Origin of the sequence: Gordonibacter faecis (assembly GCF_030077735.1) — a bacterium.
Lineage (GTDB): Bacteria > Actinomycetota > Coriobacteriia > Coriobacteriales > Eggerthellaceae > Gordonibacter > Gordonibacter faecis.
Map to the genome: position 1 here is coordinate 1 of NZ_JASJEU010000007.1, position 195,068 is coordinate 195,068.

Sequence of the window (195,068 nt, forward strand, 5' to 3'; positions counted from 1 at the left end):
CTCCGCCCGCGCCGCGCAGGGGGCCTCCCCCCGGGCCGCCGCGCCCGCGGCGCGCGCCGCGGGGAAGGGGGCCGCGAAGGCGATCGCCGCGTCGGCGTCGGCGGCTGCCGGGCCCCTGGCGGGGATCCTCGCGGCGGTCCTCTGCTTCGTGCTCTCCGCGCTCGCCGCAGCGCAGGTCGCGAGCGCCCTTTTCGGGTTCTGGGACGACGCCTCCTCGAGGGAGGGGGTCGCGGGCCTGCCGCCCTACGTCACGGTCGAGATGGTGGAGACGGCGCTGGAGTGCCAGGAGGAGTACGGGCATCCCGCCGGCTGCACGATCGCCCAGATCATCTTCGAGGGCGGGGACGGCGACCGGCTCTCCGCGCTCGCCGAGAGGGGCAAGAACCTCTTCGGCATCAAGTGGTCGCCCTCCTACCTCGGGTGCCCCGAGATCGCCGGGAAGGGGTCGTGGGCGACGAGCGAGGAGGTCGACGGGGGCCTCGTCGGCGTCATGGCCGACTTCGCGTCGTTCAAGAGCCACCGCGACTGCATCGTCTTCCGCAGCCGCGTGCTCCTTTCGAACCACCCCTACTCCGACAACCCCCTCGTCGCCGCGGCGATCGAGGCGTGCGACTCGGACCTGATGGCGGAGGGGCTCAAAGACGCGGGGTACGCGACGTCGTCGGGGTACGTCGAGTCGCTCAAGGCGGTCATGGACCAGTACGGCCTGCGGCGGTTCGACGGGATGACCCTCGAGGAGTTCCGCTCGGGCGGGGCGGTCGCGGCCGCCGTCGTCGCGGCGGCGGAGAGCCAGCTCGGCGTGCCCTACGTCTGGGGCGGCTCGACCCCGGGCGTCGGCCTCGACTGCTCGGGGCTCACGCAGTACTGCTACGCGCAGGCGGGGATCGCGATCCCCCGCTACTCGGAGGACCAGGCGAGCGCGGGGACGCGCGTGCCCCTCTCCCAGGCGCAGCCCGGGGACATCCTCTGGAGGCCGGGGCACGTCGCCATCTACGTCGGCGGGGACGAGTACATCCACGAGCCCCAGGCAGGGGACGTGTGCCGCAGGGCGACGGGGATCGCGTACTTCACCTGCGCGGTCCGGTACAGATGAGGAAGGAGAGGGAGCCATGCAGGGAAAGAACAAGCTGATGGTCGCCGCCGCGATCGGGATGGTGGCGGTGGTCGTCGCCGCGACGGCGGTGCGGTGCTCGGCCGAGCGCGCCGCCGAGGAGGCGGTCCCGCCCGAGCCCGCCCGGGCGGAGCAGGCCACGGCCCCCGAGGAGGGGGCGGAGCAGCCCTCCGAGGGGGGCGCCGCGGAAGCCGCCGCCTCGGAGACCCTCTCCATCCTGAGGGGGACGGCGTGGACGGCGCCCGACGGGTCCGGCGGCACGATCGCCTTCCGGGACGGGTCCTTCGTCGAGTCCGACGGGGAGTCCGCGAGCGTCGCCGCGTTCGAGGTCGTGGGCGCGGGCGGCTCCGAAGGCCAGCGCTACCTCGACGTCGAGATCGTCCGAGACGGCTCCGGCGGGGCGCTGTCGACGACGATCGTCGTCGACGAGGCCGAAGGGGGCGCGACCGTGACGAGCGACGGGTTCGCCCTGTCGGGCAGCTACGTCGAGGGCGCCGCCCCCGAATCGGCCCTGCGCGTCGTCGGCGTCGCCGACCCCTACCCGGCGCTCGTGGACGGCAGGACGGGCGAGCTCGAGGAGGCGATAGCCGAATGGGCGCGGCGCTGCGCCCCGACGGCGACGGAGGCGAGCTTCGACGGCGAGGTCTTCATCGACGTCGAAGGGGGCCGCGTGAGCGCGACGTTTCATCTCGACGACGCCGCCTCGACGATCGTCACGGCGATCTACCAGGGCGGATCGTTCTCCGTCGTCGGATAGGGGCGGGCCATGGAAGCCGTAAGAAGGGCCGCGGGCAGCGACGGGTTCGCGATCGCGTTCGCCGCGACCGCGATCATCCTGTCCGCCGCGCTCGCGCTCCCGCAGCCCGCCTTCGGGGGCATCGCCGAGGACATCAACGCGTGGCTGTGCGGGATCCTGCGCGACACGTGCAACTGGATATTCGCCGGCCAGACGAGCATGCTCGCGTCCATCGGGGCCGACGGCGTCCTGTCCGCCGACTTCGACCAGATGCTCGGCGGCGCGGGCGACGTCACGATGCACGACGTCGTCAGGGGGGTCTGGGACGCGGCCATCCTGCCCATCGGGTGCGGGATGCTCTCGTTCGTGTTCACCGTCCAGCTCATCAAGGTCTCCCAGCGCATGGACGGCAACGCGAGCATGCCCGGCGTCAAGGAGGTCGTGCTCATGCTCGTGTTCTTCGCGGTGTTCCTGTTCCTCATCCAGAACAGCTTCGACCTCATGCAGGCGGTCTACGAGGTCGCGAGGCTCGCGATAGACAGGGTCGTCGGCCTGTTCGGCGAGGGCGGGGAGATCGACCTGGCCGAGGTCTCGATCGCGACGACGGAAGACGACGTCGCCGCCCTGCTCGCCATGCTCGTCGTCGCGCTCGTGAGCTGGCTCGTGGTGATCGTCGCCTACGTGGTCGCGCTCGTGGTGAGCTGGGCGCGCGCCATCCAGATCTACGTCATGGCGGCGTTCAGCCCCATCCCGCTGGCGCTCGTCTCCCTCGACGAGACGCGCCAGATGGGCGTCGGGTACCTGAGGAACTTCGCGGCGGTGTGCCTCGCGGGCGTCATCATCCTCGTGCTCCTGGTCTCGTTCCCGATCGTGCTCGGCGGCCTGAACGCCGCGAGCGCGGGGGCGCCCGTGGTCGACACCGTCGTCGGGGGCCTGTCCTACGCGCTGCAGTACCTCGCGATGTGCGTGCTGCTGATCCTGTCCCTCGTGAAGAGCGGGTCGTGGGCCCGCGACATCCTGGGCGGGTGAGGGCGGTGAGGGGGACCGCGCGGGGCCCCTGAGCCCCCCCGCGGGCGGCGCGCCCGCCGCAGCGGCAGAGGATACGAACCGTGAGAAGGAGGAAGAGAATGAACGCTACAAAGGGATCGGCGACAGCCGCCCTCGGGGCGGCCCCGCCCGCTGCGGGCGCAGGGGGAAGGCTCCTCAGGGCGCTCCTCGCGCTGCTCCTCGCGGCGGGGGTCGCTCCGGCGGCAGCCCTGCCGGGGACGGCGTACGCCGCGCCGCCCCCCATCGAGCGCGTGGACGAGGACGACTTCGCCCCCGAGGGGTACGAGGAGTCGGTGGAGTGGACCGGCGTCGAGGTCGAGCGGGGCTTCGTCGAGGTCCCCGCGGACTTCGGCCCCGACGGCGAGGGCATCGCGACCTACATGTTCCACAACACCGAGGAGGAGCCCGACGCGACGACCGTGACCGAGCTCGCGAAGGGCGCGGGCTTCGCCGCGTTCATCGACGGCAACAGCGGCTACGGCGGGTTCGCGCTGCGATTCACGGGCGGGAGCTACGACGGCGTGCCCGTCGACATGGTCGTGACCCTCACCGACTGGAACTACCTCGAGCCCGAGGGAGGCTGGGAGTCCCATTGGGAGTACGACCGCTTCCCGATCTTCAGACCCGGCGTGTACGTGTCGGAAGCCTACGACGCCTACGCGGGGTCGGGGCTCGACGTCGGCAAGGAGGGCTACCACAACAACGTGAACTTCTACACGCTCGGCATCACCGACCTCGAAGTCGAGGTGCAGTGGGTCCGCCCCGGCACGAACGACCCCTACCCGGTCAAGGGCCATATGACCTGCATGGACCTCGACATGTTCCAGACCTTCTCCTACGACGGCAGCGTGTGGCGCGCCGAGGTCTCCAACGAGAACGACTTCCTCTCGACGGGAGGGCACGTCGCCGCCTCGCCCGGGGTCGGGCTCAACGAGAACGGCACGGACTTCCCCGAAGAGTACCGGGACGGCCTCGTCGGCGCCTACTACGACACCACGGAGGACAAGGGCACGCCGCTCGCCCCGGCAGTGATCAGGTTCGGCACGTCGTGGATGGGGACGGGCACGGCCCAGTCCTTCTTCGCGCTCTCCAACGAGTTCATCACCACGCCGCCGCCCCCGCCCACCGGCGGGGAGGGATGGCCGGACATCTCCAAGTCCGCCGACAGGGACGAGGGCGTCTCGGTCGGCGACCAGGTGGAGTTCACGGTCGACTTCCAGGCGCTCACCTGGGGCGAGAACGCCCGCGTCGGCTGGCGCTACACGACGTGGGACGTGCTCGACTACCTGCCCTGGGAGATGCGCTACGTCGACGGCAGCGGCTACCTCGTCGACGAGGGGGGCGACCGCGTCGAGGGCGCCGGCGAGGTCGTCTACGAGGGACGCAACGAGGAGACGCGCGAGAACATCGTCCGCTTCGAGTTCTACCGGGACTTCCTCGCATCGCTCGACCTCAGAGGCCAGCACTACCGGCTCGTCTTCCGCGCCGAGCTGACGGAGTACCCCGCCGACGGCGCCCTCGAGGTGTGGAACGAATGCTCGCAGGTGTGGAACTCCGACGGCCGCGTCGATGGGACGCCCGTGCGGGTGGGGCTCCTCGAGCCGAGCTTCGAGGTCGACAAGCAGGCAGACTCCTACGAATACGAGGTCGGGGACGTCATCTCCTACATCGCGACCTACCGCCAGACCGTCGAGAACGCGCAGTCCCGCGAGACGGTCGTATCGGACAACCTGCCCGAAGGCCTCGAGCTCATCCCCGAATCCGTGCAGGCGACCGGCATCGCCGACCTTCCCGCACCCGAGATCAACGAGAACACGTGGTCGTACTCCTTCGACAAGTTCGGCTACGGCGACACCCTCGTCGTGACCTACCAGGGCCGCGCGACGAGCTCCGGCAACGGCTACGAGATCGTGAACAACGCGAGCATCCACGGCAACAACACGATGGACTACGACGATCCGGCCGAGGTGTGGGTCAACACCGCCGACGTTTCGGTCGAGAAGTCCGCAGACCGCGGCGAGGCGCACGTCGGCCCGTCCGATGCGGACCCCGGGTTCGTCGAATACACCGTGACGCTCGCGAACGACAAGGCCGGCACGATCGCCCACGACGTCGTCGTGGGCGACGACAGTCTGCCGCAGGGCATGAAGGTCGGCCGCAACAACGACGGCAGCCTCATGATCGAGGGCCTGACCGAGAACGGCGCCGCCGTTCCGATGACGTGGATCGGCGACCGCGCCGAGGGGACGCTCGCGACCATCCAGTACCCGGTCGGCAGCGAGGACGACGTCCACAACCAGACCGAGCCCGTCACTCCGGCGTGGCGCATCGACCCTGCCGGGACCGGCTGGCGGATGACGATCGACCACCTGGCATACGGGCAGACGATCACACTGATATACCGAGCATATCCCGAGTCCGCTGTCGCGGGCTGGGAGATCGAGAACGAGGCGGAGATCGAGGCCGCGAACGACCCCGACGGCGATAGCGCCCAGGAGCTCGTATGGGTGAACCAGCCCTCCTTCGCGGTAGACAAGAAGGCGTCGAACGACGCGTTCTCCGTGAACGACGTCGTGACCTACGAGATCAAGGCGGTGAACGCCCGGCCCGGCACCCTCGCTCGCAACGTCGTCATCAGCGACCTCGCGCGAACCGAGGGCGTCGAGCTGCTTCGCGACTCGATCCAGGTCTACGACAGCCGCGGCGAGGAGATCACCGACGACTGCACGATCACCTACAAGCACTCGCCCCAGGGCGCGGAAACCTTCATTATCGAAACGCATCGCGACCTCGTCGCGGCCTCCACTGCCGATCTGGCGGATCTTTACGACGAGCTTTTGCAAACCGCGACGGAAGAAGACTTCAATGCGGTCATGGCGAAGATCGACAAGGCGATCGAGGAAGGTGCCGGCGCCGACCACGAAAGCGCGGCCGAGCTCATCGAGAACCGCCCCGTCTGGAAAGACGGCGCGATCGAATGGTCGGAAGGCTCGAACCCCCTCGGCTTCGACCCCGGCAACCCGCGCCCGGACTCGCTTTCCTGCGAAACCGAGCTGACCGTGTGCTACCGCGTCCAGATCCAGGATGCAGAGCTGGCGGGTCAGACGGTGGACAACACCGCGCTGGTGGTATCCGACGAGCCCAACACGGCGACGACCGACGACGAGGTCGTCGACGTCAAGGGAGCCAAGCTCGTCACGACCAAGGCCGCCGACAAAGACGTGTACCAGGTCGGCGAGACGGCCCACTACACCGTGACGACCACGCAGGCCCGCGAGGACGTCATGGCGGACAACGTCGTCGTGGGCGACGCGCTGCAGGATCCCGAATCGATGTCGATCGTCGAGGGCACGCTGCAGGTGACCGGCCCCGACGGAAAGGTTGTGCAGGTCGAGCCCGTCTACGAGCGCGACGAAGCGGGCAACATCGTCGGCTACACGATCGAGACCGGCCTGTCCCTTGCCGACGAGCAGTCGGTGGTCGTGGCCTACGACGCGACGGCCAAGTCGGTCGACGACTCGGTGCGCAACGCCGCTTCGAGCTCTGCCGACAACGCGGTCGGATCTTCGGCTGTCGAAGAGGTGGAGATCGTGGCGCCGCGCGCAGCCGCCGCGCTCGACAAGGCGGCGGACGTCCACGAGGCGCGCGTCGGCGACATCGTGACCTACGCGCTCACCGCGACCGTCGCCGACAACCCTGCAGAAAACGTCGTGATAAGCGACAACAGCCTGCCGGAAGGCATGCCGATCGACCTGCGCAACATCGAGCTCGAGATCAACGGCGTCGACGTGCCGTCCTTCCAGCTCGACGTCGACGGGAACGGCTTCGCCGCGCATCTGGGCGACCTGGCAGCAGGCGACGTCGCCAGGATCACCTACACCGCCACCGTCCGCGATGCCGCCCTTGCGGGCACGTCCGTCGTGAACACGGCCTACCTCGACTCCGACACGATCGACGAGCCGCTTCGCGACGACGAGCACGTGACGGTGCGCGGCGACGAGCCGGCGATCGACCTTGTGAAGTCCGCCGACAAGGACACCGCGCATGTCGGCGACACCGTGACCTACACGATCACCGCCGTCGCGAACGCCGACGCGGAGAACGTGCGCATCGGCGACACCTCGATGCCCGCCGGCATGCCGATCGACCTCGATGCGATCAGCGTGACGTTCAACGGGCGCGCGCAGGAGGACGTCGGCGCGACGATCATCGGCAACGGCTTCGAGATCCCCTTCGGCGACCTGCTCGAAGGCGACGAGATCGTCATCGGCTACACCGCCGATGTCGAGGACGCGTCCCTTGCCGGGACGACGGTCGACAACGTCGCCGTCCTCGATTCCGACGACCTCGACGAACCGCTCGAGGCCGTTGAGAGCGTCGACGTCGTCGGCGACGTCGACGCGCCGCCCGAGCCGGAGAGCCCGCCCATCGAGAAAACCGTCGACAACCCGACGCCCGCTCCGGGCGATACGGTCGCCTACGCCGTCGCGGTCAACGCGCTCGACGGCGATCTTGTCGACGCGGTCGTGACCGACACGCCCGACGAGGGCATAGCCATCGACCTCGAAAGCGTCGCGGTGCAGATCGGCGGCGAACCTCACGACGCCTTCACCGCCGAGCTCGACGCCGACGGCAACCTCGTCGTCAGGATCGGGGACGTCGCCGAAGGCGAGCGCGCGATCGTCACCTACGACGCCGTGATCGACGCCGAGGGCTCGCGCGTCGGCGAGGAGCTCGCCAACGAGGCGACGCTCACGGCGGACGGGCTCGACCCCGCATCGTCCGAGGCGTCCGTCGTCCCGACGGAGCCCGAGGGCGCGCCCGGCAACCCGCTCAAAGGGCTCGACCAGACGGGCGACGCACTTGCGGGCTGGCTTGCGGACAACTGGGCGGGCCTCGCCGTGGCGGCCGCCCTCGCGGCGGTCGGGCTGGCGGTCGCCTTCCGCCCCGGCCACCGCGTCGACGGCGACGACGCGCCTGGCGCCGACCGCCGGGAATGATGGAGAGGGGGAGAGCATGGGAACGAGGCGCGCCCCTCGCGTGGCGGCGGTTCTCGCGGGGGCGGCGCTGTGCGTTCCCCTGGCGCTCGAGCTCGCCCCGCTCGCAGCCGAGGTCGCGCCCCGCGCCGAGGCGGCCGCAAGGGCGGACGCGGCGGTCGGGGAGTTCGCGCCCGCGGCGTCCGCGGAAGGCGGGGCGGAACCCCTTGCCGACGGGGTCGACTGGGAGGGGCTCCTCGCGGAGAACCCCGACGCAGTCGCCTGGGTGAGGGCTCCCGGAACGAGGGTGGACTACGCGGTCGTGCAGGCGCCCGCCTCGGATCCGCAGCGCTACCTCGCCGTCGACCTGTACGGGGAGCCGAGCTACCGCGGATGCCCGTACGTCGGCGCCGACTGCGCGGCAGAAGGAGGCCTGCGGTCCGCGTTCGCGATCGTGTACGGCCACCACCTCGTCGACGGGTCGATGTTCTCGGACTTCGCGAAGTACTCGGACCGCGCGTACGCGGAGGCGCATCGCGAGGTCTGGCTGCTCACCCCGGAGGGGGCAGAGCGGCTCCGGGTCGTCGCCGCCAACGTCGTCGACGCCCGGTCGGAAGATCTCGGCGTCGGCCTCGAGGGCGCGGAGCTCGACGCGTACATGAGGCGCAAGCTCGCGGAGAGCGAGGTGGTGCTCGAGGAGCCCGAGCGCTTCGAGAGGGTGGTGTGCTTCGCCACCTGCTCGTACCAGACCGACCATTCGAGAACGCTCGTCTACGCGGTAGGCGAGGACGGGCGATAGGAGCATCCGCGCGCCGCGAGGCGGCGCGCGGGGAGAGGAGGAGCCCATGACGGAGCAGACGGAGAGGAAGAACGTGTACATATCCCTGCACGAGGCGTTCGTGCGCGAGGGGATCGAGTACACGGACAGGAGGACCGGCGAGGCGAGGGCGTTCAACGTCGCGCGCCTGCCCTCGGGAACGGTGATAGACGGCAGGGACGTGAGCGGCTACGAGTTCAGCCCCCTCTACGTGAACCCCTCGCGCTTCAGAGGGGAGCACTGGCGCGACATCCCCCTGCTCGCCGACCGAGAGGTGAGGCTGAGCAGGTCGGTGCTGGACGCTGAGGGGCGCCCCGTCCTCGGCGAGGACGGGAGGTGGGCGAAAGAGACGCTCACCGTTTCCCCCTCGCAGATCAAGGAGGCCCTCACCGAAGCGCGCAGGCGCTACTCGGAGGAGCATTCGAGGGACGGCCGCGGCCTGTCGGAGCGGGCGGAGACCGCCCGCGGCGCGTCGAAGGCGATGGAGAGGGAGGGGGCACCCCGCCCTTTAGAGCGTGACTGCCGGTGATCGGGAAGGGGGTGGGCATGCCATGGCGGTCGCGCTGCACGTCCTCGGAGCGCTCATGGGGTTCTGCACGCTCGCGGCGTACGCCTGCCTGAGGGCGGGGGCGGAAAGCGAGCGCGCCATGGAGGACGCGTTCGCCGAGGCGAGCGGGGAAGGGAGGTGAAGACGGGGGAAGCCGCCTGCGGGCGGCTTCCCCCGTTCATGCGCTCGGAAAGGGCGTTTTTGTCGGGGGCCTCAGGCGCCCCTTCGTCTCGGAAGCGACCTCTCCGCCACCTCCCTGACCATGCCTCTGCTGACAAAGGAGCGAGGGTCGATGCGAAGGGCGACGCAGAGGGCGAGGAACTCGTCGGCTCTCATTACGCGCTCGCCGTTGAGGACGCGCCAAAGCCTTTTGCGGTCGACGCCGACGCGGCGGGCGAGCTCCGCCACGCCGATGCCGCGTTCCCAGCGCGCCTGCTCCATCCTCGCAGCTATGAGGCCGATGTGCTTCATGTCTCTTCCGGGCGCTCCGACGCGGCGCGGCTTCCGGGCCGTCGCCCGCCGCTGCCGAGGCGGTCGGCGAGCTTCCTGAACGACTCCTCCGACAGGCAGTGCTCCATGCGGCAGGCCTCGGCCGAGGCGGTCTCGGCGTCCACGCCGGACTCGGCGAGCAGCCGCTCGAAGAAGCGGTGCTTGGCGAGGGTGGCCTCGGCGAGGCGCCCGCCCTCCTCGGTCAGCCGCACGTCGCGGCCGACCACCTCGGCGAGGCCCCTGCGCGCCAGGTTGCCGAGCGCCTTGGTGACGCTCGGCTTGGCGACGCCCATGCGCTCGGCGATGTCCACGTTGCGGCACGACCCGCGCAGGCGGCGGATCACGAGGATGGCCTCGAGGTAGTCCTCCGAGGATTCGGTTGGCACTCTGCTCCGTGCGCCGCAGCCAGCGTTGGCGTCATCCCTCATTTCAATCATCCTCTCGTTCGCCAAGCCCCTGCAGGCGACATGGATAGCATCACGGGCAATCTGCGACATGAGCCGACTTTGCATCGGCAAAGATGACGAGATCGACCTATTAGTGATGTTGTCCCCCTTATCGAAGAAAAACCTGGGTCTGCTCCATGTGACACGCCCCTTCTGCCATTCGAAAAGAGCCATGGAGTCGACTCCCACTGCGTTAAGTGAAAGCAACTAGCGAACGCGCCCCATAAACCTAAGGACGCTTTCGCTGGACCCGTGCGCTCGCAGATCGACTTTCTCGCAGCCGCTCCGCCCCACCATCAGAGCCGAAGTGCAGACCTTGAACAAAAACTCAAGGTCATGGGTGATGACAGCCACGGGACGGCCTTTGGCAAGCTCCTCGATGAGCCCGGCGATCCTCGCCATGTGCATGAAGTCGAGGCCCGATGTCGGCTCATCCAGAACGACGATCTTCTTGCTGCTCAAAAAGGCGCAAGCCAGCGCCAAACGCTGCTTCTGGCCCCCCGATAGATTCTGCGGATGCTCGGTCCTCTTGTCCCATAGGTCGATGGCCTTGACGATACGCGCTACCTCGTTGAGACGGTTGTCGTCGATGTTTTTCTGGTCGGTCAGGATCTCGTTTTCCACCGTGTCGAAGAACAACTGGTAATCGACGTCTTGCATCATGTAGTACGATCGGCGAAGCCTCTGCCGCGGTCCAACCCCCCACGAGAAGGCCTGTCGACCGCCCGCAAGGCCGCACATCGCCCGGGCGAGCGTGCTCTTTCCGACTCCGTTTGCCCCAAGGACGCCCATAACCTCGCCCTCTCGCAAAGAGAGCGTCAAGGGCCCAATCAGGGCTCGCCCGCCTGCGGAGACCGAAACGCCCTTCATTGAGGCAGTCTCTGCCCCAAGCTGACGGTGGTTTTCCGGATTCAAGCCGTGCAAATCAAGTGCACGAAGCCCATAGCGCGCGCAATCCTCAGCACGAAGCCGACCCGCTGCGAACGAATCGATGATTTGACCGCCTGCCATGACGTAGAGCCTGTCGTAGAGATCCGCCAGAAAGTAAAGCCTGTGCTCGGCGATGACGACGGTCTTGCCGAGGGCCTTCAAATCGGCGAGGATTCGGCGAAAGTCCTCTATCCCTTCGTGGTCGAGGCTGGCGGACGGCTCGTCGAAGAAAATCACCTGGGTGTCGTAGACGAGCGTCGAGGCTATGGCGACGCGCTGCTTCTCTCCTCCCGAGAGGCCTATGAGGTCCTTGCCCGCCAGATGCGCGATTTTCATGCTCTCGAAAGCCGACTCGACCCTTTCGATCAGCTCCTCGCGAGGCATGCCCAGATTCTCGCCGACGAGGGCCACCTCGTCGGCCGCCTTGCGGGTGAAGAACTGGTCGGTCGGATTCTGGAACACGTTGCCGATCGCACGGGCAAGCTCGCCGGAGGAAAATTCTCCCAGGCTTTTCCCGAGAAGCTCGATTCTCCCATCGAGCTCACCTTCGTACTGATCGGGAATCAGGCCGTTCATAACCCGCATGAGAGTGGTCTTCCCGCATCCGGAGTTGCCAGTGAGCACGACGAGCTCGCCGCGCTCCACCGAAAACCGCACGTTCTTCAACGCCGCGAGATCTTCTCCCTTGTACGAGAAAGACCGAATGCCGACGTCAATCACACCCATACCGCGACCCCCAAAAGAGCGACTCCGGCGCCCAAGGCGGCGCCGTCAAGCAGACCGAAGGAGAGACTTCGGTAGCTCGTCTTTTCGCAATCCGCTTCGATTCCTTTCGAAATCACGGAGGAGACGAGCGTCTCGCTCACGTGCAGGCACTTGTACACAAGGGGAACGAAGTAGAGCTCGAAGGCGCGCACCGGGCGGAGCGGGCTCGGGCGCAGCCCGCGAACCCGCATCCCGCGCTTTATCTCCTTCACGCGGCCGCCCATCTCGTCGAGGAAGCGCAACCCTATGACTGCGCCGACTGCGGCTCTGTTCGGAACGTGCAGCTTGCGCATGCTCGCCAGAAGCTTCGAGGAGCTCGTCATCATGAGGGCGCAACCGACGTTGACGACAGGGAAGACCCTCACCACCAAAACCGCCACGCCCAGGAAGATGCTCGTGACATAGCCGATGTCGACATGCAGGATCAGCTGCACGACCCCGCATGCCACCGCAAAGAGCGCGAGCTGCCTCAAGAAGGACGCCGGCGAGACGTCCAAAAGGACGAGAAACGACAGCGCCAGCACGAGGGCATATACCAGCTGATTGGCGAGAAACGCTTGGATAAGCGCCAGAAGCGTCAGCGCGAAGAGCGTCAGCGGGTGCAGATGCCCCTCGCGCCCGCCGTCGAGCAAACCCGTTCGCCCCATCAACCCAGCCTGCTTTCCTTCGCGCCCTTTTCGAAGAACTTGTCGTTAATGAACATTCCGAAACGCCCGGCCAGAAGCTCGGTCACAATATTGATCAGCACGCAGATGGCCATCATATCGACCGTGTACATCGCCACCATCTGCTGCGCCTGCTCAAGCGAGATGCTCTCGACGAAAGTCGCCAGTCCATCGGATCCCAGAACGAGCACGAACACTATCATGTGCATCGAGTAGATGAACATCGATGCCGAAAACGACAGCCACACCCTCTTCTTGTTTCCGTAGTCGCCGGCGATGACCTCAGCGACGATGCCCGCGATCAGGCACAGGGGCGTCGCGACGGCGAAGCCCATGATCGCGTAGAGCACGCCGTAGATCAACCAGAAGCAGAAGGCCGTCCCCCGTTTTTGCACCTTGCGCGCCATGATGACGTAGACAGGACCGACGAAGAAGGCCGCGAATCCCGCCGAGACGTACATGGAAAGCGCGCCGAACATGCCTGTTATCATGCCGACGCCCATCCCGAGGGCGAATCCGATCACTCCCAGTACCGCTATTGTCGCGATGTCCTTCAGTTTCATGTGAGCCTCCTTTTGCTCGGTTTGCTATGCCAATTGCCACTGGGAGCCCGCGGTGCGCTTGTCCCAGAAGTCTTTGTATTCTCCTTCGAGGTCGATCAGCTCGTCGTGCGTTCCCATCTCCGCAACCTTGCCCGAGCTGTCCATGACCACGATCTTGTCCGCCATGCGCACGGTTTCGAGCTTGTGCGCGACCACGATGAGCGTGGAGCCCCGTTTGAGCGTCTCTATTGAACGAACGACGTTCTTCTCGTTTTCCGCATCGAGAGCCGACGTCGCCTCGTCCAGAAGCACGATGGGAGCCTGCTTGAGAAGTGCTCGAGCGATGGAAACACGCTGCCGCTCGCCGCCGGAAAGCGAGCGACCTCCTTCGCCGCACAGCGTCTCCCAGCCCTCAGGAAGGCGCTCGACGACCTCCGTCACCCCGGCAAGGTCGGCGACCGCGCGAAGCTGTTCCTCCGAAGCGTCCGGGTTCGCCATAAGCACGTTGTTTCGCAGTGTGTCGTTAAAGAGGTAGACGTCCTGGAAAACGAAGGACACCCGAGAGAAAAGGTCTTCCGTCGTCATATCGCGGACGTCTACGCCGCCGATCCTGACCGTTCCGTCGTCGATGTCGTAAAAACGCGCGATCAGCTTGAGCAAGGTCGTCTTGCCGCAGCCGGACGGACCCACGATGGCGACCATGCTGCCTTCCGGAACGTCGAGGTCGATCCCTCGAAGGACTGGCTTTTCCTTCATGTAAGAGAAGCGAACCCCTCCCATTCGGACGCTTGCGTCGGTCGGACAAGCCCTCGACTCGCCCACGACCGGCAACTCGGCCGCTTCGACGACCTCGTCCATGCCGTCAAGCATTGCCCGGCGGTCCTCCATGCCGAATAGGGCTGAGGCGACCTCGTTGAGTAGGGTGGTGAACCTCAATGCGACGCCGATCATGACCACCGTCTCAAGCGCCCCGATGCTTCCGTTTGCACCCAAGCAACTCACCGCGATGATCATGCCCACGACGAGCGCCTGCACGCTCGCCCCGGAAAGAATTTCGCCGAGGGCACTCCACCACAGGCCGCGGATCGACCGCTTTCTACCTTCTACGAAACTGCCCTCAAGCTCCGCATAGTCGGCGCCCGCACCGCAGGCGCGCAGCGCTCCTTGGCACCGTGCGAACTCGACTATTCTCGCGGCGATGTCCCGCTCGGCGGAATCCTCCAGCCCGTTTCCTTTTCCGACGCATGCTTGCGAAACACGCAGAAGAAGGAAAAGAATCGGGATGGAAAGCGTCAGCATGATTCCAATTTGCCAGCTCCAAAGCCACACGGCAACGCAGAACACGACTGCTGCGGCGGCGTTTTTGATGAGCTGGCCGACATAAAGCGCGGCGGCTTGTCCGGTCGAGATCATTTCCTGCGTGACCATGCGCGAAAGCCTTCCGGCGCTGTCCGCCTTGAACCAGCCGAGCGGTAAACGCGACACCTTGTTCCCGATGACCACCTGCATATTGCGCATGAAGCCTAACCCCGCTGCATAGCTGAGCTTGGTGCCGAAGAACGAGGCTGTCGAACCGACGACTGTCACCGCTGCAAGTACGACCGCCCAGCTCCAGAATGTCAAACCCCATTGGGGGTCGCCGGACTGGAGAGCCATGGTCGCCGGCATCATGATGGCAAGGCCGATGCCGCACATCACGCCGGAAAGGGCGTAGAGCAGAGTTCCCAGACGGTGCTGGCGCCTATCGCTCTCGTCCATATAACGACGAAGCCTCGGTAAGAAGCGTTTGGAATTACTCATCTGCATCGCCCTCTTCTTCACTGCCGCAGAGGCCTCCCTGCTTGAGAAGCGCCTGGTAATGCTCGTTGTCTTGAATCTCCGTATGCGTTCCAAGGGCGACGATGCTGCCTTCTTCCAACACGGCTATTTGATCGGCACCTAGAACGGCGTTGGGCCGGTGGGCGATGGCCAGAACGGTTCGGCCCTCGACCAAGGCGTTTAGCGCTTTCTGGATTTCGAGCTCTGAATCCGGGTCAGCAAAAGCGGTGGCCTCATCCATGATGAGGATCGGCGCGTCGGCCAAAAGGGCGCGCGCTATGCTCACGCGCTGGCTCTCGCCGCCTGAGAGCGAGCAGTCCGTTCCTAAAACGCTGTCGTACCCCTTGGGCAGCGACATGATGAAATCGTCGATCTGTGCTGTGCGGGCAGCCTCCCGAATCTCTTCCAGGGAAGCCTCCGGCTTAGCTAAAGAAATGTTCCTCCCGATGGAGGCGTTAATCAGCATGGGATCCTGGAGCACGAACGAGATCGAGCTGTAGAGGTCGCGGGAGGAGATGTCTCGCAGGTCGACGCCGCCGAGGCGGATGGAGCCGCTTTCCGGATCGTCGAAACGCGCGATGAGCGTGGCTAGCGTCGTTTTTCCCGAGCCTGACGGGCCGATGAGCGCCGTCATGGTGCCGGGATTGAGGACAAGGCTGACGCCGCGCAAGGCCTGGGTATCGCCGTAGGAATACGACACGCCGCTCACCTCAATGACGACCCCGTCGGGCTTCATCGGGGTTTCCGACTCGGAAATCGACGGCGTGTCCAGGATCCCGCACAGCCTGACAGCGGCGGCACCGGCCATCTGGTACGACCATGTGCTGTTGGCGACAGCGCTGATGGCGGTCGGAAGCACGATGGCTATCAGCGCGCACGCGAGAACCTGGGGGAGAGTGGCCAGCCCCGCCCCCATGACGATCGCGCTGCCGCAGAGGTTGATCAGCAGAAGCAAGGGAGAGGAGATGAGCTCGCCGGCAATCGAGCAAAGCCCAATGAGCGGGGCGCACCAGTCCCAGTACGACTTTGAGAATGCCGATGCGGCGTCCGCGTAATTACGATGCGCCTCTCCCGTCTTCCCGAACGCTTTGACCACCTTGATGCCGGACACGAGCTCGACCATCGTCGAAGACACTTGTGCAAGGTGCCCGTTCATCTCGGCGGTTTTCGGTCCCATATCCTTCATGGAGAGCGTCTGCAGCAGAAAAAAGAGGGGGATTGTGGCGATGCCGATCAACGCCAGACGCCAATTGACCCAGAGCATGAAAGCCAGAAGGACCATCGGCTGCAAAACGCCGTTGAGACGATCGACCGGCCCGTGCGCGATGACGGTGTGGACCGTCTTCGTGTCATCCTGCACAGCGCTTCTGACCTTGCCGGATTCCGTAGCGCTGAACCAAGCAAGAGGCGCGTGGCTCAGCCGCTCGACGATACCCTTGCGGATGACGTAGCGCAGCTTCATGTCGGCAAAATGCGTGATAATGAGCGCGAGAGCGCGGAAGAACAGCTGCGAGAGGAACGTCATAACGAGAAGGAGCGCGATTTCGTGCACCTTGGACGCATCGGCCTGCGCGAGCGGGCCTTCCCCCGCTAGGAACAGGTCCCCCAGCCACACCAAAGCCAAATACGGCGCAAAGGACAGAAGCGCCGAAAGCACGGTGAACGCCTGCGCCAGCATGACGCGCCCCCTGACGGAACCAGACAGGCGCCTGATAGCCTCTCGCCCCGCTTCGTCCCGTTGCCGGTCTTGCTCGCTTGTCTCTGCCATGGGCATCACCTCAAGTATAGTCTCGGTTAATAATGACTTAGTTATCTTTGACGGCAAAAAAAGAAAGAGCCGTTAAAGCGTGCGATATTTCTCCCAGCCCGCATTGAAGAACGTTGAAATGACCTCGGTTGTCGCGTTGAGTTCCTCGATGCTCTTCGCGTGGATGATATTCTCGGAAAGAGCGCTGAAGAACGCGTGGTTGACGATGTGGAGAGACTCTTTCGAGATGACGGTTCGAGCCTTCTCTGCGCCGTGGATCAGCTCGAGAACGCGGAGGGTGGTCCTGTCCTCCTCGTCGACGAGCCAGTCCAGGAAGTGCTCGTAGGGGGTGCCGTAGGAGCGGAACACAAGGAGCTCGTAGATGTCGCGATGGGAGTACAGCATCGCCGTGGTCGCGAGCGTCCCCGCCGCCTTGGCCTCGAGCGCGGCGCGCACCTGCTCCGGGGTCACGGGCTTCCCTTCGTCGTACCCGGCGAAACCTCGCTTCTCGCCTTGGGCGTAAGCTTTGCGAATCATGCTCGCCAGCGGCTCGACCAGCTCCGAGAAGAGCGCCTCCTTGTCTTTGAAATGCTTGTAGAACGCCCCGGTGGTCACGCCGGCAGCCTTGCAGATCCTGCGCAGGTTCGCCTTCTCGAACCCCTCTTCCAGAAACGCCGCAAGACCGCTCTTCAAGATGCGCTCGTGCGTCTCCTGGTAGTTGCCGTTGCTCACTGCGGTCACCTCCCTTCAAAAGTAACTTAGATATCTTTCGTTCTGGGGAATTTTGCCACCAAAGTTAGTCACCGTCAACTCTTATGCTCATGGCATCTCGGCAGAAGCAACCTTGGCTTGGTAGGCGGAGGAGCATCAGGAAACCGCCTAGTTAATCTAGGCGGGAACTATCCCTGCTCGAATCAAAACGGGGCACCCCGAAGGAATCTGTCTGGCTGCAATCACGTCGCATACGGCTCGCTCCACTCGAGGAACTCGCCTATGAACGCGAAGCGGCCCCTTCTTCCTATCCATCATCCTCCGCGGCGGTAGGGAGGTCGTTCCAAGGAGGCTCCATCGCAGACCGTGCTCCTGCTCGCGCGCGGGAGTATCGCCATCTCCGCCACCTAGCACGTTTTCTGGATTGGCGCGGGACCTCGACGTGAGGGCATTTTGCTGGCTTAACCGCCATGCGCCAGCTCACTTATCAGGTAAGGTTTGCTCTTTGCGGGTATAGCGTGTTTTTTGTTTTCCCCAGCCCGTTTAGACGAGGATTCTCTGCTTGGATCAAAAAAGAAAGTCCCGGCGAACCAGTGGCGACAAGAGAAGAATCGGCCCAGTTACTGCTTTTTATGAAGGGCTGGCAATCTGCACCCATCGCAAGAGTGCGGTTTTGTCCGTCGCAGTCCTTGCCGCAATGAAACTGCGCTTATCAGAACCGCGGCCCGCTTGAGGCCTCGGAGAGTTGGCCCGCCATCATCGCCTCGAAGCATTCGGCGGGAACCCCCATGGCATCGAGCACGACCGCCTCCTGGGCCCCGGTGCTTCCGAGGAGGAATCGGTACGCCACGGCTGCCTTCGCCGCCAGCTCTTCGGCGCACTCCCACGCCCAGGAGAGGGCCGCTGCGTCGACCAGCTCGCCGGCAACCCGCGCGAGCACGGTCTCGCCGTCCATGGTCAGCCGATTGAGCCGCTCCAAGTCGTCGGCGTCGGCGATGAGAAAGCTCCATCCGTCGCGCCTGCGGGCGACGGGAAGCCCCGTCGGCCCCGTCTCGTCCCGGTACGCGTCGACCGCCTCGTGGTAGTAGGAGCGGAGCCAGAGGCTGTCGTCCGCCACGTCGGACAGGTCGAGCGTGTAGTTGGTGAGCAGGTTGCCTGGCTGGGGCACCCCGTCGACGAGGTGGTCGGTGTCGAAGACGTCGATGCGCCCTCCGGAATAGTACGCCTTGATGATCACCTCTGGCGGCCCTCCCTCTCCCTTCCGTCCCTGCGGGATCCGCCCGGCGCGTCGTCGAGCGAGGGCCGCCCGCGGCGGGCGGCCTGCCGAAGCGCCCGCCCTTGCGGCGCCCTTGGCGGGGCGGGGCGCTCCTCGGGGAGGATGCCCGACCTTCGGGCGAAGTCGACGAGGCGCGCCGGCGCGCCCCTCGCCGCGAGCTCGTTGAGATCCGCGGCGCACGTCGCCCGCGACGACTCGATGAGGGCGACCGCGTCGGACAGGGTCTTGAGCTCCTCGAGGTCGCCCACCTCGACCGCGCGGCGGGCGATTGCGGCCACCGCCCTTTCGCCCATGTCCGAGATCCTTCTCGCCCCGCCCGCGCGGAGCAGGGGCTCGAGCCGCCCCCGCCCGTACGACAGGCCGAGCCTCTCCCCGCTCACCCTCCGGGTCGGCGCGTCGGCGAGGGAGTAGACCCAGTCCCTCCGGGCCGCCCTGGGCGAGTTGTCGGAAACCGCCACGCCCATGGCGGAGAGGAGGCTTCTGAACTCGTCGACGCTGCGGGAGACCGAGCGCGCGACCTTCACGCGCGCTCGGATGTCTGCCACCCAGGAGTACTCCCCGCGGCCCGCGAGCTCCCTCTCCGCCCGGCGGACGTGCTCCTCGCGAAGCGTCCTCGGCGCGGGCCGCCCGTGCCGGCGCTCGGCGCGCGCGGCGACGCCGGAGGGGGCGGGCGGCTGAAGCGGGGACAAGCCGAGGCCTCCCGCGATCCTTTGGAGCGACCTCGCGAGCGCCTTCGGGTCGGGGTCCTGGAGCCTGCGGCCGGTCTCGAGGTCGGTATTGTTGACCACCACGTGGGCGTGCGGGATGCCGTTCGTGTTGTCGTCGTGGTAGACGATCGCGACCTCGTGGTTCGGGAAGCTCTCGCGTGCCCACTCGGTCGCGAGCGCGCGCAGACCCTCCAGGGGGACGCGGTCCTTGGGATCGGGCGAGACGACGTAGTGCTTGTAGGTGCGGGCGCGCCTGCCGCGCCACGCGGAGTCGTTGCCGTACAGGCGGCGGGTCTCGTCCATCGCCGCCGCCCAGTCGAGCGCCGCGCCCGGCGCGGGCGGGTCGAGGTTGACGTAGTCCTCCGCGAGCGCGCGGTTCTTCTTGGTGAGGTATCGGCGGATCCCCTTGACGGAGGTGTGGCCGGAGATGGTCTTGAGCATGGGCATCGGGGCTCACCTTGCCAAGGCGGCTATGGCGCCCTCGCCCAGGGCGGCGGCCTCCCGACGGAGGGACTCGATCCCGGGCTGCATCTCCTGCAGAGTGCGCTCCGCCCGCGCGAGCTCCTCCATGACCTCGGCGGCGTCCATGTCGTTCGCCCTCAGGTAGTAGGCGATGGCGTTGAGCGCGTGCACCGCCTGGTTGTAGTGGTGCCCCCAGCGCGTCATCTCGCGGGATATCCTCGCCGCGGTCGTTCGGTCGACGACGACGAGCGCGCCGCCTTCGCGGACGGCCTCGGCGGGGAGCTGCAGGAGCGCCCGGAAAAGATCCGAGACCGTCATCCCCAGCTCTTGGGCGAGGCGCTTCGCCGAGGCGATCTCCCTCTCTGACATCCTCACGTGGATCTGCTTGGGGTGCCTCTCCATCTTCGGCGGCTCGCCTCCTCTGACCGTGTCGGCGGGGGCGGGCCGCCGCCCCAGGGGCGCGGGGGATCCCCCGCAGAAAGCGTAGCGGAGCCGAGGGCGTTGCGCGCGCATCCGCCCCGAAAGGGGGAGCGCCCGCCCCCTTTCGGCACCGCCGCGCGAGAGCTTCGGGGCGCGCCGCGTCCCGTCCCGCCGCCGGCATTGCCGTGCGCGGGCGACGGCCAAGAGCTGCTCCGTGTACACGGAGCAGGCCTCTTGCTTTGGGTGGGGGGTTCACTTCCTCGGAGGACGCTCTGGAGGTCGTCGCGCCGTTCGGGCTTTCGGGATGAACGACTTGATCCCCACCCCGAAGAAGGCGCACAGCTTGACGAACTCGTCGACCCGCATGGCGCGCTGGCCGTTGAGGACGCGCCAGAGCCGCTTGCGGTCGACGCCTATGCGACGCGCGAGCTCGGCCACGCTGATGCCGCGATGGACGCGCGCCTGCTCCAGCCGCATCACGATGCGGCCTTCGTAGTCGACCATTCCCTGCTTTCCGGGCGCCGTACGATCGCATTGCTGCTGACGGCTTGATGGCGATGCGCTCATTTGATGACGGCGGGGTGCGGCGGTGGGCCTTAGCGCCCGCGGTGCTTCCGCTTGCGCTTCTCCGTCTTTTTCGCGAACCTCTCGCGACGCTGGTCTTCGCGGCGGGCGCGCGAGCGGGCCTCGCTCGCCTCCTTCGCCGCCTCGCGCTGCTCGGCGAGGGTCTGCTGCGCTTTCGTCCCCCGGCGGGCGCTCGACTGGATCTCCTTTTCGATCATCCTGCGGAGCCTTTTCGGGTTGATCCGCTTCGCCTGCTCGGTTTGGATCTGGATGCTGTCGGTGAAGCGAAGCTCCCGCCACCTGTCGCATACGAAGCGCAGGACCTCAGGGGTCGTGGGCTCCGCGCCGAAGACGTGGCGGGCGACGCGATAGTCCCCTCCGTCCTCGACTTCGATGATGCCGACCCAGAACGGGTCCTCGAACCGGACCGTGAGTTTGCTCATGCCCATGTATCCTCCTTCACGTCGCATGTGAGCATGCTCACGCGCACGTGGCAGCCACGTGCGCTTACGTGAAGGAGGGACAACCCAAGTGGCAGGTTACTGACGGGCGTGCCGCGACGGGCTGCCCGCATCCCGACTACCCAACGGGATCGTGTTTTTACCTTCGCTGTCAGGATACCACCAACCCGCCATGCGAGGAGGATCGCGCCATGCGCTGCGGGAAAAGGTGGGGAGGAGCCGGGGCGCCGGCCGGGCGCTTTAGGGGAAGGGGTCCCGGCCGGCGCTTTTGACCTGTCTCGCTTGCGCGAACGCTCCGATCCCCACCCCGAAGAAGGCGCACAGCTTGACGAACTCGTCGACCCGCATGGCGCGCTGGCCGTTGAGGACGCGCCAGAGCCGCTTGCGGTCGACGCCTATGCGACGCGCGAGCTCGGCCACGCTGATGCCGCGGATCTGCCGGGCCCGCTCAAGCATCGCGACCATGCGGTCGGCGTCGTCCATCGGAACGCGCTGCAACTCTTCCCCTCCCGCTTGGCCCCCGCCGTCAGCGACGGCGGTCGGAAACGCGCCTCCGCGCCCAACGGAGGGCGTACAGCGCGCCGACGGCGGACGGGAGCACAGGGGAAGCCGCCTGAGCGGCGAAGACTCCGACGTAGCCGAATCCCGCCGCGCCCAGCAGGACGGCGAGACCTACCCTGCCGACGAAGGCGTCCGCGAGCGAGTTCGCGAGCACCACCTTCGGCGCCCCCACGGCGAGCGCGAAGGAGTCGAAGACGTACATCGCCGCGTAGAAGAGTCCGTTCACGCTGCAGGTGATCCGCAGGTAGAGGACCGCCGTTTCCAAGACGCCGTACGTCTGCGCGCCGAGCGCGGCGACGAGTTGCGGGGCGAAGATCTGGATGAGGGTCTGCATGGAGAGCGTCACGGCGACGGCGAGGGCGAGCCCGACACGCAGCGATGCGGCGGCGCGTCCCAGCTTGCCGGCGCCTGCGCATTGAGCTGCTGCGGTGGTGACCGCCTGCCCGACCGCCCAGCAGGGAAGGCCCGCGAGGGTGCTCGCCTTGAGGCCCACGCCCGCCGCCGCGGCGACGTCTGCCCCGTACGAGTTCAGAATGGCGGTCACGACCACGTAGGAGACGTTGATGACCGCCTGCTGCACGGCGCCCGGCATGCCCAGGCGCAGCACCTCGAAGGCCTCCGTCCGCGCGCTGCGCAGGGACAGGGCGAGAGAGCAGGCACCGGAGAAGCGCGTGCGGGCGACGGCGAGGGCTGCCGCGCCGGCGGCCCCCTGCGAGGCGACCGTCGCCCACGCCGCGCCCGGAACGCCCATGCCGAGCCCCGCGACGAGCAGGAGGTCGAGCGCGACGTTGCCCACCGCGGAGAGCGCCATCGCAAGCATCGGCGTGCGCGCGTCGCCCTGCGACTTCAGGAACGCGCAGGCGGCGTTCATGAGGAACGAGCAGCAGGACGCCCCGCCGACGACGCGGACGTAGGAGGCGGCGTCCGCCGCCGCCTCCGCCGGTACGCCCATGGCGCAGAACAGCGGGGCGGCTCCGAAGACGCTCGCGGCGGCGATTGCTGCCGAGAGCGCTGCGCAGACAGCGAGGAGGGCGGCGAAGGCCCTGCGCTGCCCGGGGACGTCGGCGGCGCCGGCGCGCCGCGCGACGACCGCCCCGCCCCCTGCCGTGAGGCCGATCACGACGGAGCTGATGACGAAGGCGACCGACGAGGCGTTGCTCACCGAGACGAGCGCCGTCTCGCCCAGGACGTGGCCGACTATGGCCATATCGACGAACTGGTAGAGGTACTGGAGAAGGTTGGCGACCACGAGAGGCACCGAGAAGGATGCCATGCGCCGGGGCAGAGAGCCCTCGGCGAAATAGGGTGCTTCAGAGGACATGGGGAAAGCCTTTCGATCCGGACGGAGGCGGCGCGCCATGCGGCCGCCCTTCCTGCCGCGTCCCGGATCCCCGGAACGCGGAGACGCCGCGGACGAGGGCCCGCGGCGTCTTCCGGATCGAGCACGGCGCGACCGGCGGGAACCCGAATGGGCCTCGCCTCACGCCGACGGTTCTTTCCCTACTTCGCCCTGCGCGCTGCCTCGTCGGCGGCCGTGCCCAGGGCTTCTCCAATGCAAAGCGGCCTCATCGCGCGCCTTCCGTCTCGGATTCGCTGTCGGCGGCAACGGTACCGCTTCGGGCATGGCGTGTCAACGGGTTCGGCGAGCTGAACGCGCGCGGAAGAGGCCCCCGACCCGGCGGGTCGGGGGCCGGCGCCCCTGCGGAGGGGCCAGGAGGTCTTAGGCGACCCCCGCGAGGGCTCGTTCGGACTCGGGCTCGGCTACCTCGCCGAGCGAGTTCCGCTGGTGGCGGATGAAAGCGCGGTCGGGCGCGAACGCCACGACGCTCACGTCGTCGAACCTGACGGGGCCGTCGTCGGGGCGGGCCGACGCCAGGTAGGCGATCGCCGCCGCCTCGCGCTCGGCGCGCTGGGCCTCGTCGTTGAGGCTCGGGGGGAACCCCGCCTCGGCAGCCTCGCGAACCTCGACCGCGGCGAACACGAGGGTCTCCCCTTCGCGCGCCACGATGTCGATCGAGCGGCCGCCGAACCGCCAGTCGACGTCCAGGACGTCGAACCCCCGGCGCTCGAGGTACCTCGCCGCCGCCAGCCTCGCGCGCCTCTGCAGATCCTTCATGATGACCTCCTCGTTCTCTCGGCCGGGCCCTTCGCCCCGCCTCGTGGCCCGATCCCCGCCGGGGTTCGGGCGGCCCCGCAAGGGAGGAAGCGAAACCCGGAGGGCTCGAGCTTCCGCGCGCCGTGGACGCGCCCCTCCCCGCGCGGAAGGTTTTCGCGGCCCTTGCGGGGGCGCCCGTTTCCCGGCGAGGATGGAGGGACCGAGGCGGCGGGGGGTCCGGCGGGATCGGGGAGGTTCGAGGGGGAGCCGGCATGCGCGAGGGGGGCGCCCGCCGTGCCGCGCCGACGGGCGCCCCGAGCGCTAGCCCTCCTGGGCGCGGGGCCTGATCATCGCGGTGTCGCCGTGGACGTAGTTGTTCGCGTTCCGCGAGAAGCCGCCGTCGCGGCCGTAGCGGGCGACGTAGGGCCGGTCGGGGTACGCGATCCTCGCCGTGCCGCCGGGGGCCTCGACCCGGACGGGGATCCTGTTGCACTCCGGCTGCCCGAACCCGACGACGGGGTAAGACCCCCAGGAGCCGTCGACGCCGCGCAGCCACACCTCGTCGCCGACCCGCAGCTCGCCGACCGGGACCTCGACCGCGTCCAGGAACTCGCCGAGCCGCAGCCGCTCGGGCATGGCCTCGTCGAAGGCGCGCAGCATCTCGTCGAAGCCGCGGCCGCGACGCCGCTCCCGCTCCTCCGCGAAGCGCACGACGCGCGGCGGCCCGTCACCGCGCCGCTCGGCACGCAGCCGCTCGACGATCCGCCACCCCTCGATGACGTAGATGCCGTTGTCGCCGGGGTCCATGCGGGCGTCGGTCGTGTAGGCGCCGATCCCGACCGACGTGCTCCCGCCGAAGAAGTTGCCGACGACCTGGGCGAGCCGTGCCCACCCGTAGTCGTCGTCGCTCGGCGGGCGGTAGCCCTGCAGCTCGCAGTAGCGCAGCAGCGGCTCCACGGTGTCGCGGCCGCCGTTCCAGTGAAGGTAGAGCCCGACCTTCCTCTCGCGCGTGGTGATGACGGCTCTGTTTCCCATCGTCCGACCTCCTGGTCCGTCGTGGGGCCCGCCCTGCGCGGCGCCCCGTCGGCGCGCCCGGGCCGCGCGCCGCGTCGGGCGCGCAAGGGGGGAAGCGGAAACCGCAGGCCCGAGCTTCCGCCGAGCCCCCGGCTTCCCGGCGGAAGGTTTTCCGCGGCCCTTGCGCCCCCGGCGCGCCCGCGGCTGCATGGCGACGTCGGGGGCTGCGCGGGGCGGTTCCCTCGGAGCGGGGAGGGATTCGGGAGGGGGCGCCGCCCCGGGAGGAGAAGGCCCGCCCCGCCGGGGCGGGCTGCCGGGCGCGCGGCGCGCGCTGCGCGCCCGCGGCGTCGGCGGAGGGGCGGGCGGTGGACCTTGGAAGCGCCGCCGAGGCGCCCGAGGCCGCGGCCTCGGGCGCCTCGGGCGCGGGTCAGGCGGACATCGCCTCCGCCGCTTCGGCGGCCTGCGCCTCGTCCGCGCAGTAGGGCAGGTACTCCGCGCATTCCTCGAGCAGCGGGCAGAGCGCGCACGCGGGGAACAGCCCGAGCTGGGCGAAGTCGGCGGGGGCGGGATCGAAGCCCATGAAGGCGTCGAAGAGGCGCCCCTGCGAGCCTTCGCCCCATCGCGGCTCCCTCCTCGGCGCGGCGAGGTGGTTGAGGTTGGAGTAGAGCACCCCGTCCTCGGCGAACCACCGCCCGAACACGGCCACATCGCCCGCGCCGTCCATGAGCAGGAACCGCGAACCCTGGGTCGATGCGGCGAGGAGCCGCGCGGCGCGCCCGTCGGACACGAGGTCGGAGCACATCGCGCGCAGCGGCGAGAGGACGCCCGCCGCGAACGCCATGCTGTCGGAGACTCCCGCGCGCGTCTCCAGCCCCGCGAGCGTCCCGTTGTGCATGAAGCTGACCTCGCAGCTCCCCTCGGCCTCGCGCATGCGCCCGTAGTCCTTGCACACGGGGAAGGGGTGGCAGCAGCCGGGCTTGACCCCTCCGTGGGTGGCGATGCGGAAGTGCAGCGCGACGGGAAGCTCGCGGGAGTCCCTCAGCTCGGCGACGGGGCGCAGCGCCCGCTCGAACGCCTCCCACTCCATGCACCCCTTCTTCCAGCGGACGCGCCCGCCCGCGGGGAACATCAGCCCCGCGCCGTCGGGGTTGCGCTCCCAGCACGCGCGCAGGGTCTCGAGGGCCGGCATGGCGACCCCCTTGGGCTTGTAGACGATCACGCACATAGCTCCGCGCTCCTTTCCTCGGTGATAAGCTCCCGCTCGAGCAGGTACGCCTCGAGCTCGTCGGTCTCCGTCGGGCAGGCTCCGATCACCGCGTCCGCCAGCTCGTACCAGTTGACGCGCTGGAGCCTGCCCGGCGTGCTCTCCTTCGCGGCGCAGCACAGCCCCGCGACGAACTGGAAGGTGGCGAGCAGCGTCTCGACCTTGAGCGTCCCTCTGAACAGCCTGAACTCGATGGTGTGCTCGTTGGTCGTGTTCACTGCGCGGTAGCGGTCGCAGCGCGCGGCGCGGGAGGCGCCCCTGGCGCTCGCGAGCCATCCGTCGCGGGAGGCGGGCAGGAGCGTGCGCCCCGCCCACTGGTCGAGCCTGTCCCGCCTGCGGCGGCTGAACACCGCCAGAGGCTCGAAGAAGCGGTCGGCCACGGTGAGCAGCTTGTACTCCGCGAGCGCCCGCGCGGCCTCCCCCCTGCCGAAGAAGTCGCGGTTGACGTGCACGTGGAGGCCGCAGGTCGCGGTGTCGTGGCTGCGCATGCCCTCCGCGAGCGCGGCGGCGCGCACGTCCGCCCACAGCGCCCGCCCCTCGTCGGACATGAGCACGGCGGGGCTTATGGGGTGCGTCACCAGCTCCACGCCGCGGTCGAGCGAGCTGTCGCTCTTGAAGTAGAGCCATTCCTCGCCCCATTTCTCGGCGATGCGCGCGACCGCCGCCGCCCTGTCGCCGCCGTCCATCTCGAGTTCCACGCCCAGCACGAGGGAGTCATCGGACTCGCCCTCGGCGCGGTGGAAGCGCGGGCGCGGCTTGTAGCCGTAGGAGCAGATGCCGCCCTCGAGCCTGCGCGCCGAGCAGTGCCAGCACAGGGGCGCGCCGTCGCGCATGACCATGTCGCTCTCGGGGAACAGCTCCCCGCACGCGCCGCACGCCCCGTAGCTCTCGGCGCACTCGGGGCACAGCGCCCGCCCCCGCGCGTCGCGCGCGGAACCCTCCGCCCCGCGGGGGAATCGCCGCCCGCAGTCGCCGCAGACCTCCGTCAGCTCCGCCGCGCACGCGGGGCACAGGCGCCTCGGGTCGCCCTCGGCCTCCGCCAGCTCGCCGCGCGGCGTCTGGCGGCCGCAGCTCCCGCACGGCTCATAGCGCGCCTCCGCGCACTCGGGGCACACGCCCCGCACCGCCGTATCCTCTGGCGGGAACGGCGTCCCGCAGTGCCTGCAGAACTCCCACATCGCCTGCGTGTTCGTCGGAGCGCTCGCCCTTCTCGGCATGTCTTCCTCCCTCGTCCTCGCGCCGCGCCCCCTGGCGCGGCTCCCTTCCGTTCGGTGCCTCGATGGCCGCCGGACGCCCGCAGCGCGAGCGGAGGGCAGCGCGGGTTCCGCGCGCGGCAAGGGGGGAATGCGAAGGCCGCCCCCGCGGCCGGTGGTTTCCCGGGTTGTTTCGCGGGATCGCGGCGCGCTTTCCGGGAAAGAACTCGGGAAAGCATCGCGGCCCTTGCCGGGCAAGCGGGTTCCGCGGCAGGCTGCCGTCGCGAGGCCCGAACGTCTTGGATGCGGAGGGTGGGGGCTTTCCCGGCCCGAGGGCCGGGGAGGGGATCCCCAAGGGCCCGCCCTTGGGCGCGGGTCCGGGGCGGCGCGAGCCCCGGGTCTTCGGGCGGGTTCTGCCCGAGTCGGGCGAGGGGCCGGGTTCGGCGCGTTGGCTTCGTTTACGCGGGCATGAGCCATCGGAGCATGCGGGGCGCCTCAGCGCATCGGAACCGTCCCGGCGAGATCACGATGCGGCTATGGGGAAGCTTATGGGGAAGCTTATGGGGAAGCTTATGGGGAAGCTGGTATAATCGGAGTGCTGAAGCCCAGATGAAAGGACCGCCATGGCTATCCCGATAACGGTAGACGCGCTCATCGACGGGGCGGTGGTGGAGCAGGCCCGCATAGAGTACAAGGAAAGCTGGAACCCCGAAGCCATCGTGCACACCCTGTGCGCGTTCGCCAACGACATAGACAACTGGGGCGGCGGCTACATCGTCGTGGGCGTCGAGGAGGAAGGCGGCAGGCCCAAGAAGCCTGTGAAGGGCGTTTCTCCAGATTCCCTCGACGCCATCCAGAAGAACCTCTTGCGCCTCTGCCATTCGATACGCCCGCTCTACCTCCCGGCGTGCGAGCCTGTACGCTACGAAGGGAAGGACCTCCTGCTCATCTGGGCGCCGGGCGGGTACGAGAGACCGTACAGGGCGCCCGTCTCCTTGGGCAAGGGATCGGCTGACGCCGCCTGCTATGTCCGCCGCTTCTCCAACACGGTCAAGGCATCGGACGCGGACCTGAGGGAGCTCGCCTCCATCGGTGGGAACATACCCTTCGACGATCGCGTGAACCACCGGAGCAAGATGTCAGACCTCAGGTTCGGGAGGATGGCGGACTACCTGAACAAGATAGGAAGCTCCCTGAGGTACGAGGGCATGTCGCCCGACGAGATAGCCGTTGACATCAAGGTCGCCGACGGACCGAGAGAGGACGTGCGGCCGCTCAACGTCGGGCTCATGTTCTTCTCGGACGATCCCGCGGACTTCTTCCGCGAAGCCCTCATCGAGGTGGTGGACATCCCGGATCCCACGGGAAAGGGAATGGTTGAGAGGACGTTTCGCGGGCCACTCGACCAGCAGCTCTCCGACGCGCTCCGCTACCTTCAGAACAACGTCATCGCGGAGGTGGTGGTCAAGCGCCCGGACGAGGCGGAGGCGTCCCGGGTCTACAACTACCCTTACGCCGCTGTGGAGGAGGCTCTCTGCAACGCGGTCTACCACAGGTCGTACCAAATACCGGAACCGATCACGGTCAGGGTAGAAGCGGACAGGCTTTCCATCACGAGTTTTCCAGGGCCCGACCGCTCCATCACCGATGACAACCTGGCGCACTGTCGACTCGTCGCGAGGAGATATCGCAACCGCCGGATAGGGGATTTCCTCAAGGAGCTGAAGCTTGCCGAGGGACGGAACACGGGCGTGCCGACCATGCTTGCGGCACTCGAGGCGAACGGATCCCCGAAGCCGGTTTTCGAGACCGACGCAGAGAGGTCCTTCTTCTGCGTAACCTTCGGGCTGAGCCCCGAGTTCGCGGCTGCCACCACACTCAATGCTACTGAAGCACCAGAGGGGGAGAGCTTGAAGGAAGGAAAGAGCTCGGGATCCCGCAAACGCAGGACGAGGGAGGAGCTGAGATCGGCAGTGACGGCAGAGCTCGTCGAGCGGGAGCGATCCATGAGTGAGATCGCGCGCGTCCTCGGATATACCAAAGCGAACGACACACTCAGGTCAGTCATCGAGGAGTTGGTCGACGAGGGCGTGCTCGAGCGAGACGATGCGAGCAGTACCAGTCCAAACGCGAAGATCAGGCTGTCGGGATCGAAGCAAAGCGTTTCGGGTTGAATCAAGTACGAGCCGAAGGGCGAAAACCGTGGGTGGAGCCCCGGATAGCGGATGTCGGATTTATCCGAGCTTATCCGGATAAATCCGGGGTTTTATCTCTCTGTATTTAGATAAGAGCAGGTAGAACGGTAATAACCGGTAGCGCAATTATCCCGGTTAACCCGAGAACGCCGCCAAAGATGCCATATCGCCGAGATTACCGCACCGCGAAGCGATGTGCGGTCTCGGCAGGTTGTCGGTGTCTGGGGGCATGGTTGAGAAGAATGGAGCTAATTCCCAGTAGGGTGCCAGTAGGGTGTCAGTAGGACGGGCTCTGCGATGCTCCGACAAGCCAAGGCGCGGACTAGATAGACTAATCGATTAGTCTATCTAGTCTATGAATTAGTCTATCGGGCCGCCTCATGCCTCCGCCCAGGCTCCGTCGAGTTCGGACGCGCAGCTTTCCACCACGCACCTCACGGCGGCTATCTCCGACGGGGTCACGCTCTCGCTGCCGGCCTTCTCCTCGAGCATGGCGAGGATGGACGCGGCTCCTTCGAGTCGCTCGGTCGAGCGCACGATTGCGTCGATGGATTCTTGGGGTAGATTGGTGCTGCGGATGCCTTCCATGGGGCTCCCTTTCCTTGGCACGGCGGTCGAGGGAAGGATGTCCTCCGGGGCATGAAGAGAGAGGCATCCACCTCAGTTGTCACCCTGTTGGGAAATGTACGCCAAATACCCAAAACGGCAGATGCCCCTCTGTCCGGTATTTGGCGTACGAGTATTCAGTTAGGGTGACCGCCCCATTATACGCGCCGAATCCCCGCCCCATCCGAAAAGCACAACGCGGGCGCGCGGCGGCGCGCGGCGCCCGCCGCTCACATGAACCTGAAGACGGCCCTGAAGAGCCACTTCGCGAACCTCGCGACGATCCTCACGACGCCCTCCTTCCACCTACCGCCAGGCCGCACAGCGCGAGGTAGCGGTCGTAGCGCTCCTCGCAGGCGGCCATGTACCTCCCGTAGGGCCCGTCGGCCGCGCACCTCTCCGCGACGTCCTCCTCGGTCGCGCCCGGCCGCTCGTCGTAGAGCAGCGAGCGCACGACGGCGCGGCGCGACTCGACCTTGCGCCACAGCGCCGCGAAGCCGGGGTCGGCCTTCGCGAGGCCGGGCATGTCGAGGGGCTCGCCGTCGCACCCCAGGACGTCGGGCGGTATGGGCTCGTCGGCCCATGCGGCCAGCCCGTCCTCTCCCTCGATCCAGCGCAGCAGGTTCTTCGCGAGCCGCCTGTCGTCGCCGTTGCGCAGCCAGTAGTCCTTCGCGTACGCGGCGTAGGCGTCGGCGATCTGGCCGGGGAGCAGGCCCGAGGCGACCTTGCGCCGCCACGCCTCGTGGCAGTCGCGCTTGAACCTCAGCGCCGTGACGGGCTTGAGCGACATCGCGCACAGCCGCTCGAACTCCTCCGGGAACTCGCCTCTCCTGTAGGGCTCGAAGGCGCCGCCCCCGCCTTCGCCCTCGGCTTCCCGGGGGGAGGAGGAGAGGGGCCGTTGATTCGGTTCAGTTGTTTTATCCCGTGAGTAGTTAATAGCGCCGGATTCTCCAGATCTGGATTTTCCCGATCTGGTTTTCCCCGACGTGGGCCTCCCCGACGGCGCCTCACCAGATACGGGTTTTCCCGATCTGGGCGCGATCTGGGCTTTTCCGGCGCCGTCGCCGCCCTCCGCGGCCTCCGCCGCCCTCGGCGCGGGGCGGTTGCGGTCGAACTCCGAGAGGATCGCATACCCCTCCGCGCGCAGCTCGTCGGACACGGCGGCGTGCATGGCGGGGTCGTCGAGCGTGACCCAGGTCGCCTCGTCCGCCTTGAGGAAGCGCCCGCTCGCGCCCCTCTTGCGGGCGCGGATGATGTAGCCCGCCGACTCGAGCTCCCTGATGCCGGCGGTGACGGCGTCTATGCCGTCGCGGACCAGCGACGCGAACCCGCGGATCGTGAAGACCCACTCGGGGTTGCCCTCCAGCGACCGGATCTGGCAGTAGATGCCCTTGGCCTTCAGGCTCAGCGAGCGGTCGAAGAACACGGTGTTCTCGACGTGGGTGAAGGAGCCCCTGCCCCTGTGGATCACATTGCCCACGGCTCCCCTCCCTTCTCCTGGGCGGCGCGCCGGCGCTCCGCCCGCTCGAGCAGCTCCAGCGCCCGCACGATGCGCCCCTCGATCTCCTCGCGGGTCGCGGAGGGGCCGAAGAACCGGGCGATGCTCCTCTTGGGGATCCTCACCTGCTCGGCCTGGTTGGGCTTCTCCTCCTCCATGATCGACCTGACGAGCCCCGGGGTGAGCGCCCCCTCCCTCGAGTAGCGCCTCAGCTTGGCCGCCTGGGCGAGCGAGGGCGTGCACGCCTGCCGCCCCATCTCGTCGAGGAGGAGCGTCTGCTCGGCCTTTTCCAGGTAGCTCACCTCCACGGCGGGGGAGAGCTTCATCCTCCCCTCGTCGACGAGGGCGAGTATGCCCGGGACGAGGAACGTCAAGCGTACGAACCGCCGGATCCTGTCCTTACTCACCCCGAGCTCCTCGGCTAAGATGTCACGCGACCTCCTGCCGTCCGACTTGTGCGCAACTTGCGCACAAGTCAGGTCGGTGCGGCGGCCCTGGTGGCTCATGGCTTCAAGGCGCATCGAGTAGGCGAATGCCCGTTCGCTCGGCAGGATGGTCTCCCTCTGGAGGTTCGAGTCGACCATCGCGATGACCGCCTCGTCCCTCGTCATGTCCCGCACCAGGCACGGCGCCTGGTCGAGCCCCGCGAGCTCGGCCGCCCTCTTCCGGCGGTGCCCGCTGACCATCTCGTACCGGCCGCCCTCCGAGGGGCGCACCGTCAGGGGCACGAGGATCCCGTTTTCCGCCACGCTCTGCGCGAGGGCGGCCATCTCGGCGTCGTCCGCCACGCGGAACGGGTGCCCGGGGAAGGGGTCTATCAGGTCGAGGCCGACGAGCCTCGCCCCTCCGAGGCGCGCCTCGTCGCGCTCGGCCTGCGACGTGAGGAGGTCGTCGACCGCGGGCAGGTCGAGCCTCGGCACCTTCCTACCCACGGCGATCGACCTCCTCGGCGAGCCGCGCGTACGCCGCGGCGACCTTCCCCCTGCCGTCGTAGGAGAACACGCTCTCCCCGGCGGCCGCGGACTCCGCGGCCGACACCGCGCGGGGCACGACGGCGTCGAACACGCGGTAGTCGCCGCCGTAGATCCCCCGTACGGTGCGCTCGACCTCGCGCGCGAGGTTGTTGCGCGCGTCGTAGAGCGTCACGAGTATGCCCTCGACGGAAAGGCCGGGGTTGATGCCCCGCCTCACGCGGGCGACGGTCCTGAGCAGGCCGGCCATGCCCGACGCGGGGAGGTACTCCGCCGACACGGGGACGATGACGCCGTCGGCGGCGGCGAGCGCGTTTACGGGGACGATCCCGAGCGTGGGGGCGCAGTCGAAGATGATGTAGTCGTAGCCCCGCTTGAGCGGCTCGGCCCACGTCGCGAGGACGCGCTCGCGCGACATGGCCATGAGCAGCGGGAGCTCGATGTTGGCGAGCTCGATGTTGGCGGGCATGAGGTCGACGCCCTCGCGGTGGCCGAGGACGCCCGCGCGCGGGTCGTCGTCGGAGCCCCCGATGACCGCCGCCATGTGGTCGGCGATGGTGGTCTCGAGCGAGTCGGGGTCGGCCCATCCGAGCGACTTCGTGAGGTCGCCCTGCGGGTCGGCGTCGACGAGGAGAACGCGCCTCCCGCGGCGCGCGAGGGCGACGCCGAGGCTCAGCGCCGTCGACGTCTTGCCGGTCCCTCCCTTCTGGTTCGCGATCGCGATGGTCCTGCACGGCATGGCAGCCTCCCTTCCGCAGCTTCTCGCTGCCTACGGGGCATGCCGCTCGACGAAAGGCGAGGTCAGAGGCGTTTTTTCGGAATATCCACGAAAAAATCACCGTTTCGGGCACGAAACGGTCTTTTTCGGGTGCGGAGGGGCGTTTTCGCTGGAAAGACGCTGGAAGGAGCCCAGCATCGTTCCAGTGCCCGACGTTTCGGGAACCTCCCGCGCAGCGTCGCGTTCCGAAAAAACAGCGCTTTGAACAGGTATTATTTTCACGTGTGATTTGAAGATGGCTGCAGGGGACGTCCAGCCGAAAAATTGGGAAGCTTGGGCCTTACCACTTGGCGACACCCGCATTGAAACTGGATTATAACCTTACCTGCCCCTTTCATGGAAGAACTTTGGCGAATAATCCATCTCTAGGATGGATCTCTTGGCCTCTAAATCAATCCATGCCGTCCGTCTTGCCTGATCACCAGCTCCTAAAGGTTGAGCTCCTGTTCGCCCCACTGCTTCATGGCGAGGAGAATGGGCACGAAGCTCTCGCCACGCGCGGTCAGCCGGTATTCAACGCGGGGCGGCACTTCGCCGTAGTCGATGCGAGCGAGAAAGCCGTCTTCGACCAGCTCGCGCAGTTGCTTTGAGAGCGTAGATTCGGAAATGTTGCCGATGCACCGTCTGAGCTGCCCGAAATGGCTCACGTTTTTAAGCGCGATGTAGAACAGTATCTCGATCTTCCACTTGCCGCCGATCATGCGCTGAAGCGTGGAGACCGATTTGCACCGCTCAATCTCGTCGCCCGTCCGCTTTGCCATTTGGGTCACCTGTTCTACTACGAAAAAAGACAGTACTTCAACTACCGAAGTTGATTGCAGATGATGGTACCAAGCAAAAGGCACGGCCGCAAGGCCGCAACGAGAAAGGAACTGCCATGCACTTCACTGGCACTATATGGAGGCCTCCCTATGAAGCGAATTCTGCGCTTCTCCAAGTGACCTCCGGTTGTACGCACAATCGCTGCCGGTTCTGCAGCTTGTACGACTCGCCCTTCAGACTGTCACCGGAAAACGAGATCGAATCCGATCTGAAGGAGCTCGCAAGGTATTCGCGCAACGTGCGGCGCGTGTTCGTGACGGGCGCAAACCCGTTCGGCGTTGCCAACAAGCGCCTCGTCCCCATCCTTAACCTTATAAAAGAGGCGCTCCCCTCCGTCGAAACTATAGGTGGCTTCGTCCGCATTGGCGACCTCAAGCACAAAAGCGAAGCCGACTTGGAAGAACTAGCCGCGCTCGGGGTGGACAATCTGACCATCGGCGTTGAAAGCGGCTACGACCCCGCCCTCGCGTTCATGGACAAAGGCCACACGGGCGCCGACATCGTGGAGCAGTGCTCACGACTCGATGCGGCAGGTATCAGCTACAGCTTTTTTTACCTTACGGGGATCGCAGGAGCCGACAAGGGCGTGGAAGCGGCACTCGCATCGGCCAAGGTGTTCAACCAAGTCCATCCCATCCTCATCGGCATCCTCTCGATGACCATCTTCCCGGAATCGAAGCTCTACGAAGACATCCAAGAGGGCCGTTTCACTCCTGCGGAGGAGATCGAATCGCTGCGTGAGATCCGCGAGTTGATCGCGAACTTGGAGTGCAGCGCCTTCGTGTCCACGGCGCACGTGTCGGATGCCGTTCAGATCTCGGGAAGCATACCGCGCGACAAGGATCGCCTCGTCGGCGCGCTCGATCACGCAATCTCACGCGCCGACGAATCACAGCTGCAGCGTTACCGCAAGAGCATCTGGTCGTTGTAGGAGGCGAACATCATGGAATTTTCAGGAAGGACCTGGCGGCCGCCTTACGAACGGGATACGCCGATCATCGAGGCCACGACGGGATGCGCGTGGGGAACGTGCTCATTTTGCAGCTTATACGAATAAGAGCATTTCTCCGTCGGCTCCCTTGAGCGGTTCGAGCGGGAGCTCGACGAGGTGAAAGCTTGCATTCCTAACACGCGCAGGCTCTGGCTCACCGGGGGAAGCCCCTTCCAGATGAGCTTCGAGCAACTTGAGGCGCGTGCGAACGCCGTGCGCGACCGGCTCATCAAATGCCAGTCCATAGCCATGTTCGCCTCGGTGCGCGACATCGCCCGCAAGACGGACGGCGAGCTACGCCGCCTGCGCGCACTTCAGGTCAACGGACTCACGATAGGCGTGGAAAGCGGCAACGACGAAGCGCTGGCGCTCGCGCGCAAAGGCTACACCGCACGCGACGTGATCGAGCAGCTCACGCGGCTCGATTGTGCCGGCATCGAGTACAACGTGACTTATGTGACGGGTCTCCTCGGCGCCGGGCGCGGCCGGTGGCACGCCCACACTACCGCCGACGTGCTGAACCGGTTGAACCCGAAGATCATCGCCGTCAGCTCCCTCACGGCTTTTCCGGGAACCAAGCTGTATGAAGAAGTGCGCTCTGGATCTTTCACGATGCCAGACGAAGCCGAGCGGCTGGAGGAGTTGAAGACATTTCTCAGCGAGATCCAGCTCCGCGTGCATTTGGAGGCTTCCAGCAAATCCAACGCCGTTCCAGTGATGGGCATGCTGCCGCTCGACAAGGCGCTCATCATCGCGAAGCTCGAGGCCGCCATCGAAGAGGAGCGTCGCACCAACCCCAATCGACACTTCAGGGCCGAACTGAGCTCGCTTGGGTGGGACAAGGAGCGTTCGGAAGATCTTTCGTCCAAAAGCGCAAGGTCGAGGTTGACGTACGCTTCGCTTAAAGGGCCTCGGCGAGACGAAAACCAACCAACACTAAAAGCCCTACCACTCTAAAGATAGATTCAGCGCATTCCTGTTTTAGAAATAGCCGTTACTGCTATGGGACTAAATCTCCCATGTCGCAACCGGGGGAAATATTCGAACCCGAGAAGATCGTCCAGGTCGTAGGGCCATGGTTTGTAGTCGGACCAGAGAGCGCGCTCGGGGATGTCCGGGATGCAGGTCGGGATGGCGCGCATCAGGACGAACTGGTCGAGCGCCTTTCCCTTGGGCTGCTTGAAGCCTGTCCAGGCGTCGTCGGGCTCGCAGCCGTACTCCGCCTCGAAGGCCTCGTGGGCCCATTGGCGCAGCTTCGCCTGGCCCGTGGCGGGGAACTTCGGGAAGGCCTCCTTGGCGAACTCGGTGATGTGCTCGCCCATCGCCTCGAGGCTCGCGCAGCGCTTGCGGAAGGCCTCGGTCGTCTCGATCTCCTCGGGAGTGGGCTGGTAGTCGTGCGACTCGTCGTCGCAGTAGAAGGTGACGTCGGCGCGCTCGCCCCATTCGTAGGGCGTCACGACCGCCACGAGGCCCGGATGCGCGCACCCGCCCTCGCAGCCGTGGTAGCCCTTGCCGAGAGCCTTGCGCTCCTCCACGCGCACGCCGAGGGATTCGAGCCGCGCCGTCTCGGCCTCCGCCGCCGCCCGCGCCCGGGCCTTGCGGCAGACCGACTGGCGGTCCCACGGGCTCTTCTTGGAGAAGACGGCTACCACGTCGTCCTCGGTAAGCACGTCGTCGTACTCGCCGCCGAGGGCCACCGCGTCGAAGTCGAGGTTCACCGCGTCCACCAGAACCAGCTTGGTGCCGCGCACGTACGCCTCGGCCTTCTCCTCGTCGACGTCCGCGCAAAGCTGAAACGATTCGCGGATTGCTGGTAGAATGGAGGGACGCAGGAAAGGACGCGCGTGGACCTGAGCAAACTCGACAGCTACAAAGAGAGCAACCGCCTCGAAGCGAAGGCGGCGCAAGGAGGCATTCCTAAAAGCATCTGGGAATCCGTCTGCGCTTTCGCCAATACGTCGGGAGGGATCATAGTGCTCGGAGCCAAGGAGCGGAAAGACAAAACGCTCGAGGTCGCCGGGCTTGACGATGCCCATAAGATGCTCGACGACTTCTGGAACGCAGCTCTAAGCAAGGACAAGCTGAGCGCGAGATTCTTGCAAGAGGAGGATGCGCGCATAGAGGTCGTTGACGGCAAAGAGGTCATCGTCATAGAGGTGCCCCGGGTTAGCAGGGTGATGAGGCCGGTGTTCCTGAACAAGGATATACTGGGCGAAACTTGGCGACGCACGCATACGGGGGACCATCGCTGCACGCGCGAGGAAATACAGTCTATGCTGCGCGATGCAGGAACAACAAGCGACGATTCCCGCATCGCAGAAGATGCCGATATGGATTACATCGATTACGAGACGGTGAGGAAGTACCGCAAGCGTTTTGAGTTTAGAAACGAGGGTCATATCTGGAACGATGCCAGCGACGAGGACTTTTTGACTTTTCTGGGTGCGGCCGGGAAAGACAAGGATGGGATCCTCAGACCGACATACGCAGGGGTTCTCATGTTCGGCAAAGATTGCTGGATAACGCGCGTACTCCCGAACTATTTCTTAGATTATCGGCAGGAGACAAGTTCTGACACGCGCTGGGAGGATAGGTTCGTTTCGTTCTCAGGAGACTGGTCGGGTAATGTCTATGATTTCTATATCAGGGTATACAACAAGCTCAAGGCTTCCTTGAAAGTGCCATTTAAGCTGGAGGGAATAGAGCGTGTCGACGATACCCCGGCTCATGAAGCCCTGCGCGAGGCCATTGTGAACTGCGTAACCAACGCAAACTATCACGAGAGTCGGGGCATCGTCTGCCTCTGGAAAGACGATGCGCTAACCATCGCCAATCCGGGTGAGTTTCGCATCCCCCTCAAGAAGGCCATGTTGCCAGGAGAATCGAATCCGCGCAACGCAACCATGCTCAAAATGTTTGCCATGATCGACGCAGGCGAGCGTGCTGGCAGCGGCATATCCAAGATTTTTCACGGTTGGAAGGCGGCCGGATACGCCGAACCTTCTTATGAGGAGGAGTACGGGCCTGATCGGACGATATTGACGCTACCGCTGCAAAAAGCCCCCGAGTACAACTTGCCGACAAACAAAGAGCCTGACAAAATTGAGCGTTTAACGGAGAACGAAAAGGAAGCGATTAGGATCGTAGGGAGAACGGGCAGGGTGACCACTCGCGCCCTCGTTGACGCAACTGGCTTGTCTCGAAAAGCTGCGTCTGCGCTGCTTAAGAGACTTTCGAACAGGGACTACCTCCAATGGCACGGAAGTTCCAACAACGACCCGGAACAGTACTATTCGATCAAAGATGACCAGCATCACTCCGACTAGTGGTCCATTTCGACGGGTGCCAGTACATCGCAGTAGGTGTCAGTAGGTGTCAGTAGGTGTCAGTCGATATGCTTCATTATTTGTTGCGAGCTAGCGGCTGTGTATTAGTCTTGGGATCGGGTCTGAGCGAACAGAGAATCGAGGGAGGGAGACAACTGTTCTGCAAATACAGTATTTATAGGTATACCACGCAATGAAAAATCGTATTTCGAAGTTTCAAACCGAGAGCAGATAAACCAGTTCAGGGAGGGGATTATGACAAGCATTCCGCATATGCGTTCGTACTTCGATGATTTTCTGAAAGAAATCAGGCTGACTGATGATCAACGGTCCGCGCTCATCGAGGCCCATGAAAGACTACGAGAGAGCTTGAAGAAAAGCGATGATCTTAGAGAGGCGATTGTAAGCACTTTCCTCCAAGGCAGTTATAGACGCTCAACCATAATCAAGCCCGCTGCCGGACAAAGTTCCGATGTTGATGTCGTGGTGGTCACCAACATCAAGGAGGATGAGTACACACCTTCGCAAGCACTCGACATGTTTGTCGAATTTCTAGAGGAAAACTATTCGGGTAGATATGAGCGACAAGGAAGGTCCTGGGGAATTCATCTAGATGATGCGGATATTGATCTTGTGCCCACATCCGCTCCAAGTGAGGCTTTCTCCCGCTCCGAAGCAACAAAAAACGCTCTCTTTTCATCATTGGATGTCGAAGCGCTTGTCAATAGCGGGACAACAGTGGATCTGTACGGTTCGAGGACAATGGAGGGAATCAATCGCATACTTTCAAGCGACGATTGGAAGAACGAACCCTTAAGGATTCCTAATCGCGAAGCACAGATTTGGGAAGATACGGATCCGCTCAGCCAGATCAGCTGGACTATCGAAAAGAACGCAAGCTGCTCTGGACATTACGTAAACGTTGTCAAAGCAATCAAATGGTGGTGGAGGACGAAGCATCCAGACAAGAAATACCCTAAAGGCTACCCATTGGAGCACTTGATTGGAAATTGCTGTCCCGACGGAATCGAATCTGTAGCAGAAGGGGTAACCCTAACCTTCGAATCCATTGTTGCTCTTGGCTCTACCAAACCAATTTTGCCAGACAGGGGTCTACCCAATGACGTTATGTCGAGTGTTTCTCAGAGCGATTACGCAAAGTTCTATGACGCTATCGTTGAGGCAGCTTCTTTCGCGCGTATGGCATTTGACGCCGAAAATACTTACGAAGCTTCGACAAAGTGGAATGAGCTTTTTGGAGAAGAGTTTCCTCTCGCGCCAGAACCAGAAAGCAAAGCAAAGTTTACGGCAAGAGCAGGCGCTGCTACTACGCTAGGTGAAGCGCGGTTCTCATGAGCCCTGAACTGCCGGATTCGTTTCGTCGCGCCCGCAGGGCTCTGGAAGAACTTCAGCCTCAAATCGTTGCGGAAGACTGGATATGGGATGATTCCATTACTTGCTGGTGCCTAGCCTTTCAAGCAAACTTAAAGGCTGGCAACAAACTGCCATCAAAAACGACATGGGTGGCCGTTGTCGAGGATTCGTACCCTGATGGTTTTGTCAGAATATTTCCTTCGGTTGACGGAGGCATAGAGGACACTTATCCGCATCAATCGAACAATGGACTTGAGCCTCACGGAAAATACTGCCGATCAGGTCGGTTGTGCCTTTTTACAGAAAATACCGAGTGGTCCATAAGGGGCGATGCGGATTTCACGCTATTTTCGCATATGGAAAAGTTTTTGGAATGGTTAAACGCTGCTAACGATTGCAAATTGCTAAAAGACGGCGATCGCGTTGAGTTCCCTATGCAGAATATAGGATCAGGCGAGGTTGTCCTCTATGCTGAAGATGAGGTTTCGCAAATGATCTGGGAGAGCCATCCCGCTTACTTGAGCGGGTGGCTCGAGATGCTCGAAAGCAGCCCAGGGTTAGTTTGCTTATCCTGTTTTTACGGAAATGATAATTGCACCGTTTACTCTCCAGTCTGGGGCGCAGCTTTCGTACGTAACAAAAAGAAAAAGACCCATAAAGGTATCTGGCTTATCGCCTCATCTGTCCCCCATATCCGAAACTGGCAATCTCCTAACACCTATGGGGAACTCCGTATTTGGGCAAGAAGCGAAGGGATAGATTTAGACGAGATTGTCGGTCAACACTCCATGGACTTGCGCGATGGTGTTAGGCACTATCTTGCCATAGGGGTGGCATGTCCAGATATTGTTGGGGGAGATGCGAGATGTCTCTCATGGTTTGTGTTAAAAATGCCAGCTCTTTCGAATGGGCAGGAATTTGGAAAATCTGGCGTTCACAAGAGGGATATCTTGAAGATCGTAGACAAGCACAAGACCTTCGCATCCAATACGCGAGTTGATTGGGTGACAAGCGTCAATTGCTCTCGTGATCAGCTCCATTCGCGAGGCCGCCTATCAGAGAAGCTATGTGAATCTCGAATTGCTCTTATAGGTGTTGGCTCGTTAGGGAGTTTAGTTGCTAATAACCTGATTAGAGGAGGAGTCACTGATCTCTGCGTTTTTGATTCAGACCTATTCGAAATACGGAACATTACTCGCCATCTCCTCGCTGCGAACAATGCCGGATATGCAAAGGCATCTTCTGTTTCCGATGTATTAAACGGGATCAATCCAATGGCGCAAGTTGAAAGTCGGGACGCCCTTGGACGCGGAGACGAGAAACTATTTAAATGTTTTGACATCATTATTGATTGCAGTTCTTCTCTAGAGACCCTATCCCTGCTTGATAAATCAAAAGGAAACCGAAGGCTATTTGTCTGCTCCTTTGGATACGCCGCGGAGCGAGTATATATCTCATCGTCAACCTTAGATGCATTCTCTGTTGATGAATATTACAGGGCTTTTGAGCCCCTGATGTCGAAGGATATAAAGCTAATGAATTCTAAGGGCTTGCCATGGGAGGGCACTGGTTGCTGGTCTCCGGTCTTCCCAGCAAAAAACTCCGATATCAGCAGGGCTGCTTCAATTATCACAGACTGCGTAGACAATTTTGTCAGCCACAATATTCTTGACGTCAAATATGCATATGAGGTTAAGCGTGACATCGATGGGCTATTTGAAGGAATAGAGAGAATACGATTATGATTTGGACATCCAAGTTGGGGATAGGCCATATGAGCAGGATAAATGCTCTCGCTATTAATTTTTTTTTATGCTTTCCCATTAAAAACAAGTAATTTTTCTTCCCTGGTTTCGCGGGTATAGTCCCTGCTGTCGCGACGAATAGATTCCACAAAAACGCAGGGTCGTCCGGATGGGGGGGTGTATCTCCGACGACCGCATTCGTACCGTCACTGCAAAAGGAGGAGAGAGTCGATGGACAAAGCCAAGACCAAGCGCTACGCCACGAACACCGTCATTGCTATGTGCATTGCAGTGGTGTTCAGTGCCGGTATTGCCTGGAACACCTTTCCGCTGTTCGCGGATCCCATCATCAGCGAGTTCGGCTGCACGCGCACGGAATTCACGTTTGGCATCACGTTGGTGAACGTGGTAAACGCCATCATTTCCATGTTCTTCTACGGCCGCATGGTAGAAAAGCTGGGTATGCGTAAATACCTACTGCTGTGCAACACGGTTGCTTTGTTGGCATTCGTTTCGTTTGCCTGTGCACAAAACGTGTACTTCATCTGGCTGGGCGGCGCGTTGTTCGGGTTCAGTTCGGCAGGCATGTCAATAAATACGGTCAACGTCATTGTCGACCGGTGGTTCATGAAGAACCAGGCTAAATACATTTCCATTCCCAATACCTTCAGCGCTGTTGCAGGTATTGCGTTTGCTAGCCTATGGGCGCTGCTCATTGCCAACCTAGGCTGGCGTATTCCATTTTGGATCATTGTAGCTTGTGGCGTGGTCAGCTGGGTACTCATCAGCCTGTTCTACAAGGGTGATCCAAAAGACCTAGGCGTGGCCCCCATGTACGCCAACGAAGTCAAAACCGACGGAGAAAACGGAGACGACTTTATGGACGACGAGGGTGGCGTCTCGTACCGCGGCATCTTCAAGACCTACCAGTTCTGGCTCATGGCGCTCGGCTACTTCGGCAACGGACTGCTGGCCTTCGCTATCATGAGCAACCTGGCTCTGTTCGCCGGCGACTTCGGCTTCGGGAACCAATCGGGCTTTATTCTCAGTGTGGCCTTAGTGGCCCAAGCTGTCAGCTTCGCGCTCGTCGGCCCTATCATCGACAAGTTCGGCAGCCGGTGGGGCGTGGCGGTTTCGTCGCTCGTCATCGCCGTTGCTGCTGTCATCTTCTTGATGGGCGGCAACACGGGAGGCCTTTCCCCCGTACTCATGTACGCGGCAGCCGTCTGCGTCGGCTTTACCAGCGGCGCAGCACAAATGCCCATGGGCGTATCAATCCGCGAGGCGTTCGGCCGCAAGGAATTCAGCAAGAAAATGGGCACTGTCACGTCGTTCTGCCTGTTCGGATTTGCATTCGGCCCCACCATCCTGAATGCGTTCTACGACATTGCTGGCACGTACCAAACGGGCTTGATGGCGATGATAGCTACTGCCGTGGCGACCATCGTGCTGCTGTTCATTGCCACGAGGCGCGTCGAAGTGGCGGATTAGAGCCTGATGCTGAAAAAGGCTGCGGAAGGGATTTTGGCCATTCCGCACAAACGTAAACCTGATTAAGGAGGCTGTCACCATGGCACGCGAAAAGGAATTCTACGGACTGCATCACCTGAGCGTCAACGTGGCCGACCGCGAGGAGGCCATCGAATTCTACACCGAGGCACTGGGCTTCAAGCTCGAATTCCGTTTCGATTACGCCTATCCCGACGGAGGCGTGGACAAGAACTCGTTCGTATCACAGAACGGCGTCATGCTTGAGCTCATCGAGCTAGCTGGTGTGGACAATCCGAAGCCTGCAGCGCTCAACACCAATAACCACTTCGCCCTCTACGTGAAGGACATTGAGGCAGTAAAGGCACGTTTAACAGAGGAGCCGCGTTGCACGTTGGAATCCGACCAGGTGGCCATCATCGAAGACTTCGGTGCCGAGCGCCTGAAATCTCTCATGGTGCGAGGCCTGAACGGCGAGCGCATAGAGCTTCTGGAAGTGGAAGACCTGTAAGACTACGAGTGTGACGAGGAAGAGGAGGCAACAACCATGTCCGAAACGCAGTATATCAAGACCGGCTGCCATCTGTGCTGGCAACAATGCGGTGTCATCTTGCACGTCGAGGACGGCGTGCTGAAGAAATGCACGCCGGACCCCGACCACGTGGGCAGCGGCGGCTACGGCTGCGAGCGCCTGTCAGCCGTATCCGAGTTTCACTACAGCGAGATGCGGCTGAATTACCCGCTCAAGCGCAAGGGCGAGCGTGGTGAGGCTAAGTGGGAGCGCATCACATGGGAGCAAGCTCTCACCGAAATTGCCGAGAAGCTGGTAGCCATTCGCGACGAGTTCGGCCCCGAAGCCGTGGGCAAGGTTGGCGGCACCATTCATGGCCCGGCCGACTGGTCGTCGTGGCGCTTCTTCTGCCATTGGGGTAGTCCAAACTTCATGAATTCCGGTAAGAACTGCGGCCAGCTGAACACCACAGTAGAATGCGCCATGTACGGATGGGACGGTTCGGGTTCCGCCCCCGAACTGGGCGTGACCAAGAACATCATCATGTGGGGTGCCAACCCGCCCGAATCCAACCAACTGAAGTGGAACCTGGTGCGCGCGTGCATGGATCAGGGCACCAAACTTGTCGTCATAGACCCGCGTCTGTCCGAGATCGCAGCCGCAGCCGACCTGTGGCTGCAGATACGTCCCGGCACCGACGGCGCTCTTGGGTGGGGTGTCATCAACGTGCTCATCGAAGAAGGCATCTACGACAAGGAGTTCGTCGAGGAATGGTGTTCGGGTTTCGACCAGGTAGCCGAAAAGGCGAAGAACTACCCACCTGAACGCGTGGCTGAAATAACCGAAGTGCCAGCCGAGAAGATAATCGAGCTTGCCCATTACTGCGCAGACGGCCCTACCAATTTCAACTGGAACCTCACCTGCAACCACGAGGGCAACGGTGCCGGCTATGCAGCCGCCTACACCCAGGCGGTCATCCGCTCCATTACGGGCAACATGGACCGCCCGGGCGGCAACGCCATACCCGGCCCCATCTCCGACGACATCGACTGGTACGGTGCCATCGGATGGGAGTTGCTGTTCGAGCATCTTGAGAACTCTGACCGCGATTGTGTGTCGGCCGAACACTTCCCGGTGTGTTCGAAAAAGATGATCCGCCAGTTCAACGAGCCTATTAAGAAGGCATGGGGCGGCAAGGGGTACGGTGCTGCCGGCTACTTCTTCTACCCCAACACCCGCGGCCTGGTTGATGCCATGCGCTACGGCACTCCGTACCCCATCAAGGCGTTCTTTATCCAGTGCGGCAACCCGCTGCTCACCTATACTGGTGCTAAGAACTGGCATGAGGCCCTGAAGAAGGTCGACCTGCTGGTGGGTATGGACTTCTTCATGACACCCTCCATGGCGCTGTGTGACTACGTGCTGCCGGCGGCCAGCTGGATAGAGCGCCCGCACATGCAGCTTTATTGGGGCCTGTCTACGTTCAATCCTTGCTACAAGCAGCCCCTGCCCGCCCTGCACGAACGCAAGGACGACTACTATTTATGGAGCGAACTGGCGCGCCGCACAGGTACGCAGGGCGAATGGCCCGAAACCTTGGAGGGCATGTACGACCTCATGCTGCGCCCCTCGGGCCGCACGCATGGAGAGATCGCCGAGAGCACCCCGAACTACCTGCTGGCGGACCAAGACTATTATCATCACAAGGTGAACGGTTACGGCTTCGGCACTCCCAGCGGCAAATGCGAACTGGCTCCAACCACTCTGGCGTTCGCGGGCGAAGATCCCGTTCCCGACTACATAGAGCCGTCGTGGAGCAAGTACCGCACGCCCGATCTGGCCAAAGAGTATCCTTTGGTTCTTACCAGCGGCGCACGCAAGCGCCCGTATTGGCACACCAGCTACCGCGAACTCAAGACCCTGCGGTGGCAGCACCAATACCCGCTGCTCACCATCAACCCCGAAGATGCGCGCTCGTTGGGCATCGTCGATGGAGAAATGGTGTACATAGAGACGCCGCTTGGCCGCGTCCGTCAAAAGGCCCGCATCGACAACGGTATGAAGTTGGGTACGGTGCATGCGGAAGCCTATTGGTACTTCCCCGAAATGCCCGAAGAAGAACCCTACCTGTTTGGCGTATGGGACACCAACATCAACTCCATCCTGCCCGACGACTATGAGTGCAGCGACATCGCAGGCAACCTGCCTTTCCGCGGCATGCTGTGCAAGGTGTACCCTTGCGACACCGACTTGGCCTACGACCAGGTTGTTGCACCCGAGGTGGAAGGCTAGGGCCATGAGCGCAGAGCGTCTTGAGAGTAGTCGGTGTCGGATGTGCTCCAACCGCTGCATGGTGTCGTTTCTAGTGGACGAGGTGGGTATCGTCGCCTTGGCCCGCCGAGGCGACGCGACAAAATGCAGCGCATCAAGCTGCTGCTCGAATTTGGCTCAGGTTGAAGGCAAAAGCCTCGACAGGGCGCTCCGCTTCATCAACATGCCTACGTTGCCTCGTCTCGTGTCGAACGGGCACTGAGCGTCACAGGCGCCGCCGCGCAAGCACGGTGCCTGGCCCTTTGCCAAATCGGCCGCCGTCTATGAATCGGTTGCCGTTTGCGTAATATAAGGAAAAGGCCCGGAAGAAGTAAGAGAACTTTTTCCGGGCGCATTCGTGCCGCCGACATCGGCGGTGAAAGGAGATTCTCTGTCATGTGCTTCAGACCATCAGCCGTAAACATCGAAAAGAAGTGCCCCGAGTGCGGAACCGTCTGCCAGCCCGCCGACGCCTCCTGTTCGCAGTGCGGAGCAACGCTGCCCGTCGCAGGTGTCGCCGGAGCTCCTAGCACTCCGGCGACACCAGGAGTTCCGAAGGCTCCCTCGATCCCCGTCGCTCCTGGTTCACTGCAGGAGTAGCCCACGCTACAAGACCTGCAGTAATTCCTGACGAATTAGCTCTAGAAAGCGCGCGGATGGGGCTGGGAAATCCCTGTATCTCTTCCAGGCAATAAATGTCTTCGACTCCAAACGAGGTCCCAGTGCACGGAAGCAGAGGTTCGAACTTTCTGGAATCTTCACGGCGTCTTCGGTACAGAGCGCGTAACCAACCCCTTCCTCTACCGGCGCTACCATGGCGGCAGGCAGGTCGTAGGTCATAACAACGTCCAGCTTGCCGTCATCGGCACCAAACCAGCCATGCAGCCAGTGCTTCTCGAGGATCTGCTCGGGACACAGAAGAGGCGCATCGTGCAGATCGGCCGGACGCACCTGCTCCAAAAGGGCCAGCTGGCTGTCCCGCCGAGCGAGGATGCCCCACACGCTAGCGACAGGTAGCTGCATGCGCTCGTATTCCGTCAAGTCAACGGGTTCCGTCACCACGGAGAAGTCGATGCGCCCTTCGTCAAGAGCCGCAGTCGCGTCTGACGACTGAAGGCTTTTGAACGAAAAGTGCACGTGCGGGTGCTGTCGATGCATTTTGCCCACAACTTTCGCAACGGTTCGCACGCTGTGCGGACTGTATCCGCCCAGACGCACTGATCCTGCCATAACGCCATCATAGGTACTGAGCGTGGCCAGTGTTTCGTCTGCAATGCGTACCATCTCTTTGGCGCGCTTCTGCAGGAACAGACCCTCTTCCGTCAGCGTGGTCTGACGACTGCCGCGTACGAACAGTTCGGCTCCCACCTCGCGCTCCAGGTCGGATATCTGGCGCGATAGATTGGGTTGCGTGACATGAATCTCCTTGGCCGCCTTGGACATGGTTCCTTCTTCAGCAACCGCAAGAAAGTAACGCAGTACTCTGATGTCCATGACGCAAGGCCTCCTTGGTTGCTGGGATGCGCCGTGGCCGATGGCGCGGGTTTTATTATATACTGCTTTGGAGGCAAGATGTGCAAGGGGGCTGCTCATGGCGCGGGACGAGGTCAAGGTGTGCGGGTGCCACCTGTGCTGGCACCAATGCGAGGTCAGACTGCATGTTGAGGACGGCATTCTGAAGCACGTGACGGGCAACCCGAACGGCGTGACGGGAGGTGGTTATGGCTGCGAGCGGCTGGCCGGCGTGCCGGAATTCCACTACAGCTCCAAGCGCCTGAACCACCCTCGCAAACGCGTGGGAAAACGCGGATCGGGCCGATGGGAGCGCGTCACCTGGGAAGAAGCACTGGACGATATAGCCGCACGTTTGCTTGCCATCCGCGAAGAATCAGGACCCGAAGCGCTTGCCAAACTGGGCGGCACCATCCACGGCCCAGCAGACTGGGCAAGCTGGCGATTCTTCAACCAATGGGGCTCCCCAAACTCGTTTAACACAGGCAAGGATTGCGGACAGGCGAACACCATCGTGGAATGCACCATGTACGGCTGGGACAGCCTGGGTGTCGCGCCTATGCCCGGAAAGAGCCGCAATATTGTGCTTTGGGGGTCAAACCCACCCGAAAGCGCAGCCGTAAAATGGAACTCCATCAGAGCATGCCAAGATCGTGGAGCCCGCCTCATCGTGGTGGATCCTCGGTTTTCCGAGGCCGCCTCGTACGCCGACCTCTGGCTGCAGCCACGTCCTGCAACCGATGGCGCTTTGGGCTGGGGAGTCATCCACATACTCATAGAGGAGGGACTGTACGACAAAGAATTCGTAGAACGGTGGTGTACGGGATTCGACCAAGTGACCGAAAAGGCGAAGAAGTATTCACCTGAGCGTGTTTCTAAAATCACGGGCGTGCCAGTAGGAAAGATACTGCGTTTCGCACGCGCTTATGCCGATGGCCCCACGAACTACGTCTGGAGCCTTTCGGGTTGCCACTATGGTAACGGAGCAGGTTATGCGGCGGTATACACCCAGGCAGTTATCCGCGCTATTACCGGCAACATCGACCGAGAGGGTGGCAACCCGATGACCGGACCCTTGCCTAACCAGGTGGATTGGTACAACGCCATGGGATGGGATCTGCTGGTCGAGCACTTAGAACACTCCGACCGCGACAGTGTGACGGCGAACCGGTTCCCCGTTTGCTCGAAGGCATCGCTCACGCGCATCAACGGTGCCATCAAGAAGGCATGGGGGCAGGGCTACGGGTGCCCGCTCTATTTCCTGTACCCGTCCTCGCGCGGCATCTACGACGCCATTCGCTATGGCGAGCCTTACCCGATACGGGCGTTGTTCATCCATGCAGGCAATCCGCTGGTCACGCTGGCCGGAGCTCGGGATTGTTATGAGGCCCTGAAGAAGGTCGACCTGCTGGTGGGCATGGACTTCTTCATGACACCCTCCATGGCCCTGTGTGACTACGTGTTGCCAGCGGCCAGCTGGATAGAGCGCCCACACACCATGCTGTATTGGGGTGTGTCTGCCACTGCCATCGCCTACGAGCAGCCTCTTCCCGCACTCTACGAGCGCAAGGACGATTACTGGCTATGGAAGGAGCTGGCGCATCGCGTGGGGCTCCCTTATGAATGGCCCGACACTCTGGAAAGCATGTACGACCTTATCCTGCGCCCTTCGGGCAGGACGCATGCTCAGGTGGCGAACAGCTCCCAATACTATTTCGAAAGCGATACAGGCCGAGAGTTCGAACGATATGCCAAAGAGGGCCGCGGCTTCGGCACGGCCAGTGGAAAGTGCGAACTGGCACCCAGCGCGCTTGCTGCCTGCGGGCTTGATCCCGTGCCCGACTATGTAGAGCCGCCACAAAGCCGTTCCCGCACTCCGGAACTGGCGCGTGAATACCCGCTGACGCTCATCAGCGGTTCGCGCGTGAGGCCATACTGGCACACCAGCTACCGCGAGCTTTCCTCATTGCGTTGGCGCCACGAGCTGCCCGAAACCCAGATGCATCCCGAGACGGCGCGTGCGTTTGGCATCGTGAACGGCGACACCGTGCTGGTGGAGACACCGTTGGGAAGCGTGCGCCAGAGAGCGTGTGTGACTACCGCCATAGCACCCGACGTCGTGCATGCCGAAGCGTTTTGGTACTATCCCGAGCAACCTGCGGAAGACCCTTACCTGTTCGGCGTATGGGACTCCAACATCAACGCCATCATACCCGACGACTATGACGTATGTGATTTCGCAGGTGACCATCCGTATCGTGGATTGCTCTGTCGCATTCGCAAGGCTGAAACTCCACTTGATTTCGAAAGGCCCGTCTTTAACGAATTCGACTAATGGCTATTTCCATTACGTTTAAATCTCTGGGCATCGAATTTTACAGCAGAAATTGTGCCAGCTATGCCAACGGAAAGCGCACGTTTGATAGCACCTCGGCTATGTCGGCGTTGAGCAGGATGGAGCGGGCCTTGATTGATTCGGGGGCGCAGGATTCTCCTTTGTTTATGCAGCAGTAGATTGCGCGGTGGTTGTTGTTTACGGCGTTCCAGAAGGGGTATTTTATGATGACGGGGGTGTTCATTCCCACGCCGAGTTCGAGGTAGAGCACGTTGGCACCCTCGTGGGTTCGGCAGAAGTCCTGGTAGCGGGCGTTCGCCTTGTACCATTCCTCGTCTTGCACGAAGCGGTCGTCAATGCGCAGGTTGGTGGTGAGGGGGCGGCCACAGCGCGGGCAGCGCGGCAGGAGATCGCTCGGCACGCGCATGGCGCTTTGCCGCTCCACCATGGCGCGCACGGTTGCTTCGTTGTTGTACGTCTCTTCCGAACAGGGGACGCTGCACTGGAACAGGCCATAGTCACCTTGGGTACAAAACAGCCGGCGCTCGTCGAAGCCCGCCAGCTGGAACTGGTGATCCACATTCGTAGTGATGACGAAGTAGTCCTTGTCGCGCACCAGGTTGAGCAGGTCGCAATACGGCTTGCCCGGCTCCACGTCGTAGCGGTTGATGAAGATGTGCCGGCTCCACCACGCCCAGAACGTCTCGGCATCAGGGAAGGGGAAGAAGCCTCCCGAGTACATGTCGGTAATGCCAAAGCGGTCGCGGAAGTCGGCGAAATGTGTATCGAATCGCTCACCTGAATAGGTCAGTCTCGCTGCGGTAGACATCCCGGCACCGGCACCGATGAGCACGGTATCGGCCTCGCGCAGCGCGCGGTGCAGCCGTTCTGTACCCACAGCCATCTCGGCTTCGCCGCCGTTGGCGCACACGAGGCGGCCTCCGGGAATGTTAGTCGAAAAGAAGCTCATGGTAGATTCTTTCGTCCTTCTCGCTGAACACGTTGAAAACGATATGCAGGTCAGAGCCGTGGGCGTCCAGCCACGCGCGCACGGTGGCAACAGCAATGGGTGCGGCTTTCGCTTGCGGGAAGCCGAACACACCGGTGCTGATACAGCAAAACGCGAGGGAGGTACAGCCAAGGCCTTCCGCAGCGTTCAGGCAACTGGTGTAGCTCTGAGCCAGAAGTTCTTCATCGCGCCTGGTCGGATGCCCATTCGCAATGGGCCCCACCGTGTGAATGACGAAGCGCGCGGGCAGGTTGTAAGCGGGCGTCACCTTGGCGCGCCCCGTCGGTTCCTCATGCCCCTGCTCACGCATGAGGCGCGCACATTCCGCGCGCAGCTGCACGCCCGCAAACGTGTGAATGGCGTTGTCGATGCAATAATGCCCCGGCACCCAGCATCCCAGCATCTGGCTGTTAGCGGCGTTCACAATGGCGTCGGCCGCAAGCGTGGTAATGTCTCCCCGCCAGAGCGACAGGCGGCTGTCCAGCGGAACGCGCTGCAGCGCGGCGGCGTCGGTGATACCGGCGTCTTCTATCAGCCCCTGCAGCACGCGATCTTGCGTGGCGAGAAATTCCTCAGACGCCGGAAGGGGCTCGCGCGTATTCACAAGATCGCGAAACTGCCGAAACAGCACCTCTTCCCCAGCGGCGTTTTCCACGCCTGCAAGCTGAGGGGCACCTTCGCCAAAGCGCTCTTCAACAAGCGCACGCACAAGAAACACCAGGTCATCAATCCTAGCCATCTTCCTCTTCTTTCCCTTGGGAGCCGAAGGCACGAGGGGCAAATTCGCACATGCGAGCCTCTCCGCTTCGCGGGCCGCGACTCACGGGCCCCGCGCCTTTTCTCCGAGTTTGCCCTAGTATATCTTCCTTGCCCGCGCGCCTTTGCGCCCCCTCGCGCCTTGGCACTCTACGGGGCGTTTATTGCGTGGGAGCGGTGGGGCGGGTATGGTGGGACTCGTTGAATGAAACAGGAAGGAACGTTATGGACGCCAGATCTACCGGGGCGCTTATTCGCGCTTTGCGCGAGGAACGCGGGCTGACGCAGCGCCAGCTTGCCGACGCAGTGGGAGTCACCGACAAAGCTGTGTCGAAGTGGGAGCGCGGCGGCGGTTGCCCCGATATTGAGTTGCTGAGCGCGCTTTCGTCGTGTCTGGGCGTTCCTGTTAAAACCGTGCTCGAGGGCAGCCTTGCCGTCGACACCAGAAAGGGAGGCTCCATGAAGCGCACTGCATTCCGCGTGTGCCCCACCTGCGGAAACGTTATTATTACCACGGGAGACGCCGAGGTGTCTTGCTGCGGACGCACGCTTGCGCCCCTCAAGGCCCAACCCGCCGACGATACTCACGCCCTGCGCGTGGAATCGGTGGAAGGCGATTGGTATTTCACGTTTAATCACCCGATGGAAAAGGCGCATTACCTGGGGTTTGTCGCCGTGGTTGGCTACGACCGCGTGGCGTTCGAGCGCCTCTACCCCGAGCAAGGTGGCGAAGCACGTCTCCCCCGCCTGGGCGGCGACACGTTCTACACATACTGCACTACCCACGGCCTCATGCGGCATCGCGCGTAAGGCGCAGCCGCAGCAACTGTTCCTTTTGCAAACGTTCCGCGAGGCGAGGAGTTCTCCCTTGCCGCTCCCAGTAACAACAAACCTGCCAGGTCAAACGTAGCTGTCGGCAAGGGCAGAGCCCTTGCCCTACGGTCAACCTGGCAGGCAAAAGGTTTCGCAAGCGCCTCCGCGCGGGGCGGAGGCGCTTGCTATTGCAGGCCGTTCGAAGTTCGCTACTTCTTCTCGATGGGGATTTGGATTTCGGTGAGCCATTCGGAGTCGGGTATGCCGTTCCAGATGCCATCGATGTAGGACTCGCGGGCCAGGTCACAAGGTCGATAGCCGTTTTGTTCGATCCACTCCATCAGGAAGGCGTATGCCTGGGGCAGGTCGGCATAGGGACCGCGATGCATCACCGACGCCACGTGGACGGCGGGCATCTCGCGGAAGAATATGCCGTCGGTCTCGTTGCCGAACTCAGTGACGGCCTCGTTGTATTCGATGGCAATGTCATGGTCCTTGTACTCGCCGTCGAGGTAGCTGATGAAGCAGTACTCCGGCTTGGCGCACTGCAGGTTCGGGTTCGCTGCGGTCACCGCGCGGCCGATGGCGGGAATGACCTCGAAGTATGCGTTGAAGTCGGGTACGGTCAGTCGCTTCGTGTACACGATGCAGCTGGGAATGTCTTTGATGGTTGCCTGATAGTTCATGGAAAGCCCCTTTCCGTCGTTTGAAAGCATGAATGTGATGCGCGCGAGGCGCTCTTGTGCGGTTGCGAGTTCCCGGGCAACTTCCTCGCAGCGTTTCGCGAGGATGGGCGTTGGGTCGGCGCCGCCGACGATGGCAGCCACCTCGTCGAGCGCAAGCCCCGCCTGGCGCAGCGCCTGAATGCGGTGCAGCTCGGCCAGCTGGCGCGTCGTGTACAGCCGATACCCCGTGGCCGCGTCCACCGCCTCCGGACGCAGCAGCCCAATGTGGTCGTAGTGGTGCAGCGTCTTCACCGTAGTCTTGCCCATTTTCGAGAACTCTCCGATGTAAAACACGCCGTTCACCTCCTTCCGCATCCCATTCAACCCCCTCCTGCAACCGGAGGGTCAAGGGGTTCTCACACGAACTTTGAGTTTTATTGTAGCAACTAGAACCTAAACTCAGCGACCCAGTCGAAATCTGCGGAGGATTCGATGCTTTGGGGCCAGTGGGTGCACCAGGTGGGGACGGTTGGGTTTTCAATGCGGTCGATGCTGGGAGTGTAGGGTTTGAGGTCGAGAAGGGGAGTACCGTCGTTGGCGTCGAGGTAGGGAGTTTCGATGAGGCCGGCTTCGACGTCGACAGCAGCCAGCTCAATCACGGTGAGGGCAATCGGGTTGGGGCGCAGCGGCGAGCGCGTGGCGAAGATACCCAGGTCGTGGTCGAGACGCACGTAGGGGCGTCCCGCATCCGTAAGGGCGCGCAGTTCGGGGTCGTCCATTTCATGGGCCCACCACAAAACAACGGCATGACCGAAGCCCTCAAGGCCGCGCAGGCCATCGCGATATTCCGGGTTAATGCGCAGGTGCGCCGGATCTTCGCCCCCTCCGCTCACGACGCCAATGGGATGCACGGAAAACGTTTCCATGAGCAGTGCTCCTTTCCTCAATCTGAGGCCGCCCTCGTGGCGGCATCTGGAAGGAGCGTACAGGCTGACACCGTGAGAGGGTCAAGCGGGCCGAACGCAGGACGCGTGAATCCTATGAAACTTCCTCCACGGGAATGAGCAGTTCCGTGAGGTAGTCCTGCGGATCACTCGCATTCCATGGGCCACGGTGAGCCACCTCACGGGTGGGACCCGCCATGCGCAATGTGGGATGGGCCTCCAGCCAGCGCCCGAACGACGCGTACACGGGCGCGATGTTTTCGAAGGGGCCGTACACCTTGATGCTCGCGGCGAGCGGCAGCGCCTTGCTGCGGTAGAAGCGCAGCGGCCCGTCGTCCTGACCAGGGGCGTCGGTAGCAACCGCCACCTCCACAGCAACGGTAGACGAAGAGGAATCAGCAGATTCGTCGCGGAACTCGCAGTATTCGGTATAGGGGTCGGACGGCGCTATCCCCCGCTCTTTCATGCACGCGCCCAAGCGTTCCCAGGCCAGCCGCTCGTCGTCGTAGCTTGCCAACTCCATGCGCAACGCCACCACATCATAAGAGGGAACCGACACGAGCGCCACCTCGCAGCTGATGTCGGAGCCGCCGGCTTCCACTTCCTGATGGAAACGACGCAGGTCAGCAAGACGGCGGCGCTCGCGGTCAATGCTTTCCTCAAGTTCTTGCGCGCGGATGTCGAGGGCATGGAGCAGTTCCTCGTCGCCCGCATGCACCAGATCGGCGATATCCTGAATGCGGAATCCCAGGTCGCGCAACGTAGTAATGCGCGCCGCTTCCGCCAGTTGCGCCACAGCGTAGCGGCGATACCCCGTTACGGCGTCCTGCTCGGCAGGCCGGAGCAACCCCACCTGATCGTAATGGCGCAGCATGCGCACCGATATCCGCGAAAGCCGAGAAAACTCCCCTATCTGCAACACCAGACCCCCCAACCTCACTGAATCGCCGCAGTATAGCACGGAAACCTGCGGGTGCTCCCATACAGGGAGAGGGTTCGCCTCCCCAGCGAGCACTCTCCTGATCATCAGGAGGTTTCGAAAGCATCGGCCACTCCCAAGCGCTATCCGCCACCTTCAGATCGCTCGGGCTATTGCGGCGCTGACGCTCCTTGGAATACCGTGCCTGTATCTCGGCAGAGATGCTGGATGGCGGTACGGGCCGTGTCGGCGGCCGTGGGCAGGCCGCCGGGAGCCACGAGGCGCTGGCCGGCAAAATAGACGCTCGCGATGCCCTCCGGTTTCGCCGGGTAGCTTACCATCTTCTCGCCCGGCACCATGTTCGACATCCACGACCCCTTGTACGAATGCAGGTACCGCTCGTACGTGAGCGGCGTGGCCACGTCCCACACTTCCACCTTGCCTTCCACCTGCGGATACTTCTTCGACAACGCCGCTATTATCGCTTCGGCCAGGCGCTCTTTCTCCTGCGCGTACGTGCCGTCGGCCTTGCGGGCGGCCCACCAGTCGTACGTGTCGCCGCTCATGAATAGCGTCACCGCCGTACAGCCCTCGGGCGCGTAGCCTTCGTAGGCCGCGTAGTTGTTGATGGCCAGGTTGTCGTGGCGCTGCCCGCCGCAGAACACGGGATCGCTCACGGGAAAGCCGACGCTTTCGGGCACGTCGGAGAGGTCGGCGCGGATGCCGAGGCTCACAAACGTGTCGAGGATGGGGCTGACGTTCGCGCGCAGCCGCTGCGCCCACTCCTCGGCAAGCGGCGGATCGAACAGAGCGTCGACGGCGACGCGCAAATCCTGCGTCACGATCACGGCATCGAAGGTGCGCATCTCGCCGTCAACGACCACGCCCACGGCCCGGCCGTCCTCCACCGCAACGCGCTCGACTGGGCAGCGGTACTCTATCGTGCCGCCAAGGCCTTCAAACGTCTCGGCGATGCGCCGCGCCATGGCGAGCGACCCGCCAAGCGGATAGCCCCCGTCGCCCGAGGCGAGCGTGGCCAGCGTGAACACGAGGCTCGTCGCCGCCATGTCCTCGCCCACCATGCCAACGAACAAGGTGCGCAAGAGCGGGCTTTGGAACCACTCGGCGAAGGTGCGGGCGGTTTGGTTCGCGTAGGACGCCATGCGCGGCATCGCCGGCAGCATGGCAAGCATGTCGCGCATGCCAATCGTGCGTTTCCGGGCCACCTGCACGCCCTTGAGGTCGGTGATGGGCATGTCTACCTTCATGAACTTCCGCACATCCTTCACGAGTTGACGGATCTGCTTCTCGTCCTCGGGCGCGACCTCTATCAGGTGTTTCTCAAGGCGATCGAGGTCGCGGTACAGGCAAACCGTTTTGTCCGCGAACTCGTAGACGAGGAAGGGGTCGCGCACGTACACAGGCACGTCCGGATTGAGCGCGCCGATCTCGTTCCACACCGCGTTGAGCGCCGTCTTCGGCGACGAGCCGGTGAGCCAGTGCATGCCGCCTTCGAAGAGGTACCCCTTCCGCTTCCAGCTGGTGGAAGCCCCGCCGGGAATGATGTGCGATTCGAAGATGGTTGCCTCGAAGCCGCTTTGGCGCGCGTACACGCCCGCCGCGAGCCCTGCGATGCCCGCCCCCACAATGGCGACTCGCTTGTTCGTTGCCTGCTCCACGGTCTACCTCTTCCTCACGATGTCGACGATCCATGCGCTGTCGGGACACGGCATGTCCGGATTGAGCGCCAGTTCTTCAGCGATACCTTGGATAGCGCACCAGAAGGCGATCGAAAGCGCCACAGGGTCGCCCTCGCGGATAGTGCCCTCGCGCTGGCCCCGCCGCACGACCTTAGCCGTGGGCGTATGTACGTCGAAGCCGCTGAGCAGTTCCTTCACGCTTTCGGGCACCGAGTCGTCCATGAGCGCGTTGCCCATGAGCACAAACATGTCCGCCGTAGCGGGATCCGCGTGCAGGTATTCAAGAATGCCCGCGGAAGCCCCTTCGAAGAACGCGAGCGCGTCGCCCTCGGCTGCCATCGTGCCCACCATACCCATGGGGCCCTCTACGCCGAAGCGGATCAGTTCCTCGTAGAGCGCCTCCTTCGAATCGAAGTAGTGGAACATGAGGCCCGCGCTCATGCCCACCGCCTCGGCGATGTCACCGATCTTCGTCCCGGCGTACCCCTTGCGGACGAACAGCTTGAGAGCCTCCCCGAGGATCTCCTGCCGCCGCCGTTCACGCTGTTCTTGGCGCGTCACCATTTGTTGAACATCCTTTCATTGAATTTATGTTCAACAGAATAGCACGGAAATGTCCGAGAAGCGACAACATTTGAGAAAACTTCGTCCCGCAAAGATTTGCCAACCAGTCAGAACCCGTTTTGCGTCCCTCCGTTTGCCCAGCAGAGGGACGCACCTTCAGTCTGATCAGTTTATTCCCACTTGAAGAACCGTACGGCAATTGCCGTGCACACGACTGCCCACACTACCATTACGATCACGGGCACGATGGCCTGGTCAATAGGCAGTCCCAGTGACGTAGCTTTCAGCAGTTTCACGCCTTGGGTGAGTGGCAGAAAGTCGGCCACGCGTTGCACCGCTTGCGGCATCACTTCATAGGGAAGCGTGGTTCCCGAAAGCAGCAACATGGGAAAGTACAGCACGCTAGTGAGAACACCGGCCATTTTTTCGTTGGGTGCGAGGCCGCCCACCATCATGCCAAGCGCCAAGGTTGCCGCCAGCACAAGTACGTACGAGCCGACGAACGCCAGCCACGACCCCGTGAACTGATAGCCGAAGAACAGCGCGGCCACGCCAAACACGAGCACCATCGCCACCAGAGCATACACGCTGTAGATGGTCACCTGCACCGCGAGGATCATGCGGGCGCTCACCGGCGTGACGAAATAGCGCTTGAGAATTTTGCGGTAACGGTAGTTCGACACCACCAGCGGCAGACCCATCGCGCCGCCCGCGCAGATGGCGATGGCTGACACCGCACCTACCGATTGCGCCACAAACGTGTAGTTCGCGCCCTCGAAGGCGGGCTGGCCGCCGAACACCATGCCGATGATCAGCATCACCACTACGGGCATGATCACGGCGAAGATGGGCATGTTCATGTCGCGCAACGACAGGCGAAATTCAACTCCGAACAGGGTGCTAAAGGCTTTCATAGCTGGCTCCTTCCGCGTTTTCCGCGTTTTCTGCGATCTCGGCGTAGGCGAGGTACGCATCCTCAAATGTTTTAGCTGATTGGGCGGCCACGGCTTCGTCCACCGTGCCCGAGAACACAATGCGACCCTTCCGCATAATGGCGATGCGATCGCAGAGCGCCTCCACCTCGTCCATAAAGTGGCTGGTCAGAACTATGGTCATGCCCTTCGCACGCATCTCGGCCAGCAGATTCCACACGTCGCGACGCGCCTTCACGTCAAGCCCGGTGGTGAGTTCGTCGAGGAACACCACCTCGGGGCGCGGGATGAGCGCCAGCACCACAAATAGACGCTGGCGCTGCCCGCCGGAAAGCGACTCCACGGCCTGCGTGCGCACGTCGGTCAGCCCGAAGCGGGCGAGCAGCTGTGCGGGATCGTCGGCCTCGCGGTAGAGCGCGCGCGTCTCACGGCACAGTTCGTCGACAGTGATTTTGTCCTGGTAGCGCGCCTCTTGGAACTGCACGCCCACCCGCTCGAACAGCTTCTTGCGCTGGGAGCGCGGGTCCATTCCCAGAATGGTGGCACTGCCCGCGTCGGGTGTGCGCACCCCCAGCAGGCACTCCAGCGTGGTGGTCTTCCCCGCGCCGTTCGCGCCAAGCAGGCCGAACGTTTCGCCGCGCGCCACGTCGAAGCTCACGCCCGCTACGGCCGGCTCGCTCCCGTACGATTTCCTCAGTTCGCGCACGCTGACAACGTTATTCATGCGCCTCTCCTTTCTTTCGGTCGCGGGCCATACTAGGAGAGGCACAAACTCTGGTGGCAAAGTGGAGGGTTAGGTTGTGGGAATTTCTTTCATGCGCTGCAGAAGGTCGATCATTTCGAAGGCGTTGCGCTCAGCCGCGTCGAGAGACGTGAGCAGCTGGTCGCAGACCGACAGGATGTCTTCGTTAGGATCGGGGCTGTCGAGCACCTGCTCAATATCGGTGGCTGCGTCGCAGTCGAGCGCCTCAAGCAGACGCAGGATGGAAGCAAGCGAATAGTTCGCCGCACGCAAGGCGCGAATGATGGCAAGGCGATTGATGTCGGCAGCCGTGTAGACGCGATAGCCGTTTCGCTTGCGTCTGACCTGCAACAACCCGTTCATTTCCCAGTTGCGCAGCGCGTCGATGGTGGTGTCCAGGTAGTCGGCCGTCTGTTTGCGCGTGAGCATAAGGGGCTCGCCGGGCGCGTCAGGCTCACCCACGTGTGTGAGCAACTTGCGCACCTGGCGCAGCGCCTCTTCAGCAGCGGCTCGCTCACGCCGCAGGTGCGCAATGCGCTGCTCGGCCAGTGCAAGCGCCTCGTCATAGGATTGACGCGCCATAGCATCAATGATGGCGAGCACTTCCCGACGCAGCCCGTTCTGCACCAGCTCCACGTTAAGCGCCGCTCGTACAAACTGCACCTGCAACACATGCAGCTCCGTGAACACCCGATACCCATTCGCACGCCGCGCCGGCGCCGTAATAAATCCAATGCGCTCATACAGCCGCACCGTATTCGGATGCACCCCCGCAATCCGCGCAATCTGCGACGTAGTATAAGTAGGCAAACGCTCCATACAGGCAGTATACCCCGCGAGATGTATCCGGCACCCGAATCATAAGACACTCGTAAGCACCCTCCCCCTTCACGCCACGAAGTGCACCACCAAACAACCGTTTTCGTAGCGAGCACCGGTCACCGTACGTCCCCACAACTCTTCGGGAAGTGGGATGCGTCGCGATTGGTTGCGGGCGGCCACCAGAAGCGTATCGCCGTCTTGTCGCAGGCCAAGGTCTTGTTTGTCGAAAAACGGTACCGCGAGGCTCAACTCCCACCCATCGTTGCATTCGTGAACGCTCACCGCATCCGCCCGCGCAAGTACCGGCTCGGGGTCAACTCCTGCGTACAGTTCCGCCGCAGCCTCCCGCAAGCCAGGCAAACCGCGCAGTTCGCTGTGGCGCAGCATGAGCCGCAGCACAGGCACACCCGCAAACCCTTCCTCAATTTCCGCCAGTGACACACGTTGCAACTCACTCCAACGCTCGAAGTAGCCGGCAAGCGCGTCATCGGGATACAGCCGGTTCACCACCACGGCATCCACGTTGTAGCCATAAAGATGCAGCCACGCGAACGCCCGCTTCGCCTCCTGCACCACAATGCGCTCGGGCGTGGTCACTACGCGCAAACTTGTGCGGTCGGCATCAACAAGCAGTGCACGCAGCCGCTCAAGCCGATTCACCAGCGCGGATATTTCATCGAAGATCGTGTCCGGCGGCATTGGCATATTCATGACGCGTTCAATGACCGGACGACCCACTTTGAGCGCCGTGCGCTTGAGTGGCAATGCCTGCTCAATGAACGAGCCGAACCGCTCGGGGTACTTGAGCAGCGAAAGCGTTTCGCCGGTGGGCGCGCAATCCACCACCAGGACGTCATAGGCGCCCGCTTCTTCAATATCGAGCAGCACGCTGAGCGCAAGCAGTTCCTCAAGTCCAGGGAACACAAACAGTTCGTCCACCTCAATGCCCGCTTCGTCTGCGCTGCCGCCGTGGCTTGTCATGATCACGCGCAGATAGGCTTGCAACTGACCCCACGCCTCGCGCCCGGCAACAACCGGGTCAATTTCAAGCGCATCCAAGTTGGGCGCTACGGAAACAGGCTCGCTTCCCACGGGCCTATCGAATGCGTCGCCCAAACTGTGGGCGATATCGGTGCTGGCCACAAGCACGCGCCGGCCCGCGTCAGCCAGATGCAGCGCCGTCGCAGCGGCCACGCACGTCTTGCCTACGCCGCCCTTGCCCGTGTACAGAATAATCCTCATGAGTGCGGCTCCGTTCTAGTCAATGGTGATGGGACGCGCGGCGCGCGTACGCTGGGGCGCGCCCTGCTCTTCGGCCGGCGCTTCAAGAACGCTCAGCGCTGTGTCCGCGCACACGCGCACCCCTGCGGCCGCGATGCGACGTACCTCTGGTGGCACCAGTTCGGCAAACGCTTCAACTTCCAGGCGCTTCGCCTCAAGCATCTTGCTCATACATGTAGCGTTCATCGCACCTCTCCTTTCGCGAATTCCACGCGCAGCACGCCGTCATTCAGACGAGCTGCGCCCACCTCATAACCCGCCAGCACATTCGGCAGCGGAATGCACCGCGTGAGCGGGCCAACGCGTACCACCAGGTCACTTGATGCCTGGTACAGCTCAAGCGCCTCCTTGCGCGCCAGCGGCAACGCAAGCTCAAGCACCCACCCTTCGTCTGTCTTTTCGTAGCGCTCATGCTCAACCGGCGACGCAGCAGCGAAAAACGCATCATCCGGCAACGCAGCGGCAAGCCGCTCCACCCCCGCAAGCCCGCAGATATCAGTTTCGTACCAGGGAAGATGCTCATGCGGTACGCCGTCAAACACCTGGTTGAGTTCGTTCGCGCAGCGCGCTTGCACCTCCGCCCATTCAGCGAAAAACCCGCTCTGCGCCTCGGGCGGCAGCATGCGGTTTACCACCAGGCCATCCACGCGGTAACCGAACAAGTTGAGGTAGAGGTAGTTGCGCTTCGTTTCCTCCACGACCATCTTCTCCGGCAGCGTCACAATGCGCACGCTTGTGCGCGCGGGGTCCTTCAGCAGTTGCTGCAATTCGATAAGACGCACGTATAGGCGCTCAATGTCAGAGAGGGCGTGCTTGTCAGGCAATTCCAGCTTGAGTAGCTTCTTTGATAGCGGCGAGAGCACACGCAGGGCCACTTTGCCCGCGGGCAGCCACTTTTCCAAATACCACCCAAAAAGTTCCGGAAACTTAAGCAGCGCCAGCGTCTCACCGGTGGGAGCGCAATCCACAACGATGGTTTCCCAGTTACCGCTTTCGGCAAAGTCGATGATTTTGAGCAGGGCGAACAGGCCGTCATAACCCGGCATGGCGGGGAGGTCTTCCTGGTCGCCGCCAGCACCCGCGCTCGTGACCATGGAGGTGACGGATCGCATGAGGTCGCCGTACTCCTGCTCCATGATGCGGTCGGCATCAAGCTCGACCGCAGAAAGGTTGGCTGCCACTTCAACCACCGCGGGGCCGACGCGCTGGCCCAGCACGTCACCCACGCTGTGTGCCGCGTCGGTACTCACCAGGAGCGTGGACACACCCTGGGCGGCCGCTTTCCACGCGGACGCTGCCGCAACGCTTGTTTTCCCGACGCCGCCCTTGCCTGTGAATATCCTGATGTTCGCCATGGTAGTCACGTTCGCCCTTCTTTTTCTTCCTGCTACGAATTATTCGTTACTCGAACTATCTGTTCGAAAAACGCGGCTTGTCCAGCCGCTCGTTTTCCGTTGTGTTGCTAGTCAATGGCGATGCGCTTCATGCTGCCTTTCTTGGTGCGCGACGTCTTCTGGGTTTCAGCCTCTTCTTGAAGCAGCGCCGGGAGACGGCCGATGAGTTTCAGCAGCACCTGACGTTCCTCGTTCTCGAGCCCTGCGAAAACCCGCCCCACCGTTGTACCGATAGCCTCAATGACGGCGTTTACTTGCCGCGTGCCCTGGTCGGTAATGCGCACCACCATGACGCGTTTGTCCTGTTCACTGCGCCACCGCTGCACAAGCCCTCGCTTTTCCAGCCGCGTCACAATGCCCGTTGCCGTGTTCAGCGGCACGCCCACGTACTCGGCGACGCGCGACATGGTGGTCTCGCCGGCGCGATACACATGCACGAGCGCAAGCATTTCGTTTTTGGAGCAGTCCATGAGCATGCTCTGCCACCGCTCCGTGGAGAACGCGTCCTTCGTCGCATCTATAAATTCCCAGTAAAACCCTTCAGAAGCAAAGGGCACTTCGTTCTCGCCCATGAAGATACTTCCTTTCCCGAAGTAATTTAATTCTCCCACCGAAGTATCCTTCTGTCAAGAAAAAGAAGACAGCATGCCTCAAACCAATGTTGGCAAGCAAATAGCACTTCTGAAATAGAAGGGTGCTACGTTCGACCGCTTACGAATCTCTCATTGCCACCGCGAAGGGAACACTGCTTAATCCTTGAAAAGATCTTCCACTTCCACACCTATGCCCTGGGCGATGCGCGCCAGTGTCTCAAGTTGCGGGTTTGCGCGGCCGCTCTCAATTTGATTGATCGTAGGACGGTGAACACCCACCGCCATCGCTAGCTTACTCTGCGACAATCCGGCTTTGTTGCGCAGGTATGAAATCCTCATCCCAAGGCGCATCTTTTCGGCAGAATACTTCATCATGCCATCCATACCTCCATTGTTAAATCTTTAGCGTGTTGTGAGCCGTAAACGCCGATGGATTCACTACTTTCAAATTGTACGTTCAAACGAACAATTTTTATTATTGTATCGCATATGCAGAGGAAATCGACAAGTTCGACGAGGGTAAGTTGGCAGCCGTGCGCATCTCAACCCTGGCCACCCTCTTTGGGCTGCTATAAAAAAGCGCCCCTCGGGAGGGGCGCTGATGATTCGTGGTGGTCGGAGGGGGACTTGAACCCTCGGCACGCGGATTTTCAGTCCGCTGCTCTACCAACTGAGCTACCCGACCACAAACATCGTCCGCAAGGACGTGGAACGATATTGTACCGGTAGCGCCCGCGCGGGTCAAGCACCATACGCCTTTTTTCCGAGGGAATCGTGGCGAGGCCTCTGGGGTGGCTGGAGTGGCCGCGCCTCTTGCTCCCCCTCGCGCGTCGTTCGCCGCAGCGCATTAAATCGCATCCCCCTGACTAAAAATTTTTGCTCTATCGGATTGCTTGACCGCTGTATATTCGGGAGCAAGAGTATACTTGCAGCAAGGACAAACAGAGGAAGGCGCCGATTACGCGCGCTTGTGGGATAAAAAATGGGCACGAAGAGCCACCACATATCTGCAACATCAACAACGCTTCGCAGCGTTCTTGCCACGCTGCTTGCCCTCGCGCTCGCGCTGAGCGTGGCCGCCGTACCAGCAGCCACGCCACAGGCCTTCGCCGACAACGCGCCGGCCTCCCCTTCCGCCTCCAACGCGGAAGAAACGCAGCAGCGCGTCATCAAAGTGGGTTACGTGACCCGCCCCGGCGATTTCTCGCGCAACGAGAGTGGGCAACTTGAAGGCTATACGTACGATTACCTCATGCGCATTGCCCAGTTCACCGGCTGGAAATACGAATTCATTGAAGCCGAAGGCGAAACCACCGACGAGAGCGCCCTACGCCTGCTTGAAATGCTTGACAACGGCGAGGTGGACATTGAGGGCAACATGACATACAGCTCTGCCCTCGCAACCATGTATGAGTATCCGCAAAACAGTTACGGCACTGCCCACACAGCACTCTTCGTGCCCGAAACCGACGCTAAGGTTTCTACCACCAACTATGTGACGCGCGGCAAGTTGTCCGTGGCTATTTTGGCCAGCGCTAAACAGCGCCGCGAAGAACTTACTTACTTCTGCCAGAAAAACAACCTGGAACTTACCACGGTTGAATGCGCTGCGGAACAGGGCTTATACGATGCTGTGACATCCGGCAAGGCCGATGCCTTCCTCGACATCGACGTGAACGTGCGCGAAGGTTTCGTCATCTTGGAGTCGTTCGTCGGGCGGCCGTACTATTTCACCGCACCCAAAGGCCAGCGCGCCATCATCGACGAGATCGACGCCACCATCAAGCACATCAACGAAAGCAATCCCACGCTACAGAATTCGCTTTACAACCAGTACTTCAACCATAGCAGCAGCAACTATGAACTCACCGACGACGAGAAAGCGTTCGCGCGCCAGCGCGACACGCTGCGCGTCGGCATTCTGTCGGAGAAGGCGCCCGTGCAGTCATTCGACAAAACCACGGGGAAGCCTACTGGCGTGACCATAGGCGTGCTGGATTTCCTGAGCGAGCGCACCGGGCTTGAGTTCGAAGTGGTAAAAATCGAGCGCTCCGACGATCTGAACGCGGCCATCAAGGCTGCTGACGTGGACCTTATCGGCGGCATCGACACCAACCAAGATGCCGCGTTGAAGATGGGCGTATCGCTGAGCGCGCCGTATATGACCGCGTCGATGCAGATGGTGTACAACAAGTTCGTCAATCCCGATGAACTTGACGGCAAGCGCCTCGCCATTCCCTGGGAGCTAGAGGGCGGTTTTCTGTCCAGCACCCGCAACATCGTTGTATACGACTCGCTTGACGAATGCTTCAAGGCAGTGAACAGCGGCGAAGCCGACTACACATACGGGACCACGTTCACCACTCCCTACTACACGAACGTGGGAGGCCTGACCAACATTCTCTCCTTGCCAGCGTCCACTAAAACGACGGAAGTGTGCCTGGGGATTGTGCATCCGGTGGAACCCGAACTGCTCACCATCCTCAACAAATCCATCCGCGGCCTTTCCACGGAAGAACTTGATTCCATCATTTACGACAACTCGCTCATTACCCAAAACGAGCAGATCAACCTGTTCATACGCGATCACCTGCTGGAACTTGCCGTGGGTTGCATTGTGGTGCTGACGCTGATCATTGCACTTCTGGCCCTGTACCTGCACCAGCGCGTGAAAGCCGCGCGCAGCGTGCGCGAGGAAAACCGCCGCTTCCAAAAGCTGTATTCCCTGGCCAACGAGGAATTCTTCGAATACAACATCAAGAACGACACGCTGATGATTTCCGACCCACACACGCTCATCCCAAGCAGCGAGGACTTGAAGGAATACGCCTTGCCCGCAGACGAAGGCCCGTATCGCCTGTTCCGCAACGCGCGCGAATTCCTGGAGCGGAACCTGGAGCCCGGCGTGGCCGAGGCGCTCACCTCCCCCAGCATGAACAGCGTCGATGTGGCGCACGCCGACGCGGACGGCAATGCGGTGTGGCTGCGCATCATTTCGCACTTCGTCGTTGACGACGCCGGCAAGCCCATTTCGGTCATCGGAAAAATCACGAATATCGATGACGAAATGCGCGAGAAGCTGGACCTATCAGAGCGCGCGCACCACGATGGCCTGACTGGCCTGCTGAACTGGAAAACGTTCCAGGAGCGCGCGGGTGCTCTCATGAAAGAGGGGAACGCGGGAGCTCTGCTTGTCTTCGACACCGACGACTTCAAGCAGGTGAACGACACGTACGGACATCAGTCCGGCGACGTGGCGCTGCAAAGCACGGCCGACGCGCTCAGGCGCACCTTCCGCCCGCAGGACCTCATTGGGCGCTTGGGAGGCGACGAGTTCGCCGTCTGCATCAACGGCCCCATTGAGCTGTCCAATTTGGAGGAACGCTGCGCTGGCATCGTGAAGCGCGGCGTGGAATTCCGCGACCAGGATGGCACGATGCGCACCATCACCATCAGCGTGGGCGGCGTGATGTTTGCAGGGAAAACCAACTCATATCAAACGTGGTATCGCGCGGCTGACCAGGCGCTCTACCGAGCGAAGGCGGGCGGCAAGGATCGCTTTGTGATTGAGCAACGCGCAGCGGATGAAAGCGACGCGAACGGCGACGGCGAACAGTAGCGGCGGCGCGGCCAGCGCGGGACTCGCACGCAGGTCACTCTTCTTCGCGTCACCCGCTGCGCTCTTCCCCTAACCCTTCAGCGTTTCGAAGAACGTCACCGATGCGCTCGCCGACACCTTACCCGACTCGGCGGATCCCAACCCGTTGCCCGCCATGGTGATGTCGGTCACCAAGCAGGGATACTTGCAGTTCACCAGCTTTTGCAGCACCGAATGCGCGGCTGGGTACGAGTCAGACGTGAACGCGATGTCCACCTGGCGGCGCACGAGCGTATCAACCATTTCAGCATCCGAGAAGTTAATGGTATAGCTAGTGGCATCCGCCAGAATGACGTTCAGTTCGGTAATCTCGTTTTTGGTGTTGTCGTACGCAGGGATCGTTTTCTGTGCGGCGCCAGAGGCTTCTGCCTGCTCGATTTCCTTCTCCAGCTGGGCTTTCTTTGTGGCGACGGCCTGCTGCACCGTGATTTCGCTCTGCACGGCAGACAGGCGCGACGTGCTGGACGTTATGGTGTCCAGCGATGGCTTTAGCACCAGCAGGTAATAGCAGCAGCCCAGAAGCAGCACGGCCAGAATGAGCAGGAGCACTTTTTCGCGCGTGGTGAAGGTGCGGTTCATGTTACGCCCCCAATCCCGTGCTTGAGCCTGCGGCGGCAACCGCCTCGTCCATTGCAGCCAGCGCCTCGGAGACGTCCTGGCCTTCGCCCTTCAGCGTTACGGTGATGGTGGACACCACTTCGTCGTTGCGGTCGGTCTTTGCCGTGCTCATCGACACATTCGCCACCAAATCGCTGCTCTCCAGCGAGGCCACCACGCGGCTCACGTCCTCAAGCGACGTGTTCGCGAATTGCAGCATGAGGGTGTTGCCCGTCACGCTAACCGATTGCAGTTCGGCCATGTTGGCCACGGTTCCTTGCAGAAGCTCCAGGATGGCACCGCGGTCGGCGAGCGCGCGTTCCTCGTCCGACAGGCTGTTCACCGCGAAGGCCGCGTAGCGTTCCTGCAGCTCAGGGTAGTCAGCGTTCGCTTCTTCCAGCGCCGAGAGTTGCGACTGAGCGGTGGCCACCTTCGCCAAGCTGGCGTTTGCCGCGCCCATCACGTCAATGACGGCGAACTTCGCGAAGAGCGCAATGGCGATAAGCGCCACCACGAACAGCACAAGGGAGCGCGTGTTGTTGCCGCGCTGATCGTCCTCGGCCAGGTTAATGGTGGTTTTGGTGGGATACACCGGCTTTTTGCTTCGCTTGAGCGTCAGTTCCAATGCCATGTCCGCTCCTTACTGCAAGGCCAGGCCCACGGCGGCGGGACACGCGCGCAAGCTGTCGGCGACGGCTGGCGAATAGGGCATCATTGCGCCGATGTCCACCAGGTCAATGCTCAGGTGTTCATCAATGGCGTGCAGCAGGGGCACAATGCCGGACCCGCTGCCGCAGTAGTGCACGGTTGCCAGCTGGCTGTCGGGGTAGTTGAAGTTGAAGAAACTTACGATACGCGCCAGCTCCACGCCAATGCGCTCGTACAAATCGAGGCACGGCTGGATAGTCTGGGCGTTTTCGTAATTGGTTGCCACGTAGGTTTTTGCCAGGTTCTCGTCCACGCCGAAGTGGTCAGCCACAGCGGCCACCAGCGAATGCACGCCAAACTCCACCGAGCGGGTGACCTCGTATTTTCCTTGCGGGAATAGGTATACGCGCGTGTTGGTGCTGCCGATGTCAAGGAAGCAGAAGTCCCTGGCGGCGGGGGCTGCGGGCGCGTCGGGAACGGAGGAAGCGGCAGCGGGCGCAGCGTCAGTCACCGGATGGTTGCGCTCGTACTGCGCGATGATGTTCGCGTACGCCATGATGTCAGGCGCGGCAATCTTCAGCTTAAGGCCCGCGCGCCGCAGCATGTCGGCGTACCCTTCAATGGTTTCGATAGGAGCCGCCACGGCCAGCACGTCCATCTCTTGCGGAACGCCGACTTCGTCGTGGCGCATCTCCAAAAGCGCGTAATCGAAGCGGTATTTGTCCTTGCCATCGGCAATGTAATCTCTGAATTCGAACGGCAGGTTTAACTTCAGTTCGTCCACCGTCATGGCGGGAAGCACGATGCGACGCGTGTACACGTCGCGCGAATTGAGCACGAATGCGGCATTCTTCGCGGACACCCGATGCTTGCGCACGGTGTTGCGCAACAGCTCGGACATGGTTTCAAGCGACGTGATGCGACCGTCTTTCACCAGGTTATCGGGCATGTCTTCAACAATCACCTGCGACACGGCGCGCCCGTCGCACACCGCCATCTTCAGATGGCCGGAACCAATATCTATGCCCGTGAGTGCTTTTGCCATGCGCATCCTCTTTCCCTCGCTGGCCATTATAAGCCAGCCCCGGGCTCTAAGCGAGCACGAGAGGGCAGAGCAGCCGCAAGTTGACCCAATCTTTCAGGTGAACAGGGGTTAAAACAGCCCAAAGTACAGCGTGATGAGCGTCGGCCCGAACAGCAGCGTGAACCATGTGGCCAGCGCAAGAGAGGGGCCGAAGGGGAAGGCACGCGGGTCTTCCGCATTCTGCCGGCGACGCTGCGTGAGGACGGCGAACACAATGCCGATGACGCAAGCCACCATGAGGTTGAGGACGTTGCCCACTAGCCCCAGGTAGAGGCCCACCATAAACACGAGTTTCACATCGCCGCCGCCGAGGCTTTGCCGCCCAACCACGCGATCGAACACCAGCGCAATGGCCAGCAGACACCCCGCCACCACAAACGCGCCAAGGAGCCCGTCTGTGAGCACGGCCAAGAGCGACGAACCCGTGAGCGCCCACATGAGCGACCCCAGCCCAATGGTGGACAAGTCCACGTCATAAAACGCGAACGAGGCCACCCACACCACGATGCCCGATAGAATGAACCCGTTCGGGATGGTGTAGCTTTCCAGGTCAACGAGCGACAACCCCAAAAGCACGCACCCCAGCACGCACAGGGCGAGCGCATGAATGGTGAGGCCGTAGACAGCCACAATGCTTATGAAGTACGCCGCACACACAAGTTCCGCCACCATATACCGCGGCGCGATTTTTTCATTGCAATAGCGGCACCGTCCGCGCAAGAAGAGCCAGCTGAGCACCGGCACCAGGTCGAGCGCGTTCAGCGGATGGTCGCACACCGCACAATGGCTACGCCCCTTCCACACACTCTCACCATGCACAAGTCGCCACGCCAAACAGTTGATGAAACTTCCGAGGCATGCGCCCAACACGCCTGCGACCACCAGGAAGAACACCGGCCACACTGGCGAGAGCACGGCCAACTCACTCAACTGCATCCCGCCGCTCCTTTCTCAAATGTTTCACGTGAAACATTTTGCAGCACCCCGGTGTTCATTCGCTTGAAAAATCCTGCAACCAAAAAATTAGTGCGCGGCGTTGGCTTCTACCCATGAGACAGCGAAGGTCCCGTTTTTCCTCGTAACTTTGATAATCAGAGAACCGCGCTCGACGTGGCGTTGTTCGCCCTCTACCACGAGGGTATCACTTTCGTTATACCCTGCAGGCGGGTCGGCCACCAAACAGTTGCCGCCCTTGTCGTAGTAGGCAACGTTCGTGCCATCGGAAGTGACGTGATCGCGATGTTCGGAAAAATCGCCGCCAGGGCACCCGGGAACAAGACACGACTCGGCGGCCGCCGTCGCTGCAACACCCTCGGCCGTATTGAGCACGTTCGCATCGTTGCCCTGCCACATAAGCCCCAGCGCATACCACCCAACCACCGCCGCAAGCGCCACCGCAAAGCACGCAATACCCACGATGCAAACAATCTCAACCCGAGAAAAACCCCTGCTGTCAGCCGCAATTTCCATGCAAGCAGAATACCACAAACCCCACCCCGATGACCTATACCGCAAAGCCCGCTTTCTTAAAGAGCTATTGAACAGCAGGCGGATTCTGGTATATATGCCAGAGGACAGTTAATGCGTCGCATTGGTTGGTGACATGGTTAAATCGGCGAAACAACTTGGGTTGAGGATTAAGACCTTGCGGGAAGAACGAGGCTGGACGCAGCAGGAGTGCGCCACGTACCTCGACTTTCATTATTCCACCATTGGCCACCTAGAATCCGGCAACCGCAACGTCACTCTCGCGACTTTAGAAAAGATTGCAGAAGGTTTTGATATCACGCTTGAAGACCTCTTCAAAGGCGTTTAGCTTTTAGATTTCATTCATCCTCGCGTTAGTTAATTAACTCTTTTACTTCTAGAACTAACTTTTTGAATTAATAAGGAACCGAAGTTTTCATCTACCAGGTTGACTGTAGGAGACTCCCGTTACAAAAGAGTGTAACGCGCTTCGCGCTGGCTAGTACGCCATGAGGTATCCAAGTTCCTTGCTTTACGACGCGGGCTGACTGACTTGAAGGCGAAGTCTTACAAGAGGGTTAACCTCCGTAGCGGCGTACTCCAGTGCGCCGTTCGCGCAAGCGCGAAAACGTAGGTTATGGTTGGGTTCTCCGCCTGCGGCGGAGAGGGCGCCCCTACGAAGATAACCTTTTTAGGTAGGTTTATCGTACATGAAAGAGCCCTCGTCATAGTGATAGGGAGACGCATCACATCCTGGCGTAATTAGCAGCGCGATAGCGCGTCACACTTTTAGGCAGCGGGACAGGGCTTTTGTTGCGGCCGCTTTATATGCGGGGTTGCCTTCACCGACAGCGACACGTTGGAATCATGTCGGATATTCTGACGCATACTCATAGCGCCAAAGCCATCAATCTACAAATTAACGGCATAAACTCCTACTTGGAGTTTCTTAATTTAAAAGGCGGCCGACAAATCCGACCGCCTTTTACTAATATTTACAGTTTTAAACGTTGCTTATTTCGTTTTATCTACAGCTTCAACCGCTACAGTAACCTCACCAGTGTCTGCACTAACCGTGAAAGTGTACTTGACGTTTTGCTGAGCAGTCCATGCAGGAAGATAACCTGGAACATTATCAACATCGGTGCTAGTTCCCTTGGTCTCATACTTTGTGCCCGTTTTTGAGAGACCGGCATCAGTGGTCAAGTAGTACACATCGCCACTTGCAATTTTAGTTTTATCGTTATCCATTTTTGTCAGAATAAATGATTGGGCTTGTGCATAGCCGGAACGAATATTTGCCTCATCGGTGCCAGCGTTAGCTTTTGCCAGCTGAGCTGAGAATACCGGAATGGCAATGGCAACCAAAACAGCAACAATAGCAACAACAATAAGCAGTTCAGCCAGGGTAAAGCCACTTTTTTCCTCTCGGATTCTTTGGATCATTTGTTTCATCATTTCCTCCTCTCAGAAGTTATAAAAACTTCTGATCTTGTGGGTTAGAAATATATAGCATCCCCCACCCGCCATTTCTCGTATTGCCATCATACCGGGTCTTAAGTACTGCAACAATGAAAAATACTACATTGAACCGTATATAGAAAACATTGCTATATACAAAGAAAGTACTATGTAGCCTGCAAACACTGCAATAAATATTAGAATCGCTGGTTCAAGCTTTGACAAGGCCTTTTGGGTTGCACGGTCGGTTTCGTCGTCATAAAACACCCCCATGGTGGATAATGTTTCTTCCAGTGAGCCCGTTTCCTCGCCCACAGCAGCCATTTCTATCAGGGGGCGTGGCATAAACGGCACGCTTTCCATGCACTCGCCCAGCTGTTTGCCCTCCTCCAGCTTCGCCGTCATCTTCGCCACGCCTTGGCTCATGACGTAGTTGTCCATCACCTTCGCCGTCACATCCACCGCGTGCGTCATCTGCAAACCCGACGCCAGCAACGTGGACATGGTGTTCGCGTACTGCGCGGCGTTCGAAAGCTGCGCCACGCGCCCCAGCGCTGGCAGTTTCAGCTTAAATGTTGACCAGGCTACACGGCCGCGTTCGGTCTTTGTCCACAGTTTCACACCCAGCGCCACGGCGGCCAGTACCAGCACAATCCACAGGATGTTCGCTGCCATAAAGTCGCTCGCATTGATAAGAATTTGCGTGGCCAGCGGCATTTCGGCGTCGTAGCTGGACAGGATGTTTTTGAACGTGGGAATAACCGCCACCATCATCACGGCCACCACCACAATGGCAATAAAAATAACGAAGACAGGGTACGTGAGCGCCTGGGCCACCTTGGCCTTTGTCTTGCTGGACTTGTCGTAGTACTTGTGCAGCGTGTCGAAGCTTTGGTCGAGCGTACCTGCCTGTTCACCTGCGCGAATGGTCTCGTAGAACAGGATGGGCAGCTTCGCCCCGCCTTTGCTTTCGAAGCTGTTCGCCAGGCTGTGACCAGCCGCCACGTCCTCGGCCACCTCGTCGAGGATGGCCTTCAGCCCCTTGTCGGAAGTCTGCTCGGCAACCAGTTCCACGCAGCGCGCCATGCCCATGCCCGATGCAATAATGATGGCGAACTGCGAGCACATGATGGCGATGACCTTCGACTTTATCTTGCCGGAGCCAATTTCTTGCTTCAGGAAGCTCGGGCGCTCTTTGACGGGCGTGATTTTGCTGACCACGCGGCACGTGACCTTCGCCTTCTCCAGCGCCTCGAACTCGTCGAACGCTTCAACCACGCCGGAGAGCTGCTGCCCCGACGCCGACGTTCCCTCGTACTTGAATACTGCCACGGCCTTGCCTTTCTCGCGCTAGAAGCGCCCGGTGCTTTTGGTAACGTAGTCGATGTCGTGCGCGGCTTCGATGGCCGTTTGCGCGTCAATTTCATTGCGCTTGTACAGGTTGATGAGCGCGTTGTCCATGGTGATGGACCCCACGGCCGCCGAGGTGGACAGCGCATTCACAATTTGCGGCGTCTTGCCCTCGCGAATGAGGTTGCGAATGGCCGGCGTCACAATCATGAGTTCGGCCGCCAGCACGCGCCCACCACCGCGGCGGTGCACCAGCTGCTGGCTGAGCACAGCGTGCAGACACGTGGACACCTGCATGCGAATTTGGCGCTGCAGGCCCTCGGGGAACACGTCCACCATGCGGTCGATGGAGTCGGCCGCGGAATTCGTGTGCAGCGTGGCCAGCACCAGGTGGCCGGTCTCGGCGGCGGTGAGCGCCGTCTCAATGGTGTTGAGGTCGCGCATCTCGCCAATGAGAATGACGTCGGGGTCTTCGCGCAGCACGGCGCGCAGCGCGTCGGCGTAGCTGGCGGTGTCGGTGCCAATTTCGCGCTGATTGATGACGCAGCGGTCGGGCGTGTGCACGTACTCGATGGGGTCTTCCAGCGTGATGATGTGGTCGTCGCGCGTGTGGTTGATCTGGTCGAGCAGCGCCGCCATGGTGGTGGACTTACCGGACCCGGTTTCGCCCGTGACCAGGATGATGCCGCGCTGCAGCTTGGGGAAGTCCAGCACCGCAGGCGGCACGCCCAGCCCATCCAGGGGCGGAATGACATCGGACAGCAGGCGCAGCGCCGCGCTGATGTTTCCCTTTTGGCGGAAGAGGTTGATACGCACACGCACGCCGGCGATGGTGTGCGCCAGGTCCAGCTCACCGCGCTCTTTGATGGCGTCGTAGCCGCGCCCGGCCAGCGCCTGCGCGTACACTTCACACTGGTCAGGCGTCAGCGGCTCGCAGCTGGGCATGCTTACCAGCACACCGTCGACACGCTGCTTCGGTGGCAGGCCGCTCACCAGGTGAATGTCGGACGCGCCCGCCGCGTGCGCCTGGTCAACCAGCTCTTCAATGCTTTTCGTCATGGGGCGCTCCTAATCCAGCGTGTTAATGGTGCGTGTGGCTTCTTCAACGGTGGTTACGCCGTCGTGCACCAGCTGAATGCAACTGGTGGACAGCGTGACGAAGCGCGACTTCGCCAAGATGGCGCGAATGGCATCGCGACCAGCGTTTTCGGCGATGGCGCGGCGCAGTTCGCGGTCGATAACCAGTATCTCGAACACGCCCGTGCGCCCGCGATAGCCAGTGTGGAAACACATGGGGCAACCCTTGCCGTGGAAGAACTTGATGCCCGAGTTCGCGGGCAGGCCGAGCGCTTCCAAGTCCTCGGGCGCGGGCTGGTATTCCTCGCGGCAATGCGGGCAAATGCGGCGCACCAGGCGCTGGCTGATGATGCCACGCAAGCCCGACGCAATCAGGTAGGGCTCCACGCCAATGTCGAGCAAGCGGTCGATGGTGGACAGCGCGTCGTAGGTGTGAATCGTGGAAAGCACCAAATGACCGGTGATGGCGGCACGCATGGCAATCTCGGCCGTTTCGCCGTCGCGGATTTCGCCCACCGCCACAATGTCCGGGTCCTGGCGCAGGATGGAGCGCAGGCCGCTGGAGAAGGTGAGGCCCGTTTTCTCGTTGATTTGCACCTGGTTGATGCCGTCGATGTTGTACTCAACCGGGTCCTCAAGCGTGATGAGTTTCACCTGTTCAGTGTTGAGTTCGCGAATCATAGTGTACATGGTGGACGACTTGCCGGAACCCGTGGGGCCCGCAATAAGCAGCACGCCGTTGTTGGAATGCACCAGCTTGTGGTAGCTATCCAGGTTGTCGCCGTAGAGGCCGATGCCCTTCGGGTCGAGCAGCTGTGAGCTTTTGTCCAACAAGCGCACCACCACCGACTCGCCATAGATGGTGGGAAGCGTGGACAGGCGCAGGTCGATGTCGCGGCTTTTGATGCGCACGTTCGCGCGACCATCTTGGGGAACGCGGCGCTCGGCGATGTTCATGCCGCCCATGATTTTCAGGCGCGAAATCACGCTGCTTTGCAAGTCGCGTGGCACCGTGAGCACGTTACGCATGAGGCCGTCGATGCGCATACGTACTTGCAGGTCGCCCTCGCGCGGTTCCAGGTGTACGTCGGAAGCGCGTTCGGTGGCGGCACGTTCGATGATGGAGTTCACCAGGCGAATAGTGGGCGCACTTTGGGCCTCGTCCTCCGCGTCGAGCGTGGTGCCGGCGAAGCGCACGTCGGTGGCATCGCCGGGAGCGGTGGATGCCGCGGCCTCGGTGCGCATGTCCTCAATGGCGCGCGCGGCGCCTTCGTTGCCGTAGAGCTGCATGATGGCGCGCTCGATGGCCAGCTTCGTGGACACCATGGGAACGATGCGCCGCCGCGTGGCCGCGCGCGCTTCCTCCTGCGCGATGAAGTTCATGGGATCGCTCATGGCCACGAACACCTCGTCGGGCGTCGCACGCACAGGCACCATGTTGTACTTTTTCGCCATGCTCTTGGGAATGGTTTGCGTGAGGTCGGTGGGCAGAATGACGTTCGTCAGATCGATAAAGTCGATGCCCAGCTGCATGCACAGCACATCGATAAGTTCTTTTTCGGTGATGTAGCCTGCATCGATGAGCTGCTCACCCAGACGCTTGCCGCTGTCCTTTTGCAAGGCGAGAGCAGTATTCAGCTGATCAGCGGTAATGTAGCCGCTGTCGAGAAGCATATCTCCCAGTCGCTTGTACGCCATGCGTCGTGCTTCCTTTCGCTATCGGGCCGCGCGGGTCCGAGGTTCGTCATGCGTTCTGCCGCTGTGCCGCTGCCTGCGCTGCGGCCGCGTCGAGTGCGCTACCAGTTGTTCACGGCGCGCACCGTGATGGTTCCCGATTCCGCGTCCTGACCCGCGCCGCTCACCTTCACGGAGAACGTCCACAGGCCGCCGCGCCCATTTGGGCTCGGTGTCCACGTGAGCTCTGTCAGCTGGACGGACGCGCCCGTGCCTGCCGTGTCGATGTTCAGCAGCGGCAAGGCGGCAAGCGTGTCCACGTCGGCAGGAAGGTTCGCCTGCTTGCCGTCGGCATCCAGAGCATTCACGCCGTTCAGCGTGATGGACGTCACGCCGTCACTGTCCGTGGTGTTGGCCAGGTAAAGCCGGTAGCCACGCACCGAGCTGTCGAACGTGTAGGCCGTGGTGCCGTTGCCATCAATGCCTGTGCCTGCGGCCACGGAAACAGCCTCAACATCGTAGGCGAACCGCAACTCGTCTTCAACCGCCGTGACGGCGTTGGTGAGCAGCGCGTTCGCGTCGGTAGCCTGCTTGATGGTGCTGTACGAGCCTATCGCGGAGCCAATGCCCATGGCCACCGCCAGCGTGAGAAGGCCCACTAACAGCACAGTAACCAGCACTTCCCCCAGGGTGAAGCCGCTGGTTGTACGCAGGAGGCGCACTGCACGCGATGGGCGGAACGGGCGTGGCGAACGCTTCGCGCAGGCGGGGACTATGCTGGAAAAGGCCCGCATGCTAGCTGCCATCCTTGAGCGTGTAGCGCGAAAACGCGTAGCCGTTGGCGTCGCTGTCGGTGGACTGGTTGATGGCCACCGTGGCTTCCCACTTGAGCGCGTCGCCCCACGAGGGACGCTCGCCCACATCGGTAGAACTGGTCACGGTAATGGCACCCGCTGCCGCTGGGCCGGTGCCCGCATCGACGCTGCTCGTTTGCTCGTAGGCACCCTGCAAGGCGGCGGTACTCATCAGCGACGACTGCACGGCGGCGTTAATGAGCGCTGCCAACACCACCGTAGCTAGGCCCACAATAAGAACGCCCACCAGCACCTCGGTGATGGTTTCGCCCGCTTGCGAACGAAGTATGCGATCGCGCAGCTTCATACTAGCTACTCTCCGTCTGACGAGGGCTTTTCGTAATCACCGCATCTTTCCACGTGATGCTTTGCAGCGTGGTGCCCGCCTCGTCGTACAAACACGACGCAGGAATGGTGAGCACCACCTGGTAGTTGCCCACCGCGCCGTCGTAGACGGTCGGCGAGAAGGTAATGCGCAGGTCGAACGGCGTACTGGCATTCTTGCCACCCATGGTCAGGCGCGCCGTGACGTCTTTCAGCGTGTCGTTGTCGGCAGGCGCGCTCACTTTCAGCGTGGCGGTTGCCGCGCTGGGGGCCAGTGGGTTGGAAGTGGTGTTTTGCGACTTCACCGCACCGGCAATGAAGTTCTGCACGCTGGTATTCGCATCGGCGAAGGCGCAGGTATAGTCCTCGCCGCTAACGGTACAGGTGCCGCCAACCAGTTCGTCGCGGAACAATTCGGCCGCCGACGTGGTGGAATAATATGCCTGCTGGCTTTTCTCGTAGTCGACCAGCTGACCCGTGCTCACGGTGGCCGCCGTCAACACGACGGCACCCACCAGCGCGCACACCAGGAAAAACAGCAACGCAATGAGAATGGAAGCGCCCCGCGTATCCTGAGCGACATCCACCACACGGCGCGCCGCTGGCCCATATGTCGAACCCCCCACCAACGCTACCCTACCGTCACCGTCTTGGTTTCAACCGTGGTGCCATAGAAGAACGTATATTCATACGTCCCCGGCCCAGGCACGGTATCAGTGAGCGTGAAATCCATCGTCCCTGTCGCTTTGCCCTGCGCAGGTGTAACACCTGCCGTCACATTAACAGCACTTGCGGCATTCCCCTTGAGTGAACGCCATACGGTGAGCCCATTGTAGGGAGCTAAATCTTCAGCTTCGTTTTGCACCTTCTTCGAAGCAAACAACTGAGCGGTCACAGTCTTATCGGCCGCAGTAATGCTATCCACTTTCAAGTTGTACACAGGGCTAGGCAACTTAGGATTCATATCTGTCCATTGGCCTATCCATGAACTTTCTCCTATGTTAACTTTTCCAACATTGCCATACGGATACAGGCCATTGCTCGATGAATACACGTTTGCACGTAGGGTCGCTCCCCAAACGGATGAAAAGCGCCCATATGTTAAATAACGAGATACCTGCAGAGCAATGTGATAGTCTCCAGCTTCTTTTATGTTTGCGACAATACCAGCACGCTCTTCGTCATTAGACATATTCATGCGTACGTAACGCGAATCAATAGGCCGACCTGATGCATCAGTAACAATAATGCTCGTTCCCAAAGGTAAGTTTTTCGCGCGTTCAAGCCACAGAATTACTGAGAACTCGTTTTCTTCGAATCGTGTATTCTTTACTGCATCATTTAGTTTGAGTGAAAAATCAAAGTGGTAAACATCATAGAGATAATCGAGTGACGTCACCCGAGGCCCTGCGGTGAGACTTGCTTTTGAAAAGCCTGTTGTTGAGCTTTCGTATTCGATTTGCTGCTCAACACCTGGAGCGTAATGTTCGTTGAAGACTGAACCATCTTGGTTGTATTCCGTGTAGCGCAGGATGTCGTTGGCACCGTTGTTATAGGTGTGTTTTAACATCAAAAACTTTTGCGTATGCTCGGGTTTATTCTCAGCGTTTTCGTAATCTACAATAAACACCAGCTTTTCCCTGATGACGGTGTTGCCGCTCTTGGTGTCGCTAAACTTACCGGAGCCGTTAACTTTATCGAACGAATCGAGGTTGATCTCAGTTTCACCTTCGCACTCGTGATAATAGTATTGTGGGTTGTTCGCGTTGGTGAGGTCTATCATCGTAATCTTTAGCCCTGGGCTAAACCTGCTGTACCAGTCGGGGCCTTGGCTTGTTTGGCCAGCCGAATGCTCGGCGATGTTTCCATCCCAATAAGGAATAATCGACCAGGACTTGCCTGAGTAGGCGGACGGGCTATAGGTGCTGATGAATTCGGCGGTGTAGGCGCTTTTGCTGGTGATGGTGTCGGTGGTGGTGTAGGGCACGTCGCCGTAAATCTTGCCGTAGTGCTTGAGCGCATAGCCGTCAGATGTGGGGCTTTCGATGATGATGTGAACCCTGAACAGGTAGGTGTTCATGTCCTCGTCTTCGTTCATATCCCGCAGCTGGAACGTGACCAAGCCGTCGTTCACGGCGGTCATGTTTTGCCCCAGGGTAAGGGAGAACGTCACGGGAATAAGTTTCTCGTTTTCGTCATACCGGAATCGGTCATCCGGCGCACGGCCTGGATTCTGGAAGTAGTAGTACCCACCCAGCGACTCACCAGCGTTGGTGTTCACATCCATGCGCAACTGCGCTTGTTTTTCGCCCGGCGTTACTCCCTCGCCCACCAGCTCGGGCGTATTTTCAATCGCAATGTCTTTACGCGAGTCGAATTGCAGGTAGCAATCCTTCCCGTTTTCGTCGTCTTCCCGTTCGTTTACGGGAAGCCAGGCTTGCGCCGTCACGGTGGTGTTTCCGGTGGTGTAGCCCTTGATGGTGAGGTCGTACTGGTAGGTGTGACCCTCCACGTACCAAATGCGGTTGCCGTTCAGTTGCTGGGTTCGCAGGTCGAGGTAGTCGTCTTCTTCCTCGCCGTCCTCGTATTCCTTGGTGACGCAGGCGAAGTGGCCCGTGCTGTCCGGATTGAACGCTTGGGTATCGGTGCCCGTAGCCGCGAACACAAACGCGCCGCCCTCGTTTTCGCCAGGCGTGAGCAATGACAACGTGAACAGGCCGATCACATGGCCGTACTTGCCGGTTTCGGGCTGCTCGTCGTCGGCGTAGGCAACATCAAGCTGCTTGCCGTTGTTGATGATGACCGTGTTGAGCGCCTGGAATGCCGTACCCGTCGCCAGGCTCGTCCATAACGTGCCCTGCTCGTAGGCCTGGCGATACTGGTCAAGTTCTTTGACCTTGTGGCCGCTGGCGTCCTTTTTCTCCATCCAATCATCTTTGCGGAAATCGCGCTCGGTTTCCACGTCGCTCCACAGCGAGCCCAACCCGTTCACCACCGTGTCAAGCTGCAGCGTGGAGCCGTTGTACAGCTTCAGCAGTTGCACGCGGTTGACGGCGTACTTCGTGCTATCGAGCGAGTTCACGCGGTCGAGGGCACCCAGGGTGTACACCTTCGAGTTGCTCATGATGGCGCGGTCGGCGCGTTGCAGCGAATAGAACATCTTTAGCGGATCGGCGTCCGGCGCATCATTCTTGAAGTCGATCAGCGTAATGTGGCGCGTGCCGAAGGCCTTGCTCACATTGCCGTCGCCGTATACGCCGCCGCTTTCGCCACCGAAACTGACGCCGGAGCCTTTGACGAACACCTCGGTGTTGCCGTACACCGTGTAGTCATTCGCCTGCCCCGAGCCCGATTGCTTGCTGCGGTTGCCGCCGCCGAAGACCGAGCCGCCGAGGTCAACCGTACGCGATGCAGCGGCCCCTTCGCCAAGGTCGCAAAGGTCATCAACGATGCGTGCAGCTTCGGTGTCGTTGCTGACAACTTTGCCTGCGTCCTGCGCGTCGGTTTCAGGCAGCACCGCAATACCCTCATCGGTACTGTTCACAATAACAAGTGTTGCTTGCGTCGCCGTGCCATCCACCGCCGGCGCGTAGGTTCTGCTTTCGTTGCCGCCGCCAAACACGTCGTCTTTGATGGAGCCGCCGTACACCTTCACAGTGGAGGTGCCGAACACCGCGCCCTTGATAAGCGCCTGGTCAGTATCCCCCTGACCGAAACCTTCGCCGCCGCCAAACACGCTTCCAGCCACCGCTCCGCCACTCACGACCACGGTCGTGGATCCGGCCGACGTTACCTCGTAGGGCAATCTGCCGTTGCCGCCGACGGTGCCTTCGCCCACCGTACCCCGTGCGCCGCCGCCGTACACACTGCCGCCTACTTGACCACCCGAAACGGATACATACGTGTTGCCCGTGACGCGCGCCATGTGCGGCGCGTCTTTGCTTTCGATACCATTCCCGCCGCCATACACGCTGCCGTTTACGATGCCCCCGGTCACGGACACCTCGGTATCACCGATGACCTGAGCTAACGCGCGCTTGTCAACGTTGGTGAGATACGCATCGGTGCCCGCACCGCCGCCATACACGCTACCGGTAACAGTGCCGTCGGCAACGGAAACGCTCGCCGAGCCGTACAGCATGCCGGCGGTTGCGCACGCCGTAGTGGCATTGCCAGTGGTGGTCTTGCCGTCGCCGCCACCGTACACCGAACCGTTGATGGTTCCGCCGTTCACCGCCACGGCGACGGACGCGGGGTCCTCGGCCGTGCCCGTGGTTCCGCCCGCGCCGCTCGCGAACACGGCGCCGGTCGCGTCGCTCGTTCCCACCGTGCCCCCATTTATAGTGATGAGGATGTCGGGCTGCGAAGCGTCGAGGCCTTCCTTCTTCCGGATGGCATCGGAGTGGCGATAGTGGGAATCAATGCCCAGGTCTTTGGAGGCGGAACTGCTGTTACTCCAACGACCGAGGCACCCGCCGTACAGTTGCTCAACCGTGCCACCGTTCACCGTAGCGCGCACCAAACCCACGAAGTCGTTATTGGAGTAGCGTTCGTCACCCGTCGAGCGGTTATAGCCAATGCTGGAACCGAGGAACAGCTTCACGTACCCGCTGTTCAACTCAACATCGGATACCGCAAACACAGAACCGTCTGTCTGCCCACCGCAGAGCATGCCCACGTCGCAGTTATATCCGCCGCGCGACGGCTGCTGAATGTCCACAACAATCTTCGACTTGAAGTAATCAGTTTCACTGCCCAGCGTGTTATGGCTTCCGTCGTTCATTTTCGTATTGCGGTTGCCCGCCAAAATACGCGCGTAGCAGCCACTCTTCACCGTGATGGTGCACTCATCGCCCTGCTTCTGCCCGGTGGCGCTGTCCTGTTTGTCGTAGTAGCCGCCCACAAGGTGGAAGTTGGGAACATTCGTGCCCGCCAACAGGCCGAAGTTGTCAGTGCTGGCCTGGCTGTACCCATACATCTTGATGTTCTCGTCCATCGTGAGGTTGTGGCCCTGGCAATAGATGTAGCCAACGTTTCCGCCGCCACCGTAGAGAACGATGTCACGTATCGCGGTGTCCGCGTATAGGAACTTGCCGCGCGCTTCGTCATTATGCCACGTCAACCGCCCGTAGTCGTTAAATCGAGCGTCGTCGCCGGAAAGGCTATTCGTGCCTTTACTGGCTTCCGGATACCCCGCGTCGTAGCCGGTAATGGTGGCTGGTTTATAGAACGCGTTCGGCTTACCGTTCTGCTGTTCAAGTCCGAACGACGAATCGTTGTACTCGCCCACGATGACGATAACGTTCGACTCAACCGTGCCGTGTTCATCCAGCAGTTCGTATGCTCTCGGGATAGTTCGGACGGCCGTATCAGGGGACGTGCCTTTTGCGTTGTCGTCGCCGGCGTTAGCATCGACGAACACCGTGCGTCCGCCGGCCGCGCCTGTGGCTTGGAAGGTGAGTGCGTTATTAGCCACCAGCGTCGCTTTAACAGTGAACTTCGCGCCAACCGGAGCGCTCGAAACGTCGAGCGAGGACTCCGTTGAAATGACGCCGCCCGAAGCAATGCTTCCTTCGAACCATTCGTAGGTGAAATCGTCTGTGTTCAGCCCCCACGCGTCACCATTCACAATGACCGCGGAAAGGGAAACAACGCGACCGGCATTGTTATTTACTCGCTGAACCGCTACGAAAACATCACTTGGAGCAGGGATAACGCAGCTTGCCTGCTGCCGGTTGCTCCCAAAGGCGACCGAGGCCTCTTGCGCGTCAGGAGCAAGCGTGACGAAGTGGCGGCCTTCGGCAGTTACGTTCACGTTCGTGCTCCATGCAGGGTTCTCAAGCGATGCGCCTGTTTCTCCCTCGTACACACCGAAATAGCCTTCGGACAAGTAATAACGTCCATGAAGAGGCTCGTCGAGGGTGATTCCCACCGAAACATGATTGAGGACAAGAATCGGCACACCATTCTTGGAAGCCTGGCGCCAGGTTACTCCACCGGGATCGAGCGTCGCCTTACAGTCGGCAATGTTAGCGGCACTGTAGGAGCCGCTCAGCTTGTCGTCACCCCAGCGATACGCGCCGGCTTCGTCGTACACGAAGCCTTGCGACACGTCATCACTCTGCGTGAGGTTGTACACCGAATTCGGCATCGTGCCGTCATTCATGGAAAGTTTCGCCTGATAGAAGCACATGTTGAACGTGACAGCTGTCGAGATGTTAGTCCCCGTAGCAGCATTAGTACCAGCTCCACGACGAACACCGGCAATCACCGGGGCATTGTAGCCGTCAGCCTTGATAGAGCCGGCGAACGCACACGAGTTCACCTGAACGGGCAACCAACCACCTTCGTTGCTGTTCACACGCGAGCGACCCACAATGCCACCCGCATATGACTGGCTGCTGTAGGTTCCCGTGGTTTGAATCGTACAATCCACGCTACAGTTTGTGATTGAGGCATTCGCGCCGCTGCCTGTCGTGTAGGCATCGCCCACCAGGCCGCCGGCAGCATAGAGCCGCGTGTTGGTTGTGGTGCCTGCAGGCGTCAACTCTTCAATCATGCCATTCATAACGCTGCACTGATCAATGTTGGTAGAACCAAATGCCGCACCCACCAAGCACCCCAGCGCTACATCTACAGAAGGAGCCTCCGACAGAGTTCCGGACAACGTAACGGTTTGCAGATTCAAATTCTTAATAGTGGCGCCCTGCGTAGCTCCGAACAGCCCTGCTGTATACATGCCGTTCTTTGAGGTAAGAGTCGAAAGGTCAAGCTTCACATTCTTGATGGTGAACCCTCCACCGTCGAAGGTTCCGCGGAAGCCGTGGTTGCTTGCATCCCTAAAGCTGTCAGCATAACCGATGCGCGTGTTGGCGCTGCTAAACCTGCTTCCCGCCAGATCGATGTTGCCGGTAAGCGCATAGTGGGCCGTCGCGTACTGAGCACTGCCTGCGTTCACCTGGTCGGCGAGGTTCTTTAGTTGGTCGGCGTTGGCAATTTGGTAGGGATCAGTCTCGGTGCCGGTGCCTCCGGCGAAGAGGCCGTCCTCGGCCGAGGCGGAAATGGGAGTTGCCAGCAAGAACACCGAAAGGAGCACGGCCACCACGAGACTGAGCGCAGCCGCAAAGAGGGCACACGCGCCCAGTGGCGCCTGAGCCCGTATGCTGAGCACCTGGTCGTGCGTGGTATGTCCGAACGCTGTTTTCATCTGCCTCATCTCAGGACACCGCTATACCTTGGGAATTTCCGCTGAACACTGTTGTATCCTTCGCGTAGTTCGCGGACGGATTGTTCTTCAGGAACTTTATGGAGTAGCTGCTTTGTGCGGGAAGTGTTTGATTAAGTTCGAGGATCGTACCTGTCTGCACACCGCCAACGAGCGGACTCGACGGGTCAATGGACAAACCGCCCTCCCACGACACTATCGGTTGAACCGCCGTACCCGTCGCTACGATGAGTTCAGCGTAGAGCGACCCTGGTCTATCAATCACGTAATAGTAATTGGTTTCATCACTCTTATGCACGTTGATGGTTATGACCAGCTTCTTCGTCGGTGACGGCTCCGCCATTGAGCCCTTAACCTTGTGACCCCTCACCGTGAGCATGTACGTTGCCCCGTCGGTCATCCCACGTATCGCGGCCTCTTCCAGCGTAAGCACAAGTCTTTGGGTGTTCTGGAGGCCATTGAAGAAGTAATAGCCGTTTTCGGGATGCACGTTTCCATTATCGTTCCCACTCGCGTTATGGCCACCACGTACTTCAAACGTGAAATCGCCGGTAGCGTGGCCGTCCTTCTCAATAGTAACGGTGTAGCACAGGCTGTTATCAGAGTAGGTATCTTCGTCATAGAAGTTCCTCAGGGCTATTTCAATCGCGTTGCCTTTTTCTTTCCCTTTTTGCTGATCGGACAGCACGCCGGTGTTCGTAATATAGACGTCGATAGTGGCCTCAGTTTGCCAGTCAGACATGATGTTGGAGGTGAAAATAAGGTCATCAGCCACCGCTGCACCCCACATTCCCTGAGCGTAGCCATAGACGGAGCGACACAGCACCACGTTGCTGCTGCATTTCGACGTGAGATCCACCACTTCGCCCTCAGTGAACCCAAGCGGAGCCTGGCCCGCCGTGCCTTCAACCGCCGACGTGAGCGCAGCTATACTTATGCGGTAGGTATCAGCGGTGATCGACGTGCCGTTCACCTGGTCGGTCGTCAGTTCGCAGACATCTTTCACGTCTGGAGCGACCAGGGTCAGTCCGGTATTGGTTTTACGGTAGAGGTCTACACGCGAAAGCGTCCCCATCGCGGAAAGGCGCAGCACCAATGTTTCATTCGCGCCTTTAATGGTAAGCATTTGGTAGGTGTTCCACGAACGATGCGCGGGTTTGAGGTTGGGGTCGGTCACCAAAATGTGCCCGTTCGCCACGGCCACCGTCGGCGGCTCCAGCACCTCGTACTTCAGCGCGTCAGCAGCCGCACCGCCGTAGTAACCAACCAGTGTATTGGTTGCCTTTCTGCGCTGGTCACGGTCACGAATCTCCGCCCCATCTACACCCCTGAGGTAATACGCGTCCAACACACTTTGGGGTTCTTCGGTATAGAACACGCCGTACACGGCGCCTGTTTCGTAGCAATACTCAATGATATACGCATGATTCCACACGTCGGCGTCGATGGCGCCTTGCGGCAAAATACCGTGCGCCTGGGCGAACGCAGCCGTTATATAATAATAGGTATAGCCATCGCTTGTGGTTTTGCCGTCGTCATCGGTGCGCAGCGCTGTTGGCGTAATTGCCCTGTTTCCCTGAGCGTCCGGCGTCCCCGTAAACTCCTTGTTATGGACGTCCCACTCGCCCGACGCCTGCAAATCGGCGATGCTGTTCTGAGCAGCCAGGTAGAGGGATTTCGCCGCGTTATCGTACTTGGTCAGCGTGAAATTACGAATGTAGCCGAACAAGGACACTCCGATGACAGCCGCAAGCACCGCGAGGATAGCCACCACTGTGAGCAGTTCAGCGACGGTGAATCCCTCACTATGTTTTACGCGCGCCATCTGCTGCTTCGTCCCTCGCCTCGCTTCTGTGCTGTGCCGCGGAGTACCTTTTATCATACCATCTTATGCGAGAGCATAGGCATTCAATAGAGATTGAAGGCAGCTTCCAAGGACAGTATAACACCGGGGGGCTGCTCAATAACGGGCGGGGGCAGAAGCGGAATGCGCTGACGCGCTGGGGACGCCCACGTGCACTAGCCAGCGAACCGGCGAATAGCCTTGAGCACGCGATCGTACGCCTGGTCAAGATCGTTGAGCCCTGCGGCCGAAGTTGCCAGGTCACCCGCGCGTGCCGAGTCGGCCACCCGCGAAGCGCACGCATACAACTCCGAGCAGCACAGCGTTCCCGCCACACCCTTGAGCGCATGCGCCGCCCGATAGACCGACCCCGCGTCTTCCGTGAAAATCGCCAGGTGAAGTGCCGCACACGAATTATCTTCGGCAAACCGCATCATCAGGTGCTCAAAGAACGCCTCGTCGCCGTCGAACCGATCGAGCGCTTCTATGTAGTTGATTCCGTACGCGCTCAATTCGTTCGCGTGTTCTGCAAACATCGCCTATACCTTTCGATTTTTCGAGGAATGCGGCCGCCGTCTTGCAGGGCGCGCAGCGCGTCTCAGCATCAGGGGCATCTCAACTCTCACTCGCTGAGCGAGCGGGTCGTATTTTAGCGCGCCGCTACGGGGCACACAGCCCGGTTCAGGCGGCAACAAGTCGAAAGGCACAGGTGAAAGGGGTGCGGAAGGAGGGCGGCCGTGCGCTAGCCGAACAGCAGCTCGCGTTCCTCGCCAGTGAGTGCGGCGCGGGCCTGGTCACGCAGGTTGTTCACGCCGATGAAGAACTGACGCATCATGACCACCATGAGGTAGCGGCCCTTCGGCGTGAGCGTGAGTTCGTCGCGCGTGTCGCGGTCGAACGCGCCGGCGGCCTTCATGAACGCCATCTCCACGGGAAGCCCCGCTTCCACCGTGCAGCCGAAGTCGTGTTCCCACTGGCGCTTGTCTAGGCGCAGGCCAAACAGCTGCATCATGAAGCGATAGCGCATGCGGTCGCGCTTACTGAACGTGGTCTTACCCATGAGCGACATGCGCCCTTCCGCAATAGCAGCGTTGTAATCGTTCACAGAGAACGTGTTCACGAACAGATTGTCGCCCAAATACGTGATGCCGCCCGAACCGATGGCGGGATACTCTTCGTAGTCCACCACGTATTCGTCAATCATGGCATCTTCGCCCGCCGCACCGGTGCCGCGCTTGTTGAAGGTCCACGCGCTGCCGAAGTCGAAGAGCGGGGTATCGCCCCCGGTCAGAAGCTCGCTGATCATTTCGTAGTACGTTTGCTCGCGGTCGTAGTCCACGCGACCCACGGTGCGCGCGAGTTGGCGCGCCACGCTCGGGCTGGCCATAAGCGGGTAAAACGTCGTCTGGCTCGTACCGCTTTCAATCACGCGCTCAATATCGTTGATAAGAATGTCCTCGGTCTGCGCCGGGAAGTTGAAAATCATATCCACGTTGAGCGAGGTAAAATACGGGCTGGCCTCGCCAATACGCTCAAGAATTTCCTCGCCGCTGCCGTACTTGTCGTAGCGATCCATCTGCTTCAACAGGCCGTTATCAAAACTCTGCACGCCCACGCTCAGGCGTTGCACGCGCCCTTGCAGCTTATCCAGATACGACGGAATGAGGTGGTTCGGGTTCGTCTCGCTGGACACTTCTTTGATGGAGAACGTTTCTTTCGCCAGGTCAATGGTGTCGCACAGCTCGTCCAGCATGATGGTGGGCGTGCCGCCGCCCACGTACAAACTCTCGAAATCGTAGCCGAGATCCTTCAACATCATCATTTCCTTGCGCATGCTGGCGAAGTACGGCCGCGCACGTTCCTCCGCAAACGGGAAGCGGTTGAACGAGCAGTAGGGGCACAGCCGCTCGCAAAACGGCACGTGCATGTAAAGCATGTACTTCTGCCCCGGCTTCGGCCCCGGCACCCGCGCATCATCGGTCGGCTGAAGCTTCAAATAACTTTTCGTGCACTGGCGAACAACCGCCGTAAGCATGCGTTCGGATAGCAACGTTACCCCTATTCCCAGGCGCTTCGGCCGGCGGCGGCTTTTTTGCCGATGTCGGTGCGGTACTGCTTGCCTTCGAAGTTGATGAGGTCGCAGGCCTCGTAGGCCTTTTCGCGCGCCTCGTCGAATGTGTCGCCGAGCGCCACCACGTTCAGCACGCGACCGCCGGCGGTCACCAGCTCGTCATCGGCGTTGCGCGCCGTGCCCGCATGGAACACGGTGACGCCGTCCAGTTCCTCGGCCTCTTCCACACCAAGGATGACCTTGCCTTTTTCGTACGCGCCGGGGTAGCCTTCGCTCGCCAGCACCACGCACACGGCCCACTGCTCGCTCCAACGCAGGTCGATGTCGTCGGGACGGCCCTCGGCCGCCGCCAGCAGAATGTCCACCAAGTCGGCCTCAAGGCGCGGCAGCACTACCTGCGTCTCCGGGTCGCCGAAGCGCGCGTTGAACTCCAGCACCTTCGGGCCCTCGGGCGTCAACATGAAGCCGCCGTACAGCACGCCGCGGTAATCGTTGTCGAACTCGCGCGCCGTAGCTTCGGCCGCCTTCTCCATGACTTCGTGCATAACGGCCAGTTCATCAGGCATAACAATAGGCACCGGCGAGTACACACCCATGCCGCCCGTGTTCGGCCCGCGGTCGCCGTCGAAGGCGCGCTTGTGGTCCTGCGCGGTGGCCATGCAGTGCGCCTTGCCGCCGCTCACGAACGCCAGGATGGAGCACTCGGGGCCGGTCAGACACTCTTCCACCACCACGGTGGAGCCCGCCTCGCCGAATGCGCCCTCGAAGCATTCGCGCACGGCCTCTTCGGCATCTTCCACCGTCTCGGCCACTACCACGCCTTTGCCGGCGGCCAGGCCATCGGCCTTCACCACCACGGGAGCGCCCAGCTCACGCACGTAGGCGAGCGCCGGCTCCTGCTCAGTGAAGCTGCCGTAGCGCGCCGTGGGAATGTCGTTCGCGTCCATGAAGCGCTTGCTGAACGTCTTACTGCCCTCCAGCTGAGCGCCCTGCGCATCGGGGCCAAACACCGCGATACCCGCCTCGCGCAGCACGTCGGCCACACCGGCCACCAGCGGGGCCTCCGGCCCAATAACCACCAGGTCGATAGCGTGTTCTTCCGCGAAGGCCAGCACCGCGCGGCCATCTTCGGCATCCAACCCGGGCACGTTGCGGGCGATGCTCGCCGTTCCGCCATTGCCCGGCGCCACGTACAGCGCATCGGTGCGCGGAGATTTCGCCAGCGCCCACGCGATTGCATGCTCGCGACCGCCGCCGCCCAAAACCAAGATGTTCATACCAGGTCCTTTCAAACCCATCCTACCAGCCGCGAAGAATTGTTTGGTCGCGGTCGGGGCCTACGGCGATAATGCTGATGCGCACGCCGGTGATCTTCTCCAAATACTCCACGTAGCGCTGCGCGTTCTCCGGCAGTTCCTCGAACGAGCGGCACCCCGTGATGTCCACGTCCTTCCACCCCGGCAATTCCTCGTACACGGGCTTCGCGTGGAACAGCACGCTTTGCTGCATGGGGAAGTAATCGTACACCTTACCTTCGCACTCATACGCCGTGCACACTTTAATAGTGTCGAAGGCGGAGAGCACGTCCAGCTTGGTCAGCGCCACATCGGTGAGGCCGTTCACCTCGGCGGCGTAGCGCGCGATGACCGCGTCGAACCAGCCGCAACGGCGCTTGCGTCCGGTGGTCACGCCGAACTCGTGGCCCACCTTGCACAACAGCTCGCCGGTTTCGGCTTCTTCACCAACGCCACCGTCCTCCGCAAAGCGCTGCTCCGTGGGGAAGGGGCCGCCGCCGACGCGCGTGATGTAAGCTTTCTGGATGCCCAGCACGCGATCGATGGCCTTCGGGCCCACGCCCGTGCCCGTGGCCGCGCCGCCCGCGCAGCACGACGACGACGTGACGTAGGGGTACGTGCCGTGGTCGATGTCGAGCAGCGTGCCTTGCGCGCCCTCGAACAGGATTGACTTGCCTTCGCGCACGGCCTCGTTCAGCAGCTGCGCCGTTTCGGCCATGTAGGGCTTCAGGATGCGCGCGTAGGGCAGATATTCCTCGCAGATTTCTTCCACCGTGTAGGTGTGCAGGCCGTAAATCTTTTCCAGGATGGGGTTTTTCTGCGCGAGCACCGCGTCCAGCTTCAGACGGAAGATTTTTTCGTCGAGCAAGTCCTGCACGCGAATGCCCTTGCGAGCCACTTTGTCCTGGTAGCACGGGCCAATGCCGCGCTTCGTGGTGCCAATTTTGTTTTCGCCGAGGCGCTTTTCGTCCGCGCCGTCGAAGTCCTTGTGGTACGGCATGATGATATGCGCGTCGCACGAGATTTTCAGGTTCTTGCACGAGATGCCTTCGGCCTCAAGCATGACCATCTCTTTGATGAGCACGCCCGGGTCAATGACCACGCCGTTGCCGATGACGGGCACGGCGTTTTCGTACATGACGCCGGAGGGCATGAGATGGAGCGCCAGCTTTTTGTCGCCGTGAATAACCGTGTGACCGGCGTTGTTGCCGCCTTGATAGCGCACGACATAATCATAGTCGCTCGCAATGAGGTCGGTGATTTTCCCTTTGCCTTCGTCCCCCCACTGGGCGCCGACAAGTACCGTGCTGGGCATATGGTTCGCATCCTTTCACGCCCGCCGCTTTAGGCGCCGGGCCTCGCGCGGAGCCTCCTTCGGAAGCCTCCCGCTTGCGCGCCGCGCGACGTCAGAACCCCCACGCCGCGAACGCCACCTCAACCTATCCGCAAGTTCATGATTATATCAATCTAGGAGGCAGTTTTTCTTTTGGCGCAATTCTTTTTGAGGCTTCCACATGAGAGCGATACAGGGGAAAGTCTTCTCCTGCTTATTCCGGCCCAAAACGGTAGCCGGCATGCCAGACGGTTTGAATGAAATGTGGGTTCGACGGATCTTCTTCAATCTTGCTGCGCAAGCGATGAACGAGAACGGTAATACTGGTAATTTCGCCTGCGTACTTGGGACCCCACATTTCTTCGGTTAGTTCTTTATGCGAAAACACCTGTCCCGGACTGCTCGCCATAATAACCAACAACTGATATTCCTTCGGGGAAAGCACCACCGATTCGCCGCGTACCGTTACACGGCGGTTCACGGTATCTATCTCAAGTCCGTCAACCTTCAGTACTTCGCTGCCCATACCCTTCCCAACACTCATTTGCGAGCGGCGCAAAAGCGCTTCCATACGCAGCAGGAGTTCTTGCGCAACAAAGGGTTTTACCAGGTAATCATCTGCCCCCATTTTGAAACCCACGCTCTTATCCAGAATATCACCCTTTGCCGTAAGCATAATAATAGGAGTGGTAAACCCTTTGCTCCGCACCCGACCACATACCTCGTGGCCATCAACCTTTGGCATCATGACGTCAAGTAAAATGATGTCCGGATGTTCCTTCTCCAAAAGGGCAAGCGCCTCTTCGCCGTCTTTGGCGCAAACGTATTCGTAACCATTACCAGTTAAAATATGCTCCACTAACGTGCGCATGCCTTCATCGTCATCAGCAAAAAGAGCTTTCATTGCTTCCCCTTCGTACATCTCCTCCAAGTTCGATTACTGGTTTCTTGCACTTTCGCTTCGCGCGTCTTATTCTTCTTCGTCCAACCAGTCAATCGGCTCCACCGGAATGGTTATTGTGAAACTACTTCCGCGTCCCACGCAGGAGTCCACCTCAATGGTGCCTTCTAGCACCTCAACCAAATCTTTGACCAGTGCCAGACCCAAGCCGCTGCTTCCGTAAGAGCGATCGAAGGAGGCGGAAGGGTGAGAACCTTTTGCGAATCGCTCGAAAAGGCCTGGGACTTCATTCGGATCGATACCGCATCCATCATCACACACCTTGAGCGTAAGCAGCGCGGATGTTTCGTCAAAGCTGGCACGTAAGTCCACATGTCCGCCGGCATCGATAAACTTGATGGCATTCGACACGAGATTCTCTAAAATGCGCCTGAGCTTGTCACCATCGGTCAAAACCACCGGAACATTTTCATCAACTGCAAGAGAAAGCTTTGCGGCTTTCTTCTCAGCCAAAAACGTTGCATCGTCACGCACAATGCCCAGTAAGTCAGCCACGTCAACAGGACCCTTTGACACGTCAGTACGCCCCGCTTCAATACGCGTTAAATCCAGCATGTTGTTCACCATTGATAGTAAAATGCGGCTGCTGAATTTCATTTCGTTCATGATTTTCTTTTCATTGCTGTCGCGCGGCGTATTCGTTTGCTCCCAAAGATCGACAAATGCCAAGATAGAGGTAAGCGGCGTGCGCAATTCGTGGCTCACGGTGGCGAGGAAGTCCTCTTTCAGTTCATTATCCTTTTGAAGGATGCTGTTCATATGCTCAAGTTCGATCCGCTGTCGTTCCAGCGCTTTATTCGATTCAATCAGTTGCGCCGTACGCACATCCACTTCTGACTCCAAATGCTCATAGAGCGTCTTCAACTCCCTGGCCATAGAGTCGAAGCGGAGCGCCAAATCTTCCATTTCATCCCGTTGTCCAATACCTTGAAGATCAACGTCAAAATCATGCTTCTCAAGCTTGCCCGAGGCCTCGCCCAACTTTCTTAAGGGACGCGTCACCAGCCGCGACACGCCGTAAAATGCAATAAGCAAACAACAGGCCAAAAAAAGAAAGAAAACCAGCGTTTCCCGCGCGATACTTTCTTGAGCGCCAACCAGATACGTGTCAGCAGGGATAATAATGCTTGCCGCACCCGCAAGATCCCCAACAGATCGACCCTCTTTGGGGTAACCCATGACATCAAGTTCGCCTTCGGGCATACCGTGGCACTCAAGACATGATTCCGACATCCACAGCGGCTCAATGTAGCGAAACGCCTTGTCACCTTCGTAATCAACCAGCCCATAGTACGCCTCAAGATCGGGGTTATCGCGAAGGGCTTGCAGCGCCTCAAGTTCGTACGCATCGGGAGCATCCGTAGGCTTGCGCGTTTCGAGGTTGGTGTAGTGAATGATGATGCCGCCGCTGTTGTTGGTGAACTTCTGCGCTACCACCTTGGCCGCCACCACGCAGTACACGTTATAGGTGCCGTCTTCATTTCGGATAAATTGGCTTTGGTTGACCTCCATAAAATCCCAGACTGCGTCCATCTCGGTAGCGAGCATATGTGCCGACTCAAGCATCTCGCGTTCAACCTGGTCATGCTGAACGGAATCGCGCCATACCGCGTTAATGGCAAGCAGAAACGCTGCCGTCACAATGAACAGCACTGCAAATTTGGCTTTCAAACCCACTTTGCGTTTCGCCATGCCTTTACCCCTTTACCGAACGGGCCCTGAGGAATTCTCGCAGGCCCGTTCCGGATTACCCCCTTACGCCAACGACCTCGCCCTTTCCAAAGCCTTGGCATCAGCCGCAATGAAAGCAGCGAGTGTGTGCGTTACCCCTTCATAATAATCAGAATGGCCCTTTGTAGCCACGTCCTGAGCAAAATCATTCACCCAGATGCCCACATGATCAGCAATAAACGTGTGGCTCGATTCGAGAAGTTTTTGGCAGTACTCCTTGTCACCCTGGTCATACGCCTCTTGAGCCCGGGCGGCGAGCGTCGCAAGGAAGTCAAGCTCAAGCGCAATATGATCGTCGGGAACACGGGGATAGCATTCAGGAATAAATCCGTGTGCACGATAAGCGTTACGAACGTCAAGCGTTGTCGGTTGCATGAGCAGCCGTTTGTTCGACGTATAAACCGATTCCCAAGGAGGGGCGGGCAATTCGGCTGGCCCTTCGAACAGACGCCTATATTCGCTGCGCCATGAGGCAACGCTGTCACGCGCCGTTTGAATGTGGTGGATCATAGTTTCCGACTGTTGAAGCGCGGCACTTCCTTCGCCGAATACCAGTGCAAAGGCTTCTTGCGCGACAGTAACCTCAATCGCTTCAAACAGTTCAGCACTTGGCTCTGTGCCCAGCAAGCGCTGAAAGAGTAAATAGGTATACGACCGCGCCGCCAGCCACTCAAGCGTTTCTTCCTTCATCATGTTATTCCCCTTATACCTCAGTGCCTTGCCGGGAACTGACTCCCGGCAAGGCATCACATGCTATCCCCTTGTTTTCATCGTGCGCTAGATAATGAAGGGCTTGTACTGCTCGCTCAACGCGGCTTCCTTTGGATCTACAGCCAGTGAAGGGTCGGTTGCTGCCGGATCGGGCAGGATAGGTAATGCGCTTACGGCAGTACCATGCTGAGCTCGCAGCTCTTCTATGTCGCCGTATTCGAGGGCGCGCATCACGCACGCATCCACGCACACCGGATTCTGCCCGGCATCACGAAACGCCTTACAACCGTCACACTTGCCCGAAGTTCCCTTGTCCTCCTGCAATACCGGCACGCCATAGGGGCAGGACTTCACGCAGGTGCCGCAGCCAATGCACTCCTTATAATCAATGAATACCGTGCCGTCATCAGGATCTTTCTGCATAGCTCCCGACGGGCAGTTGGCCACACATGCCGGCTTCGCGCAGTGGTTGCACGTGAGCGCATAGTGATACACCGTCGCCGTTGGGTAGGCACCCGTTTCGAACGACTCAACTCGGCGGAACGTCACGCCTGGAGCCAGGTCGTTACGATCACAGCACGCCACCTGGCACACTCGACAACCGATGCAGTCTTCTTGGTTAAAATAAAAACCGAACTGGGTCATAGCTCGTCCACCCCTTTATTCCTGAATCGAAGGGATACGCTGCGGAACCAAGTAGTCCTCTTCGAGCGCGTCCCCTTGGTATTTTTCGAAGTTCACCAGGTTGGTGTTGTACCCGGCAACGCCAAATCCCGAGGTAGCGGGCGAGGTGAACAGATTCTCGGCACCAGCGCGGTCCACGCCGTCCTTATCCACATCCACCCAGGGACCATGCGGTAGCGCAATAACACCAGGCATAAGGCGCTCGGTCACGCTGGCGGGACGCAGCGACTGGGCCTTCCCATTCCAGATGCGCACCGTGTCACCATCGACGATTCCCTTCTCGGCAGCATCAACTGACGAAATGAACACCGGATTTGCAAACGCCTGACGCAGATAGGGCAGGTTGTCGAACTGCGTGTGTGATCGGCGCAGATAGTGCGGATTGAATACCTGGTAGGGATAGTCGCCCTTCACGCCGTTCGCGAAGTCGGCGAATGACGCCTCGTATCCATTGACGGGGACCTTGTACGTGGGATAGGGCTTCCACACGAAGCCGTCTTTGGTATAACCGGCGGCATTCAAGGAATCTGCCTTCGTCTGGCTGTAGATTTCGAACTTGCCACTGGGCGTTTCGCGCGGGTTGGCCGTGGGATCCTTGATAAAGTCCTGGTAGCCATAATAGGTATACACGTCACCCGGCTTGCGCTCAACCTTGTAGATACCCTTGTCCAAAAATTCGCTCAGGGAGATTACGCCCTCTTGCGGCTTGCCTTCGACACCCCAAGAAGAAATGTCATCATCGGTGATGGTGAGGAACGGAACAAACTCGCCGGTGTCGGGAGACTTCATGGTGGTGCCCGCCAGCATGTTGAAGAACTCCTGCTCATCGCTCAAGGGGAACAGCTCATCGGCGTTGAGCCCCACTTTCGCGGCAAGTTCTTTGGCAATCTGCTTGTCTGATTTCGCTTCGAAGAGCGGTTCGCACACTTGGGTCGCAGCAATGAGTGCCTCGCGGTTTTTCAGCGTCATAACCGAACCGCCACGCAAGTCACCCACCTTTTCCCATTCGGTGATGACAGGCAAAACCACGTCCGAGTACTGCGCCTGAGTGGTGTAGGAGCGCGCCGTGGAGAACACGAAATCAACCTTGCGCACCGCTTCGATGGCAGAACCGGTATCAAGCAGCGTATTCATGGGGCTGGCCTCGGTGAACACGATGAGACGCGTATCGATGTCTTTGCGGTTCTCGGGCGGGCACGTAGGCCACGGGCCTCGGCTGTTGAACGTACCGGTCAGGATGGCGCTCCACTGCTCGGGGTCGTTGACAATGTCGGTGATGGGGTTTTTCGGCGCGGCAGGAGCACCCGATGCGCCCAGATTGAAAATGGTGTCCATGCAGCTGCCCGCACAGTTGTGGTAGGCCTCACCAATCGCATGACCAGGCTTGCCCAAGTGGCCGCCCATCAGGCCAACTGCCATGTACAGGTAGTTCGCATCGTCTGAGTCATTGGTACGGAACGCCGCGTAGCTGCGGAGCGTGGTAACTGCGTTATCCCTTTTGAGCATATCGGCATAAAACACAATGTCCTCGGGCGGCGTGCCACTGATAGCCGATGCCCATTCTGGCGTCTTCGGTTGTCCGTCGTAAGTGCCCATCACGTAATCGTGGAAATTTTCGTTCACCTTGGCATCGGCGGGCATGCTATTACCGTCAATACCCACCGTATACTTGGCGAGAAAGTCCCAATCGATAACTGAACCCTTCTGGGCTTCATCGCTCTTGAACATTTGATAGGCTACTGCCAGCAAAAATGCCGTGTCAGTACCAGGACGCACCTGTATCCACTTTGCGTTGAAGTGAGCCGCTGTCACGTTATACTCGGGGCCGACGAATACAAACTGGACGCCCGCCTTCTTTGCTTCGTTAAAGTAGTACATATACGTACCGGGAGACGCCCATGCCTGGTTGCAGCCGTACAGCACAAGGTAGTCGGCGTTCACCCAGTCGGTGCGGTCGTTCTGCTCGCCAATACCCATGAGCGGCTGTCCCATTACCGTGGAGTGGTATACGGCAGTACCCATTGAACCAGAAGTGATGGAACCCACCGCGCCACCCAACGCGTTAATAACGCCTGTGATGTTGCCTTTGACCTGGCCCGGATACAGGATGGCGCGATTGCCATGCGTGTCGATAGTGTTCTTCAATTCGTCAGCCACAATGTCAAGCGCTTCATCCCAGCTGATGCGCACCCATTCGTCCACGCCGCGCAGTTCCTTCTTACCGCCGGTGTGCGGTTCCCAATTTTTGCGCTTCATAGGGTACTTCAGGCGATCGACACCGAATGTGTGCTGCTTCTTCGAGCGGCCGCGCGGGCAGGCGCGCAGCTGCGGAGCAGCCATGCTGTCTTCCGTTGTGTCGTCAGTCTTCTGGCGCACAACCACGCCATCGACAACGTACACTTTGTTCAAACACATGCCGCCGCAGTTGTTGTTGCAGCAGGCGGTGACCCACTTGCCTTCAACGTTCGGATCGAGCTCTTTGTCTCTGGCCGCGCCTTTGGGTTCCTCTTCGGTCTTTTTCAGCCTGGTCTCGGGCTGGCAACCCGTCAAGGCCAACGTTGCCATGGCAGCGGCGCTTGCTCCAACAAACGAGCGCCTGGTAATGCTGCCTTTTCCCCGTGTTTGATTGCTCATGTGCAATCCCCCTCTCGTTGATACTCGCCCTTCCTTGCACGCTTTCAGTGACTCTTCGGTGAACAAGGTTGCAGGCTGAGTATTGCAAACGGAAAGATGCCACTCAATTGAATCGGCTGTAATAGATATTACATTTTTGAAATAAGTGTTGAGGTGTGGAAGGTGGTTACAGGGGGGTTGTTTGAGCGTGCTGCTGGCTGCTGGTCTACAGATTCACCACGTTCAGTGCTGGATCGGCGGAGCGCATGGACTCTACTATTTCTTCATGGCAGGTGAAGAGCACCACCTGGCGCACGGTTGCCAGTTCAGCTAGCGCGCGAGCGGCGCCTTCGCGGCGGCGGGTATCGAAGTTTACGAGGATGTCGTCGGCCAGGATGGGCACCGAGCGACCCACGTTGTCGGCCGTAAGCAACAGCGCAATACGCAGCGCCAGGTAGAGCTGCTGGCACGTGCCGAGCGACAGGTGCACGGGTTCGCGCGTAGTTTTTACGGCGTCGGTCACCGTAAGTTTGCCCCCAGGTGTCATGGCCACCTTCGTCCAGCGACCATCGGTCATGAGAGAAAGCAGGCGGCTGGCCTGGCGATATACCTCGGGCTGGCTCTTCGATTCCCACGCGCCAATGGCTGCTTCCAGCATGCGTTTGGCCAGAAGCAGGCGCGCGTAGTCCTGCGCGCTTTCGTTTTGGCGGGTGCGCACCTGCTGGTAGCGCAGCTTTATTTCGTCGAAGCTGCGGGCGCGTTCGGCCTGCGACAGCTCCTGCTTGAGTTCGCCGTAGCGACGGTTGAGGTTCTCGCTGGCCTCTAGCAGACCCGCGCGCTGGCGGGTTTTTTGGTCGATGGCAGCGTCCAGCGACGCGATTGACGCGTCGTCGGGTAGCGCAGCACGGCGCAGAATGCGTATGCGTTCGCGCTCTACCTCAACCAGGCTTTCTTCCACCGACGAGAGGCGCGCAACAAGGGCCTGTTGGCGCTGGAAGAAGAGGCCTTCGGCGGCGCGGGCTTCGCGCGCCTCATCAAGCAACGTGCGTGCGCTACGCAACGAACCCTGCGCGGCGGCGAGGCCCGCCTCGTCCAGCTGCGCGTGCACACGACCGGCCAGCTGTTCTTGCGCGGCCAGACACGCTTCCAGCTTCTTTTTGTCTTGCAGCATGACCCACTTCGCGTCCTGCTTGCGGGCCTCTTGCGCCTCGGCGGCTTTGTCGGGACGGAACAACATAACGAGCGCTGCTGCGGCCAGCATCAGGGCAAATACCACCAGACCAATGCCGAGCGCCGTAAACGACAGGCTGTTGATGTCGCGCCCGTGCATGAACAGCGGCAGACCCGCCGCCACAAACACCAGCGGCAACACGATGGAAAGCCCCACCTGCACGCGGCGCTGGCTGCGGCGTTTCTCGCGCGCCTCGCTGGCGCCTTCCGTTTCCAGCAGCGCCTCGTAGGCGGCCGTGGAGGCGGCGTAGTTGTCCTTCGCGAGATCAACGCTGTGGGCGCATTTCGCCTGTTCATCGGCCAGGGCATCGATGCGGTCACGCAGGTGGCGTTCGTCTGCGGTGCCCAGGTTGACAAGGGCCGGATCTTTGGTGCGACCATGGAGGCGCTGCTCAGCGTGCAGCGCTGCTTCGTCTTCGCGCAGGGCGTCGCGCTGGCGCTTGTATTCGGCGCGCTGCGTGTCGAGTTTTTCTAGGCTGGCGCGCTGCGCTGTCAGCGTTTCGATGGCGGTGTTCAGCGCGTCAATGCGCGCGAGCATCTGCGCACGCTCAGGTGCCAGCTCGTGGAATTCCTTGTCGCGCGCCTTGTAGCGTTCGGCCTCGTCGGCCGCGGCCGCCATCTGAGCACGCAGGTCGTCCTGCTCAGCGGCCAGATTCGCAAGCGAATGTTCGATGCCCGCCGCTTTCGACGTGTATTCCGCGAGGCGCGCCTGCACCTCGGCGAGGGCGTGGGCGGGGCTCGCGCCCGTGCCCGACCCTACCGTCAGCAGCTTTGCCGTGATGTCGGTGGTGTTGCGCAGGCTACGCAACTCGTCGCTGGTCAGGGAGAACATCGTTTGGAACGTTTCCTTGTCGATGTCGTCCACCAGCTCGGTTGCACCCTGTAGGCCGTCGGCGTTTCGCGCGCGAGAGAGCACCCACCCCTCAGGCGGTTCTTCCTCGCCATTATCCGCGTCGCCGGGGCGCGGCGCGAAAAACAGCGAACCCGCGCGCTCGGCGTTGCTGGGGCGGTACGTATTGCGCGTGCCGCGGGCCTCTTCCCAGCCAAACAGCACGCCGCCCACAAACGACGCCAGCGTAGACTTGCCCGCCTCGTTGTGGCCGAACACTACGTTCAATCCCGGCGCGAACGGCCCAACCACCTTGTCGGTGAACGCGCCGAAGCTTTCCATTTTCACGCGCTCAAGGTAGGGAGCATGGCCTTGATCAGGCATCATTCGTCCCCCCTATTCAGCAAGTCAAGCACCAGGTTCTCGGCGTCCGCCGCCAAATCGTCGATGCGGCGCGCAAAGGCGCTGGGCAGCTGCACATTCTTCTTCAGGAATTCCTCCTGAAGATACGCCATTTCTTCGTCGCTGTCCGCGCGCAGCGCGTCCGCCACCTGCAAGAACACGGCGGGGAACAAGCCTTCGCGGCGCAGTGCCTCCTTGTCGCAGGGCCTGGTGGTGGCGTCAATCAGCGCATCGCAGAAGAAGGAGGGGTAGCCATCGTTGATGTGTTTGCGCAGATCTTCCACCACGCCGGGGCGCGCGAGCACCGCATGCAGCGGCGTGGCGCCCGTCAGCGTTATGCGCGCGCACATTTCTTCGCAGTGCGCCTTGCCGTTCGCGCGGAACAGTTCGCGCATAATTTTGTCGGTGACATCGCCCACATTCGCGCAATCGGTCACGTCCACGTCCAGGCGCTGCCACACCACACTGGCCGTAGGCACGAATTCCACGCTGTTGCGCCGCCCTTCCTCCAGCGTCACCACAAAGCAGCCGCGCTCGCCTGTTTCTTTGATATCGCGGCCCTGGATGCAGCCCGAAAATACGATACGCGGGTCGTCGAACGAGGGGCGCGCGAACTTCTGGTGGATGTGGCCGAGCGCCCAGTAGTCCACGCCCGCACGCAGCAGCGCGGCCGTGTTGGTAGGAGCTTTCACCGGGTCGAGATCGAGGCCGGTGTGCAGCACACCCACGACGAAGGGTGCGCTGGCCGCGTCGGGCGCTTCGCCCGCGAGCGCCTCAATGGCAGCCGCGCGCGTCAGGCCCGAGGAAATGTCCTCGTCAGCGGGCCATGTTTGGTTGTAATAGCCGCGCCCGCAGATAAGTGCCAGCGTTTCGCCGTCCTTGCGGAAGGCGGCGAAGCCGGGCTTGTCGGCCGGCAGCATAACGGTATTCGGCGGGAACGCAAAGAAGTCGCGCTGCCACGAGGTGAAGGGGTCGTGGTTACCCGTGCACAAATACACGGGGATGCCCGCTTCGTCCAAGCGGTGCAGTCCTTTGAAAAAGTGCAGGTAGTCGCCGTAAGAGGCGCGCGCCGTGTCGAAGATGTCGCCCGCGATGACCACGAAATCTACCGCGCGCGACACCGCCGCGTCAATCACGCGATCATACGCCTCGGGGATGGCGTCAAGCAGCCTATTCGCCCAGGCGTCAGACAGCGCACGCACGCCGCGGAACGGCGCCCCCAGATGGAGGTCGGCTGCGTGGATGAATGTGAGTTTTTTCGCCATGGCGGTAAGTGTAACGCGACCGCGCCCCGCGCGGGCCGGCTAGTACCCGCCTGCGCGCGAATCGTCGATGAAATCCATGAAGCGCGTGTACTCGGGGTTGAAGGCGAGCGGAATGTCGCGCGTGGGACCGTTACGGTGCTTCGCCACAATAAGTTCGGCGGTGCCCAGGTCTGGGCGGTCTTCGCTTTCGGCTTCCACCTCGTCCATACTGCGGTCGATGAACATAACGATGTCGGCGTCCTGTTCGATAGAACCCGATTCGCGCAGGTCAGAGAGCATCGGGCGCTTCTTGCCGCGCATTTCCACGGCACGCGACAGCTGCGAGAGCGCGATAACCGGCATGTCCATTTCCTTCGCGAGCACCTTCAGGCCTCGCGAGATTTCGCCCACCTCAACGGCTCGGTTGCCGTCGCGGCGCGTTTGCGGCGGCTGCATGAGCTGCAGGTAGTCCACGATGATGAGGCCTTTGCCCTCCGCGCGGCGCAGTTCGCGGCGCGCCTTGGCGCGCGCTTCCAGGATGGACAAACCCGGCGAGTCGTCGATGTACAGCTCCAGGTTCGAAAGCGTGTTGGTGGCATCGGCGATGGCGCCCCAGTCGCCTTCGGAGATGAAACCGCCGCGAATCTTCGACAAGCTGACGCGGGCCTCGGCGCACAAGATACGCTGCACCAGCTGGCCCGCGCTCATTTCCAGGGAGAAGAACGCCACGGCCGCGCCCGACTTCGCCGCGTTCACGGCCAGGTTCAGCGCAAACGACGTCTTACCAACACCGGGGCGCGCCGCCAGAATAACCAGGTCACCGCCGCGAAAGCCGTGGAACAAGTCGTCGGCATCCTTGAAGCCGGTGGGCACGCCGGCCATGTGATCCTTCTGCTCGGCCAGGCGCGACAGCTCTTCGAAGGCGTCAATCAGCAGCGTGTCCATCTTTGCAAAGGTGGACGACACGCGCTTTTCGGTGACGTTGAAGAGCGTTTTTTCGGCCTCTTCCACCACCTCGTCCAGGTTGTCGGGCGCGTCGTAGGCCAGCGCGTTGATTGAGGCCGAGGCGTAAATAAGTTCGCGCAGAATGGCGGTACGTTTCACAATGTCGGCGTGGTTTTGCCAGTTCGTGAGCGCGAACGTGTTGTCCGCCAACTCAATGAGATAGGGCTTACCACCCACGGCCTCCAGCTGTCCTGTCGCGTTCAAGTTGTCCGCGAGCGATATCTGGTCGATGGGAATGCGGCGGTTGTTCAGTTCGCACACCGCTTCGAAGATGATGCGGTGGGCCGGACGGTAGAACGCCTCCGGCTTCAGCTTCAGGATGAGTTCTTCCACCGCTTCGGCGTTCAGCATGCATGCCGCCAAGACCGACTTTTCGGCCTCGATGTTTTGCGGCATGGGTTTATTGCGGGCCGCGGTTCCTTCGTTGAAGTCAGTTGCTTTAGTGGGGGCTTGGGTCGCAGGTGGCATTTCGTTCCTTCGCGCGCAGAGTCTCTTGGCTTTTCACCGCTTATAGTAGCGCATACGTTGTTGCAGGTCACATGTTATTTTTCTCGCCATATGAGGCTGGCGGACGCTTTCCACCACACAACAGGAAACCCCCTTCGTCGCCAAGTGGGCGAAGGGGGTTTTCCACGGTTTTCCACACCGCGTAAGTGTGGAGAAAACTTTTTTACTCGGCGGACTCAGCCTCGGCGGGAGCCTCAACTTCCTCCACAACTTCGACGGTTTCCTCAACCTCGACGACCTCGGCCTCAGCCTCGGCAGGCGCATTGATGTCGCCAACCAGCAGCTTCACGGTGGTCTTGATGTCGCGGTAGATGGAGATGGCCACCTCGTGCTCGCCAGCCGTCTTGATGGCATGGCCCAGTTCGATGCGGCGCTTGTCAACCTCAACCTCGGTGGAGGCCTTGATGGCGTCGGCAATCATGACGGCGGTCACGGAGCCGAACAGCTGGCCCTCTTCGCCCACCTTCGCGTCCACCTTCACCACGGTGCCCTCAAGGGCGGCCTTCAGCTTCTCAGCATCGGAGATACGATTCTCCTCGCGCTTCGCAATGTTATGCTTGCGCTGCTCAAGCTGCTTGAGGTTGCCCTTCGTAGCCGGAAGGGCAATTTTCTCGGGGTACAGATAGTTATTGGCGAAGCCGGGGGCAACGTCTACAACGTCGCCTTCACCGCCCTTGCCCTTCAATTCTTGGAGCAGGATGACTTTCATGGAACCTCCTTCGCCTAACGGCTGCGACGATCGCCGCGGCCGCTGATGGCGGGGACCGCGTAGGGCATCAAAGCCATCTCGCGCGCACGCTTCACGGCGTTCGCGACGTCGCGCTGGTGCTGGGTGCAGGCACCCGTCACGCGGCGCGGCTTGATCTTTCCGCGATCGGTAACGTATTTGCGCAGCATTTGCGTGTCTTTGTAGTCGATGTACTGCGCATCGTCCTTGCAGAACTGGCAGTACTTGCGACGCGGCTGCTTCGCGTAATCGGACATTTCACAAACCTCTTTCGCTTAGAACGGGATGTCTTCGTCATAAACCGAAGAAGAGGCATCAACCACCGGTGCGGCGACCACAGGGGCCGCGGCCGGGGCGTAGCCGCCCGCGTTTCCGCCGTAGGATGCGTTGCCGCCGCCGTACGACGAATCGCTGTTGCGACTTGACATGAACTCAAGCTCGTCGACGATTACCTCAATCTTGCTGCGCTTCTGACCTTCGCGTTCCCACTGGCTCCAGCGGAGCTTGCCCTCAATGGACACCTTGGTGCCCTTGGTGAGGAAACGGGAAAGGCTTTCAGCGCGCGCGCCAAACATCGTGCAATCGATGAAGTTGGGATAGTCTTCCCACTCGCCCGTCTGCTGGTTCTTACGACGATCGTTCACAGCCACGCCGAATCCGAGGACCGGCAGGCCGCTGGCCGTCGAGCGCAGCTCGGGGTCGCGCGTCAGGTTTCCGCTGATGATAACTCGGTTAATGCTCATGTCTTCTACCTCTTCTCATGCCGGGCGCCGAAAGTGGCGCCTTCACGTGCTTTAATCGCGATCCGTGCGCTTGACAATCATGTGACGCACAACAGCGTCATTGATGCGGAGAACGCGATCGAGTTCAGCAACGTTGGTAGGATCGGCATGGAAATCGATGAGAGTGTAGTCACCGTCGGTCAGACCATTGATCTCGTATGCGAGTTTGCGCTTACCCCAGTTGTCGACGTTGTCGACCGTGCCCTCGCCCTCGGCGATCGTGGTCTCGATACGCTTCATAACGGCGGCTCGGGATTCTTCGTCGATAGACGGAGCGACAAAAAACAGCAATTCATAAGCCTTCATCAGCTCACCTCCTTTGGTCTTAGCGGCTCCGGGGCTGGTGAAGGCAGTGAACCCGGAGCAGGATTAGCTTGCCTATTCTAGCAAAGGCCCCCATCACCCACAAGGAAAACTTGTTTCTCACCGCTGCGCACATGGTTTCACCATCTTTTGCGTGCCGGCGGCGTGTCCGAGCGTTTTCTTGCGGGCGACGTTGTGTGGTCAGGTGCGTGACCTGCGTCATCCTCCGGTTTGTCCATGCGCCCTTCACGTCCGCTGAACTTCCCTTGCCCGCAGTATAGCCACGCAACCTTACCATTCGACCGTAAATGAACCGTCCACGAGCCGCCCCGATCTGACTCTTTTCCATCGCCCGAACCGTCCTCCACACGCCCAATCCCCAACAAAAACCCAACGCAAATCAAGCGCAAACCCAACGACCACTCATTTTTTCGATAACGAAATAACGAGTGTTTGTTTTTACGCGATCGAAAAAATGGTGCGCGCGGAATTAAAGCGAATGTAAGTAAGAAGGTAAGAAGGTAAGAACTCTCTCTGATACAAAAAGCCTCCGTCCTTGTGCGGGCGGAGGCTTAATTGATTGTGATTCTGTCTACTAATTATTGAAGTGTTTTTTAATTAGTAGAAAAGGGCGTTCGAAACTTTCTTGAAAAAAAATACTTCGCGAAGATGTGGAATAGGAAGAACGGTGTGGAAGATTACTCTTCGCCAGCCTCTTCTTCGTCGTCCTCATCGTCGAGATACTTGTCGTCGATTTCGTCCTCGTCGTACTGGGCGGCTTCTTTGAGGTCTTCCATGAAGTTGGGGGAGGCACCAATGTAGGCGGCCTCTTCTTCAAACGTGTAATTGCCCTCGTCGTCAACCGTGTACAGGTAGCCCACAGCCACGCCGTCGTCTTCGCCGGGAATGCCACCCTCGGCAATGAGGGCGTCCTTCGCTTCGTCGTCCACCTCGATGTAGCCGTCGTAGCACAGCGAATACGCCTCGGCACCGCGAGCATTCGCCACGGTGTGACGCGCGAAGTTGAAGCATTCTTCAGCGGAATCGCCTGGGTGGTTCTCAATAAAGAGGTTCTCCTTCACCACCAGCGCCGTAAACGGCACCACTTCGGCACCTTGCAGCATCTTCTCCTTCGCTTCCTCAAGCGAGAAGAGCAGCACTTTCTCCAAAATTTCAGGGATCTCGGGAACCTCAACCTCCGAGCTTTCCACCACGCGATCGGCCATAGCCTTGTCCTTTCAGTAGCACCTTCACCGGATCAGCCACCGCACCTGCGATAACCGCCCGACGCTTATTCTTTCATTGCCGACCAGTGTAGGCCTTCCGGCGCTGGCCAGCCCCTTCGGCGTGTCCTTATTCGGCGTATCTTCAAAATTCACCCGCCGACGCCCACCAAGAGGCGCGCGCTGTTTCACGTGAAACATTCTGACGAACACCTGCTTCACCACGTGTTTCGTGTGAGTAAACTCAAAATTTGAGTGAATGTTTCACGTGAAACATCAAAGAACCACCTACATTTATTCGTACACATCCGCAAAAAGCGAATGCTTGTTGCGCCCATTGTTTCACGTGAAACACTCGAAACGAATTTTTCGTTTGCTTGTTGTTTCACGTGAAACAACTTTGCGCGCAGTCGAGGCATCATTTCGCAAGAAATGCGAGAAACTAGTACAAGAAACAACTTTTCAATGCGGCAGTGTTTCACGTGAAACATTTTTGTTCGCACGAGCGCTGTTTGTTGGTGATGTCAGAAACTAATTTTTGGTACGGCGGTGTTTTGGTTTCTATTGTTTCACGTGAAACATGTGCAGCAAGTTTTTCGATGGTTACTGTTTCACGTGAAACAGTGGTTGTGAAAAAAGGAATGATCGAAAAAGGAGGAGGATAATGGGGTGAGGGGGATAGGGGGTAAAGGCGAAGTTTGATAGCTTAATTTTTGAGGACTCATTTTTTGGTGGCTTTCTTTTTAAGAATTAATTTTTTGAGTGCTTGGGGTTTTGGGTGTGGGGGTGGTTATCAGAGTGGGGTTGTTTGCGGAGGGAGCGAGCGTAGGCGGTGGAGAGGGCGAGGCCGACAAGGGTGAGAACAGCGGCTAGTAGTAAGGTGTGGGCGAAGCCGGTGGCGTAGGCTTCTGGCTTGGCAAGACCGGTTGCGGCGGCGTGCAGCACGTCTGACGAAAGCACGCCTACAAACAGGGCTGACCCGATGGCATTCGCTATTTGGACGAACGTTGAGTTGATGGCTGCTCCGTGCGGCACTAAATCGGGCGGCAGTTGCTGGAGCGCGGCTGTCTTTGAAGGGGACGAGATAAAGCCGATGCCCGCATACACAACGGCCGAAGCGGCAACCACTACCCAGGTGACGCGCCCACCAGCAGCAATAATCACGCCTATCTGGCCGAGCAATGTCAAAACGAAACCCACTGGTACGAGCGGCCAGAGACCGCGGCGGTCGTACAGTTTGCCACCCGCAAACGCGAGCACTGCATCCACCAACACGGGCCCCAAAAGCAGCAGACCAGCGAAGAACGCGGTGCGTCCCTCGGCACCTTCGTAATACAGTGGCAGCAGCACGCTCAGCGAAAACGACGCCATCGTCCCCAGCATGACGAGCGCAATGCCCACGGCAAACCGTGGATGCGCGAGCGGGCGCACATTCAGCAGCGGCGTTTTCAGCTTCAGCTGGCGGCGAACGAAAAAAATAATCACCACAAGACCGGCCACTATCACCGCTGACGACGGCAGGGGGTCGCGCGCCACTTCGCCCAGGCCGTACACGAGCGCACCGAGGCCCACTAGGCTCATCACCGCGCTGAGAAGATCAGGCTTGCCGCGATTTGTCGCGCTTAAGTCCCGAACGAGGAAGAAGCCCACCACCAGCAAAATCACTGCCAGCCCAAACGGCACAATGAACAGGCCGTTCCACCCAAAATAGGTGAGCACAAGACCCGACACCACGGGGCTCACCGCGAGCCCCACCGCAATGACACCGCTGTTCAGCGCCAGACGCACGCCAAGCAACTGCGGCGGAGACGTGGCCGTCACAACACTGGTGACCGTGGGATAGAACAGCCCCGTGCCCACGGCCTGTAGAAAACGACATCCCAGCAGCGTGGGGAAATCGGGAGCAACTATAGCGAGTCCGCTGCCAAGGGCAAGCGCGCCGCCTGCAATGAAGAACAGCCTCCGCAGCCCGAGGCGGCCCAGGAGAAACGCCGCCAGCGTGATGGAGGTTGCGGCCACCACGGTGTAGCCAACGATGAGCCAGTTCGCCATGGAAAGCGTGACGCTAAACCGATCGGCCACCTCAGGCAGCGCAATGTTCACCATGCTCTGGCCGAACGACGCCATAAACGAACACGCTAACATGAGGATGAGCAGGGCAAGCCCCCCTGTTGGAGCGGACGTGGTGGAAGACCCCGAAGACGAAGCAGCGGATGCATTGGATACGTCGGGTGCGACAGGAGAAGAGGCGCGCTTTGTTCGCGTGTCATCTTTTTTTGATTTCGATCGCTGACGCATTCGCTCGCCTTCCGTCCATCCTGCCTGCGCTGGTCAGCGCACGTCGTTTCAGTGTAGGAACGAAACCAAAAGCGCGAGCGCTCAGCGGCAACTCGGCACGTCGTAGTTACACGACCGATTCCGCGTCGATAACGACAAAGGTCGAAAGCGCTCATAAAGCGCTCAAGCAGCAACTGAATTTGGGAACAAAGCCGCCCGAAGGCAAAACAAAAGCGCCTCGGGGGCGCTGGGAAGTTACTGGCGGAGGAGGAGGGATTCGAACCCTCGTTACCCGGGTTACGGGTAAAACGGTTTTCGAGACCGCCGCATTCAACCACTCTGCCACCCCTCCGCAGGGGTCGGCCGCTTCGGTTTCCTGTGCGGCCTTTCAGGCGTGCGCGCCGCGGGTACTCCGGGGCACTAGGTGGGGCGTTGCCGTCCCTATGGTTTCGCGCCTTTGCGCGGGATAGTTCTGGCGGAGAGATGGGGATTCGAACCCCAGATACGCTTTTGGCGCATACACGATTTCCAATCGTGCTCCTTCGACCAGCTCGGACATCTCTCCGCTTGCTCGATTTGCAGGCGCCGAAGCGCGTGCAGCAGCTACGTAGTATACAACAGCTAGTAGGCGCTCACAAGCGCATAATACGGGCCTGTTCGCTTAATTTCCATAGGTACGTCGAAAAGCGCGCTCATCGTAGCGCTTGTCAGCAGTTGCTCCTTGGGACCGTCGGCGAACACAGCGCCATCTTTCACCAGCACAAGACGCTGAATTTCGGGGATGACATCCTCGGGGTAATGTGTAACCAGGACCACTGTTTTGCCTGCTTGCGCAAGGGTTCGCATACTGCGACGCACGTAGAACATGCCCTCGGGATCAAGCCCCGTGCACGGTTCGTCGAACACGAGGGCTTCGGGGTCATGCACGAGTGCGCGGGCGATGAGCACGCGGCGCGCTTGGCCGGTGGACAGCGTCATCACATCGCGTTCGGCCACGTCCTCAATGCCGAGCAGCGTCATGACTTCAAGCGCACGAGCGCGGGCGGCGTCGGCTTCGGCTGGGTCAAGCTTCGGCGGCAAGCCCAGCATGGCGAACAGGCCGCCGGCCGCCACATCTACGGCGGGCAGGTGCACGGTGATCTGGTCCTGCATGGTGGCGGACACCACGCCGAGCGCCTTTTTGACCTCGGTCAGCGTGATGCGGTCGCGCCCGTTGAGACGCACCGGCGGCTCGTCGCGATGCAGCGGCAGTATCTCGCGCGTGATCAGGCGCACGAACGTGGACTTGCCCGAGCCGTTCGGGCCCAAGAGCGCCAGATGTTCGCCATGTGCCAGATCGAACTCATCCACCGTGAGGATAGCGCGACCAGCACGACGCACCACGGCGCTACGCAACTGCAAGAAAGGCGCGTCATGAGAAAACAGCTGCGGGCAATCCGCAGCTGTTTTCGTCGCGCGCCAAAGCGCGTCTTCTGTCATAGATGGTACTCCCGGTGCCTCGGCGAATCCCTTATGCGGCCTCGGCAGGCTGCTGGGCGTTGGTGGAGCCACCCTCAGCGGGCTGACCAGCGTTTTCCACCGGCTGGTTCTCGCCGCCCTCGGTGCCCTCAGCACCCGCGGCGTCGCCTTCGCCCGTGCCCTCACCGGTAGCATCAGCGTTGTCGGCTGCGCCCTCGGTATCGCCGGTGTTCGCCGTGTCGTTTGCCTCAGGGGTGGTGGTATCGCCGCTCTCCGACGGGTAGCTCGCCATATCAACGTAGTAGGGCAGGCCCTCGGGCATGTCGTTGATCTTCACGCCCTCGCCCTCGCGGCGCTCGGTCATCCAGTTCTGGTAGTCCTCGCTCTGCTTCTTCTGCTTGAGCGTTTCCTTCACCTTTTCCACGAACTCAGCCGGCAGCTGGTCGATACTGGTGACCTCCACCGTCTCAGCACCGTCATCGCCCGTGGTCTTCGGCGCCTGGAACACGTCGGTGCACTTGATAATGTGGAAGCCGTACTGGCTCTTCACCAAGTCACTGATCTGGTCTTTCTCAAGGTTGTTCAGCGCGTCGGTGTACTCGGTCACGAAGCTGGACAGCTTGTCCCAACCCACGTCGCCGCCCTTTTCGGCCGAACCCGTGTCCTTGGAATACTGCTTGGCGGCCTCAGCGAAGTCCAACTCACCGCTGCGCACCTGCTCAAGCACCGTTTTGGCGGTTTCCTCGTCGGCCTCTTCGAACAGAATGTGCGAGGAACGCTTCGCACCGTCATAGGCGGTGGCGTACATCTTCGCCTGCTCCAGCATTTCTTCCTGAGTGGGATCCTCGGTGGGAATGAAGGACTCCTGGAACTTCTTGCGCTGGAGGTCTTCGCGCACCTTCGTGCGGTAATCGTCCTCGGTCATGCCGGCCTTTTCCAAGGCGGACAGCCACTTTTCGTCAGAATCGTACTGGGACTTGGTGTTGTTCACCACGGTGTCAACCTCGGAGTCTTCCACGGTGACGTTGCGCTCGGACGAGGTCTGCTTGATGATTTCCTCGTCGATGAACGCGTTGATGATTTCCTCACGCACCGACTGAGGGGTCATGGCGTTTTCCGCCAGCCACTTGCCCCAGGAGTCCTCGTCCGTCAGGCTCATCTGCGCGCGGGCGTTCTCGATGGTGTCGGTCACCTTGTCTTCGGAAATTTCCGTGCCGTTGACGGTGGCCGCCACCAAACCGGTGGACGCGGAGGTGCTGTTGTTGCCGTTACCGCCAGTGGAGCCGTCACCCGATGTGCAGCCCGCCAGGCCCCAGAAACAGCTGGCCGCCAAACCGGCGACGCACACGGCCTTCACGATGTTCGCAGTCTTCATAGAACCCTTCCCTCGAACATGCAGGCCGCCAGACGGCTTGCATGGTGTAAGTTACTGGGCTGTATTTTCGCACACGCAGCAATTGCTCCCTGAGCGATGCACAATATACCCACTTTCGCTTCACGAAGCCCGGACGGAACAACCGCAAAACCCCCGTTCGCACTCAAAACGCACGGGGATGAGAGTTGATAAATAGTGTGGAGAAGCGGGCGCGGGGCGGGAGCGAGGGGAGTTCGAAGGGGTTGATTGGGTGAGATTGTGGGTGAGAAATGACGCGAGAAGACTAATTAGTAACTCACAGGTTGGATAGTGAAGACTCCCCCGTTGGCGTAGTAAGTCAGCGAGAAGCCCCGAGGTACCTAAGATTCGTGGGATCGCGGGGACGAAGCGTACTGTGGTACGCGAGTTCCCGGGATCGCGCGAAGATCAGGCACCACAGGCGGCCGCAGCGTCGGCTGGTTCCGCGGGCCGTAGGTCCGCGGAACCCGATTAGTTCTTGTTGGCCTTTTTGCGTTCGATGGAGCTCAAAATGCGCTTCCTCAAACGAATACTCTGCGGCGTGACTTCCACCAGCTCGTCGTCTTCGATGTATTCCAGCGCTTCTTCCAGCGTGAAGGTTTGCGGAGGCGTGAGCTGAATAGCCTTGTCAGCGCCCGACGAGCGCTGGTTGCCCAGCTGCTTCGACTTGGCGATGTTCACCACCATGTCGCCTTCCTTGGCGCTTTCGCCCACAATCATGCCCTCGTAGCAGTCCTCGCCCGGGCCCACGAACAAACGGCCGCGCTCTTGCAGCGTATCGAGCGCATAGGCGACCGATTTCTCGGTGGACATGCTGATCATCGAGCCATTCTTGCGGCCGTTGAAGTCACCGCGGAACGGACCGTACTCGCTGAAGTGGTGAAACATAGTGGCCTCGCCGCGCGTGGCGTTCAGCAGGCGCGTGCGCAGACCCATGGTGCCGCGCGTGGGAATTTTGAACACAAGGTGCGTCTGGTCGCCGCGCTGGAACATGTCGGACATCTCGCCGCCGGCGCTGCCGAACACCTCGATGGCCTTGCCGGCGTATTCGCTCGGCACGTCAACCGTGGCTTCCTCGATGGGCTCTAGCTTGCGGCCCTGCTCGTCCTTCTTAATAAGTACGCGCGGGCGACCCACCTGGAATTCGAACCCTTCGCGGCGCATGGTTTCCATCAGCACGGACAGGTGCAGCACGCCGCGGCCGGCCACTTCCACGCCGGTTTTGTCTTCCAGTTCCTCGATGCGCATGGAAATGTTGCTTTCCGCCTCGCGCATGAGGCGCTCTTTCAGCTGGCGCGCGCCCACGATGTCGCCCTCGCGACCAACAAGCGGGCTGGTGGAGGCCTCAAACACAACGGCCATCGTGGGCTCTTCCACCTCAATGGGGTCGAGGCGCACGGGGTTCTCGCGGCTGGTCACCATGTCGCCGATGTCCGCGTCGTCCACGCCCACCACGGCCACAATGTCGCCCGCGTGAACTTCCGTCTGCTTCTTTTTCCCCAGCTCTTCGAACGTAAACACCTCTTTGATGACGGTGTTGTAGCGCGTGTTGTCGTTTTTGATGACGAGCGCCTGCTCGCCTTTGTGGATGGTGCCGGAGAACAGGCGGCCGACACCGATACGACCGACGAAGCTGGAGTGGTCGACCGTGCAAATTTGCAGCGCCACCGGGCCGTTTGGCTCGCAGTCGGGCGCGGGGATTTCCTTGATGATGGTGTCGAGCAAAGGCAGCATGTTCATGTTGTCGTCGTCGGGGGCGTAGCGCGCGTAGCCGTTCACGGCGCTGGCATAGATGATGGGGAAGTCGAGCTGCTCGTCGGAGGCTTCCAGTTCCACCATCAGGTCGAACACTTCGTCCACCACTTCTTCGGGGCGCGCGCCCGGGCGGTCGATTTTGTTGATGACGGTGACAATGCGCAGGCCGAGCGACAGCGCGTGCTTCAGCACGAAGCGCGTCTGGGGCATGGGGCCTTCGAAGGCGTCGACAATGAGCAGGGCGCCGTCGGCCATGTTGAGCACGCGCTCCACTTCGCCGCCGAAGTCGGCGTGGCCGGGCGTGTCGATGACGTTGATTTTCACGCCGTTGTAAGTGACGGAAATGTTCTTCGACAGAATGGTGATGCCGCGCTCGCGCTCCTGGTCGTTGGAGTCCAGCACGCGCTCGTCCACCTGCTGGTTTTCGCGGAAGACGCCGCTGGTGTACAGCAGGCGATCCACGAGGGTGGTTTTGCCGTGATCGACGTGCGCGATGATGGCGATGTTGCGGAGGTTCTCTTGCTTCATACTGCTTCTTTCTGTATCGGTGATGCGCGGCGGGGCCGCGGCGGTTCCTTTAGTCGAGGTCGGGGTCGAGATCGGGGTCGAGGTCGCCCAGTTCCTCAGTCAGGCGGCGTTGTTCTTCCTTGAGGTCGGCGAGGTGTTCGTCAAGCGTGGCGATGGTGCGCTGCGCGGAGATAGTTTGCACCACGCCCCACACGGCAACCGCGCTTGCGATGGCCGCCACAATGCCAAGCAGGCCAAACGGGCGGCGTCCGGCGAACAGGGCCACGATGCCGCCGAGGCCCACCATGGCGAGGCCGTTGCGGCGCTCGTCGTACGCGACGTCGCGCTGTTTCACCAGCTGCGTGCGAGCAGCGGCAATGCCGGCGAGGCGTGCTTCCAGGTTGTTGGCGGGCGTGTACGCGCGAGACGAACTGCCTGATGAGCTGCTGCGCGCAGATGCGCGAGCGCCGCGACCCTTCGTCAGATACTCGTAGGCTTCCTGGAGGTTTTTGAATTGCTCGGTTGCGCGATCTTGGAGTTTTTTGTTCGAAGCGAATCGGTCGGGGTGCAGAATCTGCGCCGTTTCCTTGTACGCAGCCTTGATGTCCTCGGGCGACGCGTCGTCGTCGAGGCCTAAGATGCGCAGTGCTTCCGTCCGGTTCATAACTCCCCATGTGTCGCGTGCGCGCCAAGCGCGCAATTATTTCGCCGAAGGAGTATGGTACCACGACCCCCACTTATGGATGACCCGCTGCGCAACGGCGACACAGAAAGCACGCGGGAACCCCCACTAAGGTGCTTCCCTATCCCCGCATTCATTTTTTCGCTAACTTATTATCGCCCACTCATTTTTACGCTTTTGTTCTCCCATTCAAAATGTTTCACGTGAAACATGTAATCCGTCCGTCTTTTTGAGCGCGGAATGATTAAAAATAACGGCGACTGCGAATTTTTTAGCACCACTTAACGGGCGATTATTTTTTAACTAAGTAAAACGGAGAAGTGTTTCACGTGAAACATTGGTACATACGTGGTGCATACGTAAAGCTGAACAGGAGTTACACTAAAAGCTCTGCCGCAATAGTGAAACCATGCGCGATTTTTTCATGACGCAGTACGAAGATGTTTCACATGAAACATTCTAGATTCGTGAAAGGGATGTGTGGTCGCTGGCTGCAAGACGTGCTGCAGAATGGATGGCGAGGGGAGCGAGCAGGGCGGCACTCGCTGCGAGGATGATGAGATCGACGGGGTCGCCGGTTGCGTACGTTAAAGGCACTTGTCCCGTCAGCAGAAAGAGCGGCGCTTCGGAAAGTGCATTGAATGCAGCATGCAGAGCGGCAACGGACCAGATGCTTCCCCATTGTACGAACAATCCGGCCATGATGAGGCCGAAGAGCGTTGCTTGAATAGTTTTCGCGAATAATTGCGGCAAAACCAGTTCACTTCCAGAAAAAGGTGCGCCCCCAGAAATATGAAGCACCCCGAAGACCACTGACGAAGCTAGCGCGGCACCAAGAAGAGATTGGTTGGTGCCATTTAGACGCAATGCGCTCGCGAGCCCCTTGAACATCACTCCACGGAAAAGAGCCTCTTCGAATATTCCCGTGGCAACACACAACAAAAGGAAACCGCCGAGCGATGCCAGATGCGAGCACGCATTCGCAAAGACGCTCGAAAAAAGAGAGGCGACAGATGGAGTGGATGGGGAAGATGCGGCAGCCGCACCAGCATTCAAAAGATTACTCGCCGAAGTCAACGCCCACCCTTCATAGGCTGCTTCCGTAAAAAGAGCTGCCATCCCACAACCGCTCGCAATAAGAATGACCCAAATAACCGTCACACCAGTGCGGCCGCGGCAAACCCTCTCGCCATTATCTTTTCCGTAGCTCGGTTTTTCGTTGCGCGATTTCTCATCGCTCGTTTTTTTATCACTTGTATTTTCAATATTCGTTTTTTCGTTGCGCGGATTTTGATTGCTCAATTTTTCATTACTTACTTTTTGGTTGTGCGAGCTTTGGTTGGTCAGATAATTGTTAATTCTAAAGATAATTATTTTAGGATCACCTAGCGCCACAAGTGCAACAACGCAGGTGGCTGCAGCAGTGGTTTGTATGATCATAGCAATCAGCGTTTCGCCGGGAACCACGTTGTAGCACGTGATAGCCAATACGCTCGTCACGAGGACATAAGCAAGGGGATGACGTGCGCGCATGTTTGAGAGGTTCATGTATGCAGTATAATCGATGCCTTGCTGGTAGACAGTCTCCGGTCGGAAGGCGGTCGTGCTGGCCAGCTACTCCAACAGCCACAACGATACACACAAGGAGGAAATGCCATGGGAGGCGAAGAGCACCACACTTCATCCGCTCACGTCACCCCGCAGCAACGCGGTATTTCCTCATTTGTCCTCAAGATAGCCGCCATTTTTGGCATGACTATGAACCACGCGGCCTATATCTTCGGAGACACGCTGCCGTTTTGGGCACGCTGCGTGCTGTTCGCAGGTGGGGGCCTCACCTTCCCTATCATGGCGTTTTTGCTAGTGGAGGGGTATCGTCACACATCGAATATCGCGCGTTACGCCAGCCGACTCGGCATCTTCGCCCTTGTGTCGCAAATTCCATACGGGTTGTTCCTCGCGGCGAACCTCAATGTGCTGTTTACGCTGCTTATGGGGCTCGGCGTGCTGTGGCTTGACGACAATGCCCGCAACCGCGCCCTCTTCTGGACCGGACTCGCGGCGGGAGCCGTCCTCAGCCTGGCATGCGACTGGGGCTTTCTCGGCATCATTATGATTTACCTGTTCAAGAACTTGCGCGGCGAACGCACCGCTATCGTCGCCCCCGTTGGCCTCGCCATTTTCGCCACGGGGATGCCACAATTAGCGGAACTTGCCGCGGGAGCGCCAACCGGCGACTGGTCGGCACTCCCCTTCGCTTTGTATCCCCTCATCGGCTGCTCACTCACCATCCCGCTACTGTCAAGCTACAACGGCCAACGCGGCCGGCCGATGAAATGGTTCTTCTACGCCTACTACCCCGCGCACATCGCGGTGCTGGGTAGTTTATACGTCAGCATCTTTGGGACGCTTCCTCACATTATATAACTATTTTACTCATATATTATGCGGGATCAGTACAGTAATGGAGGCCAGAAAGAAAAAACGGGTCACTATAAGTGACCCGACGTTGATTGGTGGAGCATAGGGGGATCGAACCCCTGACCTCAGGCTTGCAAAGCCCGCGCTCTCCCAGCTGAGCTAATGCCCCGTTCTTCGGCATCTTCCGGAACGTTCGCCCGCGAAAGAGCCGTTGCACTCTAAACAGTAATAAACGCTCCACCGGCTAACTCGGCTCACGGTGGAGCGTTTATCGCAAAAAAATGGTGGGCCCGAATGGATTTGAACCAGCGACCTCACGCTTATCAGGCGTGCGCTCTAACCAACTGAGCTACGGGCCCGCAAAAAAGTGCCTGAACAATGTACCGCAGAATCAACCGTTAGGTCAAGCACTTATTCAGCTTTTTTTCGAAAGAGAGTCTAAATTATTGCGAATGCGTGGCGAACGGGTTCGTCGCGCGGCGCTGCGTACGCGGAAGCGGGGGAGCGGTATAATCGGAGAAAGCCGTCCGCAGCTGGCGTTTGGTTATCGGCAAGGAGCTTCAATGGTACCGGTCAAGGTAAAAACTCTTATTGTTGTGAGCGCGCCCGCGCCGTCTATTCTGGTATTGCAGCCGGTGGAAGAGCCCATTCAGCCGGGGAAGTATCGCATCGTGCCCATTTGGGTGGGCGCGAATGAGGCGGCGCAGTTGGGAGTTGCCCTGGAAAAGGCCCGCTTCGCGCGGCCGATGACGCACGATTTATTCCTGGATGCACTAACGAACCTCGACGCGCGGGTCGATCATGTGGTTATCAGCGGAGTGAAGGGTGCAATGTTTTTCGCGCGGCTCACACTGAAGCAGCACGAGAGGTTGGTTGACCTGGACGCGCGCCCCTCCGACGCCATTGCGCTAGCCATTCGCCAGCAGGCGCCGCTTTATATTGACGAAGAGGTGCTGGAGCGCGCGTCGTTTCCGTATGTGTTCAAGAATGAGTCGGACGCTACCGAGGAGATTGAGGAGTTTCGCTCGTTTTTGGCGGAACTCGCGCCGGAGGATTTTGAGGAATAGCGAGAGATGTATCGGGTGTGGCGTATGAGCCACACCCGATACACAGCGTGGTGGCGCTTAAAAGAGCGAGAGGTCAGGGGCGTCGGCGGCCGTAGCTGAGCGTTGGGCGTCGAGCGACGTTACACCAATGAACGACGGAGCGTTCACGCCCACAATTTCGTCTTGCTTCACACCAGGGGCAGCAAAAGAACTATTTTTCACATGCGGCGCAGCCGCGCTAAGATCCTTATTCGCCTGCCCAAGTCCTTGCGCCTCGGCGCGCTTTCGCCAGCCACCGCGCGCGAAAGCCACAATAAGAAACGCTGCGCGCAGCCATTCGTCAATACACATGGCCACCCACATTCCCACGAGCCCCCAGCCCCAGCCGACACCGAGCAGCCAACCGCCGCCCACCGCGAACACCCAGGAAAACGCAATATTCACCGTAACGGGCGTGCGTGCGTCACCCAGCGCGATGAGCGTGCGCACCATGACAATATTGAGCGCACGACCAATGCCGAGGAACACTTCAACGAGCATGATCTGCCGGCCGAGCTCGTGAACAAGGGGGTCGGGCGTTAAGAGGCCTATCACTGCATCGAAATTCAACCAAAGCACCAGCGAGACCGCCGTGGTGAGTGAAGCGGCGATGAGGTCGGCCATCCACACGCGACGACGCACGACATCAAGTTTCCCCGCGCCCATGAGGTAGCCGAGAATGATTTGCGTCGCCTGCGACAGCGCGATGGAGTAGAGATACGCGATGCTGGCCAACATGGAACAATACACTTTTACGGTAACCACGGTGGTGCCCAGCACGTTGATGAACGACAGAATAACAATCTGGGCCAGGTCGTAGTTCATTTGCTCACCTGACGAGGGAATTCCTACGCGCATCATGCCCTTGAGCGTCGGCCACGGGAAGGGCCGCAGGCACTGTAGCGAAGGTCGCACGTCAGTGTGGCGCAGAAGCATGAACACGGCCAGGACGAGACCTACGAGGCGCGCGGTAACGGCGGCAGTTGCACTGCCTTCCACACCGAACGCGGGTATCGGGCCGAGGCCGTTCACCAGGAGTGCACACAGCAGGATGTTCACGGCGTTCATGACGAGGCTTGCCGCCATAACATCGCCCACGCGAGCGAAGCCACGCAATAGGGCGGTCACCGCGAAGAAGGCGCCTTGAAAGAGCGTCGTTGACCCTACGATGAGCAAATACGACGATGCCATCCCATGCACTGCCGGGTCGATGTTGAGCCAGGCGAAGAACTGCGGCCAAAACGCGAACAGCGCGGCTGATACTGCCAGGCCGAGTGTGGCGTTCACCACCAGGCCAAGCGTAGCTATTTCTGCAAGCGAGCGCTTGTGTTCGGCACCGTTGCCCAAGACGCGCGTAGCTAGCACCGTGGTAGCGGTGCCCATGGCGGAAAGTGCGATGGTAACAATATTGAGTATTTGCAGCGCGTTGCCGACAGCCGCAGCGGCACCTGCGCCTTGAGGCGCGAGCATCATCTGGTTAACGTTGCCCACCATGATCTGCATAAAAAGTTCAATAAAGAGGGGAACGGAAAGAACAAATACATCTGATGATGCCGTTCTTTCGGCCGCGGGCCGAGTAGCGCGTGCCTTTCGCGAAGCGGTTGCGCGCTGGTGTACCCCTTGGATACGGGCCGCTGCGCCCAGTGCATACCCGCGCGCCCCTTGGGCTAAAACAACCAATGACATGGGCTTCTCGCCCCCTTTCCACCTGATACGTCCGTATGTAAACACTCTCTTCATTCGAAGCCGGCAGTATACGGCACGCCTACATGCACGTTACGGGCAACCAACCCCTTCACGCTTTCCGCATTCATGAGTAGGTGAGTTTTATATTATTCTTGTTTGAGCATTTTTTTTGATAAGGCATAACTCAGATAGCCAAACCAATAATCAAAAAATTCATGCAATAATTTTTCCATCGTCCAACAATGAAGCCACCGAAATTCGAGTGGAAAATGAGTGCACTTTTTGAATCGATGTTTTCAAATGCGATATGTTTCACGTGAAACATATCTTGTGTTTATTAGTCATATTTGCAAAATCAACAACTCACAATGCAGGTGCCAAGAAAGATGTTTCACGTGAAACATTTAAGAGGTCGTTTAATCATGTTTCTACAGGTATATGTTATGTAAAAAATAATTACGCATATGCAGGAAGGAATGTTTCACGTGAAACAATCAAGGATATAATTGCTTATATTAATACGCATATGAATCGCGATGTAATACGCGCGAAAGAAATCACGGCGTGGGAACGGATAGTTTGAAAGAGAGAAGAATGCGTTTGAATGTTTCACGTGAAACATTCGATAAGGTGTTGAAGGAAGAAAAAGGGATACAACAACGGCTATCTTTTCGCGAAATTAAGCGCAACAAAAAACGAGCCTCACAAAATAGAGGCTCGTTTTTTTTGATTACTTCACTTGTGCGAAGCAAAAAATTAAGTTCGCAAGGGGGTTTATTGCGTTGCGTTATTCTTCGTCGATGTCGCTTTCGGTGAGGTCTCCTTCCTCGGATTCCTCTTCGAGAAGTTCAATCTGATCTTCATCGGTGGTCGGTTTATCTCCTGCGCGCTTTTTCTTGCTGCGACTGGAAATAGCCACGGCGGTTACGCGGTCGTTGTCGGCTACCTTCATGACGCAGACACCCTGGGTCGAACGGCCCAGCTCGGAAATTCCCAGAACCGGCGTGCGCACAACGACGCCTTCCTCGGACATAATCATGATTTCCTCGTCCACCGCCACAATCTTCATGGCAGCGAGAAGGCCCTTCTTCTCGGTCATCGTAATGGTGAAGACACCCTGGCCACCGCGATGATGCTCGGGATACTCAGATACCGGGGTGCGCTTGCCGTAACCCTTTTCCGTGATAACAAACAGTTCCGTGTCCGGCTTCGCAATTTCCATGCCGAGCACGCGCGCGATCGGCGGCACATTCATACCACGCACACCCATGGTATCGCGACCCATGGCGCGCACCTCGTCCTCGTTCCACATGATAGCCTTACCAGCGCTCGACACCATGATAACCTTCTCACCAGGTGCAACACGGCGCACGCTGATAAGTTCGTCGCCATCCTTCAGATTGATGGCAATCAATCCGTCTCGGCGCGTGCGGTCATATAGATCCATGGACGTCTTTTTCACCATGCCATGCGCGGTGGCGAACATGAGGAATTCGTCAGCCGGGAATTCCTTTGTCGCAATGACGGCTGAGATGGTCTCGCCCTTGGCCAGCGGCAACAGGTTCACAATGGCGGTGCCGCGCGCGTGGCGCGATGCCTCGGGCAACTCGTACACTTTCAGGCGGTACACCTTGCCTGCCGTGGAGAAGAACAGCATGTACGCGTGCGTCGACGCCACGAACAGGTGCTCCACGTAGTCGTTGTCCTTGAGGTTCACACCCTGCATACCCTTACCGCCGCGTTTTTGCTGGCGGTAGGTGGCCACCGGCAGGCGCTTCACGTAGCCGGCCTTCGTCACCGTGACGACCATATTTTCGTCAGCGATGAGATCCTCCACGTCGATATCCTTCGCGTCGGCAGACAGCTTCGTGCGGCGCGGGGTGTCGAACTTCTTCTTGACCTCCTGCAACTCCTCCTTGATGATCTCGCGGACGAGTGCCGGGTCGTTCAACACACGATGGTAGTACTCAATCTTTTCACGCAGCGCGTTCAATTCGTCCTGAATCTTACCGCGCTCCAAGCCGGTGAGGCGGCGCAGCTTCATTTCTAGGATGGCGTCGGTCTGCTTCTTCGACAGGCCAAAGCGCTCGGTCAAGCGGTCAGACGCTTCCCCGTCGGTCTGCGACGAGCGAATGATGTGGATAACTTCGTCGATGTTGTCGAGCGCGACAATCAAGCCCTCCAGGATGTGCGCACGCTCTTCAGCTTTCGCCAGCTCATAGCGCGTGCGGCGCACGATGACATCTTCCTGGTGTGCGATGTAGTAGTGCAGCATTTCTTTGAGCGACAGCACGCGCGGCACTCCATCCACCAGCGACAACATAATGGCGCCGAAGCCCACTTGCAGCTGCGTGTGCTTATACAGCTTGTTGAGCACGACCTGCGGAATGGCGTTTTGCTTAAGGTCGATGATGATATCGATGCCGTGGCGGTCGGCGCCGTCGTGGATGTTCGAAATTTCGGGCAGTTTCTTGTCGCGCACCAACTCACCGAGTTTTTCCAGCAGGCGGTTGCGGTTCACCATGTAGGGAATTTCCTTCACGATGATGGAGCAACGGCCGTTCTTCTTTTCCTCGATCTCGCACCGCGCGCGCACCGTGAGCGAGCCGCGACCGGTTTCATAGGCGTCAAGGATGCCTTTTTTGCCCATGATGATGCCGCCCGTGGGGAAGTCGGGGCCTGGCAGCGCCGTCATCAGCTCTTCGGTGGTGACGTCGGGGTTGTCCAGCATCATGCACGTGGCGTCGATGGTCTCGCCCAGGTTGTGCGGCGGAATGTTGGTAGCCATGCCAACAGCAATACCCTGCGAGCCGTTGACCAGCAGGTTTGGGAAGCGTGCGGGCAAAACCGTGGGTTCTTCCAAACTTTCGTCGTAGTTTGGCTGGAAATCCACCGTCTCTTTGTCCAAATCGCGCAGAAGCTCCATAGCCACTTTGTCTAAGCGGGACTCGGTGTAACGCATGGCAGCGGCGCCGTCGCCGTCGATGGAACCGAAGTTACCGTGGCCATCCACCAGGGGCACGCGCATAGAGAACGGCTGCGCCAAACGCACCATCGTGTTATACACGGCCGAATCGCCATGGGGGTGGTATTTACCGATCACGTCGCCGACCGTACGGGCCGACTTCATGTGCGGGCGGTTCGGCGTGTAGCCGGACTCGTTCATAGCATAGAGAATACGACGGTGCACTGGCTTTAAGCCGTCGCGCACATCGGGCAGGGCGCGGGCCACGATAACGCTCATGGAGTATTCCAAGAACGACGTCTGCATTTCTTTGCCCAGGTAGGCAGAGCGCACAATAGTACCGTTGCCGCCGTTTGCACCTTCCACGATGGAACCGTGCGGGTTACCAAACGCGGAGGTGTCAATCATCGCGCGCGCTTTGTCCTCTTCGGACACGCCAATGCGCGGGCGGGCGGGAGTGGCGTCTTCGTCTTCTTCACCGCTCTCGTCATCGTCGTCCGCTTCGTCGTCGGCGTCATAGTCAGCTTCAGCACGGGACAGCATTTCCTCGAACGCGTCGTCGCGCTCGGGAAGTCCGCCTTCAGCGCCTTCGGTCGAGTCGAAATCTTCAGTGTTGTCTGCCACTTATGTCTCCTTAGATATCCAGGAAGCGGACGTCGCGAGCGTGTTTTTGGATGAATTCCTTGCGGGGTTCCACCTGGTCACCCATGAGTTCACTCACTACGTGCTCAGCCTCAGCGGCGTCATCAATGTTCACTTGCAGAAGCGTACGCGTCTCGGGCTCCATGGTTGTTTCCCACAACTGGTCAGGATCCATCTCGCCGAGACCCTTGTAGCGCTGAACGTCGAACTTGTTCGGATCGTCGTACTCGGCAAGCACCGAGGACAGCGCATTTTCGTCGTAGATGTAACGCTCAATCTTGGGGCTGCGCGAGTTCTTCTTCTTAAGACCGAAGATGGGCGGCTGCGCGATGTAGATATAACCGCGGTTGATGAGTTCCGGCATGTAGCGGTAGAAGAACGTCAGCAGCAGACAGCGAATGTGTGCGCCGTCGACGTCGGCGTCGGTCATGATGATAATGCGGTGATAACGCGCCTGGTCAGCGTCAAAATCGTCGCCGATGTTCGTGCCTATAGCGGTAATGAGCGAGCTGATGGTGTCGCTCGACAGCGAGCGGTGCAGGCCCGCGCGCTCCACGTTCAAAATCTTACCGCGCAGAGGCAAAATGGCCTGCGTCTTGCGGTCGCGCGCCTGCTTGGCGGAACCGCCTGCGGAATCGCCCTCTACAATGAAAATTTCTGAGTCGGCGGGCGTCTTCGACGAACAGTCGGCCAGCTTGCCCGGCAGCGCGAACGAGTCAAGCACGCCTTTGCGGCGCGTCATTTCGCGCGCCTTACGGGCAGCTTCGCGCGCTTTCAGGGCCTGCGTGGCTTTCCCGATAATGCGCTTCGCCGGCGTGGGGTTCTCTTCCAAGTATTCAGCGAGGCCCTGCGTCACCGCGTTTTGCACGAGCGGGCGAATTTCCGTGTTGCCGAGCTTGGTTTTCGTCTGACCCTCGAACTGCGGGTCGTGCAGCTTGACGGAAATAACCGCCGCACAGCCTTCGCGCGTGTCGTCACCCGAGAGGTTTGAATCCTTCTCTTTGAGAATACCCTTCGCGCGGGCGTACTCATTGATGGTACGCGTGACAGCCTGTTTAAAGCCGTCGAGGTGCGTGCCTCCCTCGTGCGTGTTGATGTTGTTCGCGAACGCCATGACGGAGTTGGTGGAGTACGACGTGGACCACTGCATGGCCACTTCCACCGTGCCATCTGCGTTTTCTGCCTCGAAGTAGATAGGCTTGTTGAGCGTTTCTTTGCCCTCGTTAAGGAATTTGACGAAATCGACGATGCCGCCAGCGTACTGGAAGACCTCGGTGCGCGGGTTGCCGTCGGCGTCGGTTACACGCTCGTCGTGCAGCGTGATTTTGAGTCCCTTGTTAAGGAACGCCATTTCGCGGAAGCGGTTGGCCAGCGTGTCGTAGTCAAACACGGTGGTTTCGGTGAAAATTTCCGGATCGGGCCAGAAGGTGGTCTTCGTGCCGGTTTTTTTCGCGGGGCCAATTTCGTGCAGCTTTTCGCACGTTTTGCCGTGGTCGAAAGCGATGGCGTATTCCTTACCATCTCGCTTAACATTTACTTCCACACGCGATGACAGCGCGTTTACAACGGAAACACCTACGCCGTGCAAGCCGCCGGACACCTTGTAGCCCTCGCCGCCGAACTTGCCGCCGGCGTGCAGAATGGTAAGGACGACCTCAACCGTGGGGATTTTTTCCTTGGGGTGCTTATCAACCGGGATACCGCGGCCGTTGTCGGTGACCGTTATTGAGTTGTCCGCGTGAATCCACACGCCAATTTCATCGCAGTAACCGGCGAGCGCTTCGTCGACGGAGTTGTCGACGACCTCGTAGACGAGGTGATGCAGACCGCGAGGGCCGGTCGAGCCGATGTACATGCCCGGACGTTTGCGGACTGCCTCCAGGCCCTCGAGGACCTGGATGTCTGAACCGTCGTAATGGCTCGGATTGTTTGCCACTGACATGCTCCTTTTCCAGTGCGTTTTTAGTGAGATATCTCGCTGAGGCATGCAGGGTGACCTGCGCCGCGAGGTGGCCGTGCGAGATATGAGAACGAGGCTATGTAAACCTTTTCCCCACCGCGTCACGGCAACCTAAGAATTGTAACATAAGCCAGCTATGCTACCAACAATTTCCACGCCTTTTGAAGGCTTTCAGATCAATTCTAAGGGGAGATCGAATGAAAGGGTATTAATTTCACCGTAAAGAGCGAGAAACAAGCCAATATGACGGCCGGAAAGAAGGTTAGCGAAGTTAATTAGGTGGAAATAATTATTTGAACAAAAATGTTTCACGTGAAACATTTTTGTCGCAATGAATGAGATATCAGTAAAACTTAAAAAATGAAGTAAATATTTCACGTGAAACATTTCCAAGAAATCAAAAAGTTATTACTTACAAAGAATTTCGCTCAACGAATGATTGTTTCACGTGAAACACTTTTTAACGGCAGAATAAATGTTTCACGTGAAACATTTACGTACTTACTACTTACCGCGTTGGCCTTTCTTTGTTTCTTCATCGGCCACTATGGCACACAGAAGGGCGCGGCGGACGAGTGGATCTTCGACAGAGGACACTCGTTTACTCACTTCAGCGAATTCTTCATCGCTCAGCGGAACTGAAGGACGATTCGCTGAAGCACTTTGTTGGCGGCTTTCCTCGTTCGCAAGAGCAAAAGGGCGACGGCCCTTCATGTCGCGCGTTGAGGGGATTATGCGCAAGGCCTCAACCTGTTCACCCTGCTCGTGCATCTTCATTTTTAGGAGTTCTTGGCGGTTGTCGAGCTCTGAGCGCACCATACTGTCGTCGCTGTAAACGGCCACTACTTTTCCCGTCACACCCGCCACGGCATCTTGGGCCTCGCTGCGCGAGCGATCAAAGCGGCGAAGAGTAGCTCCTTGCTCCCCCGACACCACATACACCGCATTGATGTGGTCGAGTACGAACTGAGCCGCGTCCTTAAAAACCGCGCGCACGGCATTTTCCCACTTCTTATTCACCATAGCCGCGCGCATCTCTTTGCGCGAAAACGACCCATCGCGCTCCCACGACGCGATTAACTTTTCCACATCGACCGCAAGCTTTCTCATTGCACGCCCCCGTCCTTGAGAGGTAATTCCACCACACGGGCACGGGCGAGCAATTCCTCATCGAAGTAAGTGAGATTCGCCGTCGTGATAAACGTTTGAATATCACCTTCAATGAACGAAACAAGTGCGTTGCGACGCGAGCTATCGAGTTCACTCATCACATCATCAAGCAGCAGAACGGGCCGCTGACCCAACACATCGTGAATAAGAGCCGCTTCAGCCAGCTTAAACGCCAACACCAACGAGCGCTGCTGACCCTGACTCCCATACAGGGCGGCGTTGCGGCCATTAATGAAAAACTCCAGGTGATCGGCGTGGGGGCCCACAAGGGCGCGCCGGCGCGCACGTTCTTCCCCGGCGCGCAGCGTCAGCGCAGCTTGAAGGCGTGCCCGTGCCTCATCACGGCCAAACGAATAGGTGACCAGTACGTTTTGATCGTGCGCTTCCCACGAAGGCACGTAGCAAAGCGCCACTTCTTCGCGGCCACCGGCTATTTCGGCATAATAGTCGCTCACCACCGGCGCGAGCTTTTCAACCAGCGCAGCGCGATACGTTGCCAGCTGTGCGCCGCACGTGATAAGCGTTTCATCGATGCTGGCGATCAGCGCATCAGGGGCTTCATCCTTGAGCAACTTATTTTTATAGCGAATAACTTTTTCGTAATCCTTCTTGATGACGTAATGATTCGACGTCAGCTGCGAGCCCAACGCATCAAGCGCGGCGCGTTTAACCGCCGACGACCCTTTCGCCAACTCCAAGTCATCCGGCGTAAACGTGACGGAAGGCACCAGCCCCTTCAAATCAGCCGTGCGCTTGGGCTTGTCATTCAACAAAAAGCGTTTCTTTCCGTCCCCCGCCCGCAGCGACACCCGCAAGCGCCGGTTGTCATCAGTGACATCAGCATCAAGGCTCGCGAAGTCGGCACCGTGGCGCACCATCTGGTCAAGCGTTGGGTGACGAAACGATTGAAGCGCCGTCAGCAGCTGAATGCCTTCCACCACATTCGTCTTCCCCACAGCATTCGGGCCGACAAGAACCGTGAGAGGCCCCAGGTCAGCCAACTCAAAGTGCTCATAGTTCCGAAAATTAAGGAACGATATGCGGTCAATACGCAAATCCATAGGAAGGCGAAGCGTAGCGGGCGAACGCCGCTATGAAATGCGCACCGGCATGACAAGGTAGAGGAAGTTCTCGTCAGACGGCGCCTTAAAAATGCCCGGCTTCAGCGAGGACTGCACCTCCAAAAACACCTCTTCCGCGCCGATAGCCGCCAAACCGTCCAGCAGGTACGCATAATTGAAGGCGATTTCCACATCTTCGCCTTCGCCCGTGCACGCGATAGTTTCTTGAGCCGAACCCACATCCTGCGCCACCGACGACAGCTGTGTGGTTTGAGACGCCACGTTGATATCAAAACGCACCGGCGAGGACGACTGCCCCAGCAGCGACGAGCGCTTTACCGCTGCAATGAGGTGTTCAACCGGCATACTGACGCGCGTGGTATACGACTCGGGAAGCAGCTGGCGGTAGTTCGGGAAATTACCCTCAAGACGGCGGTTTACGAACACCGTATCCTGATAGGTAACCACAATTTGGTTTTCAGCGAGCGCCAGTGCCACCGGGCTGTCGGTTTTCGGCAGCGCAGCGAGATCCTGCAGGAACGTGCCAGCAATAACAGCCTGGAATTCATCAGCAGTGGCGTTTTCGAGTTCGGTTTCCGTGATAGCCAGGCGGTAGGAGTCGGTAGCCACCATCTTCAGATGGTTGTCTTCAAGCGTGATCAATACACCGGTAAGGATGGCGCGGCTTTCATCTTTCGACACCACGCGCGCCACGCGGCGCACCATGGACGAGAACTGCGTGAACGGAATTTCAATACGCTGCGTGACGTCGACATGGGGAAACCCAGGGAAGTCTTCCGGATCGAGCGCCTTAATGGAGAATGAGGCCGTGTCACAGGTGATGACAGCAGATTCTTCGTCGGCATCCACATGAACCGCCGCGTCGGGAAGGTTTTTCACGATGTCAGCAAAAAGCTTGCCGGGAACCACCGCGCGACCAGGCTCTTCAACCAGAGCGGCTACCGTGTATTGCACCGAAAGTTCCAAGTCGGTGGTTTGCAGCGTGAGGGAGTCGCCTTGCACATCGAGGTAGACGCCGGAAAGAATGGGCAACGTTGAGCGCGTCGAGACACCCTTTAACACAACGCTGAGGGCGTTCTGCAGCTCCGACTGATTGATGCTGAATTTCAAGGTGGTCCCTTTCTCTCTTCTCCACAGATATGCGAGGCATCGCAGGGCCAGCTGAGCCATGCTGATGAGTTACGTGCCACATAAACCGTAAAGCGCTCAGTGCGGTAATGAGCGCGGGGGTATGCGGCACGGGAACTTATTTTGTACAGAGCACGGTGCCATTATAGGGTGTCCGTAGGAAGTGTGCGGTAAAGAATGGTGAAGTCTCGCGAAGAGTGCAGATTGGTTGTAGCGTGAGGATTAGCATTTAGAAGTGCGCGAGGACCGCGGGTTCGGGTTTTTATCTTTTTAAGGTCTTCCTTTATATATAGTAAGGTTTTAATAATAGTAATAATAAGGGCGGTGGATTTGTGGAAAACTAAAGAAACGCCTCGTCACGCCTTATTTAATGGCCAGCGTTGAGCGTGGAGGGCGCGCTCCTTCTGTCAACATGAATTATTGCTTTTATTATCTCTCCCGCTGTTTCTGGTGGTTTTCGGCATACGGTAAGTCATGTTTCAGTCATCTTTCCGCCGAACCGTTGTTCGCACTCTCTATTTTAGATTTCGCGAATTAATTGTTTGAGTGTTTCAAGCTCTTCGCGAAGTTCGCGGTTCTCTTTCATCTTTTCTTCGACGTTGGTGACGGAGTACATAACAGTGGAGTGGTCGCGGTTGAATTTCTTCCCGATATCGTTAAAGGGCAGGTCAAGCATCTGCCGGGACAGATAAATGGCAATCTGACGCGCGTAGATAATGTTGCGCGTGCGCTTTTTGCCCACGAGATCAGCGTGACTTACCTTATAAAACGTTTCGACCTCTTTTTGAATGTCGGCAATGGTCAGGCGCTTCGACGGCCCACCCGAGAAGTGGTTCTCCAGCAGACAGCGTACGTCGTCTAAACTCAAGTCGGGTTGGTTGAAAAACGTCATCTGATAAATCACTTTGGTGACGGCGCTTTTTAACTCGCGAATGTTTGAACTGGAACTTTCCGCGATATACATTTGAATATCATCAGGAATGGCGAAGCTGGAGCTTCCTTCGTTCGCCCGATATTCCTCAACAAAGCTCTTCACGATGCCAAGCTTCGTCTCTATCTCGGGCGGCTGAATGTCGAAGGTACCGCCGGAGTTAAAGCGGCTCTTATACCGCTCGTCGATGTCGATGTTCTTCGGCGCGCGATCAGCGGAAAGTACCACCTGCCTGCCCTGGCTGGTTAACTTGTTGAAAATCTGGAACACAATATCGAGCGTCTGCTTTTTACCCTGTAGGTACTGAACGTCGTCGATCAGAAGCACATCGGCCTCTTCATAGCGCGTCTTGAAGTTCTTGTAGCTCGATTTTTCCTTGTCGTGCGCGGCGCTTGCCTCCATGTAGTCGGACAGCAGCTCAGCCGAGTCAACGTACACCACGGAAAGGTTCGGAAGCGTTTCATACACATAGTTTTGAATTGCGCGCAAAAGGTGCGTTTTCCCCAGTCCTGATTTTCCGTAGATGAACAGGGGGTTCAGGTGTGCTTTACCCGGCATTTCCGCCACGGCGACGGCCATGGAATATGCCATGCGGTTGGAGTCGCCAATGACAAAGTTTTCGAAGGTGAGGCCCGAGGTTGGCGCGTCAAAAGCAGAAGCACTGTCCCTAAACGGGTTACGAAGATCATCCGCCTCGTCAAAACGTGTGAGACCGCGTTCATCGCGTCCACCATACATAGAGTCACCTGACGAAGGTTCATCCCAGCTTGAGCGTCCACTCATAGGATACGTATCTTCCTCATCAGGAATAAGCGCCGTCCTGCGCCTGATCTGCGACTCTTTCTCATATGCTACAGGGTTTTCCCCAGCCGACCGCACCGCTGCCGGTTCTTCCGCACGGGGAGTTTGCTCAACAGCGGGCGCGGCACTCGGAGCTTGCGCATTCGCTCCCTCGGCGGTGATATCCACTTCAAGCGCCACGGTAAACGCCGTGTGATACAAATCCATGAGCGCCTGCTTGATGAAGTCGAGGTAGTGGCGCTCGATCCATGTTTTAATAAAGTCGTTGTCGGCCGTAAGCATGAGGAAATCCTCGCTCATTGCCTGTGGATGCAGTCGCGAGAAAAAAGCGTTGATCTGCGAGGGATCTATGTTGTTGTAGCTTTTGACCTGGTCGCATACTTCACGCCAGATCTGTTCGAGTTTTTCACTATCCATGACGTTCCCCTCGGGATGAGGCGCTCGCTGATTGCTTTGGGTTGCGTGGTGATTATAGCGAATTCGCTACGTGAAAGCCCAGATCGGTCAGGATGCGCTTTTGGCCGGCGGTTTTTTCCACAAGTCCTGCTTCTTCCATCTTAGAAAGGGTAACGTAGGTGCTCGACTGCGGCACGCCGGTGAGGCGCGCTAAATCGGTGACGCCTAATGCCCCTTCGCTCAAAAAGATGGGAAGAAAGTCGCGTTCACGCTGAGAAAGTGGGGGGATTAACGGCTCACGCGCGCCGCGCGACGCCATGTGTGGCCCACCGCCGTGGCCGGAAAATGCCTGCGGCTGTCCATAACTTTGAGCGCCACCAAAGGCCCCATTCGGCACCCGGCCGTACGGATTGGGTTCTTCATCAGGTCCTTTGAGACTGATTGTTACCACCGCGCCAGTGCCGAGGTTATCTTCAATTGAGATTGTTCCATGCGAGAAATCGAGATACTCCTTCACAATGGGAAGGCCCGAGCCAACACCGCGAATGTAGCGCTTCATGGGTTCAACCGCCGACGTAAAGCCTGGCAGCTGCGCTTTGTCCTTCTGAATGATACCCGGCCCCTGGTCAGCAAAACGTATAGTATTTCCTTCATCCAATATGGAAACAATAATTTCTGCGAACCTTGCGTGAATAAAATTTTCTGTCACCTCGCGAATGACGGTGTAAGGAATAGTGCCACCTGCCATTTTTGCTTGTTCATAAATTTTCGATGCGAGGTTTTCAATAAATTCAGCCGTGGGTGCCGGTTGAATTTCCGTGACGCGTGGGGCACTGCGTAAGTCATCGTACTGCGCAATGCGCGCGATGGTTTCAACGAAAGTATAGTCGAAGGTACCCTTCTCATCTGCGGGTTCATGTTCTTGATTTGAATGTTCAATCTGGTTGTTCAATTCTGTTCCATTTTTCAGATTCGATATTCAGTCTTTTTCAAAGATATTCAACGGCATTGTAGCGTTTTTTGACGGCTGAATCTATTCACCTGCGGAATTCATAACATCATTTCGTGTTCATTCAGTCATGCATGAAAGTAAAACGGTATTCAAAGAGGACTTTTTAACGTTTTCAACAATTTATTCAGAAAATGTGGAAAACCAAAAAAGGGTTTGAATGAATAATTGTTAAGAAGGTTGAAAATGCGCCTGATTGTTGAAATTTTCATTGACTTTCGCCGAATAATGGTTTTCCCAGTTCGCGTTTACGACGCCTGAAAACATGTCGGAACAGTAACCTGTCGTTGTCTGTGTGATGTCGATCAATGCGGGGTATTGTTTACAATCTACCTCTAAAACCCCAGGTGAAAGTGCTGTTCATAATTCGTGGAAATCAAAACAGCAGGTCGCGAGCCATGTCGTTCGCATACAACAGCGCCTTGACAACGGGATGTCGTTGAAGTTTTCCACAGGCGTCTTCGAATAAAAGGGCAGTTTTCCCCATTTTCCACAATTTGGACGGAAACCTAACGCGCTCTGTTGATGAAAACGCTTCGAGAACAGACGTTATTATTTCCTGAGAGCGCTTACTAGTGAATGTATCCCCGGCATACCTATTAAAATGTGTAAAAGCTACCGACAACCCCTGTTCCCGTTTCTCGTCGTGGCGATGGCGATGTTAAGGAGTCTCTTTCCGCCCCACGTAAAAACACCTTGACGAGTGAGTAACATGGTATATACTTTGAAAGCTACTCTTGAATGTATTGAAAGGGAAATGACCATGAAGCGCACGTATCAACCTAACACGCGCAAGCGCGCCAAGTGCCACGGCTTCCGTGCCCGCATGTCGACGAAGGGCGGCCGTGCCGTCTTGTCCGCTCGTCGCGCCAAGGGACGCAAGCGCCTCTGCGTGTAAACGGGGACGCGGGTTGGAGACCATCAAATCCAACGCGGAGATTTCTTCCCTGTTCGCAAACGGCAAGCGTTTGCACACGTCCTATCTCACGTTTATCGTGGTACGCAACGAAAAGCAGCACGACCGTCCTGGTCGTGCTGCTTTTATTGCTGGGAAGAAACTCGGGAATGCCGTATGGCGCAATGCTGCCAAACGCCGTATGAGGGCGCTCTGCCGCGAATTGGACGGCCCTTGGCGAGGCTACGATGTGATTTTCCTTGCAAAGTCGAACATCGTGCAAGCGTCTTATAGTAAAGTGCTAGCAGCATGCGACGATACGTTGAAGCGAGCTGGGGTACGATGAGGTTTTTGCGATGGAAACGAAGCCGAGTTTCATAAAGCGCTTGCCGAGCATGGTCGCGGTGTTCTTGATCACGTTCTATCGCGCTGCCATTTCTCCGCTGTTTCCCTCGTGCTGCCGTTTCGTCCCGACTTGTTCAGAATACGGACTCATTGCGTTTCAACGTTATGGGTTTATTAAAGGGCTGAAGCTGACGACAAAGCGGATTTTGCGGTGCCGTCCGGGAGGTCCCCACGGATATGATCCTGTTCCTTAACGGGTTTCGCGGGGCTTTTGTGGCATAAAGGAAGGAATACTAATGTGGGACGCATTTAAGAACTGGATATTCGACGTCATCCAGTTCTTCTACAACTTCTGTGGTGACTGGGGTCTTGCTATCATCATTGTCACCGTTATCTTCCGTTTGCTGATTTCGCCCCTTATGCACAAGCAGACTAAGTCGTCGTTTCAAATGCAGAAGGTTCAGCCTCTCATGCAGGAGATTCAGCGCAAATATGCCGACGATCCGCAGCGCCAGCAAGAAGAGATGCAGAAACTCTACGCCGAGGCGAAGTTTAATCCGCTGGCTGGCTGCTTGCCTATGTTGCTTCAGATGCCTATCTTTATGGCGCTGTTCCAGGTGCTTTCCGAAATGGGTGGCCGTACGCAGGGTTCGGCGTATGAGTTTTACAACTTAGTGCCTAGCTTGGTTATGCGCCCCAGTGAGGCAATAGCCCAGGGTTTTGGAACATTTGTTCCCTATTTGGTGTTGATGATTGTGTTTGCGGGTGCGACGTTCTTGCCTATGGTATTGATGCAGATGGGCAACAAAGATAATCCGCAGCGTAAGCAAACGCTTATTATGTCGGGTGTCATGAGCGTTTTCATGCTGTGGATCAGCTGGGGCTCGCCCGCTGGCGTGCTTTTGTTCTGGGGCGCTTCTTCGCTTATTGGTGTTGCTCAGCAGCAGATTTCCATGCGCATTATGAAGAAGAAGGACGCGGAAGCTGAAGAAGCTATCGAGGTTAAGCCGATTGAGGTTGAGGTTACTCGCAAGCCCAAGAAGAAGCGTCCATCCAAAAAGCGCTAACCTGAATGTTTCACGTGAAACAATGAGTGGCTTATGAGCCCTCATTGATACTGCCTATTGAAGGAGTCTGCTATGGCTGATGAAATTCTTGAAGAGAAGCAGGACGTGGAAGACGGGGAACAGCCCGTCGAACTGAGCGATGAAGAGCTTGATCGTATCGCCGACACCGCTATTGCCGCGCTGCAGGATATTCTCAAGTACTTCAATGTTGGGGAAGTGACCATTGATGAGTACGAGGGTGACGAAGGCGAATTGATTCTTGATATTACGGGCTCCGATTTGGCTGTTCTTATTGGGCGCCATGGGAAGACGTTGGATGCTTTGCAGTTTTTAGTGTCGGCCATCACAGTGCGCACGATTGGGTACAGGTACCCGGTGATTGTCGATGTTGAGGGATACAAGGGTCGTCAGCGTCAGAAGTTGGAATCTATTGCGCGTTCTTCGGCGAATCGTGCGGCAAGCCAGCACCGTAGCATTAAGCTACGCCCGATGACGCCGTATGAGCGCCGCATTGTACACATTACGTTGCGCGACGACGATCGCGTGGAAACAGCCTCCGAGGGAGAAGGCAGCGCCCGCCATGTGGTGATTCTTCCGCGCTAAGCGCTTGTGATTGTTATTGGATGGTTAAGCCCCTTGCTTTGTGAGGGGCTTTTTTATTGCTGTAAGAATGTTTCACGTGAAACATTCTTATGTGGCGTTATTGAACTGAGCGTGGTAGCACATAGGTTTCGCAATTACAGTATCGAAATAAGCGGATATTCCCGATTTAATAATTATTTTTTCGTGTGCATAAATTCCGCGATCAAAAAAATAAATCTTTCGGACAATGTTTCACGTGAAACATTGTGAAATACTCGTTATCGTACGAATTCATCCAATAGCCTCATGTTCTTAATCTCAAATGTTTCACGTGAAACATTTGATGCCCTGCTGTGTGTCGTTATTCTCGTCATCTTTACCTGGTAGACTGTGAAACCACACGTTGAGAAGGATGATTGATGCAAAACGAATCTGTTATGAATTGCTATCTGGAAGCATTACTCGAAGCTAATAAAACGACTAATTTGACGCGCATTTCTTCTGTTAAAGAAGCGAAAGTTCTTCATTTAGAGGATTCCTTAGTTGCGCTTGATGAAATAAACGCTGCTCCTGGAGGTTTATATGCGGATTTGGGAAGCGGCGGTGGGTTTCCTGGCGTTCCATTAGCGCTTGCGACAGGGAGGCAAACGCTCTTGGTTGATTCTGTTCAAAAGAAGATGAATATCGTGGGAGAGATTCTCGAAGGCCTTAATCTCAGTGATCAAATATATACCTACGCGGGAAGGATAGAAGATCTTGCTCGTGAACGTCCACGTGAGTTTTCAGTGTTAACCGCACGAGCATTGTCAAAGCTTTCAGTTTTAATGGAGTTAGCAAGTCCTCTGCTGAAAAAGGGAGGAATGCTCGTTTGCTACAAGGCAAATATTCAACCTGATGAATGGGAGCACGCTCTTGAAATGCAAGATACATTCGCATTGCAGCTCAAGTCAGATAGAACGTTACTGCTCAGTGACGGTAAAACTCAACGTCGCATAGTTGCCTTCGAGAAAAAAGGTTCGCCGCGAGTTAAGTTGCCACGCAAAGTGGGAATGGCCCAGAAAAAACCTCTCTAATGTTTCACGTGAAACATTAGAGAGGTAGTACGGGAAACTAAGGAATGAGATGTTTCACGTGAAACATTCCAACAAGTTTAGCTAACGACGTCGCAACGCAAAATGTTTCACGTGAAACATTGGAACTTGAAAAGAATGTGCTAATGCTTGTTAATCAGAAGTGATAGCGGTACGGTACACACGTCATTGCGACGCAATTGTACTTCTTGATGAATGGTCTCGCATACTCCTTCAAAATTTTCTCGGATAGAGGAATTAGGAAACCTCAGCTCCTTTATTCCCTCCATCTCTAAATACATCGTTCGAACGGCATCATATTCAAGATTCCTTTCTTCATAATGTTGGGATCCGTCTAATTCAATGCTCAGTCGCGCTTGTCTGCAGAAGAAATCAACAATGTAAGGCCCCACTAGGATCTGGCGCGAAAAGTGAATTGGATATTCTGCAAGAAAGCAGTACCAGAGCTTTTTCTCAGCAGGGGGCATAGTGCGCCGCATTTCACGGGCGCGAGCTGCAAGTAATGATCTCCGGGTACGGTTCATACTATCCCTCCTTCAAATGGTCGTTAAAGCGATGGTAGCGCTGCAACCTTACCAATCGACCGTAAATAAGCCGTCGAGAAGTCTTCCCGTTCTAACACTTTTCAAGCGCCCGAACCGTCGCGAATCCAACAAAAATACGGCGCAACTATGTTCAAAGAGGCGTTCCCTATTTTCTTAATCGATAATATGGAACATCCCCGACATTGAAGCGTCGTTACACGGGTATAGTGTTTCACGTGAAACATAAACAGAGTATACTGGCTTTGTGCTCATGAAAGGGGGCCTCTGTGGGACTGTTCGATAGTCTAAAACGTGACAGAAAAGCAGCCGAGACTGTCAGTCAAGAAGAGTTGGTAAAACCAGCACCGGTAAGTGAATCTGATGATGATATGATTGGGGACATTGAGGACGTAGAAGTTCTCGAACGTGAGGTAGTTCCCGAACCGGTGAAGGAAATTCCCCCTAAGCCAATTAAATCATATAAAGATAAAGCGCCTGTAAAACACGTTGTAGGCCAGACAAAGGTTATGGCTATCATCAACCAAAAAGGTGGTGTCGGTAAATCAACCACGGCAATAAACCTTTCTGCTGCGTTGGGTGAGAAGGGTAAGCAGGTATTACTCGTCGACCTTGATCCTCAGGGGAATTCTTCGAGTGGCCTTGGCATTGAGAAAAGCCGTGTCGAACACTGTATCTATGATGTTCTCTTGAATGATGTTCCTATCGAAGAGGTCATTATTCCTGATGTATGCGAAGGCCTTGATGTAGTGCCGGCTACTATCAATTTAGCAGGCGCTGAGGTGGAGTTGGTAGCGGAGATGGCACGTGAGAATCGTCTTCGCGATGCCGTTGGCTCGTTGCGAGGTAAATACGACTACGTGTTCATCGACTGCCCTCCTTCGTTGGGCCTGCTTACCGTTAATGCCCTCGTCGCTGCTGATAAGCTTCTCATACCTATTCAATGCGAGTTCTACGCGTTGGAAGGTGTGACAAAACTCCTTGATTCAATGAAACGTGTCAAAACACGGCTTAACCCATCTCTTGATATCTTCGGCGTCTTGCTGACCATGTACGACGGCCGTACGACGCTTTCTCGACAGGTAGTTGATGAAGTTCGCAATTATTTCGGTCGGACGGTATTTGAGACCCTTATACCGCGTACTGTGAAGCTTTCTGAGGCCCCAAGTTTTGGTCAGCCTATAACTCAATATGACCCTACGGGCAAAGGCGCCCAATCGTATACTGATCTTGCAAAGGAAGTGATCCAACGTGGCTAAATCGACGAAAAGCGGTTTGGGACGCGGTCTCAACTCGCTGTTGGGTGGTTCGTACGAGGAAGCCGTGCCCCCTGTTCCTGCTCCGCGCGTGACCGTTGAAGCGAAAGAGTTAGTGGAGCAGAAAAAGCCAGTTGAGCGGCGAGAAGTTGCCGTTGAAAAGACGCGCGAAGCACAGAAACATGAAGTTGAGACCGACGAGTTCTTGGCTGATGACGACCACGTGACTATTAAGAGTGTTGTTCCTCGCCGCACCGACGAGGTGCCGCTGGAATCGGTGACGCCGAACCCAGATCAGCCGCGCACTAACTTCAAGCGCGAGGAAATTGAGGAACTGGCTGCTTCTATTGATAAGGACGGGCTTCTCCAGCCTATTTTGGTGCGCCCCATGGGTGAAGGGAAATATCAGATCATTGCCGGCGAGCGTCGATGGCAGGCGTGTCGACTTATCGGTATGAAAACGGTTCCCGTGCGCATTAAAGAGGCTGATGACGACAAGGCGCTTGAGCTTGCGCTGATTGAGAACGTGCAGCGTTCGGATTTGAATCCTATTGAAGAGGCCTATGGCTATCGCCGTATGATGGAGCGTCGCAATCTGACTCAATCGGAAGTTGCGCAAGCTATGTCGAAAGGCCGTTCGACGGTGGCAAACGCGCTGCGCTTGCTTGAACTGCCGGAAGAGGCGCAGCAATTGCTTTTTGAAGAAAAGATTACCGCAGGTCATGCGCGCGCTATTCTTTCTATTCCTCAAAAGGAAGGCCGTCAGAAGCTTACACAAAAGCTGGTTGAGGAAAAACTTTCCGTGCGTGAAGCGGAAACGATTGCGCGTTTGTTTGCTGGAAAGCAGAATGACGAGGTTCCTCAAGTTCGGCAGCCAACGCCTAAGTCGTTTAAGACGGTGGCGAAGGCTCTGCGCGATATTCTACATACGAACGTAAGGGTTAAGACCGTTCAGGGTAAGAATAAGATTGAAATTGAGTTTAAGGATGAGGAAGAACTCGAAAAGTTGTTTGAAGAGCTTCTCGCTTCAATGTCATAGTGTTTCACGTGAAACATTTATTTTTAGAAGCGTCCTTGTGGCGCTTCTTTTTTGCTTCGCGCTGTGTAAGTAAAGCTAAATGTCCATGCTTTGGTAAATGAGTGTTTCACGTGAAACACTGCAAGGTAAGGCGTAAATATTTTGCTGCTTGTATTAGTAAAATTAACGTTTGAAATGTTTCACGTGAAACATTCAGAAGCGAATCGTTTTTTAACTGTCCAGTTCAGAAGAGCTTAAAAAACTTCTAGATGTTTCACGTGAAACATCTAATGACCGACACGACCCTGAAATCATTTTAGTTTCTTGAGTGGTAACTCATATGTTTCACGTGAAACATATGACGAGTGTTTAAATGCATTCTTCAGTTGGCCACATGCTCCTGCGATGTCGCTTCCTCGGGAGTGGCGAATGGTTGTTTCGATCCCATTCTTTTGAAGGGTGGCCTGCCAATGCGTCATAGTTTTAGTCAAACTTGGCTGAAATGGTGAATCGACTATTTTGTTTAGGGGAATAAGATTGATGTGGCAAAGTAATCCTGCGCAGAAATCTTCTAATGCCTCACGATCTTCCGCGCTATCGTTTATTCCTGAAATCATTGCATATTCAAGCGTGACTCGACGGTTCGTGGCGCGCACATATGCCTGCAGTGCTTTTTTTAGTTGCTGAAGAGGATATTTGGCAACGCCGGGCATCAATTCGTCGCGCGTCTTTTGAAGAGCCGCGTGAAGAGACACGGCGAGCGTAAATTGTTCAGGTTCTTCGCTTAATCGGCGTATACCTGGGATAATTCCGCACGTTGAAATGGTCATATGCCGAGCGCCTATAGCGAACAGCTTGGGATGGTTTAGCATACGTAACGCATCCAGCGTCGCATCGTAATTCAAAAAAGGTTCGCCCTGGCCCATCACAACCACGTTTGATACGCGCTGTTTCATATGTTTTTGAGCGACGTAAATTTGGTTCACAATCTCGCCCGCAGTAAGATTTCGCGTGAATCCTTCCTTTCCTGTGGCACAAAACGAGCAACCCATTGCACAACCCGCCTGAGACGAGCAGCAAATAGTGAGTTTTCCATTAGAAGAAGGCAGCGCAACGGTTTCCACACACACCTTATCTGGGAAAGTAAGAATGAATTTACCTGTGCCATCTTTTGACTTTTGAAGATCGGTGATGCGTGGGCGAACAAGAGGGTGCGTTTCCTCAAGAAATTCGCGAAAAGCTTTCGGAATATTCGTCATTTCGCTATACGATTCAGCGCCTTTGCCATACAACCATTCAGCCAATTGAAGTGCGCGGAACGAAGGCTGCCCAGCAGAGGCGGTGAACTCTGAAATTTCTTTGAGAGATAATGCTGTAATAAATGTATTCATTATTTCATTATAGAGTAAGTGGGCGGCAAGTGTTTCACGTGAAACATTCCGATGTCTCAGTGAGGTTGATCAAAGGCTGAGCTCGTATTTGCTATACTTCTGAACGTTATGGTTGGACAATGAAAGAAGGATCCATGGTTGAAAGCGTCGATCCAGGTCAATGTCAGGTTGCGCTTCTTGTTGGCGGAGTGAGCGGCGAGCGCGAGGTGTCGCTGGCTTCAGGAAAAGGAGCTCAAGAGGCGCTTGAGCAAGCAGGATTTCCGGTGACGGTGCTTGATCCGTCTAATAAAGAGGACTTGAAACGGCTCATCGATGGCCCATTTGACGTGGCATTCATCTGCTTGCATGGTAAATATGGCGAAGATGGCACGCTGCAGGGCTTTCTTGAGATGATTGGGCTGCCGTATATTGGATCCGGCGTGTGGTCGAGCGCGCTTGCCATGGATAAAGTGAAGTCAAAGGTGTTTTATAGCCGGGAACAAATTCCGACACCTCATTCTCTTGTATTGAATCCTACGTCGACTGTTGATGTCGAAAAGATTATTGAGGAAGTTGGATTTCCTTGTGTTGTAAAGCCTGCTACGGAAGGCAGTGCGCTGGGGGTATGTATTGTTGAAAATAGGGATGACTTGGCGGCTGCTGTCGAAAAAGTGAGTGAACTGGATCGTCAGGTGCTGATTGAACATTACGTTGCGGGTAAAGAGCTCACGGTGGCCGTGCTTGGCAACGATGAGCCTCGGGCGCTTCCGATTATTGAGATTGTGCCGGTTAATGAATTTTATGATTATGAGTCGAAGTATGTTCCTGGAGCTTCGCAGCATTTGTGTCCGGCGCCTCTCGATGAAAAGGTGACTGCGGAAATTCAAGACCTTGCTGTTCGCGCGCATCGAGCGCTGGGATGTGAAGGGGTGTCGCGTTCCGACTTCATTCTTGACGAAGCGGGTAAGGCGTGGATCCTTGAGACTAACACCATTCCTGGTATGACGGGAACCTCGCTTTTGCCTGACTCGGCCCGCGCGGCAGGTATTTCGTTCCCTGAGTTGTGTACGATGTTAATTGGGTATGCTTTAGAGGGGAAATAGCGCGTTGTTTAAGGGAACGCGAAATAATTAGTACTGAATAATTCGTTTTTAATTTAATTGGAACGCTCATTGGATGTTTCACGTGAAACATCCAATGAGTTTTTTGGGCGCGGGATAAATTTTCTAAGGGCACTTTTTCTTTATCAGGGTTTTTGATTCTTGAAGCTTTGAGACTTCTTGGCGTTTTTACGCTAGTCGGAATGTTTCACGTGAAACATTTTGTGATGTCGAGGGTTCGCGGCGGTGCGATGCTCAGCCAATGTTTAACCCAGGGGCTTCGTCTGTTACACTTTTAATGAAAACGAGGCGAAGGGATCTCAGTGGATACGTACGTTGGCTTTTATGCGCGGTTCAATACTCTCTCTAAAAAAGATGCGGCTGCATTGCTTGGCGCTGACAATCTCGTCGGCGATGTATTCGAAATTATTTTTGATACGAATGAGGAAGGCGAAACCGTTGCGTGGATGAAAAACCGGTTTGGTTCGCTCGTCGGTTTCTTTGATGCTGATACGACGCGTCGGCTGCGCATACTGAATGCAAGAGAATGGCATTTGAAGGCGATACTTTCCTTTGTGGCGTTTACTGATCATCCCGAGCCTGGCCATTATTGGGGTGAGGCTGCCATAATCTGCTATTCACCGGTTTATGAAGCTGAATTTACTACGTTTATTGAAGGGTTAGCGCCAAGAATAGCTGATGGCGTGCGCCCTGACGTTGATCTTGGAGAACAGGGCGCTCAACAGGTAATCGAGTCGGGGGGTTTGTGGTCCCCCACGAAAACAATGCCATTCCCTGCGAAGCAACAGGGCACAGTTATCATGAAAAGCCGCCGAAAAATGTCGGAGAAACTCATTGAGCAGGGACGCAAAGGAAATAAAGGCTGCTATGTGGTGAGCTGGCTTTTCCTGCTACTTGTGGTTGCTGGCCTTCTTTTCGGACTGAAATCGTGCGGCGTATTCTAAGAATTGGTCGTTTGTAGAGAAAGTTTATCCTAAATGTTTCACGTGAAACATTTAGGGTGTTGTCATGGGTTCCCATTTTCGCAATGAAATAATGAAGTGAGATGTTTCACGTGAAACATTTTTTGTTCTTGAAAAGAGCCATTTCCTGCGCTGAAGAGAATGGCATCGGTTAAATCATTGGTCAAATAATTATCCTCTTTAATCGGATGAGTATTCCCGGTGTTTCACGTGAAACAATCAAAGTCGGGATAATGTGATCGCAAAATGTTTCACGTGAAACAACTGAAGCAGGATGAAATGTTGGATTGGTAGTGTTTCACGTGAAACACTCAATGTGGGGCGAAATGCTGGGTCATGATGTTTCACGTGAAACAATTTGTGCGAGTCAAACGATGGTCGGAATGTTTCACGTGAAACAATTGAGGTTCTGTCTGGTTGATGCGCGTACCCCTAGTGGGCGGCGTAAGATGTTTCACGTGAAACATCGTTGTATAGCGGGGTTTTGATTTGTGTGTTTTGGGGAGAGATGGTAGGCTGGCCGTTATGGAAAATCAAAGTGCGCAGGCGCATGACATCCTGCAAAGTTTTATCAGCGATGGCACTCCCGAAAGCATTCGTGCGCGGTATGCTTCATTGGCGCGTCGCGCTGAAGCCAGTGATTTTGGCGAACTCGATCACAATATTGTGGTTATCGACACGGAGACTACGGGTTTCTCGTTCAACCATGATGAATTGACGCAAATTGCGGCGGCTCGTATGGAGCGCGGCGAAATAGTTGATTGGTTTATCACGTTTGTTAATCCAGGGAAACCTATTCCGGAAGAGGTTGCGCATCTTACTGACATTCACGATGACGACGTACGTGACGCTTCTGAGCCGAATGAAGCGTTGAGTCAGTTGGCGGCGTTCGTGGGTGATGCAAAAATAGTTGCACATAATGCGGAGTTCGACCGTACGTTCACGACGAATCATCCGGGTGGGTATGCCTTATTAGAAAACACTTGGATTGACTCGCTCGATTTGGCACGTATTGCGCTGCCGCGGTTTAAGTCGCACAGGTTGCTTGATCTGGTAAAAGCATTTGGGGCTCCCCTTTCGACACACCGCGCGGACGCTGATGTTGCTGCTACGTGTGCGGTATTCCGCATTTTATTGGCTGCGGTTGACGCGATGCCCACTTCACTCGTACGTGAGATCGCGCGCATGGCAACGCCTGCGCAGTGGCCGACGCAGGTGGTGTTCGATTATTTTGCATCGAAAAAAGCGCTAGAGGAAGTTTTGGTTTGCGAAAAGGCGTCTGGTGGAATAAGCGAACAGATTGTCGACGATTCAAACACTTACTCAGCAACTGAAACATTAAAAAATGAATGCACCCAAGATGCAGACGGCGGTGAAACGAGCGTACTTTCAGTCAGTGAGCCGTTCTCGTTGCGTGCTATGCGTCGCGAGCGTGTTGCTCACATCGAGCGTAAGGCAAAGATTGACGCGGACGCAATTGCAGCTGATCCCCTGCGTGACCTGGTATTCCCTACGCAAGATGAAATAAACGCTGCCTTTGCGCCGGACGGGCTTGTGGGGTGCCTCTACCACGATTTTGAAGCACGCGCCGAGCAGCTGGCTATGTCACATGCCGTGCGCGATGCGTTTGCCTCGTCGGAAAACCTCATGGTGGAAGCCGGCACTGGTGTTGGTAAGTCTATGGCTTACCTTGTGCCTTCCGTTTTGACCGCGCGTACAAACAACATAGCTGTCGGCATCGCTACAAAGACAAACGCCCTGCTTGACCAGCTGGTATATCATGAATTGCCCGCGCTTGAACGCGCTCTCGCAAAAGCTGGCGAAAGCGCGGAAGCCTCCGCCTCTCACGCCACACAAAGCGCTGCTACTACCCAAATAGAGACTGAATCCGACATTCAAAATGATGATCTAATAAATAATGAAATAGCTGATGCGGCCTCCAACTCAACCCCGCCCGCACTCACCTTTGCGGCCCTCAAAGGCTTTTCGCACTACCCGTGCCTTCGACGCATCGAGCGCCTGGTGGTGGAAGGCCCACAAACACGCCTGGTCGCAGGCAAGGAACAGTCGCAGGCACCCGCGCTGGCCGCCCTTCTCTCGTACGTCGAACAAACCGAATACGACGACATGGACGGCCTTAAGATAGATTTCCGCGCGCTGCCGCGCTACACCATTACCACCACAAGCCACGAGTGCCTCAGGCGCAAATGCCCCTATTTTGGCACGTCATGCTTCGTGCACGGTGCCCGCCGTCGCGCCGAGGCGGCTGATATCGTGGTCACGAACCATAGCTTACTCTTCTGCGACCTAGCCGCTGATGGCGGACTCCTGCCGCCGATTCGCTACTGGGTGGTGGACGAGGCCCACGGCGCCGAAAACGAAGCGCGCCGCGCCTTCTCCCTGTCGCTCGCTGCCGAAGACATCCTGCGCCTGGCAACGCGTGTGTCCGCCGACGAAGCCTCGCGCAACGTGTTCGTGCGCGCCGAGCGCCGCGTCGTCGCTCCCGAAGGCGGCGACGGTGCCACGCTCTTCTACGCGCTCACGGCCAAGGCGCGCTCCGCCGGCACCGCTTATGCCGAGGCCGCGCGCGAGTTCTCCATACACCTGAAAGACCTGCTGTTTTTCGACGCCAACAAGCGCGGTAAGGGCTACGAATATGTTGAGCTGTGGCTTAATGACGACATTCGGGGAAGCGCAACGTTTTCCCAGGTGGCATCTCTAGGCCGCGTGATGGCGCAAGCGGCCGAAAAGCTGGTCACCACCTGCCAGGAACTGGTGGGCTATCTGGAAGACGTGGAAGGCGCTGCCGCCATCCAGCGGGAAATAGCTTCCACCGCCATGGAGCTGAAAGACCAGATCAACGCCGTAGATGTCATCCTGGACAAAGCCCCCGAATGCTACGCCTATTCCGCAACGCTGTGCCGCAAGAACGATCGCGCCGTCGAAAAGCTGGAGGCGCTGCTGCTGAACGTGGGCGAAGCGCTGGCCGATACGCTGTACGCGCGCACCCATTCGGTGGTGTTCGCCTCCGCAACGCTGGCCGTGGACGGCCGGTTCGACGCGTTCGAAAAAGCGCTCGGCCTGAACGCCTCCGAAGGTTCCACCTGCCGCTCGTGCCAGCTGGACTCCAGTTACGACTTCGACGCCAACATGACGGTGTACGTGACCTCCGACATGCCGGAGCCAAACGACCCCTCCTACCTGGGCCGTTTGCAGCAGCTGCTCGTGGACGTGCACCGCGCGCAACAGGGCTCGCTGCTCACGCTGTTCACTAACCGCCGCGAAATGGAGCGCTGCTTCGACGAAGTGCAGCCCCAGATCAAAACCGACAACCTTCGCGTCGTCTGCCAAAAGTGGGGCGTGTCGGTGAAGGGCCTCCGCGACGACTTCCTGGCCGACGAGCACCTGTCGCTCTTCGCGCTCAAAAGCTTCTGGGAAGGCTTCGATGCCCCCGGTGCCACGCTGAAAGGCGTCGTCATTCCCAAGCTGCCCTTCGCGAAGCCCACCGACCCCCTGTCCTGCGAACGCGCCGCCCGCGATGACCAGGCCTGGCGTCATTTCGTCCTACCCCAGGCCGTCTTGGAAACGAAGCAAGCCGCAGGCCGCCTCATCCGCAAGGCGGACGACCGCGGTGTGCTCATCCTAGCCGACCGCCGCCTCTTAACAAAAAGTTACGGCAAGGCTTTTCTCAACACGCTGCCGAGCCGCACCGTTAAAGTGCGTACGTGCGCAGAAATTGCGGCAGAAATTGCCGAAATGACCGCGCGCGAACAGCAAGAATCACCTGATCAGTGTGCAGACGTACGTGAGCAAGGATAGCGCTAGGGCATTGCATGGGTAAGTTGGACGACAAATTTGCGCGCGCCGCGCACATCAAACGCCACACTGTAGGCACGTCGAACGAGATATCGTTCAGCGTGCTGGACGCGGCGAAAAACCAGCTCGAAGGCCCCGCCAAGGCCGATCCCGACGCGCGCACCTCCCGCTTCGGCCACATATCGCTGTTCACGTTGCCGCTGGGGCGGAAAAAAGCCATCGGCACGCCCGTGAAAGAGCGCGGTCTCCCGCTGTCCGACGGCGGGTTTGCCTCGGCTGAAGCCGCCGCTGCTGACAAGGCTGCACCTTCAGCGGTCCCAGGAGATTCCCAGGTGGGACGCCTGTCGAAGACGCGCAGCGCAGGAACTTCCCTGGCGCTACCCACGCAGATGCGCACGCCGGAAGAGGAAATCTCGCGCCGCAAAGCCCGCCGCCGACTTCGCCGTATTCTTGCGGCATCGCTCGTGGTGGTGATCGGCCTCGCCCTGGCAGGTGCCGGCGGCCTCTATTTGTATCACGACCACCAGCAGCACGCCGCGCAAGTTTCGCAGCTTGATGGCGCGCTCGACCTGGTGAAACAGGCCGACGAAACCATGGTCGCCCTCGACGCGCTGGTGGCTTCCCCGCTTTCCACTGAAAGTCTCACGGATGCCAAAACCGTGTTGCAGCGTCTTCCGGAAACCACCGCGCAGCTAAAAGAAGCTGATCAGGTGGTGCGTGACGTGTCTGCATCGCTGCGCGAATCGCGGGACAAGGAAGCTGCCAACCAGTCAGTTGCTGCCGTGGCAGCGCGCCTGGCCATGATTGAGGCGGGTGAGCAGATTGTTGAAGCTGCCCTCGCTGCCAACGAGGCGGCCAAGCAAGCTAGCGCCGCCTGGCAGGACGTTCTTTCCGCCGACGCGCTCGCCCGCGAGGCTGCGGCGCTCGTCACCGACACCACTGACGAACACGTCACGGCCTCCAAGGAAAAAACCGAAGCTGCAGTAGCCGCCCTCGCGGAAGCGCAGGATGCCCTGCTCGCAGCCGCATCCGCCTATCCTGATGCCGACCTCACCGCGGCGCTCAACTACGTAGCCAAACGCATTGAGGCTCTCAACGCCGCCATCGCCTCTGACGAGGCGCTGCTGGCGAAAAACAAGGATGAAGCGTTCGCGCAAAACGACGCCTACACGCGCGCCGACGCCGAAGCAGCCACGATGGCCGCCGAACTTCCAAGCGATCTTACGCGCACTATCAACGAAACATTCGAACGTGAAACGGCTCCCTTAACAGAGACCTATTCAACGGCTCGTTCACAGGCCGGATCAGCGGATGCGTTTATTCGTGATTATTTGGGAACGACAATTAAATAGCGTATACTAGCGATATGTATGCCCAGCTGAATGGCACCGGATCGTGAGCGAAAGGCAAAGGCTATGCCTGAGATTATAGACCACGTCGCATATCTGTCGCAGCAAATAGGGCCGCGCCCTGCGGGTACGGAGGAAGAACAGCAGGCCGCGCTTTATATTACGGAGCAGTTTCAGAAGGAAGCGGGTCTTTCCGCCGTCATCGAGGACTTTAACGGCGCCGCCAGCAGTGATTTGCCGCGCGCAATCTGCTGTGCAGCGACGCTGGTTGTCGGCGCTCTTTCTCTCTTCGTTCCGATGCTGCTTATTCCTGCCATTGTGGTGGCGGTGATTGCCCTTCTGCTGCTTGCGGCCGAAGCGCTTGACAAGCCGGTGCTGTCGAAGGCGTTTGCCCGCGGCGTCAGCCAGAATGTGGTGGCGAAATACGAGCCCGGCTATACGGCCGAGGCGGGCGGTACGCGCCGTCGCAAGGTGGTTCTGGTGGCGCACTACGATAGCGGCAAGGTGCGCGCCGAGTTGAAATCCCCACTCATCAATATTCTCCCCATCCTTCGTTGGGCGAATTTGGGTGCCATGGTGGCCACACCGATTCTTCTTGCTCTGCGTGCAACGGTGCTTGCGCACGTGAGCGAGACCATGACCTTGGCTTTGAACGTGATCATGGTCGTGTTGTTGGTGCTGGTGGCGGTGCCCGTGCTGGAGGCCATCATGCACAAGGTTGCAGCGTACAACGAGGCTGCCAACTGCAACGCATCGGGTGTCGCCGTGCTTTTGGAAGTGGCGCGCCGCGTTGGGCGTGGCCGCGTGAGCGATGTCGACCTTGGCGCATCGGGCGCGCAGGCTACGGTACATGGCGAACAGGCTGCGCGCGCATCCGGATTGGTGCCCGAGGGTGCGGAATTGGTGTACGCGGCAGCAAACTTGAAGGCCCCCGAGCCCGCGCCGCAAAGCGAGGCCGCGCGCCTAGCGGCGGCGAAGGCGGCCGTGGCTGCTCTCACTGGTAAGCCGGTGACCAGCCGCTATTCCGCTGATCTTTCTGAGAATTTGGTACAGGTGAAGGAGCCGCCGCTGGGCGTACCTACGGACGCCGATCACCAGGCGCTGCGCGATGAAACGCGCGAAGCACTGGCTTCCCTGCCTCCCGAGACGCGCGAGGCTGCTCTGGCGAACGCAGCGATGCTGGAAGCGTCCGAGGCGGTTGCGTCTGAGGCCGCCGGCGTTCCCTCTGTTCCTCCCGCGCCGCCGGCTCCGTTTGCTGCTGCGCCAGCTCCCTCGTCTGAGGGCGGCGTTCCCGATTGGTATAAAAAGGCACAGGAGAAGGCCAAGAAGCAAGCCAACGACAAGAAACCGGTGCAGCGCTCACGCTACGCCGAAGCGCTCGACGCTGCCATGAACGAAAGTAGCGCGCATTTCGAAGATGCGAACGATGCCGTGATGTCCGAAATGGAAGCGCGCCTGCAAAGTATGCGCGAAGGCATCATGGAAGTGAAAGCTCCCCAGTTCGAGAAGGCGGAAGGTTCCGCGCAGGTCGAAAGTGCGGCACCCGCGAGGGCTCCCTTTGTAGACGACGCTACGGCGTCTTCTGCTGTGCCCCAAAGTGCGGCTGAGTTTGCGGAAGGTACACCTGCTCCTGCAGACGCTTCCCTTACCGCAGTTCCTGTTGGTGCTGAGGAAGGTGCCACCTGTGCTATGCCCCCCATCGACGTGAGTGAGCTGCGCCTCGGTGACATGCCTCCGGTGGCTGATGTGGCCATGCCTTCGTTCCTTGACCCCGCTAAGGCCCAGGAAGAAAAGCTGCGTGAGCGCGGAGAAGTTCAGCGAACCGCGAACCGCGTTGACGTAACCGCTGCTGAGGTGGCTGCCAGCGGGCGACTTGAGTACGCGTCTGTGCCGTATGATGCCGCGCCGATGCCGGAAGACAACCTGCAGCAGCCCTATGATCAGAGGGTTTCTGATCAGACAGATGCCCCGCTACCGCAGCGCCGCCCCATTGTGCTTCCCGACATTGGGGTGTCGTCGGCTTCTCCCACTCCGCTTTCTGAACTGCCGAAACAGCGTGCACCTCTGGCTGAAGCTGAGACGTCCGCGAAAAGCGCGGCGAAAAGTCTGCTTACTATGCTGCCTTCCATCGATCCGGTGCAGGAGGCGGCTGCTGAGGCCGACCAATCGGCCGACACTTCCGCGGGTGCCGCCGCGTCCGCGCGTCCCAACCTGCGTGCGGCACTTCCGTCGCTTTCCGGCTCCCTGCCGCGTTCTGACGAGAGTGCGGTCAGCGCAGCCGGTGCATTTGTGCCTGCTGGTGCGACCGGTGCGTTTGCCCCGGTAGGCCCCGAGCTCTTGGACAACGTTGACCCGAACGATATTTACGTTGATGACGCGGACGATTCCGCCTACGAAGGCGAACTCACCGAAACTGGCGCCTTTGCTGGCCCCGGCTATGTGGAAATGCCCAAGTCGCGCGGCCGTCGCTTCCTCGATAGGCTGCGCTTCCGCAAGCGCAAGGACGAAGAGGAACCCACGCCCCAAGAGTGGCTTGAAGTTGATGAATCATTCGACGCTCGTTCCGTGGGCGCCGCTCGCGGTGGCTGGGAAAGCTTCCGTGAGGGCGACGAACCGGCCGAGCAACTGCCGGCGTCTGCCCCTTACGCTGAAAGCTACGAGGACGACTACTACGATGATTACGCAACGCCGACAGTTACTCCGGCGTCTGGAGGCTTCGCGGCTGGCTACGAAGATGACGAAGAAGAAGAGTACGTTGAGTCCTATGAAGCTCCCTACGCTGCCCCGGTGGACAGTCGCCCGTTCAATGACGGCGGTTTTGATGCCTTCGCACCTCTTCCTTATGATGATGACTTTACGCTGGATGACGTAGAAGATGACGACGACACCTTCGCTTCCGATGAGCGTCCGCGCTGGAACGGTGGCGGATTCTCGCGCCGGCGCATGGGGCGCGCAAGCGATCCGATGCCCGAGGATGAAGTGGACGCTGTCGAAGTGCCTCTCGGCTTAGCGGACGATCCCTCAATGCCGCTTGAGCTGAAAGAGATTTACCAGTTCCGCAACCCTGATATCAACACTGAGGTGTGGTTTGTCGCCCTGGGTGCTGAACTGGCCCATCAGGGAGGCATGCGCGCATTTTTGGCTGAGCACGGGCAGGATCTGCGCGGCTCCATCATCATAGACATTGATGCACTTGGTGCCGGCGCGCTCAGCATGATTGAGCGCGAAGGAACGTACCGCAAGGTGAAGGCCTCGTCGCGCATGCGGCGCTACACGAAGAAAGCGTCGCAGGCTACGGGCTTGTCCATTGAGTCGGCTGCGTTGTCTTGGGACGACAGCGCTGCGTCCATCGCGATAAAGCAAGGCTTCCAGGCGATGCACCTCGCCGGCATGGATGGCGCGAAACCCGCATTTTTCGCGCAAGCTGACGACGTCTTGGAAAACATTGACGGTCAAACGCTGGAAGACAACGCCGAGTTCGTTATGGAATTGTTGAAGAATATCTAGCGCACGCGCACGCACCAGCTACAGGATGGACATAGTGCCGTATAATGATCGGCCGTGTGTCTCGTTGACACCCGCACAGGCGGGCGATTCGCAATGAAGACTCGAGTGATCGAAGCGCGGGTTCGGCCCGTTGCTTCTCAGGACAGAAAGGTGTAACACAGCCATGGCTATCGAAGCATATTGCGTGAAGTGCAAGGCGAAGAAGATCATGCAGGACCCCGTCGAGGGAACCACGAAAAACGGCAAGCCCATTACGAAGGGTAAATGCCCGGACTGCGGCACCACCATCTGCCGCATTGGTGCTTCCAAGAAGTAACCTCTGTTCTGACAACATCACTTGCCAAAAACGACCGTGAGCCCCCAGCCCACGGTCGTTTCTTTATTTTCTCCGCAAACGTTTTTTACTAAATGTTTCACGTGAAACATTTAGTTACTAGCTAATGCACCCTTTTAATCAAATGTTCGAACTGGATGTTTCACGTGAAACATTTATCGCCCAGTAAAAATTCAATCAAACTCGCGGCTAAGTGTTTCACGTGAAACATCGTTTGGTAAACAAAGTTCTTGCAGCTCTTACAACTTCCGCAGTTCTTAAAGTTTTCACCCAAGTGTTTCACGTGAAATAGTGTTGGCGAATGAGTCTTTTGATTGAAATGTTTCACGTGAAACATTTGGGTAAGCTAGCGGGCGGCGGTTGAGGATGATGACATGAGAAAAGTGAGCGCTAAAAAGTTATTGACGAATAAGGGGTGAATGAAATAATAAACGCAAGAAAGTGATGAAGAAGATAATATAAGTGTAAAAGTAAGTAACTTAAGTACTAGGTGTTCAGTGGTGCTCAGTGGTTTGCAGTAAAGTTAGGCGTAGTAGTTCGCTTCCTCTTCGCCTCTTGACCTTCGCCTGTTGACCTTCGCGTGAAGTCGGCGAAACTTTTGGAAAAAGTCGTTGACAGACACCCTACTTACCGGCATAATTACTTTTGCTGTTTCGACGTGCGCCGTTACCTCAGCTGGATAGAGGGACTGACTACGAATCAGTACGTCGGGGGTTCGAATCCCTCACGGCGCACCATTTACAGCACCGATCCGCAACGACTGGCAGCAGCACGTGCGGTTTTTTTATTTCCGAAGGAAAGGTACGTACTTGAAGGTTCGAAAATCGAAGCCTCACAGTAAGTAGTCCTCCTTCGACTTCCCTTACGCCGGCAGTCGAAGGACGGCTGCGGCGCTCCCTGGTTTGACAAGACCGCGTGCGCACGAAACTCGTGCGTCATCGCGCAGCCAGCGCCCTCGTGGCGCCGACGCTCTGCGCAGCACGCCGCCTCGCCACCTGGGGAGCATGACAGTAAGGGAATTGCCATGCTCTACCTCTCTCAAATGATGGGGAAGCCCGTCATCGATGCCACCGGCGAGAAGATCGGCACGATCTCTGATCTGGCCATCTCCACCGGCGAAGTGTTCCCCCGCATCACCAGCCTGGCCTTCCAAGGCCCGGGCAAAGTTCCGTTCATGATTTCGTGGCGCAAGTATGTCGAAGAATTCGACGAAGACGGCATCAAGCTGGCCGTGCCCGCGCACGACATTCGCTTCAGCTACCTGCAACCCGACGAGGTGCTACTGGCTCGCGACCTGCTGAATCGCCAGATCGTCGACACGCAGGGCATGAAAGTGGTGCGCGTAAACGACCTCAAGCTGTCCGTGTCCGGCTCGCAGCTGCGCCTGCTGGGCGCCGAAGTGGGCGCGCGCGGCATCCTGCGCGGCCTGGCCCCGTGGCTGGAAAAGGCCGTGGTGGCCATCGCGCGTGTGTTCGGCAAGAAAATCGACGAGCAAATTATCGCGTGGAACTACATGGACCTGCTCGACCGCGACCTGTCGGAAGTGCAGCTGTCCGTCACCCACAAGCGCCTCGACGAGCTGCACCCCGCCGACGTGGCCGACATTCTGGAACAACTCGACCCTCAGCAGCGCGCGAACGTGTTTCAGCACCTCGATGACGCGCAAGCCACCGAGGCCATCTCGGAAATGGAAGACGAATACCAGGCCGACTTCATCGAAGATTTGGATGACGCCCGCGCCGCAGGCCTGCTGGGTAACATGGATCCGGACGACGCCGCCGACATCGTGCGCGACCTCTCTTACGAGAAGGCTGAAACCCTGTTGCGCCTCATGGGTGTGGAAGACGCCACCGAGATCCGCCGCCTGCTGGGCTACAAGGACGGTACCGCTGGCGGCATGATGACCACGCAGTTCGTGGCCGTGCACGAAGACAACACCGTGGGTGAAACCATCGAGGTGCTGCGCGAACTGCCCGAGGACCACCCCACCGTCCACTACGTCTACGTGTTGGACGAATACGACGAATTCAAAGGTGTGCTATCGCTGCGCACCCTCGTGTTGACCGACGACGCCAAGCCCGTGGGCGACGTCATGTACGACGACGTGATCTCCGTCGCGCCGGACGAAACGGAAGAAGATGTGGCCGCCGACATCTTCAAATATGACCTGCCCGCCATGCCCGTGGTTGACGAGCACGGCATTCTCCTGGGTATTGTCACCGTGGACGATGCGTGGGATGCCATCGAAGAGGACGTGAGCGGCGACAAAACGAAAGCCACCGCGCTCAAGGTAGTGGGCATCGTGTTGGCTGCAGCGCTGTTCCTGGGCCTGTACACGCTCGTGTTGCTGCAGGTCGTCGGCTATACCGGGAGGTAGCGACATGGCAGCCAAAAACACCAACGAGCGCCGCGCCGCAACTCCCGAGCGCAGCAAGCGTGAATGGGGCAGCTTCAAGATGGGCTCCGCCGCGAAAGACCGCCTGGCCACCTCGGCCACCTCAGCTGCCCCCACCGCTTCCGGCGCGCCGGAAGCCCCCGCAGAACCGCAAGCAACCAAAAAGCCCAGCAAGCTGTGGCTCCTTTTGGCCGCCCTCGGCCCGGGCATTGTTACCGCCATGGCCGGCAACGACGCCGGCGGCATCTCAACGTATTCCACCGTGGGTGCGAAGTTCGGCTACGCGACGCTCTGGGTTATCCCAATTATGTGCGTGCTGCTCATCGTGGTGGAAATGACGGCGGCGCGCATGGGCGCGGTCACCGGCAAAGGCTTCGCCGCCCTCATTCGCGAGCGCTTCGGCATCCGCCTGACGGCGCTCGCCATGTTGGCGCTGCTCATAGGCAACGTGGCCACCACGTTCTCCGAGTTCGCCGGCATCGCCAGCGGCATGGAAATGTTCGGCGTGTCGAAATACCTCTCCGTCCCCGTGGCCGCCATCGCGGTATGGCTGCTTATTGTCGGCGGCAGCTACAAGCGCGTGGAAAAAGTGTTCCTCATTTTGTCGCTGGTATTCGTCACTTACATTGTGGCAGCGTTCATGGCGCAGCCCAACTGGGGAAACGCGCTCGAAAGCACGGTCGTTCCCCACGTGGTGAACGACACCAGTTTCGTGTCGCTGGTCATTGCCATGATAGGTACCACCATCGCACCCTGGATGATGTTCTTCGCCCAAAGCAACGTGGTTGAAAAAGGCGTGGGCATTAAGGACTTCTTCTCGCAGAAGGTGGACGTGGTGGCTGGCACTATCGCTGCGTGCCTGGTGGCGTGGTTCATCATTGTGACCACGGGCGCTGTGCTGTTTCCCCAGGGTATCGAGATAGAATCCGCCGCCGACGCCGCCAAAGCGCTTGCCCCGTTCGCGGGCCACTACGCCGAGGCGCTGTTCGCTATCGGACTCATTGCGGCGTCGTTCCTCGCAGCGTGCGTGTTGCCGCTGACCACGTCGTTCGTCATCTGCGAGGCGTTCGGCTGGGAAGCGGGCGTCTCGTTCAAATGGAAAGAAGCGCCGCTGTTCAAGAGCATCTTCACGTTCGTCATCGCGTTTTCGGCGATTGTGGTGCTCATTCCCGGCATTGACCTCATGGGCGTCATGCTGACGGCACAGTTCGTGAACGGCATCATTTTGCCCGTGCTGCTGGTGTTTATGGCCATCATCTCGGCCGACAAGCGCATCATGGGGAACTACCGCTCGCGTCTGGTGTCACGCACGCTCATCTGGGTGACCGTGGGCATTGTGACCGTGCTCACGGCTGCGCTGCTGGTCATGCAAGTGTTGGGGCTGGGCTAAAGGCCGGCGGCACTATTCCCGCTGAAGCCGCCCAAACAAAAAAGCCGCGGCGAAAGCCCACGGCCAACCATAAACAAAACCTAAACTCAACCCACCGCTCTCGCCGCCAAGCGAAGCGCGCCGACGCATAAGTCATCGGCGCGCGGGCCTGCGGCATGCGAAGAACCCACGATTTCAGTGCCGTGTGGTGCGGCTGAAACGAAAGAAGTGCGAAAAGGCGCAGTTACACGCTTTCGGACAGGCGTTTGCCTTCTTCTTCCAGACGCTTGGCGAGGAATTTGCGGCCGTTGTCGCCGTTCTTCACGCTGTTGAGAAGCATATCAATGCTCAGGCTATTCAGATAAGCGTCAAAACTTTCCTCAATGAGCTGGTACGTTTGCTTCACGCCCTGCACCATGGCGCCGCCCTTACGCGAAGAGCGCTTGGCGCGCGTGGACGGCTTCGCGTCCTCTTCCAGCGCAGACATGACCTGCAACACGGTGATATCCGAGGCATCCTTGGCCAGGCGATAGCCGCCGTGTTTGCCCGGGCGCGCCTCAATCAGGCCGGCGTTACGCAGAAGCTGCGCCAACTGAATGAGGTAGTCGCGGGGAATGGACATGTCCTCGGCGATGTCCTTCGAGGAGCAAGTGGTGCCCTGCGCCGCCAGGTACAGGATCGCGCGCAGACCGTAGTCCGTTGATGCTTTGAATTGCACGATGTCTCCAATCTCGCTGCCGCGACGGAAGCGTGGCTTCCGGACTTCCGCTGCGCGGCCTGCACATAGTGATGCTAATTACTCGCCGCATTCCACCTCTCAAAAAGCTGCGGGGGAAAGCATATCCCGACATTTCCGCGCCAGCATCGGGGGGCGGTTCGAGATGGTTCGAGTGTACCTAATGCATAATGATTATAGCAAGGTCATTGAGCCGATTGCATAGCAAAACGATTGGAAACGGTTACTACAACGCAATCTTGACCTGCACTTATCGAAAAGTGATAAAAACACACCCCCTTGACGTATAAAAATTTGACCTGTGAGCTTCAATGATATACTGACCCTCATGAATATGAAGGAAGAAAAATCTTTTGTTAGGAACAGGGCGCTCGCCTGCAGAGATGCGCTGGATGAGTATTCTGCGGCGGCAAAAAGCGCGCAGATCTGCCAGTCGGTGGAAGAGCTTGTGGCGGAAGCTATTGGCCCGTGGGACGCGCGACGCGAGGTGGGTGGTCGTGACCCCGGTAGCGGTGCGCAATCGAGCTCGCTTTCGTCCTTGCCCGCGCGCCCACCGCTTCTGGCTTTGTACGCTGCCATGCGCAGTGAGGTGAATCTTGAGCGGCTTGCGCAGGCTGCGTGGGCGCGGGGATGGGACGTGTGTTTCCCGTGCATGGTGCGCGACGAACCGGACGCGCCCGCGCGCATGGTGTTTCACCGGGTGCCGCGCGAGCGGGTGGGCGAAGCGCGAGAGGCGTTTCTCGCCCATCCCCTGCGCTGTCTTGCCTGTGGCGAACTGGAACGCGCTGGCTTTCCCCTGGTGCAGCCCGAAGAGCTGGACGTGGTGTGTGTGCCACTGGTGGCGTTCGACGAGGCGGGCAACCGCCTGGGATACGGCGGCGGCAACTACGATCGCCTGCTCACGCGCCTGCGCCCGGACGCTCTCGTGGTAGGCATAGCGTTTGAGGAACAGCGCGTCGCCGCCGTGCCGTGTGAGCCGCACGACCAACCTCTTCCTCACATTGTGAGCGCGTAAAGGCAGGGGGGGTTCCGTAGGGCAAGGGCTCTGCCCGTGCCGCTCGGCAAAACTAAACTGCCAGGTCAACCGTAGTTGTCGGCAAGGGCAGAGCCCTTGCCCTACGATCAACCTGGCAGGTGAAGAGGCGTTCGTTGCAGCCCCCTTACAATCAACTTGGCAGGTAAGGAACCGTTGCTGGATTCCTCCTCCTCTTACTTCTTAACCGCTCCATAGGGGGAATGGTTGAGCACGAAAACGCCGCCGATCATCAGCACCGCGCCCACCACCAGCGAGATCCACGGGTTGCCTGTGAAGCCGGCAATCACGTAGCCCACCAGGCACACCACGGCCACCACCGACGCGTACGGCAGCTGCGTGGCCACGTGGCGCAGGTGGTTGCACTGCGCACCCGCCGACGACAGGATGGTGGTATCAGAGATGGGCGACACGTGGTCGCCGTACACCGCGCCGCCGAGCGTCGCACCAATAGCCACCAAAAACAGCGGGTTGTCGGCCGGGAACACGCCAATCACAATGGGCAGAATGAGCGCGATAGTGCCCCACGACGTGCCCATAGCAAAACCGATGAACGCCGCCACCACAAAAATGACGGCCGGCAAGAACGCCAGGCCCACGCCGATGCTTTCCAAGAAGCTGCTGACGAACTCGCCCGTACCCAACAGGTAGCGGCACGTTCCGCCGAGGCTCCACGCCAGCACCAGAATCATGATGGCGCCCACCATGGAGCGCACGCCCTCGGCCACGCCGTCCATGTAGCTGGACAGCGTCATCAGCTTGCGCGGCAGGAACATGAGGGCCGTCACCACCAGCGCCACGCACACGCCAATGCACAGGCCAAACACCGGGTTTTCGCCCACGGCCGTGGCGAAGTCGACGCCCTGGAAGAACCCGCCCGCGTACAGCATGCCCAGAATCGAGAAGATAATAAGCACCACAATAGGAATGATCAGGTCGAACACGCGGCCCTTCTCGGAGATGGCCATGCCCTTGAACTCTTCGACCGCACTTTGCGCAGCTTCGTCAAGTTCGTCCTCTTCGGCAATAATCGTGTCCATGTTGAGCGGCGATCCGTCAGCCGCTGCGCCGGTGAGGCCTACCGTGGACACGGCCTCAAGGGCGCTGTTCTTCTCGGGGATACTGCGCTGCGCATCGGCGGGCTGCTGCATCTCGGCCTCGGCCACGCGCATAGGGCCGAAATCGCGCTTGGTGGCGCACATGAAGAACACGAACACAATGGTGAGCAGCGCGTAGAAGTTATACGGGATGGACTGCACAAACGTGGTGAAGCCGCCTTCGCCCAGGTAGCCGCCCACGGCCACGGCCCACGACGACACGGGCGCGATGATGCAGATGGGTGCAGCGGTGGAGTCGATGATCCACGCCAGCTTCTCGTGGCTGATCTTGAAGCGGTCGGTGACCGGGCGCATGACCGCGCCCACGGTGAGGCAGTTGAAGTAGTCGTCCACGAAAATGATGATGCCGAGCACCGCCGTGAGAATCTGCGCCATCTTCGCGTTCTTGATGTGCGTGGATACCCATTCGGCGTAGGCGCGCGAGCCGCCGGCGGCCGCGATAACCACCACAAGCGCGCCCAATAACGCAAGGAATAACAACAGCGCCCCGTTGCCCGCAATTTGTTCGGCCATCATCTGCGGCACCATGGTGAACGAGTCAACCAGCTGCTCGAACCCGGCGCCGTTGAGCGTGAACTGGTAAATCACCATGCCAACGAACACGCCCACCGCGAGAGAGGAATACACCTCCTTCGTGATAAGCGCCAGGGCCAGCGCCAGAATCGGGGGGATAATAGACCACGCCCCCGTGCTGATAAGGTCAAATCCTTCCATATGCGTCCCCTTCGCCGTGCTTTTCCGCCGCTCCGGCACGCGCATGGTTCCGCCTTCGCCTTCCGCGCCGCCCCATGCGTGCGCTGAGGACGCAGGCCGAACAGCCGCCGCTCGGCACTTGCCGCCTCAGTATACAATCATCCGTAGAATGAGGGGAGAAAAAGTAAAGGTTTTTGGGCTGCACCTGCGAAAAGAGGGGCTAGCGGGCCAGCAGCGAGCACCCCGCGGGAAGCAGCCACAGCACGAAAATGAGCAGAATGGGCCACAGGTGAGCCTTCGTGACGGCCACGAATTCGCGGATGAATGCGGTGGGCCAGAAGTAGCGGGCCGTGGTGCTGCCCACGCCGTCGGCCACAAGGCCAATCTGGTGCGCGTACTCGGCCGTGCGAAACACGTGATAGTCGCTGGTGACCACGGCCGCGCGGTACGCGCCCGCGCCCGAGCGCGCGTCCATGATGGCCTTGCTGTTGCGCAGGTTCTCCATAGTGGTGGCGGAGCGGTTTTCCTCGATGATGGCATCAGCGGGTATGCCACGCTCTTCCACCAGGTAGTTCTTCATGGCGGTGGATTCGGGAAGTTGCTCGTCGGGGCCTTGGCCGCCCGACGCGATGATGAGCGCGCGCTTGCCGCCGGCCTCCCAGAGCTCCACGCCTTTGTCCAGTCGGCCGGCCAGAAGCGGCGTGGGTTTCGTGCCCGAAAGGCCTGCGCCGTGCACCACGATGTAGTCGTAATCGCAGCGTTTTGGCAGGCGGCGATACAGCCACGAATATAGCAGCAGCGCCGTAAACGTGAATGCGATGTAGGAGCCTTCCACAAACACAAGTGAGGTTAGCGCCATAACGGGCATGATGGGTGCCGCCACCATCAGCAGCGGCAACCCGATACAGGCTGCTATGATGGCGGTGGCGACAAGCCCTGGCAACAGGTGCGCGAGCGAGAGCCCTTCGCGGCGCACCACCACAACCGTGTTCGCGATGAGGAACACCACGAGTGCTACCAGGCCAAACGGGATGGCCGCGAAGCCCAGTAGCACGAGCCACGGCAAGTTGAACTGCACAGACAGTCCCCAGAACGCAAACAGACACAGCGCGAGGAAGTACAGAGCGTTGCGGAACTGGCGCGGCTCCTTGCGGTAATTGCGCCAGAACAGCCACCCGAACACGAGCGCCGGAAAGTATATGAGTATAAGCTCCAAGATCATGAGGCCAGTATACCGTAACGCCCGCGTCGAAAACTTACACCTGCCTTACGCGGCTTACGCGGGTGCGGTGGTGGGCTCGTCTTCGGGGTCGGGGGTGGGGGTGGCGTCGGGTTGAGGTGCGCCCGCGCTTGTGCTTGGGGCCGCGCCTTCCCCTTCGCCTTCCAGCTCTTGCTCGTACTCGCGGTCGATGGCGCCTTCTACGTGGGGTGGGTCAACTTCGAATTCCACATGCTTGGTGAACAGGCTCACCAGCGGCACAATAACCAGCGAAAGCACCATGGCGATGGCGCCGCAATTGATGGGGCTGGCAATAAACGGCGTACCCACGAACCCGGCAATCATGTTGCCCGAGGTCAGGCCCACGCCCACGATGAAGCTGGCCCACACGGCTGGCCGCGAAATGCGCTTGGAGAAGAGCCCCCAGAAGAAGGGCCCGAGGAACGAGCCGGCCAGCGCGCCCCACGAGATACTCATGAGCTGGGCAATGAACGTGATAGACGAGTTGTACTGGATGAGCGCGAGCACGGCCGAAATGATGATGAACACCACCAGCAGCACGCGCATGTACGAGAGCTGGCGCTTCTCGCTCATGTTCTTCACGAGGTTGTCTTTGATGAGGTCGAGCGTGAGCGTGAACGACGACGTGAGCACGAGCGAGGACAGCGTGGACATGGACGCGCTCAGCACGAGCACAATCACAATGCCAATGAGCAGGTCAGGCAGCGTGGACAGCATGGTGGGAATGATGGAGTCGTACACCGGCGTGCCGGCCGCGGTCATTTCCACCTGACCGCCGTAGAGCCGCCCGAAGCCGCCGAGGAAGTAGCTGCCGCCCGCCACAATCATGGCAAACACCGTGGAGATGATGGCGCCCTGCTTGATGGCCGGGCCGCTCTTGATGGCGTAGAACTTCTGCACCATCTGCGGTAGGCCCCACGTGCCCAAACTCGTGAGGATGATGACGCCAATGAGGTCGGGCAGATTCGGCCCAAAGAAGCTGACGAACGGGCCAGCCATCTCGGAGTCTTCCGCTGGAATGAGCGAGAGCGTGGTGATGGCCTCGGTGAAGCCGCCGTTGTTCACGAGCACCGCCACGATGACGGCCACAATGCCCAGCAGCATAACGATGCCTTGGATGAAGTCGTTCATGACCGTGGCCATGTAGCCGCCCAGTACCACATAAATGCAGGTGATCACGGCCATACCGATGACGCACCACTCGTACGGCAGCCCAAACGCCATGCCGAACAGACGCGACAGGCCGTTGTAAACGCTCGCCGTGTACGGGATGAGGAACACGAAAATGATGGCCGCGGCCGCGATGCGCAAACCCTTCGACTGGAAACGCGCGCCGAAGAACTCGGGCATTGTGGACGCGCCGAGGCGGTGCGTCATCTCACGCGTGCGCGGGCCGAGTACCCACCAGGCCAGCAAGCTGCCGAGGATGGCGTTGCCGATGCCAATCCACGTGGCGGCCACGCCGTACTTCCACCCGAACTGTCCCGCGTAGCCCACGAAGATAACGGCGGAGAAGTAGCTGGTCCCGAACGCAAACGCCGAAAGCCACGGGCCCACGTTGCGCCCGCCCAGAATGAAGCCGTCAACCGTGCCGGTGTGTCGTCGACAGTAAATGCCGACACCCACCGCCACGCCAACGAAGATGAGCACCATACAGAGTTTTTCGATCATAGGAAGTTCTCCTTGTTGATTATGTCCTGTTCAACCCCTGTGTTTCACGTGAAACACTTGTCGCAACGACGTGCGACACACCCTTCGCTCAGGATGACAAAGAGCAGAAATGGCGCACATGACCTTGCCCTTGTGAGCGCCTGCATACAGCGAGGCAGCACCACGGGCAAACCCATGTGCTAGAGGTATCGGTAGGAATAATAAGAAAGGGCGCGGAATGATGAGTCGCTCTGCGCGGCCATGCGCTCGGAAGGCGCAGGCGTGAGGCGTTCAAAAGCACGTGGCGCGAAGGCCCGACACGCAGCGGCAACAGCCAACTCAAGCCGCCAGCGCTCGTCAACAACAGTATGTCCCTTCGCAAAATGCATGCGCCTACTTTACCACAGTGGAGCACCAATCACGCGAAAAAATGAGTGCAACGAATCGTTTTTTGAAAAGAGTGACGCGCTTCGCGCTATTGAATACGCCACAAGACAGTTGCCCTCCCTACCACTATGACAAGGGCTTATCCATGTGGAATAAATCTAACTAGAAAGCCCCGCCGGTTTCAATAAACGGCGGGGCTTTCTCTTCTAATACCGGCTGTCGAAGATGCGCTTGGTTTTCTTCTCGGAGCGGGGGAGTTCGCCCATGGGGACGCCGATGGCGTCGGGGGTGCAGCCGCACTTTGCTTTGAAGATGAGAGCCAGTTCCTCCTGCGCGCGCTCCTTCGCCTCGCCGTCGAGCGGGGTTTCGAACAGCACCGTGAGCACGTCTTTGCCGCTGATGTTTTCGATCATCACCTGGTACTCGCTTGACGTGCCGCCGGTTGCCGCGATAACTTCCTCCACTTGAGCAGGGAAAATGTTGCAGCCCTTCACCTTGAACATGTCGTCGGTGCGGCCGGTGAGTGTGTCGATGCGCGGGTGGCGCAGGCCGCAGGCGCAGTCGCCGGGGATGATGCGCGTGAGGTCGTGTGTGCGGTAGCGGATGAGCGGCGCGCCCTGTTTGCGCAGCGTGGTGAGCACGAGTTCGCCCACTTCGCCGTCGGGCAGCGGGGCGCCGGTGGCGGGGTCGACCACTTCCACGTACACGTAATCGGCCCATACGTGCATGCCGTGATGCTCGCTGCACGAAATGCCGATGCCGGGGCCGTACACCTCGGTGAGGCCGTAGATGTCGAAAATTTCCACGCCCAGCTCGCCGGCGATGCGCTGGCGCATCTTGTCGCCCCAGCGCTCGGAGCCAATAACGCCTTTGCGCAGGTGAATCTGGTCGCGAATGCCGCGCTCGGCAATTTCTTCCGCCAGCAAGAGCGCGTAGGAACTGGTGGCACAGAGCACGGTGGACTTCAAATCCTGCATCATCTTCAGCTGCTTTTCGGTGTTGCCGGGGCCCATGGGGATAGCCATGGCACCCAGCCGCTCTGCGCCCAGCTGGAAGCCAATGCCGGCGGTCCACAGGCCGTAACCAGGCGTTATCTGGATGCGGTCGGTGTTCGTGATGCCCGCCGTTTCGTAGCAGCGCGCGAACTGGATGGCCCAGTCGGTCACGTCTTGCTGCGTGTAAGGGATGATGACCGGCGTGCCTGTGGTGCCGCTGGACGAGTGGATGCGCACGATTTCCTCGTCGGGCACGGCTTGCAGGCCCAGCGGGTAGGCGTTGCGCAGGTCGTCCTTCTCGGAGAACGGCAGTTTTTCGAAGTCTTCCTGCGTTTGGACGTCGGTGAGGTCGATGCCTTCGAATTTCGCCGCGTAGAAAGGCGAACGCTCCTTCAGCGTGGCGAATTGCGCTTTGATGAGGTCAAACTGCTCGGTAGTCAGATCCATGAGACACTTCTTTCATTCGATGGCTTGGTGGGTGCGCGCCCGGGGCGGCCTGTTTGGTGGCAGCGCGGCGCGACGGCGTGAGAATACGGATATGCTTCAAGCCCGCGAGCGCGAGTCTTGAAGCTAAAGCCATCGCCCAGCCGAACCAAACGGCACGGCTGGGGTGAAGAAGTGGCTGTTCTTGAGGCGTTTCATGCTGCTATTCTAGGCGATGTGCGGCGCACTCGCAACTGCGTTGATGGCGGTGAGGTTGAGGTCGATGAAGCGGGGTTTTACGCAGGTGGCGATGGCGCGGCGCAGGTCGTCGAGGTTGAGGGGAATGTGGCCGGCGGCAAGTGCGCTAGCCAGCAGCACGGTGTTGAGCACTTTGCGACTGCCCACGCGTTCGGTGAGCGCGGCATCGTCGACGGCGACGAAGGTAGCAGGCGTGTTTGCGAGCTGGGCTTCGAGGCGCGCGATGATGTCGGCGGCGCGATAGGGACGCTCGGACAGCGCGGCGGTTACCGGTTGAACGGCTGTGGTGGCAGTGATCAGCACGCCGTCGGGCGCGAGAAACGGTAGCACGCGGGCGGCTTCGGCCGGCTCGAACGCGATGATAAGGTCGGCTGTGCCCTGCGCGAGCAGCGTCGCGAACACCTCTTCGCCACCATCGCCCATGCGCACGTGCGACACCACGTTGCCGCCGCGCTGCGCCATGCCGATAGTCTCGGCCGTGCGCACTTGCCAGCCTTTCTCCTGCGCGGCCTGGGCCAGCACTTTCGCCGCAAGAACGGTTCCCTGACCGCCCACACCCGCCAGCAACACATTACGCATGGGAACCCCCTTTCGCCGTCGAGGTTTCACGTGAAACATGTTCGTTGGAAGCCGACGGAACTCGTAGCGCGTCGAAGGGGCACACCTGCGTGCACAGGCCGCAGCCGTTGCAGAGGCTGGGGTCGACGAAGGCTTGGCCACGCTCCTTGCTGCGCGGGCCGCGCGCGTCGGCGTTGAAACCGATGGCGGGGCAGCCAATTTCGGTAATACATTTTTTGCAGCCGGTGCAGGTGTCTGCGTCTACAGCGGCGGGCGCTCCCGGTTTCACCAGTTGAACGCACGGAGATTCGAAGAGGATGGCCGACGGGCCGGCGAATTCGATAGCTTCGCGCGCGGCGGCGATGGAACCCTCCAGGTCAAGCGGGTTGGCGTGCACGATGCATTCAACACCAAGGGCTTCCAGCACGCGCTCGATGGACACCGGTGTGCGGCGCGGCCCCATGAGCGTGACGCCGGTGCCGGGGTGCGGCTGCGAGCCGGTCATGGCGGTGGTGGCGTTGTCGAGCACGCACACCGTGATGTCGTGGCCGTTGTACACCGCGTTCACAATGCCGGTGAGGCCGCTCGCAAAAAACGTGGAATCGCCCACAAACGCGAGCGCCTTTTTGTGCGGCTCGGCCACGGCGAAACCCTGCGCCATCGTTATGCCTGCTCCCATGCACAGGCACGTGTCTACTGCATCAAGCGGCTGCGCGTTGCCGAGCGTGTAGCAACCGATGTCGCCGCAAAGCACGGCCGGCGTTTTTCCGAGGGCGCGCTTAACGGCGTAGAAACTGCCGCGGTGCGGACAGCCCGCGCACAGCACCGGCGGGCGGATGGGAAGCGGGTCGTCGGATGCGTCATAGGCGAATGTTTCACGTGAAACATTCGCGAGAAGCGCAGCGTCAAGGCCGAAGAATGCGGCAATGCGCGCGGCGATGTCGTCGACGTCGTTTTCGCCGCGGTCGCGAGCGTCGCCAGTCAACTTGCCGCGCACGTCAAACGTGGCATGCGTGCGTCCGGCGAATGCGAGCAGTTCGTCTTCCAGGAAGTGGTCGAGTTCTTCCAGCACGAGCACCTGGTCAAGTCCTTCGACGAAGGCGGCGACAGCATCCGTTGGGAAGGGGTAGGGCGTTCCTACCTGCATGAAGCGATACGCGGGCAGTGAGACGCCCGCTGCCGCTGCGCGTTCTTCCAGCATGCGAAGAGCCTCACGCGCGTAGGCGGCAGACACGCCACCAGCCATAATGCCGAGGTGTGGCGCGTCCGCCGCATCACCTTCGCCAAGTTGTTGACTCAAAGTATCATTAAATGTTTCACGTGAAACATGTGCTTGTGGTGCCGTGTCAACTGACGCCGCGCGGGATCCTTCGACTTCGGCCTGCGGCCTCCGCTCAGGATGACATCCCGCAGCGCCTCCTTCCACCACCGGATTGAAGGCGGCCAGCGCCGGTTCGTGCGCGAAGTCGTGGGCGATCTCGCGCAGGCGCTCGTTAATTTCGCCATGCGCTTGGTAGGCGCGGCGCGGAAAAATGACCCACTTCGGGTCGCGCTCAAAACCTTCCGCGGGCACGAGGCGCGCGTCGGTGGCCTCCGCGACGTCGAAGAACGTGGACGCGTGGTTGATGCGCGTGGTCGGCCGCACGATGACGGGCGTGTGATAGCGCTCGGACAGATCGAACGCGGCCTGCATCATGGCGAAGCCCTCGTCAGGCGTGGAAGGGTCAAGCACCGGCAGTTTCGCGAAGGAAGCGAAGCGGCGCGTGTCCTGCTCGGTTTGCGACGAAATGGGGCCGGGGTCGTCGGCCACGAACAGCACGAGGCCGCCCTTCACGCCGACGTAGTTCAGGCTCATGAGGGCATCGCTGGCAACATTGAGTCCCACCTGCTTGCACGTGAACAGGCAGCGCGCGCCGGAGTACGACGCCCCGGCCAGCAACTCAAGCGCCGCCTTCTCGTTGGTGGACCACTCCACATGAACACCGCGCGCCGCACCGGCCGCGTGCAGTTTCGCCACCGTTTCAATGAGCTCGGACGACGGCGTGCCGGGATACCCAGCCACCACACGCACACCCGCCTCAAGCGCCGCATGCGCAAACGCCTCGTTCCCCATCAGAAGTTTCTTCGTCATAACCAGCCGCCCTCCGCAAATGCCCAAATGTTTCACGTGAAACATTCTCCGCAATCATGATAGCAAACACCGCGGCTTCAAATGCGACGCATCCGCGAGGGGCGCTGCGACAAAAAGAACGCGCTATACCTGATGCGAAAAAGATACGAGAGAAGGGAAACGAGGACGAGAAAACGAGTCGACGGAAAACGAATGAGAAAGTGAACGAAAAAGGAGCTCTCAAAAAATGATAACTCAGCATACAAATAAATAAATTTTTCGGCGATCTAAACAATGAAAAAATGAATGCGGCTAATTGATGAAATAAAAAAATGAATGAAAAATTGACGTATACGGGAAAAGGTTGTGCGAACGGATTGAGTCTTTGAGAAGGGAAATACGAGGGGGAATGTCAAATCGAGGTAACGGATTGGGGGGTGGGGGGAATTTGGGGATGGGGGTTCGGTAGTATTTTGTTACCTTCGAGAGAGAGCAGGTGACGATATGAAATGCCCCCTCTGCAATGTTGATCTGGTGATGAGCGAGCGCCAGGGAATCGAGATTGACTACTGTCCGCAGTGTCGTGGCGTGTGGTTGGATCGCGGCGAACTCGACAAGATTATTGAGCGAGCGAACGCGGCGGCCGCGCCCGCGGCAGCCGCTCCTGCTGCGGCTGCCTATGCGGCGCCTCAGGCGGCGTCGTACGAGCGTGAACGCGAACGTGGCTACGACGAGCGCCGCTATGACGATCGAGGTTACGACAAGCGCTACGACAAGTACGACGACGATCATTACAAAAAGGGTCACAAAAAGAAGAAGCGTGGCGATTTTTTGAGTGACTTGTTCGAATTCGGGGACTAAGAGCGAAAAGGAAAGGGGGCTGCAATAAAAGCCCCCTTCTGCTTCACAAAAATGTGACGCGCTTCGCGCTAACGAATACGCCACGGAGTGGTTGCCCTCCCTACCACCATGGCGGGGGGCTCTTTTATGCAACATAAATCTAACTAAAAAGGTAATATACGTAGGGGCGCTTCACGAAGCGCCCTCTCCGCCGCAGGCGGAGAATTCAACCATGACCTGCGTTTTCGCGCTTCGCGCGAACGGACTTTCTGGAGAAAGCCCCTACGGAGGTTTTGCCACTTGTAAGTCGACGCCTTCAAGTCGGTCAGCCCGCGTCATAAGGCTAGGGACGCGAGAACTCATGGCGTACTAGCCAGCGCGATAGCGCGTCACATTTTGTAGGGCGATGAATCGCCCTCCGCCGTAATCCTCGCGGTTAAAGGACTTTGCAACAACCCATAAAAATGGCTCCCCGTCAATCCGCGAGAAGCCATTTCACTTTCGCCAAGCACCCTTCGACCGGCAGCCGGCCGCCAGCGGTTTTACGCCTCGGCCATGGCTTTCTTGAAGTCGATGATCTTCTGGCGGGCACCGTCGCAGCCGGTGCCCATCATTTGCACGGCCAGGATGGCGGCGTTCTTCGCGCCGTTGATGGCGACGCACGCCACCGGCACGCCGGAGGGCATCTGCACCATGGACAGCAGCGAGTCAAGTCCGCCCAGGTCACTCGTCTTCATCGGCACCGTGATAACCGGGTTCGGCGTGTACGCTGCCACGACGCCGCCCAGGTGAGCCGCCTTGCCTGCGGCCGCAATGATCACGCGAATGCCGCGCTCGTGCGCCGTCGACGCCCACTCGTGCACCTCGGCTGGCTTGCGATGCGCGCTCGCCACCTTCACCTCGTAAGGCACGCCGAACTCATCGAGCTGCTTCATGCACGGCTCCATGGCCGGCATGTCGCTCTCCGACCCCATAATAATACCGATGACCGGGCTTTTCTCTTTGCAAGACATACGCTTCTCCTTCGTCTGAGGCGCGTTGCACGCACGCGCAGTTTACTCTCGCCGCCCAGTGTAACGTTCCCCCGCCGCCCCCGGCAACCAGGGCCCGGCAAACGTAGGGATTATCCGAAGAAGATGCCCCGAAAACACGTGCGGAAGAGGAAGCCGCGCAACGCCTCTCCTTCCGCAACACCCTACACGCTCAGGTTACGGCGGTCGAACACAGCCACGGCGGCGGCGAACAGCACGAGGCCCACCGCGGCCAGCGCCACGGCCCCGCCAATCGCGCCGTCCTCGGATGCCGCCAGCCCGGTGGCATCATACAGCATGAGCGGGTTCACGTCCTTCAGCCACTCGAACTTGTCGCCCGCCTGCCCCACCATCTGCATGAGGAAGAACAGGATGCCCAGACCGCCGCCCGCCCACAGCGCCAGCCCCGCGTTCGAAAACAGGCACGCCGAGAAAAAGCACATTCCTGCTAGGAATAGCCACAGCGCCAGCAGCCCCGCGTTCATGCGCAGCAGCGCCTCCGTGTCGAGGTCGCCGGGAAACAGCGCCTCGGAAAAGCCTACTTCAAGCGCCGTAGTTACCGCCACCAGCAGCACCAGCACTGCCACCAGCACACCGGCCAACGTGACGGCGATGCGCGTGCGGCTGTTCGGCGTGGCCAGCAGATATGCCATGGTGCCGCGGTCGATATAGCGCACCATGAGTTTGTTCACTATGATAAGAATGAGTACGAACGGGAACATCGTCAGCAAGAACCCATATAAATAGTTAATGAGGAAGTCGGTGAGCGTGGTGGCAGCGTTCGCCATGCCGAAGGCGGCGAACAGCTCGGGCATGCTTTCCATCATCATGTCGAGGCTTGCGCCCAGGTCAGGGTCGAACATGCTCACAATCACGCCGATGTACATGGCCAGCACGGCCGCAATGATGGCCGTCACAAACGCGTTGGCGCGCAACTCCTTCGCGAACAAAGTACTACTCATGGCTGCCTCCTTTCGACGCAGAGGCGTGGGGCTGCGCTTCTTCCGACGCGCCGTACAAGTGCATGAACAACTCTTCGAGGGTTTGCTCGCGGGCGGTAAGGTCGGCCACGCGGTAGGCGGCGAGGTCTTTTACGAACGCGTCCATAGCGCCGGTGACCAGGGTTTCCGCCGCCGCAGCGCCAACCGCGTGCGCCTCGGTGTGCGCGGCCAGGTAGCGGTCACGTTCGCCCGCGTCGGCAAACGTGACCACGAACACGCGCTTGCGCGACCGCCGCACATCGTCCATGTGCTCCACGGCCGCCAGCCGCCCCGCGCGGATGAACGCCACGCGGTCGCACGTGCGTTCCACCTCGTCGAACAGGTGCGACGACAAAATAATGGTAGCCCCGCGCCGCTTCTCTTCCAGTACCAGCTCAATAAAGCGACTCTGCATGAGCGGGTCGAGGCCGCTCGTCGGTTCGTCCAGCAAAATAATGTCGGGCCGCCCCATGAACGCGCACACGAGGCCCACCTTCTGCTTCGTGCCCTTCGACATCTTGCGAATGCGGCGCGCGGGATCCAGCTCGAAGTAGTCCACCAGCTCGTTCATGCGCGTGCGGTCGCGCAGCTTCTTCATGCGCGCCATAAACTCCAAAAACGCCGTGCCGGTCATCTCGTCCATGCAGGCAATTTCGCCTGGCAGATAGCCCAGGTTCGCCTGAATGCGCGCCCGGTCGCGGAAACAGTCGAGGCCGCCTATGCGCGCGGTGCCGCTATCAGGGCGAATGAAGCCCATCAGGTTGCGCATGGTCACGGTTTTGCCCGCGCCATTGGGGCCCAGGTAGCCGAACACCTCGCCCGGCTCGATGGCGAACGACACGTCGAATGCGCCGCGCCCGTTCCCGTAATCTTTCGTGAATCCGCGCAACTCAATAACGGGCGCATGATCAGGGCTGTTCATCGGTATTCCTCCTTGTAGGCGTAGGCGCGCAGCATCTCGCACCAGCGGCGCATCTCGTCCATCATTCCGTCGATGCTGATGGGGCGGCGCAGCGCGCGCTGCTGGTGCATATAGCCGTCGGCCAGCCAAATCATCAGGTCAACCACGTAGCGCGGGTCCACGTCGTCGCGAAACCGGTCGAAGCGCACGTTTTTGAAGTACGTGTTGAACATGAGGTCGATCTTCGACCAGTTCCAGTTGTCCATGGTGTCTTTAATGTCCTTGTGATCTGGGTAAAATGCCCGGATGGAGAACTCCATGAGGAACGGGAACCTCTCCAGCACGTCGCGCTTGCGCTCGGCCGCGTACAGGAACAGTTCGAAGAAGTCGTCGATCTGGTAGAACTCCTCGTCAACCACCAGGGCCTCAATTTTGCTCATGAGGTGCTCCATGAGGTAGAGGTACAGCTCCTTCTTGTTTTTGAAGTAGAAGAACAGCAGCCCCTTTGAGATGCCCGCGCGCCGCGCGATGGCCTCGGTGGATGCGCTTTTGTAGTCGTTGCGCCCGAACGTTTCCACCGCCGCGTTTACAATGGCCTCGCGCCGCTCTTCGGGCAGGCTTTCGAACTTGGCGAAGGGGTTGTTTGCGCTGGTTGCGCTTGTTGCGCTGCGTTCGCCGTCCTTGCCGCGTACGCGTCGTTCGTTCATGAGGCCCCCTCTCTCACGTTGGCGCTACCTTCCCATTGACCGGCCGGTCAATAGCTTGGCGTTCATCCTACGCCGTTGACTATTTTTGAGAAGGGGGTTCCGCGAAAAATCGTGTGCCTTGTTTGAGGCAGTGGCGAGGGCCTACCGCGCGTATACGCTTTGTTTGCGGGTGACCAGGCGCTCGACGAATGCCGTGGCGGGGGCGTGCAGCACCTCGCCGGGGGTGGTGTATTGCACGGCGCGGCCGCCTTCCATCACCAGCACGCGATCGCCCAGGTCAAGTGCCTCGTCGATGTCGTGCGTGACGAACAGCACGGTGATGCCGGTCTGTTGGTGGATGTGCTTCAGCTCGTCTTGCAGCGAGGTGCGCGTGATGGCGTCCACGGCGCTGAAGGGCTCGTCCATAAGCAGGATGTCGGGGCTAGCTGCAAGCGCGCGGGCGATGCCGACGCGCTGCGCCTGCCCGCCCGAAAGTTCGGCGGGGAAGCGTTCGGCCAGTTCAGCGGGCAGACCCACCAGGTCCATCCACTTCTCCACGGCCTCGTGTGTGCGCACGCGGTCGCGCTGGTTCAGCAGGCTGGGCACGTAGCCAATGTTCTGTCGCACCGTGAGGTGGGGAAACAGCACGCTGCCCTGGATGGCGTAGCCCACGGAGCGGCGCAGCTCGATAGGGTTGAGTTTGCTCGTGGCGCGCCCGTGCACGAGTACGCGGCCCTCGTCAGGCATGACCAGCGCGTTCACCGTTTTCAGCAACGTGGTTTTGCCGCAGCCCGAGCTACCAATAATAGTGACGAACGCGCCCTCTTCCACTGCGAGGTTCACATCGTCGATGGCGGTCACGTCGCCGAACCGCTTGGTCACGTGCTCAAACGCCACGGCAGCCATGGTGGCAGTTTGTTCGTTCGCCATCTAGATCAGCCCCCTCTCGGCCAAAAATGCGTCGGCGACGTCCTTCGGCTCCTTGCCCTGCGTTTCCACCTCGTTGTTCATGCGAGCCATGTCGGTGTCGGTGATGGTGTCCTCAAGTTTCAGCAGTTCATCGCGCAGTTCGGGGTGCTCCTGCAGCGTGTCACGCCGCACCACATTGCCACACAAATACGACGGATAGAAGTGGCGGTCGTCCTCAAGCACCACCAGCCGCTCGTCGGCCACCTGCCCGTCGGTGGTGGAAATTACGATGGCGTCCACCTGGCCTTCAAACAGCGCCTGGTATTTCAGGCTGATGTCCATGTCGCGCGTGTTGCCGAAGTTCATGCGGTAGGCCGCCTGCAGCCCGGGGTAGCCGTCCTGCCTGTCGAAGAAGTCCGGCTCTGCGCCGAGGCGCAACTCGCCCGCCACCTTCGCCAGGTCTGAGTACGTGTGCAGCCCGTAGCGTTCGGCCACTTCACGGCTGACGCCCAGGCCAAATGTGTTGTTGAAGCCGTACATGCCCAGCCACGTAAGCCCCAACTGCGACTCGTATTCCTGCTGCATGGTGTCGAACATCGATTCATCGTACGTGTCCTCGTGCTTGAGCACGGCGTTCCAGCCGGTGCCCGTGTACTCGGGATACATGTCGAAGTCGCCCTTTTCGATGCCGGGTTCAATATTCGCCGTGCCGCCGCCCACGCCCTGCGTGAGTTCCACGGCGAGGTTGGTGTCGTGTTCGATGAGCGTGTTTAGCATCTCGCCCAAAATGTACTGCTCGGTCATGGGCTTGGTGGCAATGTTGATGGTGCCCGCGCTGCCCGCGCCCGCGTGCGCGCCGCCATCGCGGTTCACAAATGCGAACGCTCCACCAGCCACAACCACCACCGCAAGCACCGCCGCACCCACGGCCCATCCGCGCCTGCGCACCCACGAGGCTCCCGGCGCGCCCGCAGCACCGGCGGCTCCCGCGCCTGCACCCCGTTTCGCCCCCGCCCGCTTGCGCGAAGGCTCCAAATGCCGCCGCGTTCGCTTCTCCGCCACGCCCAACAGCAAGTCCACCACAATGGCCAGCGCCGCAATAAGCACGCTGCCCGCCAATGTCATGGCCGGGGTGTTCGTGGTGATGCCGCGATAAATAGCCACGCCCAGCCCACCTGCGCCAATGAAGGACGCGATGCCGGCCAGCGCGATGGTCATGGTTGCCATATTCCGCACGCCGCTCATGATAACGGGCGCGGCCAGCGGCAGCTCAATGCGCCGCAACAGCTGGCGGTCGGTGGAGCCCATGCCGCGTGCGGCTTCCACAATGGCGGGGTCGATGGTGGTCAGGCCCGTGTAGGTGTTGCGCACCATGGGCAGCAGCGCGTAGATGGTCAGCGCCACGATGGCGGTGACATCGCCGATGCCCGTGACAGGAATCAGAAAGCCGAACAGCGCAATGGACGGAATGGTGTACACGAAGTTCACCAGCGCAAGCACGGGTTTCGCGCCGCGTCGCCACTGCGCAATGGCAATACCCAGGGCAAGCCCGATGCCCGCCGCCAGCGCGATGGACAAAAGCGAAATTCCGAGGTGCTGAAGAAGGAGCTCGAAGAACCAATCCCGTTTGGTAACAAGGAGGGAGATCATGGCTTCAATCACCGGGAACCTCGCTTTCTGGAGGACGGGCAGGCGGTCACGTTGCCTTCCGCATTCTAGGGCACGACGCGCGCCCTCCACGTACCCGGGGGCGAACCGTCATCGTTTGGTGAGCGGCATCCCGTGTGCGGCTTCAGATTCGCCCAGTTCGGTAGAGGGTAACACGCCTTCGTCCGGATTCCCTCTGCTATTCGCCTAAACGTACTGGTTCGGGAAGCGATGACCCTTTATCATACTAAAGCACGAACGGACGACCCCTCCGATCTCCCCGCCCTCAGTTTCGCTTCCCGGCCCCCGTCGGCCGCAGATGCGTTGCGCGGCGTCGGGCGGAGGCTGTCCATGACGCAGGGAGGTATGCATGCAGGAAGAGAAAAAAATCGCCCTCTACAAGAACTTCAAGACTATCAATACCATTGACCCCGCCATCTACGACCAGTACGACGTGAAGCGCGGCCTGCGCAACGCCGACGGAACGGGCGTGGTGGCCGGCCTGACGAACATCGCGAACGTGCACGGCTACGTGGTGTCCGATAACGAGAAGAGTGCCGACGAGGGCTCGCTGCGCTACCGCGGCTACGACATTTACGACCTTCTGGGCGACCCGTCGGTTGAGCACCGTTTCAATTACGAAGAGGTGGCATATCTCCTGCTCATGGGCGAGTTGCCCACGCGAGAACAGCTTGACAGTTTCATCAGCGTGTTGGATTCGGAGCGCGAACTGCCCGACGGATTCACCGCTTCCATGATCATGCGCGACACGCCGCCCGACATCATGAACGTGCTGGCGCGCACCATTTTGCTGCTGTACGCCTATGACCCGGAGGCCGAGGATCGCTCGGCGCACCACGAGATCCACACCGCCATCTCGCTTATTTCGCGCCTGCCGCGCATCATGGTGCTGACGTATTACGCGAAGCGCGCACGCTACAACAACGAATCCATGATCATGCACCGCTTTATCCCCGGTCAATCCACGGCCGAGACCATCCTGTCCATGCTGCGCCCCGACCGCCAGTTCACGCCTGAGGAAGCGCGCATGCTGGACGTCATGCTGTGCCTGCATGCCGAGCACGGCGGCGGCAACAACTCCACGTTCACCACGCGCGTGCTGACCTCGTCCGATACCGACGCGTACTCCACGTACGCGGGCGCTATTGGCTCGCTGAAGGGTCGCAAACACGGCGGCGCGAACCATCAGGTGCTGGCCATGCAGCAGGAAATCAAGGAGAACGTGACCGATTGGTCGGACGAGGGTCAGGTGGCCGATTACCTGGCGAAGATCGTGCGCAAGGAGGCGTATGACCGGACGGGCCTGGTGTACGGCATGGGTCACGCGGTGTACACGAAGTCCGACCCGCGCGCTATTATTTGCAAGCAGTTCGCCGGGAAGCTGGCGGTGGGTACGGAATTTGAGGCGGAGTTCCGCCTGCTTGAGAACATTGAGCGCCTGGCGCCCGAAGTCATCCTGCGCGAAAAGGGTACCAGCAAGGATATGTGTGCGAACGTGGACATGTACTCCGGCTTTGTGTATTCGATGCTGGGTATTCCGGAGGACCTGTTCACGCCCCTGTTTGCGTGCGCCCGTATGTCGGGTTGGGCCGCGCACCGCTTCGAGGAAATTGTCGCCGGCAAGCGCATCATTCGCCCCGCATACAAATCCACCCGCAAAGGAAAGCGCCCCTTCGTCCCAATGGACGAACGATAGGGAGCGGGACTGCTGTTTTTTGAGGGGGCTGCTACAAAAGCCCCCTCCTGCTTTACAAAAAGTGTGACGCGCTTCGCGCTAACTAATACGTTCGCTATCGCTCTTTTATGGAAAATAATTGACATGTCAATAAGAAGGCGAATTTACGGGCGGCTGTGATAAACTGGCGACATGCCTGATACCGACCGTCCACATAAGAATCTTGCCCAGCGCCTCGTGTACACCGTGACACGCTATCAGCAGCACATGCAAAATTTGCTGAAGGAGCACGGCATCGGTCAATCTGAGTACCCGGTGCTCATCTACCTGGTGCATCACGACGGCCCCGACATGTTCGTGAGCCAAAGCGACATCGCGAAGCGCCAATTCCGAGACCCCGCGCTCATCACGCGTGCCGCTAAGGGCTTGGCTAAAAAAGGCTATATCACGGTGGAAACTTCCACCACCAATCGCGCCCGCCACACGCTGCGTCTCACGCCGAAGGGTCGCGAACTTGCGCGCCTGGTGGATGACCTCGTTTGGCAATGGGAAGAACAAGCCTTCGCCAACTTCACCGACGAAGAACGCCGCACCCTCAAACAACTCCTTGCCAAACTAAATCTCCCTGAATAAAAGAGAACGCAAGCGCGCTGCTATAGATGATTATTTTAATCATCTTATAACCGGCAGGCATTTTTTTTGTGGACTCGAATATCACACAATAAAAAATCCAAAAAACTAAATCCAACGATTTTTTCATTTCAATTATTCTTCCGCACCATTTATTCGAACGCCATTTAAGGGGTCTTCCTTTTTGCGCACTCTTTTTTGCTTACGTTTTCATTCCCAAAAGCGATCGTTTTTTTATCTATGTAATTGTTTTTTCATCCATTTTTCGATTGTTTTTCGGTTGGAACACGTGATCGAGAATGCCGGCGGCGCTGTGACCTGCCACTTTTTGCATGGCGAAGTGAATGTTTCACGTGAAACATTTTGCACGCGCTCACCCACCGAACGCGTGCAACAATTCGTTAATTCGTTAATTCGTTAATTCGTTAATTGGGGGTGCTGTTGGTTTCTTCGGGGGTTGCCCATGTCTTGAGGAGGGTGAGGAAGGGAGGGAAGAAGGTGCTTGTGGCGTGGGGGGTGGCTGACGTGCACCACGTGGAGAGCCAGGTGAAGAGGTGCTCGCGCTCAAACGTTTCGCGTTGGGTGCGGGCGGTGAGGGCTGCGGTGGTGTCGCCGATTTCGAGGGCGGTCAGTTCGCGGTGGGCAAGGTGCGCCAAAAAGGCGAGCTCGACACCAAGGAAGTCATCGCGTTCGGCATGTTCGCCACCAAAATGCACGTTGGCTTGGGCGTACGCATCGGCAATGCCCGACAGACGACCTTGTGACGATGCACCATCGCCATCAGGAGAAGAAAGCCAGTAGGTCTCATAAGGGGGGAGCGGTCCCGCCTCATCCACGCCGCGGCTGAGGCGCGTCCGATCAACAGCCGTTTCGCGCTGCAGTGCCTCAAGCGCCTCCGGTTCTCCTTCGTCCGCTTGTGCGTCCGCATTCTCCACCTGCTTACACCAAGCCACCCACTCACGCACGCCAGGCAAGGCGTCCTCATCGTGCGCCGCTTCGCCAAAAAGCAGACGAACGCGCGAAGCCACTCCCACAATTTCATTGTGGCCAGGCGCCGGAAGCGGCGTCAGCAGCATTTCAGCAGCGAAATCGTAAAACGCCGCCGCGTTGAGTGCTTCAAGGTATTCATTCTCGGTTGTGCTTACCGCTGTCACGTTCATGTTTTCACTCATGGCTTCCCCTTTACGCTCAACATAGTATTCCCCAGCAATCGCATTCCCATGCGTTAGTCATGGGCGCACGTGCTTTCAGCTCACAGCAGTGCTTCTGCCCTCGCGCCAAAAATTCGTTCGAAAACTTTGGCGAAAGTGCCCTGTTGCTCCTGGTAACTTATCCAAAAATTTCCGCTTCGCCATTTCCTTGCAACGAAAAAATCATCGCTGTTAATGGGACTTCCTCTCAACATCGCCAATGAAAAAGATACGTCTTAATACTTGACATGTCAATATCAGGCTCGTACTCTATGCAATGACTTGTCAATTGATAAGTCAACTAAGAGGAGAGGTTCAAAGGAGGGACCATGAAGCAAGAGAGCTCGGAAGGGCGTCTCGTTTGCGGCGTGCCGAAGCCGTTTTGGATTGTCGGCGCGGCGCTGGCCGTTATCGGCATCGCGGCGTTTATCTTCCAAATGGCTGGTCAGTCGATGGCCGGCGCATCGCAGTACCCGTGGGGTTTCTACATTGCCCTGTTCTACACGCTGGCATCCGTCGGCGCGGGACTGCTGGTTGTGGGCGGCATTGCGCGCACGGCGGGACTCATGGACGGAGCGCTCATGGCGAAGTTGTACGCCGTGGCGTGCGCGGCGTTTGTGGCTGCATCCGTTCTTATTGTGGTTGACCTCGGGTTTCCGCAGGCCATCATGCTGGCGTACGCGTCGGCGAACCCGTCGTCGCCCGTGTTCTTCGACGCTATCGTGCTGCCGCTGTGCATTGTGTTCACCATTGTTGCCGTGCTTCTCGCGCGCAGTGAAACAGCTGGTCGCGCGCTGGCCGTCGTGGGCATCATCACTGGCCTGGTGCTTCTGGCTGTGGAAGCGTGGCTGCTCACCACCTGCAGCGGCAAGGACGCCTGGGGTGTGCTGCTGGGCGCTGGCCCTGCGCTCATTCAGGCAGGCACGCTGGCGGCCGCCGTCATCGTGGCCTTCAAGCCCGAAAGTCGCGCCTGGCGCGCGCTCACCGCAACCGGTGCGCTTTTGACCGCAGCTTCGCTCGCGTTCGACGTGGTGCTGAACGCCGGCGCTGGCACGGTGCTGGGCAGCCAGTTCGCCGCTATTGCCGCGCATCCGCTGTTCTGGCTGGGCCTTGCGTGCGCCGTCGTCGCGGCCGTTGTCGCGCTGGTGGCCCCGCTCGCGTCAACCATTGCCGCACGCGCTGCCGCCATCCTGGCCGTGGTGGCCATTCCGCTGCTGAAGCTGGCCATCTTCTGGGGCACGCAGTCCATCGCCGCAGTTCCCGAGCTCGAAATGCCCGGCGCGCCCGCCTTCGACATCGTGGAAGTGGTCGTGTTCGCTGGCGCCGTGGGCATCGGCATGCTGGTGTACGCCGCCGGCACCACGCTGCTCGCCAAGCGCGCAGCCGCCGCACCCGCAGCCGCACCCGCGACCGTTCCCGCAATCGACACCGAGGAGGTGCCCGCATGACATCCCTGTCCCGTCGTTCGTTTCTGAAAGGCGCCACCGCCCTCGGCGCAGCTGCCGCTCTCGGCGCCGGCGCATCCACAACCTGGTTCGCTCCCGGCGCGCAAGCACACGCCGCCGCCACCGAAGAGTGGAAGCCAGCCACGTGCCCGGCCTGCCACAACCCCATCTGCGGCACGCAGGTGAAAGTGGTTGACGGCGTGGCCGTGGAAATCAAGGGCGACCCGAAATCGCCCACCAACCAGGGCCGACTCTGCCCGCGCGGCCTGTCGGTGCTGGGTGGTTTGTACCATCCCTACCGCGTGAAGAAGCCGCTCAAGCGCACGAACCCCGAAAAGGGTCTCGACGTGGATCCCGGCTGGGTGGAAATCACCTGGGACGAGGCCATGGAAATTACCACGCAAAAGCTCAAGGAATGCATGGAGAAAGACCCGCGCGGCCTGTTCACGCAGACCGGCTTCGGCAACGAGGACTCGTTCAAGCGTCTCATCTTCGAAGGCCCCTTCGGCACGCCGAACGGCCTCACCACCTCCGGCCCGCTGTGCGCCGACCACTTCGGCCCCATGGCCACCAAAGGCACGAAGGTGGACAAGTGCGACATGGAGCGCTGCGACTATCTGCTGCTCATGGGCCGCTCCATCGGCGACGAGTGGGGCCTCGCGCACCAGAACACGAAGGAGTACGTGGACGCCGTCGCGCGCGGCATGAAAGTGGTTTGCGTGAACCCGCGCAAGACGAACTCCGCACAGACGGGCGAGTGGGTGCCCATCGCGCCCGGCACCGACGTGGCCATGTGCTGGGCCATCGTGAACGTGATGCTGCACGAAATTGGCCGCTGCGACGAGCACTTCCTCAAGGTGCGCACGAACTCGTCCTACCTGGTGGAAGACGCGTATGAAACGCTCAAGGGCACGAAGGTGTGCTTCCAGGATTACGTGCGCGACCCGGCCACGGGCAAGCCGCTCGTGTGGGACCAGGCCGCCAACGCGGCCGTGCCGTTCGACACCTCCGTCGGCGACACGTATGCGCTGTTCGGCGAATATGAGGTGCAGGGCAAGCGCGTAAAAACCTGCTTGCAGCTGATCAAGGACTACGTGGTGGACATGACGCCCGAGTGGGCCGAAGAGGTTACCACGGTGCCCGCCACCACTACGCGCCGCATTGCGCAGGAGCTGGTGGACTACGCCCGCATTGGCTCCACCATTGAAATTGACGGCGAGACGTTCCCCTTCCGCCCGGCCATGGCGCTAGCGCCCGGCCGCGGTGCGAACTCGAACCCGCTGAACGTGGAGCTGTTCAAAGCTATTGAAGTGGTGAACGAGCTGCTGGGCAACATTGACGTCCCCGGTGGCAGCCTGGGCTTGGAGCACGGCGACTTGCACGTGATGAAAACCGATGCCGACGGCTTGCTGGTTCCGCCCGCGTCCGACAACTTCAAAAACCAGGTGCTTGGCCAGGAGAAACTGTCGTTCCCGCCGCAAAGCTACAAGCTGGAATGCTTCTACCCGCACGAGCTGCACATCATGCAGCTGGTGTGGCGCGCGGCCGTGGACCCGGAGAGCTACTACCTGGATTACAAGCCCGAGGTGTACATGGTGCTGGGCGGCGGCAACCCGCTGCGTTCGAACTCCAACCCCGAGCCGGTGGTGGAAGCGCTCAAGCAGATTCCGTTCACGTTCACCATTTCGCTCTGGATGGATGAATTGACGCAGTTCGCCGACATCGTGCTGCCCGAGCACCACGCGCTTGAGCGTTACGCGCTGTGGAACGCCACGTGGATTTCCAACAAGGGCACGTCCGACTACAGCCGCCGCCTGCGTATTATTGAGGCGCGCAAGCCGGTGGTGGAGCCCGTGTTCGACACGCGCCAGCAGGAAGACCTGCTCATTCAGTACGCACACGCGCTGGGCATTCTGCCGAAGATGACGGGTATTGCCAACAAGGGCTTCCAGGGTAAGTTCCTGCCCGACAAGCCCGGTGGCATTGCTGAGGAGTTCGCGCTCAGTCCGAAGGAGCCCTACACCTACGCTGACGTGGTCGAACGCAAGCTGAAGACGCAGTTCGGCGGCGACGGCTGGGACGCTGTGAGCGAATGCGCCGTCGTGGGCTATGAGCTGCCCGACGTGAAGTCCAGCTACATTTGGCACTGGCACCCGGAGAACGCATACCGCATCCCCGTGTACTTTAGCTACAACGCTCGCTCCGCGCGCATGCTGCGTGAGATGCTGGCCGAGAACAACATCGAGTTCCCGCACGCCGACATCGACGAAGTGCTGCGCCAGTACTCGGCCGCGCCGCTGTTCTTCGAGTTCGAAGGCATGCATCCCACCGAGGAATTCCCCTTCAAGGTACTGCAGTTCAAGACGCACTTCCAGGTGAACGACTCGTCGGGTCTGTCGTACAACCACTGGCTGCACGACGTGGAGGAACACTTCGACCCGAACCTGAAGAAGGTGCTGCTGGCACCCGCGCGCGCCGCTGAACTGGGCCTGGCCGAAGGCGACGAAGTGGTGATTGAGTCCATGTACGGCGGCAAAACCTCGGGCGTGCTGCATCTGTCCGAGATGATTCACCCCTCGACGCTGGCCATTTCCGGCAAGTGGGGCGCGAAGGGCGCCGGTCTGGTGGATTTCGCGCACGAGGGCCCGCACTACAACACGCTGCTCAACGATGACGAACGCGACATTGGTTTCATGATGGGTAACTTGAATAACTCGGTGGCCGTCAAGGTCTACAAGGCATAAGGAGGGAGGACAAATGCGCTACGGAATGGTGATCGACCTGAGGCGATGCGTGGGCTGTAACGCCTGCACTATCGCATGCAAGCAATCGAACGGCACGCCTCCCGGCATGTTTTACTCGCACGTGTCCCTGGATGAGCAGGGCGTATATCCGAATGCGACGGCGGTGTACACGCCCATGCTGTGCGCCCATTGCGAAGAGGCTGCGTGCGTGTCGGTGTGCCCGACGGGCGCGTCGTATCGCGACGAGGGTGGCGTGGTGAACATCGACCACAGCAAGTGCATCGGCTGCAAGTACTGCATCGCGGCCTGCCCCTACGATGTGCGCACCTATGTGGCCGACCGCATTGAGGGGTACTTCCCCGAGCATGGGTTGACCGAACAGGAGCAGCGGATGTACGCGAACTTCGAGGTGGGGAAGGTGTACAAGTGCGACTTCTGCCGCAGCAAAGGTTACACCGACAGCATTGACCCCTCGTGCGTACGCGCTTGTCCTGGTGACGCGCGCATCTTCGGCGATTTGGACGACCCCGAGAGCGACGTGGCGAAGCTTCTGGCAAACGAGCAGACCCGCGTGCTGGGCGAAGAATACGGCACGAAGCCGAATGTGTACTATATAGCCCGCTAACCTGGGCGAATACAGAGTGCCTCCCCTCCTTGGGCCCGGCCTGCCGCCATGTGTGCGGTGGGCCGGGCTTGCTTCTTGCGGGGGAGGCGTTATCATGTCGAAACAGGCTTGAGGTATTGACAAGTCATGTGTTTGGGGTGGTGACGGGTAGCTGGGGGGCGCGGGGCGCCGGCGGCTGGCGGTGGCTGCCAGCGGGGATGAAGGCGAAGGGGGGTGCGCATGGGCGTTTCCGGAGATCAGCGGAAGGAAGAGGAGCCTCGCGTTGCGGGGCCGAAGCCCGATGCATCCATGGGCACCGAACAGGTGGGCCGTCTGCTTGCGCGTTTTGCGCTGCCGGTGGCGGCGGGGCTGCTAATCACGCGCTTCTATATTTTGGTGGATGGCATGTTTGTGGGACAGGCGCTTGGCATGGCTGGTGTGGCGGCCACCACTATTGCCATGCCGTTCGTGACGCTGCTGAATGCCCTAGTCATGCTTATCGGTGATGGCGGCACCGCGGTGGTTGCGCTGCGCCTGGGAGCGGGTTCGCGCGAAGGTGCCGCTCACGTGTTGGGTAACGCGCTGGTAATGCTCGTGGGGATGTCGGTGCTGCTCGGTGCCACGGTACTGTGGTGGGCCGAGCCGGTGTTGGGCTTGGTGGGCGCATCGGGCGAGGTACTTGCGCAGGCCAAGACCTACCTTATTCTTACCGTGTTGGGTACGTTCGCGCTGGGGTTTTCTCTGGGCATTGACACGTTTTTGCGGGCGGTGGGCTTCCCCAGCCGCACGCTGGCAGTGCAAATTGCGGGTGCGGTGGCGAATATCGCGCTGGATTACGCGTTCGTTATTGTGCTTGGTTGGGGCATTGTGGGTGCCGCCGCGGCTACGGTGTTGGGGCAGGTGGTGTGCCTCGTGATGACGATAGCCTTCCTGTTCAAGCGTGACATGCCGTTTCGCTTGCGCTGGCGCGATCTGCGGCCCGACGCGCAGCTGATGGGGCGCATCGCGCTGCTGGGCATGCCGTCGTTTATCGTGCGCAGCTCCGACGCTGCACTGAATCTGCTGCTGAACGGTCTCGTGGTGGCGTACGGTGCGGCCACGATCCTCGGCGGTGACGACGCGCTCGCCGTGTCGGGAGCCATCAGCCGTGTATCGCAGTTCGCGCTCGTACCCGCCATTGGCGTGGCGGTGGGTGTGCGCCCGCTTATTGGCTACAATCACGGAGGCGGCGATGCTGCACGCGTGCGAGCAGTGGTGCGCCGCGCCCTCGCAGTGGGGGCGGGCTGCCTCACCGTATTTTGGCTGGTCATAGAGCTCAACCCACTGCTGCTCATGGGTCTGTTCGGCTTCACGGGAGTCACGGCCGAGTTCGCCTGCTGGGCTCTGCGCGTGACGTTGTTCGCCATGCCCGTACTAATGGTGCGCATCATGGGAACGAACTACTTCCAAGCCATAGGCTGCGCCAGCAAAGCCATCCTGCTCACGTTTTGCCAGCAGATAGTGTTCCTCCTTCCCTTCGTAGTGGCGGCTCCGCTCGTGCTACCCGCGCTCACAGGAGTCACCCCGCTCGCCGCCGTCTTCTGGGCTCAACTCGCCTCCGACATACTCTCTACCGCTCTCACCGCTATCCTCTTCTTCCGCGAACCAGAACTGCGACGCTCACGGAAGCCCCTACCGAAGTGAGAGGAACCCCACTGGGTCGATGTAGGGTACCGTCGAGTCCTCGAAATCACGCAAATTCCTGGTGATAATGAAATCGCAGCCATTCTCGCGTGCTGTTACCCTTCAACTTTTTTGTACAAGAAAATTCAAAAACTTGTGCAAAGTTAGAAAGCCAAAAACAACCGTTATAAAAAGCTAGAAAAATTGAAACCCATAGAGCTACTGCACCCTTGGAATAAAACAATTATCAGGTATTTAGAAATCTGGCGGAGGCGGTAGGATTTGAACCCACGAAACCTTGCGGTTTAACAGTTTTCAAGACTGCCGCCTTCAACCACTCGGCCACGCCTCCGCTTGTTGAGATGGGGTCGGCGCTCGTGACTGCGCGAAAGGCGCGGCCTGCGTGCAACCCGGCGGCGGGATGTTTCACGTGAAACGCTCGTTCGCCGCATGCTTTTTCGGAGTGGCTCCGAAACGCAAGCAAAGGATACCATATAATACAGCGCATGAACGACGATTTAGATATGCGAAACACAGCCGATGCCAACGCACCCGGCCAGCATCCGCCCTCGCGCACCGCGCCCTTTGCGCCGCGGGAAAGCGACGAGTTCTATCTGCGTCTGGCACTGGAAGAGGCAAGACACGCGGCTGACCTGGGCGAAGTACCTATCGGGGCCGTTGTGGTTTACGAGCCCATCGACCCGGGAACGCGCCGTCCGCTGGCCGAGGCGCGCGTCATCGCACGCGCCTGCAATCTGCGCGAAACCACGCGCGATCCGGCGGGCCATGCGGAATTTCTGGCCATGAAGCAGACTGCGGCCGAACTGGACGCGTGGCGGCTCACGGGCTGCACCGTGTATGTGACGCTGGAGCCGTGCATCATGTGCGCCGGGCTTATGCATCAGGCGCGTATCGATCGGTGTGTTTTTGGCGCGCCCGACCCGAAGGCCGGCGCGCTCGGTACGCTGTACCGCATCAACGCTGATGAGCGCCTCAACCACACATTCGAGGTTGTTCCCGGCGTCCTAAAAGAAGAATGCGCCGCGCTGCTGCGCGGATTTTTCGCAAGCAAGAGGAAGAAACGATAGCGCTATGACTGCAACACAACCCAACAACCAGAACCGCCCTGCCACCAGCCCGACTGACGCCGACACTCCCGTCGACTTGGTGGCAACCGCCCGCGCGGCGCAGCAGCTGGACGAGCGCACTCCCGCCCGCGGCTCCGGCGCAGTGAAACTCATCGCGCCAGCCAAGGTCAACCTGTATTTAGGCATTGGCGGCCGCCGCGCCGACGGCTACCACGATGCTACCAGCATTCTGCACGCCGTGAACCTGCACGATATTCTCTATCTGCGCCTTTTGCCCGGCGCGGAAGACGCAAGCGGCCTCACCGTGCACGTGGAAACCTCTGCGCGCGAGGGCCTGGAGCCGCTCGACGTGCCCTCCGAAAACAACATCGCCCACAAGGCCATCGCCGCTCTGGCTGGTCGCCTCGGCCGTAACCAGCACGAAACGGTGGAAGTGCACATCGAAAAGCACATTCCCGCGCAGGCAGGCCTCGGCGGCGGCTCGTCCGACGCGGCCGCCGCGCTCTTGGGTGCGGCGCACCTGTGGGGCGTGAATCCCAACGACCCGCTGCTGGAAGAAGTGGCCCACGCCCTGGGCAGCGACGTGGCGTTTTTCCTACACGGAGGCTGTGCGTGCTTCAACGGCGCGGGCGAGCACTTCGAGCGCACCCTCACGCCGCTCAAGAAAAGCCTCGTGCTCATGAAGCCCGCCGCTGGCGTGTCTACGGCTGAGGCCTACCGCACCTTCGACAAACACCCGCAGCCGCTTGACGTGAACCTGGCCGCCGCAGCCGCCACCGCAAGCAGCGCCGTAGACGTCCCGCTGTTCAACAACCTGGCGCCGGCCTCTGAACTGCTGCTTCCCGAACTGACGGACGTGCGTACGTGGGCGACGGAGCAACCGGGCGTGGAAGGCGTACTGCTCTGCGGCAGCGGGTCGTCAACCTTCGCCGTGTGTTCCGATGTGGACGCGGCCCTGCGCTTGTCGGTTGCTGCGCGCCAGCGCGGATGGTGGGCGCGCACGACGGCGTTTGGCTCGCTGCGCGCGGCGGTCGTCCCCGCCTAGCAGGTGACTGGGCATCTTCCGTTTCTTGACTTCGCGCCAACTTCCGCACGCTGGGCACCCGCGATGGTAGAATGAGGTCAACCGAACAAAGGAGCATCATGAGCACCGCATTGATCATTGTTCTTGTCATTGTTGTTGTGCTGGTCATCGCGGCCATCGCGCTGTACAACAACCTCGTGAAGTTGCGCAACATGGTGGACAACGCCTGGGCGCAAATCGACGTGCAGCTGCAGCGCCGCCTGGACCTCATCCCCAACTTGGTGGAAACCGTGAAGGGCTACGCCTCGCACGAACGCGGCACGCTGGACGAGGTCACGCAGGCTCGCGCGGCCGTAATGAGCGCGCCCACGCCCGAGGGTAAGATGCAGGCCGACGGCATGCTGACCGGCGCTCTGAAGAGCCTGTTCGCCGTGGCTGAGGCCTATCCGGACCTCAAGGCGAACACAAACTTCCAGCAGCTGCAGGCCGAACTGTCCAACACGGAAGACAAAATCAGCTACATGCGCCAAAGCTACAACGACACCGTGATGAAGTACAACACCGCCATCCAGACGTTCCCCGCCGTGCTGCTGGCCGGCCCCATGGGCTTCAAGCAGCGCGAAAGCTTCGACGCCACCGCGGGCGCAGAAACGGCGCCGACGGTGCAGTTCTAGCAACACCCGCTACGCCAGCTCACGCCGCCGCAGCACTACCCGTAACTCTCGCACAGAAGGAGCATCGACATGATAGCTAGGCTTTCCCGCATCGTGCCCTTGCTCCTGGTGCTGGCCGTGGTGGCGCTTATTGTGTATCTGGTGGCCCAGTACAAGTACTCGCCGAACCGCGCGAAAGAAATTCTCATCAAAGGGTTCACTTGGCTCACGGGCATTTTGTCGGGGTTCTTCGCGTTCGTGTGTGGCTACGCGCTGCTTGAGCGCAACGAACCGGTGCTTGACCTGGCGCTGAGTTTTCTCGCTACCGCGCTCATTGGACTCATTATCACCCGCATCTGCCGCGCTGTGTTCGTGCGCCATCATCCCGGCTGGGGCAAAAAGCCCACCGCCAAAGCCAAACGCCTCGACGACCACCCCCGTCGCCCCTTCAAGCCCCCCTGGGCGAAATAGTTCCACGGCCTTCGCCGAGCTTCTCACTTCCCCACACTCCCGCCAAACGGCATGAAAAAAAGCCCAGTCTCCTGGGCTTAACAATGCGGTGGCGGAGAGCTGGGGATTCGAACCCCAGATACGCTTTTGGCGTATACTCGCTTAGCAGGCGAGCACCTTCGGCCTCTCGGTCAGCTCTCCGCAGTATAATAGGTGCGGTTTGCAATGATACCGTGACGAACCCCAACATGCAAGGAGCACAATCGTGCAAAACACGAGCGATTCGCAACTTGTCCTATTTAATCCGCGTTTGCGCGGCGCCAACACGCGGTTAAGCCGCGCCATCATGCTTTGCGCGCTGCTTGCGTGCGTCGCGCTCGCCATCGTGGCGGCTGCGCCCAGCACCGCGTGGGCGAAATCCTACGATATGACGAAGGTGGACATCACCGCCCAAGCCGAAACCGACGGCTCGCTGCACGCCGTCGAACAGCGCACCTTTGACTTTAATGGCGATTTCACCGCCGTGTGGTGGACCTTCAGTGGTCTGCCGTCGAACGCGCAGTTGCAGGTGAACTCCATGCGCATGGCGCGCGTGGGCGCGGACGGCGCCGTCGAGGGCGAGTGGAAGACGCTTCCCAGCGTGCCATTCGTTCTCAGCTGGCGCGACGTGGGAGGCCCCGGCACAGAGGCATATTCCGTCGACAAGCCCCTGAACGCCGTGTACGCCTTCTTTAACGTGTCCGACGAGCGCCTGATGATTGAGCTGGACTACACCGTCATCAACGGCGTGCAGGCCTACGAGGACGTGGGCGAGGTGTACTGGAAGTACATCGGCAGCCAGTGGGAAGAGGACTCGGACAACGTTACCATGACGCTGGCGCTACCCGTGCCGCAGGGCGTTGAGGTGGTGCCCGGCGACAACGTGCTGGCCTGGGGCCACGGTCCGCTCGACGGCACCGTCACCATCAACTCGGACGGCACGGTAACCTATCACAACCCGCACGTGAACGCCGGCCAGTACGCCGAGGCGCGCGTGCTGTTCCCCGTGTCGTGGCTGACGAACCTCTCGCCCGAGGCCTTGAAGGCCCACCAGGGTGTAGCGCGCCTTGAGCAGGCGAAGACGGAGGAACAGGCCTGGGCCGATCAGGCGAACCGCGAACGCACGAACGCCCTTCTGCTGCTCATCGGCTGCGGCGTGGTGTGCGTGCTGCTGATTGCGTGGGCGCTGTGGTCGTACTTCCGCTACGGTCGCGAACATAAACCCGACTTCACGGACGAATACTGGCGTGACGTGCCCGCGCCCGGCGTGCACCCGGCCGTCATCGGCCGTTTGTGGCGCTGGAATCGCGAAAGTCAGAACGACTTCACGGCCACGCTCATGCACCTGTCGCACATCGGCGCGCTGCGCATCGATCGCGGCAGCTACCAGGAGCCGAAGGCATTCGGCCGCTTGGAAACGGTGGAGGACTACTATTTCACGCGCGTGCCGGCTGTAGCCGACGCCGTGACCGATCCCATCGACCGCGCAACGCTTGACCTGCTGTTTGATGTTATCGCGGGCGGCACCGATTCGCTGTGGTTCGGCTCCATCCAGAAGTATGGCAAGGATCATCCGGAGCCGTTCCTCGATGCCATGAAGGGTTGGCAGGGCGTGGTGGAGGCCGAAACGAACCGCCACGACTACTTCGAATTTAAGGGGAAGCGCTACCAGGGCCTGCTCATTGGCCTGGGCGTGGCGGTGTTTATTATCGGCCTGCTGATGGTGGCCGTGCTGCAAAACTTCCTGCTGCTGGCGTTTACGCTGCCCACGGCCATCGCGCTCATCGTCATCGGCAACTACATGCCGCGCCGCAGTGTGGAAGGCAACAACCTGGTGGCGAAATGCAAGGCGCTGCGCAACTGGCTGCGCGACTTCTCCACGCTGGACGAGCGCCCGCCCACCGACGTGAAGGTGTGGGGCGAGTTCATGGTGTATGCGTACATCTTTGGCATCGCGAAGCAGGTCATGAGCGAGCTGCAAACGAAGATGCCGGAACTGTTCGACGGTGAAGCAGGGGCGTACGGCTACGGTGTGCCCTGGTGGTTCTGGTACTCGCCGCTGTACGGGTCGCACGGCCAGGCTATGCCTTCGGGCGGTGACCTGCTGCAGACCGCTATGGCGAACACCATGGCTTCCGCGCAAGCAGCCATCTCGGGCGCGAGTGGGAACTTCTCAAGCGGCGGTGGCTTTGGTGGAGGCTTTTCCGGCGGCGGAGGCGGCGGCTTCGGCGGAGGCGGCGGCGCCCGGTAGAAAAAGCCAGATCAGAAGAACAAACCGACCCGCTAAAAGGCGGGTCGGTTTTTATCGGCCGGAGCAGCAAAGATAGAGTTTGCGGACCCCTCTTGTCATCCTGAGCGAAGCGCCGCAGGCGCGTAGTCGAAGGATCCCGTGCGGCGTTAGCGGGACGTCTTCCTGTTGGCACCGCACGGGATCCTTCGACTCGCTTCGCTCGCTCAGGATGACAAGTTACCCGAAGAACGTCTGGTTGAGCCAGGGGCCGTATTCGCCGGTCCACATGTCGTTGAGCTGGCCGAACACCACACTCCAGTCGATGGTTTCGCCGAATAACACTTCCAAGTAGTGGCGGTTGCCAATGCCGCGCTCCGGGTCTGCTCCCAAACAGGCCTGCGCAACTGTGTAGGTGCAGGTGGGACATGCGGTGATGAGCGTGTCGGCACCCGTTGCGCGCGCCTCATCAATGATGCGCCACACGCGCCGGTTCGTGATGTCCGGGTCGAAGCCCGCCACTGCGCCGCCAGCCCCGCAGCACAGCGTGCCCTTACGGTGGTGATCCAACTCGCGCCGGTCGGTCTCGGGCAGCGTGCGTTTCACTAGGCGGCGAATGGAGGCACCATGGCGCCCGTCGAAGCGGTCGTGGCAGGAATCGAAGAACGTCACGCTGGCGAGATCGAGCGGCGCGAGCGCCGGTGCCGTTCCCTCACTGTGCGCCGTTTCGCGCAGCTTTTGCAGCATGAACTCGGGAAGGGGCACAATGTCAATCTCGTCGCCCATCAGTTCGCGGAACTCGTCGCTACAACCCGGGCACACCGTAAGCATGCGCGTAATACCCGCCGCGCGCATCTGGTCGAGAATGCGTTGGCGCAGGCCAGCCGCGCGGTCGAACATGCCCGCACTCATCAGCGGGCTGCCGCAGCAGTCGTCGCTCAATGCCCACGACACCCCCGCCGCGCTCAGCCAGTTCCCCACCGTGCGCGTGAGGCCGGGCGCATAACTTACCAGCGAGCACCCGGGGAAGAATAGCGTGTCGACCAACCCCGGCCCGTGTTCGGCGGCGGCCGCCAGGCTCACAAACTCCGGGTAGCCGATGCCGTAGATGGCCCGGTAGGCGCTGAAAATGTTCCATTCGTTGTCCACCATGACCAGCGTGGAGTCCTCGGGCGGCATGAGGCCGGCCTGCAAGAACAGTCCGCGCCATTCGCGCATGCGCTCGGGCGCCAGCATGTGAGTTTGGCAGGTGGCGGTGCAGTAGCCGCAGAAACAGCAGCGGCGCAGCGCGTAGTAGATCTCGGGATGCTCCTGCGTGAGCTGCAATACGGCGTCGGGTTGTTCCTCGGGCGGCAGCGCAACGATGCGCGCAAAGCCCTCTTCCACCAGCCCAATGTCGAGCGACGGCTCCTTCAGCACTTCGCAACGCAGCGTGCAACGCTTGCAATGCACGCAGGTCAACCGCTTGTTTGCCCACTCGGCTAGCATGTTCAGCACGCGCGAGTCCAGCTGCGCAATCTGTGCGAGTTCGTCTGGTGTCAGCCGCTCGGGCGGCAACATGTTCAGGTTGTTGTTCTCTCCCGTTTCCATGCGCCTCAGTGTAGCGCAATCCTCCTCAGATGAACACAAAAACAAGCCAGCATCCCCGTTTTCATTTAGACGGTTTTTTCGCTCAAAATGTTTCACGTGAAACATCAAGCAACGAAAAATTTTTCCGCTGGCCTTACCACCACATTTCGTCGGCCCACAAGAATTGTTCGTCGATGCGGTAATACCAGGTCATCCATTTATCTTCGGGCATGGGAACCCCGTAAGAAAACGACATGTGATCTTCTATGTCGTCGTAGGTTGTATCGGGGTAGAATCCTTCAGCTTCTAAATAGTAATCGGTAAAAATTTCTGTCCCGTTCGCGTACGCCGTGAGTTCAAACGCTAGCGACTGCTCGGTTCTCAGTTTCGTGTAAAACCGAAAGATTGTGTCGGTGTATTCCTTCTCCGTTAAACCATCCGGCAGCACGATGTCGAGCCAGTAAAAGGATTGCTCGTCCGCAAAGAACTCTTCCAAGGTCAGGGAGAGGTCTGAGTACGCGTGGCGCGGATTGTCTATGCAGATCACGTATTTCTCGAAGGGTTCGCCCTCAAACAGGGGTTCTATCTCGCGAATTGCCTTCATGGTGTAGAAAACGGCCGAATAGGTATCGTCTTTCGTGGGGAAGGGGCCGATGTGCCCCGCGTCGATCACCCTTCTTATCCACCCTTTTTTCTGTCCCAAAATAGCTTGCGCTTCCAGCCCCTCTTCATCTTGAAACATCGCCCGGAAAACGTAGCAGCCTTCGCTCTCGCTAAACGTATAGCGCTCCTCGCCGGTGAGCGTGAACTCCTTGTGATACTTTTCCTCCAACTGCTGCAGCATAACATGACGTGCTTCCTCAACATTGTTGTAATAGACCTCGCCACTCAGCGCAGAACACCCGCTCACAAGTCCAGCAAGCCCCAAACACAGCAGCGCCATGCACAGTGTTTTGAGTCGCATCAAGCGAATGCCACCTCCCAGCCCCGGGACAACAAAACTCCGACAATTCCCCAAGCCAAGTATAAAGTGCCAAGGCATGCCAATAAGTTTCGGCTGTGATTCCCGCTGGTGATTCAAATTTTTTAAGACGGCAGGTGAACTTCTCTGTCAGCCGAAGCAGCATACGGAGACTCGTTCTTCTTAACGAATTCCACAATGAATCCGAGCAACTGCGGAGTAGAGCCTTTCGAGGCAGGAGGACTGTACTGCTACAACAATTCGAAAACTTCCTTTATGTTGTACACGCCGGCGGGTTTGTCTTTGAGGAATTGGGCGCAGTCTACGGCGCCGCGGGCGAAGCAGTCGTCGCTGTAGGAGTAGTGGGTGATTTCGAGGCGCTCGCCGAAGCCGCCGAAGTACACCTTGTGGTCGCTCGTGATATCGCCGGCGCGCAGTGAGTGGAAGCCCACGCCGCCTGGCTTGCGTGCGCCGTGGCCGCTGCGGCCATACTCGGCCAGTTCATCGAGTGTCGTGCCCTTGAGCTGGGCAATCATGTTGCCGATGATGACGGCAGTGCCGCTGGGCGCGTCTAACTTGTCGCGGTCGTGCTGGTCGATGATCTCGATGTCGCATTCGTCCACGAGCGCCTTCGCCGCCATCTCCACCAGGCCGAGCATGACGTTCACCATCTTGGATGTGTTGCATTTGAAGATGAGGGGGATGTGCGTGCCCGCTGCCTCGAAGCGCTCGAACTGTTCGGGCGTGAACCCGGTACTGGCGGTGACGAGGGCTTTCTTGTAGGCAACAGCCAAGTCCAGCGTCTGAAGACACTGCTCCACGCTTGACACGTCGATGAGCACATCGCACTCGTCAATGATGGTTGCGAGGTCATCCACCACCGGGATGCCCAAGTCGCGCCCGAGACCAGCCACCTGGCCGAGGTCGCGCCCAATATAGTCGCGGCCGGCGGGTCCAACGCCGCCCACCAGCTCCAAGCCCTCGCGCTCGTCCACGAACCGGCAAATAGGCTGCCCCATCTGCCCGTGACATCCAACCACAATCACCTTCATACGCGCTCCTTCACTGCAACGGCTGTTCACGCGAGTATACGAGCACAGCATGCTAGGCTGCGTCCGTTTTGTGCAGACGCACCAAAAAAGAACCCAAGAGGAGACGACATGATTTGGGTGCACCTGAACGCCCCTTGGCGAAAGTATCGGAAGCAAAAAAATGGCGAGGAAAGGGTCCCCGTCCACTGTCAGGAGTGTACGTCTATACGGCTATGCGGTTCCCGCAGGGCTGCCCGATGCCGATGACCCCATGCGCCTCCCGTCCGCGCTGCGAAGTTTCGCCCATTGTCCTTGAAGCGCTATCTCACGCGCTCATTAATATGGTAGGTTCGGTTTCTACTTTCGCGTTCTTCTATAGCGCTGATTACTGCTGGTCGGCTTCGTTGGAATCGTCATCTCGATCGCCTCTGAATCCAAAGCTGGCTTTAGGTATGCCTTTCGGAAGTACTTTCTATCAGTAAGTCCGAATCGGTCCATCAACTCCGCAAGACTTAATTCATCGTCTCCGAGAACTTCAACGAGCTGAGCAACTTGGGGGGTAGCTTGGGGGGTAGCTTGGGGGGCAACTTGGGGGGCAACTTGGGGGGTGCTATGATTCATGTTCCACAGAATCACACGGAATGAACGTCCGTCATCTTCGAAACGAGGCATAAAGCGTTCTTCATAGTTGGGTGCAACAGCGGTCTTGTCCCTGATGAGCTTAAGTCCGCTGCCCTTTCGCTCCATAAATCGCATCCTTTGAAAGAGGTCGGCGATGACGGGGTTTCTTCTTACGCTGTCCACATGTTCAAGATCTGCATTCTGAGGAAGCGGGCCGTCAACCTTTCCACCGGGTGAAGTGATTTCCAGCCTGTCATCATAGGCAAACACCGTTATCTCGGCACCACCGATGCCGTAATCACGATGTATGAGTGCATTTACCAAGGCTTCTTCGACTGCCCTAGCGACATAGCTCGGTGTCTCAACCCTGTCATTATCTGTTTTAGCCCAACTTACGACGTTGTTTCTTTCGACGAAGTTCGTGCCCTCGCGGAGAAGGCGTAACAGACAACCCGAATACTCATGGTCATCGGATACTTCATCATCCAATCGCGTTTTGTCCAAGCCATTCCACCTCGTACAAAATATTCTATTGCAGCGAAGGATAGGCTGGTCTGCAAGAAGGACACCTGCGTTTGTAAGCGCACCATCTCTCGTGGCAAGACCAAAGGATATGAAATCCGACTCTTCAAAAGGATCACCCGTTCTCTGGAGGTAGGTCGCCTTCAAAATGTCGAAACTATAGTCCTCGCGCTTGTATTGCGTTTCCAACTCATCGAAGTGAACATGAGCTCCGCGCATGGAAAGAGTTCTTAGCTGGGATGCATTAGCCGGTAGCGAGCGACTTCCGGCTCGGACGTAAGCAACTTGGGTGCCATCTCCCACATAGAAGTAAGGACAGTCCCTTCCGGCAGGTACATCGAGCAATAGAACGACAACTCCGTCGACGCGCTCAGCACTAAGATGGAAATTAGGGCAGGGGTCGATTCTTGCCCCGATAAGCTCACTGATCTTATCGGCCGTTTGATGAGCATCATCAAGACCTATGGCAATACCATCGTCATTAACGCCGAAAGCTAACATACCCCCTATTCCATTCGCAAAGCCGCATACAGATTTGAGCCAGCTTTTTGGCTTAGTTTCTTCGAGCGAAACTTTGAACTCATAGTCTGTGGTCTCCGTAATTATGCGGCCCAACACGCTATCGGTGTCTGAACTCACACGCTGCCTCCTTATGTGCATCAACATCCGCCTTTGGTATGGTAGCATGACCGTCATTTTCCCTGCCTCATATCCACTTACTTATAGATACAGTGATCGACGTTGTAGATGAAATGGTGTGGCTCAGTAAGTTCATGTAACTTGTTCCTATGCCAAGCTCTGCGTTCGGGGTGTATCTAGGATGAAGTAGCCGTATGTGCTGATGAAGAGCTTTTTTGAGCTACTGTAACGTTAATCCTGTGGGGTTCAACCCCCACCAGTTGGGGGACGAAAGGGGGGCTTCTGGGGAATGAAAAAAAGAAGCCCCAAGCCGGTGGCCTGGGGCTTCTTTTGAAATCAAATGGTGCGGGTGAAAGGACTTGAACCTTCATGGGGTTGCCCCCATACGGACCTGAACCGTACGCGTCTGCCAATTCCGCCACACCCGCACTTGCACCACGCTTTCGACATGGCCGAAAGCAAGAAAAGATAATACAGGACTTGCCCGTCCTGCGCAAGAAGAAATGTAAAACTAAGTAAGATAAGCCAGATGGGCAAGGTACGCCTCTGCTGATCCTGATAAAAGTGTGACGCGCTTCGCGCTACTGAATATGCCATGGGATAGCCATATTTCCGCGCATTACGACGCGGGTTGACTGACTTGAAGGCGTTGATGTGTGATAGGTGCAACCTCCGTAGCGTCATCGCTGATCGAGCACCTACAGGGGTTGCCTTACAAGCGCGTTAGCCGCAGGGGAATATGCCCTCGTCATAATGATGGGGAGGCGCATAACGTCTTGGCGTCATCAATAGCGCGAAGCGCGTCACACTTTAACGAAGCGAGGTGCTCTGGATATTGAGTTCTGCGACAGTGCTATCGTGATTTTCGCCGGTCAGGCAACTAAGTCGATTGTCTAGACGATTTTGGCTAGGTCATGGCATTTGTAACCTTTACGCTTTTAGATGCATAATTGGGGAAGACGTTGCAATATAGTGTCTGAAGAATGAATTCGCACCACAGGGGGAACTCGGTAATAGAAAGGGCTTACGATGCATAACTTTGAAAAGTTTATGGAAGCGCACAACATTGACGTGCAGGCAATAGGTGAATTGGAGGATGTGAGCAAAATGCAATTCCTCAAACTCAAAGTGGGTTTATACGGAAAAACAAATATCGATACTATTTTTGCAATTGCTGCGCTTGCCGATTGCCAAGCAGGCGAGGTAGCAGAAGCTCTTCTTGATCAACCAAAAGACAATAGTCAGAACGACGATGTTTTTTAATGCCTTGAAAGTGCCGTATTAGTTTACAAATGATAATTTTTACCATTAAGAAAACAATGGCGGAGGGCTCTTGATCGGCTCTTTAACATTTTAGTTTTCGCAAGGTGTCGTTATCGATTGTATCCGCATCCGGCACACATGCCTTGAAATGCTGCATATCCTGTAGTCCTAATGGATTACAATCAGGACATAGGATCAATAGACGCGCAGGCTCTCAAAGTTGCCTTCGGCAGGGTCGTATATCGACACCGTCTCGATATAGGCATCGAGCAGCGACCCTTTTCGCGCATGAGTGGTGTCGGTAACTCCCACTTGCGCCGTATTGAAGCTGGTGAAGCCTCACCTAGCCTCACGACCATAGCTAAGATCGCTTCCGCATTTGCGGTTGAACCGGCAGATTTGCTGGACGAGACATACCGCCTTATGGAACAAGAGCGCCGCAGTTCTCGCGCTTAGCCTTTCGCAGAATCAGTCAGAATTGGCAGAAAATCGACTTTAGGGCGTGCGGCAGAAAGTTGGACCGCCTTGAGGCGGTCCACGACCGATCGAGTGGCCCCGTAGGGGCCGCGAGGAGG

General features: G+C 59.4%; 160 protein-coding genes, 9 tRNA genes and 1 pseudogene. 56 read left to right on the top strand and 114 right to left on the bottom strand.

All coding sequences use genetic code 11. The features are described from left to right. The 7 genes from QNJ86_RS03485 to QNJ86_RS03515 form a co-directional block, all read left to right on the top strand. Positions 1–1,093 (top strand): NlpC/P60 family protein (locus QNJ86_RS03485; RefSeq protein WP_283831202.1); only part of this gene is annotated, 1,093 nt, incomplete at its 5' end. 16 nt (positions 1,094–1,109) lie between these two features. After that, positions 1,110–1,868: a hypothetical protein gene (locus QNJ86_RS03490; RefSeq protein ID WP_283831203.1), complete on the top strand. Its 759-nt coding sequence runs from the start codon at positions 1,110–1,112 to the stop codon at positions 1,866–1,868. Positions 1,869–1,877: 9 nt separating this feature from the next. Continuing rightward, the gene (locus QNJ86_RS03495) at positions 1,878–2,876 is read left to right on the top strand and encodes a VirB6/TrbL-like conjugal transfer protein, CD1112 family (RefSeq protein ID WP_283831204.1); all 999 of its coding nucleotides are present in this window, start codon (positions 1,878–1,880) and stop codon (positions 2,874–2,876) included. A gap of 98 nt (positions 2,877–2,974) precedes the next feature. Continuing rightward, entirely contained in the window at positions 2,975–7,894 is a 4,920-nt protein-coding gene (locus QNJ86_RS03500) for an isopeptide-forming domain-containing fimbrial protein (protein WP_283831205.1), read from the top strand. A gap of 40 nt (positions 7,895–7,934) precedes the next feature. After that, entirely contained in the window at positions 7,935–8,669 is a 735-nt protein-coding gene (locus QNJ86_RS03505; protein ID WP_283831206.1) for a class B sortase, read from the top strand. A 46-nt stretch (positions 8,670–8,715) separates the two neighbouring features. Further along, entirely contained in the window at positions 8,716–9,216 is a 501-nt protein-coding gene (locus QNJ86_RS03510) for a DNA gyrase (protein WP_283831207.1), read from the top strand. 22 nt (positions 9,217–9,238) lie between these two features. After that, a complete protein-coding gene (locus tag QNJ86_RS03515; protein WP_283831208.1) occupies positions 9,239–9,376 on the top strand; it encodes a hypothetical protein in 138 nt (45 codons plus the stop codon). Positions 9,377–9,447: 71 nt separating this feature from the next. Here QNJ86_RS03515 and QNJ86_RS03520 read toward each other — a convergent pair whose 3' ends face one another. The 19 genes from QNJ86_RS03520 to QNJ86_RS03610 form a co-directional block, all read right to left on the bottom strand. After that, positions 9,448–9,705 carry a helix-turn-helix domain-containing protein gene (locus QNJ86_RS03520; RefSeq protein WP_283831209.1) on the bottom strand — a complete coding sequence of 86 codons (258 nt, stop codon included), beginning with the start codon at positions 9,703–9,705 and terminating at the stop codon, positions 9,448–9,450. Beyond that, positions 9,702–10,151, bottom strand: a complete 450-nt coding sequence (locus QNJ86_RS03525) for a metal-dependent transcriptional regulator (RefSeq protein ID WP_283831360.1) — start codon at positions 10,149–10,151, stop codon at positions 9,702–9,704. The genes QNJ86_RS03520 and QNJ86_RS03525 overlap by 4 nt, the downstream gene beginning before the upstream one ends. 225 nt (positions 10,152–10,376) lie before the next feature. After that, positions 10,377–11,825, bottom strand: a complete 1,449-nt coding sequence (locus QNJ86_RS03530; protein WP_283831210.1) for an ABC transporter ATP-binding protein — start codon at positions 11,823–11,825, stop codon at positions 10,377–10,379. Next, a complete protein-coding gene (locus QNJ86_RS03535) occupies positions 11,816–12,511 on the bottom strand; it encodes an energy-coupling factor transporter transmembrane component T family protein (protein WP_283831211.1) in 696 nt (231 codons plus the stop codon). The genes QNJ86_RS03530 and QNJ86_RS03535 overlap by 10 nt, the downstream gene beginning before the upstream one ends. Continuing rightward, on the bottom strand, positions 12,511–13,092 hold the full coding sequence (locus QNJ86_RS03540) for an MptD family putative ECF transporter S component (RefSeq protein ID WP_283831212.1): 582 nt from the start codon (positions 13,090–13,092) through the stop codon (positions 12,511–12,513). The genes QNJ86_RS03535 and QNJ86_RS03540 overlap by 1 nt, the downstream gene beginning before the upstream one ends. A 24-nt stretch (positions 13,093–13,116) precedes the next feature. Next, on the bottom strand, positions 13,117–14,871 hold the full coding sequence (locus tag QNJ86_RS03545) for an ABC transporter ATP-binding protein (protein WP_283831213.1): 1,755 nt from the start codon (positions 14,869–14,871) through the stop codon (positions 13,117–13,119). Then, the gene (locus QNJ86_RS03550; protein WP_283831214.1) at positions 14,864–16,657 is read right to left on the bottom strand and encodes an ABC transporter ATP-binding protein; all 1,794 of its coding nucleotides are present in this window, start codon (positions 16,655–16,657) and stop codon (positions 14,864–14,866) included. Before QNJ86_RS03550 ends, QNJ86_RS03545 begins: the two co-directional genes overlap by 8 nt. A 72-nt stretch (positions 16,658–16,729) precedes the next feature. Beyond that, positions 16,730–17,368, bottom strand: a complete 639-nt coding sequence (locus QNJ86_RS03555) for a TetR/AcrR family transcriptional regulator (RefSeq protein ID WP_283831215.1) — start codon at positions 17,366–17,368, stop codon at positions 16,730–16,732. A gap of 691 nt (positions 17,369–18,059) precedes the next feature. After that, positions 18,060–18,584 carry a hypothetical protein gene (locus QNJ86_RS03560; RefSeq protein ID WP_283831216.1) on the bottom strand — a complete coding sequence of 175 codons (525 nt, stop codon included), beginning with the start codon at positions 18,582–18,584 and terminating at the stop codon, positions 18,060–18,062. Further along, the gene (locus QNJ86_RS03565) at positions 18,581–19,777 is read right to left on the bottom strand and encodes a relaxase/mobilization nuclease domain-containing protein (RefSeq protein ID WP_283831217.1); all 1,197 of its coding nucleotides are present in this window, start codon (positions 19,775–19,777) and stop codon (positions 18,581–18,583) included. The genes QNJ86_RS03560 and QNJ86_RS03565 overlap by 4 nt, the downstream gene beginning before the upstream one ends. Positions 19,778–19,783: 6 nt before the next feature. Next, positions 19,784–20,194 carry a hypothetical protein gene (locus QNJ86_RS03570; RefSeq protein WP_283831218.1) on the bottom strand — a complete coding sequence of 137 codons (411 nt, stop codon included), beginning with the start codon at positions 20,192–20,194 and terminating at the stop codon, positions 19,784–19,786. Between the two features lie 270 nt (positions 20,195–20,464). Continuing rightward, positions 20,465–20,716, bottom strand: coding sequence for a helix-turn-helix domain-containing protein (locus QNJ86_RS03575; protein WP_283831219.1), 252 nt, complete (start codon positions 20,714–20,716; stop codon positions 20,465–20,467). A gap of 92 nt (positions 20,717–20,808) precedes the next feature. Next, on the bottom strand, positions 20,809–21,225 hold the full coding sequence (locus tag QNJ86_RS03580) for a YjdF family protein (RefSeq protein ID WP_283831220.1): 417 nt from the start codon (positions 21,223–21,225) through the stop codon (positions 20,809–20,811). Positions 21,226–21,477: 252 nt separating this feature from the next. Continuing rightward, positions 21,478–21,720: a helix-turn-helix domain-containing protein gene (locus QNJ86_RS03585; RefSeq protein ID WP_283831221.1), complete on the bottom strand. Its 243-nt coding sequence runs from the start codon at positions 21,718–21,720 to the stop codon at positions 21,478–21,480. A 43-nt stretch (positions 21,721–21,763) separates the two neighbouring features. Continuing rightward, positions 21,764–23,119 carry an MATE family efflux transporter gene (locus QNJ86_RS03590; RefSeq protein WP_283831222.1) on the bottom strand — a complete coding sequence of 452 codons (1,356 nt, stop codon included), beginning with the start codon at positions 23,117–23,119 and terminating at the stop codon, positions 21,764–21,766. A gap of 399 nt (positions 23,120–23,518) precedes the next feature. Continuing rightward, on the bottom strand, positions 23,519–23,914 hold the full coding sequence (locus QNJ86_RS03595) for a YraN family protein (RefSeq protein WP_283831223.1): 396 nt from the start codon (positions 23,912–23,914) through the stop codon (positions 23,519–23,521). 300 nt (positions 23,915–24,214) lie between these two features. Further along, complete coding sequence (locus tag QNJ86_RS03600) at positions 24,215–24,928, bottom strand: hypothetical protein (protein WP_283831224.1); 714 nt, start codon at positions 24,926–24,928, stop codon at positions 24,215–24,217. A 406-nt stretch (positions 24,929–25,334) separates the two neighbouring features. Then, positions 25,335–26,132: a hypothetical protein gene (locus QNJ86_RS03605; protein WP_283831226.1), complete on the bottom strand. Its 798-nt coding sequence runs from the start codon at positions 26,130–26,132 to the stop codon at positions 25,335–25,337. Further along, positions 26,123–27,010, bottom strand: a complete 888-nt coding sequence (locus tag QNJ86_RS03610; protein ID WP_283831227.1) for an amidoligase family protein — start codon at positions 27,008–27,010, stop codon at positions 26,123–26,125. Before QNJ86_RS03610 ends, QNJ86_RS03605 begins: the two co-directional genes overlap by 10 nt. Positions 27,011–27,987: 977 nt before the next feature. On the opposite strand from QNJ86_RS03610, the gene QNJ86_RS03615 reads away from it, so the two are divergent. Then, positions 27,988–29,538, top strand: a complete 1,551-nt coding sequence (locus QNJ86_RS03615) for an RNA/DNA-binding domain-containing protein (RefSeq protein ID WP_283831228.1) — start codon at positions 27,988–27,990, stop codon at positions 29,536–29,538. A 399-nt stretch (positions 29,539–29,937) separates the two neighbouring features. On the opposite strand, the gene QNJ86_RS03620 is transcribed toward QNJ86_RS03615, so the two are convergent. From QNJ86_RS03620 to QNJ86_RS03640, 5 genes are all read right to left on the bottom strand, one after another. Then, positions 29,938–30,147 (bottom strand): hypothetical protein, encoded by a 210-nt coding sequence (locus QNJ86_RS03620; protein ID WP_283831229.1) that lies wholly within the window; start codon positions 30,145–30,147, stop codon positions 29,938–29,940. Between the two features lie 304 nt (positions 30,148–30,451). After that, a complete protein-coding gene (locus QNJ86_RS03625; protein WP_283831230.1) occupies positions 30,452–31,645 on the bottom strand; it encodes a helix-turn-helix domain-containing protein in 1,194 nt (397 codons plus the stop codon). Continuing rightward, on the bottom strand, positions 31,633–32,595 hold the full coding sequence (locus QNJ86_RS03630) for a ParB/RepB/Spo0J family partition protein (protein WP_283831231.1): 963 nt from the start codon (positions 32,593–32,595) through the stop codon (positions 31,633–31,635). The genes QNJ86_RS03625 and QNJ86_RS03630 overlap by 13 nt, the downstream gene beginning before the upstream one ends. Continuing rightward, positions 32,588–33,373, bottom strand: a complete 786-nt coding sequence (locus QNJ86_RS03635; RefSeq protein WP_283831232.1) for a ParA family protein — start codon at positions 33,371–33,373, stop codon at positions 32,588–32,590. The genes QNJ86_RS03630 and QNJ86_RS03635 overlap by 8 nt, the downstream gene beginning before the upstream one ends. A 467-nt stretch (positions 33,374–33,840) precedes the next feature. Next, complete coding sequence (locus QNJ86_RS03640; RefSeq protein WP_283831233.1) at positions 33,841–34,173, bottom strand: winged helix-turn-helix transcriptional regulator; 333 nt, start codon at positions 34,171–34,173, stop codon at positions 33,841–33,843. Between the two features lie 116 nt (positions 34,174–34,289). Here QNJ86_RS03640 and QNJ86_RS03645 point away from each other — a divergent pair, with 116 nt between their 5' ends. Next, positions 34,290–35,165: a radical SAM protein gene (locus QNJ86_RS03645; protein ID WP_283831234.1), complete on the top strand. Its 876-nt coding sequence runs from the start codon at positions 34,290–34,292 to the stop codon at positions 35,163–35,165. A 156-nt stretch (positions 35,166–35,321) separates the two neighbouring features. Continuing rightward, a pseudogene (locus tag QNJ86_RS03650) lies at positions 35,322–36,182 on the top strand (radical SAM protein); the annotation flags it as partial. 8 nt (positions 36,183–36,190) lie between these two features. Here QNJ86_RS03650 and QNJ86_RS03655 read toward each other — a convergent pair. After that, positions 36,191–36,976 (bottom strand): hypothetical protein, encoded by a 786-nt coding sequence (locus QNJ86_RS03655; protein WP_283831236.1) that lies wholly within the window; start codon positions 36,974–36,976, stop codon positions 36,191–36,193. Between the two features lie 93 nt (positions 36,977–37,069). On the opposite strand from QNJ86_RS03655, the gene QNJ86_RS03660 reads away from it, so the two are divergent. The 8 genes from QNJ86_RS03660 to QNJ86_RS03695 all read left to right on the top strand — a co-directional run bounded on the left by QNJ86_RS03660 (position 37,070) and on the right by QNJ86_RS03695 (position 46,579). Further along, positions 37,070–38,551, top strand: a complete 1,482-nt coding sequence (locus tag QNJ86_RS03660; protein ID WP_283831238.1) for an ATP-binding protein — start codon at positions 37,070–37,072, stop codon at positions 38,549–38,551. A gap of 255 nt (positions 38,552–38,806) precedes the next feature. Then, a complete protein-coding gene (locus tag QNJ86_RS03665; protein ID WP_283831239.1) occupies positions 38,807–39,907 on the top strand; it encodes an SMODS domain-containing nucleotidyltransferase in 1,101 nt (366 codons plus the stop codon). Further along, a complete protein-coding gene (locus tag QNJ86_RS03670) occupies positions 39,904–41,670 on the top strand; it encodes a ThiF family adenylyltransferase (protein WP_283831240.1) in 1,767 nt (588 codons plus the stop codon). Before QNJ86_RS03665 ends, QNJ86_RS03670 begins: the two co-directional genes overlap by 4 nt. 231 nt (positions 41,671–41,901) lie before the next feature. Beyond that, a complete protein-coding gene (locus QNJ86_RS03675) occupies positions 41,902–43,161 on the top strand; it encodes an MFS transporter (RefSeq protein ID WP_283831241.1) in 1,260 nt (419 codons plus the stop codon). A 79-nt stretch (positions 43,162–43,240) separates the two neighbouring features. After that, the gene (locus QNJ86_RS03680) at positions 43,241–43,669 is read left to right on the top strand and encodes a VOC family protein (RefSeq protein WP_283831242.1); all 429 of its coding nucleotides are present in this window, start codon (positions 43,241–43,243) and stop codon (positions 43,667–43,669) included. A 36-nt stretch (positions 43,670–43,705) separates the two neighbouring features. Beyond that, positions 43,706–45,961 (top strand): molybdopterin-containing oxidoreductase family protein, encoded by a 2,256-nt coding sequence (locus QNJ86_RS03685; protein WP_283831243.1) that lies wholly within the window; start codon positions 43,706–43,708, stop codon positions 45,959–45,961. 4 nt (positions 45,962–45,965) lie between these two features. Beyond that, on the top strand, positions 45,966–46,202 hold the full coding sequence (locus QNJ86_RS03690; RefSeq protein ID WP_283831244.1) for a hypothetical protein: 237 nt from the start codon (positions 45,966–45,968) through the stop codon (positions 46,200–46,202). Positions 46,203–46,375: 173 nt separating this feature from the next. Further along, a complete protein-coding gene (locus QNJ86_RS03695) occupies positions 46,376–46,579 on the top strand; it encodes a hypothetical protein (RefSeq protein ID WP_283831245.1) in 204 nt (67 codons plus the stop codon). A gap of 6 nt (positions 46,580–46,585) precedes the next feature. Here the strand turns inward: QNJ86_RS03695 and QNJ86_RS03700 are convergent, their stop codons facing one another. Next, entirely contained in the window at positions 46,586–47,473 is an 888-nt protein-coding gene (locus QNJ86_RS03700; protein ID WP_283831246.1) for a LysR family transcriptional regulator, read from the bottom strand. 97 nt (positions 47,474–47,570) lie between these two features. On the opposite strand from QNJ86_RS03700, the gene QNJ86_RS03705 reads away from it, so the two are divergent. Next, positions 47,571–49,826, top strand: a complete 2,256-nt coding sequence (locus QNJ86_RS03705) for a molybdopterin-containing oxidoreductase family protein (protein ID WP_283831247.1) — start codon at positions 47,571–47,573, stop codon at positions 49,824–49,826. 61 nt (positions 49,827–49,887) lie between these two features. Here the strand turns inward: QNJ86_RS03705 and QNJ86_RS03710 are convergent, their stop codons facing one another. Together QNJ86_RS03710 and QNJ86_RS03715 are read right to left on the bottom strand one after the other, a co-directional pair. Continuing rightward, positions 49,888–50,796, bottom strand: coding sequence for an SIR2 family NAD-dependent protein deacylase (locus QNJ86_RS03710; RefSeq protein WP_283831248.1), 909 nt, complete (start codon positions 50,794–50,796; stop codon positions 49,888–49,890). Next, positions 50,777–51,574, bottom strand: coding sequence for a protein-ADP-ribose hydrolase (locus tag QNJ86_RS03715; protein WP_283831249.1), 798 nt, complete (start codon positions 51,572–51,574; stop codon positions 50,777–50,779). Before QNJ86_RS03715 ends, QNJ86_RS03710 begins: the two co-directional genes overlap by 20 nt. 242 nt (positions 51,575–51,816) lie before the next feature. Here QNJ86_RS03715 and QNJ86_RS03720 point away from each other — a divergent pair, with 242 nt between their 5' ends. Further along, positions 51,817–52,401 (top strand): helix-turn-helix domain-containing protein, encoded by a 585-nt coding sequence (locus QNJ86_RS03720; RefSeq protein WP_283831250.1) that lies wholly within the window; start codon positions 51,817–51,819, stop codon positions 52,399–52,401. Positions 52,402–52,613: 212 nt separating this feature from the next. Here QNJ86_RS03720 and QNJ86_RS03725 read toward each other — a convergent pair whose 3' ends face one another. From QNJ86_RS03725 to QNJ86_RS03790, 14 genes are all read right to left on the bottom strand, one after another. Then, a complete protein-coding gene (locus QNJ86_RS03725) occupies positions 52,614–53,423 on the bottom strand; it encodes a MerR family transcriptional regulator (protein ID WP_283831251.1) in 810 nt (269 codons plus the stop codon). A gap of 92 nt (positions 53,424–53,515) precedes the next feature. Then, positions 53,516–53,995 carry an SAM-dependent methyltransferase gene (locus QNJ86_RS03730; RefSeq protein ID WP_283831252.1) on the bottom strand — a complete coding sequence of 160 codons (480 nt, stop codon included), beginning with the start codon at positions 53,993–53,995 and terminating at the stop codon, positions 53,516–53,518. A 112-nt stretch (positions 53,996–54,107) separates the two neighbouring features. After that, complete coding sequence (locus QNJ86_RS03735) at positions 54,108–54,953, bottom strand: MerR family transcriptional regulator (protein WP_283831253.1); 846 nt, start codon at positions 54,951–54,953, stop codon at positions 54,108–54,110. A 149-nt stretch (positions 54,954–55,102) separates the two neighbouring features. Then, positions 55,103–56,611 carry a phytoene desaturase family protein gene (locus tag QNJ86_RS03740; protein WP_283831254.1) on the bottom strand — a complete coding sequence of 503 codons (1,509 nt, stop codon included), beginning with the start codon at positions 56,609–56,611 and terminating at the stop codon, positions 55,103–55,105. Positions 56,612–56,614: 3 nt separating this feature from the next. Beyond that, the gene (locus QNJ86_RS03745) at positions 56,615–57,196 is read right to left on the bottom strand and encodes a TetR/AcrR family transcriptional regulator (RefSeq protein WP_283831255.1); all 582 of its coding nucleotides are present in this window, start codon (positions 57,194–57,196) and stop codon (positions 56,615–56,617) included. A 170-nt stretch (positions 57,197–57,366) separates the two neighbouring features. Continuing rightward, on the bottom strand, positions 57,367–58,110 hold the full coding sequence (locus QNJ86_RS03750) for an ABC transporter permease (protein ID WP_283831256.1): 744 nt from the start codon (positions 58,108–58,110) through the stop codon (positions 57,367–57,369). Then, complete coding sequence (locus tag QNJ86_RS03755; RefSeq protein ID WP_283831257.1) at positions 58,097–58,852, bottom strand: ABC transporter ATP-binding protein; 756 nt, start codon at positions 58,850–58,852, stop codon at positions 58,097–58,099. The genes QNJ86_RS03750 and QNJ86_RS03755 overlap by 14 nt, the downstream gene beginning before the upstream one ends. Positions 58,853–58,921: 69 nt before the next feature. Then, positions 58,922–59,689 (bottom strand): MerR family transcriptional regulator, encoded by a 768-nt coding sequence (locus tag QNJ86_RS03760; protein WP_283831258.1) that lies wholly within the window; start codon positions 59,687–59,689, stop codon positions 58,922–58,924. Positions 59,690–59,758: 69 nt separating this feature from the next. Next, the gene (locus QNJ86_RS03765; protein ID WP_283831259.1) at positions 59,759–60,934 is read right to left on the bottom strand and encodes an ArsA family ATPase; all 1,176 of its coding nucleotides are present in this window, start codon (positions 60,932–60,934) and stop codon (positions 59,759–59,761) included. A 15-nt stretch (positions 60,935–60,949) separates the two neighbouring features. Further along, entirely contained in the window at positions 60,950–61,159 is a 210-nt protein-coding gene (locus QNJ86_RS03770; RefSeq protein ID WP_283831260.1) for a hypothetical protein, read from the bottom strand. Next, positions 61,156–62,328, bottom strand: a complete 1,173-nt coding sequence (locus QNJ86_RS03775) for an ArsA family ATPase (protein ID WP_283831361.1) — start codon at positions 62,326–62,328, stop codon at positions 61,156–61,158. The genes QNJ86_RS03770 and QNJ86_RS03775 overlap by 4 nt, the downstream gene beginning before the upstream one ends. A gap of 107 nt (positions 62,329–62,435) precedes the next feature. Beyond that, positions 62,436–62,939, bottom strand: a complete 504-nt coding sequence (locus QNJ86_RS03780) for a MarR family winged helix-turn-helix transcriptional regulator (RefSeq protein ID WP_283831261.1) — start codon at positions 62,937–62,939, stop codon at positions 62,436–62,438. 177 nt (positions 62,940–63,116) lie between these two features. Then, positions 63,117–63,344, bottom strand: coding sequence for a helix-turn-helix transcriptional regulator (locus QNJ86_RS03785; protein ID WP_283831262.1), 228 nt, complete (start codon positions 63,342–63,344; stop codon positions 63,117–63,119). A 225-nt stretch (positions 63,345–63,569) separates the two neighbouring features. Beyond that, positions 63,570–63,645 (bottom strand) — tRNA-Phe (locus tag QNJ86_RS03790). A gap of 297 nt (positions 63,646–63,942) precedes the next feature. Between QNJ86_RS03790 and QNJ86_RS03795 the strand changes: the two genes are divergently transcribed. Further along, positions 63,943–66,579 (top strand): transporter substrate-binding domain-containing diguanylate cyclase, encoded by a 2,637-nt coding sequence (locus QNJ86_RS03795; protein ID WP_283831263.1) that lies wholly within the window; start codon positions 63,943–63,945, stop codon positions 66,577–66,579. A gap of 69 nt (positions 66,580–66,648) precedes the next feature. On the opposite strand, the gene QNJ86_RS03800 is transcribed toward QNJ86_RS03795, so the two are convergent. From QNJ86_RS03800 to QNJ86_RS03820, 5 genes are all read right to left on the bottom strand, one after another. Beyond that, positions 66,649–67,197 carry a type II secretion system protein GspM gene (locus QNJ86_RS03800; RefSeq protein ID WP_283831264.1) on the bottom strand — a complete coding sequence of 183 codons (549 nt, stop codon included), beginning with the start codon at positions 67,195–67,197 and terminating at the stop codon, positions 66,649–66,651. Between the two features lies 1 nt (position 67,198). Next, positions 67,199–67,846 carry a hypothetical protein gene (locus QNJ86_RS03805; protein ID WP_283831265.1) on the bottom strand — a complete coding sequence of 216 codons (648 nt, stop codon included), beginning with the start codon at positions 67,844–67,846 and terminating at the stop codon, positions 67,199–67,201. A 9-nt stretch (positions 67,847–67,855) separates the two neighbouring features. Then, entirely contained in the window at positions 67,856–68,908 is a 1,053-nt protein-coding gene (gene pilM, locus QNJ86_RS03810; protein ID WP_283831266.1) for a pilus assembly protein PilM, read from the bottom strand. 108 nt (positions 68,909–69,016) lie between these two features. Continuing rightward, positions 69,017–69,883 carry a prepilin peptidase gene (locus tag QNJ86_RS03815; RefSeq protein ID WP_283831267.1) on the bottom strand — a complete coding sequence of 289 codons (867 nt, stop codon included), beginning with the start codon at positions 69,881–69,883 and terminating at the stop codon, positions 69,017–69,019. Between the two features lie 87 nt (positions 69,884–69,970). Next, positions 69,971–70,417, bottom strand: coding sequence for a hypothetical protein (locus tag QNJ86_RS03820; RefSeq protein WP_283831268.1), 447 nt, complete (start codon positions 70,415–70,417; stop codon positions 69,971–69,973). 133 nt (positions 70,418–70,550) lie between these two features. On the opposite strand from QNJ86_RS03820, the gene QNJ86_RS03825 reads away from it, so the two are divergent. Next, complete coding sequence (locus tag QNJ86_RS03825; protein ID WP_283831362.1) at positions 70,551–70,763, top strand: helix-turn-helix domain-containing protein; 213 nt, start codon at positions 70,551–70,553, stop codon at positions 70,761–70,763. 665 nt (positions 70,764–71,428) lie between these two features. Here QNJ86_RS03825 and QNJ86_RS03830 read toward each other — a convergent pair. The 34 genes from QNJ86_RS03830 to QNJ86_RS03995 form a co-directional block, all read right to left on the bottom strand. Then, on the bottom strand, positions 71,429–71,869 hold the full coding sequence (locus tag QNJ86_RS03830) for a prepilin-type N-terminal cleavage/methylation domain-containing protein (protein ID WP_283831269.1): 441 nt from the start codon (positions 71,867–71,869) through the stop codon (positions 71,429–71,431). A gap of 126 nt (positions 71,870–71,995) precedes the next feature. Beyond that, positions 71,996–73,207, bottom strand: a complete 1,212-nt coding sequence (locus QNJ86_RS03835) for a type II secretion system F family protein (RefSeq protein WP_283831270.1) — start codon at positions 73,205–73,207, stop codon at positions 71,996–71,998. A gap of 18 nt (positions 73,208–73,225) precedes the next feature. Next, positions 73,226–74,284 carry a type IV pilus twitching motility protein PilT gene (locus tag QNJ86_RS03840; RefSeq protein WP_283831271.1) on the bottom strand — a complete coding sequence of 353 codons (1,059 nt, stop codon included), beginning with the start codon at positions 74,282–74,284 and terminating at the stop codon, positions 73,226–73,228. A 9-nt stretch (positions 74,285–74,293) separates the two neighbouring features. Further along, entirely contained in the window at positions 74,294–76,000 is a 1,707-nt protein-coding gene (locus QNJ86_RS03845; protein WP_283831272.1) for a GspE/PulE family protein, read from the bottom strand. Positions 76,001–76,098: 98 nt separating this feature from the next. Further along, entirely contained in the window at positions 76,099–76,770 is a 672-nt protein-coding gene (locus tag QNJ86_RS03850; RefSeq protein ID WP_283831273.1) for a hypothetical protein, read from the bottom strand. A 1-nt stretch (position 76,771) separates the two neighbouring features. Continuing rightward, a complete protein-coding gene (locus tag QNJ86_RS03855) occupies positions 76,772–77,137 on the bottom strand; it encodes a type IV pilus modification PilV family protein (protein ID WP_283831274.1) in 366 nt (121 codons plus the stop codon). Position 77,138: 1 nt separating this feature from the next. Next, complete coding sequence (locus tag QNJ86_RS03860; RefSeq protein ID WP_283831275.1) at positions 77,139–77,780, bottom strand: hypothetical protein; 642 nt, start codon at positions 77,778–77,780, stop codon at positions 77,139–77,141. 5 nt (positions 77,781–77,785) lie between these two features. Next, on the bottom strand, positions 77,786–84,361 hold the full coding sequence (locus tag QNJ86_RS03865) for a hypothetical protein (protein WP_283831276.1): 6,576 nt from the start codon (positions 84,359–84,361) through the stop codon (positions 77,786–77,788). A 10-nt stretch (positions 84,362–84,371) separates the two neighbouring features. Next, complete coding sequence (locus tag QNJ86_RS03870; RefSeq protein ID WP_283831277.1) at positions 84,372–86,204, bottom strand: type II secretion system protein; 1,833 nt, start codon at positions 86,202–86,204, stop codon at positions 84,372–84,374. A gap of 194 nt (positions 86,205–86,398) precedes the next feature. Next, a complete protein-coding gene (locus QNJ86_RS03875; RefSeq protein WP_283831278.1) occupies positions 86,399–86,758 on the bottom strand; it encodes an Hpt domain-containing protein in 360 nt (119 codons plus the stop codon). A 206-nt stretch (positions 86,759–86,964) separates the two neighbouring features. Then, entirely contained in the window at positions 86,965–88,272 is a 1,308-nt protein-coding gene (locus tag QNJ86_RS03880; RefSeq protein WP_283831279.1) for a coproporphyrinogen III oxidase family protein, read from the bottom strand. A gap of 8 nt (positions 88,273–88,280) precedes the next feature. Then, positions 88,281–89,570 carry a phosphoribosylamine--glycine ligase gene (gene purD, locus QNJ86_RS03885; RefSeq protein ID WP_283831280.1) on the bottom strand — a complete coding sequence of 430 codons (1,290 nt, stop codon included), beginning with the start codon at positions 89,568–89,570 and terminating at the stop codon, positions 88,281–88,283. Between the two features lie 22 nt (positions 89,571–89,592). Further along, complete coding sequence (locus QNJ86_RS03890; RefSeq protein ID WP_283831281.1) at positions 89,593–90,903, bottom strand: adenylosuccinate synthase; 1,311 nt, start codon at positions 90,901–90,903, stop codon at positions 89,593–89,595. 232 nt (positions 90,904–91,135) lie between these two features. Then, positions 91,136–91,825 carry a response regulator transcription factor gene (locus QNJ86_RS03895; protein ID WP_283831282.1) on the bottom strand — a complete coding sequence of 230 codons (690 nt, stop codon included), beginning with the start codon at positions 91,823–91,825 and terminating at the stop codon, positions 91,136–91,138. Positions 91,826–91,891: 66 nt separating this feature from the next. Continuing rightward, positions 91,892–93,574, bottom strand: coding sequence for an ATP-binding protein (locus QNJ86_RS03900; protein WP_283831283.1), 1,683 nt, complete (start codon positions 93,572–93,574; stop codon positions 91,892–91,894). A gap of 63 nt (positions 93,575–93,637) precedes the next feature. Further along, positions 93,638–94,306 (bottom strand): TorD/DmsD family molecular chaperone, encoded by a 669-nt coding sequence (locus QNJ86_RS03905; RefSeq protein WP_283831284.1) that lies wholly within the window; start codon positions 94,304–94,306, stop codon positions 93,638–93,640. An 84-nt stretch (positions 94,307–94,390) separates the two neighbouring features. Then, entirely contained in the window at positions 94,391–94,969 is a 579-nt protein-coding gene (locus tag QNJ86_RS03910; RefSeq protein ID WP_283831285.1) for a 4Fe-4S dicluster domain-containing protein, read from the bottom strand. Positions 94,970–94,984: 15 nt separating this feature from the next. Next, a complete protein-coding gene (locus QNJ86_RS03915) occupies positions 94,985–97,642 on the bottom strand; it encodes a molybdopterin-dependent oxidoreductase (RefSeq protein WP_283831286.1) in 2,658 nt (885 codons plus the stop codon). A gap of 205 nt (positions 97,643–97,847) precedes the next feature. After that, a complete protein-coding gene (locus QNJ86_RS03920; RefSeq protein WP_283831287.1) occupies positions 97,848–100,067 on the bottom strand; it encodes an ATP-binding protein in 2,220 nt (739 codons plus the stop codon). Continuing rightward, positions 100,064–101,347 (bottom strand): metallophosphoesterase family protein, encoded by a 1,284-nt coding sequence (locus tag QNJ86_RS03925; RefSeq protein WP_283831288.1) that lies wholly within the window; start codon positions 101,345–101,347, stop codon positions 100,064–100,066. Before QNJ86_RS03925 ends, QNJ86_RS03920 begins: the two co-directional genes overlap by 4 nt. Before the next feature lie 39 nt (positions 101,348–101,386). Then, positions 101,387–102,799 carry a replicative DNA helicase gene (dnaB, locus tag QNJ86_RS03930; RefSeq protein ID WP_420052755.1) on the bottom strand — a complete coding sequence of 471 codons (1,413 nt, stop codon included), beginning with the start codon at positions 102,797–102,799 and terminating at the stop codon, positions 101,387–101,389. Positions 102,800–103,001: 202 nt separating this feature from the next. Further along, on the bottom strand, positions 103,002–103,547 hold the full coding sequence (rplI, locus tag QNJ86_RS03935) for a 50S ribosomal protein L9 (RefSeq protein ID WP_283831289.1): 546 nt from the start codon (positions 103,545–103,547) through the stop codon (positions 103,002–103,004). A 14-nt stretch (positions 103,548–103,561) separates the two neighbouring features. Next, complete coding sequence (rpsR, locus tag QNJ86_RS03940) at positions 103,562–103,822, bottom strand: 30S ribosomal protein S18 (RefSeq protein ID WP_283831290.1); 261 nt, start codon at positions 103,820–103,822, stop codon at positions 103,562–103,564. 18 nt (positions 103,823–103,840) lie between these two features. After that, positions 103,841–104,308: a single-stranded DNA-binding protein gene (locus tag QNJ86_RS03945; RefSeq protein ID WP_283831291.1), complete on the bottom strand. Its 468-nt coding sequence runs from the start codon at positions 104,306–104,308 to the stop codon at positions 103,841–103,843. Positions 104,309–104,359: 51 nt separating this feature from the next. Further along, entirely contained in the window at positions 104,360–104,653 is a 294-nt protein-coding gene (gene rpsF, locus QNJ86_RS03950; protein ID WP_283831292.1) for a 30S ribosomal protein S6, read from the bottom strand. A gap of 695 nt (positions 104,654–105,348) precedes the next feature. Beyond that, a complete protein-coding gene (locus QNJ86_RS03955) occupies positions 105,349–105,876 on the bottom strand; it encodes a hypothetical protein (RefSeq protein ID WP_283831293.1) in 528 nt (175 codons plus the stop codon). Between the two features lie 747 nt (positions 105,877–106,623). Next, positions 106,624–108,171 (bottom strand): MFS transporter, encoded by a 1,548-nt coding sequence (locus QNJ86_RS03960; protein ID WP_283831294.1) that lies wholly within the window; start codon positions 108,169–108,171, stop codon positions 106,624–106,626. A 238-nt stretch (positions 108,172–108,409) separates the two neighbouring features. Further along, a tRNA-Ser gene (locus QNJ86_RS03965) sits at positions 108,410–108,502 on the bottom strand. 121 nt (positions 108,503–108,623) lie between these two features. Continuing rightward, positions 108,624–108,715, bottom strand: a tRNA-Ser gene (locus tag QNJ86_RS03970). 56 nt (positions 108,716–108,771) lie between these two features. Next, a complete protein-coding gene (locus tag QNJ86_RS03975) occupies positions 108,772–109,629 on the bottom strand; it encodes an ABC transporter ATP-binding protein (RefSeq protein ID WP_283831295.1) in 858 nt (285 codons plus the stop codon). Positions 109,630–109,660: 31 nt separating this feature from the next. After that, positions 109,661–110,983, bottom strand: coding sequence for a peptidylprolyl isomerase (locus QNJ86_RS03980; RefSeq protein WP_283831296.1), 1,323 nt, complete (start codon positions 110,981–110,983; stop codon positions 109,661–109,663). A 489-nt stretch (positions 110,984–111,472) separates the two neighbouring features. Continuing rightward, positions 111,473–113,284, bottom strand: a complete 1,812-nt coding sequence (gene typA, locus QNJ86_RS03985; protein WP_283831297.1) for a translational GTPase TypA — start codon at positions 113,282–113,284, stop codon at positions 111,473–111,475. A gap of 49 nt (positions 113,285–113,333) precedes the next feature. Then, positions 113,334–113,927 (bottom strand): J domain-containing protein, encoded by a 594-nt coding sequence (locus QNJ86_RS03990; protein WP_283831298.1) that lies wholly within the window; start codon positions 113,925–113,927, stop codon positions 113,334–113,336. Between the two features lie 477 nt (positions 113,928–114,404). After that, a complete protein-coding gene (locus tag QNJ86_RS03995) occupies positions 114,405–115,478 on the bottom strand; it encodes a CPBP family intramembrane glutamic endopeptidase (RefSeq protein WP_283831299.1) in 1,074 nt (357 codons plus the stop codon). 123 nt (positions 115,479–115,601) lie between these two features. On the opposite strand from QNJ86_RS03995, the gene QNJ86_RS04000 reads away from it, so the two are divergent. After that, the gene (locus QNJ86_RS04000) at positions 115,602–116,372 is read left to right on the top strand and encodes a TraX family protein (RefSeq protein ID WP_283831300.1); all 771 of its coding nucleotides are present in this window, start codon (positions 115,602–115,604) and stop codon (positions 116,370–116,372) included. A gap of 87 nt (positions 116,373–116,459) precedes the next feature. On the opposite strand, the gene QNJ86_RS04005 is transcribed toward QNJ86_RS04000, so the two are convergent. Then, positions 116,460–116,535 (bottom strand) — tRNA-Ala (locus QNJ86_RS04005). A 113-nt stretch (positions 116,536–116,648) separates the two neighbouring features. After that, positions 116,649–116,725 (bottom strand) — tRNA-Ile (locus QNJ86_RS04010). Positions 116,726–116,929: 204 nt separating this feature from the next. Between QNJ86_RS04010 and QNJ86_RS04015 the strand changes: the two genes are divergently transcribed. Beyond that, positions 116,930–117,433, top strand: coding sequence for a bifunctional nuclease family protein (locus QNJ86_RS04015; protein WP_283831301.1), 504 nt, complete (start codon positions 116,930–116,932; stop codon positions 117,431–117,433). A gap of 57 nt (positions 117,434–117,490) precedes the next feature. On the opposite strand, the gene QNJ86_RS04020 is transcribed toward QNJ86_RS04015, so the two are convergent. The 8 genes from QNJ86_RS04020 to QNJ86_RS04055 form a co-directional block, all read right to left on the bottom strand. Next, complete coding sequence (locus tag QNJ86_RS04020) at positions 117,491–119,137, bottom strand: MATE family efflux transporter (protein ID WP_283831302.1); 1,647 nt, start codon at positions 119,135–119,137, stop codon at positions 117,491–117,493. 787 nt (positions 119,138–119,924) lie between these two features. After that, on the bottom strand, positions 119,925–122,645 hold the full coding sequence (gyrA, locus tag QNJ86_RS04025; RefSeq protein WP_283831364.1) for a DNA gyrase subunit A: 2,721 nt from the start codon (positions 122,643–122,645) through the stop codon (positions 119,925–119,927). A gap of 91 nt (positions 122,646–122,736) precedes the next feature. Continuing rightward, entirely contained in the window at positions 122,737–124,686 is a 1,950-nt protein-coding gene (gene gyrB / locus QNJ86_RS04030) for a DNA topoisomerase (ATP-hydrolyzing) subunit B (protein WP_283831303.1), read from the bottom strand. A 522-nt stretch (positions 124,687–125,208) separates the two neighbouring features. Then, on the bottom strand, positions 125,209–125,814 hold the full coding sequence (locus QNJ86_RS04035; RefSeq protein WP_283831304.1) for a phosphoadenosine phosphosulfate sulfotransferase: 606 nt from the start codon (positions 125,812–125,814) through the stop codon (positions 125,209–125,211). Beyond that, positions 125,811–126,935, bottom strand: coding sequence for a DNA replication/repair protein RecF (recF, locus tag QNJ86_RS04040; protein ID WP_283831305.1), 1,125 nt, complete (start codon positions 126,933–126,935; stop codon positions 125,811–125,813). Before recF ends, QNJ86_RS04035 begins: the two co-directional genes overlap by 4 nt. A gap of 30 nt (positions 126,936–126,965) precedes the next feature. Then, positions 126,966–128,066 (bottom strand): DNA polymerase III subunit beta, encoded by a 1,101-nt coding sequence (dnaN, locus tag QNJ86_RS04045; protein ID WP_283831306.1) that lies wholly within the window; start codon positions 128,064–128,066, stop codon positions 126,966–126,968. Between the two features lie 538 nt (positions 128,067–128,604). Continuing rightward, on the bottom strand, positions 128,605–130,233 hold the full coding sequence (gene dnaA / locus QNJ86_RS04050) for a chromosomal replication initiator protein DnaA (protein WP_283831307.1): 1,629 nt from the start codon (positions 130,231–130,233) through the stop codon (positions 128,605–128,607). 52 nt (positions 130,234–130,285) lie between these two features. Next, positions 130,286–131,164, bottom strand: a complete 879-nt coding sequence (locus QNJ86_RS04055) for an ATP-binding protein (protein ID WP_283831308.1) — start codon at positions 131,162–131,164, stop codon at positions 130,286–130,288. Between the two features lie 820 nt (positions 131,165–131,984). On the opposite strand from QNJ86_RS04055, the gene rpmH reads away from it, so the two are divergent. The 6 genes from rpmH (at position 131,985) to rsmG (ending at position 135,183) form a co-directional block, all read left to right on the top strand. Next, positions 131,985–132,119, top strand: a complete 135-nt coding sequence (gene rpmH / locus QNJ86_RS04060) for a 50S ribosomal protein L34 (RefSeq protein WP_041239173.1) — start codon at positions 131,985–131,987, stop codon at positions 132,117–132,119. 13 nt (positions 132,120–132,132) lie between these two features. Further along, a complete protein-coding gene (gene rnpA / locus QNJ86_RS04065; RefSeq protein WP_283831309.1) occupies positions 132,133–132,462 on the top strand; it encodes a ribonuclease P protein component in 330 nt (109 codons plus the stop codon). Between the two features lie 10 nt (positions 132,463–132,472). Continuing rightward, positions 132,473–132,715, top strand: coding sequence for a membrane protein insertion efficiency factor YidD (yidD, locus tag QNJ86_RS04070; RefSeq protein WP_283831310.1), 243 nt, complete (start codon positions 132,473–132,475; stop codon positions 132,713–132,715). 42 nt (positions 132,716–132,757) lie between these two features. Next, positions 132,758–133,528 (top strand): YidC/Oxa1 family membrane protein insertase, encoded by a 771-nt coding sequence (locus QNJ86_RS04075; RefSeq protein WP_283831311.1) that lies wholly within the window; start codon positions 132,758–132,760, stop codon positions 133,526–133,528. Between the two features lie 72 nt (positions 133,529–133,600). Continuing rightward, a complete protein-coding gene (locus QNJ86_RS04080) occupies positions 133,601–134,131 on the top strand; it encodes a Jag family protein (RefSeq protein WP_283831312.1) in 531 nt (176 codons plus the stop codon). A 398-nt stretch (positions 134,132–134,529) separates the two neighbouring features. After that, positions 134,530–135,183 (top strand): 16S rRNA (guanine(527)-N(7))-methyltransferase RsmG, encoded by a 654-nt coding sequence (gene rsmG, locus QNJ86_RS04085; RefSeq protein WP_283831313.1) that lies wholly within the window; start codon positions 134,530–134,532, stop codon positions 135,181–135,183. Between the two features lie 140 nt (positions 135,184–135,323). Here rsmG and QNJ86_RS04090 read toward each other — a convergent pair whose 3' ends face one another. Further along, a complete protein-coding gene (locus QNJ86_RS04090; protein WP_283831314.1) occupies positions 135,324–135,725 on the bottom strand; it encodes an endonuclease domain-containing protein in 402 nt (133 codons plus the stop codon). A gap of 287 nt (positions 135,726–136,012) precedes the next feature. Here QNJ86_RS04090 and QNJ86_RS04095 point away from each other — a divergent pair, with 287 nt between their 5' ends. Then, entirely contained in the window at positions 136,013–137,002 is a 990-nt protein-coding gene (locus QNJ86_RS04095) for a ParA family protein (protein ID WP_420052753.1), read from the top strand. Further along, positions 136,995–138,038 carry a ParB/RepB/Spo0J family partition protein gene (locus QNJ86_RS04100; RefSeq protein WP_283831315.1) on the top strand — a complete coding sequence of 348 codons (1,044 nt, stop codon included), beginning with the start codon at positions 136,995–136,997 and terminating at the stop codon, positions 138,036–138,038. The genes QNJ86_RS04095 and QNJ86_RS04100 overlap by 8 nt, the downstream gene beginning before the upstream one ends. A 290-nt stretch (positions 138,039–138,328) precedes the next feature. Here QNJ86_RS04100 and rlmN read toward each other — a convergent pair whose 3' ends face one another. Further along, the gene (rlmN, locus tag QNJ86_RS04105; RefSeq protein WP_283831316.1) at positions 138,329–139,408 is read right to left on the bottom strand and encodes a dual-specificity RNA methyltransferase RlmN; all 1,080 of its coding nucleotides are present in this window, start codon (positions 139,406–139,408) and stop codon (positions 138,329–138,331) included. A gap of 134 nt (positions 139,409–139,542) precedes the next feature. Between rlmN and QNJ86_RS04110 the strand changes: the two genes are divergently transcribed. The 9 genes from QNJ86_RS04110 (at position 139,543) to QNJ86_RS04150 (ending at position 154,261) form a co-directional block, all read left to right on the top strand. Next, complete coding sequence (locus tag QNJ86_RS04110; RefSeq protein ID WP_283831317.1) at positions 139,543–140,490, top strand: D-alanine--D-alanine ligase family protein; 948 nt, start codon at positions 139,543–139,545, stop codon at positions 140,488–140,490. A gap of 320 nt (positions 140,491–140,810) precedes the next feature. Continuing rightward, a complete protein-coding gene (locus QNJ86_RS04115; RefSeq protein ID WP_283831318.1) occupies positions 140,811–141,452 on the top strand; it encodes a hypothetical protein in 642 nt (213 codons plus the stop codon). Positions 141,453–141,995: 543 nt separating this feature from the next. After that, positions 141,996–145,289: a helicase C-terminal domain-containing protein gene (locus QNJ86_RS04120; protein WP_283831319.1), complete on the top strand. Its 3,294-nt coding sequence runs from the start codon at positions 141,996–141,998 to the stop codon at positions 145,287–145,289. A 14-nt stretch (positions 145,290–145,303) separates the two neighbouring features. Continuing rightward, on the top strand, positions 145,304–146,638 hold the full coding sequence (locus QNJ86_RS04125) for a hypothetical protein (protein ID WP_283831321.1): 1,335 nt from the start codon (positions 145,304–145,306) through the stop codon (positions 146,636–146,638). 63 nt (positions 146,639–146,701) lie between these two features. Further along, a complete protein-coding gene (locus QNJ86_RS04130) occupies positions 146,702–150,142 on the top strand; it encodes an aminopeptidase (RefSeq protein ID WP_283831322.1) in 3,441 nt (1,146 codons plus the stop codon). 163 nt (positions 150,143–150,305) lie between these two features. Further along, positions 150,306–150,458 (top strand): DUF5679 domain-containing protein, encoded by a 153-nt coding sequence (locus QNJ86_RS04135; RefSeq protein WP_283831323.1) that lies wholly within the window; start codon positions 150,306–150,308, stop codon positions 150,456–150,458. 678 nt (positions 150,459–151,136) lie between these two features. Continuing rightward, a tRNA-Arg gene (locus QNJ86_RS04140) sits at positions 151,137–151,213 on the top strand. A gap of 287 nt (positions 151,214–151,500) precedes the next feature. Further along, the gene (locus tag QNJ86_RS04145) at positions 151,501–152,853 is read left to right on the top strand and encodes a magnesium transporter (RefSeq protein ID WP_283831324.1); all 1,353 of its coding nucleotides are present in this window, start codon (positions 151,501–151,503) and stop codon (positions 152,851–152,853) included. A 4-nt stretch (positions 152,854–152,857) separates the two neighbouring features. Next, positions 152,858–154,261 (top strand): Nramp family divalent metal transporter, encoded by a 1,404-nt coding sequence (locus QNJ86_RS04150; protein ID WP_283831325.1) that lies wholly within the window; start codon positions 152,858–152,860, stop codon positions 154,259–154,261. Positions 154,262–154,484: 223 nt separating this feature from the next. Here the strand turns inward: QNJ86_RS04150 and QNJ86_RS04155 are convergent, their stop codons facing one another. Then, a complete protein-coding gene (locus QNJ86_RS04155; RefSeq protein ID WP_283831326.1) occupies positions 154,485–154,958 on the bottom strand; it encodes an RrF2 family transcriptional regulator in 474 nt (157 codons plus the stop codon). Positions 154,959–155,304: 346 nt separating this feature from the next. Here QNJ86_RS04155 and QNJ86_RS04160 point away from each other — a divergent pair, with 346 nt between their 5' ends. Further along, on the top strand, positions 155,305–155,991 hold the full coding sequence (locus QNJ86_RS04160; RefSeq protein WP_283831327.1) for a 5-formyltetrahydrofolate cyclo-ligase: 687 nt from the start codon (positions 155,305–155,307) through the stop codon (positions 155,989–155,991). 194 nt (positions 155,992–156,185) lie between these two features. On the opposite strand, the gene QNJ86_RS04165 is transcribed toward QNJ86_RS04160, so the two are convergent. The 6 genes from QNJ86_RS04165 to QNJ86_RS04190 form a co-directional block, all read right to left on the bottom strand. Beyond that, positions 156,186–157,841, bottom strand: coding sequence for a Na+/H+ antiporter NhaC family protein (locus QNJ86_RS04165; protein WP_283831328.1), 1,656 nt, complete (start codon positions 157,839–157,841; stop codon positions 156,186–156,188). A 199-nt stretch (positions 157,842–158,040) separates the two neighbouring features. Then, the gene (locus QNJ86_RS04170; RefSeq protein ID WP_283831329.1) at positions 158,041–159,042 is read right to left on the bottom strand and encodes a YdcF family protein; all 1,002 of its coding nucleotides are present in this window, start codon (positions 159,040–159,042) and stop codon (positions 158,041–158,043) included. Between the two features lie 54 nt (positions 159,043–159,096). Further along, complete coding sequence (locus QNJ86_RS04175) at positions 159,097–160,731, bottom strand: sodium:solute symporter family protein (RefSeq protein WP_283831330.1); 1,635 nt, start codon at positions 160,729–160,731, stop codon at positions 159,097–159,099. Between the two features lie 572 nt (positions 160,732–161,303). Continuing rightward, positions 161,304–162,539, bottom strand: coding sequence for a phenylacetate--CoA ligase family protein (locus tag QNJ86_RS04180; protein WP_283831331.1), 1,236 nt, complete (start codon positions 162,537–162,539; stop codon positions 161,304–161,306). A gap of 204 nt (positions 162,540–162,743) precedes the next feature. Further along, the gene (locus QNJ86_RS04185) at positions 162,744–163,352 is read right to left on the bottom strand and encodes an indolepyruvate oxidoreductase subunit beta (protein WP_283831332.1); all 609 of its coding nucleotides are present in this window, start codon (positions 163,350–163,352) and stop codon (positions 162,744–162,746) included. Continuing rightward, on the bottom strand, positions 163,345–165,462 hold the full coding sequence (locus QNJ86_RS04190) for a thiamine pyrophosphate-dependent enzyme (RefSeq protein ID WP_283831333.1): 2,118 nt from the start codon (positions 165,460–165,462) through the stop codon (positions 163,345–163,347). Before QNJ86_RS04190 ends, QNJ86_RS04185 begins: the two co-directional genes overlap by 8 nt. Positions 165,463–165,945: 483 nt before the next feature. Between QNJ86_RS04190 and QNJ86_RS04195 the strand changes: the two genes are divergently transcribed. Beyond that, a complete protein-coding gene (locus QNJ86_RS04195; protein WP_283831334.1) occupies positions 165,946–166,302 on the top strand; it encodes a TFIIB-type zinc ribbon-containing protein in 357 nt (118 codons plus the stop codon). Between the two features lie 521 nt (positions 166,303–166,823). Here the strand turns inward: QNJ86_RS04195 and purE are convergent. The 6 genes from purE to QNJ86_RS04225 all read right to left on the bottom strand — a co-directional run bounded on the left by purE (position 166,824) and on the right by QNJ86_RS04225 (position 172,450). Further along, positions 166,824–167,294: a 5-(carboxyamino)imidazole ribonucleotide mutase gene (purE, locus tag QNJ86_RS04200; RefSeq protein ID WP_283831335.1), complete on the bottom strand. Its 471-nt coding sequence runs from the start codon at positions 167,292–167,294 to the stop codon at positions 166,824–166,826. Between the two features lie 182 nt (positions 167,295–167,476). Then, the gene (locus tag QNJ86_RS04205; protein WP_283831336.1) at positions 167,477–168,274 is read right to left on the bottom strand and encodes an ABC transporter permease subunit; all 798 of its coding nucleotides are present in this window, start codon (positions 168,272–168,274) and stop codon (positions 167,477–167,479) included. After that, positions 168,267–169,214 carry an ABC transporter ATP-binding protein gene (locus tag QNJ86_RS04210; protein WP_283831337.1) on the bottom strand — a complete coding sequence of 316 codons (948 nt, stop codon included), beginning with the start codon at positions 169,212–169,214 and terminating at the stop codon, positions 168,267–168,269. Before QNJ86_RS04210 ends, QNJ86_RS04205 begins: the two co-directional genes overlap by 8 nt. Beyond that, positions 169,211–169,900: a TetR/AcrR family transcriptional regulator gene (locus tag QNJ86_RS04215; protein ID WP_283831338.1), complete on the bottom strand. Its 690-nt coding sequence runs from the start codon at positions 169,898–169,900 to the stop codon at positions 169,211–169,213. Before QNJ86_RS04215 ends, QNJ86_RS04210 begins: the two co-directional genes overlap by 4 nt. Positions 169,901–170,041: 141 nt before the next feature. Beyond that, a complete protein-coding gene (locus tag QNJ86_RS04220) occupies positions 170,042–170,809 on the bottom strand; it encodes an ATP-binding cassette domain-containing protein (RefSeq protein WP_283831339.1) in 768 nt (255 codons plus the stop codon). Then, on the bottom strand, positions 170,810–172,450 hold the full coding sequence (locus QNJ86_RS04225) for an ABC transporter permease/substrate-binding protein (RefSeq protein WP_283831341.1): 1,641 nt from the start codon (positions 172,448–172,450) through the stop codon (positions 170,810–170,812). A gap of 355 nt (positions 172,451–172,805) precedes the next feature. On the opposite strand from QNJ86_RS04225, the gene QNJ86_RS04230 reads away from it, so the two are divergent. Both QNJ86_RS04230 and QNJ86_RS04235 read left to right on the top strand, forming a co-directional pair. Beyond that, entirely contained in the window at positions 172,806–174,152 is a 1,347-nt protein-coding gene (locus QNJ86_RS04230; protein ID WP_283831342.1) for a citrate/2-methylcitrate synthase, read from the top strand. A 171-nt stretch (positions 174,153–174,323) separates the two neighbouring features. Next, positions 174,324–174,764 carry a MarR family winged helix-turn-helix transcriptional regulator gene (locus tag QNJ86_RS04235; RefSeq protein ID WP_283831343.1) on the top strand — a complete coding sequence of 147 codons (441 nt, stop codon included), beginning with the start codon at positions 174,324–174,326 and terminating at the stop codon, positions 174,762–174,764. A gap of 422 nt (positions 174,765–175,186) precedes the next feature. Here the strand turns inward: QNJ86_RS04235 and QNJ86_RS04240 are convergent, their stop codons facing one another. Then, positions 175,187–175,933 carry a TorD/DmsD family molecular chaperone gene (locus QNJ86_RS04240; RefSeq protein WP_283831345.1) on the bottom strand — a complete coding sequence of 249 codons (747 nt, stop codon included), beginning with the start codon at positions 175,931–175,933 and terminating at the stop codon, positions 175,187–175,189. 347 nt (positions 175,934–176,280) lie between these two features. Here QNJ86_RS04240 and QNJ86_RS04245 point away from each other — a divergent pair, with 347 nt between their 5' ends. From QNJ86_RS04245 to QNJ86_RS04260, 4 genes are all read left to right on the top strand, one after another. Beyond that, on the top strand, positions 176,281–177,399 hold the full coding sequence (locus QNJ86_RS04245; RefSeq protein WP_283831346.1) for a hypothetical protein: 1,119 nt from the start codon (positions 176,281–176,283) through the stop codon (positions 177,397–177,399). Then, complete coding sequence (locus QNJ86_RS04250; RefSeq protein WP_283831347.1) at positions 177,396–180,140, top strand: molybdopterin-dependent oxidoreductase; 2,745 nt, start codon at positions 177,396–177,398, stop codon at positions 180,138–180,140. The genes QNJ86_RS04245 and QNJ86_RS04250 overlap by 4 nt, the downstream gene beginning before the upstream one ends. 13 nt (positions 180,141–180,153) lie before the next feature. Then, entirely contained in the window at positions 180,154–180,765 is a 612-nt protein-coding gene (locus tag QNJ86_RS04255; protein WP_283831348.1) for a 4Fe-4S dicluster domain-containing protein, read from the top strand. Between the two features lie 219 nt (positions 180,766–180,984). Continuing rightward, positions 180,985–182,427 carry an MATE family efflux transporter gene (locus QNJ86_RS04260; RefSeq protein WP_283831349.1) on the top strand — a complete coding sequence of 481 codons (1,443 nt, stop codon included), beginning with the start codon at positions 180,985–180,987 and terminating at the stop codon, positions 182,425–182,427. 243 nt (positions 182,428–182,670) lie between these two features. Here the strand turns inward: QNJ86_RS04260 and QNJ86_RS04265 are convergent. Further along, positions 182,671–182,758, bottom strand: a tRNA-Ser gene (locus QNJ86_RS04265). Positions 182,759–182,930: 172 nt separating this feature from the next. Between QNJ86_RS04265 and QNJ86_RS04270 the strand changes: the two genes are divergently transcribed. From QNJ86_RS04270 to QNJ86_RS04285, 4 genes are all read left to right on the top strand, one after another. Then, complete coding sequence (locus QNJ86_RS04270; RefSeq protein ID WP_283831350.1) at positions 182,931–183,494, top strand: nucleoside deaminase; 564 nt, start codon at positions 182,931–182,933, stop codon at positions 183,492–183,494. Between the two features lie 4 nt (positions 183,495–183,498). After that, the gene (gene ispE, locus QNJ86_RS04275; RefSeq protein ID WP_283831351.1) at positions 183,499–184,539 is read left to right on the top strand and encodes a 4-(cytidine 5'-diphospho)-2-C-methyl-D-erythritol kinase; all 1,041 of its coding nucleotides are present in this window, start codon (positions 183,499–183,501) and stop codon (positions 184,537–184,539) included. A gap of 98 nt (positions 184,540–184,637) precedes the next feature. Then, positions 184,638–185,192: a LemA family protein gene (locus QNJ86_RS04280; protein WP_283831352.1), complete on the top strand. Its 555-nt coding sequence runs from the start codon at positions 184,638–184,640 to the stop codon at positions 185,190–185,192. A 69-nt stretch (positions 185,193–185,261) separates the two neighbouring features. Continuing rightward, positions 185,262–185,642: a guanylate cyclase gene (locus QNJ86_RS04285; RefSeq protein ID WP_283831353.1), complete on the top strand. Its 381-nt coding sequence runs from the start codon at positions 185,262–185,264 to the stop codon at positions 185,640–185,642. Between the two features lie 89 nt (positions 185,643–185,731). Here the strand turns inward: QNJ86_RS04285 and QNJ86_RS04290 are convergent. Further along, positions 185,732–185,822 (bottom strand) — tRNA-Ser (locus QNJ86_RS04290). Between the two features lie 64 nt (positions 185,823–185,886). On the opposite strand from QNJ86_RS04290, the gene QNJ86_RS04295 reads away from it, so the two are divergent. Continuing rightward, positions 185,887–187,911 (top strand): DUF2207 domain-containing protein, encoded by a 2,025-nt coding sequence (locus QNJ86_RS04295; protein ID WP_283831354.1) that lies wholly within the window; start codon positions 185,887–185,889, stop codon positions 187,909–187,911. A 216-nt stretch (positions 187,912–188,127) separates the two neighbouring features. Here QNJ86_RS04295 and QNJ86_RS04300 read toward each other — a convergent pair whose 3' ends face one another. The 5 genes from QNJ86_RS04300 to QNJ86_RS04320 all read right to left on the bottom strand — a co-directional run bounded on the left by QNJ86_RS04300 (position 188,128) and on the right by QNJ86_RS04320 (position 193,658). Next, positions 188,128–189,477, bottom strand: a complete 1,350-nt coding sequence (locus tag QNJ86_RS04300; protein WP_283831355.1) for a (Fe-S)-binding protein — start codon at positions 189,475–189,477, stop codon at positions 188,128–188,130. A gap of 133 nt (positions 189,478–189,610) precedes the next feature. Continuing rightward, the gene (locus tag QNJ86_RS04305; protein ID WP_283831356.1) at positions 189,611–190,423 is read right to left on the bottom strand and encodes a hypothetical protein; all 813 of its coding nucleotides are present in this window, start codon (positions 190,421–190,423) and stop codon (positions 189,611–189,613) included. A 245-nt stretch (positions 190,424–190,668) separates the two neighbouring features. Continuing rightward, on the bottom strand, positions 190,669–191,469 hold the full coding sequence (gene dapB / locus QNJ86_RS04310) for a 4-hydroxy-tetrahydrodipicolinate reductase (protein WP_283831357.1): 801 nt from the start codon (positions 191,467–191,469) through the stop codon (positions 190,669–190,671). Positions 191,470–191,805: 336 nt separating this feature from the next. Next, positions 191,806–193,230 carry a Fic family protein gene (locus QNJ86_RS04315; RefSeq protein WP_283831358.1) on the bottom strand — a complete coding sequence of 475 codons (1,425 nt, stop codon included), beginning with the start codon at positions 193,228–193,230 and terminating at the stop codon, positions 191,806–191,808. Between the two features lie 341 nt (positions 193,231–193,571). Then, positions 193,572–193,658: transfer RNA gene (locus QNJ86_RS04320), tRNA-Leu, on the bottom strand. A gap of 601 nt (positions 193,659–194,259) precedes the next feature. Here QNJ86_RS04320 and QNJ86_RS04325 point away from each other — a divergent pair. Further along, on the top strand, positions 194,260–194,493 hold the full coding sequence (locus QNJ86_RS04325) for a hypothetical protein (protein WP_283831359.1): 234 nt from the start codon (positions 194,260–194,262) through the stop codon (positions 194,491–194,493). A gap of 171 nt (positions 194,494–194,664) precedes the next feature. Beyond that, the gene (locus QNJ86_RS13880; protein ID WP_420052751.1) at positions 194,665–194,949 is read left to right on the top strand and encodes a helix-turn-helix domain-containing protein; all 285 of its coding nucleotides are present in this window, start codon (positions 194,665–194,667) and stop codon (positions 194,947–194,949) included. The last annotated feature ends 119 nt before the right edge of the window (positions 194,950–195,068 follow it).

Excerpts from the sequence above, each read along its gene's own strand:
- QNJ86_RS03490 (WP_283831203.1), top strand. The coding sequence starts at position 1,110 with ATGCAGGGAAAGAACAAGCTGATGGTCGCCGCCGCGATCGGGATGGTG.
- QNJ86_RS03495 (WP_283831204.1), top strand. The coding sequence starts at position 1,878 with ATGGAAGCCGTAAGAAGGGCCGCGGGCAGCGACGGGTTCGCGATCGCG.
- QNJ86_RS03500 (WP_283831205.1), top strand. The coding sequence starts at position 2,975 with ATGAACGCTACAAAGGGATCGGCGACAGCCGCCCTCGGGGCGGCCCCG.
- QNJ86_RS03510 (WP_283831207.1), top strand. The coding sequence starts at position 8,716 with ATGACGGAGCAGACGGAGAGGAAGAACGTGTACATATCCCTGCACGAG.
- QNJ86_RS03515 (WP_283831208.1), top strand. The coding sequence starts at position 9,239 with ATGGCGGTCGCGCTGCACGTCCTCGGAGCGCTCATGGGGTTCTGCACG.
- QNJ86_RS03520 (WP_283831209.1), bottom strand. The coding sequence starts at position 9,705 with ATGAAGCACATCGGCCTCATAGCTGCGAGGATGGAGCAGGCGCGCTGG.
- QNJ86_RS03525 (WP_283831360.1), bottom strand. The coding sequence starts at position 10,151 with ATGAGGGATGACGCCAACGCTGGCTGCGGCGCACGGAGCAGAGTGCCA.
- QNJ86_RS03530 (WP_283831210.1), bottom strand. The coding sequence starts at position 11,825 with ATGGGTGTGATTGACGTCGGCATTCGGTCTTTCTCGTACAAGGGAGAA.
- QNJ86_RS03535 (WP_283831211.1), bottom strand. The coding sequence starts at position 12,511 with ATGGGGCGAACGGGTTTGCTCGACGGCGGGCGCGAGGGGCATCTGCAC.
- QNJ86_RS03540 (WP_283831212.1), bottom strand. The coding sequence starts at position 13,092 with ATGAAACTGAAGGACATCGCGACAATAGCGGTACTGGGAGTGATCGGA.
- QNJ86_RS03545 (WP_283831213.1), bottom strand. The coding sequence starts at position 14,871 with ATGAGTAATTCCAAACGCTTCTTACCGAGGCTTCGTCGTTATATGGAC.
- QNJ86_RS03550 (WP_283831214.1), bottom strand. The coding sequence starts at position 16,657 with ATGGCAGAGACAAGCGAGCAAGACCGGCAACGGGACGAAGCGGGGCGA.
- QNJ86_RS03565 (WP_283831217.1), bottom strand. The coding sequence starts at position 19,777 with ATGCCCATGCTCAAGACCATCTCCGGCCACACCTCCGTCAAGGGGATC.
- QNJ86_RS03570 (WP_283831218.1), bottom strand. The coding sequence starts at position 20,194 with ATGGAGAGGCACCCCAAGCAGATCCACGTGAGGATGTCAGAGAGGGAG.
- QNJ86_RS03575 (WP_283831219.1), bottom strand. The coding sequence starts at position 20,716 with ATGGTCGACTACGAAGGCCGCATCGTGATGCGGCTGGAGCAGGCGCGC.
- QNJ86_RS03580 (WP_283831220.1), bottom strand. The coding sequence starts at position 21,225 with ATGGGCATGAGCAAACTCACGGTCCGGTTCGAGGACCCGTTCTGGGTC.
- QNJ86_RS03585 (WP_283831221.1), bottom strand. The coding sequence starts at position 21,720 with ATGGACGACGCCGACCGCATGGTCGCGATGCTTGAGCGGGCCCGGCAG.
- QNJ86_RS03590 (WP_283831222.1), bottom strand. The coding sequence starts at position 23,119 with ATGTCCTCTGAAGCACCCTATTTCGCCGAGGGCTCTCTGCCCCGGCGC.
- QNJ86_RS03595 (WP_283831223.1), bottom strand. The coding sequence starts at position 23,914 with ATGAAGGATCTGCAGAGGCGCGCGAGGCTGGCGGCGGCGAGGTACCTC.
- QNJ86_RS03600 (WP_283831224.1), bottom strand. The coding sequence starts at position 24,928 with ATGGGAAACAGAGCCGTCATCACCACGCGCGAGAGGAAGGTCGGGCTC.
- QNJ86_RS03605 (WP_283831226.1), bottom strand. The coding sequence starts at position 26,132 with ATGTGCGTGATCGTCTACAAGCCCAAGGGGGTCGCCATGCCGGCCCTC.
- QNJ86_RS03610 (WP_283831227.1), bottom strand. The coding sequence starts at position 27,010 with ATGGTCATGCGCGACGGCGCGCCCCTGTGCTGGCACTGCTCGGCGCGC.
- QNJ86_RS03615 (WP_283831228.1), top strand. The coding sequence starts at position 27,988 with ATGGCTATCCCGATAACGGTAGACGCGCTCATCGACGGGGCGGTGGTG.
- QNJ86_RS03620 (WP_283831229.1), bottom strand. The coding sequence starts at position 30,147 with ATGGAAGGCATCCGCAGCACCAATCTACCCCAAGAATCCATCGACGCA.
- QNJ86_RS03635 (WP_283831232.1), bottom strand. The coding sequence starts at position 33,373 with ATGCCGTGCAGGACCATCGCGATCGCGAACCAGAAGGGAGGGACCGGC.
- QNJ86_RS03640 (WP_283831233.1), bottom strand. The coding sequence starts at position 34,173 with ATGGCAAAGCGGACGGGCGACGAGATTGAGCGGTGCAAATCGGTCTCC.
- QNJ86_RS03645 (WP_283831234.1), top strand. The coding sequence starts at position 34,290 with ATGCACTTCACTGGCACTATATGGAGGCCTCCCTATGAAGCGAATTCT.
- QNJ86_RS03665 (WP_283831239.1), top strand. The coding sequence starts at position 38,807 with ATGACAAGCATTCCGCATATGCGTTCGTACTTCGATGATTTTCTGAAA.
- QNJ86_RS03670 (WP_283831240.1), top strand. The coding sequence starts at position 39,904 with ATGAGCCCTGAACTGCCGGATTCGTTTCGTCGCGCCCGCAGGGCTCTG.
- QNJ86_RS03675 (WP_283831241.1), top strand. The coding sequence starts at position 41,902 with ATGGACAAAGCCAAGACCAAGCGCTACGCCACGAACACCGTCATTGCT.
- QNJ86_RS03680 (WP_283831242.1), top strand. The coding sequence starts at position 43,241 with ATGGCACGCGAAAAGGAATTCTACGGACTGCATCACCTGAGCGTCAAC.
- QNJ86_RS03685 (WP_283831243.1), top strand. The coding sequence starts at position 43,706 with ATGTCCGAAACGCAGTATATCAAGACCGGCTGCCATCTGTGCTGGCAA.
- QNJ86_RS03690 (WP_283831244.1), top strand. The coding sequence starts at position 45,966 with ATGAGCGCAGAGCGTCTTGAGAGTAGTCGGTGTCGGATGTGCTCCAAC.
- QNJ86_RS03695 (WP_283831245.1), top strand. The coding sequence starts at position 46,376 with ATGTGCTTCAGACCATCAGCCGTAAACATCGAAAAGAAGTGCCCCGAG.
- QNJ86_RS03700 (WP_283831246.1), bottom strand. The coding sequence starts at position 47,473 with ATGGACATCAGAGTACTGCGTTACTTTCTTGCGGTTGCTGAAGAAGGA.
- QNJ86_RS03705 (WP_283831247.1), top strand. The coding sequence starts at position 47,571 with ATGGCGCGGGACGAGGTCAAGGTGTGCGGGTGCCACCTGTGCTGGCAC.
- QNJ86_RS03710 (WP_283831248.1), bottom strand. The coding sequence starts at position 50,796 with ATGAGCTTCTTTTCGACTAACATTCCCGGAGGCCGCCTCGTGTGCGCC.
- QNJ86_RS03715 (WP_283831249.1), bottom strand. The coding sequence starts at position 51,574 with ATGGCTAGGATTGATGACCTGGTGTTTCTTGTGCGTGCGCTTGTTGAA.
- QNJ86_RS03720 (WP_283831250.1), top strand. The coding sequence starts at position 51,817 with ATGGACGCCAGATCTACCGGGGCGCTTATTCGCGCTTTGCGCGAGGAA.
- QNJ86_RS03730 (WP_283831252.1), bottom strand. The coding sequence starts at position 53,995 with ATGGAAACGTTTTCCGTGCATCCCATTGGCGTCGTGAGCGGAGGGGGC.
- QNJ86_RS03745 (WP_283831255.1), bottom strand. The coding sequence starts at position 57,196 with ATGGTGACGCGCCAAGAACAGCGTGAACGGCGGCGGCAGGAGATCCTC.
- QNJ86_RS03750 (WP_283831256.1), bottom strand. The coding sequence starts at position 58,110 with ATGAAAGCCTTTAGCACCCTGTTCGGAGTTGAATTTCGCCTGTCGTTG.
- QNJ86_RS03755 (WP_283831257.1), bottom strand. The coding sequence starts at position 58,852 with ATGAATAACGTTGTCAGCGTGCGCGAACTGAGGAAATCGTACGGGAGC.
- QNJ86_RS03760 (WP_283831258.1), bottom strand. The coding sequence starts at position 59,689 with ATGGAGCGTTTGCCTACTTATACTACGTCGCAGATTGCGCGGATTGCG.
- QNJ86_RS03765 (WP_283831259.1), bottom strand. The coding sequence starts at position 60,934 with ATGAGGATTATTCTGTACACGGGCAAGGGCGGCGTAGGCAAGACGTGC.
- QNJ86_RS03770 (WP_283831260.1), bottom strand. The coding sequence starts at position 61,159 with ATGAACGCTACATGTATGAGCAAGATGCTTGAGGCGAAGCGCCTGGAA.
- QNJ86_RS03775 (WP_283831361.1), bottom strand. The coding sequence starts at position 62,328 with ATGGCGAACATCAGGATATTCACAGGCAAGGGCGGCGTCGGGAAAACA.
- QNJ86_RS03780 (WP_283831261.1), bottom strand. The coding sequence starts at position 62,939 with ATGGGCGAGAACGAAGTGCCCTTTGCTTCTGAAGGGTTTTACTGGGAA.
- QNJ86_RS03785 (WP_283831262.1), bottom strand. The coding sequence starts at position 63,344 with ATGGATGGCATGATGAAGTATTCTGCCGAAAAGATGCGCCTTGGGATG.
- QNJ86_RS03795 (WP_283831263.1), top strand. The coding sequence starts at position 63,943 with ATGGGCACGAAGAGCCACCACATATCTGCAACATCAACAACGCTTCGC.
- QNJ86_RS03800 (WP_283831264.1), bottom strand. The coding sequence starts at position 67,197 with ATGAACCGCACCTTCACCACGCGCGAAAAAGTGCTCCTGCTCATTCTG.
- QNJ86_RS03805 (WP_283831265.1), bottom strand. The coding sequence starts at position 67,846 with ATGGCATTGGAACTGACGCTCAAGCGAAGCAAAAAGCCGGTGTATCCC.
- pilM (WP_283831266.1), bottom strand. The coding sequence starts at position 68,908 with ATGGCAAAAGCACTCACGGGCATAGATATTGGTTCCGGCCATCTGAAG.
- QNJ86_RS03815 (WP_283831267.1), bottom strand. The coding sequence starts at position 69,883 with ATGCAGTTGAGTGAGTTGGCCGTGCTCTCGCCAGTGTGGCCGGTGTTC.
- QNJ86_RS03820 (WP_283831268.1), bottom strand. The coding sequence starts at position 70,417 with ATGGAAATTGCGGCTGACAGCAGGGGTTTTTCTCGGGTTGAGATTGTT.
- QNJ86_RS03825 (WP_283831362.1), top strand. The coding sequence starts at position 70,551 with ATGGTTAAATCGGCGAAACAACTTGGGTTGAGGATTAAGACCTTGCGG.
- QNJ86_RS03830 (WP_283831269.1), bottom strand. The coding sequence starts at position 71,869 with ATGAAACAAATGATCCAAAGAATCCGAGAGGAAAAAAGTGGCTTTACC.
- QNJ86_RS03840 (WP_283831271.1), bottom strand. The coding sequence starts at position 74,284 with ATGACGAAAAGCATTGAAGAGCTGGTTGACCAGGCGCACGCGGCGGGC.
- QNJ86_RS03845 (WP_283831272.1), bottom strand. The coding sequence starts at position 76,000 with ATGGCGTACAAGCGACTGGGAGATATGCTTCTCGACAGCGGCTACATT.
- QNJ86_RS03850 (WP_283831273.1), bottom strand. The coding sequence starts at position 76,770 with ATGCGGGCCTTTTCCAGCATAGTCCCCGCCTGCGCGAAGCGTTCGCCA.
- QNJ86_RS03855 (WP_283831274.1), bottom strand. The coding sequence starts at position 77,137 with ATGAAGCTGCGCGATCGCATACTTCGTTCGCAAGCGGGCGAAACCATC.
- QNJ86_RS03865 (WP_283831276.1), bottom strand. The coding sequence starts at position 84,361 with ATGAAAACAGCGTTCGGACATACCACGCACGACCAGGTGCTCAGCATA.
- QNJ86_RS03870 (WP_283831277.1), bottom strand. The coding sequence starts at position 86,204 with ATGGCGCGCGTAAAACATAGTGAGGGATTCACCGTCGCTGAACTGCTC.
- QNJ86_RS03875 (WP_283831278.1), bottom strand. The coding sequence starts at position 86,758 with ATGTTTGCAGAACACGCGAACGAATTGAGCGCGTACGGAATCAACTAC.
- purD (WP_283831280.1), bottom strand. The coding sequence starts at position 89,570 with ATGAACATCTTGGTTTTGGGCGGCGGCGGTCGCGAGCATGCAATCGCG.
- QNJ86_RS03890 (WP_283831281.1), bottom strand. The coding sequence starts at position 90,903 with ATGCCCAGCACGGTACTTGTCGGCGCCCAGTGGGGGGACGAAGGCAAA.
- QNJ86_RS03895 (WP_283831282.1), bottom strand. The coding sequence starts at position 91,825 with ATGAAAGCTCTTTTTGCTGATGACGATGAAGGCATGCGCACGTTAGTG.
- QNJ86_RS03900 (WP_283831283.1), bottom strand. The coding sequence starts at position 93,574 with ATGGCGAAACGCAAAGTGGGTTTGAAAGCCAAATTTGCAGTGCTGTTC.
- QNJ86_RS03905 (WP_283831284.1), bottom strand. The coding sequence starts at position 94,306 with ATGATGAAGGAAGAAACGCTTGAGTGGCTGGCGGCGCGGTCGTATACC.
- QNJ86_RS03910 (WP_283831285.1), bottom strand. The coding sequence starts at position 94,969 with ATGACCCAGTTCGGTTTTTATTTTAACCAAGAAGACTGCATCGGTTGT.
- QNJ86_RS03915 (WP_283831286.1), bottom strand. The coding sequence starts at position 97,642 with ATGAGCAATCAAACACGGGGAAAAGGCAGCATTACCAGGCGCTCGTTT.
- QNJ86_RS03920 (WP_283831287.1), bottom strand. The coding sequence starts at position 100,067 with ATGATGCCTGATCAAGGCCATGCTCCCTACCTTGAGCGCGTGAAAATG.
- QNJ86_RS03925 (WP_283831288.1), bottom strand. The coding sequence starts at position 101,347 with ATGGCGAAAAAACTCACATTCATCCACGCAGCCGACCTCCATCTGGGG.
- dnaB (WP_420052755.1), bottom strand. The coding sequence starts at position 102,799 with ATGCCACCTGCGACCCAAGCCCCCACTAAAGCAACTGACTTCAACGAA.
- rplI (WP_283831289.1), bottom strand. The coding sequence starts at position 103,547 with ATGAAAGTCATCCTGCTCCAAGAATTGAAGGGCAAGGGCGGTGAAGGC.
- rpsR (WP_283831290.1), bottom strand. The coding sequence starts at position 103,822 with ATGTCCGATTACGCGAAGCAGCCGCGTCGCAAGTACTGCCAGTTCTGC.
- QNJ86_RS03945 (WP_283831291.1), bottom strand. The coding sequence starts at position 104,308 with ATGAGCATTAACCGAGTTATCATCAGCGGAAACCTGACGCGCGACCCC.
- rpsF (WP_283831292.1), bottom strand. The coding sequence starts at position 104,653 with ATGAAGGCTTATGAATTGCTGTTTTTTGTCGCTCCGTCTATCGACGAA.
- QNJ86_RS03955 (WP_283831293.1), bottom strand. The coding sequence starts at position 105,876 with ATGGCCGATCGCGTGGTGGAAAGCTCGGAGGTTGAGGTTCCCGAGATC.
- QNJ86_RS03960 (WP_283831294.1), bottom strand. The coding sequence starts at position 108,171 with ATGCGTCAGCGATCGAAATCAAAAAAAGATGACACGCGAACAAAGCGC.
- QNJ86_RS03975 (WP_283831295.1), bottom strand. The coding sequence starts at position 109,629 with ATGACAGAAGACGCGCTTTGGCGCGCGACGAAAACAGCTGCGGATTGC.
- QNJ86_RS03980 (WP_283831296.1), bottom strand. The coding sequence starts at position 110,983 with ATGAAGACTGCGAACATCGTGAAGGCCGTGTGCGTCGCCGGTTTGGCG.
- typA (WP_283831297.1), bottom strand. The coding sequence starts at position 113,284 with ATGAAGCAAGAGAACCTCCGCAACATCGCCATCATCGCGCACGTCGAT.
- QNJ86_RS03990 (WP_283831298.1), bottom strand. The coding sequence starts at position 113,927 with ATGAACCGGACGGAAGCACTGCGCATCTTAGGCCTCGACGACGACGCG.
- QNJ86_RS03995 (WP_283831299.1), bottom strand. The coding sequence starts at position 115,478 with ATGCGCGCACGTCATCCCCTTGCTTATGTCCTCGTGACGAGCGTATTG.
- QNJ86_RS04000 (WP_283831300.1), top strand. The coding sequence starts at position 115,602 with ATGGGAGGCGAAGAGCACCACACTTCATCCGCTCACGTCACCCCGCAG.
- QNJ86_RS04015 (WP_283831301.1), top strand. The coding sequence starts at position 116,930 with ATGGTACCGGTCAAGGTAAAAACTCTTATTGTTGTGAGCGCGCCCGCG.
- QNJ86_RS04020 (WP_283831302.1), bottom strand. The coding sequence starts at position 119,137 with ATGTCATTGGTTGTTTTAGCCCAAGGGGCGCGCGGGTATGCACTGGGC.
- gyrA (WP_283831364.1), bottom strand. The coding sequence starts at position 122,645 with ATGCTGTCCCGTGCTGAAGCTGACTATGACGCCGACGACGAAGCGGAC.
- gyrB (WP_283831303.1), bottom strand. The coding sequence starts at position 124,686 with ATGTCAGTGGCAAACAATCCGAGCCATTACGACGGTTCAGACATCCAG.
- QNJ86_RS04035 (WP_283831304.1), bottom strand. The coding sequence starts at position 125,814 with ATGAGAAAGCTTGCGGTCGATGTGGAAAAGTTAATCGCGTCGTGGGAG.
- recF (WP_283831305.1), bottom strand. The coding sequence starts at position 126,935 with ATGGATTTGCGTATTGACCGCATATCGTTCCTTAATTTTCGGAACTAT.
- dnaA (WP_283831307.1), bottom strand. The coding sequence starts at position 130,233 with ATGGATAGTGAAAAACTCGAACAGATCTGGCGTGAAGTATGCGACCAG.
- rpmH (WP_041239173.1), top strand. The coding sequence starts at position 131,985 with ATGAAGCGCACGTATCAACCTAACACGCGCAAGCGCGCCAAGTGCCAC.
- yidD (WP_283831310.1), top strand. The coding sequence starts at position 132,473 with ATGGAAACGAAGCCGAGTTTCATAAAGCGCTTGCCGAGCATGGTCGCG.
- QNJ86_RS04075 (WP_283831311.1), top strand. The coding sequence starts at position 132,758 with ATGTGGGACGCATTTAAGAACTGGATATTCGACGTCATCCAGTTCTTC.
- QNJ86_RS04080 (WP_283831312.1), top strand. The coding sequence starts at position 133,601 with ATGGCTGATGAAATTCTTGAAGAGAAGCAGGACGTGGAAGACGGGGAA.
- rsmG (WP_283831313.1), top strand. The coding sequence starts at position 134,530 with ATGCAAAACGAATCTGTTATGAATTGCTATCTGGAAGCATTACTCGAA.
- QNJ86_RS04090 (WP_283831314.1), bottom strand. The coding sequence starts at position 135,725 with ATGAACCGTACCCGGAGATCATTACTTGCAGCTCGCGCCCGTGAAATG.
- rlmN (WP_283831316.1), bottom strand. The coding sequence starts at position 139,408 with ATGAATACATTTATTACAGCATTATCTCTCAAAGAAATTTCAGAGTTC.
- QNJ86_RS04110 (WP_283831317.1), top strand. The coding sequence starts at position 139,543 with ATGGTTGAAAGCGTCGATCCAGGTCAATGTCAGGTTGCGCTTCTTGTT.
- QNJ86_RS04120 (WP_283831319.1), top strand. The coding sequence starts at position 141,996 with ATGGAAAATCAAAGTGCGCAGGCGCATGACATCCTGCAAAGTTTTATC.
- QNJ86_RS04125 (WP_283831321.1), top strand. The coding sequence starts at position 145,304 with ATGGGTAAGTTGGACGACAAATTTGCGCGCGCCGCGCACATCAAACGC.
- QNJ86_RS04130 (WP_283831322.1), top strand. The coding sequence starts at position 146,702 with ATGCCTGAGATTATAGACCACGTCGCATATCTGTCGCAGCAAATAGGG.
- QNJ86_RS04135 (WP_283831323.1), top strand. The coding sequence starts at position 150,306 with ATGGCTATCGAAGCATATTGCGTGAAGTGCAAGGCGAAGAAGATCATG.
- QNJ86_RS04145 (WP_283831324.1), top strand. The coding sequence starts at position 151,501 with ATGCTCTACCTCTCTCAAATGATGGGGAAGCCCGTCATCGATGCCACC.
- QNJ86_RS04150 (WP_283831325.1), top strand. The coding sequence starts at position 152,858 with ATGGCAGCCAAAAACACCAACGAGCGCCGCGCCGCAACTCCCGAGCGC.
- QNJ86_RS04160 (WP_283831327.1), top strand. The coding sequence starts at position 155,305 with ATGAATATGAAGGAAGAAAAATCTTTTGTTAGGAACAGGGCGCTCGCC.
- QNJ86_RS04165 (WP_283831328.1), bottom strand. The coding sequence starts at position 157,841 with ATGGAAGGATTTGACCTTATCAGCACGGGGGCGTGGTCTATTATCCCC.
- QNJ86_RS04170 (WP_283831329.1), bottom strand. The coding sequence starts at position 159,042 with ATGATCTTGGAGCTTATACTCATATACTTTCCGGCGCTCGTGTTCGGG.
- QNJ86_RS04175 (WP_283831330.1), bottom strand. The coding sequence starts at position 160,731 with ATGATCGAAAAACTCTGTATGGTGCTCATCTTCGTTGGCGTGGCGGTG.
- QNJ86_RS04180 (WP_283831331.1), bottom strand. The coding sequence starts at position 162,539 with ATGGATCTGACTACCGAGCAGTTTGACCTCATCAAAGCGCAATTCGCC.
- QNJ86_RS04185 (WP_283831332.1), bottom strand. The coding sequence starts at position 163,352 with ATGCGTAATGTGTTGCTGGCGGGTGTGGGCGGTCAGGGAACCGTTCTT.
- QNJ86_RS04190 (WP_283831333.1), bottom strand. The coding sequence starts at position 165,462 with ATGACGAAGAAACTTCTGATGGGGAACGAGGCGTTTGCGCATGCGGCG.
- QNJ86_RS04195 (WP_283831334.1), top strand. The coding sequence starts at position 165,946 with ATGAAATGCCCCCTCTGCAATGTTGATCTGGTGATGAGCGAGCGCCAG.
- purE (WP_283831335.1), bottom strand. The coding sequence starts at position 167,294 with ATGTCTTGCAAAGAGAAAAGCCCGGTCATCGGTATTATTATGGGGTCG.
- QNJ86_RS04205 (WP_283831336.1), bottom strand. The coding sequence starts at position 168,274 with ATGAGTAGTACTTTGTTCGCGAAGGAGTTGCGCGCCAACGCGTTTGTG.
- QNJ86_RS04210 (WP_283831337.1), bottom strand. The coding sequence starts at position 169,214 with ATGAACAGCCCTGATCATGCGCCCGTTATTGAGTTGCGCGGATTCACG.
- QNJ86_RS04215 (WP_283831338.1), bottom strand. The coding sequence starts at position 169,900 with ATGAACGAACGACGCGTACGCGGCAAGGACGGCGAACGCAGCGCAACA.
- QNJ86_RS04220 (WP_283831339.1), bottom strand. The coding sequence starts at position 170,809 with ATGGCGAACGAACAAACTGCCACCATGGCTGCCGTGGCGTTTGAGCAC.
- QNJ86_RS04230 (WP_283831342.1), top strand. The coding sequence starts at position 172,806 with ATGCAGGAAGAGAAAAAAATCGCCCTCTACAAGAACTTCAAGACTATC.
- QNJ86_RS04235 (WP_283831343.1), top strand. The coding sequence starts at position 174,324 with ATGCCTGATACCGACCGTCCACATAAGAATCTTGCCCAGCGCCTCGTG.
- QNJ86_RS04240 (WP_283831345.1), bottom strand. The coding sequence starts at position 175,933 with ATGAGTGAAAACATGAACGTGACAGCGGTAAGCACAACCGAGAATGAA.
- QNJ86_RS04245 (WP_283831346.1), top strand. The coding sequence starts at position 176,281 with ATGAAGCAAGAGAGCTCGGAAGGGCGTCTCGTTTGCGGCGTGCCGAAG.
- QNJ86_RS04250 (WP_283831347.1), top strand. The coding sequence starts at position 177,396 with ATGACATCCCTGTCCCGTCGTTCGTTTCTGAAAGGCGCCACCGCCCTC.
- QNJ86_RS04255 (WP_283831348.1), top strand. The coding sequence starts at position 180,154 with ATGCGCTACGGAATGGTGATCGACCTGAGGCGATGCGTGGGCTGTAAC.
- QNJ86_RS04260 (WP_283831349.1), top strand. The coding sequence starts at position 180,985 with ATGGGCGTTTCCGGAGATCAGCGGAAGGAAGAGGAGCCTCGCGTTGCG.
- QNJ86_RS04270 (WP_283831350.1), top strand. The coding sequence starts at position 182,931 with ATGCGAAACACAGCCGATGCCAACGCACCCGGCCAGCATCCGCCCTCG.
- ispE (WP_283831351.1), top strand. The coding sequence starts at position 183,499 with ATGACTGCAACACAACCCAACAACCAGAACCGCCCTGCCACCAGCCCG.
- QNJ86_RS04280 (WP_283831352.1), top strand. The coding sequence starts at position 184,638 with ATGAGCACCGCATTGATCATTGTTCTTGTCATTGTTGTTGTGCTGGTC.
- QNJ86_RS04285 (WP_283831353.1), top strand. The coding sequence starts at position 185,262 with ATGATAGCTAGGCTTTCCCGCATCGTGCCCTTGCTCCTGGTGCTGGCC.
- QNJ86_RS04300 (WP_283831355.1), bottom strand. The coding sequence starts at position 189,477 with ATGGAAACGGGAGAGAACAACAACCTGAACATGTTGCCGCCCGAGCGG.
- dapB (WP_283831357.1), bottom strand. The coding sequence starts at position 191,469 with ATGAAGGTGATTGTGGTTGGATGTCACGGGCAGATGGGGCAGCCTATT.
- QNJ86_RS04325 (WP_283831359.1), top strand. The coding sequence starts at position 194,260 with ATGCATAACTTTGAAAAGTTTATGGAAGCGCACAACATTGACGTGCAG.
- QNJ86_RS13880 (WP_420052751.1), top strand. The coding sequence starts at position 194,665 with ATGGATTACAATCAGGACATAGGATCAATAGACGCGCAGGCTCTCAAA.